Origin of the sequence: Natrarchaeobius oligotrophus (assembly GCF_003841465.1) — an archaeon.
Lineage (GTDB): Archaea > Halobacteriota > Halobacteria > Halobacteriales > Natrialbaceae > Natrarchaeobius > Natrarchaeobius oligotrophus.
Genome location: NZ_REFZ01000002.1, coordinates 288,045 through 486,423, shown reverse-complemented (window position 1 = coordinate 486,423; position 198,379 = coordinate 288,045). Strand labels below are relative to the sequence as shown.

At 63.0% G+C, this 198,379-nt stretch carries 171 protein-coding genes and 2 pseudogenes (1 of these 173 running past the window's edge); 92 read left to right on the top strand and 81 right to left on the bottom strand.

Annotated elements, in window-relative coordinates; genetic code table 11:
* Positions 1-353: 353 nt before the first annotated feature.
* Positions 354-1,205: a metallophosphoesterase family protein gene (locus tag EA472_RS04960; protein WP_124190400.1), complete on the bottom strand. Its 852-nt coding sequence runs from the start codon at positions 1,203-1,205 to the stop codon at positions 354-356.
* Between the two features lie 167 nt (positions 1,206-1,372).
* Between EA472_RS04960 and thsB the strand changes: the two genes are divergently transcribed.
* Positions 1,373-3,016, top strand: a complete 1,644-nt coding sequence (gene thsB / locus EA472_RS04955; RefSeq protein WP_124190416.1) for a thermosome subunit beta — start codon at positions 1,373-1,375, stop codon at positions 3,014-3,016.
* A 401-nt stretch (positions 3,017-3,417) separates the two neighbouring features.
* Here the strand turns inward: thsB and EA472_RS04950 are convergent, their stop codons facing one another.
* Positions 3,418-4,359, bottom strand: a complete 942-nt coding sequence (locus tag EA472_RS04950; protein ID WP_394341337.1) for a calcium/sodium antiporter — start codon at positions 4,357-4,359, stop codon at positions 3,418-3,420.
* Between the two features lie 222 nt (positions 4,360-4,581).
* Here EA472_RS04950 and EA472_RS04945 point away from each other — a divergent pair, with 222 nt between their 5' ends.
* The 3 genes from EA472_RS04945 to EA472_RS04935 all read left to right on the top strand — a co-directional run bounded on the left by EA472_RS04945 (position 4,582) and on the right by EA472_RS04935 (position 7,653).
* Entirely contained in the window at positions 4,582-5,100 is a 519-nt protein-coding gene (locus tag EA472_RS04945; RefSeq protein ID WP_124190398.1) for an S-layer protein, read from the top strand.
* Between the two features lie 169 nt (positions 5,101-5,269).
* Positions 5,270-7,207, top strand: coding sequence for an ABC transporter ATP-binding protein (locus EA472_RS04940; protein WP_124190397.1), 1,938 nt, complete (start codon positions 5,270-5,272; stop codon positions 7,205-7,207).
* A 68-nt stretch (positions 7,208-7,275) separates the two neighbouring features.
* Entirely contained in the window at positions 7,276-7,653 is a 378-nt protein-coding gene (locus tag EA472_RS04935; protein ID WP_124190396.1) for a hypothetical protein, read from the top strand.
* Between the two features lie 66 nt (positions 7,654-7,719).
* On the opposite strand, the gene EA472_RS04930 is transcribed toward EA472_RS04935, so the two are convergent.
* A complete protein-coding gene (locus EA472_RS04930; RefSeq protein WP_124190395.1) occupies positions 7,720-8,505 on the bottom strand; it encodes an IclR family transcriptional regulator in 786 nt (261 codons plus the stop codon).
* A gap of 155 nt (positions 8,506-8,660) precedes the next feature.
* Here EA472_RS04930 and EA472_RS04925 point away from each other — a divergent pair, with 155 nt between their 5' ends.
* From EA472_RS04925 to EA472_RS04915, 3 genes are all read left to right on the top strand, one after another.
* On the top strand, positions 8,661-8,924 hold the full coding sequence (locus EA472_RS04925; protein WP_124190394.1) for a HalOD1 output domain-containing protein: 264 nt from the start codon (positions 8,661-8,663) through the stop codon (positions 8,922-8,924).
* A 55-nt stretch (positions 8,925-8,979) separates the two neighbouring features.
* Positions 8,980-9,777, top strand: a complete 798-nt coding sequence (locus EA472_RS04920) for a PHP domain-containing protein (protein WP_124190393.1) — start codon at positions 8,980-8,982, stop codon at positions 9,775-9,777.
* A gap of 860 nt (positions 9,778-10,637) precedes the next feature.
* On the top strand, positions 10,638-12,131 hold the full coding sequence (locus EA472_RS04915; RefSeq protein ID WP_124190392.1) for a CoA-acylating methylmalonate-semialdehyde dehydrogenase: 1,494 nt from the start codon (positions 10,638-10,640) through the stop codon (positions 12,129-12,131).
* A gap of 187 nt (positions 12,132-12,318) precedes the next feature.
* Here the strand turns inward: EA472_RS04915 and EA472_RS04910 are convergent, their stop codons facing one another.
* Both EA472_RS04910 and EA472_RS04905 read right to left on the bottom strand, forming a co-directional pair.
* Positions 12,319-13,119, bottom strand: a complete 801-nt coding sequence (locus tag EA472_RS04910) for an HpcH/HpaI aldolase family protein (RefSeq protein ID WP_124190391.1) — start codon at positions 13,117-13,119, stop codon at positions 12,319-12,321.
* Between the two features lie 193 nt (positions 13,120-13,312).
* Entirely contained in the window at positions 13,313-14,077 is a 765-nt protein-coding gene (locus tag EA472_RS04905) for a 2-phosphosulfolactate phosphatase (RefSeq protein WP_124190390.1), read from the bottom strand.
* Positions 14,078-14,232: 155 nt separating this feature from the next.
* Between EA472_RS04905 and EA472_RS04900 the strand changes: the two genes are divergently transcribed.
* Both EA472_RS04900 and EA472_RS04895 read left to right on the top strand, forming a co-directional pair.
* A complete protein-coding gene (locus EA472_RS04900; protein WP_124190389.1) occupies positions 14,233-15,345 on the top strand; it encodes a Gfo/Idh/MocA family protein in 1,113 nt (370 codons plus the stop codon).
* Positions 15,346-15,347: 2 nt separating this feature from the next.
* On the top strand, positions 15,348-16,583 hold the full coding sequence (locus EA472_RS04895; RefSeq protein ID WP_124190388.1) for a mandelate racemase/muconate lactonizing enzyme family protein: 1,236 nt from the start codon (positions 15,348-15,350) through the stop codon (positions 16,581-16,583).
* A 95-nt stretch (positions 16,584-16,678) separates the two neighbouring features.
* Here the strand turns inward: EA472_RS04895 and EA472_RS04890 are convergent, their stop codons facing one another.
* Positions 16,679-17,704: an alcohol dehydrogenase catalytic domain-containing protein gene (locus tag EA472_RS04890; RefSeq protein ID WP_124190387.1), complete on the bottom strand. Its 1,026-nt coding sequence runs from the start codon at positions 17,702-17,704 to the stop codon at positions 16,679-16,681.
* A 263-nt stretch (positions 17,705-17,967) separates the two neighbouring features.
* On the opposite strand from EA472_RS04890, the gene EA472_RS04885 reads away from it, so the two are divergent.
* From EA472_RS04885 to EA472_RS04875, 3 genes are all read left to right on the top strand, one after another.
* Positions 17,968-19,233, top strand: coding sequence for an MgtC/SapB family protein (locus EA472_RS04885; protein ID WP_124190386.1), 1,266 nt, complete (start codon positions 17,968-17,970; stop codon positions 19,231-19,233).
* A 103-nt stretch (positions 19,234-19,336) separates the two neighbouring features.
* Positions 19,337-20,404: a 2,3-butanediol dehydrogenase gene (locus EA472_RS04880; protein WP_124190385.1), complete on the top strand. Its 1,068-nt coding sequence runs from the start codon at positions 19,337-19,339 to the stop codon at positions 20,402-20,404.
* A 37-nt stretch (positions 20,405-20,441) separates the two neighbouring features.
* Complete coding sequence (locus tag EA472_RS04875; RefSeq protein ID WP_124190384.1) at positions 20,442-21,542, top strand: Gfo/Idh/MocA family protein; 1,101 nt, start codon at positions 20,442-20,444, stop codon at positions 21,540-21,542.
* A 180-nt stretch (positions 21,543-21,722) separates the two neighbouring features.
* Here EA472_RS04875 and EA472_RS04870 read toward each other — a convergent pair whose 3' ends face one another.
* Positions 21,723-22,526, bottom strand: coding sequence for a sugar phosphate isomerase/epimerase family protein (locus tag EA472_RS04870; protein WP_124190383.1), 804 nt, complete (start codon positions 22,524-22,526; stop codon positions 21,723-21,725).
* 131 nt (positions 22,527-22,657) lie between these two features.
* Here EA472_RS04870 and EA472_RS04865 point away from each other — a divergent pair, with 131 nt between their 5' ends.
* Positions 22,658-23,668, top strand: a complete 1,011-nt coding sequence (locus tag EA472_RS04865) for a TIGR03557 family F420-dependent LLM class oxidoreductase (protein WP_124190382.1) — start codon at positions 22,658-22,660, stop codon at positions 23,666-23,668.
* Between the two features lie 62 nt (positions 23,669-23,730).
* Positions 23,731-25,467, top strand: a complete 1,737-nt coding sequence (locus EA472_RS04860) for a thiamine pyrophosphate-binding protein (protein ID WP_124190381.1) — start codon at positions 23,731-23,733, stop codon at positions 25,465-25,467.
* Positions 25,468-25,583: 116 nt separating this feature from the next.
* Here EA472_RS04860 and iolM read toward each other — a convergent pair whose 3' ends face one another.
* Entirely contained in the window at positions 25,584-26,738 is a 1,155-nt protein-coding gene (gene iolM, locus EA472_RS04855) for a scyllo-inosose 3-dehydrogenase (RefSeq protein ID WP_124190380.1), read from the bottom strand.
* A 235-nt stretch (positions 26,739-26,973) separates the two neighbouring features.
* Here iolM and EA472_RS04850 point away from each other — a divergent pair, with 235 nt between their 5' ends.
* From EA472_RS04850 to EA472_RS04835, 4 genes are all read left to right on the top strand, one after another.
* Complete coding sequence (locus EA472_RS04850) at positions 26,974-28,869, top strand: ABC transporter substrate-binding protein (RefSeq protein WP_124190379.1); 1,896 nt, start codon at positions 26,974-26,976, stop codon at positions 28,867-28,869.
* A 71-nt stretch (positions 28,870-28,940) separates the two neighbouring features.
* Entirely contained in the window at positions 28,941-29,933 is a 993-nt protein-coding gene (locus EA472_RS04845; RefSeq protein WP_124190378.1) for an ABC transporter permease, read from the top strand.
* A gap of 1 nt (position 29,934) precedes the next feature.
* The gene (locus tag EA472_RS04840; protein ID WP_124190377.1) at positions 29,935-31,026 is read left to right on the top strand and encodes an ABC transporter permease; all 1,092 of its coding nucleotides are present in this window, start codon (positions 29,935-29,937) and stop codon (positions 31,024-31,026) included.
* Between the two features lie 124 nt (positions 31,027-31,150).
* Positions 31,151-31,936: a sugar phosphate isomerase/epimerase family protein gene (locus EA472_RS04835; protein WP_124190376.1), complete on the top strand. Its 786-nt coding sequence runs from the start codon at positions 31,151-31,153 to the stop codon at positions 31,934-31,936.
* 198 nt (positions 31,937-32,134) lie between these two features.
* On the opposite strand, the gene EA472_RS04830 is transcribed toward EA472_RS04835, so the two are convergent.
* A complete protein-coding gene (locus EA472_RS04830; protein WP_124190375.1) occupies positions 32,135-32,344 on the bottom strand; it encodes a hypothetical protein in 210 nt (69 codons plus the stop codon).
* A gap of 201 nt (positions 32,345-32,545) precedes the next feature.
* Here EA472_RS04830 and EA472_RS04825 point away from each other — a divergent pair, with 201 nt between their 5' ends.
* Complete coding sequence (locus EA472_RS04825) at positions 32,546-33,580, top strand: hypothetical protein (protein ID WP_124190374.1); 1,035 nt, start codon at positions 32,546-32,548, stop codon at positions 33,578-33,580.
* A complete protein-coding gene (locus tag EA472_RS04820) occupies positions 33,577-34,551 on the top strand; it encodes a hypothetical protein (protein ID WP_124190373.1) in 975 nt (324 codons plus the stop codon). Before EA472_RS04825 ends, EA472_RS04820 begins: the two co-directional genes overlap by 4 nt.
* Before the next feature lie 308 nt (positions 34,552-34,859).
* Here EA472_RS04820 and EA472_RS04815 read toward each other — a convergent pair whose 3' ends face one another.
* Entirely contained in the window at positions 34,860-35,642 is a 783-nt protein-coding gene (locus EA472_RS04815; protein ID WP_124190372.1) for a histidinol-phosphatase HisJ family protein, read from the bottom strand.
* A gap of 257 nt (positions 35,643-35,899) precedes the next feature.
* Here EA472_RS04815 and EA472_RS04810 point away from each other — a divergent pair, with 257 nt between their 5' ends.
* The gene (locus EA472_RS04810; protein ID WP_124190371.1) at positions 35,900-38,065 is read left to right on the top strand and encodes an ABC transporter ATP-binding protein; all 2,166 of its coding nucleotides are present in this window, start codon (positions 35,900-35,902) and stop codon (positions 38,063-38,065) included.
* 239 nt (positions 38,066-38,304) lie between these two features.
* Here EA472_RS04810 and EA472_RS04805 read toward each other — a convergent pair whose 3' ends face one another.
* The 3 genes from EA472_RS04805 to EA472_RS04795 form a co-directional block, all read right to left on the bottom strand.
* The gene (locus EA472_RS04805) at positions 38,305-38,952 is read right to left on the bottom strand and encodes a metallophosphoesterase family protein (RefSeq protein ID WP_124190370.1); all 648 of its coding nucleotides are present in this window, start codon (positions 38,950-38,952) and stop codon (positions 38,305-38,307) included.
* Positions 38,953-39,110: 158 nt separating this feature from the next.
* Entirely contained in the window at positions 39,111-39,932 is an 822-nt protein-coding gene (locus EA472_RS04800) for an inositol monophosphatase family protein (protein ID WP_124190369.1), read from the bottom strand.
* A gap of 197 nt (positions 39,933-40,129) precedes the next feature.
* Positions 40,130-40,840 (bottom strand): hypothetical protein, encoded by a 711-nt coding sequence (locus EA472_RS04795; RefSeq protein ID WP_124190368.1) that lies wholly within the window; start codon positions 40,838-40,840, stop codon positions 40,130-40,132.
* Positions 40,841-41,007: 167 nt separating this feature from the next.
* Between EA472_RS04795 and EA472_RS04790 the strand changes: the two genes are divergently transcribed.
* Positions 41,008-41,652, top strand: coding sequence for a YIP1 family protein (locus EA472_RS04790; RefSeq protein WP_124190367.1), 645 nt, complete (start codon positions 41,008-41,010; stop codon positions 41,650-41,652).
* Between the two features lie 229 nt (positions 41,653-41,881).
* The gene (locus tag EA472_RS04785) at positions 41,882-42,064 is read left to right on the top strand and encodes a hypothetical protein (RefSeq protein WP_124190366.1); all 183 of its coding nucleotides are present in this window, start codon (positions 41,882-41,884) and stop codon (positions 42,062-42,064) included.
* A 273-nt stretch (positions 42,065-42,337) separates the two neighbouring features.
* On the opposite strand, the gene EA472_RS04780 is transcribed toward EA472_RS04785, so the two are convergent.
* Positions 42,338-43,408, bottom strand: a complete 1,071-nt coding sequence (locus tag EA472_RS04780; protein ID WP_124190365.1) for a hypothetical protein — start codon at positions 43,406-43,408, stop codon at positions 42,338-42,340.
* A 901-nt stretch (positions 43,409-44,309) separates the two neighbouring features.
* On the opposite strand from EA472_RS04780, the gene EA472_RS04775 reads away from it, so the two are divergent.
* Both EA472_RS04775 and EA472_RS04770 read left to right on the top strand, forming a co-directional pair.
* Positions 44,310-44,777: a universal stress protein gene (locus EA472_RS04775; RefSeq protein WP_124190364.1), complete on the top strand. Its 468-nt coding sequence runs from the start codon at positions 44,310-44,312 to the stop codon at positions 44,775-44,777.
* A gap of 88 nt (positions 44,778-44,865) precedes the next feature.
* Complete coding sequence (locus EA472_RS04770) at positions 44,866-45,060, top strand: hypothetical protein (RefSeq protein WP_124190363.1); 195 nt, start codon at positions 44,866-44,868, stop codon at positions 45,058-45,060.
* Positions 45,061-45,607: 547 nt separating this feature from the next.
* Here the strand turns inward: EA472_RS04770 and EA472_RS04765 are convergent.
* The 5 genes from EA472_RS04765 to EA472_RS04745 form a co-directional block, all read right to left on the bottom strand.
* Entirely contained in the window at positions 45,608-46,624 is a 1,017-nt protein-coding gene (locus EA472_RS04765) for an ABC transporter ATP-binding protein (RefSeq protein WP_124190362.1), read from the bottom strand.
* 106 nt (positions 46,625-46,730) lie between these two features.
* Entirely contained in the window at positions 46,731-47,774 is a 1,044-nt protein-coding gene (locus EA472_RS04760) for an ABC transporter ATP-binding protein (protein WP_124190361.1), read from the bottom strand.
* A gap of 103 nt (positions 47,775-47,877) precedes the next feature.
* On the bottom strand, positions 47,878-48,795 hold the full coding sequence (locus EA472_RS04755; RefSeq protein ID WP_124190360.1) for an ABC transporter permease: 918 nt from the start codon (positions 48,793-48,795) through the stop codon (positions 47,878-47,880).
* Positions 48,795-49,784, bottom strand: a complete 990-nt coding sequence (locus tag EA472_RS04750) for an ABC transporter permease (protein WP_124190359.1) — start codon at positions 49,782-49,784, stop codon at positions 48,795-48,797. Before EA472_RS04750 ends, EA472_RS04755 begins: the two co-directional genes overlap by 1 nt.
* Position 49,785: 1 nt before the next feature.
* Complete coding sequence (locus EA472_RS04745; protein ID WP_165874823.1) at positions 49,786-51,504, bottom strand: ABC transporter substrate-binding protein; 1,719 nt, start codon at positions 51,502-51,504, stop codon at positions 49,786-49,788.
* Positions 51,505-51,772: 268 nt separating this feature from the next.
* On the opposite strand from EA472_RS04745, the gene EA472_RS04740 reads away from it, so the two are divergent.
* A complete protein-coding gene (locus tag EA472_RS04740) occupies positions 51,773-52,927 on the top strand; it encodes a mandelate racemase/muconate lactonizing enzyme family protein (RefSeq protein WP_124190357.1) in 1,155 nt (384 codons plus the stop codon).
* A gap of 76 nt (positions 52,928-53,003) precedes the next feature.
* Complete coding sequence (locus tag EA472_RS04735) at positions 53,004-53,804, top strand: creatininase family protein (RefSeq protein ID WP_124190356.1); 801 nt, start codon at positions 53,004-53,006, stop codon at positions 53,802-53,804.
* 58 nt (positions 53,805-53,862) lie between these two features.
* Here EA472_RS04735 and EA472_RS04730 read toward each other — a convergent pair whose 3' ends face one another.
* Positions 53,863-54,738: an IclR family transcriptional regulator gene (locus EA472_RS04730; RefSeq protein WP_124190355.1), complete on the bottom strand. Its 876-nt coding sequence runs from the start codon at positions 54,736-54,738 to the stop codon at positions 53,863-53,865.
* Between the two features lie 602 nt (positions 54,739-55,340).
* On the opposite strand from EA472_RS04730, the gene EA472_RS04725 reads away from it, so the two are divergent.
* The gene (locus EA472_RS04725; protein ID WP_124190354.1) at positions 55,341-56,120 is read left to right on the top strand and encodes a 2-keto-4-pentenoate hydratase; all 780 of its coding nucleotides are present in this window, start codon (positions 55,341-55,343) and stop codon (positions 56,118-56,120) included.
* Positions 56,121-56,238: 118 nt separating this feature from the next.
* Positions 56,239-57,000 carry an IclR family transcriptional regulator gene (locus tag EA472_RS04720; RefSeq protein ID WP_124190353.1) on the top strand — a complete coding sequence of 254 codons (762 nt, stop codon included), beginning with the start codon at positions 56,239-56,241 and terminating at the stop codon, positions 56,998-57,000.
* Positions 57,001-57,285: 285 nt separating this feature from the next.
* Here the strand turns inward: EA472_RS04720 and EA472_RS04715 are convergent, their stop codons facing one another.
* The 4 genes from EA472_RS04715 to EA472_RS04700 all read right to left on the bottom strand — a co-directional run bounded on the left by EA472_RS04715 (position 57,286) and on the right by EA472_RS04700 (position 61,610).
* A complete protein-coding gene (locus EA472_RS04715) occupies positions 57,286-58,461 on the bottom strand; it encodes an ABC transporter ATP-binding protein (RefSeq protein ID WP_165874822.1) in 1,176 nt (391 codons plus the stop codon).
* A gap of 121 nt (positions 58,462-58,582) precedes the next feature.
* A complete protein-coding gene (locus EA472_RS04710; RefSeq protein ID WP_124190351.1) occupies positions 58,583-59,365 on the bottom strand; it encodes a 2-keto-4-pentenoate hydratase in 783 nt (260 codons plus the stop codon).
* Between the two features lie 151 nt (positions 59,366-59,516).
* Positions 59,517-60,479, bottom strand: coding sequence for a VOC family protein (locus EA472_RS04705; RefSeq protein ID WP_124190350.1), 963 nt, complete (start codon positions 60,477-60,479; stop codon positions 59,517-59,519).
* Between the two features lie 171 nt (positions 60,480-60,650).
* Positions 60,651-61,610 carry an amidohydrolase family protein gene (locus tag EA472_RS04700; RefSeq protein WP_124190349.1) on the bottom strand — a complete coding sequence of 320 codons (960 nt, stop codon included), beginning with the start codon at positions 61,608-61,610 and terminating at the stop codon, positions 60,651-60,653.
* Between the two features lie 145 nt (positions 61,611-61,755).
* Between EA472_RS04700 and EA472_RS04695 the strand changes: the two genes are divergently transcribed.
* Together EA472_RS04695 and EA472_RS04690 are read left to right on the top strand one after the other, a co-directional pair.
* Positions 61,756-62,184 carry a universal stress protein gene (locus EA472_RS04695; RefSeq protein ID WP_124190348.1) on the top strand — a complete coding sequence of 143 codons (429 nt, stop codon included), beginning with the start codon at positions 61,756-61,758 and terminating at the stop codon, positions 62,182-62,184.
* Between the two features lie 39 nt (positions 62,185-62,223).
* Entirely contained in the window at positions 62,224-62,598 is a 375-nt protein-coding gene (locus EA472_RS04690; RefSeq protein ID WP_124190347.1) for a VOC family protein, read from the top strand.
* Between the two features lie 264 nt (positions 62,599-62,862).
* On the opposite strand, the gene dmpG is transcribed toward EA472_RS04690, so the two are convergent.
* Together dmpG and EA472_RS04680 are read right to left on the bottom strand one after the other, a co-directional pair.
* On the bottom strand, positions 62,863-63,909 hold the full coding sequence (gene dmpG, locus EA472_RS04685; protein ID WP_124190346.1) for a 4-hydroxy-2-oxovalerate aldolase: 1,047 nt from the start codon (positions 63,907-63,909) through the stop codon (positions 62,863-62,865).
* Positions 63,902-64,843 (bottom strand): acetaldehyde dehydrogenase (acetylating), encoded by a 942-nt coding sequence (locus tag EA472_RS04680; protein ID WP_124190345.1) that lies wholly within the window; start codon positions 64,841-64,843, stop codon positions 63,902-63,904. Before EA472_RS04680 ends, dmpG begins: the two co-directional genes overlap by 8 nt.
* A gap of 154 nt (positions 64,844-64,997) precedes the next feature.
* Here EA472_RS04680 and EA472_RS22365 point away from each other — a divergent pair, with 154 nt between their 5' ends.
* Entirely contained in the window at positions 64,998-65,282 is a 285-nt protein-coding gene (locus EA472_RS22365) for a ubiquitin-like small modifier protein 1 (protein WP_165874821.1), read from the top strand.
* Between the two features lie 36 nt (positions 65,283-65,318).
* On the opposite strand, the gene EA472_RS04670 is transcribed toward EA472_RS22365, so the two are convergent.
* From EA472_RS04670 to EA472_RS04650, 5 genes are all read right to left on the bottom strand, one after another.
* Complete coding sequence (locus EA472_RS04670; RefSeq protein ID WP_124190343.1) at positions 65,319-66,989, bottom strand: aldehyde ferredoxin oxidoreductase C-terminal domain-containing protein; 1,671 nt, start codon at positions 66,987-66,989, stop codon at positions 65,319-65,321.
* Between the two features lie 113 nt (positions 66,990-67,102).
* On the bottom strand, positions 67,103-68,590 hold the full coding sequence (locus tag EA472_RS04665) for an aldehyde dehydrogenase family protein (RefSeq protein WP_124190342.1): 1,488 nt from the start codon (positions 68,588-68,590) through the stop codon (positions 67,103-67,105).
* A 117-nt stretch (positions 68,591-68,707) separates the two neighbouring features.
* Positions 68,708-70,171 (bottom strand): aldehyde dehydrogenase family protein, encoded by a 1,464-nt coding sequence (locus tag EA472_RS04660; RefSeq protein ID WP_124190341.1) that lies wholly within the window; start codon positions 70,169-70,171, stop codon positions 68,708-68,710.
* 102 nt (positions 70,172-70,273) lie between these two features.
* Positions 70,274-71,830 (bottom strand): amidase, encoded by a 1,557-nt coding sequence (locus EA472_RS04655; protein ID WP_124190340.1) that lies wholly within the window; start codon positions 71,828-71,830, stop codon positions 70,274-70,276.
* 87 nt (positions 71,831-71,917) lie between these two features.
* Positions 71,918-73,315, bottom strand: a complete 1,398-nt coding sequence (locus tag EA472_RS04650) for an SLC13 family permease (protein ID WP_124190339.1) — start codon at positions 73,313-73,315, stop codon at positions 71,918-71,920.
* 193 nt (positions 73,316-73,508) lie between these two features.
* Here EA472_RS04650 and EA472_RS04645 point away from each other — a divergent pair, with 193 nt between their 5' ends.
* From EA472_RS04645 to EA472_RS04610, 8 genes are all read left to right on the top strand, one after another.
* Positions 73,509-74,639 carry an extracellular solute-binding protein gene (locus tag EA472_RS04645; RefSeq protein ID WP_124190338.1) on the top strand — a complete coding sequence of 377 codons (1,131 nt, stop codon included), beginning with the start codon at positions 73,509-73,511 and terminating at the stop codon, positions 74,637-74,639.
* Positions 74,640-74,714: 75 nt separating this feature from the next.
* Positions 74,715-76,406: an ABC transporter permease gene (locus EA472_RS04640; RefSeq protein ID WP_124190337.1), complete on the top strand. Its 1,692-nt coding sequence runs from the start codon at positions 74,715-74,717 to the stop codon at positions 76,404-76,406.
* 263 nt (positions 76,407-76,669) lie between these two features.
* Positions 76,670-78,382 (top strand): thiamine pyrophosphate-requiring protein, encoded by a 1,713-nt coding sequence (locus tag EA472_RS04635; protein ID WP_124190336.1) that lies wholly within the window; start codon positions 76,670-76,672, stop codon positions 78,380-78,382.
* An 82-nt stretch (positions 78,383-78,464) separates the two neighbouring features.
* Positions 78,465-79,562: an ABC transporter substrate-binding protein gene (locus tag EA472_RS04630; protein ID WP_124190335.1), complete on the top strand. Its 1,098-nt coding sequence runs from the start codon at positions 78,465-78,467 to the stop codon at positions 79,560-79,562.
* A gap of 80 nt (positions 79,563-79,642) precedes the next feature.
* Complete coding sequence (locus tag EA472_RS04625) at positions 79,643-81,349, top strand: ABC transporter permease (protein ID WP_124190334.1); 1,707 nt, start codon at positions 79,643-79,645, stop codon at positions 81,347-81,349.
* 160 nt (positions 81,350-81,509) lie between these two features.
* Positions 81,510-82,610 (top strand): substrate-binding domain-containing protein, encoded by a 1,101-nt coding sequence (locus EA472_RS04620; RefSeq protein ID WP_124190333.1) that lies wholly within the window; start codon positions 81,510-81,512, stop codon positions 82,608-82,610.
* Positions 82,611-82,795: 185 nt separating this feature from the next.
* Positions 82,796-84,490: an ABC transporter permease gene (locus EA472_RS04615; protein WP_124190332.1), complete on the top strand. Its 1,695-nt coding sequence runs from the start codon at positions 82,796-82,798 to the stop codon at positions 84,488-84,490.
* Positions 84,491-84,593: 103 nt separating this feature from the next.
* Positions 84,594-85,835: an MFS transporter gene (locus EA472_RS04610; RefSeq protein WP_124190331.1), complete on the top strand. Its 1,242-nt coding sequence runs from the start codon at positions 84,594-84,596 to the stop codon at positions 85,833-85,835.
* On the opposite strand, the gene EA472_RS04605 is transcribed toward EA472_RS04610, so the two are convergent.
* From EA472_RS04605 to EA472_RS04590, 4 genes are all read right to left on the bottom strand, one after another.
* Positions 85,803-86,741: an acetamidase/formamidase family protein gene (locus EA472_RS04605; RefSeq protein ID WP_124190330.1), complete on the bottom strand. Its 939-nt coding sequence runs from the start codon at positions 86,739-86,741 to the stop codon at positions 85,803-85,805. The genes EA472_RS04610 and EA472_RS04605 overlap by 33 nt on opposite strands.
* Positions 86,742-86,811: 70 nt before the next feature.
* Positions 86,812-87,717 (bottom strand): ketopantoate reductase family protein, encoded by a 906-nt coding sequence (locus EA472_RS04600; RefSeq protein WP_124190329.1) that lies wholly within the window; start codon positions 87,715-87,717, stop codon positions 86,812-86,814.
* Between the two features lie 173 nt (positions 87,718-87,890).
* The gene (locus tag EA472_RS04595) at positions 87,891-89,363 is read right to left on the bottom strand and encodes an amidase (RefSeq protein WP_124190328.1); all 1,473 of its coding nucleotides are present in this window, start codon (positions 89,361-89,363) and stop codon (positions 87,891-87,893) included.
* Positions 89,364-89,471: 108 nt separating this feature from the next.
* The gene (locus tag EA472_RS04590; RefSeq protein ID WP_124190327.1) at positions 89,472-90,227 is read right to left on the bottom strand and encodes a VOC family protein; all 756 of its coding nucleotides are present in this window, start codon (positions 90,225-90,227) and stop codon (positions 89,472-89,474) included.
* 153 nt (positions 90,228-90,380) lie between these two features.
* Between EA472_RS04590 and EA472_RS04585 the strand changes: the two genes are divergently transcribed.
* Positions 90,381-92,456, top strand: a complete 2,076-nt coding sequence (locus tag EA472_RS04585) for a primary-amine oxidase (RefSeq protein WP_124190326.1) — start codon at positions 90,381-90,383, stop codon at positions 92,454-92,456.
* Positions 92,457-92,587: 131 nt separating this feature from the next.
* Here the strand turns inward: EA472_RS04585 and EA472_RS04580 are convergent, their stop codons facing one another.
* Complete coding sequence (locus tag EA472_RS04580) at positions 92,588-92,989, bottom strand: RidA family protein (RefSeq protein WP_124190325.1); 402 nt, start codon at positions 92,987-92,989, stop codon at positions 92,588-92,590.
* A gap of 81 nt (positions 92,990-93,070) precedes the next feature.
* The gene (locus EA472_RS04575; protein ID WP_124190324.1) at positions 93,071-94,441 is read right to left on the bottom strand and encodes a methyl-accepting chemotaxis protein; all 1,371 of its coding nucleotides are present in this window, start codon (positions 94,439-94,441) and stop codon (positions 93,071-93,073) included.
* A gap of 235 nt (positions 94,442-94,676) precedes the next feature.
* Between EA472_RS04575 and EA472_RS04570 the strand changes: the two genes are divergently transcribed.
* Positions 94,677-96,020 carry an MFS transporter gene (locus EA472_RS04570; protein ID WP_124190323.1) on the top strand — a complete coding sequence of 448 codons (1,344 nt, stop codon included), beginning with the start codon at positions 94,677-94,679 and terminating at the stop codon, positions 96,018-96,020.
* Between the two features lie 29 nt (positions 96,021-96,049).
* On the opposite strand, the gene EA472_RS04565 is transcribed toward EA472_RS04570, so the two are convergent.
* On the bottom strand, positions 96,050-97,108 hold the full coding sequence (locus EA472_RS04565) for a carbon-nitrogen hydrolase family protein (protein WP_124190322.1): 1,059 nt from the start codon (positions 97,106-97,108) through the stop codon (positions 96,050-96,052).
* Positions 97,109-97,335: 227 nt separating this feature from the next.
* Here EA472_RS04565 and EA472_RS04560 point away from each other — a divergent pair, with 227 nt between their 5' ends.
* The 6 genes from EA472_RS04560 to EA472_RS04535 all read left to right on the top strand — a co-directional run bounded on the left by EA472_RS04560 (position 97,336) and on the right by EA472_RS04535 (position 104,035).
* Complete coding sequence (locus EA472_RS04560) at positions 97,336-98,373, top strand: NAD(P)-dependent alcohol dehydrogenase (protein ID WP_124190321.1); 1,038 nt, start codon at positions 97,336-97,338, stop codon at positions 98,371-98,373.
* Between the two features lie 128 nt (positions 98,374-98,501).
* A complete protein-coding gene (locus tag EA472_RS04555; RefSeq protein ID WP_124190320.1) occupies positions 98,502-99,572 on the top strand; it encodes an amidohydrolase family protein in 1,071 nt (356 codons plus the stop codon).
* Entirely contained in the window at positions 99,569-100,300 is a 732-nt protein-coding gene (locus EA472_RS04550; RefSeq protein WP_124190319.1) for an iron-sulfur cluster assembly protein, read from the top strand. Before EA472_RS04555 ends, EA472_RS04550 begins: the two co-directional genes overlap by 4 nt.
* A 431-nt stretch (positions 100,301-100,731) precedes the next feature.
* Positions 100,732-101,703 carry a VOC family protein gene (locus EA472_RS04545; RefSeq protein WP_124190318.1) on the top strand — a complete coding sequence of 324 codons (972 nt, stop codon included), beginning with the start codon at positions 100,732-100,734 and terminating at the stop codon, positions 101,701-101,703.
* 590 nt (positions 101,704-102,293) lie between these two features.
* Entirely contained in the window at positions 102,294-103,085 is a 792-nt protein-coding gene (locus EA472_RS04540) for an electron transfer flavoprotein subunit beta/FixA family protein (RefSeq protein ID WP_124190317.1), read from the top strand.
* Positions 103,082-104,035: an electron transfer flavoprotein subunit alpha/FixB family protein gene (locus tag EA472_RS04535; RefSeq protein ID WP_124190316.1), complete on the top strand. Its 954-nt coding sequence runs from the start codon at positions 103,082-103,084 to the stop codon at positions 104,033-104,035. Before EA472_RS04540 ends, EA472_RS04535 begins: the two co-directional genes overlap by 4 nt.
* A gap of 257 nt (positions 104,036-104,292) precedes the next feature.
* Here the strand turns inward: EA472_RS04535 and EA472_RS04530 are convergent, their stop codons facing one another.
* Together EA472_RS04530 and EA472_RS04525 are read right to left on the bottom strand one after the other, a co-directional pair.
* Positions 104,293-105,096, bottom strand: coding sequence for an enoyl-CoA hydratase/isomerase family protein (locus tag EA472_RS04530; RefSeq protein WP_124190315.1), 804 nt, complete (start codon positions 105,094-105,096; stop codon positions 104,293-104,295).
* Positions 105,097-105,227: 131 nt separating this feature from the next.
* Positions 105,228-105,650, bottom strand: coding sequence for a universal stress protein (locus tag EA472_RS04525; RefSeq protein ID WP_124190314.1), 423 nt, complete (start codon positions 105,648-105,650; stop codon positions 105,228-105,230).
* A 168-nt stretch (positions 105,651-105,818) separates the two neighbouring features.
* On the opposite strand from EA472_RS04525, the gene EA472_RS04520 reads away from it, so the two are divergent.
* The 5 genes from EA472_RS04520 (at position 105,819) to EA472_RS04500 (ending at position 110,975) form a co-directional block, all read left to right on the top strand.
* Positions 105,819-106,997 carry a thiolase domain-containing protein gene (locus tag EA472_RS04520; protein ID WP_124190313.1) on the top strand — a complete coding sequence of 393 codons (1,179 nt, stop codon included), beginning with the start codon at positions 105,819-105,821 and terminating at the stop codon, positions 106,995-106,997.
* The gene (locus EA472_RS04515; protein WP_124190312.1) at positions 106,994-107,407 is read left to right on the top strand and encodes a Zn-ribbon domain-containing OB-fold protein; all 414 of its coding nucleotides are present in this window, start codon (positions 106,994-106,996) and stop codon (positions 107,405-107,407) included. Before EA472_RS04520 ends, EA472_RS04515 begins: the two co-directional genes overlap by 4 nt.
* A gap of 179 nt (positions 107,408-107,586) precedes the next feature.
* On the top strand, positions 107,587-108,438 hold the full coding sequence (locus EA472_RS04510; protein ID WP_124190311.1) for a flavin reductase family protein: 852 nt from the start codon (positions 107,587-107,589) through the stop codon (positions 108,436-108,438).
* 84 nt (positions 108,439-108,522) lie between these two features.
* Positions 108,523-108,810 carry a HalOD1 output domain-containing protein gene (locus tag EA472_RS04505; RefSeq protein WP_124190310.1) on the top strand — a complete coding sequence of 96 codons (288 nt, stop codon included), beginning with the start codon at positions 108,523-108,525 and terminating at the stop codon, positions 108,808-108,810.
* A 35-nt stretch (positions 108,811-108,845) separates the two neighbouring features.
* On the top strand, positions 108,846-110,975 hold the full coding sequence (locus tag EA472_RS04500) for an acetate--CoA ligase family protein (RefSeq protein WP_124190309.1): 2,130 nt from the start codon (positions 108,846-108,848) through the stop codon (positions 110,973-110,975).
* Positions 110,976-111,424: 449 nt separating this feature from the next.
* Here the strand turns inward: EA472_RS04500 and EA472_RS23325 are convergent, their stop codons facing one another.
* Genes EA472_RS23325 through EA472_RS04490 form a run of 3 tightly spaced genes read right to left on the bottom strand, consistent with a single transcriptional unit; the run spans position 111,425 to position 113,267 of the window.
* Entirely contained in the window at positions 111,425-111,853 is a 429-nt protein-coding gene (locus EA472_RS23325; protein ID WP_343205500.1) for a MaoC/PaaZ C-terminal domain-containing protein, read from the bottom strand.
* A 1-nt stretch (position 111,854) separates the two neighbouring features.
* Positions 111,855-112,361 carry an FAS1-like dehydratase domain-containing protein gene (locus EA472_RS23320; RefSeq protein ID WP_343205499.1) on the bottom strand — a complete coding sequence of 169 codons (507 nt, stop codon included), beginning with the start codon at positions 112,359-112,361 and terminating at the stop codon, positions 111,855-111,857.
* Positions 112,362-113,267, bottom strand: coding sequence for an SDR family oxidoreductase (locus EA472_RS04490; protein WP_124190308.1), 906 nt, complete (start codon positions 113,265-113,267; stop codon positions 112,362-112,364). It abuts the gene before it with no gap.
* 244 nt (positions 113,268-113,511) lie between these two features.
* On the opposite strand from EA472_RS04490, the gene EA472_RS04485 reads away from it, so the two are divergent.
* The 4 genes from EA472_RS04485 (at position 113,512) to EA472_RS04470 (ending at position 118,442) form a co-directional block, all read left to right on the top strand.
* Entirely contained in the window at positions 113,512-114,957 is a 1,446-nt protein-coding gene (locus tag EA472_RS04485; protein WP_124190307.1) for an aldehyde dehydrogenase family protein, read from the top strand.
* A 298-nt stretch (positions 114,958-115,255) separates the two neighbouring features.
* Positions 115,256-116,218, top strand: a complete 963-nt coding sequence (locus tag EA472_RS04480; protein ID WP_165874820.1) for a Bug family tripartite tricarboxylate transporter substrate binding protein — start codon at positions 115,256-115,258, stop codon at positions 116,216-116,218.
* A gap of 79 nt (positions 116,219-116,297) precedes the next feature.
* Positions 116,298-116,861, top strand: coding sequence for a hypothetical protein (locus EA472_RS04475; RefSeq protein WP_124190305.1), 564 nt, complete (start codon positions 116,298-116,300; stop codon positions 116,859-116,861).
* Positions 116,862-118,442, top strand: coding sequence for a tripartite tricarboxylate transporter permease (locus EA472_RS04470; protein ID WP_124190304.1), 1,581 nt, complete (start codon positions 116,862-116,864; stop codon positions 118,440-118,442).
* Positions 118,443-118,789: 347 nt separating this feature from the next.
* Here EA472_RS04470 and tcuA read toward each other — a convergent pair whose 3' ends face one another.
* A complete protein-coding gene (gene tcuA / locus EA472_RS04465) occupies positions 118,790-120,211 on the bottom strand; it encodes an FAD-dependent tricarballylate dehydrogenase TcuA (RefSeq protein ID WP_124190303.1) in 1,422 nt (473 codons plus the stop codon).
* A gap of 1,403 nt (positions 120,212-121,614) precedes the next feature.
* Positions 121,615-122,388, bottom strand: a complete 774-nt coding sequence (locus tag EA472_RS04460) for an IclR family transcriptional regulator (protein WP_124190302.1) — start codon at positions 122,386-122,388, stop codon at positions 121,615-121,617.
* 337 nt (positions 122,389-122,725) lie between these two features.
* Between EA472_RS04460 and EA472_RS04455 the strand changes: the two genes are divergently transcribed.
* Positions 122,726-123,316, top strand: coding sequence for an HD domain-containing protein (locus EA472_RS04455; protein WP_124190301.1), 591 nt, complete (start codon positions 122,726-122,728; stop codon positions 123,314-123,316).
* On the opposite strand, the pseudogene EA472_RS04450 reads toward EA472_RS04455, so the two are convergent.
* Positions 123,317-125,022 (bottom strand): annotated as a pseudogene (locus EA472_RS04450) (thiamine pyrophosphate-binding protein). It abuts the gene before it with no gap.
* 1,124 nt (positions 125,023-126,146) lie between these two features.
* On the opposite strand from EA472_RS04450, the gene EA472_RS04445 reads away from it, so the two are divergent.
* Positions 126,147-127,178 (top strand): lactonase family protein, encoded by a 1,032-nt coding sequence (locus EA472_RS04445; RefSeq protein WP_124190300.1) that lies wholly within the window; start codon positions 126,147-126,149, stop codon positions 127,176-127,178.
* A gap of 155 nt (positions 127,179-127,333) precedes the next feature.
* On the top strand, positions 127,334-127,987 hold the full coding sequence (locus tag EA472_RS04440) for a bifunctional 4-hydroxy-2-oxoglutarate aldolase/2-dehydro-3-deoxy-phosphogluconate aldolase (RefSeq protein ID WP_124190299.1): 654 nt from the start codon (positions 127,334-127,336) through the stop codon (positions 127,985-127,987).
* A 109-nt stretch (positions 127,988-128,096) separates the two neighbouring features.
* Here EA472_RS04440 and kdgK1 read toward each other — a convergent pair whose 3' ends face one another.
* The gene (gene kdgK1 / locus EA472_RS04435; protein WP_124190298.1) at positions 128,097-129,056 is read right to left on the bottom strand and encodes a bifunctional 2-dehydro-3-deoxygluconokinase/2-dehydro-3-deoxygalactonokinase; all 960 of its coding nucleotides are present in this window, start codon (positions 129,054-129,056) and stop codon (positions 128,097-128,099) included.
* Between the two features lie 191 nt (positions 129,057-129,247).
* On the opposite strand from kdgK1, the gene EA472_RS04430 reads away from it, so the two are divergent.
* Positions 129,248-129,631, top strand: coding sequence for a RidA family protein (locus EA472_RS04430; RefSeq protein WP_124190297.1), 384 nt, complete (start codon positions 129,248-129,250; stop codon positions 129,629-129,631).
* Positions 129,632-129,732: 101 nt separating this feature from the next.
* Here the strand turns inward: EA472_RS04430 and EA472_RS04425 are convergent, their stop codons facing one another.
* A complete protein-coding gene (locus EA472_RS04425; protein WP_124190296.1) occupies positions 129,733-130,563 on the bottom strand; it encodes an SDR family NAD(P)-dependent oxidoreductase in 831 nt (276 codons plus the stop codon).
* A gap of 138 nt (positions 130,564-130,701) precedes the next feature.
* Positions 130,702-131,499 (bottom strand): creatininase family protein, encoded by a 798-nt coding sequence (locus EA472_RS04420; protein WP_124190295.1) that lies wholly within the window; start codon positions 131,497-131,499, stop codon positions 130,702-130,704.
* Positions 131,500-131,669: 170 nt separating this feature from the next.
* Here EA472_RS04420 and EA472_RS04415 point away from each other — a divergent pair, with 170 nt between their 5' ends.
* Positions 131,670-132,836 (top strand): mandelate racemase/muconate lactonizing enzyme family protein, encoded by a 1,167-nt coding sequence (locus tag EA472_RS04415; RefSeq protein ID WP_124190294.1) that lies wholly within the window; start codon positions 131,670-131,672, stop codon positions 132,834-132,836.
* 444 nt (positions 132,837-133,280) lie between these two features.
* On the opposite strand, the gene EA472_RS04410 is transcribed toward EA472_RS04415, so the two are convergent.
* Both EA472_RS04410 and EA472_RS04405 read right to left on the bottom strand, forming a co-directional pair.
* Positions 133,281-134,075: an IclR family transcriptional regulator gene (locus EA472_RS04410; RefSeq protein WP_124190293.1), complete on the bottom strand. Its 795-nt coding sequence runs from the start codon at positions 134,073-134,075 to the stop codon at positions 133,281-133,283.
* 300 nt (positions 134,076-134,375) lie between these two features.
* Entirely contained in the window at positions 134,376-135,515 is a 1,140-nt protein-coding gene (locus tag EA472_RS04405; protein ID WP_124190292.1) for an ABC transporter ATP-binding protein, read from the bottom strand.
* Positions 135,516-135,738: 223 nt separating this feature from the next.
* Here EA472_RS04405 and EA472_RS04400 point away from each other — a divergent pair, with 223 nt between their 5' ends.
* The 6 genes from EA472_RS04400 to EA472_RS04375 all read left to right on the top strand — a co-directional run bounded on the left by EA472_RS04400 (position 135,739) and on the right by EA472_RS04375 (position 143,553).
* The gene (locus EA472_RS04400) at positions 135,739-137,073 is read left to right on the top strand and encodes an extracellular solute-binding protein (protein WP_124190291.1); all 1,335 of its coding nucleotides are present in this window, start codon (positions 135,739-135,741) and stop codon (positions 137,071-137,073) included.
* A gap of 119 nt (positions 137,074-137,192) precedes the next feature.
* Entirely contained in the window at positions 137,193-138,110 is a 918-nt protein-coding gene (locus EA472_RS04395) for a carbohydrate ABC transporter permease (protein WP_124190290.1), read from the top strand.
* Positions 138,107-139,003 carry a carbohydrate ABC transporter permease gene (locus tag EA472_RS04390; protein WP_124190289.1) on the top strand — a complete coding sequence of 299 codons (897 nt, stop codon included), beginning with the start codon at positions 138,107-138,109 and terminating at the stop codon, positions 139,001-139,003. The genes EA472_RS04395 and EA472_RS04390 overlap by 4 nt, the downstream gene beginning before the upstream one ends.
* Positions 139,004-139,009: 6 nt before the next feature.
* Complete coding sequence (locus tag EA472_RS04385; RefSeq protein ID WP_124190288.1) at positions 139,010-139,438, top strand: carboxypeptidase-like regulatory domain-containing protein; 429 nt, start codon at positions 139,010-139,012, stop codon at positions 139,436-139,438.
* Complete coding sequence (locus EA472_RS04380) at positions 139,431-140,831, top strand: sulfatase-like hydrolase/transferase (RefSeq protein ID WP_124190287.1); 1,401 nt, start codon at positions 139,431-139,433, stop codon at positions 140,829-140,831. The genes EA472_RS04385 and EA472_RS04380 overlap by 8 nt, the downstream gene beginning before the upstream one ends.
* Before the next feature lie 916 nt (positions 140,832-141,747).
* Positions 141,748-143,553 carry an aldehyde ferredoxin oxidoreductase family protein gene (locus EA472_RS04375; protein ID WP_207891121.1) on the top strand — a complete coding sequence of 602 codons (1,806 nt, stop codon included), beginning with the start codon at positions 141,748-141,750 and terminating at the stop codon, positions 143,551-143,553.
* Positions 143,554-143,595: 42 nt separating this feature from the next.
* Here the strand turns inward: EA472_RS04375 and EA472_RS04370 are convergent, their stop codons facing one another.
* Positions 143,596-143,868 carry a hypothetical protein gene (locus EA472_RS04370; RefSeq protein ID WP_124190286.1) on the bottom strand — a complete coding sequence of 91 codons (273 nt, stop codon included), beginning with the start codon at positions 143,866-143,868 and terminating at the stop codon, positions 143,596-143,598.
* Between the two features lie 281 nt (positions 143,869-144,149).
* Here EA472_RS04370 and EA472_RS04365 point away from each other — a divergent pair, with 281 nt between their 5' ends.
* Together EA472_RS04365 and fdhF are read left to right on the top strand one after the other, a co-directional pair.
* A complete protein-coding gene (locus EA472_RS04365) occupies positions 144,150-145,673 on the top strand; it encodes an NADH-ubiquinone oxidoreductase-F iron-sulfur binding region domain-containing protein (protein ID WP_124190285.1) in 1,524 nt (507 codons plus the stop codon).
* Positions 145,670-148,996 carry a formate dehydrogenase subunit alpha gene (fdhF, locus tag EA472_RS04360; RefSeq protein WP_124190284.1) on the top strand — a complete coding sequence of 1,109 codons (3,327 nt, stop codon included), beginning with the start codon at positions 145,670-145,672 and terminating at the stop codon, positions 148,994-148,996. Before EA472_RS04365 ends, fdhF begins: the two co-directional genes overlap by 4 nt.
* A 233-nt stretch (positions 148,997-149,229) precedes the next feature.
* Here the strand turns inward: fdhF and EA472_RS04355 are convergent, their stop codons facing one another.
* Positions 149,230-149,583, bottom strand: coding sequence for a nuclear transport factor 2 family protein (locus EA472_RS04355; RefSeq protein ID WP_165874819.1), 354 nt, complete (start codon positions 149,581-149,583; stop codon positions 149,230-149,232).
* A 126-nt stretch (positions 149,584-149,709) separates the two neighbouring features.
* Between EA472_RS04355 and EA472_RS04350 the strand changes: the two genes are divergently transcribed.
* Entirely contained in the window at positions 149,710-151,071 is a 1,362-nt protein-coding gene (locus EA472_RS04350) for an NAD-dependent succinate-semialdehyde dehydrogenase (protein WP_124190282.1), read from the top strand.
* Positions 151,072-151,241: 170 nt separating this feature from the next.
* On the opposite strand, the gene EA472_RS04345 is transcribed toward EA472_RS04350, so the two are convergent.
* The 3 genes from EA472_RS04345 to EA472_RS04335 form a co-directional block, all read right to left on the bottom strand.
* Positions 151,242-152,750: an aldehyde dehydrogenase gene (locus EA472_RS04345; RefSeq protein WP_124190281.1), complete on the bottom strand. Its 1,509-nt coding sequence runs from the start codon at positions 152,748-152,750 to the stop codon at positions 151,242-151,244.
* An 83-nt stretch (positions 152,751-152,833) separates the two neighbouring features.
* Entirely contained in the window at positions 152,834-153,970 is a 1,137-nt protein-coding gene (locus EA472_RS04340; protein WP_124190280.1) for a phosphotriesterase family protein, read from the bottom strand.
* Positions 153,971-154,269: 299 nt separating this feature from the next.
* Positions 154,270-155,154, bottom strand: a complete 885-nt coding sequence (locus tag EA472_RS04335) for a dihydrodipicolinate synthase family protein (RefSeq protein ID WP_124190279.1) — start codon at positions 155,152-155,154, stop codon at positions 154,270-154,272.
* Between the two features lie 454 nt (positions 155,155-155,608).
* On the opposite strand from EA472_RS04335, the gene EA472_RS04330 reads away from it, so the two are divergent.
* Complete coding sequence (locus EA472_RS04330) at positions 155,609-157,441, top strand: BCCT family transporter (RefSeq protein ID WP_124190278.1); 1,833 nt, start codon at positions 155,609-155,611, stop codon at positions 157,439-157,441.
* Positions 157,442-157,707: 266 nt separating this feature from the next.
* On the opposite strand, the gene EA472_RS04325 is transcribed toward EA472_RS04330, so the two are convergent.
* Positions 157,708-158,472 (bottom strand): IclR family transcriptional regulator, encoded by a 765-nt coding sequence (locus tag EA472_RS04325; RefSeq protein ID WP_124190277.1) that lies wholly within the window; start codon positions 158,470-158,472, stop codon positions 157,708-157,710.
* 803 nt (positions 158,473-159,275) lie between these two features.
* Between EA472_RS04325 and EA472_RS04320 the strand changes: the two genes are divergently transcribed.
* Complete coding sequence (locus EA472_RS04320) at positions 159,276-160,985, top strand: hypothetical protein (RefSeq protein WP_124190276.1); 1,710 nt, start codon at positions 159,276-159,278, stop codon at positions 160,983-160,985.
* Complete coding sequence (locus EA472_RS04315) at positions 160,982-161,932, top strand: hypothetical protein (protein WP_124190275.1); 951 nt, start codon at positions 160,982-160,984, stop codon at positions 161,930-161,932. The genes EA472_RS04320 and EA472_RS04315 overlap by 4 nt, the downstream gene beginning before the upstream one ends.
* Before the next feature lie 9 nt (positions 161,933-161,941).
* On the opposite strand, the gene EA472_RS22360 is transcribed toward EA472_RS04315, so the two are convergent.
* Positions 161,942-162,100: a hypothetical protein gene (locus EA472_RS22360; RefSeq protein WP_165874818.1), complete on the bottom strand. Its 159-nt coding sequence runs from the start codon at positions 162,098-162,100 to the stop codon at positions 161,942-161,944.
* Positions 162,101-162,191: 91 nt separating this feature from the next.
* Between EA472_RS22360 and EA472_RS04310 the strand changes: the two genes are divergently transcribed.
* From EA472_RS04310 to EA472_RS04300, 3 genes are all read left to right on the top strand, one after another.
* Positions 162,192-164,450, top strand: coding sequence for an AAA domain-containing protein (locus tag EA472_RS04310; RefSeq protein WP_124190274.1), 2,259 nt, complete (start codon positions 162,192-162,194; stop codon positions 164,448-164,450).
* Between the two features lie 159 nt (positions 164,451-164,609).
* A complete protein-coding gene (locus EA472_RS04305) occupies positions 164,610-165,164 on the top strand; it encodes a class I SAM-dependent methyltransferase (RefSeq protein ID WP_124190273.1) in 555 nt (184 codons plus the stop codon).
* 87 nt (positions 165,165-165,251) lie between these two features.
* Positions 165,252-165,653: a helix-turn-helix domain-containing protein gene (locus EA472_RS04300; RefSeq protein WP_124190272.1), complete on the top strand. Its 402-nt coding sequence runs from the start codon at positions 165,252-165,254 to the stop codon at positions 165,651-165,653.
* Between the two features lie 90 nt (positions 165,654-165,743).
* On the opposite strand, the gene EA472_RS04295 is transcribed toward EA472_RS04300, so the two are convergent.
* The 7 genes from EA472_RS04295 to EA472_RS04265 all read right to left on the bottom strand — a co-directional run bounded on the left by EA472_RS04295 (position 165,744) and on the right by EA472_RS04265 (position 171,406).
* Entirely contained in the window at positions 165,744-167,096 is a 1,353-nt protein-coding gene (locus EA472_RS04295) for an FAD-dependent oxidoreductase (protein ID WP_124190271.1), read from the bottom strand.
* 135 nt (positions 167,097-167,231) lie between these two features.
* The gene (locus tag EA472_RS04290) at positions 167,232-167,492 is read right to left on the bottom strand and encodes a HalOD1 output domain-containing protein (RefSeq protein ID WP_124190270.1); all 261 of its coding nucleotides are present in this window, start codon (positions 167,490-167,492) and stop codon (positions 167,232-167,234) included.
* Complete coding sequence (locus EA472_RS04285; protein WP_124190269.1) at positions 167,492-168,076, bottom strand: DsrE/DsrF/DrsH-like family protein; 585 nt, start codon at positions 168,074-168,076, stop codon at positions 167,492-167,494. Before EA472_RS04285 ends, EA472_RS04290 begins: the two co-directional genes overlap by 1 nt.
* A 1-nt stretch (position 168,077) precedes the next feature.
* Positions 168,078-168,323 carry a sulfurtransferase TusA family protein gene (locus EA472_RS04280; RefSeq protein ID WP_124190268.1) on the bottom strand — a complete coding sequence of 82 codons (246 nt, stop codon included), beginning with the start codon at positions 168,321-168,323 and terminating at the stop codon, positions 168,078-168,080.
* 572 nt (positions 168,324-168,895) lie between these two features.
* A complete protein-coding gene (locus EA472_RS04275) occupies positions 168,896-170,407 on the bottom strand; it encodes a phosphoenolpyruvate carboxykinase (ATP) (RefSeq protein ID WP_124190267.1) in 1,512 nt (503 codons plus the stop codon).
* A 264-nt stretch (positions 170,408-170,671) separates the two neighbouring features.
* A complete protein-coding gene (locus EA472_RS04270; RefSeq protein ID WP_124190266.1) occupies positions 170,672-170,953 on the bottom strand; it encodes a hypothetical protein in 282 nt (93 codons plus the stop codon).
* A gap of 12 nt (positions 170,954-170,965) precedes the next feature.
* A complete protein-coding gene (locus EA472_RS04265; RefSeq protein ID WP_124190265.1) occupies positions 170,966-171,406 on the bottom strand; it encodes a thioredoxin family protein in 441 nt (146 codons plus the stop codon).
* Between the two features lie 289 nt (positions 171,407-171,695).
* Here EA472_RS04265 and EA472_RS04260 point away from each other — a divergent pair, with 289 nt between their 5' ends.
* The gene (locus EA472_RS04260; RefSeq protein ID WP_165874817.1) at positions 171,696-172,286 is read left to right on the top strand and encodes a vitamin K epoxide reductase family protein; all 591 of its coding nucleotides are present in this window, start codon (positions 171,696-171,698) and stop codon (positions 172,284-172,286) included.
* Between the two features lie 51 nt (positions 172,287-172,337).
* Here EA472_RS04260 and EA472_RS04255 read toward each other — a convergent pair whose 3' ends face one another.
* Both EA472_RS04255 and EA472_RS04250 read right to left on the bottom strand, forming a co-directional pair.
* Complete coding sequence (locus EA472_RS04255) at positions 172,338-172,778, bottom strand: CBS domain-containing protein (protein WP_124190263.1); 441 nt, start codon at positions 172,776-172,778, stop codon at positions 172,338-172,340.
* Between the two features lie 42 nt (positions 172,779-172,820).
* Complete coding sequence (locus EA472_RS04250) at positions 172,821-173,264, bottom strand: pyridoxamine 5'-phosphate oxidase family protein (RefSeq protein ID WP_124190262.1); 444 nt, start codon at positions 173,262-173,264, stop codon at positions 172,821-172,823.
* A gap of 293 nt (positions 173,265-173,557) precedes the next feature.
* On the opposite strand from EA472_RS04250, the gene EA472_RS04245 reads away from it, so the two are divergent.
* Positions 173,558-174,007, top strand: coding sequence for a universal stress protein (locus EA472_RS04245; protein WP_124190261.1), 450 nt, complete (start codon positions 173,558-173,560; stop codon positions 174,005-174,007).
* A gap of 160 nt (positions 174,008-174,167) precedes the next feature.
* Positions 174,168-174,911, top strand: coding sequence for a sugar phosphate isomerase/epimerase family protein (locus EA472_RS04240; protein ID WP_124190260.1), 744 nt, complete (start codon positions 174,168-174,170; stop codon positions 174,909-174,911).
* 44 nt (positions 174,912-174,955) lie between these two features.
* On the opposite strand, the gene EA472_RS04235 is transcribed toward EA472_RS04240, so the two are convergent.
* Positions 174,956-176,308, bottom strand: coding sequence for a sulfatase family protein (locus EA472_RS04235; RefSeq protein ID WP_124190259.1), 1,353 nt, complete (start codon positions 176,306-176,308; stop codon positions 174,956-174,958).
* Positions 176,309-176,432: 124 nt separating this feature from the next.
* Here EA472_RS04235 and EA472_RS04230 point away from each other — a divergent pair, with 124 nt between their 5' ends.
* Entirely contained in the window at positions 176,433-176,894 is a 462-nt protein-coding gene (locus EA472_RS04230; protein WP_124190258.1) for a universal stress protein, read from the top strand.
* 19 nt (positions 176,895-176,913) lie between these two features.
* Here the strand turns inward: EA472_RS04230 and EA472_RS04225 are convergent, their stop codons facing one another.
* The 4 genes and pseudogenes from EA472_RS04225 to EA472_RS23315 all read right to left on the bottom strand — a co-directional run bounded on the left by EA472_RS04225 (position 176,914) and on the right by EA472_RS23315 (position 179,749).
* Positions 176,914-177,339, bottom strand: a complete 426-nt coding sequence (locus tag EA472_RS04225) for a universal stress protein (RefSeq protein ID WP_124190257.1) — start codon at positions 177,337-177,339, stop codon at positions 176,914-176,916.
* 148 nt (positions 177,340-177,487) lie between these two features.
* Complete coding sequence (locus tag EA472_RS04220) at positions 177,488-177,937, bottom strand: universal stress protein (protein ID WP_124190256.1); 450 nt, start codon at positions 177,935-177,937, stop codon at positions 177,488-177,490.
* A gap of 3 nt (positions 177,938-177,940) precedes the next feature.
* A complete protein-coding gene (locus tag EA472_RS04215) occupies positions 177,941-178,366 on the bottom strand; it encodes a universal stress protein (protein WP_124190255.1) in 426 nt (141 codons plus the stop codon).
* 265 nt (positions 178,367-178,631) lie between these two features.
* Positions 178,632-179,749, bottom strand: a pseudogene (locus tag EA472_RS23315) (class II histone deacetylase).
* 336 nt (positions 179,750-180,085) lie between these two features.
* Between EA472_RS23315 and EA472_RS04205 the strand changes: the two are divergent.
* The gene (locus EA472_RS04205; RefSeq protein WP_124190254.1) at positions 180,086-182,632 is read left to right on the top strand and encodes an efflux RND transporter permease subunit; all 2,547 of its coding nucleotides are present in this window, start codon (positions 180,086-180,088) and stop codon (positions 182,630-182,632) included.
* Positions 182,633-182,792: 160 nt separating this feature from the next.
* A complete protein-coding gene (locus tag EA472_RS04200) occupies positions 182,793-183,671 on the top strand; it encodes a universal stress protein (protein WP_124190253.1) in 879 nt (292 codons plus the stop codon).
* 17 nt (positions 183,672-183,688) lie between these two features.
* On the opposite strand, the gene EA472_RS04195 is transcribed toward EA472_RS04200, so the two are convergent.
* The 3 genes from EA472_RS04195 to EA472_RS04185 all read right to left on the bottom strand — a co-directional run bounded on the left by EA472_RS04195 (position 183,689) and on the right by EA472_RS04185 (position 185,252).
* Entirely contained in the window at positions 183,689-184,117 is a 429-nt protein-coding gene (locus EA472_RS04195; protein WP_207891120.1) for a hypothetical protein, read from the bottom strand.
* 140 nt (positions 184,118-184,257) lie between these two features.
* Positions 184,258-184,710, bottom strand: coding sequence for a universal stress protein (locus EA472_RS04190; RefSeq protein WP_124190252.1), 453 nt, complete (start codon positions 184,708-184,710; stop codon positions 184,258-184,260).
* Positions 184,711-184,805: 95 nt separating this feature from the next.
* Entirely contained in the window at positions 184,806-185,252 is a 447-nt protein-coding gene (locus EA472_RS04185; protein ID WP_124190251.1) for a universal stress protein, read from the bottom strand.
* 93 nt (positions 185,253-185,345) lie between these two features.
* Here EA472_RS04185 and EA472_RS04180 point away from each other — a divergent pair, with 93 nt between their 5' ends.
* The 3 genes from EA472_RS04180 to EA472_RS04170 are packed head-to-tail and all read left to right on the top strand — an operon-like array spanning position 185,346 to position 188,892.
* The gene (locus EA472_RS04180) at positions 185,346-187,283 is read left to right on the top strand and encodes a NosD domain-containing protein (RefSeq protein WP_124190250.1); all 1,938 of its coding nucleotides are present in this window, start codon (positions 185,346-185,348) and stop codon (positions 187,281-187,283) included.
* Positions 187,280-188,035, top strand: a complete 756-nt coding sequence (locus EA472_RS04175; protein ID WP_124190249.1) for an ABC transporter ATP-binding protein — start codon at positions 187,280-187,282, stop codon at positions 188,033-188,035. Before EA472_RS04180 ends, EA472_RS04175 begins: the two co-directional genes overlap by 4 nt.
* Complete coding sequence (locus tag EA472_RS04170; RefSeq protein ID WP_124190248.1) at positions 188,032-188,892, top strand: ABC transporter permease subunit; 861 nt, start codon at positions 188,032-188,034, stop codon at positions 188,890-188,892. Before EA472_RS04175 ends, EA472_RS04170 begins: the two co-directional genes overlap by 4 nt.
* A 208-nt stretch (positions 188,893-189,100) precedes the next feature.
* On the opposite strand, the gene EA472_RS04165 is transcribed toward EA472_RS04170, so the two are convergent.
* Positions 189,101-189,685 carry a nitrous oxide reductase accessory protein NosL gene (locus EA472_RS04165; protein ID WP_124190247.1) on the bottom strand — a complete coding sequence of 195 codons (585 nt, stop codon included), beginning with the start codon at positions 189,683-189,685 and terminating at the stop codon, positions 189,101-189,103.
* 147 nt (positions 189,686-189,832) lie between these two features.
* On the opposite strand from EA472_RS04165, the gene EA472_RS04160 reads away from it, so the two are divergent.
* From EA472_RS04160 to EA472_RS04150, 3 genes are all read left to right on the top strand, one after another.
* The gene (locus tag EA472_RS04160) at positions 189,833-190,501 is read left to right on the top strand and encodes an SCO family protein (protein WP_124190246.1); all 669 of its coding nucleotides are present in this window, start codon (positions 189,833-189,835) and stop codon (positions 190,499-190,501) included.
* A gap of 2 nt (positions 190,502-190,503) precedes the next feature.
* The gene (locus tag EA472_RS04155; protein ID WP_124190414.1) at positions 190,504-191,358 is read left to right on the top strand and encodes a sulfite exporter TauE/SafE family protein; all 855 of its coding nucleotides are present in this window, start codon (positions 190,504-190,506) and stop codon (positions 191,356-191,358) included.
* 156 nt (positions 191,359-191,514) lie between these two features.
* Entirely contained in the window at positions 191,515-191,865 is a 351-nt protein-coding gene (locus EA472_RS04150; RefSeq protein ID WP_124190245.1) for an ArsR family transcriptional regulator, read from the top strand.
* Between the two features lie 253 nt (positions 191,866-192,118).
* On the opposite strand, the gene EA472_RS04140 is transcribed toward EA472_RS04150, so the two are convergent.
* The 4 genes from EA472_RS04140 to EA472_RS04125 all read right to left on the bottom strand — a co-directional run bounded on the left by EA472_RS04140 (position 192,119) and on the right by EA472_RS04125 (position 194,681).
* A complete protein-coding gene (locus EA472_RS04140; RefSeq protein WP_124190243.1) occupies positions 192,119-192,538 on the bottom strand; it encodes a universal stress protein in 420 nt (139 codons plus the stop codon).
* 104 nt (positions 192,539-192,642) lie between these two features.
* The gene (locus EA472_RS04135; protein ID WP_124190242.1) at positions 192,643-193,053 is read right to left on the bottom strand and encodes a universal stress protein; all 411 of its coding nucleotides are present in this window, start codon (positions 193,051-193,053) and stop codon (positions 192,643-192,645) included.
* A 149-nt stretch (positions 193,054-193,202) separates the two neighbouring features.
* Positions 193,203-194,063, bottom strand: a complete 861-nt coding sequence (locus EA472_RS04130) for a universal stress protein (RefSeq protein WP_124190241.1) — start codon at positions 194,061-194,063, stop codon at positions 193,203-193,205.
* A 177-nt stretch (positions 194,064-194,240) separates the two neighbouring features.
* A complete protein-coding gene (locus EA472_RS04125) occupies positions 194,241-194,681 on the bottom strand; it encodes a universal stress protein (RefSeq protein ID WP_124190240.1) in 441 nt (146 codons plus the stop codon).
* A gap of 1,067 nt (positions 194,682-195,748) precedes the next feature.
* Here EA472_RS04125 and EA472_RS04120 point away from each other — a divergent pair.
* Both EA472_RS04120 and EA472_RS04115 read left to right on the top strand, forming a co-directional pair.
* Complete coding sequence (locus EA472_RS04120; RefSeq protein ID WP_124190239.1) at positions 195,749-196,138, top strand: DUF2267 domain-containing protein; 390 nt, start codon at positions 195,749-195,751, stop codon at positions 196,136-196,138.
* A 24-nt stretch (positions 196,139-196,162) separates the two neighbouring features.
* Positions 196,163-196,885, top strand: a complete 723-nt coding sequence (locus tag EA472_RS04115) for a class I SAM-dependent methyltransferase (protein WP_124190238.1) — start codon at positions 196,163-196,165, stop codon at positions 196,883-196,885.
* A gap of 95 nt (positions 196,886-196,980) precedes the next feature.
* On the opposite strand, the gene EA472_RS04110 is transcribed toward EA472_RS04115, so the two are convergent.
* A complete protein-coding gene (locus EA472_RS04110) occupies positions 196,981-197,856 on the bottom strand; it encodes a universal stress protein (RefSeq protein WP_124190237.1) in 876 nt (291 codons plus the stop codon).
* A gap of 151 nt (positions 197,857-198,007) precedes the next feature.
* Here EA472_RS04110 and EA472_RS04105 point away from each other — a divergent pair, with 151 nt between their 5' ends.
* Positions 198,008-198,379: the 5' portion of a hypothetical protein gene (locus EA472_RS04105; protein ID WP_124190236.1), read on the top strand. It continues 141 nt past the right edge of the window; only the first 372 of its 513 coding nucleotides appear in the window; it begins with the start codon at positions 198,008-198,010; the stop codon falls past the right edge of the window.

The following is a 198,379-nucleotide window of genomic DNA, read 5'->3' as shown; positions in this document are numbered from 1 at the left end:
GAGAAAAATCCCGACAGCGCGATCAGGACCACCACCGCGAGCGCGCCGAAGATCGTCACCGTCGACTCCTCGACCTGGAGGCCCACCACCGGAACCTCGTACGCGGCAATCACCACCTCGACGGGGAACAAAATAATCACTATGTTGAACTATCAGGCCCAATCGTCTAAACAGTTTCGATCGCTCAACCGGGTAAACGACCGTCCGAGTCGAACGAACGGCCATGTGTGCGCTAGAACGGCGTCTGTAAGGAGACAGAACGACGTCTGTACGTGACCGAAGGATGTTTGAAAGTGTCGGGTAATTCGACGGTTCGATCGACGACACTGCGGTATTGGACCGATACGGACCGATTATTCGACGTGCGTTTGCGCTGGCGCGCTCGAGATGTCGAACGAAACTTCGTGTTCGTCCTCGAATCGGTCTTCGTCGACGTTGTACGTTTCGACGGTAACCCGTCCGTCGGACCCGATCGTTGCGAGCCGAAACCGCGGCACGTGTTCGTCGCCCACCTTCGTCCGTTCGATTCCCGGAATGTGGACGTGATGGTTCCCCCAGTCGTCTCGCGCGTACGTCGTCGTCTCGTGAACGCTCATGTGTGAGTGACCAGAGAAGACGGCGCTGACGTTCGGAATCGACAGGATCCGGTCGAAGTTGTCGACCAACATGGTTCGTCCCTCCGGGAAGACGTTCTGAGGTGCCGCGTGAACGAAGAGAACTGCGGGCAGCTCCTCGTGGTTTTTTAGCTGCGTTTCGATCCACTCCAGTTCTTGCTCGTCGAAGTCCTTTCCGTTCTCCGTGGCCGTCGCGAAGACGAACAGAACGTCGTTTACCGTCTTGACGTAGCTGATATCCGGAATCGCAGACGGATCGTCGTTCCACGACTCGGCGTACTCGAAAAACCGATCGGTGCTCTCTTCGAGTTCTTCGTTCCCGAGGATCGGGTAAAACGGAGCCTCGAGTCCCTGAAGTATCTCCGTCGCCGCCTCGTACTGAACGCGCTTTCCCTCGTGCGCGACGTCGCCGATGCCGGCGACGAAATCGACCGGCCGGTCGCCGTCGATTCGATTGATCGCGTCGACGGCTTTCTCGAAGTTGTCGAAGACGGGATCGGGTTTCGGTTCGAGGTCTCCGACGATCGGTACTCGCGTTACGTCTCGTGACGGCGATTCGTCGTCTCGAGCGGTTGTGTCGTTGTCTGTCATGGTAGATGGTGCTTCCCGATAGCGAGTGATGGTTCCCGGAACGGATACAAAAACTTTCGGTTGCGGTTCCTCGATTTTCCGTTGGAATTCCCCGGTTTCACTGTTAGCGATGAACGAACTTATTTATAGACGCACAATCATAGAATCGTTCGACAATGAGTCGACGAATGCAACAGGGACGTCCGATGATCGTAATGAGCGAAGATTCGCAGCGGGTTTCGGACCGCGATGCTCAGGACTACAACATCCAGGCGGCTCGAGCGGTGTCGCAAGCCGTTCGTTCGACCCTCGGCCCCAAGGGAATGGACAAAATGCTCGTCGATTCGATGGGGTCGATCACGATCACCAACGACGGCGTCACGATCCTCGAAGAGATGGACATCGACAATCCGACGGCCGAGATGATCGTCGAGGTGGCCGAATCGCAGGAGGACGAGGCCGGCGACGGGACGACGACGGCAGTCTCGATCGCGGGCGAACTGCTGAAAAACGCCGGCGAGCTTCTCGAGGACGACGTTCACCCGACGCCGATCATGCAGGGCTTTCACCTCGCGGCCGAGCGGGCGCGAGCCGAGATCGACGACATCGCGGTCGCGATCGATCCGGATGACGAGTCGCGACTGCGGAAGTTAGCGGAGACGTCGATGACCGGAAAACGAAGCGAAGTCGACAAGGGAGTGCTCGCTCCGCTGGTCGTCGACGCCGTCTCGGCCGTAACGCGCACGTACGACGACGGGAAGCCGACTGTCGACCGATCGAGACTGTTCGTCGAAACCCAGACGGGTCGGCGTCCGGCCGATTCGGAGATCGTCGCGGGTGCGGTCGTCGACAAGGATCCTGTCCACGACGAGATGCCGCGTTCCGTCGAGGACGCGAACGTCCTGTTGCTCGACGCCCGGATCGAGGTCACGAGCGCGACCGCCGATCCCGAAATCGCCGTCGACAACCGGGAAGCGCTGCAGGAGTTCGTCGATCGGGACGAGCAAGAGCTCAAGGAGAAAGTCGAGAAGATCGCTGATCTCGGGGCCGACGTCGTCTTCTGCCAGCGCGGGATCGACAAACTGGCACAGCACTACCTGGCCCAGGAGGGCATCCTTGCCGTCCGCCGCGCGAAAAAGGCCGATCTCGAGTCGCTCAGCGACGTCGTCGACGCGACGATCGTCAACCACCTAGAGAGCGCGGAGGAGGCTGATCTCGGCCACGGCGACGTCGTCCGCGACGAGGACGACGAACTGTTCTACGTCGAGGGCGACGACGCTCCGGTCGCGACCGTCCTGCTTCGCGGCTCGACTGACCACGTCGTCGACGAACTCGAACGCGGCGTCGAAGACGCCCTCGACGTCGTCGCACGGACCGTCACCGACGGCCGCGTCCTCGCGGGAGGCGGCGGGGTCGAGATCGAGGTCGCCTCTCGACTGCGCGACTACGCCGACTCGGTCTCCGGTCGCGAACAGCTCGCCGTCGAAGCCTTCGCCGACTCGCTCGAACTCGTTCCGCGCGTGCTCGCGGAGAACGCCGGTCTCGACTCCATCGACACGCTCGTCGACCTTCGTGGGGCTCACGACGGCGGCGACGTCCGCGCCGGACTGAACGCGTGGACCGGCGACGTCGAAGACACGTTCGAAGCCGGCATCGTCGAGCCCGCACACGTCAAAGAACAGGCCGTCACCGCCGCCACGGAGGCCGCCAACCTGGTGCTCAAGATCGACGACATCGTCTCGGCGGGCGACCTCTCGACCGACAAAGGCGACGACGAGGAACCGATGGACGCCGGCGGCGGCATGGGCGGCGGTATGGGCGGCATGATGTGAGCCGATTTCACCGACTCCGAAATCCAGTCGAGATACGGACTGTCGGGAGCCGCGAACGCTGACGTCGGTTTCGAGTCCTCGGACGCCTCCCGGTCTCGTTCGGTCGACGTTCGATGGCTCCAATTTTCGTCCATCGGTTCCGGCTCCCGTTCGCGATCTCCTGTATTTTCCCGTCTCCGAGCCGCTTTCGCGTCGTCCCGACCGTCCCTTCGTTCGGCTCTTGGACCAGTCTCTGCGTCACTCACGGACGGTTCACTACGCGGAGTCGGCGGTCGTCGCCTCGTGGGTTCCGTCGCACGCGGGCGGGCTTGCGGCTCCCGATGCCGCCGACGAACGACGGTATCGCACGAGATCCGTCGATAACGACGGACGATACCACCGAGACACACCGAACGACGGTCTCAGGGAAACAGGAGGTAGATGAACGCCGTGTAGCCGGTGATCAAAACTACGCCGTCGACTCGAGAGAGTTTCCCGTTGCGAAGCATCATCCCGACGAGCACGAGGGTGAAGACGACGAGCGCGACCAGTTCGAATCGCAGGGTCTCTGGTGAGACGGAGATGGGAATAATGAGCGCGGTGATCCCGATCACGGCGAGGATGTTGTAGATGTTCGATCCGATCACGTTTCCGATCGAGAAGCCGGTCTCCCCGCGAATCGCACCGACGACGGAGGCGGCCAGTTCCGGCAGACACGTGCCGATGGCGATCACCGTAACTCCGATGAAGAGGTCCGAAAAGCCCATCGTCGAAAGGAGACCGCGACCGCCGTCGATGAGCCAGCGCGAACCGATGACGAGCGCGACCATGCCGGCGACGACGAGGCCGACGTTGCGAGCGGTGCTCCCCGTCCGGTTGATCGGGTTCTCAGAGAGCATCGGCGGATCCGTTCTGATGTAGTAGAGCAGGTAGACGGTGAACCCGGCCAGTACGACGAGAAAGACCACGCCCTCGAGTCGGTCGATTCGGCCGTCGAGGCTGAACAACAGGAGCAACACCGCTGCGAAGATCATGAACGGAACGTGCCGTCGGAGCACCGTCTCGCTGACCGACAGCGGCCGAATCACCGCGGTAAGCCCGAGGACGAGACCGATGTTGGCCACGTTCGAGCCGATGATCGTCCCCAGACCGATGTCGGTCGAGACGGTGAGCGCGCCCGCGGTAACCACGAACAGTTCGGGGGCCGTCGTCGCGAACGCGATGACGGTGACCCCGACGGTCGCGATCCGGAGCCCGAAGTTCAGCGCGAGCCTGCTCGCACCGGCGACGAGAAGCTCCGCTCCGGCGTACAGAAACAGCAATCCGAACAGCAACACTACGCCGTACCAGATGAGTCCGTTCATCACCGCGACGTAAGCTGCAATCTCATTAATACCTTCCCAATCGATCTGTCGCTCGATGCTGGACTGGCCCCCGTCCCCCACACGCGCTTGTGAACCGATTCGCTCGGCTCTCGAGGTGCATTTCGTTCTGTGCGAGCGATACGCTAATCTCGAGCTCGAGCTGGCGATTAGTAACGAATCAGATATACCAATACTTTTAAGAATGGCTGTGGGAGCGATCGTATGGTGCGACAGTCTGTCGACAGACGAACGTTTAGCATCGGAATCGCGACGCTGGCCGGCGTTTCGCTCGCTGGGTGTCTCGACGAGGGCGAATCCGATGCCGACCCGGCCGACGACGGCGGTGAACCCGCCGACGACCCGACGGACGATACCGACGACGCAGACGACGACTCGGCGGACGATCTCGAAGAACCCGAAGACGAACCCGAAGACGAACCCGAAGCGGAGACGAACCTCACCGCGTACCTCGAGAACGAGGACGGTGATCCCGTCTCGGACGGCGTGACCGTCGAGTTTCGGGGCGACGGCGTCACCTACATCGTTGAAGGGGATATCCAGGACGGCGTCGCTGAACCCGCGGAGGGGATCGAACCCGGCGAGTACGTCGTCGTCGCTGAGGGCGACGAGTTCGAGACGGTCGAGGAGGAGGCGTCCGTGGACGAAGGCGACCAAGAGGAGGTCACGCTCGTTCTCGAGGGCGCACCGGGCGACGAACCGGAGGAGGAAGACGACGAGTAGTCCACCCACTCCTGTAAGCGGTAGCGCATCGTAATCCCGCGTCGATTTCTGCATCGAACGACCGCGTCAACGGACCGAACAGACGATGGTCTCGCCGCATCCGGTATCCGTTCCGGATTACCACCGAGCCAACGATTAATTACCTGTAGCTCGAAGCCGCGAGCAGATCATGTCGCCGCGAGGGAAGCGTATCGCCGATACCGACGGCGCGTTTTCGGAAATTCGGGCGGAAGGCGAACGCGCGGTGCTCCGGATGTTCCGGGAGTTCGGCGGAAAGCGCAAGCTCCATTTCGCCCTCGGTGCGATCGCGACGATCTTCGCTCGAGCGATGGAGCTCGTGCCGGCGTACGTCCTCGCGGTCGCGATCGATTCGCTGTTTTTCGACGAACAGGCGTTCGCGATCGTCGGCGTTCCGACGGCGTGGTTGCCGACGGAGCCGGAACAACAGCTCCTCCTCGCGGCTGCGTTGCTGGCCGGCGCGCACGTCAGCGGGGCGCTGTTGAGCTGGGTGAACAGCTGGGCATGGAACCACTTCGCCCAGCACTTCCAGCACGAGGTCCGGGTCGAGACCTACGAGGCGATGCAACACCGACACATGGGCTTTTTCGACAACAAACAGACCGGTGAGATCATGTCTATTCTTAACAACGACGTCAACCAGCTCGAGCAGTTTCTCACGCACACGCTCAACCGGGCGATCCGAATCGTGGTTCGGACCGGCGGGATGGCGTCGGTGATGTTGATCGTCAACTGGCGGCTCGGAATCGTCCCGACGATCGTGATTCCGGCGATCGCGTACGCGAGCTACAAGTTCGTCGTCGTCATCCACCCGAAGTACCGCGCCGTCCGGGCCGCCGTGGGCGAACTCAACTCACGTCTCGAGAACAGCATCGGTGGCATTCAGGTGGTTAAATCGTTCACGAACGAACCGTTCGAAGCCGATCGCGTCGAGGGTTCGTCCGAAAACTACCTGCGAAAACAGTGGGAGGCTATCAGGATTCGAATCGTCTTCCGGCCGACGATCAAAGTCCTCACCGCGATCGGATACGTCGCGACGTTCGTGATCGGCGGCTGGTGGGTGATGTTCGGCTCGCCGCATCCGTTCTTCCAGGGGACGCTCACGGCGGGGACGCTCGTCATGTTCCTCAACTACTCCCGGCGGTTTATGAACCCGTTGCGGGATTTCGGCGAGGTCCTGAACGACTATCAGTACGCTGAGGCCGCGGGCGAGCGGATCGTCGGACTGCTGGATTCCGAGCCGGCGATCGCCGATCGCGCCGACGCTCGAGAACTCGAGGACGTCGAGGGGGGCGTCGAGTACCGTGACGTTTGGTTTGGATACGAGACGGCGGACGGCGAGGGCGAAACCGTCTTGCGGGACGTCTCGTTCACTGCCCGATCGGGCCAGATGATCGGTCTCGTCGGATCGACCGGTGCGGGCAAGTCGACGCTCGTGAAACTGCTCTTGCGGATGTACGACGTGGATTCGGGCTCGGTCACGATCGACGGACACGACGTGCGCGACGTCACGCTCGAGAGCCTGCGCGCGTCGATCGGTTACGTGAGTCAGGAGCCGTACCTCTTTCACGGAACCATCAGGGAGAACATCGCCTACGCGAGCCGCGCCCCGTCCGATCGGGACGTCGAACGGGCGGCCCGAACGGCCGGTGCCCACGAGTTCATCGAGACGTTTCCCGACGGGTACGAGACGGTCGTCGGCGAGCGCGGCGTGAAGCTGTCGGGGGGACAGCGCCAGCGCATCTCCATCGCTCGAGCGGTGCTCAAAGATCCGGACGTCATCGTCCTCGACGAGGCGACGAGCCACGTGGACAACGAGACGGAGGCGATTATTCAGGACAACCTCCAGGACCTGATCGAGGACCGCACGTCGTTCGTCATCGCACATCGGCTGTCGACCGTTCGGGACGCGGACACGATTCTCGTCCTGGACGAGGGTGAAGTGGTCGAACGGGGAACGCACGACGAACTGCTCGAGGAAAACGGGCTGTACGCGACGCTCTGGGAGGTACACGTGGGCGAACTCGAGGGGATCCCCGAGACGTTTGCGGAACGGTCGACCGGAACGCAGCCGACCGATCGCGAGTAGCCCGTCGGTCGACGAACCGCCGGAATGCGTGGGAAACTGATATGGTGGGGTGGCAGCAATACGCGAACGTGAAACGATACGAGACGAAGATCGACGGCGAAACGCTGTACGTGGAAGGGACCGACGACTGGCTCGAGGTCGGATCCCTGAACGACGTCTACGAGCTGGTCGGCGGCGAGACGTACACGATCGAGTACGATCAGGCCGGACAGCTGGCGAGCTGGGTCGAGACGGACGACGAGGGTGCGTTCACGTTCGACGTCCGGGAGACGCTGGCGGAGTTCACGTTCGAGGAGGAGTTTGTGACCAATCTGGCACGGGTGCCGGTCGACGACGAAGACGACGACGGCTACCCGCACAGAACGGCCTTTTTCGCGGACATGATGACGACGATCTGGGACGCGAAGGGGTCGCTCGAGACGGCGATCGACGACTCCGATCGGTAAATTTTCGCTTCGAGAGGCCGCTCGATTCGAGTCGAACTCCGGTCAGAAAACAGATCGTCGTAACACCTACGAGTACTGACTGTTGATCTCGATGACGTTCGCCGCTCGGACGACCATCGAGGGCAGTTCCTCGTCGAACCGCTCGCCGATCATCCGACTCGAGGGACCGGAGAGGCTCACCGCACCGAGGACGGTGCCGTCGTTATGGAGGACGGGCGCGGCCACGCATCGGAGGCCGTCGATCCGCTCCTCGTTGTCGATCGCGTACCCGCGCTCTCTGATCTCCGCGAGGTTTTCGAAGAGGTCGTCTCGCGACGTGACCGTCGTGTCGGTGAATCCCGGCAGTCCGTACTCGTCGATGATCTCGTCGACGTACGACTCCGAATAGTGTGCGAGCATCGCTTTGCCCAGCGAGATGCAGTGGAGGAACTCGCGTTTGCCCACGGAAGAGGCCGTTTCGACGGCTTTGTCGCCTTTCGCCTTGTAGATGTAGACGGCTCGTCCGTGCTCTTCGGTCGCGAACTGCGAGAGTTCGCCACTCTCGGCCGCGAGCTCGTCTACTTCTTCTCTGACGACGTCGTAGAAGCCGAGACGGTCCCTGACCGTCTCCGCGAGGTGGAGGTAGCGCAGGCTGAGGTTGTACTCGTCGCCGTTTTTGATCAGGTACTCGTTTTTGTAGAGGGTTGCGAGGTGGCTGTGAACGGTCCCCTTGGAGAGATCGAGTTCCTCGGAGAGTTCGGTTACGCCGGCACCGTCGCGCTGGTGAAGGAGGTCGATGATATCGAGCGTCGTTTGTACCGCACCGACGGTTCTCGGTTCGGCTTCCGACACTTGCTTGTGTTGTTCACCCATACGTGGGAATGTGAATCACACCCCTTTAATTGTTCGGTCTACCCAAACGACGTTTTCGACGACGGTCACACCAGTTCGTCACTCTCGGGACGATGGAATCGGGCTGGTAGCGTTGCTTGAAAACCTTTATCACTGGTAACGTCACTCGGTAGCACATGGTACGTAGTGCCGACGCTCTCTCGAGTAGCCCACCGAACACCGTGACCACGAGTGTCGTCGAACGGGTCGCGGCGGCTTCCGATCGGTCCGTGACGCAACTCCCGCCGCTGTACGATGTGATCGATCCCGACGCCCTCGAGGCGCTCGTCGAATCCACTCGCACTCACTCGACACGGCTGACCACCCTGTTTTCGTACGCCGGATTCCGCATAGCGGTCGACGAAACGGGTATCGTCGACTTCGAGTCCACCGGCGACTAGCCGACGGTGGCAACAATTATATCCGAGGCCACGAGACGTTGACCTACCACTCACCATGATTTCGCTGGATTTGCACGTTCACACGACGCACTCGGACGGATCGGACATTCGCGAGATGGTCGCGGCGGCCGACGAGGCGGGACTCGACGCCATCGGCCTCGCCGATCACTGCATCCTCCACGAGGACGACTTTCGTCGCTGCGACCGAACGAATTTCGACGAGACGTACCTCGAGCGCCGACGCGAAATCGACCGGCTGCAGTCGACGTTCGACGTCACGATACTGGACGGCGTCGAGATGAACTACGACCCCGACTATCACGACGAGATCCGATCGTTCCTCGAGCGCGCGGGATTCGACTACACGATCGGGAGCGTCCACTACGCCGACGAGTACCACATCGCCAAGACCGGCTGGTTCGCGAGCGTCGGCGAGGCGGACCGAGCCGCCGCCGTGGACCACTACGTCGACTGGCAGCTACAACTCATCGAGTCCGAACTGTTCGACATCGTGGGTCATCTGGACCTGTGCGAGCGTTCGAGCGAACTTCGGGGGCGAATCACGGACGACCAGTACGACGCGTTCGTCGAGGCGCTCGGCCGATCCCGGTCGGTCCCGGAGATCAACGCCGGTCGCGTCTTCGACGATTACGGTGCCGTCCACCCGAACCCGAAGGTGCTCGATCGGTTTCTCGACGCCGGAATCCGGTTCGTCCTCGGAACGGACGCACACACGCCCGCGGAGCTCCGCGACCGAGTCGAGTACCTGACCGGTTTCGAGGCGGATCAGGGACTCGACTCCCTCGCGTACGAGGACGGAATCGCCGTCACCGAGGCCCTCGAGGCCTACTGACGTCAGCAAGAGACGATTTAGCGCATCGGACCGTACCGTTGTCCTCTAGGTAGGCGTGCTTTCGTCGCCAGACCTCACCGGATTCCGTCGAGTCCCGAACACGAGACTACTCGACGCCGTCTCGAGGATCTGTTCCGCTCCGGGGCTCGTCGGACGGTTTCGAACCGTTTCGGTTCGTTCGCGTCGTCTCCCGTTCGTCCGTCGGGTGTCCCAGCCCCGCCCAGTCGACGTGCGTCGCCTGCGTTGGCCCTCCTCGACGGTCACACGAGACGGACGAGACACGACTCACGTAACTGATACCGAACGGCGAGACAGATCACAGTCGGGTTTCTCGGTTTCACGACGCATGACGGCGTGTGTATTCCGTTGGCGACGACCGCCGACCTTCGGGTTCGGCCGAAGGCCCTCGACGCACGGACGAGTTCCGTTCGCCCCTTCCGAACGCTGTTGTGAGAGAGCGGGTACGGGCGCAGTAGCGTGCCCGCCGGCCGACGTTTACGATCATACAACTGTAACGAATTCTGCATTACTCGAAACCACGTCTCGCAGTAGATTACAGTAGTACAGATGTAATGTGTCCCCGACTTCACGTTCGAGGTATGCCGTCAAGATAGCGAAGTGCGTTCGCGAGGACCGAACGGAGTTTCAGTCGCCGTGATACGTGATATCGCGACTCGGGGTGGCGTTCGACCGGTCCAGACGAACGGAGATCGCGATCGACCGAGTCACGCATCCGATTGGTGTGAGGTATCGACTGGCCGAGGGGGGTGGGCGTTCGTGACGGTCGAACTCGCGCCGGGATCGGAGCTCCATCGGCTGAACGCAACATCTTTGATGGTTCGGTTAGTTCGTCTACTCGTATGGCCAGCCAAGAGCAGGCACCACTGAGTGAGTCGATTCCCGATACTGCACGAAACTACGTCGGCGGCGACTGGACCGAACCGACGGGCGGTGAAGCACACCCGATCGAAAACCCGGCGACCGGAGAATCGTTCGCGACGATCCATTACTCGAGCGCGAGCGACGTCGGCGACGTCGTCGACACGGCTGCCGAGGCGTTCGACGAATGGCGGCGAACACCGCCCGTCGAGCGCATTCAGTACCTCTTCGACCTGAAACACGAACTCGAGGAGCGACAGGAGGACATCGCACAGGCGCTGACGCGCGAACACGGCAAGACGCTCGCGGAAGCTCGCGGCGAGATCCGCCGCGGCATCGAGAACGTCGAGGTCGCCGCCGGAATGCCGAACATGTTTCGGGAGGGAAGCGGGGTCGTCGAGGACGTCGCGAGCGACATCGACGAGCAGTCGATTCGCCAGCCGCTGGGCGTGTTTGCCGCGATCACGCCGTTCAACTTCCCGGCGATGATTCCCCTCTGGTTCCTCCCGTACGCGCTCGCGACGGGGAACACGTTCGTCCTCAAACCGAGCGAGCGAGTGCCGCTGAGCTCTCAGCTCATCTTCGAAGCCGTCGACGCGGTCGATTTCCCCGAGGGCGTCGTGAATCTCGTCAACGGCGACGCCGAGTCCGTCAATGCGCTCATCGAGCATCCGGAGGTGGTCGGCGTCTCGTTCGTCGGCTCGTCCCCGGTCGCGAGACACGTCTACGAGTCGGCCGCCCGGGAGGGAAAGCGCGTTCAGGCCCAGGGCGGCGCGAAGAACTACGCTGTCGTCACTGAGAGCGCGTCGCTCCCCGAGGTCGTCCCCAACGTCATCGGATCGGTGTACGGAAACGCGGGACAGCGCTGTCTCGCCAACGACGTCGTCGTCGGCGTCGGAGACGTCTACGGCGACCTCCGCGAGAAGCTGATCGAACAGGCGACGGAGCTGACGGTGGGCTCCGGCCTCGACGAAGGGACCGACGTCGGCCCGCTCATCACGGGCGACTCGCGAGAGCGAGTCCTCGACCTGATCGACGACGCCATCGACGAGGGGGCCGAACTCGTCCTCGACGGTCGCGACTTCGACCACCCCGATCTCGACGGACACTTCCTCGGTCCGACGCTCCTCGAGGGCGTCACGACCGACATGGAGATCACCCAGACCGAGATCTTCGGGCCAGTTCTCTGTCTCGCCGAAGCGGACGACCTCGACGAGGCGATCGAGATGGTGAACTCGACCCGGTACGGGAACGCGTCGTCGATCTACACCGAGCGCGGCGGCGAGGCCCGCAAGTATCGGTACGAGGTGGACGCGGGGAACGTCGGCGTCAACGTCGGCGTCTGCGCGCCGATGGGCTTTTTCCACTTCGGCGGCCGGAAGGAGTCGTTCTTCGGAGATCTCCACGCCCAGGGCGAGGACGCGGTGAACTTCTACACGGAGAAGACGATCTGCATCGAGCGTTGGCACCAGTAACGCGGTATCGTCGCGTTTTTCGTCGGGGGTGGCGACGTTGGATTACGGTGAATCGGCGACAGCCGTCGCGGCGCATCGTCGACGAACGATCACGCCGGAACGGTCCGTATTCGACGGTCGGCGCGTCCCGTCGCTCGTCGAACCCTGGCCGGGAATCCGCGAGGAGAAATCGAATCGCGTCCGCGGACTACTCGTTTTGCCGCGGTAGTTCGGTTCGGTCGGCGACGGCCTGTTCGTAACGCTCTTTCGCGTCCTTGCTCGAGGTCGAGAGGTGCGCGGCGTCTTTGCCGACGATCTGGAAGTCGAAGCCGCGTTCGACCCGATCCTCTATCCGATCCGGATCGACCGTCAGCGTCCCGATGGGTGTTTCCTGCGTTCGTCCGGCCTCCAGGACCTCGCCGATGGCGTCGTGGACTTCGGTCGCGTCGTACTCCGCGAGCATGTCGAGCGATCCCGTCAGGTCGGCGGGTCCGACGAACAGCGCGTCGATCCCGTCGACGGCCGCGATCTCTTCGACGTTCTCGAGGCCGGTCATCGTCTCGATCTGAGCGATCTTGAGAATCGATCCGTTCGCTGAGTTGATATACCCGGGAAAGTCGAGTCCGTACTTCGCTGCCCGTCCACCCGCGATCCCCCTGGTTCCGTCCGGCGGGTAGAGGGTCGCTTCGACGATCGATCTGGCTTCCTCCGCGGTTTCGACCATCGGAATCATGACGCCGTCGACGCCGATGTCGAGGACGCGTTTGATCCGAGTCGGATCGCTGTCCGGTACCCTGACGATTCCGCCGGTCCGTTCGTTTCTGGCCTCGACCGCCCGAACGAGATGTTCGACCGTCTCGAGGCTCATCGTCGTGTGTTCCGTGTCGATCAACACGAAGTCGAATCCGAGCATCGCGTTCACTTCGACGACGGTCGGATGACCAATCGAAACCCAGTTACCGACCGGGTACTCCCTCGCTTCGATCTTCTGTTTGATTAGGTTCGTCATGTATTCGTGTGGGGTGCGTTCTGCCCTCCATCCGAACCGAAACCGGAGTGAGGTGTCGACGAGACAGTAAGTGTATACCCACTCATAGTTCCCCTGGTGGTGCGTACTCTATCGGCAAGCGGTATAAAAATATTGGTAGCTATCACGCATGTGAGTGATACTCGACGTCGTCGAGAAAGCGCGGCGGACCGCGTCACGTTCCCGCCCCCTCCCCACGTTCTGCGGCCGATCCGGAGACGTCGACGAGGGCCCGATCGACGAGTTTCGGCACCGCCGATCTGACGTTCACCGCCGTACAGTACTCGAGCATGTCTCGGTGTTTGACCGCCGGCCGATCGACCCACGAGGGCGCTTTTCCGGATTCGACGACCGTCCGGTACGCCTCGAGCTCCGACTCGGACGGCGGATCGCCCGCGAGATACCGGTGAAGCAGGATCGCACCGACGTTGTCCTCGGGGGACGCGTTCCCGTTCGAGCCGGCGGCGACCGCGAACGTCGGCTCCTCCCGTTTCCGCAGGTGATCGGCGACGGCCTTCGCGTTCGTCGTGGAGGCGACGTACACGGTGACGTCGTCTCCCCCTCGCGTTCGGAGGTCGGTCACCGCCGCCCCGCCGTTCGTCGAGGTCATCGCAACCGGCTTCCCGTCGACGTCGACGGACTGGACGTAGCTCGGCGAGTTGAAGAAGTCGTATCCCTCGGTGGGTTCGTACTCGTCGGTCTTCCCGCCGCCGATTCTGGCGTCGGGATGGTCCTCCTGATACGCGAACTCGTCGCCGCGCTTGTCGGTGACGTGAATCCGCGTCGCACCGTTCGTCAACAGCTCTACGACCGTCGTCGAGAAACTCGCCACGTCGATCACGACGTAGTTTCCCGGCCGGGGATTCGAGGGAATCGCCGCCTGCGACGGAATCGTCGCCTCGGCTAGTGGGCCCGTTAGTTCGCCTGATGATTCGCTCATCGGAGCCGAATTGCGGACGACTCCTAATAATACTGCGTATTGGACGAGTCGTTCGCCGGAACCGTCTCGATCCCCCCGCTGCGACGAGCACGTTCCGTGATTCCCCATCCCCGTGACCGGAAACTATAACACTCGTCTGCACCATCGTTGTCGTGATGCGAATCGCGATTGTCGGTTGTGGGACCATCGCGCAGGTGATGCACATCCCGTACGCGGCCGAGCTCCCGGAACTCGAGGTTCACGCCCTCGTCGATCCGGCCGTCGACCGCGCACGGACGCTCGCTGCGCGCAACGGCGTTCCACACCACTTCGAATCAACGGACGAACTACTCACCGAGGTCGGAACCGAACTCGACGCGGCGATCGTGCTGACGCCGCCGCAGGCTCACGCGGACGCGGTGATTCCGCTTCTGGCCAACGACGTCGACGTACTCGTCGAGAAGCCGCTTGCAATCTCGCCGACCGACGCCGATCGGATGGTCGAAGCCGCCGCGGAGAGCGACGCGACCGCGATGGTGGCGTACATGAAGCGCTACGACCCCGCGTACGAACGCGCCCGCGAGGAGATCGACGCCATCGACGAGATCGATCTGATCACGGCCTACGACGTCGATCCGAACCACGGTCGAATCCTCGAGGAGGTCTACGACACCGTCGGCGGGGAAGTCCCCGACTCGTTCGTCGAGGCGAGCACGCGCAAACGTCGCCGGGACGCGCTCGAGGCGATCGGCGCGCCCGTCGACGAGGCCGACGGTGTCGACGACCTCGCGGCCGACTACGACTGGCATCTCGAGCACATCTGCCACGACGTGAACGCGCTACGCGGACTGTTCGGCGACGTCGAGCGAATCGACCACGTCGACGTCTTCGCGGACGGTCGGTACGCGACGGCACACCTGGTCTACGAGGGCGGTCACCGGTGCGTCCTCGACTCGGGGCTCTCGAATCGCAACTGGTTCGAGGAGTGGATCAGAGTGGACGCGCCCGACCGCGCCGTGACGGTCGAGTACTCGAATCCGTTCATCAAGAACAGCCCGACCGAAATAACCGTCAAGCAGGGTATCGAAACGCTCTCGGAGACGACGCACACGCCGTCCTACGACGAGAGCTTCAAGTGTGAAATTAGACACTTTACGCGCGCGGCCGCGGGAGAAGCGTCGGTCGAAACCACCTTCGCGGAGGCGCGCGACGACGTCTACCTGATCGCCGACCTGTTTCGCGTCTACGACGGCGTCGAACCGCTCCGCGAGTATCAATCCAGCCACTGACCATGTACGAAGACTTCGCATCCGATCTGGCCGTAACGATGTGGGCCGAGTTCGACGAGACGCCCGCACGAGACGAACCGACCCCCGAAATAACCGACCTGAACACCATCGTCATCGACGGTAACTTCCCGTGGACGATCGTCACGGTCGAAACCGACCAGGGCGTGACGGGCATCGGCGAAGCCTACCCGTCGCCGGGCGTCCACGAGGTCATCACCGACTACCTGCGACCCGTACTCGTCGGGGAGAATCCCCTCGACGTCGAGCGACTGTACTACCTGATGCGCGAGAGCCTCTCCGGTCGCGGCTCGCAGTGGGGGATCGGGACGATCGGAATCAGCGGCGTCGAGATCGCGCTGTGGGACGCCGCCGGGAAGATTCTCGACCAGCCGGTGTACCAGCTCCTGGGTGGCAAGTTGCGCGAGGAGGTCAAAGTCTACGCCGATTGTCACGCCGGCGAGGCGATGGTTTCCTCGGCACAGGAGGGCCAGGAGGAGGAGACGTACCAGCCCGAAGCCTACGCACAGGCCGCGCGAATGGCCGTCGACGACGGGTTCGACATGATCAAGTTCGATCTCGACGTGCCGTCCGGTCGTGACGTCGATACGCTTTCGCGACACTTCGATCCCGTCGAGATCGAACACAAACGATCGATCGTCGAGGCCGTCACCGACGAGATCGGATCCGACGCCGAGGTCGCCGTGGACTTACACTGGAACTTCAGCCCCGAGACCGCCGGACGGCTCTGTCGCGCGATCGAACCGTACGACCTCGCGTGGGTCGAGGACCCGCTCCCGCCGGAGAATACCGACGCCATGCGCGAGCTCAAACGCCGCGTCGACGTGACGCTGCTGACCGGCGAAAATCGCTACGGTCGGCACGGCTTTCGCGACCTGATCGAAACTCAGGCCGTCGACTTCCTCGCGCCCGACGTTCCAAAAGTCGGCGGAATCGCGGAGACGAAAAAGATCGCCGACGTAGCTGAAACGTACTACCAGGCGCTCGTCCCCCACAACATCGGCAGTCCGGTCGCGACGGTCGCGACCGCACACGTCGGGGCGACCGTCCCCAACTTCGTCGCCCTCGAGTACCACGCGCGCGAAGTTCCGTGGTGGGAGGACCTCGTGGCACGAGACGACCCGTTGATCCGAAACGGCCGGCTCGAGATTCCGGACGGACCGGGACTCGGAATCGAACTCGACTGGGACGTCGTCGCCGAACACCGAGTGGACGGATAACGCGCGCGCCGACCGCGCTCCTCTGCTATTCGATCGGCTCGATCTGCGCTCGATACCTGATACGAGACGCTGTTCAGCGCCCGATCCGATTCCCCTCACCGCTGCGGGTAGACCATCGCTTTCAGCCCGTCGCCGTCCGCCAGTCGATCGAACGCCCGGTCGAGTTCCTCGAGTCGATACTCGTCGGTGACGAGTCGATCGACGTCGATGCGGTGGTGACACAGGAGCGCCACTGCACGCGAGAACGACTCGGGCGTCAGCGAGTAGGTTCCCTCGAGTCGCCGCTCGTCGTAAAAGAGGTCGAACGGCGAGAGTTCGATCGTCGCGTCGTGCGGGGGGACGCCGAAGACGAGCGTCGTTCCACCCCGGCACGTCAGCTCGTGAGCCTGTTGAATCGTTCGACGGCGACCGACGGCTTCGATGGCGGCGTTGACGCGTCCGACTGACTCCGCGATCGCCGCGGAGGGCTCGTCGCGCGTGGGATCGATCGCGACGTCGGCTCCGAGATCGAGCGCGAGTTCCCGGCGGTCGTCGACCGGCTCGGAGACGACGATCGGGCCGACGCCGTGGACGCGTAGCGTCTGAACGAGCAACAATCCGATCGGTCCCGCGCCGATCACCGCGACGGCGTCGCCGGCGGCCACGCCGAGTCGATCGACGGCGTGTACGCAGCAGCCGAGCGGCTCGGCGAACGCGGCGACCGTCGCCGGGAGGTCGTCGATCGGTTCGACGTTCGTCGACGGAGCGGCGACGTACTCCGCGAACGCGCCGTCGACGGTGGTCGGTGCGGCTCCGCCGATCGACGTCAGATCGGGACAGAGGTTTTCCCGGCCATGCCTACACCGCCGACACTCGTAACACGGGACCGACGGATTGATCGCGACGCGGTCCCCGTTCTCGAGACGATCCACCTCGGCGCCGATCGCAACGATCTCACCCGCGCTCTCGTGTCCCAGCACGCGCGGGTGCTCGACGTCTAACGCGCCGCGGTACGCGTGGAGGTCCGTCGTACAGACTCCGCAGGCGTCGACCCGGACGAGGACCTCAGACGGTCCGGGCTCGGGTCGATCCCGCTCTCGTATCTCGACGGTTTCGGTGGCGGCTAGTTCTGCTACTCTCATGGCCCTTCTCGAACAATTGATGCTCGACGACCTAAAGGTAGGTGTCGCCGCGGGTCTTCGAGCGCACGACGGTCGGAGCGGAATGTGAACCTAATTCGCCGGCCGATTACTGTGCCAAACGTTGACGCACATACCGAACGTACGTCAGCTTCCCTCAGAACCAACTCTCGAGCGTTCATGTGTCATATATAGTCATACATACTACTATCAAAACGCCTAAGTGCGCGGCCGTTCTCTAGCACGACAGAACGAGGACTCACGTAATGATTGAAGACGTAATCGCGGTATTCGAGGTGCCCGAACTGTTGCAGCAGGTCGTGATCGCGATCGCGATCGGCGGTCTGATCGGGATCGAGCGGGAGAAAGAGCCGTCGGACAAGTTCGCGGGGCTACGTACGCTGGCACTTCTGTGCGGCGCTGGACCGGTGATGGTGTACTACGCGAACATTTCCGGGTACGACGGCGCGGTGTTACTCTATCTGATTCTCGCCGCGGTTCTTGCGTTTACGATCGCGTACATCCGATTTACGCTGTCGGGTGGCGAAATCGGATTCACCACGTCCGTCACGGTGTTTTTCGTCGCGCTGCTCGGCGTGATCGTCGGATACGGCCGGTACGTCGAGGCGGCGGCGATCACGATCATCGTCGCGTTCTTGCTGGCCGAGAAAGAGCAGATGGTCAGCTTCGTCGACAGCCTCACGTACGACGAACTCTCCGATGCGATGAAAGTCGGCGCGCTCGTCTTCATCCTGTATCCGATCCTCCCTGCCGAACCCGTCGACCCCTACGGCGTCGTCAACCTCCGCGAGGTGCTCGTCTTCGCGATATTCGTGTTGATGATCGAGTTCTCCGCGTACGTCTCGATGCGCGTCTTCGGCGGCTCGAAGGGGCTGCAGGTGACCGGTCTCCTCGCCGGGATGGCGAACTCCTTCGCGACGGCGGCCGTTATGGCGCGGATGGCGAACAAGTCCCGCGAGGCGCTCGAGGCCGCGTCGTCCGGAATCATGCTCTCGGTGATCTCGATGATCGTCCGCAACGTCGGTCTCGCCTCGATCATCGCGTTTGCGATCTTCTGGGCGATCTGGATCCCTGCGGTCGCGATGATCGCGATCACCGTCGCGATCGCGTACTACCTGCTCAAGACCAGCGACGATCACGACGATATCGACGTCGACATCGACTCGCCGTTCTCGTTCAAGTCGGCCGCGAAGTTCTCGGCGATCTACGTCGCGATCACGATCGTCGCCGTCGTCTCCCAGGAGATGCTCGGCGATGTGGGTCTGCTCGCAACCGCGTACACCGGCGGCCTCATCTCGTCGGCCGCGGTCGCGGTGTCGGCGGCCACCGTCTACAACTCCGGTGCGGCGAGCGTCGAGGCGGCCGGCGGCATGGTGATGCTGGGGATCATGGCCAGCCTCTCCTCGAAGATCGTGCTGGTCGAGATCATCAACGGCCAGATGCGATTGAAGGCCATGCTCCCGATGGCCGTCGTCGGGATCGTCGGCCTCGCCGTCTACTTCGTCGTGTAGGCTCCGTCGGCTCGTCGCCGATCGACGGCATTCGGACGGTTTTTCGTCGCGCTAAACCTGGTTCTCGCATAGTTTTTTGTACGTGCGCTACCGTCTCCCACGCGTGAAAAGCGCACGGTATTACGGACCCCAGGACGTCCGTATCGAAGAGGTAGAGACGCCACCGGTCGGTCCGCTCGAGGTCCGCGTCGACGTCGACTCGTGTGGCATCTGCGGGACCGATCTGCACGAGTACCGCGACGGTCCGATTTTCACGCCGGACGACGCGCATCCGATCACCGGCGTGCGCGTTCCCGTACTCGGCCACGAGTTCTCCGGGATCGTCTCCGAGACCGGTCGGGACGTTTCGCGACTCGAGTCGGGCGACCGAGTCGTGGTCCACCCGAACGTTCCGTGTCACGACTGCACGTACTGCGAGGCGGGTTCCTATCGGCGGTGTCCGAACGCGGTCGCGATCGGCCTACAGACGGCGACCGGCGGATTCGGCGAGCACGCCGTCGTTCCCGAACAGCAGGTCCACCGTCTCCCGGACGACGTTTCGCTCTCGAGCGCGGCGCTGGTCGAACCGCTCGCCGTCGGTCTTCACGCGGTCAGGCGCTCGCCGCTCCAAACTGGCGACACCGTCGCGGTCTTCGGCGCGGGACCGATCGGCCTGTCGGTCGCGTGGGCCGCCGACCGGGCCGGTGCGACGTCGCTGCTCGTCTCCGAGCCGTCCCGACACCGCCGGAGCGCAGCCATCGCCGTCGGCGCCGACGACGCGATCGATCCGTTCGAGACGGACCCCGTCGAGGACGTCCGCACCAGGACGGTCGACGGAGTGGACGTCGCGTTCGAGTTCGCCGGGATACCCGAGACGGTCGACGCCGCGATTCGCTCGACGAGACGCGGCGGAACGGTCGTCGTCGGCAGCGTCTGGAACCGGCCGACTCGCGTCGATCTGAACGACGTCGTCGGGGCCGAACGCGAAATCCGCGGAACGAACTGTTACGGGTTCCCGCCGCGGTCCTTTCGGACCGAGTTCGACGCGGCGATCCGTTCGCTGGCTGATGGCGACGTCGACCCCGACGCGTTCGTCACCGGGACGATTTCTCTCGAGAACCTCGTCGAGGACGGCTTCGAACGCCTCCTCGAGGACGGAACCGATCACGTAAAAATCCTCGTCGAACCGTGAGGCGAACGATGATTCCCGCTACGACTCGATCCACCGCATGACTCTCAGAATCGGTTTTCTCGGCTACGGCATGATGGCACGGGCGCACGCACACGCGTTGAACCGACTTCCGCTGTTCTTTCCGGAGACTCCGGAGACCGAACGGACGATCGTCGCCGGCCGCGATCCGGACGGCGTCGCCGACGCGGCCGAACGGCTCGGCTTCCGGCGGTGGACGACCCACTGGCGGGACGTCGTCCAGGCGGTCGACGTCCTCTACGTCCTCACGCCGCCGACCGCCCACCGCGAACCGACCGTCGCTGCACTCGAGTCGGGGGTTCACGTACTCTGTGAGAAACCGCTCGCAGTCTCCGTTCGCGACGCAGATCGGATGGCCGAGGCGGCCGCCGATTCGGACGCCGTCGCTGGCTGTGGGTTCAACTACAGATTTCTCCCGGCGGTTCAGCTGCTCGAGCGCCTGGTTCAGGAGGGCGAGCTCGGCACGATCCGTCACGTTCGCGGGCAGTTCCTGCAGAACTGGCAGGCCGAGCCGAGCGATCCGTGGACGTGGCGAAACGACGCCGACGTCGCCGGCGCTGGACGGGTCGCCGACGCCGGTTCGCACTCGATCGACCTCGCCCGGTGGCTCGCCGGACCGATCGAGTCGGTGAGCGGCCAGCTCACGACGACCGTCGACGAGCGTCCGGTAGCCGGGACCGACGAGCGCCGCACGGTCACGACCGACGACGCCTATAGCGCACTCGTCCGTTTCTCGTCCGGTGCTCGCGGCGTCTTCGACGGTTCGCGCGTCGCGACCGGCCACACGAACACGAATACGATCGAGGTCGTCGGCTCGAAAGGAACGGCTCGATTTCACTGCGAGCGACTCAACGAACTCGAGGTGATGCGCGAGGGCGACCGCGGCTTCCAGTCGATCAGCGTCACGGATCCCGACGATCCCTACGTCGACCGCTGGTGGCCGCCGGGTCACGGCCTCGGCTGGGAGCACTCGGTCGTCCACGAGAACTACGAGTTCCTCGGTTCGATTCGGGACGACGAACCGTTCGATCCCGGGTTCGAGACGGGCCTCGCTGTCGCCCGCGTCGTCGACGCGATCCGCCGGAGCGACGAGACGGGACGCCGGATCTCGATCCGCTAGTCCAGTTCCACGCGTCGACTGCTGAGCCAAATCATTCGGTGTGGTTCGATTTCGCTCAGCAGTTCAGGCTTGGGACGCCACTAGTGTCACCGGCGAGGGTCGATCGACTCGCAGACGACGTCGACTTCGCTCTCGAGATCGCTGCAATCGTCACCCGGCTAGAAAAGCGTCCGAGGCCGGTTACTGCGCGGCGAGGCTCTCGCGCCACCGATCGACGTTCAGTTTCGCGTGGACGAGCGGACGCTCCGTCTCGTTTTCGATCTCGATCGTGACGTGACCGTCGTAGCCGACGTCCTCGAGCGTTCGAGCGACCGCGTCGAAGTCGATCTCGCCCTCGCCCAGGTCGGTGAACGTCCGGAAGTAGTTGATCACGTTGTCGAGGTGGAACTCACCGGACGTCAGCGCGGCCGTGTGCTCGGCGAAGTCAGCCCCGGGGTCGACGTCTTTCAGGTGAACGTACGCGATGTCGTCCGCGAACCGTTCGATCCCCTCGAGTTCGTCGCCGTAGGGGTAGTAGTGGGCCGTGTCGTACAGCAACTCGAGGGAGTCGGGTCCCTCGTCCAGCCACCGGCGAATCTCGTCGGGCTGTTCGACGTGGGTCGCGCCGTGGTGGTGCATGACGGGGACGAGTCCCGCGTCGGTCGCCGCCGAACAGAACGTCTCGAGCCACGCGGCGAACGTCTCGTCGTCGGTTCCGCCGCGCTGGGGCGGAAGCAGGCCGTAGTACTGCGCCCCCAGCTCGGCGACCGTCTCCGCGTCGTCCGCGAACCCTTCGACGTCCTCGTCGGACTCGAACCAGCCGCTCATCACGCAGTACAGCTCGAGGTCGTGCGTCTCGAACCACGCGCTGACGTTCTCCGGACCCGCCGCTCGAATCTTTTCGAGGCCGATCTCGACGCCGTCGTAGCGACACGCGCCGATATCCGCGATACCTTCCTCGAGTGACGCCTCGTCGTAGAGGATCGTAGTGTATCCGATACCCATGCCAACTCGTACCGAGTACGGTCTCATATAGATTGGGGAGTTCGGCGGAGTGCGTCCGGCTTGTTCGACCCGACCACCGACGCGAGAGAGGATAACGATTTTAACGAGGTAGAGATAATGACGCCCATAGCATGGTTAGCATAGACTACATGGCTCACCAGGAGCAGTACGATCCGAACGAGCTCCTCGAGTACTCATCGCTCGCCGCGCAGGCGGGGTACGAGTTCGTCTGGACGTCCGATCACTTCCACCCGTGGTTCCACACGGACGCCGAGGCCGGCTTCGCCTGGTCCTGGCTCGGCGCGGCCTGCGAGCGCCTCGACGTGCCGATCGGAACCTGCGTCACGCCGGCGACCGGCCACTACCACCCGGGGGTCATCGCTCAGTCGTTCGCGACCCTGCAGGCGATGCACGACGAACGCGTCGTCCTCGGCCTGAGCACCGGCGAGGCGATGAACGAGACGCCGCTGGGTTTCGACTGGCCGGAGTACCCCGAGCGGCGCGACCGGCTCGAGGAATCGCTCCGGATCGTCCGCGCGCTGTGGGGTGACGAAGGGTGGGTCGACGGCGACCTGATCGACGACGACGGCTTCGTCAGCTACGACGGCGACCGGTTCGAACTGGACGAGGCGAAACTGTACACGCTCCCCGAGCGATCGCCGGAGATCCACATCGCGGCGAACGGTCCGAGCACTGCCCGACTGGCCGCCCGCTACGCCGACGGCTTCATCACGGTCAAGAAAGGCGAGGAGTACACCGACAGGCTCTACCCTGCGATCCGACGCTACGCCGAGGAGGAGGGCAACGATCCGGACGCCATCGAGACGACGCTGCTCGTCATCGCTTCGTACGATCCGGACTACGAGAAGGCCGTCGAGTCCACCCGCCCCTGGTGGGCGACCACCCAAAACGTCTTCGACCGGGCGATGGCGAACCCGATGCGGATCGAGCGGGAGGGCGAGAAGGCGACGCGCGAGCAGGTCGAGGACAAGTTCCTCATCGCCGACGAGCCGGAGACGATCGCAGCCCAGCTCGAGGAGTACGCCGAGATGGGCTTCGACAGGATCGCGATCGGAAACACGAGCCCGGAGCCCGAGGCGCTGTTCGAGGTGATGGGCGACGAGGTCATCCCCTCGCTGTAGCTTCGCCGGTCGCCGTTCGACCGAATCTTTATGAGAAACCACGCGAATTCGGAAGACGAGACATGGCTCAACTGACTGGTGGCGAGATCATCGCCAAGTACCTCGAAAAGGAGGGCGTAGAGTACCTCGTCGGAATTCCGGGACACGGAAGCACGAATCTGCTCGACGCGTTCAACGACTCGTCCGTCGACGTTATTCAGCCCCGCCACGAGCAGGGCGCGACGCACCTGGCCGACGGCTACGCCCGCGCGAGCGGAAAGCCACTTGCCGTCTTCACGTCGATCGGACCCGGCGCGACGAACACGGTCACCGGCGCGGCGACGGCGTACGTCGACTCGATCCCGATGGTCATCTTCACGGGCGCACCCCAGACCCACGAGTACGGCCAGGGGATTCTCCAGGAGCTCGATCGACAGAAACAGGGCGACTTCCCGAGCGTGATGGAGCCGGTGACCAAGCGGAGCTTCGTCGTTCGCGACGTCGAACGCCTGCCCCGAATCCTGCGACGGGCGTTCCAGATCGCCGTCACGGGACGGCCGGGTCCCGTCCACGTCGACGTCCCCATGGACGTACAGGGTGCGTCCGCCGACGTCGAGATCCCCGAGCCCGCCGAAACGCGCGCACACAGCCGGCCCGGCGGCGATCCGGACTCGATCGCGGAGGCCGCCGACCTGCTGGCCGACGCCGACCGCCCGGTGATCGTTCCCGGCGGCGGCTGCATGCTGGGCGAGGCCTGGGACGAAATCCAGGAACTGGCGGAACACCTGAAAGCCCCGGTCATCCCGACGTTCCAGGCCAAGGGGATCATCCCCGAAGATCACGATCTGTTCGTCGGCTACGCGGGATGGATCGGCTCGACCGCGGGCAACGAACTCGCGACCAGCGCGGACGTCGTGCTGGCGGTCGGCTGTCGGTTCTCCGATCTCCACACCTCGTCGTTCGAACCCGGCGTGAGCTTTGACATCCCGCCGAGCAAGCTCATCCACGTCGACATCGACAACACCGAGGTCGGCAAGAACTACCCCGTCGAAGTCGGCATCCTCGGAGACGCCAAGGTCGTCACGCAGCAACTACACGACGCCGTCTCCGACCACGTGGACGAAGTGAGCACCGAGGACAACGACTACTACGACGAGATCCAGCGCCTCTGGGCGGAGTGGGAGGAACTCGTCGAGGAGCGTCACACCGACGACGTTCCGATGAGCATCTCGCGGGCGCTCGCGAGTCTTCGCGAGGCCCTCCCCCGGGACGGCCTCGTCGTGACGAGCGCGGGCCAGCCCCAGGAGACGACTAATCCTGAGTTCCCGGTGTACGAGCCGCGAACGAACATCTCCTGTGGCGGCTTCTCGACGATGGGCTTTGGCGTCTCTGCTGCGATCGGTGCGAAGCTCGCCCGTCCCGACAGCCCGGTGGTCGACGTCGAGGGCGACGGCAGCTTCCTCATGTGCAACCAGGAGATCGCGTGTGCGGTCGAACACGACGTCGACGTCACCTGGCTCGTCCTCAACAACCACGGCTGGAAGTCGATCAGAAATCTCCAGGTGAACAAGTACGGCTGGGACCGCGTGCTCAACACCCCGTTCGACGAGGAGACCGACGTCGACTACGTCAAGATGGCCGAGGCGTTCAACGTCGGGTTCGTCGAGCGCGTCGTCAAACCGGAGAACGTCACCGAGACCGTAGAGCGGGCGATCGAGTACGACGGCCCCGCGTTCGTCGAGGTCATCGTCGAACCCGACAATCCCGAGTCGGGCGCGATCATCACGGGCGAGTGGGACCTCGCGGACCTCGAGAAGTAATCGCTCGTCGATCGGAACTCGATTTTCGTCGCGTCTTCAGACGGACCGTCGTCGGCCGGTTCCGACGTAACCGCGACTGCCCTGCGTTGTACGGTATCTCGTTGCGACGAACCGTCTCACATCTCGAGCAGCACTTTTCCGTCGACCCGTTCGGCCGCCCTCTCGAAGGCGTCGTCGGCGTCGGAAAGTGCCATCGTCGTCGTGACGATGGGGCTGTTGTCGACGCGTCCGGCGGCCATCATGCGAATCACTCGCGGGTAGATGCGCTGGCCGGTGTGGCCCTCCGCGCCGTAGATCTGGGCCGTCGATCCCTGGTACTTTCTGAGCGCGATCGCCGGATCGGAGCCGGCGTTGCTGATGTGGACCACGTTCGCACCTTCCGCGAGGCTGTCCTCGATGACCGGATAGGTCTGGGAGACCGCGCCGGACGTTTCGACGTGGACGTCGGCTCCTTCCCCGTTGGTCACCTCGTCGATCACGTCGACGGGATCTCGCTCGAGCGGATCGTACACGTGTTCAAATCCGATCTCCCGGGCGATTGCTCGCCGTTCGTCGGACGGCTCGAAGGCGATTACCGCGCCCGCCCCCGCGCCCCGCGAGACGTTCATTCCGGTGAGCCCGATCGGTCCTGCCCCGTGATAGACGTGATAGTCTCCGGGGAGGATTCCCTCCGCCCGCGCGAAGAGACCGTGGTAAGTGATCGTCGCCGGTTCGATCGTCGCCGCGGCTTTCAACAGTGCGTCCTCGTCGTCGTACGCGTTCCGAAGCGGCGAGACGTTCCAGCACAGCTTCTCCGGAACGGCGACGAACTCCGCGAACGCTCCGGATATCGTGAACCCCAGTTGTTCGAAGCGGTTGCAGTGACCCGGGCTCCCCTGTCGACAGGCGTTACACCGGCCGCAGTAGTCGGTCACCTCCGACGTGACCAGATCCCCCTCCTCGAAGAGCCGGACGTCGGCCCCGGTTTCGACGATCTCGCCTGCGAACTCGTGGCCGATCACGTTCGGAAACGTCGCGTACGCGGAGTAGTGGACGTAGCCATCTTCGTCGGTCGCGAGCATCGACAGGTCGCTGCCGCAGATCCCGGCGTACCGGACCCGGACGAGCACCTCGTCGGAACCGGGCGTCGGACGCTCGCGGGTCTCCACCTCGAGCGTCGAGTTCTTCCAGACGCCGGAGGCGTCCATCGCCCGTCGAGTGCGGTGTTCCCGCTCGGAGACGTCGTACTCTGGTTTCGGTTCCCAGTCGGCGTCGATTACAACGGTGCGCATCGTGTTTTACTCACGGCACGATCGTTTCAATGTTTCCGTCGCTCGAGCGGTCGCTCCCGTCGCTGCCCGGTACCGTCGGTCAGTTTCACCGATAACTCCGTGCGATGGACGCGTCTTTCGGAGAGAAACTGACGGATTTTGAAACGAAATGTGCGAATCTCGAGTATGATTTGGATTCCCGTGAGTGTGAACGACTACCACAAACTTTATACTGATCGGCAGTAGAACTACTTCCATGTCTGAGAGGACAGACCAGAGTGGTAATACACGGCGAGGGGTACTGAAAAAGACCGGTGCCGCTGCATTGACGGTCCCGTTTTTGGCCGGCTGTGCGGAAGACGGCACCGGCGAGACCGGCAATGGCAACGGCAACGGTGGCGGCGGGTTCGAACAGCCGGACAGCGACGAGATCATCGACGCGACGTGGACGCGGGGAATGGACGAGACGGTCGACGACATGAGCTGGAACCCACGCAGCATCACGCTCAGTCCGATCACGCAATACGACGTGTACGCGGGCCTGTGGATCTGGGACTACCTCGAGGGTGAACTCAGCGGCGAGCTGGCGAGCAGCTGGGACATCGACGGGGACGAGGCGTGGGTCGAGTTCTACGACTCGTACTGGCACAACGGGGACAAGTTCACGACGGAGGACGTGGCGATGTCCTTCGACATCATGTTCTGGCAGCAGGAGAACGCGGGAGATCGGGAGGAGCACCCGATCGAAGAGTTCCACATCGAGGACGAGACGTCCGCTCGGATCGTCTTCAGCGGCGACCATCCGCCGTCCTGGGAACACTGGGTCGACATGCCCTGGCGCGGGTACGGTATCCTGTACGACAACCGAAACGTCTCGGCCGAGTGGTACGACAGACTCGACGCCGAAGATCCGGAATCCGACGCCTTCGCCGAGGTGTTCGACGACTTCACGAACACGGAGGACATATACTCCCCCGAGGAGGGCGACTACCCCGTCGGCAACGGGCCGTTCCAGTACAAAGAACACACGGACACGTCCGTCACGTTCGAGCGCTTCGAGGACTACGCGCACGCGGACACGATCAACTTCGCGGAGTCTCGATGGGAGTTCCACGACGATCGCGCGATGGCGTTCTTCGAAGGTGAGATCGACGAATCACGTCACGGCGTACCGCCAGCGCCCGAGGACATGCACCTGATGCCCGACGAGTATCAGCTCTATCGCGAGGGGAACCAGCGAGAGACCGACATCACGTTCAACATCGGGGACGGCGTCCCCGGGGAGGACAGACCGGTCTACGACCGAGCGATTCGAGAGTCGATCAATTACCTCGTCGACAGGGAGGAGTGGTCCGCGATCTTCGGCGAGGAGTGGGAGGTTCTCGAAGAGCCCGAACACCCGATTCCGGAAGGAACGCTGCGGGAACAGCCCCAGGAGTTCCAGGACATGATCCGCGATCTCGACCTCGTCAACCGCGAACACGACATCGAGACGGCGATCGAGCGGGTCAACGCATCCGAGAACTACTACTACGACGAGGACGAGGAGATCGTCGTCTGCGAGAACGGCGACTACCACGTCGACGCCGGCGAACAGGCCCACGTCGAGATCCTTTCGCGCCAGGACATTCGCGCCGACATCTCCCAGCTGCTCAGTCAGTGGATGGACGACTTCGGCTGGTCCGTCGACCGGTTCCCGGTCGACTCCGCGACCGAGTCCGAGCGACGAGAGAACGGAACGTTCGACATCAAGATCAACACGAGTTCCTGTGAAACGGTCGGCGATCACGCCGCCGGTCCCGAAATCGAGACGTACGAGAACCGTATCCACTGGTCCAACCCGCTGCCGGTTCCGGAAGTCAACGACTGGGACGGCGAAATCGTCGGCTGGGACTACATGGAGGCGTGGGAGGAACACGCAGCCTTGCCCGCCGATGCGCCGATGGAAGAGTGGGGACAGTACTACGTCGAGGCGTCGTGGGCGTGGAACTGGCTGTGTGCACGATTCTTCAGCCTCGGCCGCACCGAACCGGGCGCGATCAGGAACGATCAGTTCGCTATCGACGGCGACAGCACGCTCAACCACATCGCGTGGGCCCCCAGCCACGGAATCCGGTCGCCGGAGACGACGATCTGGGCGCGAGAAGAGTAGCCGCGGGCCACGCTGTCCCGTACCACAACGTATAAGTATTGGACCATCCGATTTATCATGACTAAAGGCATATGAACTGGTACTTGCAACGAACGTTACAGATGTTGTTGACCGTGTATGTCGTGATCACGCTCACGTTCGTTCTGACGCGAATGTTACCCGGGAGTGCGATCGGCGTACTGCGTTCGCGACTGGAGGAGGAGACGGACATGAGCCCGGCGGAAGTGGAAGCGGCCATCCAGCAATTCATTAACATTCACCCAGACGATCCGATTCACATCGCGTACCGCGATTACATGCTCGCCACCTTGCAGGGCGATCTCGGCCAGTCGATCTGGTACGGGAGAAGCGTCAACGAGATCGTCGCCGAGGCGATTCCCTGGACGCTATTTATCGTCAGCTGGTCGCTGTTCATCGGCTTTTTCGTCGGCATCATCCTCGGCTCGCTCATGGCGTACTACGAGGGCGGAAAGATCGACGTCGGACTCACGACGTACGGCATGGTCGCTGGATCCATTCCGTACTACATCTTCGCCGTGTTCTTGCTCATCTTCCTGTCCTATCGGACGGGTATCTTCCCGACGTCCGGCCGGGTCGGCAACGTCGAACATGGATTCAACCTCGAGTTCATGGGAAGCGTCATCTACCACGCGGCGCTGCCGACGATCTCGATGATTCTCGCCGGCTCGATCGCGTCGCTTTCGATGCGTGGCAACAGTATCCGCGTTCTCGGTTCCGATTACCTTCGCGTTGCACGCCTCCGCGGCCTCTCGAACAACACGATCATCAGCCAGTACGTCCTTCGCAACGCCGTTCTCCCGATGTACACCAGTTTCATGATCAAGATCGGACAGATGTTCGGCGGCGTCATTATTCTCGAGATGATCTTCGGCTACCACGGGATGGGATGGTTCATGGTCGAATCCGTCGACACCCGCGATTATCCGCTCATGATGGGGTGTTTCATGGTGATCACGATCGCGGTGGTGATCGCCCTGTTCATTGCGGACCTCACCTACCCCAAGATCGATCCACGAGTGACCACCGAAAACGAGGAGCTCTAACATGACGTCTAGAGACAGTCACGAGACAAACGGCGAACCGTCGACCGACCGACCGACCGTTGCCGACGGTTCGGGTGCGCCGGCGAACCCGCTCGACGTCCTGGAGTCCGAGGGCGACGTCGACACCAGCCTCGGAACGTCCGACAAAATCAAGAAGTACCTCCGGATCTATATCTACGAGCCCTGGCTGGTCATGCGACGCGACTGGCGCGCGCTCGTCGGGCTGACGATCATCTCGTCGTACATCATCGTCGGCATCCTCGGCTGGTTGTTCCTCGAACCGACCAGGATGGGCCACGGGCCGAACCAGCTCCCCTGGTTCCGCTCGCTGGCACATCCGCTCGGAACGAACCTGTACGGCGTCGATCTGATGCGTGAGACGATCCACGCGATTCCCATGATTCTGAAAATGATGTTCGCCGGTGGGATGTTTACCATCGTCATGGGAACGGTCGTCGGAACGGTCGCCGGCTACAAGGGCGGTACGGTCGACAAGGTACTGAGCACCATTACCGACGTGTTTATCAACCTTCCCGGACTGCCGCTGGTGATCGTTCTCGCCGTCGTCTTCACGCCCGAAAGCGCCTACGCGCTCGGTATCCTGCTTACAATCGAGTACTGGGCGGGGCTCGCTCGAGCGATCCGATCGCAGGTGCTCCAGATTCGGTACGACGAGTACACCGAAGCCTCGAGAACGATCGGGCTTCCGACGGGAACCATCCTGCTCAAGGACGTTCTCCCGCACCTGGCGCCGTACATTACGATCCGATTCGTCTCGGCGATGCGGACCGTCCTCTTCTCGGCGGTCGGTCTGTACTTCATCGGCGTCCTCCCGGAGGGCGACACCAACTGGGGAATCATGCTGAGCAACGCCTACAACAACGGCGCGATGTACCGGCCACAGCTGCTCCACTGGATACTGATCCCTTCGATCGCGATCGTCGTCCTCTCGATCGGAATGATCTTGCTCTCGCAGTCGCTCGACCGCGTCTTCAACCCACGCGTTCGAGAGAAACACAAAAGCGACGGCGAGGAATCCCTCGAAGAGGAAGATGAGGTCGGTGGCAAAGGGAAGGGCATGACCCTGGGCTAACGATCGACCGTCCGGCTCGATTTTTTCGTTCCCGCGTCGGTAATTCGTCGGTGGCCACTCGTCGATCGGGTGACCCGCTTGCGGGACCGACACGTCTTTGGTGATTCGACGAGACACCGCTTGTATGCCTTCAGTTCGCACGGGATTCAAGGCGCTTCCAGTCGCCGATCTCCGAACGTCGTTCGAACGGGCAGATGAGTACGGCTTCGACTTCCTCGAAGTGCCGTTGCATCCGCTCGAGGAGTGTCGAGAGATCCGACGTCAGTCGGACGACGTCGTCGCGGCGGCCGAGGAAACGAACGTCGACGTCGTCGCTCACCTCCCGCACAAGCCCCGCGACGAGGTGTGTGTCGGATCAGCGGACGATCGCCGTCGAAAGCGAGCGCTCGAGGAGGTGCGAGGTGCCGTCGAGACGGCAAGCGATCTCGGCGCGTCCACGGCCGTCCTCCACGTCGAGGCACCCGAAACCCATCTCGCGGACGCGGACGAGGCGCTCCTGTTCGACGTGCTCGAGTCGCTCAGCGAGTTCGCCCGATCGAACGACGTCGAACTGTGTTACGAGAACCTCTCGAGACGGTATCCCACGCTCGACGACTTCCCGCGGCTGCTCGAGTGCACCACCGTCTCTCTCACCGTCGACACCGGTCACGCCCGGGTAAACGGCTACACCTCGGCTGAAATCGCGGCGTTCGCCGCCGACCACGCGGACAGGATCTCCCACGTCCACCTGAACGACACCCGCGGACCGGAAGACGAACACCTCCCGTTCGGTGCCGGAACGATCGACTTCGATCTACTCTTGGGCTCGCTCCGGGACGCCGGTTGGAGCGGAACGCTGACGACCGAGGTCAAGACCCACGACTTCGATTACATCCGCCTCGGAAAGGAGAAACTGGACGAGTTGATCTAGCGGGGTCGTCGAAACGCGTTACTCACCGCACCTGCTCGAGCTGCCGGCGTCTGCCGCGCCGGCGGCCGATTCGCGAGTGAAAGTGCAGTGGCGTCCGTCGACCGCTATTTGCGCCACCGCGAACGAACGCGCTTCGATCGCCGTCGTTCGAGTGCTGGTGATTCGGCGGATCGTTTCGACGTCGCGGCCAGGCTCGTGTTAGTCTTCGTCCTCGTCGTTCGAGGCGGGCGCGACCTTGTCGATCATACTGAACTGGAAGTAGACCGTCCAGAAGACGGCGAAGACGAACCCCAGCACGAGTATCGTCATCCGATCGTCGATTCCGTACGCCATGGTGATGTACGCCGCGCTCAACACGACGCCGTAATTGTACAGGAGGACGGCCACGTTTGCCGACGTGATTTGCATACAGGCCGTTGTCACCCCCCTGTCCTAAAGGTTGCCGTCCGGCGTACCCGATCGCGGTTCCCCTGCGGACAGTCGTCTCGAGGCGACGGACGTCTCGCGCGTCGTCGCCGGACCGAAAACGCTTTGGCGATACCGTTAGCACTGAGTTGATGACGACGGTTCGTCACCCGACTCCGAGAGGAAACGGCGACAATCATACGAATGACCACAGTTAGACACTTCCCGTACGAGGACGCACCGACGAGCCAGTACACCGCACAGTTTCACACCCATCCCAACGAGCCGCCGAGAAACGGGTACCGGTACGCGGCTCACGAACTGGCGGACATCTACGACGAGAACCGATGCGACGTCCTGGCCATCTCGAACAAGAAAAACGGCGGCGAGATGCCGTGGCCGTGGACGGAGTGGTCCGACTTTCCCTACGACTGGGAGGACCGCTACCCGATCCAAAATCACGGCGAGGGTCCGGCCGATCAGGAACTCGATCTCCTCGCGATTCGCGGCAACTACGACAAAGTCGACAACGTGTTCAACACGATCGAGTCGGAGTTCGTCAACGAGGACCTCGTCGGCGGCATGGATCGAGTCGAGGCGGCCGTCGAGCAGAACGCGCTCTGCTGGTGGCCCCACCCCGGCCGCTACTGGAACGTCGAGGATACCCACGAGTACGACCTCGAGGACTTGATCGGCGTCTTCGAGGAGTACCCGAGCGACGAACTCCTCGGCATCGAGGTCTGGAACCAGGGCTACCGGTACCGCGACCTCTATCTGTACGACTACCTTCTGACGGAGTTCTACCGGCGAGCGGACGGGTTTCGTCCCATCTACTCGCTCGCCGTCGACGACATGTCGGGATCGGGTTCGAAACGCGACGACTTCGACCTGAACTCCGGCTACTGTGAGGTGTTCATGGAGGAACTCACCGTGTCGGCGTTTCGAGAGGCGATGGAGAACGGCCACTGGTATCCGACGGTCTCGCGTCCGATCGGCGAGTTGCCCCCGGTCATCGAATCCGTCGACCACGACGAATCGGCGGGGACGCTCACGGTGGAGGCGTCGAACTACGATTACGCCGTCTGGATTTCGGAGGGCGAGGTGATCGAAACCGGCGCCGAACTGAACTACGAGGAGAACGACGACGTTCGATCGTACGCGCGAGCGCACCTTTCGCGCGACGGACGAGCGGGAGAAGCGACGACGCAGCCGATCGCCTTCGAGGTGACCGACCGATGACGAACTGGAACCCGACAGTCGAACTTGCGGAGTGGTGTCGACTCTCGATGCCGTTCGAGGCGGCTTCGATTTCCCCCGACGGTCGCTGGGGTGCCGTCTCGATGAGCGAGTCCTGTGGCATCGTCGATCTCAGGCCGGAAACGGGGATGTACGAACTCGCCCGTCTCGGCTGGGAGGATTACGATAAAGACGACGGAACGACGTACCACGCGCTCGGAACCGCCTTCGGGGCCGATTCCGAGTTCGTCGCGTTCACTCGAGAGAACGAAGTGCTCGCCTACGCGACGCCCGAATACACCGGCGAAGCGAACGCCGTCGGATGGGATCGCACCTGGTCGGATCGACTGGACGGAACCGTCACCGACGTTTCCGTCGGCGCGGCCGGGGAGCTCCTCGGATGCGTGACGGCGGCCGGGGAACTGTCGCTCTACGGAAATTTCCCCGACTTCCCCGACAGGGAGACCGTCGATAACGCGAGTCCGGCCGCGCTCGCTTTCGTCGCCGTCCATCCCGAGCGGGAACTCGTCCTCTCGGGCGGCGACGCTCGATCCGCGTCGGTTCGCGGAGTCGGCGAGGGAGAGCTCGCTTCGATCGAGTCGGACGCGCCGATCTCGGACGGGTACTGGCTCTCGGACGACGAGTTCGTGCTCTGTGACCGCGGCGACACCGTCTACTGGTGTTCGTACGACCACGACTCGAGGACCATCGCGGTCGAGGCGACCGTTTCGGCTGGCGTCGACGCGGCGCGGGCGGTTCGAATCACGGACGACGGATCCCGGTTGCTCGTCGGCGGCGACGGCGGCCTCGCCGTCTTCGACGTCGAAAACTGGGATCGCCACGGACGGCCGCCCCTCGAGCGCACGCTCGGGTTCGGCGTCTGTCGGACGCTCGCGGTCGGCCGCTCGGTGCTGGTCGGCGGCGGGGACGAAGACGAGAGCTTCCTGAAGCTGTTCGAGCAGCCCGACGCCTGAGTCGGTCGTTCACCGTCGTCTTCGGCACGACCGCGACTCGTCCTCCATCGTCTTCGGCACGACCGCGACCCGTCCGCGACCGTCTCGATCTTTCGTACAGCATTCTGTCTGAAACCGTCACGATCTCGAGTCGTCCGGCCAGTGGCCGGTGAGCCGTCCTATTACTATCGGATGGGTAGATCGCTCACACTCGGGATACCCGGTGATCTCCACCCGTCACCGCGATGTTCACACTCGTAGTCTAACGGGTTTCCGGACGTAGCGATCGTGCGTCCGCCCCAACGTAACGCCGACTCGCCGCCCGAACCCTACTCTCGAGTCAGCACGGTCTCGATCCCATCAAATTGTAGACCCGTCTCTTCGGCGAAGGAGGACAGCAGCCGATTCCGATTTTGCACCTGATCCGGTGCGTGAGCGTCGGTTCCTGCCACGAGCGAAATATCGCCGTCCCGGAAAACGGACAGAAAGTCCGGATGCGGATGCACGGTCGCGTAGGATCGATCGAGCCGACCTGCGTTGATCTCGAGCGCGGTGTCCGAACCGGCGAGCGCCTCGGCGATGCGTCGATACTGCCCTTCGTTCATCGCTCCACGGATCGACGGACGACGCTGAGTGACGTCGACGTGGCCGATGACGTCGAACAGGCCCGACTCGATCAGTCGAACCTGCCAGTCGACGTACGTTTCGATTGCGGTCCGTTTGACGCTTTCGGACCGATCGACGAAGCTCTCGTTTTCCATCACGTAATACTCGTCCGCGTAGTGAACGCTCCCGATGGCGTAATCGAACCCGGCTTCGTCCAGAAACGTACGGATTTCGGATTCGTGATTCGGATCGTAGTTCAACTCCACGGCATCGTAAATATCGACGTCCGTCGAGGCACGAACCTCGTCGATATCGCGCCGTCTTCGGACGTAGGTTTCCTCGAGGTCGTATTCCGTCCGGCGACCGAACGGGTCCTCGTACGGAAGACAGTGGTCGGTGAAACCGATCCCTGCGAGGCCGGCCCGTTCCGCCGCCTCGGCCATTTCGCGCATGTCGTACCCGTCGGAATAGGTCGTGTGCGTGTGCAGATCGAAATCGATCGTCATGACTCCGTTCTCGAGGAAGTACCGTAATCAAGACTCCCGTGTCGGCAGCATCTTCCCCTGAATGCCGTTCGATCCACGATTGGATCGCTCGCGGAACGTCGCCACAAGCGAGTCGGACCCGATCGGGAGTCAGTGTGCTCCCCTCTAACACCGGTACTACTACCGATTCGAAACCCCCTAGAGCGGTTCGCATTCGCACCCGGTCGGGTGGATGGAACGTTAAGAATATAATGGTCGAGAGCAGATAGCTTGTTAGGATGTCACAGTCTACGTTAGATCGCACCGAGCAACCCCTCGACGACGACGTCATCATGCGAGTGCGTGATGCGACCGTCAGTTTCGATATGAACCGTGGCGAATCACGCGTTCTCGACAACGTCAGCATGGATCTCAGACGGAACGAGATTCTCGGCGTCGTCGGCGAGAGCGGCTCCGGGAAATCGATGTTCGCGTCGGCGCTGCTCGATGCGGTCGTCGAACCGGGAGAGCTCCGTGGAGAGGTCATCTACAACCCGGAACGCGGGGAGCCGTTCGACGTCACCGATCTCAGCGACGAGGAACTCAGGGAGTTCCGCTGGGAGTACGTGTCCATGGTCTTCCAGGGCGCGATGACGTCGTTCAACCCCGTTCGAACGATCAAGACGCACTTCGTGGAGACGCTCGTGGCCCACGACGCACCGATCGACGAAGGACTCGAGCGCGCCCGAGACCTGCTCGTCGACCTTCACCTCGACCCCGATCGGATTCTCGAGTCGTACCCCCACGAACTCAGCGGCGGCATGTCTCAGCGCGCGCTGATCGCCCTCAGCCTCGTGCTCGAGCCCGAAGTGCTGGTGATGGACGAGCCGACCGCCGCGCTGGATCTGCTGATGCAGCAGTCGATCATCTCCCTGCTCAAAGACATTCAGGAGAAGTACGATCTCACGATCGTATTCATCACCCACGACCTGCCGCTGATCGCCGGACTGACGGATCGCCTTGCGGTGCTGTACGCCTTCGAGTTCATCGAAGTCGGTCCGTCGATGGACATCCTCACCGGATCAGTTCACCCGTACACGCGCGCGCTATTAAAGTCAGCGCCCAACCTGAAGATGCCCCTCGACGAGATGCAACCGATCGAGGGGAACGCACCGGATCCGGTGAACGTTCCCGCGGGTTGTTCGTACCATCCGCGCTGTCCGCTCGCAACTGACCTCTGTGAAGCCGACGACCCCGACTTCTACGAGGTGAGCGACGAACAGGAGGTCTCCTGTCACCACTGGGAGGACGCGACCGACGCCATTCCGCTCGATCTCTCGAAGGCGAGTGAGGCCAGCACGGACTTCGCGGAGGGCAACCAGTCCGGCGAGACGATCCTCTCGATGGACGACGTCGAGGTTCACTTCGAAGACGGTGGAAGCGGGCTGCTTGGTAGATTCTTCGACGACCCCCAGACCGTCCGCGCGGTCGACGGCATCTCGATCGACATCTCGGACAACGACGTCTTCGTCCTCATCGGCGAGAGCGGCTGTGGAAAATCGACGCTCGGGAAGACGTCGGTCGGGATTCAGGAGCCGACCGGCGGGACGGTCGAGTTCAAGGGACAGGACATCTGGCGAGCGCGGAAACGACTCGGCGACATCGACATCCCCTGGGGCGAGATCCGCCGCTCGCTCCAGATCATCCACCAGGATCCGGCGAGTTCGCTCAACCCGAACCGGCGCGTCGAATCGCTGCTCGCGGATCCGTTCAAGCGCTGGCACCGGGACAAGTCCGACGAGGATCGGCGAAAGATCATCCTCACGCTGCTCGAGCAGGTAGGGATGTCACCACCGGAGGACTACATCGATCGCTACCCCCACCAGCTCAGCGGCGGCGAAAAACAGCGCGTCGCGCTCATCCGCGCGTTCACGATGAATCCCGAGTTGATCTTCGCCGACGAGCCGGTGAGCGCACTCGACGTCTCGCTTCGGGTCGAGATGATGAACCTGATGATCTCGCTGCAGGACATGTTCGACACGTCGTTTCTGTTCGTCTCTCACAGCCTCGCGAACGCTCGATACATCACCGGCCGCACCGGCGGCCGCATCGGCGTCATGTACCTCGGGGAACTCGTCGAGGTCGGTCCGCCCGAGAAGGTTATTCACGATCCACAGCACCCGTACACGCGGGCGCTTCGTTGGGCGACCCCCGAACTGACGATGCAACTCGACGACGACGACGCACCCATGCGAACCATCGACGTTCCGGACGCGACTAACCCGCCGTCCGGCTGTCGGTATCACACCCGCTGTCAGTACGCTCGCGACATTTGCACGTCGGAGAAGCCGTCGATGATGAGCGACGACGAAACCGGCAACAGAAACGCGGCGTGTTTCCGCGTCGACGACGATCACGAGTACTGGGACAGCGCACCTCTCGAGGGGACGGAGAAAGCGGAGTAATCCACGTCGCGTTCGACATCCTGTTTCCCGTTTTGGCTCTCGAGCCGTTGCCGTGGTTTTCATCGGCCAGTTTCCGGACGGAGAGAGCCGACGACGGACCGACCCGACAGTTCGATCGAATCGTCGGTTCCACGTCCACGCCGTAGTTCGCGATCGTTGGCCGAGTCTTCGAACGGTTCGACGGAGACCTCAATTCCGCTGCGGTCCGTCACGAGACGTCCGCCGGCGACTCGAGCGCGCTAATACCGCCAGTCGTAGACTTCGGCGGGATCCACGTCGACGCTCGTCGTCCGATCGTTCCGCCAGTCGTAGGCCGTCAGCGATCCGCCGTAAACGCACCCGGTATCGATGCCGACCAGTCGCTCTCTGTGCAGTGGCTCCTCGAGCGGCTCGTGTCCGAAGACGATTCGATGGTCGCCGTCGTACCTCTCCCACCAATCGCCGTCCGCGTTCAGCACGTCGATATCCAGCAGATCCGCTACCGATTGATCCGACAACCGTTTGCGCGGATCGACCCCGGCGTGGACGACAAGCGTTTCGTCCCACGAAATGACTACGGGTAGCGACCGGATCCAGTCGACGTCTTCGACCGTCAGATTACCGGGATCGCGTCTGGCCTCGATAATCTTCGCTTCGTTGTTGCCTCGAACCGAGTACATATTCGGTGCGTCGCGAACGATTTCGACGACGCCGTGATTGTCCGGTCCTCGGCGGACGAGGTCTCCGACGAACACGACGAGATCGTCTTCGCTGATCTCGAGGGTCGCAAGCAATCGCTCGAGCGTCGACCGACAGCCGTGTACGTCGCCGATCACGAACGTTCGCTCCCAGTTCGTCGGATCGAGCGTCAGTCGCTGTGCCTCTATCGCCGGATGAAATCGTCTCATCGCGACCGTTCCTCCCGTCGACGGACGGTGCGGTCACACGTCCCCACCGTAACCGTCGTGGTCGTCTCGAGAACCGCTGGCCGAATCGATGCGAAACGACATCCGGACGATGCGGTCGTTCGGGTCGCCGGTGGTCGTGGCGTACGAACCGGCACCGTTCACTCCGGGTTCGCGGCCACTGCGCTGGACGCGGTTGCACACTCTTCGAGAAGCGCGTCGTGAATCGATCCGTTCGTCGCAACGATGTTGAGTTCGCGTTCGTCCGCGCCGAGATCGATCGGCTCGTTTTCCAGGTTCGTCACCGTACCGCCCGCTTCCTCCACCAGCAACGCCCCGGCGGCGACGTCCCACGATGAGGTGTACTTGTCGAAAAATCCGCTAAACGTTCCCTGGGCGACCAGCGAGAGGTCGAACGCACCGGAGCCCAGTCGTCGCACACCCTCCGTTCGAATCGGATTGCCGATCAACCGTCTGAACCACTCGAGATACGCGTCGTCGGTCGTCGACGGCGGTGAGATTCCCATACCCAGAAAGCTCTCCTCCAGAGTGGCGTCGTCGGACACCGAGATCGGGTTACCGTTTCGGTACGCACCCTCTCCGCGAACGGCCGTGTACACGTCGCCCGTTCCGGGACAGTTGACCACGCCCGCGTGGATCGCGTCGTCGATCTCGAGTGCGATCGACACGCAGTAGTGAGAAAAGCCGTTCACGTAGTTGTGCGTCCCGTCGAGCGGATCGACGATCCACCGATACGTGGCGCTTCCGTCCGTGCCGGACTCCTCGGTGAAGAACGCGTGGTCGGGATATCGATCTCCAATGTGGTCTTTGATTACTCGGTCACACTCGATGTCTATCTCCGACACCATGTCCGTCGGCGACTTGTGCTCGACTTCGAAGTCGGCGTCGAAGTTCTCCTCGAGGATCGCAGCGCTCTTTTCTCCGGCTTCGACCGCGGTTTGCAGATACTCGTCGTCGATCATAACTCACGTCTCCGCTCGAGAGGTCACAACGAACCAGTGTAAGTGTTTCCCTGTGTCTGTCGACTCGACTCACGGCGAACTGGGGTGTCTCCGCCGAAAGAGTGAGTCGCCGCGACACCCGTCGACGTTCCGACCGCATTCACCCGACCTCTCGTCCGATTCGTCTCCCTTCGAGGGAGGTGTTGTCGGTTGTCGGCTCAGTCCAGCCCCATCCTCGCTTTGAGTCGTTGCTGGTCTGCCTTCTTCTTCGAGCGATTGTTGAGGAAGTATCCGGTGAGCGTGACCAGAAACGCGATCACCGTGAACGTGAACAGGATGCTCCCGAGCGCGAGCATGTGGTCGATTCGAATTCCCGCGGCCTGGGCGCTCTGTGGGATCGCGCCGAAGTGGAAAACAAACGGCGTCAGAAATACGGTCAGCCCGAGCACGTACATGCCGTGCCCCAGAGTCTCGAGTCCAGTCGACCGAGTGTAGAGGTACGCGACTGCGACGACGAACGCGACCGGCGCCGCCACGAGTTCCAGGCTGAGCGCGCTCGTCACGTATCCGGCGTAGACGGCCGTGAGCGCCGGTAAGACGACCAGCCCACTGGCTCTGGCCAGATCGACTCTCCCGAGTACCGACGCCGACTCCTCTTCTTGCGGACGGCTCGGTTTGAGATACCAGATTCCGAAGGCGTACCAGCATCCGCCGAACACGAGCATCGAGATACCCCAGACGCCGATGATTCCAGCCCAGACCCCGTCTTGGACGACGAACGCGATCGCCGTCATCACCGCCCCCCAGAACGTGACCGTCAGCGCCGCCGAATTACGAATGGTATCGAGAAGTCGATAGACCGCGTTCTTTCGAACGGTTGCCATGATTCCCGAGTCGGCCGTCTGGTTTTGTGCTAGTAGCGGACTCATTGATACGTACGTCGTACACGATCGTTATGAAATTTTTGGTGGCTCCTCGGACACGATCGGTTCGACTCGAGACGGGGGACGGAGGAGCGATCGTAACCGACCGATCCGTCGCGGCCGATCCGGTCACAGACAAACGATTTAAATAATATGAGCGTACAGTATACGCCATGGCAACAGGCTTCATAGCGGACCCAGAGAGGTTTTTGCAGAAAAAAGCTGCAACAGGTCGATTGTGGATCCCGTCGTTGTTCGCGATGCTGGTCGGGCTATCGCTGCTCTCACAGACGTGGCTCATCCGCGTACAGCTGGGCGGAGAGTTTCTCCGCGTCATCGACGCGCTCATTATCTGGGGCATGTACCGCGTCATCGAGGGATTCGTCATCTGGATCTACTTCATCGTGGCCTTCTGGCTAATGGGGATCGCGCTGGGTGGCAAGCCCCTTCTCGGTCACGTCATTCGAGTCGCCGGCTGGGGGCTTCCGCCGTTCATCGTCGCCGGTCTGATCTGGGGCGTCGGATACTACTACGCGCTTCGCGATGCGACGCTGCTGGAGTACGATCTGCTGGGAATCGAGGCCGAGTGGAATCTGCTCGCCGATTACAAGGCTCAGGCCGTCGGTGACCCGTATCTCGTTGGTGCGACCGCCCTCGGCAGTCTCGTTCTCGTGATCAGCGGATACATCTGGGTCAACGGGGTGACGACTGCGTGCGACCTCGACAGGCGCAAGGCGACGATCGCGGTCGCCGTCCCGCTGCTCCTGTACGTCCTCTATCGATTCCTCGCGATCATGGGTGTCCTGCCGGGCCCGTAACCACGTCGTTGCCGTCCGCCGCGTGGCAATTGTGCCTTCCCCTCGGAAGTCATCGAAGCGGAACGGACGTGGTCGAACCGAACCTCGCTACGGGGCGGGGACGGTTCCTCGTACCCGTGTGACGCCTCGACCCTCGAGTCGTTCAGATAGCACGTTTCAAAAGAGCTATTTGGGTCGAGTCGTCAGAGGGAGGTACTGGTGATCACACGTGTGGGTAATAACGCGATCGATGCTCCGGCCGATCTTTGCGATCTGTATCGTGATACTGTTGCTGCTCGGGTTTTCGTTTCCGTTTCTCGAGCCGGGAAGCGAGTCGTACGTCGTCGCGGTGCTGACCGTTATTCCCGTGGGTCTGGTGCTGATCGCGACGGTCGTCCTGCTGGCTCTCAACTGGGAATCTCACTGGGAGTAACGTCTGCACCTGTTATTTAGCGGCACCTCGCGGACCGAACCCGATTTCTCAGACTGCGCACCCTCCACCGTTCTCGCGACTCGCCGCGGAGTTCGAATCCCGGCGGTTTACCGCCTGTCGTTCGGTCGAATTCGCGACGGTCGATCTGAGAGCCGACGCGGGATCTGTGAGTTCGCCTACGGCGGCCGATCGTTCGACCGGTATCGACCCCTTCGTACCCCGTCGCACGTATCGGAGTACTCACGTCGATCGTCCGCGTTTCCCGACCGATCCTCACTCGAGGTAGAACGGATTCGTCGCGGTGATCGATCCGCCGCGCCCGCCGAGTTCGGCGCGGACGTAGGCGGGATCGTCGAGCGCGTCGCTCACCACCGTCTCGCCGGTCGCGACCTCCTCGCCCTCTGCGATCCAGGTGATCTCATTTGCGTCGGGTGCCGAGATCGTAACGGAGTTCGAACTCGACTCGATCGACTCGATAAACGGCGCCTGGGCGTCACCGTTGTACTGTACGTAGCTCCGTCCGTTTCGAAGCGCTTCGGTGACGTTCCGTTTCGACAGTTCGGAGACGAGCACGACCGTCCGTGACCTGTTGAATCGCTTGTCGTAGCGCTCTCGAGCCCGGGCGTGGTAATCGTCACCACCGGACGCCCAGAGCGGACGCTCCTTCCCGAAGTGGGTGAGGAGTCTGTCCCAGAGCTCTCGAGAGGGCGCGCGATCGTCGCCGTTGAAGATTTCGAGACCGAGCAGTGCGTCGCACGACTCGAGTACCGGACAGTAGATCTCCCAGTTTTCGGTGTCGGTGTACTTGCTCGGATGGGCGAGGTACATGATCCCGCCGCGCTCCTCGACGTCAGCGACGACCTCTTCGATCGGTCGATCTCGCCCGTGACCGAGATCGTTGTCGAGACTGACGATGTCGTGCAGATTGTCGACGCCGTGGACGTCGCCGCGGATCTCCGCTCCCTGGAGGGCGACCATCTCCAGCTTGTCGGCGTCCACGCCCCACTTGGACCACGGCCAGCTCATCTTGTCCAGATCGGCGTCGCACTCGTCGTACGGCACGTGTTTGTACTTGTTTCCGTCGACCTGGTACTCGTGTTCCGTCAACGAGAACACTGTGTACCCGGCGTTTCGATACTTCTGGATCAGTACGCCGGGACTCGAAGCCTCCGAGAGGTTGTTCTTTCCGATGTGATCGATCGGAACGCCCTCTGCAGCGACGTCGGGTTCGTGTCTTGCAGTGTCCGCGCTGAGCTTGTTCCGTGGCTCGTGTACGTGAAATTGAGCCAGATGGTGCTCAACTTTAGACCAGTCTACTTCTTCGTATGGATGTGTGAAATCCATGTTCGGTGGTTGCTCCTTATCCGATATATTTCTTCCGGTTGTTGCTATTTCGGGCGGGAGGTCACGACCGGCGACAATTCACGTGTCCGTTCGCTATTCTTCGCGCATCGCTCTTCGATACGGACGACGCGGTGATCGAATCGGTCGTGCTGGTCCGCACCACTCTCGTTCGTAAGAGACGAACGAATATCGTCGGACCACAGTCAACCCGTCCGCGGTTACCACCGAATCGGTCGGGAATCAGTCGGTCGCGACCGACCGATGCGGAACGCTGTGGGACCGTTTGGTGGGTGAGACACCGACGAGGGGCCGATCTGTCCCCCTCGATCCGCGTCATTGCGATTTCCTCTCGAGTGAGGTCGCTGAGTAACTCGTTTTGTCGATTACTCCCTCCCTTCGTTCACGGGTGCGCGAGTAACTGAAGTCGGCTCGGCGTTCGGCACCAACGAACGGGCGAATTCCATCCCGTGCTCGGCCCGCTCGAGAACAGTCGCCTGAGCGGAGTCCGCCGAACGCCGTTCCGGTCGGCGTCGACGTCGTGTTCCGTGCTCACAAATTGTATTACAACCGTATGGCTGTATAAAATCCGCCGCCGTTGCCGAGCGGGCGTTCGCCCGCCGCGTGCCCCCGTTCGGCTGTCGCGAATATCGCCGCCCCCTTCCACCGTCCTCCGCGGTCGTCACTGGATCTGATCGACACGATATCACCACCTTTCGATCGCATCGACCGTCTCGGGCGCGTTCACACTCACCGAATCGAGTCGCTCGGCCGATACGCGTCGGTCACCGGAAATTCCGTCGACCGACACTCGACTGGCGTTACGGCCCGTTCACTTTCGCGTTCGGTCTCGACCGCACCGAACAGTAGCAGGTTTTATATGTGCTCGGTTTGATTCAACGATATGAACCGAGGATTAGTCGTCCTGGACGACACCGAAACGCACCGCGCGTTGCTCGAAGAGGCTGGTGCGTTCGCCAGCAGTTCCGATTCCGAGCTCGTGGTTCTCTCGTATCTGACCTCCGAGGAAGTCGAATCGAATCTCGACACGATCGAAACGATCAGCGAACAGGAGGGAACGTCGTACGATTCGACCGTCGCCCTCCAGCCGGCCGAACAGTTCGCGTCATCGATGGCGGCGGAGACGATCGCGGATCTCGATCTCAGTTACGAGATCGAGACGCGCGTCATCGACGAGGACGACCTCGGGGATGCGATCCTGGAGACCGCATACGATACCGATTGTGATCACGTCTTTCTCGTCGGACGGAAGCGATCGCCGACCGGAAAAGCGATCTTCGGTGACGTCGTTCAACAGGTTATCCTGAACTTCGAGGGGCGCGTTACCGTGGACGTCGTCGATTCGGCGTAACCGTGCCGTCGACGCGCGTGCGGTCGTCGGATTCGCCACCTCGACGTCTACCGACACGGTTTAGGTGTCGTCCCGTATAGCCGACGATATGACACAGTCAGACGACGAACGGCTCTACTCGAGTATCGATCTACGGACGATGTTGTTCTGGGCGATCGGAATTCTCCTCGGCGTGAGCGCAGCCCAGGTCGTCTTCGGCGGTTCACCGACGCGAACGATCTTCGCGGCCGTGAGCGCCATCGTCATCCTGTTCGGGTACTCGCTGGTCAAAGAACTGCGGTGATCCTGTGGTTGTACTCGTGGCGGGTCCCGTTTCGTTTTCACTCGTTCTGCGGGAGCGACGACAGCTTCGTTTGCAGCCCCATAGCCGACTATAGCGAAGGCCCTCGTCACCCCCATCGAACCAAATACGAATAATATATTTCACACATAAAACCTTTAATTGTGAATGTAATAGCAATCGAAGTGCCGGAACTATTATTAGCTAAAGTACAATAATTGCGACTTTAATTGGAAGAATTAGGGGCAAACATCTAAATTTTAGGATAAATACCTGTATCTTGTGGATGTAGTGGAGGTCAGTTTGGTAGTTTGCTATTTCTATTCATCCCGGTTTAGTCGGATATTGGTAAAATTCCTCAACAGCTATCTATACAGATCGTGTTCTATCGATCATCGTTTCTGACTGAACTATGTACGTCTTGATCACACTGAAGTTGATCGTCGTGTCCTGTCAACCACTCCGTTCCGATTACACAAAATCACTGAAACACTACGATTTTGTCGTGACTATCGACTTCGCGTCGATCGTGATGGATTCGCCTGTCGAGTTACGAGTCAAGGGGATAGTGACAGGCGACCTGATCGCTCGCGGTTTCTCCGTCGTTACGTCTCCGAAGTTGCGGTGCGTCCCGCTCACACTGCTCGTCGGCGTGCGAACACCAGGAGGCGTACCGACATCCCGCCGGAAGGTCGATGGGATCGGGGACCTCACCCTGTGCGTTGTTGTCCGATTCGCCAGTCTCGATCTCGGTGTCGGGGACGGATCGGAGCAGCGCTTCAGTGTATGGGTGTGACGGATAGTGAATCACGTTCCGCGTCGGTCCCGTTTCGACGATTTTCCCGAGGTACATGATCATTGTTCGATCGCAGAGATAGTTGATCGTCGAGAGGTCGTGAGAAACGTACAGAATGCTCATTCCCATCTCGTCTCTGAACTTCTCGAATAGTTTCAGTATTCCCGTTCGAACGCTTACGTCGAGCATAGAAACGGGTTCGTCGGCGACGAGGAAATCGGGCTCGAGGACGATCGCTCTGGCGATGTTGACCCGCTGGCGTTCCCCGCCGGAGAGTTCGCCCGGGAATGAACCAAGGTACTTCTCCGCCGGTTTGAGTCCCGCGTCGTTGAGTGCCTGAATCGTCCGCTCCGTCCGTTCTTCCCGATCACCGATCGAGTGGATCTTCAGCGGTTCGGAAACGATCCTCGAAACAGTGAACCGAGGATTAATCGCTTCGTACGGATCTTGAAAGATTACTTGACACTTTCGTCGAAAGTCCTTCAACTGTCCGGAACTGTACTCGGTAACGTCGTCGCCGCTGACCATAATCTCTCCCGAGGTCGGGGCCTGGAGGTGGACGAGAAGTTCACCGAGCGTCGATTTCCCACACCCGCTTTGACCGGCGAGACCGACGATTTCCCCCTGTTCGATTCCGAATGATACGTCGTCAACGGCCCGGAGATATTCTTTGTTATCGAGTATCGTTCCGAGGATGGACCGATTGGTATCGTACAGCTTCGTCAGATTGTTGACTTCGATCAATCGGCGTGCGTTCTGTTCCGATTTCATGGTTGACGCTACGCTCATTGGCACAACAGATACGGTTTGATGACGGTCGTAAATTTCTTTCGATGGGGTGCGAGCATCGGCGAGCTGGATTGTGGTTTCATCGTCATTACGGTGCGTATACGGTACTTGATTGCGATTCCGGTACCCACGTTCGTGGATCACTTCCGTTCGTTCTGAACTCCTCGCGCTGGTCGGGATACAGGCACTCGATTCGCCGACCGTCGTCCAGTTCGACCGGTTCCGGATCCGTACTTCGACACTCGTCCGTCGCGAACGGACAGCGGTCCGCGAACCGACATCCCGACGGCGGTTCCACGAGGTTGGGCGGCGAACCCGGAATTTCGATCAGCGTTGAGTCTGACGGATACTCTTCCATTCTCGGAAACGCATTCTGCAGGCCGATCGTGTACGGATGCGCGCTTCGTTCGAATACGTCTTCGATCCGACCGATTTCTGCGATCCTGCCGGCGTACATTACCGCCACTCGATCCGAAATGTTCGAGACGACTCCCATGTCGTGGGTTACGAACACGATCGCACAACCGATGTCCTCCTGAATCTCCTCGAGGAGGTCACAGATCTGATCCTGAACGATCACGTCCAGGCCCGTCGTTGGCTCGTCCGCAACGATCACCGACGGGGACAGCGCCAGCGAAAGGGCGATCGTCACGCGCTGGCGCTGCCCGCCCGAGAGTTCGTGGGGATAATCGTCCATCCTGTTCGGATCGAGATCGACCCGTTTGAACAGCTCTGCACACCGTTCTCTCGCCTCTGCGGTGGATTTGTCGGTGTGGAGCTTAATCACCTGTACGACCTGTGATCCGACGGTGTACACCGGATCGAGTGCGGCCATCGCGTTCTGAGGAATGTAGGAAATCTCCTTCCAGCGAATCTTCTCGCGTAGCGTCGACTCGGACGCCGCCGCGAGGTCGATTCCCTCGTACGTGATCGATCCTTCGCTGATCTCCCCGTTCGAATCGAGCAGCCGGAGAAACGCTTTCGTTAGCGTGGTTTTCCCACAACCGCTTTCGCCAACGATTCCGAGCGTTTCACCCTCCTCAATTCGAAACGAGACGTCGTCGATGGCCCGGACGGGGCCGTCGTCGGTCGCGTACTCAACCGACACCCCATCTATGTCAACTACGCCCATAGAATCATTGACACACTTGTCGGTAATAGGTGTTTTGGTATCTCCTACCACGAAAGTCCGGGCTGTTCGAGGTGTTCATCCTGAAGCAGAACCGAAGGGGAAATCACCGGTGCTGTAGTTCGGGATTGGTGATCTCTTCGATTCCGCGCGACATGTAGAAGAACGCGACGACGAGCGCGGTAATGCTGAGTCCCGGCGGAAGTACCCACCACCACGCGTGCGTAATCGCACCGCTCGTGTAGGTCAACTGCAACATCACTCCCCAGCTAATCATTTCGGTCGTTCCGAGCCCCAGGAACGAGATTCCCGCCTCGAGTAGGATCGCCGACCCCATCACGAAGACGCCCTCGATGAGGATGATGGGAAGCAGGTTCGGTGCGATGTGGACGTACATGATTCTGAGATCGCTGGCACCGGAGGCCTTCGCGGCTTTCACGAACGGCCGTTCCGAGAGAGACAGCGTCTGTGAGCGAACGACGCGAGCCATCGTTCGCCACAGAATCAATACCATAGCGATAATCACGTTCCAGACGGAGCTACCGAATAGAAGCGAGACAACCAGTAACAACGGGATCGCCGGGATTGCGTACAGGACGTCGACGACGCGCATCAGCACGAGGTCGACCGTTCCCTTGTAGTATCCAGAAACGAGCCCGACGGTCGTTCCGATCAGCATCACCGCGAGCCCCGAGAGAAACGCGACGAGGAGCGAGACTCTGCTACCGTAAATCCACTGACTCAGGATGTCCTGCGAGTGGTGGTTCGTTCCCATCAGATGATCGGAGCTCGGGGGCTCGAGAATCGAGTACTGGCCCTGGTCGCTGACGACGTTGGCTTCCGGTTCGTAAGGTGCCAGAAACGGTGCGAAAATCGCCATAAAGAGCGTGCCCAGCACGATGACGAGAGCGATCGCCGCCATCCGATTGGACAGGAATCGCCGGCCGGCCCATTGCGCCCGTTCTTTGTACGTCTCGAGGACGATCCGCTGGTTCTTTGTGAGACGCTCCTCGAGGAGATTCATCACTCGACCACCCCCTCGTCTTTCACCCGCGGATCTAACCACGACGAGACGATGTCCGCGATGAAATTAAAGAGAATTACCATGAACGACATCAGGAAGAACGCCCCCTGTACGACGGGATAATCGTGTGCTTGAACGGCGTCCCACATCGTTCGACCGAGACCAGGCCACGAGAACACCGTTTCCAGAATGACGGAGCCGCCGAAGGCGTACCCGATCGCCAGCGCGCCGTAGTGAACGACCGGCAACAGGGAGTTTCGCATCGCGTGGCGATATCGAATCGTCGATTCCGGCGTTCCTTCCGCTTTTTTCAACTGAATGAAGTCGTCGCCCAGAACGTCGATCATCGTGTTCCTCGTGATCAGAATCGGTCTGCTGATGCGCCAGAGCGCGAAGATGACGATCGGAAGGATCGCGTGCTGCCAGGTTACGAGCGAGAATACACGATCGACCGCCGTCCCGGGAACGTCTCCGGCGGGACGCATTCCGCCGGAGGGCAAGATGTTGAGCGTAAACGAAAAGATCATCAGCGCGATCATTCCGGTCCAGAAGATCGGTGCGGCGTACGTGGTCAGCGCGATTGCCGTCCCGTAGTTGTCGAGGCGGCCGTTTCTGTGCCAGGCGAACAGCGCACCGATGAACGGCCCGAGGATGAACGCGATCAAGATCGCCGGTACCGTCAATATGAGCGTGTTGATCGTCCGATCCAGGATGAACGGCAACACCGGCTCGCCGTGCTGGAACGACTGACCGAGGTCACCGACCGCAAAGTTTCGCATGTAGAGGATGTACTGCGTGTGCAGCGGTTCGTCGAGTCCGTACTGAGCCATCAACTGCTCCTGTTGTTCCGCGGAAAATCGCGGTGAGACGACCCGACTCGTTGGGTCTCCGGGTAGTATTCTGAAGAGAAAGAACAGTATCGTAATGACGGCGTACAGGCTAACCACCATCAGCCCCAATCGCTTTCCGAGATAGCTCAGGCTGACCATTCTACTCCAGAGGGATGTATTCGACCTCGGGCTCCCAGTCGATCGGCATCAGTAATTCGCCGCTTTCGTTCCATCGGAAACCGGCGTCCTCTAACAGTTCGACGGCTCGGTCGAGGTCGAGCGGGTACTCCTGAACGTCGTCGTTGTGGTACCGGACGTTAGCCGGTGCGATCGGATGCAGTGCTTCGTCTCCGCTCCCTTGCAGGAGAATATCTATCATCTCCTGCTGGTTGACCGCGTGTGCGAGCGCCTTTCTGAACCGGACGTCACGGAACGGTCCTTCGTTGTTCGGAATCCAGATCCCGTGTGCGTCGAGACCGGGGTTAGAGACCGCTCGAACGCCGTCCGTCTCGTTCGCCTGATTCCAGTGCTCGGCACCCATGTACTGCGTGAACGTCACGTCTCCGCTCTCGAGGTCGCCGATGATCGCCGACTGCGACCCGTAAATTCTGTACACGAACTCCTCGAAATCGAGGTCGTCCGCCAGGTAATGGTCTTGATTCTTCTCGAAGACGATTTGGGTTCCTGGCTCGTAGTCGATGAACTCGAACGGGCCGCTCCCAGTCATGTCGGGATCGCTCCACTCGGACGGGTGGTCGTACTCGTCAATTGCGTCGCTCCAGATGTGTTCCGGAACGATGGGAATTCGGTAGAGACTGATCTGGACGAAGCCGGAGAATGGGTTGTCGAGGCTGAACCGAACCGTCCGATCGTCGAGGATCTCGGAGCTTCCGTACGGGTCGATGTCGCTTCCCAGGTACGGAATTCCCTGTTCCTGTATCGCGTCGAACGTGAACTGCACGTCTTCGGCGGTCACCGGTTCCCCGTCGTGGAACGTCATGTCCGCCCGGAGCGTGACGTCGAGCGTGGTCTCGTCGACCCACTCCCAGTCCTCAGCTGCGGCCGGTGTAGGGCCTCCTTCGAGGTTCAGCCGAACGAGCGGATCGTACGTGAAGGCGTGCAGCCGAAGTGCATCCGGCCCGGTAACGTTGAAGAAGTTCGGATACGTTTCGAGCGCCTCGGTCGTCCCGAACACGACCTGGTCTTCGCCGTCGACGCTTTCGATTTCCGTAAGCGACGGAATATTGTTGTATGCGTACAGCCCGACCATCTCCTGCCAGTTCGTGAATTGGTCGGTGTTCGCGGCGACCAACGCGTCGGGGTGGACGGTGAAGATGATGGGGACGTTCTCCGCCAGAATTTCTTGACAGTTCTGGGCGTACTCGATACGTCGTTGTTCGTTCGGCTCGTCCCGGAAGTTCTCGACCATCTCGTCGTACTCGTCGCTTTCGAACATCGTGTAGTTGCCGCCCTGAAGGTTGGCGAACTGTGAGTGAAAGCTGTAAAATAGGTTGTAGTACGGGAACAGCCGTTCCGTTCCGCCGGTCCAGGCGGCGATCATGAAATCGAACTCCCTGTCGTTCAGTTTGTCCGAATACGTCCCGACGTCGACGACTTCACGATTCGTTCGGATTCCGAGCGCCTCTATCTGGCGTTGAGCCAGATTCCCGACCTCGTATCGAAGGGCGTCCTCGTCCTGTGCCACTGACGCGAACTCCATCTCCGGAAGCGGTTCGTACTCGTCTTCGTCGTCGGCGATGGTTCCGGGAGCTTCTCCGTTTCCTCCACCAGTACAGCCTGCAAGCCCTACAACCGCACCCGACGCGGCCGTCCCGACGATAAATTCGCGTCTGTTCACACCATTGTAATTGCTTGACATTGCATCCCATAGGTTAAAATCAGGGGTATATATAACTATCGGTATCGGAACACGCTGGCTCGCGTGGGACTGGAAGCGACCGTCCGACGTCGGTTCGTCGGATAGAGACAATTGTCGATGCGGTCCATCACTCGCCCGAAGCGAATGCAGTCGAACCATTCGGCCACCGACTGGTACGCTCTTTCCAGTTTCGTATCGGACGATTTCGAACCTGTTTCGTATTTCTGGTACCAGTATCTTTATTACTATACTCTTGCGAGGGGGTTGCATGGAAATCACTGGTGTAGAAGCGTATGCGGTTAACGTCAACGTCATCGACATCGAGGACGGCGGCATCTCGCCGTACGTAACCAACCACGGTGCCGTCGAGGACATGGATCGAATTCTCGTGCGGGTCGATACCGACGAGGGGATTTCGGGCTGGGGAGAGATGCGCGTCTTTCTCTCTCCAGAAACGACCATTGCTATCCTCGAGGACGGCATCGCTCCGATCGTCGAAGGTCACTCACCGTTCGAAGTCGAGAGTCTCCGCAGATTACTGTTTATCGAGTATACGAACGTCGATATGTTCTTTTCCGCCGTAGAGATCGCCTGCTGGGATATCGTCGGCAAAGCGCTCGGAAAACCGATATACGAACTGCTTGGCGGATGGACTGCGCCGGGAGTCACGACGCGACAGATCGAACAGGATTACGAGTACGACCGGGCTGTCGACGTCGCGTACTGCGTGGGTATCCTTTCACCCGAGGAATCGAGGGTTCACGCCCGGCGCGCCCTGGAACGAGGCCACGACGTGTTGAAGACGAAAGCCGGCCGCGACTGGCGCGAGGACGTCGATCGAATTCTCGCGATGCACGACGAGGTCGACGGACGGCTCGACTTCCGACTGGATCCGAATCAGGGATGGCGTCTCGACGAGGCGGTGCGCGTTGGAGCGGCGCTTTCCGACGCCGGCGTCTACCTTCAGTATCTCGAGCAACCGATTCGCGTCGACTCTCACGGATCACTCGCCCGGCTGCGCGAACGGACGTGCCAGCCGATCGGGCCGAACGAGGATACCTACATCGCTCACAACCTCCAGTCGCTCATCGAGAACGCTGCGCTCGACGTCGCCGTCCTGGATATGACCCCCGCTGGCGGTATCTCCGGCGTTCGGCAACTTGCTGCGATCGCAGAGGACGCCGGCGTTCCCGTTGCCCACCACTGCGCGTTCGACCTCGGTGTCCGCACCGCGGCGATTATGCACACCGTCCTCGGCGTTCCCGGATTTTCGCTACCGCCCGACTCGGTCTACTACGCGTGGGAAGACGACGTGATCGAGGAACCGCTCGAGGTCGTCGACGGTTCGATTCCAGTGCCGGATGCACCCGGACTCGGCGTTACCGTCGACGAAGCGAAGCTTGCGGAGTACCGAATCCGTTGAACGTCTCGCCGTTCCGAAGTGCGTGTTCGCTCGAGGCTAGAAACACTTTTGAGGATACCACTCTTCGGATGGTTGTATGTTCGACGCGAAAGCAGATGACAGAGCCATGTGGGCGACGCGTACGTCCGGTGAAATCGTTTCGACCGCCCGGGAAGACGGATCCGTTCTCGTGCTTCCCGTCGGGAGCATCGAACAGCACGGTAACCACCTCCCGGTTGCCACCGATACGATCCTCGCTCACGAGATCTCGGCGCTCGGCGTAGAGCGAGTAGTCGACGAAATTCCGGTACTTCTGTTACCTCCTCTCTGGAGCGGATACTCTCCGCACCACCTGACGTTTGGCGGCACTGTCTCTCTCGAGTTCGATCACCTGCTTGCGGTTCTCGAGGACGTCGTCGCAACCGCACTCGAGAACGGATTCGACGCGGTGGTTCTGGTAAACGGCCACGGAGGAAACCAGTCGGCGATCGACGGTGCGGTCAGCACCATCGGAACCGACCACGACGACGTCGAAGTTCTCGGCGTCACGTACTTCCAGCTTGCCCGCTCGTTCATCGACGACGTCCGGGACAGCGAACTCGGCGGAATGGGTCACGGTGGGGAGTTCGAAACTTCACTCATGCTCTATCTTTACGAACAGCTCGTTCGGCGTGACGAACTCAACGGAACGTACCTCGATGAGCCCTACGATCTCGGAGACGAGGACCTCCTCGTGGGCGGACCGCTCGCGGTCTATCGCGATTTCGACGAGTACTCCGAGACCGGGGCGATCGGCGATCCCGGATTGGCCACCGCCGAGAAAGGAGAGCAAATTTACGAATTGCTCGGAGACGAACTCGAACGATTCCTTCGATCCGTCCACCGACGGAACGCATAACACGGAGTCCGCGATTCGAACGAATCTCTGTTCGACTCGAGTACGAACACCATGCTTGCTACTGATACGCGTATTTTATCGAAATTACGTTGGCCTTCTCTTCGAGCTGGTGAATGTACTTGCTACACGTCGACGACGTCATTTTGTTTTTCGGGGCTGTAATTCCGAGAGCCGCCACCGTCTCGTTGTTCGAGTCCGTAATCGGAACGGAAATACTTCGAATTCCAACTTTCCGCTCCTCGTCCTCGAGCGTATATCCCCGTCGTCGGATCGCTTCGACTTCGGCGAACAACTCTTCTGCGTTCGTGATCGTGTTCTCGGTTGCCTTCGGAAGACCGTGACGTTCGACGATCGCTTGGATGCGGTCGTCGTCCTGACTCGCCAGTAACGTCTTTCCGAGTGAGGTCCAGTGCAAGTGCGTATACTCCCCGATATTGATGTTGTCGTTGATCGCATTTTTCCCTTCGATTTGCCACAGTTGAACCCGTTTTTCTGACTCGAGTACGCCGAGACCGACAGTTTCACCGGTGTTGTGACAGATATCGATCATCTCCTGGCGCGCAGCTGAGAACACCTTCTGTTGTTCGCGAACGCTGCTCCCGATCTCGAGAAATCGCAAACTGAGTCGATACGTACCGTCCTCGGCGATTACGTATCCTAGCGCTTTCAGCGTTTGTAGATACACGTGGACCGTACTCGTGGGCATATCCAGTGCCGTCGCCAGTTCCGATACGCCTGCACTTTCGTGTTCTTTCAGAGCCTCGATTATCGTCAGTCCTTTCTCGAGGGCCTGAACCCGTCGACCGTCCGCATCATCCGTTTGTGTGTGCATACCATACTCACTTTCACCTATTGTGAAAAGGATATCGGTTTTCGGGGGGAGCTTTCCACTTCCATTGGATACACGCTGCGATCGTGATTGTTTCGAGATCACAGCAATTGATATTACGATAAGTGACCAATACGTCCACAAATAGTGGATTGATGCCGTGAGCTGAACTTAGGCTGGAACCGAATCGTCGCGTCTGCCGACCACGGGGTCGTTCGCCGGCTACTGGCGCCAGTTGCTGATCCTACCCCTGCATTTTGTACGTTCCGTTACCTCACCGCCGTGACCTCGCGGGCGTTCGAGATTCGATCTTGAGTAGTATTCCGCCGCCCGAGCTGCTCGTCGCTCGGTGTTTCGCTGCGGTGTTCCATCGGACTTCTGTTATTCTTCCGGATCTGCCCGCTCCGCCCTCGCATTTACACTGGTGCATTTGTAACCCTTTGAGTGCGGTCGACTGTTCACTCGACGTTTACAACCGTACTCTCGTCATTCTCCGGGTCCAGTCGACTGTTCACTCGACGTTTACAGCCGTACCTTCGTAATTTTGTTCGGGAACGATCTTTCTCGTGTGTTCTGTCGCGTTTGATTCGGTCCGATCGTTTTGCCATTGAAAACCGAATGTTCGTTTTCACATAGAAAACACGTATTACTGATTTCCGTCCACTCTATTCCAAACTTATTTGTCGGTCCGACCGGTCCCCGTACGTATGTCAGTGGATGACGAGACGCGCGATCGACTCGCCGCGTCGCTGTACGACGCGTTGCAGACGGGCAATCCCATCGCCCGCCCGACCGAAACGCACGATCTCACGATCGAGGACGCCTACGCGATCCAGTCGTCGTTTATCGACCGACGGCTCGAGGACGGCGCCACCGTCGTCGGACACAAGATCGGACTCACTAGCGAGGGTATTCAGGACCAACTCGGTGTGTCGGAGCCCGACTTCGGCAGGTTACTCGACACCATGTTCGTCGACGGACGCACGATCCCGAGCGAGGACCTCATCGCCCCCCGGATCGAGCCGGAAGTCGGATTTTTCATCGGTAACGACCTCGAGCCGCCGGTGTCGTACCTCGACGTGCTGGCGGCGACCGAGTTCGTCGTTCCGGTTCTCGAGGTCATCGACAGCCGCGTTCGTGACTGGGACATTCGCATTCAGGATACGATCGCGGACAACGCCTCCTCCGCGTTGTATCTCACGGGCGAGACGAGACGCGACGTCGACGACGTCGATCTCTCGCTCGAAGGTGTCAAACTCTACCGAAACGGGACGCTCGAGGCGTCGGGAGTCGGTGCTGCGGTGCTCGAACATCCCGCACGGTCCGTTGCGTGGCTCGCCAACACGCTCGCGGATCTCGACGAAACGCTCGAGGCGGGACAATTCATCCTCAGCGGATCGCTCACGCCGGCCGTCGACGTCGACTCCGGTGACGTCCTTACGGTTGAGTTCGCCTCGATCGGAACGCTGACGACTCGGGTCGAATAGTCGGCGTTCAGCGTTTGTAAACGAACGTGCTCGTTGTACCCTCCTCACACGGTACGAACTCTCATTCTACGTTTTCGAATTGAAAACTGTTATGTGCCTGGATACCATGGGGTTGTGTATGACGACGGAAGCAAATCACCCGGTGCGGACGACGGAGAAATCGTTGCATCTGATCGAGAAACTTCGGGAACTGGACGGCGCACGTATTCACGAACTCGAGGACGAACTCGAGATGACGAAGGGAGCGATTCACAATCACCTGAGCACGCTCCGAACGCACGGATACGTGGTGAAAGAGGACAACGAGTACCGGTTGAGCCTGAAGGTGTTGACCCTCGGTGGCTACGTTCGAAGCAACTACTCGATCTACCAGTTCGGTCGTCCGAAAGCGAACAAGCTCGCCTCGGACACCGGGATGCTGGTCAACCTCGCAACCGAAGAAAACGGCCAGAGCGTCTATCTCTATCAGGCTCGCGGCGAGTACGCCGTCAATCTCGATACGCAGGTTGGACATCGCCTCAGACTCCACAACATCGCGATCGGCAAGGCCATCCTCGCGTATCTGCCGGCCGAGCGGGTCGAGGCGATCGTCGACCAGTGGGGGCTCCCGAAGGAGACGGAGAACACGATCACCGACCGGGAGACGCTGTTCGAGGAACTGGAGTCCGTCCGCGAGCAGGAGTTTGCAACCGACCTGGAAGAACGGACGGAAGGGCTTTGCTGTATCGCCGCACCGATTCGACCCGACAACGAGATTCTGGGTGCGATCAGCATCTCTGCACCGACCAGTAGGCTCGGCAATCAGGGTTTCGACGACGAGCTCGTCGGCCAGGTCAAGAGTACGGCGAACGAGATCGCACTGGATATCAAGTACGTGTAGGCGGCGCCGTTTAGCCCGTCGACTCCTGTCACCTCTATCTCGGTTTTCTATAGCTAAACAATAATCCGCAGATCACCCGTGAACTAGCGACGATAGCTCCCCGTACCGCCCCGTTGTGTTTTCAGGATGAAAACGAGTGGGTCGTACACAGATTCGATCACCGCGTTGGATCGGTCGAGTTCGTCTATCGGACGGTGAACGCGAGTACCCGGAACGTCGACTGATCGCGTGGCGTATCGGAAAAGCTGAGTACCGGTCTCGTTCGGCCGCCGAAGCCGACGACGATTACGCGACGGAGTCGGAAACGTCGGCCGTCTCGGCTTCTTCCGCTATCCCTTCCGTTCGGGCGACCTGGTCGCCCCGCTCGTCGTAGACTCTGACGCGGCTCTTGTCGACGGTTGCGACGACCTCGTCACCGACGTCGGCGAGAACGCCGTGAACGGCCGTGTCGATCGACCGGGAGAGAACGTCGAACTCGCCGCAGTCGATGTTGTACTCGATGTAGTCCCGCGTGAGCGATTCGGAGCTGATCGTTCCGCGGAAGACGAGTTCGTCGTCTCCGATGTTCTCCGGCGAGGCGGCGACCTGACAGTGTTTGGGTCGGAAACAGACCGTGAGGTCGTCGCCCGTCTCCACTTTTCCGTTCAGATCGCCAAACGCGTACTCTCTGGCACCGACGTCGATCGTCGTCGACCCGCCGGCGTTTGTTACCCGACCGTGAATGCTGTTCGAGAATCCCATGAAATCCATCGTAAAGTGCTTTTTCGGGTTGTTGTAGATGTTGAGGGGATCGTTCTCTTCGACGATCTCGCCCTGGTTCATGATCGCGATCTCGTCGGAGAGGTACATCGCTTCGTCCTGTGCGTGGGTCACGTACAGCATCGTGATGTCGAACTCCTCGCAGATATTCTTGATCTCCGCGCGCATCGTTCGCCGAAGTTTAGCGTCGAGATTCGAGAGCGGCTCGTCGAAGAGGATGATCTCCGGTTCAAGGATCATCGCGCGCGCGACGGCGACGCGCTGTTGTTGGCCGCCACTCAGGTTCGACGCCAGGTGATTCGTGTGATCGCCCATTCCGATCGACTCGAGCAGTTTGTGGGTCCGCTCGCGACGTTCCTCTTTAGTTCCGATCTTCTGGACGTTGAGCGGGTACATGACGTTCTCCTCGACGGTCATGTGCGGCCAGACGGCGTAGGACTGAAACACCATCCCGATGCCGCGGTTCTCGGGCGCGACGTTCACCTCATCGGAAAACACCAGCTCGCCATCGATGTAGATCTCACCGCTGTCCGGCGTCTCGAGCCCGGCGACGCTGCGAAGCGTCGTCGACTTTCCACAGCCCGAGGGACCTAGCAACGTTTTGATCTTGCCGGCTTCCACCGAGAGGGAGAGATCATCGACAGCAACTGTCTCACCGTACGTCTTTCGTATATTCTTTAATCGGAGTTTCGTGTCCGCCATACGCACGAAACGGATGTGGAGTAATATAAATGTTCCCACAGCCATTGGTACCGATGGACGAGAACAAACCCGACTCTCCAGTAGATCGTTCGAAAATCGCATACCGTCCGCGAAAACGGAGCTATTCGGCCCGAAGCTCGATGTCTCCGATGGTCGCGAACTGGACGTTGTAGACGTCGCCGGGCTCGATGTCGATCGCGGCGTTGATACCACCGGTCAGGATCAACTCGCCCGCCTCGAGTCCGTCGTCGACGTCCGGGAGACGATTCGCGAGCCACGAGACGGCTCGGGCGGGGTGGCCCATGATGTCGGCACCGACGCCGGTGGCTTCGACCTCGCCGTTGACCGAGATGACGACGCTCTCCATCGCCAGATCGACGTCGGTGACGTCACGGAGACGCTCGCCGACGAAGATGCGACCGGCCGACGTGTTGTCAGCGATCACGTCCTGTGCGGAGGGAATAGACCAGCCCTGGAACCTGCTCTCGAGAATTTCGACGACCGGCACGACGGCTTCCGTCGCCGAAAGGACGTCCGTCGCGGTGGCCGGTGCGGGAACGTCCTCGCCGAGGACGAGACCGATCTCCGCTTCCAGCCGCGGCGAGATCATCGACTCGCTCGGGATCGTCGGTCCCTCGAGGACGGTATCGTCCGTAACGTAGCCGAAGATCGGCTCCTGAATGCCGAGTTGTTCCTGTTTCGCCTCGCTGACGAGACCGAGTTTGTGCCCGACGATCCCGCCGTCGTCACCGCGGAGGCGGTCGACGACGCGGGATTGAATCTCGTAGGACTCGGCGACGGAGAACTCCTCGTCGTCGGTCAGCGGCGGGATCGGCGATCCGCTCTCCTGTGCGTCGTACAGCGATTCTGCGAATTCGTCCAGTTTGTCCTCACTGAGGCTCATCTGTGTCTCGATATTAGCGACGGTTTATTTAATGGTACCGCCTTTCCGGCACCGGATGAATTCCGCTGACCGCCGTGACGCCATGGTCGGAGCTCTGGAAAAAGTTTCGCGATCAGTCGTCGTCCCGTTCGACGATCCAGTCGAACGCCGGTTACGCGTCGGGGTAGCTCGTCCCTTCCCAGGACGGACCTTCCCCGACCCACTGGTGGTTGTTTTCGCCGCCGATGTCCGATTCGGTCCACTCGATCGGCTCCCAGTCTGGTTCGAAGTTGAGATAGCCCGGTCCAGCGAACAGTTCGATGCGGAACCCGCTGGCCGGATCGGAGACGTACAGAAAGTCCGCTCGAGTGATCGCGTGGCGGCCGGGACCGCCGTCGGGTTCGATACCGACTTCGCTCAGGATGTCGGCGGCGTTCCAGAGGTCGTCGAAGCTGTCGAGGTGGTACGAGAGGTGGTGGAACCCGGGCGACGAGTCGGCGGGTTCGCGGTGGATCGCGAGGTCGTGTGGGAGCGCGGTCACGGCGAACCACCAGCCCCAGAGTTCGTCGTCGGTTCCACGGTAACACTCGTTCAGCTGGAAACCGAGTGCCTCCTGGAGCCAGGCGGCGTGTTCTTTCGCAGTACCGCCGGGATCCTGGACGTGGACGTGATCGATTCGCCGCGGTGCGATCCGGTTTGCGACCGCCTCGCTGTAGACGCGGTTTTTGAGTCCCGATCGTTGTCCCTCGGGTGCGTCCGGCTTATCGACGTCGTAGTAGAACTCGTACGGATGACCGAACTTCTCGACGCGGATCGCTTCACCCTGCCCTGGTTCCTCGCCGGCGTCGACGTAGGTGACGTCCGTCCCTTCGGATTCGAACCGCTCGGCGAGGTGGTCGAGCGCCTCCGAGCTCGTCGTTCGCAACGCGATGTGGTCGACGCCTTTCTTTCCGGACTCGGTGACGCTCAGCGTGTGATGCTCCCAGTCGCGCTGTCCGCGTAGATACGCGGTGTCGTCGTCTCGCTCGACGACGTGAAGTCCGAGTACTTCGTCGAAGAACCAGAGTGATTCGTCGAGATCGGGCGTATGAATCGCAACGTGACCGAGTTTGGCGATCGGTTGGTTCGTGTTCATGGTAGAGTCGATGGCAGCCGCATACTTGATTTCTCCGGGTACAGACCCTCGATAGCGGCTTGACGGAGCTATTTGTAGGTATGTTATTTAGTTGTTTTCCTGGCCGATTCGCGACGACGTCTCGCCGAACCGACGGTGGACCGTCGTGGACGGCTCGGTTCGACGAACCGGTCAGTCGATCAACTCGAGGAGGTTGTCCGCGTAAATTCCCTCGCGATCCGCGTCGTCGACGTCCATCGCTTCGACGGCGGCGATCCCGTTTTCGATTCCGGCCCGTCCTCGGCCCGGTCCGAACGGATAGTCGGTGCCGTAGACGAGCGTGTCGCCGAAGAAGTCGTACGCACACTCGTGAGCGGCGACGCTGCTGCCGAGACAGGCGTCGGTGTAGAACTCCGCGAAGTGGTCGCTGACGGGCTGTTCGAGGTCGGGGAGATCGGTGTCGGCGTAGTTGTCGGGGTACTGCTGGCGAGTCTCGTAAAAACCGTCGATCCGGCCGCTGAAGTACGGGATCATACCGGCACCGTGGTGTGCGACGACGTCGAAGTCGTGTTTCTGGGTGACGCCGCCGAAGACGAGCCGAGACAGCGCGAGCGTCGTGTCGAACGGCCAGCCGAACAGTCGGTGATCCATGTACTCGCTCGCCCACTCGTACCACTCGTGGAGTTGCGGGTGCAGCCACAGCGGCGCGTCTTCGGCGTCGGCTTTCGCGAACAGCGGATCGAACTGCGGTCTGTCGAGCGGCTCGCCGTCGATGTTCGAGAAAATCTGGATCCCCACCATGTCGAGGTCGTTCACACACCGGTCGAACTCGTCGATGAACTCGTCGTTGACCTTGGGAATCGTTCCGACGGGGACGAACCGTTCCGGGTGTTCGTCGGTGATGCGTCGGATCTCGTCGTTCGCGAGTTTCGTCAGTTCCAGCGCCGTCTCGTCGTCCATACCCTGCCAGATCGGCGGCAGTGCGATCGTGAGCACCTGCTTGTCGATGCCGAACTCGTCCATGTCTTCGAGTCGCCGGTCGAGGTCCCAGAGAAACGACGGTGAGCCGCTGAGCCCCTGGAAGCCGTGTTCGTCGAGCAACGTTTCGTAGAACCGCTCCGTCAGTACGTGCGTGAATGCGTCGATTTTCATCGGTCGACCATCCACAGCAACGGACAGCCATCACATAAAGCTCACGTCCTCGACGCTCGACCGATCCACCGACGCGGCCGTGAACCCGTAGCGTCGAGAACGGGTTCGGCGGTTGTTTTATTATGGCCGCCCGAGACGTCATCGTATGGGAATACTTGCAGCGGTAGACGGCAGCGAAGACTCCCGACGCGTGGTCGAAGTCGGCTACGACTTGGCCCAGGCGTACGAAACGGAGCTGGCCGTCCTCTACGTCGTAACCGAAGACAGGGCGCGCGAGTTGATGGACGAACAGGACGATTACTATCTCGACGACGCCGTCTCGGGTGCAGAACGGATCGCCTCCCGCGTCGCGAACGACGTCGTAGAGGATCGCTTTTCGATCGAGCCGATCGGAACGGTCGGAAACCCCGCGGAGGTCATCGTCGAGCAAGTCGAGAAACTCGAGGCGGACTACCTCGTCATCGGCGGCCGAAAACGGACTCCGGTCGGCAAGGCGCTGTTCGGAAGCGTGACTCAGTCCGTGTTGCTTTCGGCCGACTGTCCCGTCGTGACGACGATGATCGACGACGAGTAGATCCGGTTATTTTATTGCGTTGTGCCGGAATCGGAGCGTATGGACGTCATCCACAGTGCGATTTGGGTATCGGACATCGAGGAAACGCTCTCGTTCTACGTCGACGATCTCGGTCTCGAGAAGACGCGAGAGTTCGTCAGCGGGGAGGGTGCCCGCAACGTGTACGTCGCGGGCGACAACGGCGTCGAACTGCAACTGAAGCACGATCCGGAACGGGGGGTGCCGGAGCCGACCGGCATCGACCACATCGCCATCGCGGTCGACGACACCGACGCCGAAGTCGAACGGCTCGTCGCGGAAACCGATTGCACCCTCGAGCGCGGTCCGCTGGACTCCGACGGGGCGAACGCCCGGGTCGCGTTCCTCGAGGGTCCCGACGGCTACGGGATCGAACTGGTCCAGGAGTTCGAGTGACGCGGACTGCTGTCCGTCGGTTTCGGTAGATCCGCCGGACGGGGCGTCGCGGTTGCACCCGTTCGACGTTACAACAGATCGTACGACGGGACCCTACGTCGCTTCCACGCGGATATTTTGGCACCTTCGAGATCGAACGACGGGCCACACGACGGGAGACGCATCGTCGTCTCCAGTCACTTCGGGTGGCACCTCTAGCGCCGTCGCTGTCCGGTCGGTGGAAATCGAGAAAACGAGTACCGTCCGGCGACGATGGAAACCGGGTCAGTCGTCCGATTCGGATTCGGCGGCCGTCGGTTCGTCGTCGTCGGCCATCCGTGCGGCGACGTCAGTGATCATGTCCTCCTGGCCGCCGACGACGCCGATGTCGCCAAGCTCGACGAGGATCTCTCGAGGGTCGAGGTCGAAGCGCTCGCCGACGCGGCGGGTGTGACGAAGGAACGACGAGTAGACGCCCGCGTAGCCGAGCACCAGCGAGTCGTTGTCGAGTTCGGGCATCGTGTCCTCGGTGAGCATCGGAACGAGCACGTCCTCCGCGGCGTCCATGACGCCGAAGAAGTCCGGATTGACGTCGTAGCCCGCCTTCTTCAGGACGCCAACGAGCACTTCCATCTGCGCGTTGCCCGAGCCTGCGCCGAGCCCGCGGAGACAGCCGTCGACCGTGGTCGCGCCGGCTTCGATACCGGCGAGCGTGTTACCGATGCCGAGCCCGAGGTTGTTGTGTGCGTGAAAGCCGACCTCGATCGACAGTTCGTCGGCGAGCAGACCGACGCGTTCGCGGACGTCGTCGGGTAACATCGCGCCCGCGGAGTCCATCACGTAGACGGCATCGGCGCCGTACTCCTCCATGAGCTGTGCCTGCTCGAGGACGGTCTCGGGCGAAGCCATGTGCGAGAGCATCAGCAATCCGTTCGCCTCGAGTCCGCGGTCGGTGACGAACTCGAAGTGCTCGGCCGAAACGTCGGCCTCCGTGACGTGGGTCGCGATCCGACACATGTCGGCGCCGCGATCGACCGCGAGGTCGAGTTCCTCGACGGTTCCGATGCCGGGCAACAGCAGGACCGATAGCTTCGTGTTCGTGAGTTCGGGGACGACCGCGTCGAGGTACTCGCCGGTGTCTGCGGCCGCGAATCCGTAGTTGATCGACGAGCCGCCCATGCCATCGCCGTGGGACATCTCGACGACGTCCATCTCGGCGTCGTCGAGCGCGCTCGCGATTTCGGCCATCTCCTCGGGCGTGAACTGGTGGTCGACGGCGTGCATTCCGTCCCGAAGCGTCATGTCGACCAGGCGAACGTCGGCGTCAGTCATCGATACCACCCCCGATCGGGTTCGCTTCGGCCGGTTGCGTTGCGATGCGTTCGGCGGCGCCGAGGGCTGCGCTGGTCATGATGTCCAGATTTCCGGCGTACGACGGCAGGTACTGCCCCTCTCCTTCGACTTCGAGCATCGTCGTGACGACGATCGAGTCTCCCAGGTCGAAGCCGACGTCGTCCTGGTCCTTGACGACCGGGTCGAGTGTCACTTCGTATCCGGGGACGTACGACTGGATCTCCGCTTCCATGTCGTCGACCGAGTCGCGTACGTCCTCGATGTCCGTCGTGTCGGGAACTTTCGTGTAGACCGTGTTGCGCATCATGATCGGTGGTTCAGCGGGATTGAGAACGATAATCGCCTTCCCTTCGTCGGCGCCGCCGACGTCCTCGAGGCCGGCGGCGGTGGTCTGGGTGAACTCGTCGATGTTCTTGCGGGTCCCCGGTCCGGCGCTTTTCGAGGCGATCGTCGAGATCATCTCGGCGTACTCGACGTCCGCGACGCGGTCGACCGCGTGGACGAGCGGAATCGTCGCCTGTCCGCCGCAGGTGACCATATTGATGTTGTCCTCGGTGTCGATCACGTCGTCCAGGTTGACGGCCGGGACGGTGTACGGTCCAACCGCCGCGGGCGTGAGGTCGATCGCGAACAGTCCGAGTTCCTGGTACACCGGCGCTTGCTGTTCGTGGACTTTCGCGCTCGTCGCCTCGAAGACCACGTCGAACTCGTCTGCGTACTCTCGAACGCTGTCGATCCCGTCCGTTCCGACGTCGATACCCTCGTCGACGGCCGCCTGGAGTCCCTCCGACTCCTCGACCGGAAAGATACCGATCATCCGCTGGAGATTAATCGAGTCACTTCTATCGAGTATCTTATACATTAAGTCGGTCCCGATATTGCCAGGACCCACTATTGCTGCATCAACCGGCATGTGGGTATTAATCGGAGTAACAGTATTTAATACTATTGAAGACACGCAAGCCGTTCCGGTTCCCTCACCGCCGGTTTCACCAGTTCGACTGGGTGGTGCTGCAGTTGCTCGAGTGGACGAACAGTATAAGACTGTGGGACGGCAACCACCGATCATGGCTATCACGTGCGATTTTTACGGACCGCTTCGCGAGGCGGTCGGTCGAAAGACGATCACCCACGACGTCTCGACGGACGCTACCGTCGGCGACGTCCTCGAGTCGATCGCGGTGGATCATCCCGAGTTGGGCGAACTGTTGTTTTCGGACGGCGACCTTCGTGAGACGATGAACGTCTCGGTGAATTCGAGACACGTCAGGCTCCAGGACGGACTCGAGACCCCGGTCGAAGACGGCGATACGGTCCGCGCGTACCCGCCCGCGGAAGGCGGGAGCACCTGAAAAGAGCGTCTGGTCGAGCGAACCGCTCGACGGAACTCAGTCCGATCCCGCGATGGCGTCGACGCGGTCGGCCGGCACGGTTCCGTCGTCGTTCCACCCCCGTTCGTCGTAGTACTCCTGCAGCGACGATTCGAGGTCGGGGAGGTCGTAGGGAACCCAGTCGTCTTCCCCGTCGAAGCCGCGCTGATTGTTGAAGTGACGCTCGAGTTCGACCACCCGCGAGCCGACCGAAAGGAGGTCCTGGAAGTCGGCGTCGAACAGCCGTTCGAACCGATCGTCCTCCACCGCACGGCCGACGCCGAACTGACAGATGATCCCGCTGTCGCGCAACGCGTTCAGATTCTCGTTTCGGATCACGTGCTCGGCCTTGCCGGCGGTCCCCTCGGGATCTATCTTTCCGTGGTACTCGGGGATCATCGTCGTCGAGTACATGTGGTCGCCGCCGCGATTCGCCACGGCGTAGGACAGCCCCTGTCCCTGCACGACGCGGCCGTCGTGGGCGGCGTGCTCGAGCCCTTTGATCGCCCAGTTTTCGACCCCGAGCTCGTCGTGGATGCGGGCGACGCCCTCGGCGAGCAGGTCGCCGTCACCCTCGCGGAAGGCGATCTGCTCGACCAGATCGTGGACGAGCTCGGCGTTGCCGAACTCGTCGTTGGCCGCGAGATAGGCGGCGACGGTGACGCCACACGAGATCGTGTCCATCCCGTACCGGTCACACAGTTCGTTGGACTTCATCACGTCGACGACGTCGTCGACGCCGCAGTTCGAACCGAACGAGAACACCGTCTCGAATTCCGGGCCTTCGGTTTCGAGGCCCGTCTCTTCGTCCCGAGTCGGCAGCTTACACGCGAATGCACAGACCGAACACGCTGCTTTCTCGTATTTTTTCTCCTCGACGGCGTTGCCGCCGATGTCGGCAGCGCCCTCGAACTCGAGTTCCGAGTAGTACCGCGTCGGCAGGGAGAACTCGTCGTTCAGAAACTCGGTCAGGTTCGTCGTCCCCTGGCGACGCATGATGTCGTCGCTGGTCGCCGCCTCGCGGTGGACCTCCATGTGGAGGTCCTCGTTGGGCAACTCGAGGGCGGGCGCGGAGTCGCCGTCGAAGGAGATGCACTTGACGCTTTTCGCTCCCATCACGGCGCCGAGTCCGCCGCGGCCGAACGCGCGTTCGTCGTAGGTCATCACCGACGCGAACCGCACCACGCGTTCGCCGGCGGGTCCGATCGTCACGAGGTGCTCGCTCTCGAGACCGTGGCGGTCGTTCATCGCGTCGGTGACGGCAGGCACACCCGCGTCCTCGAGTTCGGGAACGGGTTCGAACTCGACGCCCTCGTCGGTCACGTGGATCGCGAGCAGCTCGTCGCTCTCGCCGACGATCTCGACGACGCTGTGACCGGTCGCGACGAAGTTCCGCGAGAGGTAGCCGCCGGCGTTCGACGACAGTAGTCCGTCGGTCAGCGGCGAAAGGCCCGTGAGGCTCATTCGGCCGGTAAAACTCATGTTGGACTGTTGAAGCGGCCCCGAAGCGAAATAGAGCCGGTTGTCCGCGCCGAGCGGATCGGCGTCGAACGGAATGCGGTCGTGTGCCAGCTTGGTCGCGACGCCCCGTCCGCCGATGAACGCGGCGAGTTCGTCGTCGATGTCGGTCGTCGTGACGGATCGGTCGCCGACGTCGATCGTCAACAGTGATCCGGTTGCGTGTAACATCACGCCGTAGCTACGAAGAGATCCCTCAAAGTCTCACCGGATACTGTCAAACTCCGTATCGAACGCGGTGGCAGCCGGTCGCGCTCGAAAAGGCGAGACGCGGGTCGAGCCGATCAGAAGAGGTAGTCGCGCGATTCCCGCTGGATCGACGTCCACTTCACTTCCGTGAACTCGTCGATGATCCAGTCGCCGTTGTAGCGGCCGACGCCGGAGGCTTTCTTCCCGCCGAAGGGCACGTGCGGTTCGGCGTTGACCGGCTGATCGTTGACGTGCATCATTCCCACGTCGATCCGATCGGCGACGTCGCGGGCGCGACCGCGGTCGGCCGAGTGAACCGAGCCGGCCAGTCCGTACTCGGTGTCGTTCGCGAGTTCGATCGCTTCCTCGTCGGAACTGAACGGGATGATGGGTGCGACGGGTCCGAAGTGTTCGTTGCACGCCGCCGCCATGTCGTTGGTGACGCCCGTGAGCACCGTTGGCTCGACGAACAGGTCGTCGTAGTCGCCGCCGGTTTCGAGCGTCGCCCCTTCCTCGACCGTCCGATCGATGTAGTCGACGATTTCGTCGCGCTGGGACTCGTTGATGATCGGACCGATCACCGTCTCCTCGTCGCGCGGATCGCCAATCGGTAGTTCGGCCGCGCGCTCGGTCAGCCGTTTTGCGTACTCGTCGTAGACCGACTCGTGGACGAGGTGGCGGTTGATCGAGATGCAGACCTGCCCCTGGTGCCAGAACGAACCGAACGTTCCGGCGGCGACGGCGTCGTCGAGGTCGGCGTCATCGAGAACGACGTGTGCGTTGTTGCCGCCGAGTTCCAGCGCAGGAAGCGCGAAGTGGTTGATCGCGTTCTCTCCGACGTGTCGTCCCGCGCCGGTCGAACCCGTAAAGGCGATCACGTCGCTGTCGGGGTGGGATGCGACCCGATCGCCGGTCGTCGAACCGTGGCCGGTGACGACGTTGAGGACGCCGTCGGGGAGGCCGGCCATCTCGAACAGGCGTGCAATCACGAGCCCGCCCGAGATCGGCGTCTCGGTCGGCGGCTTGAGAACGACGCTGTTCCCGAGGGCGATCGCGGGCGCGACGGCCCGGATCGCGAGCTTCAGCGGCACGTTCCACGGGCTGATGACGCCGACGACGCCCGCGGGATCGCGCTGGACGATGTTCTCTTTGCCAGGGATCTTCGACTGGTTGTGTCGCCCCGACATCCGGAACGGGAACGAGGCCGTGTCGTGGACGAACGTCACGGCGCCGCCGTGTTCGATGTCGAGTTTCGGCGGTGCACTACCCGCTTCGACCGCGAGAATTTCGCGAACTTCCGCTTCGTACTCGTCAAGCAGTTCCGCAACTCGTCTGACGACCTTCGCTCGCTCGGCCGGCGACGTCCGTGCCCACTCCGTTTGGGCGTCGACGGCCGCTTCGTAGGCGTCGTCGACGTCTTCGCTCGACCCGTTCGGAATCTGCGTGATCGCCTCCCTCGTCGCGGGGTTTTCGACGTCGATCCGGTCGCGATCCGGAACCGTTCGCCACTCGCCGTCGACGAAAATCGCGTCCCAGTCGCCGTCGATCGATACAGCTCTCTCTTTCGACACTTGCTCGCTCATCGACAGTGTATCGTCCGCCCTCCGGCTTTACTGTTATGGATACCGGCTGGCTCGTCGGCTCGGGCGATCGCATTCGGTTCGCGAAAAAAGACGTCTGAGCGGAATCCAGCGGGCCGATTACAGCGGATACTCGCGTTCGTCGTGCTGGACGGAGATCCACTTCTGTTTCGTAAACTCGCGGATGATCTCCTCGCCGTTGTACCGACCGATGCCGGAGGCCTTGTCGCCGCCGAACGGGACGTGCGGTTCGTCGTTGATCGGTTGGTCGTTGACGTGGATCATTCCCGTTTCGATCCGCTCGGCGACCGACCGAGCGTGCTCGAGTTCGCCGTGGACCGATCCCGACAGCCCCATCTCGGTGTCGTTCGCGAGTTCGATCGCCTCCTCGGTGCTCTCGAAGGGGATCACGGGGACGATCGGTCCGAAGTGTTCGTTGCAGGCGGCGGGCATCTCGTTCGAGACGCCCGACAGCACCGTCGGCTCGACGAACAGTCCGTCGGCGGTTCCGCCAATCTCGACCGTCGCTCCGCTGTTGGCGCTCTCGCGGACGAACTCGAGCATCTTGTCGCGCTGTTCTTCTTTGATCACCGGCCCGATGTCGACCTCCGGATCGACGGGGTTGCCGACCTCCAGGGCGGCCGCGCGCTCGACCATCCGCTCGACGTACTCGTCGTACAGCGACTCGTGGACGAGGTGACGGTTGATCGAGATGCAGATCTGTCCCTGGTGCATGAACGAGCCGAAGACGCCCGCGTCGACGGCCCGGTCGAGGTCCGCGTCCTCGAGGACGACGTGTGCGTTGTTGCCGCCGAGTTCCAGCGCCGGCAGCGCGAGGTTGTCGACGGCGTTTTTCGCGACCTCTCTGCCGACGGCCGTCGAGCCGGTGAACGAAACTACGTCGACGTCGGGGTGGGACGCGAGCGCGTCGCCCGCCTCGTGACCCCACCCGGGGACGACGTTCAGAAGACCCTCCGGCAGCCCGGCGGCTTCGAACAGCTCCGCGATCGCCAGCCCGCCGCTGATCGACGTCTCCTCGGCCGGCTTCAGTACGACCGCGTTTCCGAGCGCGATCGCGGGTGCGACCGCGCGCATCGAGAGGTGAAACGGCACGTTCCAGGGCGAGATGATGCCGACGACGCCGGCCGGCTCGCGCCGAACTTCGTTTTCTTTGCCCGGGATGACGGACTCCGGTTTCGTCCCCTGAGAGCGGGTCGGGAAGCTCGCGGTTTCGGCCAGCATTCCCGACGCGAGGACCTCGAGTTCGACGTGGGCTTTCAGCTGCGTGCTACCTGCTTCCCTGACGAGCAGCTCGGCGAACTCGTCTTCGCACTCGTGGAGTTCGTGCAGCACGGACTGAATGACTTCCGCGCGCTCCTGGGGCGGACGGTTCCGCCACTCTCGCTGGGCCTCGACCGCCGCGGCGAACGCGTCGTCGACGTCGCCAGCAGTTCCGGCCGGCACCTCCGCGATCACCTCTCGGGTCGCCGGATTTTCGACTTCGATCGTCTCGCGGTCGGGCGTTCGCCGCTCCCCGTCGATGTACAGGTGGTTCCAATCCTTTTCGATGTCAACTGATACCATGCCTACGTAAGACGTCTCCCTATGATTATAATAAATCTTTGTTTCGGACCCCGTCACGGCGGTGGAGACGCGTCGATCGTCACCCGATGGACGGCGCGTCGGCTACCTGTCTTCCCAGGTCGTTTCCCGCTCGAATGCGGCCGCCAGCGAGAGCAGGGTCGATTCCTCGAACTGGGATCCGACGAGCATCGCACCGACCGGCAGTCCGTCGGGCTTCGCACACGGGACCGACAGAGCCGGATGGCCGGTCACGTTGAACGGGCACGTGTTGTGGATCGTCGTGACTTCTCGGGTGAGCGCTTCGACCAGGTCGAACGTTTCCGTGCGTTCGAACGCGCGCGTGATCGTCGTCGGGAGGAGCAACGCGTCGTACTCGCGGAGAACCTCGTCGTACGCCCGCCGGAGCGCCAGCCCGACGTTTCGCCCCATCGCGTACGGTTCCGCTCCGTACGCCTCCTCGAGGAACGCGGCGACGATCCGGGTCCGTTTCATCGCCGGGGGAAGCTCGTCCGTTCGCGACTCGAGGACGGATTGCAGCCGTCGAGCGAGGCGGGTCCAGGCCCAGCCGGTGTGGTTCGTTCCGACACCTCCGTCGTCCAGCAGCCGGCTCATCCCCTGCGTCGCGATCGCCGCCCACGCGCTCACGCCGTCGCGGTGCAGCGGGACGGAGACCGATTCACAGTCGACGCCGAACTCCTCGAACGTCGCCGCCGCGTCGCGAACCGCGTCGTCGACCGCTGGTTCGGAGCTCTCCCAGCCGAACCCCTCCTCGAGGACGGCGATCGACAGCCCGTCGACGTCGGATCCGATCGCGTCGACGTACGAGTCGGCCCCGATCGACGGCGACTGTCGCTGATCGAGCGGGATGCCGTCGACGGCGTCGAGGCCGGCGATCGACTCGAGGAGTCGGGCGACGCGTTCCACGGACGGTGCCATCGGACCGACGTGGTCGAGGCTCAGTTCCAACGGGAGGACGCCGGTCGCGGGGACGAGACCGTACGTCGGCTTCAGCCCGACGATTCCGCACCACGAACTCGGAATTCTGACCGAGCCCGCCTGATCGGTGCCGAGCGCCGCGTCGCAGTCGCCGTTGGCGGGTGCCGCACCCGACCCGCTCGAGGATCCTCCCGGAAGCCGATCGTGGTCGTGCGGGTTCGCGACCGCGCCGAAATCCGAGAGGTCGCCGCGGCCGGAGCAGGCGAAACTCTCCATGTTGAGCTTGCCCGCGATCGTCGCACCGTCGTCGAGAAGCCGCGAGACGACGGTCGCGTCGATCTTCGGGACGAAGCCCTCGAGCACCCGCGAGCCGGCGGTCATCTCGTAGCCGGCGACGGCGATCGAGTCCTTGACGCCGACGGTGACGCCAGCGAGCGGTCCGCTCTTTGCACCCTCGACGCGACACCTCGTGATCCACGCGTTTAGCGGGTCGTCGTTCCTCGGTCGATAGCCGCGTTCACGACCGTCGAGTCGGTCGGGCTCGAGACCGGGATCGAACGACGGGGTCCGCGCGACCGGCTCGAGACCCTCGATCGCTCCGACCGCGAGTTCCCGATAGGCCGCCCGTTCGTCCGCCGAAAGCGCGAACCCGAGGTCGTCAGCGATCGACTCGACGTGGTCGAGTGTCGGCCGTCCGAAACGGTGATTGCTACTCGTTCGCATCGGTGAGTACGATCGATCGGCTTCGGATATAGTTGTCGGTGGCTGACGGCGTTACAGCCACGCGCGAAGCAAGTCGGAGCCGATCGATCAGAAAATCCAGCCGAAGATCGCGAGCTGTATCGGAACGAGGAGGAGGACGATTGCGAGCGTGCAGGCGGCCGCCATTCGGATAAGCTCTCTCGGCTCGGCGATGCTGTAGGCGAGCATGACGACGAGGACGGCCGACTGGTAGGGAAACACGTGCAATCCGAACGCCATCGCCTCCGTCAGCACGATCGGCGTCACCGGAATCCCCGCATCCGTGGCGAACGAGACGAAAATCGGCGTAACGACGCTGGCGGCGGCGAGTTCTTCCACGACGAACATGAGCCCGATCATGATCAGCAGGACGATTCCGAGGACGACGACGAGGGGCGCGTTTTCGGGAACGATCGTCAACAGCCCCTCGGCCAGCCGGTCCGCGACGCCGGTCCTGGCGAGTCCGTCGCCGATCGCGAAGACGGCGGCGATGAAAAAGAGGATCGAGAAGTCCACGTCCTCGAGGGTCCCTTCGAACTCGACGACCCCGATTCCGGGCAGAAACGAGAGCACGACCACGAAAAGCGCACCGTATACCGGGTGAAGTCCGTGGAGGAAGTCGCTCGCCCACACGGCCACGCCGGCGAGCAAGAACACGAGCATCCGTCGTTCGGTTCCGGTCATCGCGCGCACCTCGTTTTCGACGTTTGAGATTTGGAGGTCGGGCTCCGGCCGATACAGGAGAGACGCGACGGCGACGATCACGAGGAGCCGTCCGACTCCCATCACCGGGAACATCAACGCGAACCACTCCGTCCAGGTGATCGTCACCCCGGTGATCGACTCGAGGATGCCGACGACGACGATGTTGGGCGATCCGCCCGTGAGGACTGCGGCGGTTCCGTAGTGGGTCACGAACAGCGGCCCCAGAAAGAGCCCGAGTCCGGCTCGCTTCGAGTCGAACCGCTCTCCCGCTTCGAGCAGGATGGGCGCGAGGACGAGCACCCGAACGATCGCGACGGGAACGATCAGCGTGAGGAGAAATGCGCCGATCGACAGGCCGACGAGGAGGCGACGATACGTCTGATGTGGGTTGGCCGCCGGTGAAACCGGCATACACCGGTCGACGATCCACTGGTTCGTCCACTCGGCGAGTCCGCTTCGTCGGGTCGCTTCGCCCATCACAAGCCCGAACGCGATGAGCCACGTGGCGGGTGACTGAAACCCCACGAGCGCGAGATCCATCGAGAACGCGATCCCGACGATTCCGAGACAGAGTATTCCCGTGTACGCGGGCGGAACCAGGTTCCCGATCCAGAGGACGATACAGAAGGCGGTGATGGCGAGCATCGTCGCGCCGGCGGGCTCGAGCGGCGCGCCGAATCGAATCGCTAGACCGCCGATCACCGCGAGCGGAACCGACAGTACCGGCAGACTTGGGAGCTGTCTGCCTATTGTGACTGACACGCGTTTGTACGACCTCGCGTTGAGTCACTTCGCTCCGTACGTTTACGCGTACTGGTTGCTCGGTCGCTCTCTGAACTCTCGTCTTCCCCGCCATACTGTGGGGAACGGTATCATCTTCATCGGTCATCTGTCGCATATTAACCATTATATTTATGTGAGTGTCCTTTCTCTGTGAGAGGTAGAGCGCTATACCATGAAGCGCAGACAGTACCTTCGAAACAGTGGCATTGTTGGTGGAGCACTCCTGTCGACCGGCCTCGCCGGTTGTACGGGAGACGGGAACGGGAACGGGAACGGAAACGGGAACGGGAACGGGAACGGAAACGGGAACGGTGGGACGACCGGATCCGCGGGTGACGAACTCGCCGACGAACTCACCGTGTACACGAACATTCCGTTCGATTCGGTCCAGGAAGCCTACGAGTCGTCCTCCGGCGTCGACCTGAACGTCGTGACGCTCGGCGGTCCGCAGCCGAACCTCCAGTACGTCTCCGAGTGGGAACAGGAGCAGTACGACGTCGACGTCATCGCCTCCTTGGACACCTCGACCTGGGTGCTCCACGAGCGCGACATTCCCGCAGAAGTCGAACTCGACCAGGAGGACATCGACGAGCTGTGGCATCACGACGGGATGGCCGAGGCGTGGGAAGACGCGATCGGTCACGACATTAGGGAGGTGTCGGTTCCCCACATCAACCAGATCGGATCGTTCATCTACAACACGAACGCCGTTTCGGAGACGCCGACGACGTGGGACGACATTACCGGTTCCGACTGGGAGAGTCGCATCTGCACCCAGCCGTTTACGATGGACTACGTCCTGCGGCTGATGGAAGCGCACTTCGACACCGTGGAGGAGGCCGAACAGTGGATTGTCGACTTCGACGATAACAGTCCGCAGTACCTCTCCGGCGGCGGAACGATGGTCGACTCCGTCCTTTCCGGCGAGAACGACCTCTCGGCGTACATCTGGGGCATGTACGCCTCCGGTCCGATCGACGAGGGTGCGCCCCTCGACCTCCACTTCCCGGAACCGACCGGAATGCACTCCCAGGTTATCAACGTCCCGCAGGAGGCACCGAACCTCGAGACGGCGAAGCACTTCGCCCGGTGGGTCGGGAGCGCGGAGGGTCAGGAGGCCAGCCAGGCGATCAACGGCGGTGCGCTCCCCGCACGCGAAGGATTCGGATACGGTCACGATCACGTCCAGCAGCGCTGGGACGAATCCGATCAGACGCCGATCACCATCACGATCGGACGCGAGGACGCGGACGAGTACAACGAGCGGGTCGAGGATCTGATCGGTCTGGACCTCACCTCGTAATCGACTCGGTTCGCTTCTATCCCGTAAAATAGATATACGAACTCCTCACTGTCTACGAACAGAGCCCTAGTCCAAATGAGTGTAAATACTTCGATAAAAGACCAGTTCAGATCGAACCGATCGAAAATTTACGGGGGGCTGATACTGTTCGTCCTTTCGTTTTTCACGATTCTTCCGATACTCGTGACGATCGGTATCAGCTTCTTCGCCGACGGAATCGATCTCGTCTCCGAGTTCACGCTCAACAACTGGCTCGAGGCCGGCGCCAGTTCGGAGATCATCTTCAACACCGTCGTTTTCGCGATCGGTTCTGCGACGCTCACGACCGTGATCGCCGTCTTCATCGCGTGGGCGATCGCCCGGACGAACATTCCGTTCGGTCGCGTCTACTACTATTCGATCTTCAGTATGATCTTCTTGCCGCCGATCGTCTGGGAGAGCGTCTGGATCCGTCTCCTCGGCCGGAACGGGTTGTACACGGCACTCCTTCCGTTTAACTTCGACGTCTACAGCCTCCCCGGAATGATGGTCGTCCAGGGTGTGTTTCTCGTGCCGCTCTGTCTTATCATTCTGATGCCGATGTTCGCGAACGTGGACAACTCGCTCGAGGAGGCGAGTCGCGTCAGTGGCGGTAAAATCCTCTACACGACGCGAAAGATCACGCTGCCGTTGCTCAAGCCGGGTATCCTGGCGGCGTACCTGTTGACGCTCGTCATCACCCTCGGCAGTCTGCGCGTGCCGCTGATGATCGGCCAGCCCGAGGGAATCTCCGTGCTGGCACTGCAGATCTACAACGGCGTCAACGAGTTCCCGATCGAGTACGGCGCAGCGTTCGTCGACGGAACGATTCTCATTCTCGTCGCGCTCCCCGTCTTCTATCTCTACAAGCGCGAACTGGGGAAAACCGGCAAGTTCGAAACCGTGAGCGGAAGCGCGTTCAAGCAAGCGCCGATCGAACTCAGCCGCGGGCCGCGATACGCCCTCTCCGGGTTCATCGCGTTTTTGCTCACGATCATGGCCATTATCCCGGTCGTAACGATGTTCTACGGCTCGATCTCTCCGTACCCGATCACGATCCCCGCGCTGTTCAACGGCGAACACCCGGGATTCACCGCTCAGCCGTACCTCGACGTTCTCTACAATAGGTCCACGTGGTCGGCGGCCTGGAACAGCCTTCTCGCCGCCGGCATCGCGTCGGTCGTCGTCGTCGCAGCCGCCGTGGGTATCAGCTGGATCGTGAACAAGTCCGACCTCGCGTACAAGCGCACCATCGACTACCTCTCGTTCCTGCCGCTTGCGATGACGTCCGTCTCGCTCGCGCTCGGATTCATCGTTCTGTTCCTCGTCATCTTCCCGATCGGCATCTACGGCACGATCGCGATCGTCATCCTCGCGTACATTACCCGGTTCCTCCCCGCAACGATCCGCGTCGTCGCCCCCTCGGTCCAGCAGATTCAGAACGAACTGCTCGAGGCGGCGACCATCTCGGGGGCCGGCCGCGTCCGTCGCGTTCGAACGATCCTGATGCCGTTGATCATCGCGACCATCCACGCCATCGCGACCTACCGATTCGCGTTCCTGTTCAAGGAACTCCCCATCTCGCTGTTGCTCCAGTCGGCGAACGTGCCGCTACTGGCTCCCTTCCTCTTCGAACTCGGCGTGCAGGGTAACTACCCGCAGCTGTCGGCGATGGGAATCCTGATCGCTGGCTTCCTGCTCGTGGTCACGATCGCGATCCACCAGATCGGTTCGTCGAACCTGAGTTAGTCTGATCGCATTCCTCGTTCGACCGCCCTCTCGTTTCGTCCTCCAAAATTGATCGTCTTGCTTCGACCTCCAGTTTCGTTCCTCCACGTTTTCGCCGGCCGATCGTCGAGTACCTGGTTTCGATCGAATCGTCTCGTAAAATCGAACGAATTCGCCCGCTCGAGCTATCAGAACTCCGCTCTCGATTTCGACGACCGAAATGGTTATGTGGGCACGAACTCACCTCTGAGATAGTTCACGCGAGAACGACGTTACCGTCAATCATGCATCCACCGAGTGACTCTTCCGACCCAGCGGATCGCACCGTAGCCGAGTCGATGCTTCGATCGCTCGCCGAGTACGACGTCGATTACGTCTTCTCCAACTTCGGCACAGATCACACCCCCATCATCGAAGCCGCGGCGCAGTTGCGCGAGGCGGGGGAGGCGGACGCCTTCCCGGAACTCGTTCCCTGTCCCCACGAGTTCGTCGCCCTCTCGGCCGCTCACGGCTACGCACAGGCGTCGGGCGATCCACAGGCCGTGCTCGTCCACGTCGACGTCGGGACGCAAAACCTCGGCGCGGCGATGCACAACGCACACCGTGCTAACGCACCGGTGTTGATTATGGCTGGACTCGCCCCGGTATCCGACGAGGGATACCTGGGTTCGCGGGACAATCCGATCCACTACTACCAGGACGTCTTCGACCAGACCGGCATCGTCGAGGAGTACTGCCGATGGACGAACGAGTATCGGACGCCGGCCGACCCGACCGAAGCGATCCGACGCGGACTCGAGCGAACGAGCGCGACGCCACCGGGACCGACCTACCTCTCGTTTTCGCGGGAAGCCCTCGAGGCGCCGACGCCAGCCTCGCCGGGTGAGCTCGGATCGATCAGGCGAACGCGACCGGCCGGCGCTGACGACGAGTCGGTCGCGGCGGTCGTCGACCGCCTGGAGGCCGCGGAGAACCCGCTCGTCATCACGAGTTCGGCACCCGGCCCCCTCGGTGACTGGCAGGTCGACGCGCTGGTTTCGTTCGCGGAAGCCGCCGGGGCCGGCGTCGTCGAACACTATCCCACGGAACTCTGTTTCCCTCGCGACCACGAACTACACGTCGGCTTCGATCCGGGCGAACCGCTTTCGGAGACCGATCTGCTCGTTCTCCTCGAGACGGACGTGCCGTGGGTTCCGTCCAAGACGGACGTTCCGGACGATCTCACCACGATCCAGATCGACACCAACCCCACGAAACCGGAGTTTCGAAGCTGGCCGTTCGACGCCGACGTGACCGTGATGGCAGATCCGGCGTCGACGCTTCGAACGATCACGGCCCAACTCGAGTCGGGCGGCGACGGCTCGGTGTGGCGCGAAATGCACCGCGACAGTGCCGAAGCGGCACAACGGCGGGCGGCCGACCACCGTGCGAACGAGCGACTGACCGCGACCGTCCTCTCCGACGAGATCAGCAACCACGTCGACGAAGAGACGGTCGTTCTCCAGGGTGCGCTGACGAACCGTCCGGCGGCGCTCGATCAGATTACGCTCAGCGAACCCGGCTCCTACTACTGGCGCGGCGGCGCTGGACTCGGTTGGGGCGTTCCCGCGGGCATCGGCGTGAAACTCGCCTCGCCCGAGAGCCGCGTCATCTCGCTCATCGGCGACGGCGGCTATCTGTTCTCGAATCCGGCCGCGAGCGCACTCGCTGCCGAGAACGCCGGAACCGCGACGCTCACCGTCGTCTACAACAACGAGAGCTGGGAATCCGTCAGAGCTGCGACCCGCAGTCAGCACGGCTCCGGAACTGCGGTCGCCCAGGGCGTTCCCGAGGGGAGATACGGCGACGCCGCCGACCTCTCGTGTATCTCCGAGGTCACCGACACGTTCAGCCGAAGGATCGAGGCGTTCGACTCGCTCGAGGAAACGGTGGCCGAAGCCATCGACGCCGTCGACAACGGCACGAACGCCGTCCTCGACGTTCGAGTCGAAAACTGACGCCGTTTTAGGTCCGTTCCGCGCCAGTCTGGGCCGTGAGAACAATAATTTTAAGGGGATACAAATATCCTACACAAATGGTATGACGGACGACCGTACGCGAGGGTGTAGCTATCGGTGTGGGGAAACGACTCGTCGATCGGTTCTCGGAGCCACCGGCGGGCTCTCGGCGGCCGCGCTCACCGGGTTGGCCGGCTGTCTCGGGAACGGCGAAGAGGAATCCGAGGAGCTGACCGTGTATACGAACATTCCGTTCGAGGAGATCGCCGACGGCTACGAAGAGGAAACCGGCGTCGGCGTCAACTACGTCACGCTGCAGGGCCAGGAACCGATTACTCGATACGTGGCCGAAGCCGACCAGGAGCAGTACGACGTCGACGCCATCTGTTGTAACTCGACGGGGATGTGGCAGCTGTTCGAAGACGACATTCCGGCGACGCTCGATCTCTCCGACGAGCAGATCGATCGCCAGTTCAGCCTCTCGGGCATGGCCGAGACCTATCAGGACCGACTCGGCGACGACGTGCTACAGCGTGCGCCGCCGATCTTGCTGCAGATCGGCGCGTTCCACTACCACACGGAGTCGGTCTCGGATCCGCCGACGAGCTACCTGGACCTCCTCGACGATCGGTGGGAGGGTGAGACCTGCACGCAGCCGTTTACGATGATGTACGTGCTCCAGGCTCTCGAGGAACACCTCGGTACGGAGGAAGCCGAGGAGTACATCCTCGACTACCACGATCTCGATCCGCAGTACATCGGCGGCGGCGGCAGCAACGTTCAGTCGGTTCTTGGCGGCGACAACGATCTGGCGAAGTACATCTGGGGATTCTACTCGTCTCAGGAGATCTCCGACGGTGCTCCGATCGATCTGACGTTCGTCGACGAACTCTCGTTCTCGACGCAGGTCATGATCCGGCCCGAAAATGCGCCGAACCCGGAGGCCGCAGAGGAGTTCATCGAGTGGACGATCAGCGAGTCCGGCCAGGAGATCGTTCAGTCGCTCGCCGGCGGATCGATCCCGGCTCGAGAGGGAATGGAGTACGGTCACGATCACGTCCAGCAGCGCTGGGAGGAGTGGCAGGATGCCCATCCCGACACCGATCCGTTCCCGACCGTCCAGAGCCCCGAGAGCGCCCAGGAGTACGCCGATCGCATCGACGAACTCATCGGGCTATAACACGACGCCATCGTTGATACCCTACTCATGAATTCGAACGGACGACGATCAACGACTGTGACGGGGACCTGGCCGAACGTATGACGGCGGATGGATACTACCGTTCCCAGCTGAAGGGGATGATGAGCGCTCGCCGTCCACAGATCTACGGCGGACTGATCGTCCTCGGGCTGGCGCTCATAACGATCCTCCCGCTCGTCACGACGTTCGTCATCAGCTTCTACGCCGACGGCGCATCGCTTCTCGACGAGTTCTCGACTGCGAACTGGATCGACGCGATATTCGGCTATCCGGACGTCATTTTGAACACGCTCGTCTTCGCGTTCGGATCGGCGCTGTTGACTACCGCGTTGAGCGTCTTCATCAGCTGGTCGATCGCTCGGACGAACGTGCCGTTCGGTCGGATCTGGTACTACCTTCTGTTCGGGATGATCTTCATTCCGCCGATCGTCTGGGAGGCGGTCTGGATCCGATTGCTCGGCCCAAATGGCTTCTACAACGCGCTACTCCCGTTCCACTTGGACGTCTTCAGCTTGTACGGAATGATTCTCGTTCAGGGAATCTTCATGCTGCCGCTCAGTCTCATCGTTCTCATCCCGGTGTTCGCGAACGTGGACAATTCGCTCGAGGAGGCGAGCCGGATGAGCGGCGGCGGCGTCTTGCGAACGATCCGATCGGTCACGTTACCGCTCGTGATGCCTGGAATCCTGGCGTCGTTCCTGCTCGTCCTCGTGATCAGCCTCGGCAACCTGCGCGTCCCGTTGATGATCGGACTTCCCGCGGACATCTACGTGTTACCGAGCAAGATATACGAGGATGCCGTTCAGGCGCCGACGCAGTACGGGGCGGCGTTCGTCGACGGGACGCTGTTGATACTCTTCGCGCTTCCGATCTTCTACTTCTACCGGAAAGCACTGGGTGACACCGGCCGGTACGAGACGATCGGCGGCGAGGCGTTTTCGCAAGCGCCGGTCGAACTCTCGCGCCGGGGTCGATATCTTCTCTCGTCGGTCATCGGGCTTCTGCTGGTGGTCGTGACGGTCGTGCCGGTACTCGTCATGATCCACGGTTCGTTTTCCCCCTACATCGTTCCGTTCCAGGACCTGTTTACGGGATCGCACCCGTCGTTCACGCTCCAGCCGTACACGGTGTTGCTTGACGACCTCACCGCACAGCGCGCCGTTCGGAACAGTTTCATCGCGGCGACGATCGCGACGCTGTTGACGATTTTCGGCTCGGTCTTTCTGTCGTGGGTCGTCTACAAGTCCGACATCGCCTACCGGAAGGTCATCGACTACATGTCGTTTCTTCCGATCGCGCTCACGTCCGTTTCGCTCGCGCTCGGGTTCATCGTCATCTTCCTTCGTATCTTCCCAATCGGCATCTACGGGACGATCTGGATCATCGTCCTCGCGTACGTCACGCGGTCGCTTGCGACGACGATCCGGGTCGTGACGCCGTCGGTTCAGCAGATCCAGGACGTTCTTCTCGAAGCCGGTGTGATGTCCGGTGCCAACAAGGTAACTCGCATTCGGACGATCGTGTTCCCGTTGATCCTCTCGACGGTTCACGCGGTCGGTGCGCTCCGGTTCGCGATCCTCTTTCACGAACTGCCGGTCTCGCTGCTGTTGCAGCCAGCGAACCTTCCGCTGCTGGCTCCGTACCTGTACGAGCTCAGCGTCCAGGGTAACTATCCGCGCCTCGCGGCGATCGGCGTCTGCGTGACCGCGTTCCTCGTCGTTGCGACGGTCGTGATCCACCGCCTCGGCTCGTCCGACGACACCTGATCGGGTCCACTCTCCTCGGTCTCGATCGAAATTCTGTCGGTGTCGTTCGAGTCACTTTCCCGCGTACACCATCAAAGATAATTAACAACATTTATATGGGCTCCTTGGGAATATGACACCTGCTCACATGAGGAGTGACAGCAACTCACGGAAAACGGTAGTGAATCGACGGTCTTTCCTTACAGCTGCGGGCGTCGCCGGAGCGACCGGCCTCGCAGGATGTGTCGGGGGGGATGGGAACGGAAACGGTAACGGAAACGGTAACGGTGGGACGACCGGTGGAAACGGTGACGACGACGAGATTACCGTCTACACGAACATCCCGTTCGAAGACATTGCAAACGCCTACGAAGAGGCGGCAGGCGTTTCGGTGAATTACAACATCCTCGGCGGACCACAGCCCGTCACGCGATACGTGGCTGAAGCCGACCAGGAGCAGTACGGCGTCGACGTCATCTGTAACAACTCCGGCGTGACGTGGCAGTTACACGACAACGACATTCCGGGCGAACTCAACGTCGACGAGGACACCATCGAATCGGTGTTCAGCCTCGAGGGGATGCGAGACGCCTGGGAGGATGCACTCGGTGACGACGTCGGTCGACGAACGCCGCCGGCACAGTTGCTCATCAACGGAACACACTACAACACCGATTTGGTGTCCGATCCGCCGGTCGAGTACACGGACTTCCTGAACGAGCAGTTCGAGAACAACATCACCACGCAGCCGTACATTCAGGACGTCGTGTTGCAGGCGATGGAGCACTACCACGGCACCGAAACGGCCGAACAGTGGCTGATCGACTACGACGCACAGGGGATCGACTATCTCGCCGGCGGGGGAACGCTCATCGAGTCGTTGCTCGGCGAGGAGAACATGCTCGCTCCCTACACTAACGGATTCTACGCGTCGGAACCGATCAACAACGGGGCGCCGATCGACGTGGTCTTCCCGCGTGAAACGTACTACGCGACCCAGACGCTGACCAAACCGGTAAACGCTCCGAATCCCGAAGGTGCGGACGACTTTATCGAGTGGCTACTGAGCAGAGAGGGCCAGGAAGTTATCCAGACGTTGAACGGCGGATCGCTTCCCGCTCACGAGGACCTCGACTACGGAAACGATCAGGTCCAGCAGCGACTCGACGAGCGAATGGAGGCCTACCCAGATACGCCGCTCTACCCGAGCATTCAGGACCCGGACGAGTTCTGGGAGTACGCAAATCGAACCGAAGAACTGATCGACGTCGAAATCCTCTGAACGATCGATACGTGACGATGCCGAACTCGCACACTACCGTGGTTCCGTTCGCTGGACTCGGTTCCGGACCTCGTCACCGAAGCGGCTCGTCCGAGGTCGGCACGTCAACGCGCTCGTTCGATTCGTGCATTCCACCTGCAACGTTCGATCACAGCAATACGATCTGCCGATAATCAATCCACTACATGTCAGTTAAGACGAAAACATTTGAGGCTGCAAACTCGTATCGACCGCAGATACTGGGTGGGCTGGTGATACTCTGTCTCTCGATCGTCACCATCTTCCCCCTGCTAGCGACGTTCGCGCTCAGCGTGTACGCAGACGGCACGTCGCTGATCTCCGGATTCTCACTCGCCAACTGGGAGCAGGTCCTGGCCGAGAACCGAGCGGTACTCGGCACTACCGTCGTCTACGCGTTCGGCGCAGCCACGTTGACGACGACGCTCGGCGTGTTCCTCGCCTGGGCCATCGCCAGAACGAACATCCCGCTGCGACGAACGTACTACTACGTCGTCTTCGGAATGCTCTTTTTGCCGCCGGTCGTCTGGGAGGCGGTCTGGATCCGTCTCCTGAGCACGAACGGATTCTACCAGATCCTCCTCCCGTTCGATTTCCACATCTACAGCCTCCCGGGGATGATCCTCGTCCAGGGTATCTTCATGCTTCCGCTGACGCTGATCGTCCTCATGCCGATGTATAAAAACATCGACAACTCGCTCGAGGAGGCGAGTCGGATCAACGGCGGCGGCGTCTTGCAGACCACGTGGTCCGTGACGCTACCGCTGATGAAACCCGGCATTCTGGCTGCATTCCTGCTCGTGTTGGTACTGAGTCTCGGCAGTCTTCGGGTTCCGCTGTTGATCGGCCAGCCCGGGAACATCTACGTCCTGCCGACGGTCATCTACCAGGACGCGATCAATGCCCCGATCCAGTTCGGTTCGGCGTTCGTCAACGCGACGCTGTTGATCCTGTTTGCGTTCCCGGTGTTCTACCTCTACAAGCGAGTGCTGGGTCAGACGTCGCGGTACGAAACCGTCGGCGGCGAGGCGTTCAAACAGACGCCGATCGAACTCGAGCGCCGCTACCGGTACGGACTCTCGGGCGTGATCGGTTTCACGCTGCTCGCGATCGTCATCACGCCGGTCCTCGTGATGGTTCACGGCTCGCTCTCGCCGTATCTGATCCCGTTCCACCGCGTATTCACGCTCGAAGCGCCGCTCGCGCTCGATCAGTACCGCGCACTGGTCACCGATAGCAGTCTCCACGAGGCTGCGCTCAACAGTCTCATCGCGGCCGGATCAGCGACGATCCTCACCGTCGGCGGGGCGATCACGATCTCGTGGATCATCTACAAGTCCGACCTCGCGTTCCGGGAAGCGATCGACTACATCTCGTTCCTGCCGATCGCGCTGACGGCGGTCTCGCTGTCGCTCGGATTCATCGCGATCTTCCTCGGTATCTTCCCGATCGGCATCTACGGCACGCTGTGGATCATCATCCTCGCGTACCTGACCAGGTCGCTGCCGACGACGATCCGTGTCGTCGCACCGTCCGTCCAGCAGCTCCAGAACGAACTGTTCGAAGCGGGCGTCATCTCCGGAGCATCGAAACTCACGCGACTCCGGACGATCCTGGTTCCGCTGATCATCACGACGATCCACGCGATCGGCGCCTGGCGGTTCGCGATCCTCTACAAGGAGTTCCCGATCTCGATCCTGCTCGAACCGTCCGACTTCCCGCTGCTCGCGCCGTACATCTTCGAACTCGGCGTGCAGGCGAACTTCCCGCGCATCTCCGCGATCGGCGTGGCGATCACGGTCTTCCTCGCGATCGTCACGGTCCTGATTCACCGCATTCCCGCATCCGGCGGGAAGCTGTAATCGGGGCCATCCCGTCGATTTCGAACGGACTCGAGTTCCCACTAGCGATTTACAGTGATCCCAACCGAACTAACCGGCGGACTACCGCGACCGACTCGAGCCGATGAGTGAAACGCAGACGCCGACGAAGGCGACGCTCTGGGTCATCGTCGCGTCGGCGACATTGACGATCATGGCCGGCGCGATACTGGGCCCGGTCGTCCCGCAGATACAGTCCGGCCTCGGCGTTTCGGAGTCGCTTGCAGGGCTCATCATCACGACACACGCGGCGTTTATCGTCCTCACGAGTCCGATCGCGGGCGCGCTCGTCGATCGGTTCGGCCCGCGCCGGCCGTACGTATTCGGCCTGTTTCTGTACGCCGTCGGCGGGAGTGCGGGGTTGTTCATCGATGCGTTCGTCCCCCTGTTGCTCTCCCGGGCGGTTCTCGGCGTCGGCGTCGCCTTCGTTTACACGGGAATCACGGTGCTCATCTTCGATCTCTACGAGGGCCAGCGCATGGATCGAGCGCTCGGGCTCCGAAGCGGCGCAAACAGCTTCGGCGGCGCCACCTGGCCGGTCGTCGGCGGCCTGCTGGGAACGATCTCCTGGCAGTTACCGTTCGGCGTCTATCTCGTCGCGATACCGCTTGCACTCCTCGCGATCGCGACGGTGCCGCCGACCGGGCGCGGATCGGCCGCACACGGCCGCTCAGCCGGCGAAGCGAAACGGACGGACTCGGCTCGCTCGCTCGACGGGTCCGCCAGCGTCGTCTCGATCGTTCGACGCCGACCGGCGCTACCGTTCGTCTACCTGTTGTACTTCGGCGCCAATGCGCTGCTGTTCGCCATCGTCGTGTTCTACCCGCAGCTGCTCGCGACGATCGGCGTCACCTCCTCGTCGTACATCGGCCTGTACCTCGCGGCGAACGGAATCGCCGGCGGCGTCTCGGGAGTGTTGTACGACCGGCTCAACCGACGATTCGGAAGGCACCTGCTCGTTCTCGTCGCGTTCGCGTTCTGGACGGCGGCGTTCGCTCTCGCGACGCGTGCCGGATCGCCGCTCTCTGCGTTGCCGCCGGTCGTCCTGTTCGGTCTGGGTCTCGGACTCGTCTTCCCGTCGTCGTTCGCCTGGATCGAGTCGCTCGCACCGACGAGCCGACAGGGACAGTTCGGGTCGTACCTCGCGACGTTCGGCTACGTCGGGCAGTTCCTCTCGCCGATCGTTTTCGGGCCGATCGTCACCGCGTTCGGCGTCCGGGGCGTCTTCGGTGCTGCAACGCTCGCTGCGGCCCTGGGCGTCGGCGCGATCACGCTCGCGCTCGCTCGCAGAAACTCAGTCGAATATCGACTTCGGAAGGTGCGCTGACACCGTCCAGTTCGGCGCGTTGACGAGCTGGTTGATCTTCAGATCCGCCGCGACCGAACAGAGGATGTAGGCCGACGACCACGAGAGCCCCCGCTCGGTGGTCAGTCGGTCGATCAACTCGAGGATCGCCCGCTCGCTCGCCGCCTCGAGGTCGTCCCCCACGCCGGTCGCCGCGAGAACCTCTCCTCCGATTTCTCGAACGCTCGAGTCGTATCTCGGCTGGTCGATCTCCAGGTCGGATCGAACGGTAAACCGGGCGGTGACGGAGATCGGCGCTTCGATCCCCGTGAGACACACCTCGCCGTCGCCCTGGGCTGCGTGTCCGTCGCCCACGCTGAACAGCGCGTCGTCGACCGCCACGGGCAACTGCAGCGTCGCTCCCTCGGTCAGGTACTTGACGTCGAGGTTGCCGCCGACCGCTCGAGGCGGAATCGTCGAGTGCGATCCGACCGCGGCGGGTGCCACGCCGATCGTCCCCGGGAACGGCTCGAGCGGAACCTCGATTCCGTCCACGAACGGAGCGCTGTCGTCGCCCAGGTCCCAGACGTGCAGTCCGTGGTCGTTTGCGTGATCGGCGAGCAGTCCCTTGTCGGGCCAGTAGGCGGTCCACCCCCACTCGCCGTGGTCGACCTCGAGGAGTTCGACTTCGAGAACGTCGCCGGGCGATGCGTCCTCGATCGCAACCGGACCGACGAGCGCGTGGCCGGGACCGAGGCCGAGGTTCGGTATCTCCGCGACCGTCGTCTCCGGCGTGACGTTACCGTAGCTGGCCTCGGGACACTCGAAGCGAACCACGTCGCCGGACCGGATCGGCAGTACGGGCTCGAGTTCTCGATTCCACTCGCGGTGGACGTGTTCCTCGTGTGCTCCAAGCCGGTGATCTGCTCGGCTCTCGCGTCGGGTCATACTCGCTACAGATCCGCCGAAGTATATAATCGTTCGGCCGAGGACCGGTAATTCGAGACGGCGGTCCGTTTCACTCGCGAAGGGAGACGAGCGTCGATATCGTTCGCTGGTGTGGTACCGCGATCCCCTCGTCGCGAGCGTACTCCACGAGCGCGCCACTGAGGTGGTCGATCTCCGTCGGGTTGCCGGCCTCGACGTCGTGTCGCATCGACGTCTTGTGTTCGGGGTTTCGCTTCGCGACGGTCACGACGTACTCGACGGGATCGTCGCGGAAGGTCACTCCGCGCGCCCGCCCGACCCGGACCGTCTCCTCGACGAGCGCCTCGATGAGTTCCCGGCTCTCGGGATCCGTCACGGCTTCGCCGACGCGCATTCCGGTGAGCGCGGTGATCGGATTCAGCGTGAGGTTGATCAACAGCTTCTCCCAGACGTCGTCGCGGATCGACGCCGAGACGCTCACGTCGAAGCCCGCTCGCTCGAGCAGCGCCGAGACGTCCTCGACGAACGCGTCGTTTTCGTCGAAGTACCTGCCGATGGTCACGACGTCGGGATCGGTGTTCGCGAGCGTTCCCGGCCCGACCAGTTCCGCCGACGCCGTCGTCGTCCCGACGATGACGTTCGACTCCGGGACGTACTCCGCGATCACGTGTGGATTCCTGAACCCGTTCTGTAGCGTGAGAACGTCGGTCTCTTCGGTGAGAAATGCGGTCGCCGACTCGAGTGCGTCGACCGTGTGGATGCTCTTGACGAACAGGATCACCAGATCCGCGGAGTCGATCGTTGTCGGATCCGTCGTCGCCGTCACCGGCACGCGTTCGTCCGGTCCGCCGTTCGACTCGATGACGAGCCCATCCCGGTTCATGGCGTCGACGTGGTCCTGATCGACGTCGTAGCAGACGACCTCCGCGTCCGTCCGCGAGAGGTGCGCACCGAACAGCGATCCCATCGACCCGCTGCCGACGACGACGATTCTCACGCTATCACCTCCCGTTTTCGCGTTCCGCTGGTTCGTTTCGACGCTTCCGGATGCGATACCGGCGTTCGCGTTTCGTCCGTCGCTGTACTCCGCCCGCCGTCGGGTTTCGTCGATAGATCGGTCATTGTCGCCTGTCGTCGTATCCGCTGGTTTGCATTTCGGCGTTCATCGGTTCAGTTGGGCAGAATTTCTTCGTAGTGGTGGTCCCAGGGTCTGACCCGTTCGACGGCCCCGCTGGCGGCCAGAATCGACGCCTCGTCGAATCGGCTCCCGATGAGTTGCATGCCGATCGGGAGTCCATCGTCCGTGACGCCGGCCGGGACCGACGCCGCCGGATGGCCGGTGAAGTTCAACGGGTGGGTGAGACAGAACCCGATCGTCCGCTCTACGGCCTCACCGTCGATTTCGGACGGTCCGAGCGTCTGGCCGTTCGCGGCGTTTTCGACCGGTGGAACGGCAACCGTCGGCGTGACCAGGAGGTCGTACTCCGTGAGCACTTCCTGTATCGCATCGAAGATACCGGTCCGGACGACGTCGTTTCGCTTGTAGTCGACGGCGTCGACGCCCCGGCCTCGCTCGAGTTTCGCCGCGAACTGCGGGCACAGTTCGTTCGTTCGCTCGAGCAGATTCGGGAGCCCCTCCTCGCCGAGGTGGTGTGCAAGCTCCCGGTAGAAGACGGCGAACGAATCGACCCACAGTTCGGTGATCGTCTCGTGGGAGTAGGGAAACTCGAAGTCGAGTCGATCGACGGTCGCCCCCGCCGTCTCGAACGCCCGAACCGCGTTCCCAACGACGTCCAGCACTCGCTGATCGACGGGAAAGTCGCCGAAGTGGGGGCTGTACGCCACGTCGAAGTCCGCGATCGATCGTCGCATCGCCGCGAGATAGCTGTCGTCGGCTTCCGCCGGCAGACTGAACGGATCGTCCGGATGAGGGCCGGCGACCACGTCGAGCATGAGCGCCGCGTCTTCGACCGTTCTGGTCTGCGGTCCGTGGTGGACGAACGGCGTGTGCAGCTGGAAGCCGTTCGGTCGCGCCCGGATGGGCACGCGTCCGAACGTCGGCTTGAGCCCGTAGACGCCGGACCAGGCGGCCGGGATCCGGATCGAACCACCCCCGTCTTCGCCGACGGCCAGCGGAACGAGCCCTGCGCCGACCGCAGCGGTCGACCCGCCCGTCGATCCGCCCGCGTTCCGATCGAGGTCGAACGGCGTGCTCGTTGGGCCGAACACGCGGTTGTCGGTGAGTCCCTTGTGGCCGAACTCGCAGGTGTTCGTCGTCCCGATTACGATCGCACCGGCTCGCTCGAGACGCTCGGTGACGATCGCCGACTCGTCGGGGACGAAATCGGTGAACGGCGTCGAGCCGAACGTGTTTCCGAGTCCGTCCTTCCAGACGAACAGGTCCTTCAGCGCCACCGGAACGCCGTGAAGCGGCCCGAGGTTCTCACCGGCTTCGACCGCTTTCTCCGCCCGTCGCGCCTCCGCCCGCGCCTCGTTCGCCCGCGTCGCCGTGAACGCGTTCACGTCGTCGTGGCGTTCGATTCGCTCGAGGAAGTAGTCGACGACGTCGACCGGAGATCGCTCGCCGGCGCGTATCTCCCGGGCAAGCGCGGCTGCTGAGGTTAGTGCTAACTCATCTCCCATGGCGGTAGATACCTGTGCGGTAACCATCAAATACTTTTGCAATGCTCGGACTCGCTCGGTGTCGATGGGACGTCGCGTCTCCTCGCCGGCGCGAAAAATTGGGTATCCTCAGTTCGGGATGATCTCGATTTCGTGTCCGTCGGCGTCTTTGGTGAACGCGTACCTGTCGCCGCAGGACTCCGGATCGCGGTAGTCTTCCGCGTCGCGCTCGGTCAACCGGTCCCACGTCTCGTGGAGGTCGTCCGTCCTGATCGCGAGGTGTCCCCACGCGTCGCCCATCTCGTAGGTGCTCCCGTCGTAGTTGTACGTCAACTCGACGGACATCGCCTCGGGCGGGGCGTCCCGCGGCGCCATGAAGTACAGCGCGAACGTGTCCATCTCCTTGCGGTGGTGGAGTTCGTAATCCAGCTTCCGAGCGTACCAGCCGATGGCGCCGTCGATGTCCTCCACGCGGACCATCGTGTGATCGAGACTCCAGCGGGGCCCGTGGTCGCGCTCGAGCAGTTCGATCTCGTGGCCATCCGGATCTTTGACGAAGGCGTAGTTTCCGCCACAGGAGTCGGGATCGCGATAGTCTTCGACGCCGGACTCCATCAGCTCCTCGTAGGCGGCGTGTGCGTCCCGAACGCGCATCGCGACGTGTCCCCACGAGTCGCCCAACTCGTAGGATCGGCCGTCGTGGTTGTACGTCAACTCGAGCATCGCGCCGGCCTCGTGGGCGTCTTCGGGACCGAGGTAGACGTTGGTGAACGTCTCGGCTTCCCAGCGCCCCTTCTCCTCGTAGCCGAAGTGGTTCGTGTAGAACTCGAGCGATTCGTCCAGGTCCTCGACGCGCATCATAGTATGATCTATCGGCAGATGCATGTCCGAGTGATACGTCAGACCGTCAAAAAAAGCTACCGCTCCGATCGGACGTCCTACCCGGTTCGCAGTCGGAGGCGTCCCTACCGGAACCGTCGCCGCACAGGGTCTAATACAAATATTTATGAACAACGATGCCAGTGGATACCAGTGGGAATGGCATCAACCACGTATCCCGTCGATCACCCGCTGGACCCGCTCGCACCGTCGGAGATCGAGGCGGTTCGGGAGATCCTCGAGGGACGCACCGAGTTCTCCGAGCGCACCCGGTACGTCGAGATCGCACTCGACGAGCCGCCGAAAGCAGAACTCCGTCGATACGAGACCGACGGCGACGATCCCGACCGTCGTGCGCGCGTCGTCGTCCGCGACAAGGAAAACCGCGCGACGTACGAGGGCATCGTTTCGTTGACCGACGACGCCGTCGTCTCCTGGCAGTATCTGCCGGACGCACAGCCGCGGATGATCGGCGAGGAGTTCGATCAGGTCGAGGCGGTCGTCAAGAACCACGACGAGTTCCGCGCGGCCGTCGAGAAACGCGGCGCGGATCCCGATCTCACCATCGTCTCCGGCTGGTCCGCGGGCGCGGATTTCGTGCCGGATGGAATCGATTCGAGTCGACGGCTCGTCCACGGAATCGCCTGGGCGAAAGCGGACGAGAGCGAACGCGGGGCAAACGGCTACAACAGGCCGCTTTCCGGCATCCACGTCTGGGTCGATATGGACGACATGGTCGTCCTCGAGGTCGTCGACACGGGCGTGACGAATCCGAACGTGGTCGACAACATGGACACCTACCACTATCGGGCCGAAAACAGGGAGCTTCGCGACGACCTCAAGCCGTACAACGTCGTCCAGCCCGAGGGTCCGAGCTGGGAGGTCGACGGGCGGGAGATTCGATGGCAGAAGTGGCGGATGCGCGTCGGATTCAACCACCGCGAGGGACTGGTGTTACACGACATCGGCTACGAGGACGAAGACGGAACGATCCGAAGCATCATCGACCGCGCGTCGTTCCCGGAGGTCGCCACGCCGTACACGGATCCCGACCCGGACCACTACTGGCGGATGCCGTTCGACGTCGGCGAGTTCGGGCTCGGACGGCTCGCGAACTCGCTGACCGAGGGCTGTGACTGTCTCGGGTACATGCACTACTTCGACGGCATCGTCAACGACCCCGACGGCGAACCCGCGGTCATCGAGAACGCGATCTGTCTCCACGAGGAGGACCACGGACTGCTCTGGAAGCACCACGACTGGCGGGAGGGCGACGACGAGGTGCGACGGAACCGCCGGCTCGTCGTCTCGTTCATCCCGACGATCGGCAACTACGACTTCGGCTTCTACTGGTATTTCTACCAGGACGGCAGCGTCGAGGCGGAGGTTCGGCTGACCGGCTGTAACGCGACCGGTGTCATGCCGCCGGGCGAGACCGAAAGCGGCTTCGCCGAGATGATCGGCCCGGATCACAAGTCGATGCTCCACCAGCACGTCTTCACGTGCCGACTCGACTTCGCCGTCGACGGGAACGAGAACTCGGTCCGACAGGTCGACCTCGAGACGGTGCCGTACGGTCCCGAAGGGTACGACGCCGACCCCCATCAGGAGCCGGACCGCCAGCGACCGAATCGGTACGGCAACGCCGCGTACGCGAATCGGCAGACGTACGAGACCGAATCGGCGGCCGGGGCGAACACCAACTCCCAGACGGGCCGCTACTGGGAAATCGTCAACGAGAACGTCCGAAACGCAAAGACCGATCAACCCGTCGGCTACCGGCTTCGCCAGAAGTCCGGGGACAACACCGTCTTCGCTCCCCAGCCCGGGTCGTCCGCCGCGAAACGGCTCGGATTGGCGGAGAAACACCTGTGGGTGACACAGCACGACGACGACGAAATTCTTCCCGCGGGCGACTATCCCAACCAGAACCCCGGCGGCGAGGGACTTCCCGCGTGGGTCGAACAGGATCGCGACGTCAGAAACGAGGACGTCGTCGTCTGGTACAACATGATCGGGACCCACGTCTGTGCTCCGGAAGACTGGCCGATCCTCCCGGCGAAGATGCTGTCGTTCAAACTCGAGCCCGTCCACTTCTTCGAAGAGAATCCGGCGATAGACGTTCCGCCAGAGCACGCGATCAAGGACGTCGAGAAGTGGAAGACGGAGAACCAGCGATCGATGCTTCACGAGGACGATTGCTCGTCCCACGACGACGATTGTTCCTCACACTGAGATCGAGACGGGTCTCCTCCCGACGGCCGCTCGAAAAAACGGATAGTGGTCCGCCGTTGTCGTCGGTTCGTACGCCCCTGTTGGCTGTTCGTCTCTCTCGACGACCACCGTCGAACGCACGTCCGCGAGCGTTATTCGTCGACGACCGCGGTAACTTCCAGTTCGACCAGAAACTCCGGCCTCGCGAGGTGATCGACGCCGATGAGCGTCGCCGCCGGCAGCGTCTCCTCGCCGAAAAACGACCGCAGGTGCGGATCGCCGTCCGCGACGAAGGTCTCCGCGTCCACGGTGTAGATCGTCAGTCTGACCACGTCTTCCGGGGTGGCCCCCGCCGCCTCGAGCGACGTTTCGACGTTCTCGAGGGTCTTGCGCGTCTGTTCTTCGATCGTCTCCCCGACGATCTCGCCGTCTTCGTCCTCCGAGATCGTTCCGGCGACGTGGATCTGGCGATCACCGGTCGCCGTCACGACCTGTGACAACACGTCGTTCGGCGGATCGTACATTCCGTCGGGGTTGATGCGCTCTATCGGCATGCAGCGTATCCATTCAACTCGGATGTCATAATAGTATGGTCACACGTTCGTCGTCCCACGTTCGGTCGTCCACCGACGGCGCTACTGCCGGCTCGAGCGGCCCGGCTTCGCGTCCAGTTCCGATTCGACCGCGCGAACTCGTCGCTGGACGGTTCGAACTTCCTCGGTGACGGTTTCGTTCGCCGCCGCGAGCTCGCCGATCTCGCCGGCGACGCCCTCGAGTTCGTCGACGGCGGTTTCGACCATCGAGGAGACCTCCGCCGCGGACGCCGCCTGTTCGTCGGTCGCCGTCGCGATCTCTCCGATCCCCTGCCTCGAGTTCTCGATGGCCGCCCGAATCGTGTCCTGTTTCTCGTCGACGGCCCGGATCGCCGCCATCGCGTCGTCGATCTGAGCGGTCGTCTCGCGGACGCTCTCGGTCGTCGCGTCGGCTACCGTCGCCATCTCGTCGATCACGTCCTCGATCGTTTCGACCTCGTCGCTCGTCTGCTCGGCGAGCGATTTGATCTCGTCGGCGACGACCGCGAACCCGGAGCCGGCTTCGCCGCTTCGGGCCGCCTCGATGCTCGCGTTCAGCGCGAGGAGGTTGATCTGGCCCGCGATGTCGTTGATGACTTCGATCACGTTCTCGATGTCCGAAAACTGCGACTCGAGCGCGGTCGCGTTCTCGGTCAACTCGTTCGCGGCGCTCGAGACGTCCTCCATTCGCTCGAGGCTCTTCGCGACGTCCCCTTTGGATTCGACCGCCAGTTTTTCCATCCGCTCGCTGTCCCCGTCGGCCTGTTCCGCACTCGCCGCGACCTGTTCGATCGTCGCGCTCAACTTGGTTACCTCGTCGCTGACCTCGGACAGCCGCGCGACCTGATCGTCGGTCGTCTCCCCGATCAGTTGGCTACTCCGGGCGACGCGTTCGGACGTCTCGAGCAACTCGCTGACGCTCGTTTCTACCTCGTCGCTGATCCGCGACTGGACGCGTTCGACCTGCTGTTGTTTTTCGACCAGGTCCGTTACGCGGGTGACGTACTCGAACGCGCCGACGACGGTTCCGTCGGGCGCGCGAAGCGGCTGTCCGGCGGCGCGGACGTGCCAGCGTTCCCCGTCGGCGGTGACCGTCGAACGAACCTCGTCTTCCCGAATCGTTCGATCCGTTCGGACGATCTCGTCGGCCAGAATCTCGTCGACGTTTTCGGTTCCGATGACGTCGCTCGCCCGGCGACCGACGACCTCCGTGCGGTCGAGTCCGATGTGTTCTTCGTGGGCTTCGTTCCAGTGGACGATCCGACCCTCGTCGTCGATCGTCACCACCGGTTCGGGAAACGACTCGACCAGATCTTCGAACAGGTGCTTCCAGAAGTCCCGTTCGTCGCGGAGGCGGTCGACCTCGTCTGCGTCCGCCGGTGGCTCGTACAGTACGGGTGCGCTCGCTCGAGTCGAATCGGTCGGTTCGGTCATCTAACTACTCCGTGTTATTCGGTACCGAATATTATCGTTGTGGCCGCGCCCACGCTCGACCGGCTCGATCGACGGTCGATCACCACTCAGCTCGCGCTCGGGCCGGACGCTCGCGTTCGTAGACGTCGTCCCGGACGTCCTGGAACGTGTCGATCAACTCGGCGACCGCGTGCGTGACTCCGCGAGCACACGTAGAAGCTATTAACACCACCGACACCGAATCGCCCCCAAACACATGTTCGGCCTCTCGACGCGCGAAGTTCGGTTCGCCCTCGTGATCAGCGGGGCACACCTCAGCCAGCACTTTCTGATGCGGCTCATTCCGCCGCTGATTCCCGTGCTGGCGGTCGCTCTCGAGTATCCGCTCTGGCAGCTCGGACTGCTCGTGAGCCTCTTTTCGTTCGGATCGGGCCTCGCACAGGCTCCGCTCGGCGTCGTCTCGGATCGGTACGATCGACTGTACGTCCTGCCGACCGGGATCGCACTCGCCGGCGCGGGGTACGTGCTGTTCGCCGCCGCGTCGTCCGTCGGCGCGGTCGTTCCCGCGCTCACGGTGGCCGGGTACACCTTCGAGGGCGGATTCCTCGTGATGGGACTGGCGATGCTGATCTCCGGTATCGGTGCCGCCGTCGTCCACCCGGCCGGCTATCCGATGATCACCGACAACGTCGATCCGGACAACAAGGGGAAAGTTCTGGGCGCGTTCGGCAGTTCGGCGAAGTTCGGCGACGCCGCCGCACCGGCGATCGTCGGCGTCATGATCCTCGTGCTCGTCTGGAACCAGGTCCTGTTGATACTGGGCGTCGTCGGCGTCGTCCTCGGAATCCTGCTGTTTCTGATCCTGCGCGGCGACGAGTTCGACACCGTTCCCGCGGCCCAGCGAGTCGACGACGGAGATGGCGACGACGAATCCCCCTCGGAGACGATCTGGCAGGCCGACCGGCGGACGTACATGTACCCGCTGGCGATCGTCTACCTGTTTTTCGTCTCCAAGATGTTCTCCGGCGAGGGGATCAAGACGTTCCTGCCGGCGTTCATCGTCGCGGTCTACGCCTATTCGTTCGAACTGATGGACGTTTATCTCGCACCCGAGTCCGTCGCGAACTTCTACTTCGCGGCGTTGCTCGTCTTCTCCGGCGTCCTCCAGCTCGGCGTCGGCGGCGTGATCGATCGCGTCGACACGCGAGTCGTGTTGCTTGGCGGAATCTCGCTCGCCACCGTCGGCTTTCTCTCCCTCGCGTTGCTCGAGCTGGGCCCGATCACCCTCATGCTCGCGCTCTGTCTCGCCGGCGTGGGTATCTACGGGCTGGCCCCCGCCCGGGACGCGCTGATCAGCGACATCTCGCCGCCCGAACTCGAGGGACGCACGTTCGGCTACATCTGGACGGCGATCATGCTCAGCGGCGCCGCGATGCCGCCGCTCGTGGGCTACGTCATGGAAACGATGGGAATGCGCGAGGGATTCCTCGTGTTGACCGCCGGCACCGTCGTCGCGGCGGGTTTCGCCTCACTGCTGTTCTTCGAGCGGTTCTACGTTACCGACGCACAGCCGGCGACCGACCCGACGCCGTCGGACTGACGTCCTCTCGATTCGCGCTCGTTCGCCGTTTAGGGGCTCTCACTCGTCCGGTATCGGTTGGCAGCCGGTTCTTCGACCGAGTCCGACGTCTCGGATTCACCCGGCGGAGTCGCCCTGGCCTGACCGACGAACGAGTCGAACTCCTCGACGATCGGCTGGGGTGACCGATCCATCAGCAGTCGGACGACGTCCGGTCGGGCGTAGTGACCGACGGAGTCGCAGGCCTGATTTGCCATTCGGATGTCCTCGAGATCGATGTCCGCGTAGAGTATCGTCTCGTCGTCCGTGTTCGGACCTGCGAGGATCCGTCCCTCGGGATCGATAATCGCCGACCACCCGCCGCCCTCCCGGAACATCTCCGGCTGGTCTTCGAATCCGAGCGTTTCGACGGCGGTTTCGTCGACGCAGGCCTGCACGTTGACGACGAACGTCTGGCCCGCAAGCGCGTGGTGGCGGGCCGCGGCCTCCGTGACGTCGTCGAATATCTCCGAGTGCGGATTGTGCGTGATCGCGGAGACGGCGGGCCAGGCGGCGACGTGGATCTGTTCGCCCAGGCTGGTCATCGCGTACCTGACCAGATCCATCGTGTGCTCCCAGCAGATGAGCCCGCCGATCGTTCCGATGGCCGTCTCGAACGTCTGCAGGTCGCTGCCGTCACCCTGCCCCCAGACCGTTCGCTCTGCGTGGGTCGGCTGGAGTTTCCGGTGTGTCCCGAGCAGGTCGCCTTCATCGTCGATGTAGACCAGGGTGTTGTACAGCGTCCCTCCGTCGCGTTCGGTGACGCCACAGACGACGTGGGTACCGGCGTTCGCTGCGGCCGCTCCGAGTTCGTCGATCGTAGGTCCCGGTATCTCGACGGCGTTCGCCGAAAACTCCCGGAACAGTGGCGCACCCTCGGTCGGCGTGTGCGTCCAGATCCAATGTGGATACCCCGGAACGTACGATTCCGGAAATACGACGAGATCCGCGCCGTTTTCTCCCGCCTCAGCGATCGTCTTGCGTGCTTTTTCCGTCGTTCCGTCGCGATCGAGGTAGTCCGACGCGACGTGCGCTGCTGCGACCGTTACCGGCTGACGTGTGTCACTCATGGTAGCCGTTCAGCGATACCGTGTTGTGTGGTATCGCACATATATGTTCGTCCGTACCGTCGAGTTTGGACGGTTCGGGGACGCAATCCGGTGTCGAGGCCGCCGCACTTCGGATTCAGTCGAGGTTGTCCACTCTACAGTATGCCACAGGGTAGCACCGCGAACGCTCGCTTTCCGGTGGATGGCAACTGTTAACTTTGCTGGTTCGAATTCTGCTACCGTAGCCTATGAGAGCCGCGCGATTACATGAGTATACGTCCGACCTCGAGTCCGCCTTTACGATCGAGGAGATCGATTCGCCGGAAATCACCGCCCCGGACGACGTCGTCGTCGACGTCGAAGCGGCCGGCTGGTGTCACACCGACAACCACATCGTCGAGGGAGAGATGGCCGACGTCACGTCCGTTTCGCTTCCGTACACGCCGGGTCACGAAAACGCCGGCGTCGTCGCGGCGACCGGAAGCGAGGTCACCGAGGTCGTGCCCGGTGACGCGGTCATCGTCCATCCGCCGATCTCCTGTGGAACCTGTCGGGCGTGTCGCCTGGGCGAGGACATGCACTGTCCCGACCACCAGTTCGTCGGCCTCGACAGGGACGGTGGGTTCGCCGAGGAACTGAAGACCAAGGAACGGTCGGTCATCAAACTCGAGTCGCTCGACCCCGTACAGGCCGCGCCCCACGCGGACGCGGGCCTGACCGCCTACCGAGCGATCAAGAACGCGGCGGGCGATCTGGTCGCCGGCGACTACGCCGTCCTGGTCGGGATCGGCGGGCTGGGCCATATCGGGCTGCAGGCGCTTCACGCGATCAGTCCGGCGAAGACGATCGCCGTCGACGTCAAAGACGAGGCGTTGTCGCTCGCGGAGTCGGTCGGCGCGACTCACACGGTAAACGCCGCCGACGAGGACGCCGTCGCCGTGGTCGACGATCTCACGGACGGCGTCGGCGCGCGGAAGGTCGTCGACTTCGTCGGCTCCGACGAGACGCTGCAGTACGCTCCCGCGATGCTTCGAACCGGCGGCGATCACCACGTCGTCGGCTACGCCGGCGAACTCACCGTGCCGGCGCAAGCGCTGGTGGGCATGGAGATCGACTTCCGTGGGACGCTCGTGGGAAGCTACACCGAACTGCAGGAGCTGATCACGCTCGCCGAGGAGGGACTGATCACGGTCGAGACCTCGACGCACGACCTCGAGGAGATTAACGGAATCGCGCGACGACTGCACGATGGCGAGATCGAGGGCCGGGCGATCTTCACTCCATAGCGCTCGCCCGGTTCTGGCTGTCAACCGAATCTCGAAACAGCCCACGGCCGTTAGCGGCGCCTGTGGCGGCTGAAAGTGGGAATATACAAAACCTTTATTGAGGATACTCCCCATCGTCTCGTTGGAATATGTACACCCACGACGGAGAGGATATTTTCGTCCTCGACGGGCACGTTCACTTCTGGAACGCCCGCGAGGAGAACGTCATCCACCGCGGCGGCGACCAGTTCATCGAGGAGTTCTTCAACGGTCACGAGATGTTCACGCCGGAGGAGTTGCGAATGGACGAACGGACGTTCCGCCGGTACACGAAAGAGCGGTTCGTTCAGGACGTGTTCGTCGACGGCTACGTCGACGTGGGAATGTTTCAGCCGACGTACCTGAAGGCGTTCTACGAGAACGGCTTCAACACGGTCGAGCGCTGTTCCGAACTCGCCGAAACCTACCCCGAGCGGTTCGTCCTCAACGGCTGGATGGACCCGCGAGACGGCGAGGAGGGACTCGAGTACCTCGAGTGGCAAAAAGAGACGTTCGACATCCAGGGCGTCAAGCTCTACACCGCGGCGTGGAACGGCGACTCGAAGGGCTACCGCCTCGATTCGGAGATGTCTTATCGGTTCCTCGATAAGTGCGAGGAACTCGGCATCAAGAACATCCACCCGCACAAGGGGCCGACGATCAAACCGCTGAACCTGGACGCCTTCGACGTCACCGACGTCGACGAGGCGGCGACGCTGTACCCCGACCTCAACTTCATCGTCGAACACAGCGGCGTTCCCCGCCTCGACGACTTCGTCTGGTTCGCCTCGCAAGAGGAAAACGTCTACGCGAACGTCGCGCTCATCGCCGGCTTCGCCTACAAGCGGCCGAAGAAGTGGAAGGAAATCTTCGGCGAACTGCTGTTCTGGCTGGGCGAGGATCGGATCATCTACGGCTCCGATTACGCCATCTGTCACCCGAAGAACATCATCGAAACCACCCTCGATACCGAGTTTACCGAAGAGGAGATCGCGGAGTACGACGCGCAGTTCGATCTCGAGGCGAAAAAGAAGTTCCTCGGCGAAAACCTCGCGGAGCTGTACGACATCGACCTCGAGAAGCGGGCGAAGGCGGTCCAGAACGACGAGGTGAGTCGAACCCACGGCCTGGAACAGACGTACGAAGACGCGGAGTTCGACTGGGTCAAAGCGGGATCATGAGCGCCGAAACGCGCACGAGCCCGGACGAGGTGCGGACGGCCCTAGACGACGTGTACGATCCCGAACTCGATCGCTCGGTGACCGAACTCGAGTTCGTCGACGACATCGAGATCACCGGACGGTCGGTGTCCGTCTCGCTTCGGCTGCCAACCGGCCTCTGTTCGCCGTCGTTCGCCTGGATGATGGCGGCCGACGTCAGGGACGCGGTCTTGGACCTTCCGGATGTCGACGACGTGACGGTTTCGTTGCGCGATCACGTTCACGACGAGGAGATCACCCGCGGCGTCAACGACGGTGCGTCGTTCCAGGACGTCTTCGAGGACGCGGAGGCCGATCTCGAGGAACTCCGCTGGACGTTCGACCACAAGGCGCGGCTTGGACGCCAGCACGACGCGATGACCGTCCTGCTCGAGGAGGGGGTCGATCCGCACGAACTCGTCGCGATCACGCACGGTGACGTTCGGCTGAACGACGGGGTGGCGACGGTTTCGGTCGACGATCGCTCGGTTTCCGTCCCGGCGGAACCGATCGACTCCTATCTCGAGAAAGTCGACGTCCTGGGCATCGATGCGTCGCCGGACGCTCCGTTTTTCGTCACGCCGGAGGAAGAAGCCATCCCGCCGACCGAGTTCGAATCCGTCCGCCGGCTCACGCGACTCTCGAGCGTCAACATGGACGGGCAAGCCCACGAGTGTAGTTTGCTGCTCGAGGCCCGGTACGGAGACTGAGAGAATTTTACCTGACATTTCACGTACCACGCCCCGGTAGCGCGCACGATCGGTGAGTTGACTCGAAGCCGGTGTGTAATACCGGCAGCCGAATCGTCACCGGTTTCACCGCTGTCGATGATCTATCCGTCGTTTCGTGCTTCTGGGGCGAGGCGGTTGCTACGGCTCGAATTCGAAATCCCGCGTGTGGTGTGTGATATGGATTGGCGTGACGATGTAGAGGTAAGGTCACAGACGTCTCGCGATTCCACCTGTACTGACGTACCACAGACCGTACGAGACCCGCCGACGGTCGCAATCTCGCTAGTATAAAAGCACCCTCGAAGAATGGGGTGTTCGTATATGCGGTTTTCTTCCGAACCGATTACCCGGTGGCAGCGAACCACGACTGGTCGGCCCCGCACGGGGAGATCGACCACGATTCACAAGCTATGACACGACGACGCACACCGATAGCGAAGCTCGGACACGTTGCAGTACAGACCCCCGATCTGGACGAGTCGCTGTGGTTTTTCAGCGACGTGATGGGGTTGCAGGTTACCGAACGAGACGGCCACGTCGCTTACCTTCGCGGAATGCGCGACTGGGAACACCACTCGCTGATCCTCATCGAGAGCGGCGAGCGGGGGGTAGATCACATGGCGTTCCGGACGACGAGTGCGCAGGCGCTCGCCGACCTCGAGGAAACCCTCGTGGAGGAGGAAGGCGAATCGGTCTCCCGCGTCGATGCGGGCGAGGAGACGGGACTTGGAGAGGCCATTCGGGTCGAGAAGTTCGGCCACAGCTACGAGTTCTACTGGGACGTCGAGAAACCCGACGCGCCCGAGGGACAGCGATCGGGGCTCAAAAACCGCGTCTACAGCGAGTCGATCGCCAACCGCATCGCACCGCGGCGGATCGATCACGTCCACGTCAACGATCCCGGCGACAACGCTGACGCTCACGACGAGTGGCTGCGCGAGACGCTCGGCTTCCAGTTGAACGAACGCTACCGTACCGAGGAGGGCGAGTACTGGGGCTGGTGGTACGCGGTCACTGCGCTCCCCCACGACATCGCGATCCACCGCGAGCCGGCCGACGCGCCGACGCAGTTCCACCACGTCGCGTTCCACCTCGATAGCCTCCAGGACCTCTGGACGGCCGGCGACATCTGCAGCGAACACGGCCTCGAGATCAACAATCGAAGCGACGGACCGGCGATGCACGCCATCACGCGTGCGGACTGCATGTACGTCAAAGATCCGGCGAGCGGCGTTCGTCTCGAGCTGTTCGCCGGACCGGGTTACCTGAACTTCGAACCCGACTGGGAGCCGATCGAGTGGACCGAAGGCGAGATCGGCGGCGCGACGAGCCACCAGTGGCACGGCGGCGGGCCCACCTGGGACGGTATCGACTACGTCTAACGCTTTTCACTCGCAGCGGTCGAACGCGTGGTTCGATCGCTTCCCGTTTCGACGCTGTCGTCGATCACGCATCGTTCGATCCCTCCGTAGGTATCGATACGATTCGGCGGCTCAAAAGACAGAATAGTTATAATAGATCAGTAGTATATATTCTCCTACTTGTATAGTGTATTATCAAATTATCACTCCGGATATCGGGATGTATTTCATTTTTCGTCTATCGAAGTGTTTCTCTGCTCGACGTTTGTACTGCATATACCCGAATATCATAGTCTATATGGCCATATCTGCCCTAATAATTGTGATAAACTCTCGCGGGGCCGGGTCGATGTCTATGGCCTGGATCTGCTCAGACGTCTATATCCGCCGATGCTGTCCGTTCACTCGATTTTAGATGAGAACCGACGAATTTCCGACCCACTCCAGGATATAACACCGAGACAATAAATATAGTAACTCTCGAAATAACATGTATGACAGTATTCATACTTATTATCGGACGGCCGGACGTCCCAGCGTCCCGCGACCGTCGATGACAATGTTGCCGTGTTGTACAACCCTATATTCGACGCGTCGGTACAGGGGACACGATGAAGCTACTCGTAGCGGTCAAAGAAGTGGCTACTGTCGAAGATTCCTTCGAGGTAGACGGAACCGAAATCGACGATCGGTATCTCGGCGCACGCCTCAACGAGTGGGACGAGTACGCCCTCGAGGAAGCCGTCCAGCTCCGCGAGGCAGGCGTTGCCGACGAGGTCGTCACCGTGACCGTCGGTCCCGAAGAACACGAACAGTCGATTCGCAAAGCGCTCGCGAAGGGTGCAGACCGGGCCGTCCGCGTCTGGGACGATGCGCTCGCGGACGCGGACCTCCTCGACGTTCGAGCCAAAACCGACGTTCTGCGGGCCGTCGTCGAGGAAGAAGAGCCTGACCTGGTCCTGACGGGCGTCCAGTCCGGCGACGACAGCTGGGGAGCGACCGGCGTAGCGCTGGCCGACGAGGTCGGATATCAGTGGGCCGCGGTCGTCAACGACCTCGAGCACGATCTCGCGGACGGGACGGCGTCCGTTCGCCGAGAACTCGAGGGCGGCGTCGAGGAACTCACCGACGTGGAGCTCCCTGCCGTACTCACCGTCCAGACCGGGATCAATCAACCGCGGTACGCGAGCATGCGTGGAATTCGCCAGGCCCAGCGAAAGGAACTGGCGGTGAAAGACTTCTCCGCGCTCGGACTCGATCCGTCCGCCGTCGAGGGCTCGCTCGAACGAACGGCCATGTACGAACCCGAGAGCGAAAGCGACGTCGCCGTCTGGGAGGGAAGTTCCGACGAGACCGCAGGTGCGCTCGCGGATCTGCTCCGCGAGAAGGGGGTGGCCCCATGAGCGCCGTCCTCGTCGTCGCGGACCACCGTCAGGGCGAGCTCCGCGACGTGAGTTACGAACTCGTTTCGGCCGGCGATGGGCTCGCCGAACAGAGCGGTGGCGACCTGCACCTGGCAGTCGTCGGCGGCGACGTCGACCGATTCGCCGACGAACTCGATCTCGCCGGCGTCGACGCGATTCACACGATCGCCCGCGGCGAGGAGTTCAACCACGACGTGTACGTCGAATCGACCGAGCAACTCGTCGAGTCGATCGAGCCGACCTACGTCCTCGGCCCGAACAGCGTCAACGGACTCGACTACCTGCCCGCGGTCGCGAACCGCCTCGGTCGCCCGCTGGTCACCGACGCGATCGACCTCGAGACGGACGGCGACCGCCTGGAACTCACCCGGGAGTGTTACGGCGGCAAAGTCGAGACGACGATCGAACTCGAGGGCGAAGCGGTCGTGAGCGTTCGCGAGGGCGAGTGGCCGGCCGCGACCGAACCCGGCGACGCGTCGATCGAGCCGTTCGACGTCACCATCGACGAAGACGCCGTGGGATCGACGGTCACCGGGTTCGAGGAGGTGACGGGCGGCGACGTCGACATCACCGAGGCCGACGTCCTCGTCTCGATCGGTCGCGGAATCGAGGACGAGGAGAACCTGGATCTCGTCCGCGACCTCGCCGACGCGCTCGAGGCCACGCTGTCGTCGTCGCGTCCGATCGTCGACAACGGCTGGCTGCCGCCGAACCGCCAGGTCGGCCAGTCCGGCAAGGTCGTGACGCCCGACGTCTACGTCGCGATCGGTATCTCCGGTGCGGTTCAACACGTTGCCGGTATGAAGGGATCGGACACGATCGTCGCGATCAACACCGATCCCGACGCGCCGATCATGGACATCGCGGACTACGCGATTCACGACGACCTCTTCGACGTGGTGCCGGCGCTCATCGAGCAGTTCGAGTGAACGCGGCGTCTTCTCGAGTTTTTGCTACGAGTAACCGGGACGGAATCGAACAGTTTCCGATCGGATCGATCGGTTCGTGCGTGTTCGGGGACGGATTACCGCTCTCGTCAGTCGATCACTTCACCGGCGGAGCGTCTCCGTCGTTTCCGGCGCGATCGATTCGTCCGTAGCCCGGCCGAGCGTCCGTATTCACGGCGGTCGACGATCCGGATCGATCGCGACGACCGGTGTCTCCGTCGCTCCCTCGAAACGGGCCGTCACTGGCCGGTGAACTCGGGCGATCGCTTCTCGAGGAACGCGTCGACGCCTTCGACGTGGTCGTCGGTGTGTGCGACGACCTCCTGGGCGGCTTTCTCGCGCTCGAGTGCGGACTGGAGATCGGTGTCGAACGATCCGTTCATCAGGAGCTTGATGTGCTCCAGGGCGACGCTGGGTCCCGTCGCGAGCGTCTCGACGTACTCCGATGCTTCCGTCTCGAACTCGTCGTCGTCGTACAGTCGGTCGACGAGTCCGAGTTCGCGGGCCGTTTCTGCGTCGACGATCTCGCCGGTGAGCGCGAGATCTTTCGCCTTCGAGAGCCCGACGAGTCGCGGAAGGAGATACGAGACGCCCGAATCCACGCTCAAGCCGACGTGTCTGAATCCGAAGCCGATACGGCCGCTCTCGCTGGCGAGTCTGACGTCGCAGGCGAGCGCGAGCGCCGCGCCGCTTCCGACGGCGGGTCCGTCGAGCTTTGCGATCGTCGGGATCGGAAGCGTGTGGACGGTTCGAACCATACGATTCGCAAGCCGAAGCTCCTCCCGGAGAACCTCCTCGAAGCCGCCTTCGTCCTGGAGCCGTCGTCGCTCTTTCATCGCGTCGATGTCGCCGCCCGAGGAAAACGCCGAGCCGGCGCCCTGAAAGACGACGCACCGGACGTCCTCGTCGTCGGGGAGCGTCGGCAGCACCGATAGCAGCTCCGTTTTCACGTCGTGTGACAGCGGATTGCGGCGGTCGGGATCGTCGAACGTAATCGTCGTGACACCGTCGTCTGTTTCGAACGAAACGCAGTCGTCGGACATGTCGAATCACCCTGCAATCGGTCGCACCGCGATATATATCATGTGGTACGAGACGCACCGGAGGCGACGTCTGCTACTCGGCTGGTCCGACGACGTACACCGTTCGACCGGCAGCGGACGAAAGACGTCCGCTACTCGATGGAGCTAACGACGGGGCAGTCGGCGGTCAGGAGAACCGTCTGTGCGACGCTTCCGAAGATCATCTTCCCCGCGGGAGATCGTTTTCGACCCGCGACGACGACGTATCTCGCGTCGTGCTCGTCGGCGTAATCGACGACCCGATCAGCCGGATCGCCGACGAGCCCGACGGCCTCCCACTCGACGTCGACGTTCGCGGCAGCTTCCGCCGCGACGTCCGCCGCGACGCCGCGAACGTCGTCCATGCTGATCGACTCCTCCGCCTCCGCCGACGTTCGCCCCAGATCGAAAAAATCAGACCGCGTCAACACGTGAACGACGTGGACTCGATCGTCGAACGCCTGCGCCAGTATTTCGGCCTGCTCGCAGACGTCCGTCGCTCGATCCGATCGGTCTACCGCTGCGACGATTACCATAGTCAACAGTTGTCACGTCCGCTCTTAACCTTTTTCCACGGAGCGGTGGCAGACGACGAAACGGCCCGTCTCGAGTCTCCGTCGACCTCGAGTCGCGAATGCAGAGAGTGCGACGATGTATCGGCCGTTGTCGCCACTGTTATGTTGATCGACTGCAGCTATCGACGTATGGCACGCACCGAGCCAGTGTACGTTGCTGGCGCGTACGAACATCCGACGCGGGAGGCACCGGATACGTCGACCATGCAGCTCCACGCGGAGGTGGCGGCCGGCGCGCTGCGAGACGCCGGCCTCCCGAAGGACGCCGTGGACGGTTACTGTACGGCCGGCGTCCCCGAGTACAGCTACGCGAAGACGCCCCTCGTCATGGCGGATTACCTGGGTCTCGACGTCGCGTTCGCCGATTCGACCGAGTTCGGCGGCTCGTCGTATCTGGCACACGTCGGCCACGCGGCGAACGCGATCCGAAACGGCGTCTGCGACGTCGTTCTGGTGACGCTTGCTGGCCGACCCCGGTCGCGAAGTCAGGACACCGGAACCGGCGTGCGCGAGATGATCACCGTCCAGGACAGTTTCGAGCGCATCTACGGGGAGATGGGCGTCACGAACTACGCCATGGCGGCTCGTCGGCACATGCACGAGTACGGAACGACGAGCGAACAGCTGGCCGCGATTCGTGAGGCCGCCTCCTACCACGCCCAGTACAACGAACACGCCCTGTACCGGGACCCGGTGACCGTCGAGGACGTCCTCGAGTCTCGTCCCATCGCCGATCCGCTCCACCTCCTCGACTGCTGTGTCATCTCCGACGGCGGCGGCGCAGTCGTCGTCGTCTCCGAGGACGTTCGAGAGGAGCTAGACCGCGAGTGCGTCTCCGTGCTCGGATACGGGGAGGCGATCGGCGGCACGCGCGCCGGCCGGGTCGACGTGACGGAATCGGCGGCACGCCTGTCGGGCGAGCGGGCGTTCGCCGACGCCGGCGTCTCTCGCGACGAGATCGACTACGTCTCGCTCTACGACTCGTTTACCATAACCGTGCTCATGGCCCTCGAGGACCTCGGCTTCTGCGAGAAGGGCGAGGGCGGATCGTTCGTCGAGGGCGACACGCTCAAAGCTCCCGACGGGGAGTTGCCGTTCAACACCGACGGCGGCGGGCTCTCGTCGAACCATCCCGGAAATCGCGGCGGGATGACGAAGATCATCGAGGCGGTTCGACAGCTTCGCGGCGAGGCGAACGACGAGGTGCAAGTCGAGGACGCGACGTTGGCGCTCGCACACGGCACCGGCGGACGAATTTCGACGCGCCACGGCTGTGGAACGCTCATCCTGGGGAGGGAAGACCGATGACGTGGGAGCCGAGACCGGTTCCGGACGTCACGCCCGAAACCCGACGGTTCTGGCGTGCGGCGGCGGAGGGCCGATTGCTGCTGAACGACTGTCCCGATTGCGGACTGACCTACTTCCATCCGCGCGCGCTGTGTCCCGACTGCTTTGCGGAGGCGGAGTGGATCGAAAGCGACGGTACCGGAGAGATATACACCTACTCCGTCGTCCACCAGATCTCGGGGTGGCCCGAGGAACACGTGCCCGTGATCGTCGCCTACGTCGAACTCGACGAGGGACCCCGCCTGCTCACCAACGTCGTCGGCGCGGAGCCGGCCGACGTCGGAATCGGCGACCGCGTCCGGGTAACGTTCGTCGAAACCGAGAATCCCGACGTCGCCGTTCCGGTGTTCGAACCCGTCTCGTCGGCGTAGTCCGCGCCGACTCGAGCCCTCGAGTTCCGTCCCTCGCTCGTTTTCACTCCGACTGCACCGGTCGGCCGTGCTCTGACTGTGCGACCTGGATCCACACCGGTCAGCGTCCCTGCCCGGCGAACCTCCGCCGTCCTCGGTGAGACAGTCAGCCTTATGTATCGGTCCATCTATCCATGAGTATGGCGCTTGAGCTCGACCCCGAGGAGTACAAAGACTCGATGAGCCGCATCCTGATGAGCATCGTTACCCCTCGCCCCATCGGATGGATTAGCACCGAGTGGAACGGACGCGACAACCTCGCGCCGTTTAGCTACTTCAACGCGGTGTCGTCGTACCCGCCGGTGGTGATGTTCTCCGGCCGTCGTCGAAACGGCCGCCGCAAGGATTCGGTTCGGTTCGCCATGGAGTCCGGCGAGTTCGTCGCGAACCTCGTTACCGAGGACCTCGTCGAAGAGATGGACGCCACGAGCGCGCCGCTGGACGGCGTCAGCGAGTTCGACGTCGTCGGACTCGACCGTGAGCCGAGCGAGACCGTCACTCCTCCGCGCGTCGCCGACGCCGCCGCGAAACTCGAGTGTACGGTCATCGACACGCTCGAGGTGTACGATAACGTGCTCGTCTTCGGCGAAGTCCAGCACATCTCCGCGGACGAACGGCTGACGACGGACGGCAAGGTCGATATGAATCGGGTCGACTCCGTCGGACGCCTCGGCGGTCCTCACTACACCGGATTGCGCTTTCTCGACGTCGAACAGTCGAAGTTCGGCCCCTGGAAGGAGTCCGCCCCGACCGGCTTTCGCGTCGACGAGACGTCGTTGACGTTGAAAGTCGACGACGACGAGTTCGAGGCGGTCCAGAACGCGCTCTCTCGGATCGACGACGGCGAATCGATCACGTCCGTGGCCGCCGACACGCAGTTTAGCGAGTCGGAACTGGCCGAGTGTACCGACCGTCGACCGATCTACTTGGATCTCGAGGCGGACGACATGCGGATCGAAGCGGCGCTCGCAGAGGCGGGGTATCTCTACTGACCGCCACGAGCCGACTCGTTATCTTCCGACGTTCCGTCGAATTCGACCGAACGTTTAATACCGATACTACGCAACCCAACGTCTATGAGTGACAGTAGCACGGGCGCCGTCGTATACGAATCCCGATACGACTGGTCTCGAACGACGCCGAGTTTCGCAGTCGTCGATACGATCGCCGGACTCGAGGGCGTCGATCCGGTCGACCTCTCGACGGCGTTCGGAACGACGCTGTTCGACCACGTCGACCCCGAATCCCTCGACACGCTCGTTACCGCCGATGGGAACGTTTCGATCGCGTTTCCGATCGACGACTACTTCGTTCGGATCGACGGCTCCGTCCTGTGCATCTCTACCGGGCGAAACCAAAGCTAAAAGTGTGTGTAACGCCCACTCCAAGCCGATACCGAATGACGAACGAGACAACCGAACCGGCTTCCAGCGACGGCCGTCGATCCTTCCACGACCTCTTCGACGCGGAGTCCGTCGCGCTCATCGGTGCGTCGACCGATCCCGAAACGATCACCGGCCGTCCGCAGTACTTTCTCGAGAAACACGGATACGAGGGCGACGTGTATCCGATCAACCCGAAGTACGACAGCATTCGCGGTCTCACGTGCTACGACTCGGTGCTCGACGTTCCGGACGACGTCGACGTCGCGTTGATCCTGCTTTCTGCCCCCCACGTTCCCGACGTTCTCCGGGAGTGCGGTGAAAAAGGCATTCAGTACAACCTCGTCATCGGCTCCGGGTTCGGCGAGACCGGCGAAGCGGGCGAAGCGCTCGAGGACGAACTGATCGAGGTCGCCGCCGAGTACGACGTCCGGGTCGTCGGGCCGAACACGCTCGGCGTCCTCGGATCCGATCGAAACCTCGCGCTCTCGTTCTCGTCGATGCTCGACGAGCAGGACGAACTGGTGCCCGGCGGAGAGGTCGGCTTCGTCTCCCAGAGCGGATCGTTCGCCGGCATGCTCTTTCAGATCACCCAGCGAGCGGGAATCGGCACCCGATACTGGGCCACGACGGGGAACGAGATCGACGTCGACGCGCTCGAGTTGATGTCGTTCATGCTCGAGGATCCGTCGGTCTCGATGATCGTCGGTTACATCGAGTCGCTGGCAGACGGCGAGCGGTTGGCCGACGTGGCCGCGACCGCTCGCGAGCGCGAGGTGCCGCTGTTGTTGATGAAAGTCGGCCAGTCCGATCGCGGCCAGGAAGCGGTTTCCTCGCACACCGGCAAGATGGCCGGCGACTACGCCGTCTACGAATCCGTCTTCGAGGAGTACGGTATCGTGGAGATCGACGACGTCACGTCTCTCACGGACGTGATGGCCACCGTTTCGACGCTCGATACCGTTCCCCGGCGTGACGATCGGTGGGCGGTGTTGACTCCCTCCGGCGGCGCGGGGGCGCTCATCGCCGACGCGATCGACCGCGAGGGGATGGAACTCGCGACGTTCGAAGACGAGACGACGGACGTGCTCTCGGAGATCGTCCCCGAGTACGGGTCGGTGATGAACCCCGTCGACACGACCGCGAACGTCATCAGCGAGTACGCCCTCTACGAGGACGCGTTCACGACCCTCCTCGAGGACGAGAACGTGGACGTCTTGCTCCTCCAGTTCGCAAACACCGGCCCGAAACAGGCGAAAGCCTACGAGGACCTGATCAAACGAGAGGCCGAGGCGACCGACAAGATCGTCATCGCCGTGTTCACGGGCGGGAAACCGAGCGACGAGATCGTCGAGAGCTACCGATCGTCGGGCATTCCGACGTTCACCGATCCGGTTCGCGCCGTGCGGACGATCCGGCTGCTCGGCCGGTTCGGCAGCGCCATCGACTCCGACTCCGCCTCCACGCCTGCGCTCGAGGAGGCTTCCGGTTCGGTCGACGTGCCCGCCGATCCGGGGCGGTGGAACTGGGAACACGCCGCGTCGCTGCTCGATGCGTACGGCATCTCGCACGCGGACGGTCGGATCGTGGATTCGACGGAAGACGCGGTCTCGGTCGCCGACGAGGTCGGGTATCCCGTCGTCATGAAGGCCTCGGCTCCCGACCTCGAGCACAAGACCGAAGCGGGCGGAATCCACCTCGGGGTTTCGTCCGTCGAGGAGGTCACCGAAACGGTGGGCGAACTCCGCGACTCCGTTCGCGCGTACGATCCGTCGATCGACCTGGACGGCGTCCTCGTCCAGGAGACAGTCGACGACGGCCACGAGGTGATCATCGGCATCACGCGAACGGATCTCGGGCCGGTCATGATGTTCGGCACGGGCGGAACGCTCGTCGAGGTGCTCGACGACGTCGCCTACCGCACGCTTCCGATCACGCCAGAGAAAGCCGAGGCGTTGCTCGAGGAGACTGCGGCCGGGGACATCCTTGCGGGCCACCGCGGCCAGGAGTACGCCACGGACGCACTGATCGATCTCATGGTGAACGCAAGCCGGCTCTACGAGGACTACGATCTCGACGAACTCGACCTCAATCCCGTCAAGGTGCGCGCGGACGACGCCGTCGTCGTCGACTTCCTCGCGAAGTAGTCGTCGTCGACTGCGCCGGCGAACGACACCCACTCCGCACCTCTCCTCTCCGCACCTCTCCTCTCCGCACCTCTCCTCTCCGCACCTCTCCTCTCCGCACCTCTCCTCTCCGCATCGCTCCGAACCGGTTCGATCCGTCCAACTGATCCCACGCTCGAGCCGACGGCCACCGGCCGTCCGGCCGTGATCCCCCGTTACGAAGCGTACTCACGATCGCCGACGGGCGACCGTTCGTCGAGCACTCGCCTCGGACGGACTGTTGTACCGAGACACCGGCAAATCGCGGACGTCTCGCGGTTGCGTCGATACCGACCGACAGCAGGCGGTCTCAGTCATCGGTCGTGGACGGCGTTTGCTTCAAAATAGATGTCCGTTCGGATGCCTTCGGCCGCGAGCCGCCCGTCAGAGACCGCTGGTCGGCGGAACGTTCTCTCGACCGCGGAACGCGTTCAGGGCCGATCGTCGATTTCGATCGTCGCGTCGCCGGAGATCAACACGTCGCCGTCCCCGTTTTCCGCGACGAGGTCGACCTCGTAGGACGTACGGTCGTCTTCGACCGACCGCTCGACGATCTCGCCGGACACCCGTACGGTGTCGCCCGGCCACAACAGGGCCTCGAATCGCGTCCGCAGCCGCGCGACGTTCTCGAGTCCGAACCAGTCGGCGACGTACGAGGAGACGAACGCCGCGGTGAGCATTCCGGGTCCGAACACGCTCTCGCGTCCGGCGTCGATCGCGGCTGGTTCGACCACGTGCATCGGGTTGAAGTCACCGCTGGCTCCCGCGTACTTGACGAAGTCGATCCGGTCGACGTCCGAGACGACAAGCGGCGGCGCGGAGTCGCCGACGGACAGCGACTCGAGGTGTTCGCTCGTCATCTCAGTCGTCCTCCTCCGATTCGGCGGTTTCGATGCGGGTCCGTCGTTCGGTCAGGACCAGCTCGTCGTCCTGGTTTCGGTACTCGATCTCGAGTTCGGCGAACGTCATCTGCCCGCCGCGGCCGCCTTCTTTCTGGTAGACGTCGACGAGGGTCTGGGTGCCGGTCAGCGTATCCCCGACGGTTACCGGCCGTTCGTACTCGTACTCCTGCTCGCCGTGGACGGTTCGGCCCCGGTCGAAGCCGAGGTCGAACCCACGGCGCTTCTCGTCGCGGCGTTCGGGCGGACAGTACCGGGGGAACATGTGAACCCGCGTGAACGTGAGGGGTGCAGGAATACCGTCGAATCCGCGTTCGGCCGCCGCCTCCTCGGACCGGTAGAGTTCCGAGTCGTCCCGGATGGAGCGGGCGAACTCCTCGACTTTTCCCGCCTCGACGTGCAAGTCCTCGACCGTCACCTTCGACGTTCCGACCATCTCGCGGAGTTCTTCGAGGGACTTTTCGGGCATCTACAGCGAGCCTCCCGCCCGTTCGAGGTTCTTCTTGTCGACGTCCTCACCGACGGAGTCCCAGAACCGCTCGGCGATGTCCTCCGCCGTCCAGCCACCTTCGTTGAATCCGAGGCGGTGGATCTCCGGATCTTTGATGATGCCGACGCCGTCACCGCCAGCCCGGAACGTCTGGCCCGTGATGCCTTCTGCCTCGTCGCTCATGAGGTAGGTGACGATCGCTCCGATCCGCTCCGGTGGCATGTCCTCGCGCGTGTACGAGCGTTTCTCCTCCGGAACCGTCTCGAGCATTCTCGTGTACGCGGACGGAACGATCGCGTTGACGCGAACGTTGTACCGATCCAGCTCCCTGGCACCGGTACGGGTCATACCGAGGATGCCGGCCTTGGCGGAGGAGTAGTTGATCTGTCCGATCTTTCCGAGTGCCGACCGACTGCTCACGCTGACGAACGACCGCGATTGGTCGAGGTAATCGTCCTCCTCTCGAGCCACTTCTCGCCAGTGTGCGGCGACGTTCCGGAACAGGGCGAAGTGGCCACGCAGGTGAACTCGAACGACGTCGTCCCACATCTCCGGCGTCATCTTGTAGGAAATGGAGTCGCGGAGAATCCCCGCGAAGTTCACCGCGCCGTCGATCCGCCCGAACTCCTCGAGCGTGTCGTCGACCAGTCGTTCCGTGTAGTCGAACGAGCTGATGTCACCGAAGTGGGCGAGCGCGGTTCCGCCGTTTTCCTCGATCGTTTCGACGGTCTCCTCGAGGGGCTCGTCCGTTTCCCCTTCGCCGTCGAGCGACGTCCCGAGGTCGTTCACGACGACGTTCGCGCCGGCGGACGCCAGCTCGACTGCAACCGCTCGACCGATACCAGTTCCCGCTCCTGCGACGATACACGTTTTGTTGGACAGCATTCTGAATGATCTTCAGAGCACGCCCGCATAAACATTTGGAACTCGAGGGAGGTCGTTATGCGTGACTCGCCGCGTTCGACGCTCGTCGGGTTTCCACGGGGGCCGACTGATGCAGGATAGTCACCGCTACGTCGGCGGAGTAATCGCCCCTGTCGAAGCCCTTATCCCGACCGCTTTCGAAATCGTACCCAGCGTTCGGCCGTCCGAGCCGAGCGTAGTCAACGAACGCCGACAACTGATCACCATGAATCCACAGCAACGAGACCGGTTTCACCTCTTTATCGGGGGCGAGAGTCAGCCCGCATCGACCGACGAGTGGTTCGAAAGCACCGATCCGGCGACTGGGGAAACGATCGCGGAAGTCGCGCGGGCAACGCCGTCGGACGTCGACCGCGCCGTCCGAACTGCCGCCGATGCGTTCGAAACGTGGCGCGACCTGCCGGGCGTCGAACGAGGTCGAATTCTCAGCGACGTCGCGACCGCCGTGAAAGATCGTGCGGATCAACTCGCCGAACTCGAGAGTCTTGATCAGGGGAAGCCGCTGTCGCAGGCGAAAAGCGACGTCGAAACGACGGCGCGGTACTTCGAGTACTACGCCGGCATCGCGGACAAACTCGAGGGAAAGAGCGTTCCGCTCTCCGGATCGAACGTCGACTTCACCGAACGAGTTCCCTACGGCGTCAGCGCACAGATCGCTCCCTGGAACGTTCCCGTCAGCCTGGCGGCTCGCGGATCCGCGCCGGCGCTGGCGGCTGGCAACACGGTGGTCGTCAAACCGGCGTCGCCGACGCCGCTCGCCACGGCGTTCTTCGCTGAAATCTGTTACGAGGCCGGCGTTCCGGACGGCGTCTTCAACGTGGTAACCGGCAGAAGCGACTCCGGGGCCGCCCTCTCGTCGCACGCAGCCGTCGACGTCATCACGTTCACCGGCAGCGTTCCGACGGGACAGACGGTCATGGAGGCCGCCGCGGAGACGGTCACACCCGTCACGCTCGAGCTGGGAGGAAAGAACTCCGCGATCGTCATGGCGGACGCCGATCTCGATCGCGCGATCTCTGAGATCGACGTCGGCATCTTCTGGAACGCCGGACAGATCTGTGCGGCCGCCGATCGCGCGCTCGTTCACGAGTCGCTGTACGAGGAGTTCGTCGACGGAATCGTCGACGCGGCCGAGTCCTACGAACTCGGGCACGGGCTCGAGGATCCCGACATGGGTCCGCTCAACAACGAGGACCACTACGACGAGGTTCTCAGGTACCTGGATCTCGGCGTCGAAGAGGGTGCGACGCTCGAAACGGGCGGTCGACCCCTGGAACGGGACGGGTACTTCGTCGAACCGACCGTCTTCTCCGACGTCGACCCCGACATGCGGATCGCACAGGAGGAGATCTTCGGTCCGGTGCTCACCGTCATCCCGTTCTCGGACGCCGACGAGGCGATCGAGATGGCCAACGACGTGGAGTTCGGGCTCACCGGCGGCATCTTCTCCCAGAACGTCGATCGGGCGCTGACCGCCGCTCGAGGGCTCGACGTCGGTTCCGTCTACGTCAACGAGTGGTACGGCGGTGGCGTCGAAGCTCCCTTTGGCGGCACCAAACTGAGCGGAATCGGCCGCGAAAAGGGTCTCGAGGCGCTGGATTCGTACCTGCAAACGAAGAACATCTCGATAAATCTCGACCGCGGTATCTGAGGCCGTCCTCGAAGCGGCTGTGTGTCAGACCCTCGATTCTCGTCGCCGAAGTTGCTCGGGAACCGATCGTCGTTCGTCCGTTCGTGACCGGTTTACTTCGGTTTCGCCCGTGCGTTACGCGCCGTCGTTGCGGCTCGGTTGACCGTCACGGACGGACGTCCGACCCGCTAATCCCGGGCGCGGCGACCACCCGAACGAACGATTATCATAAACCTTATACTGTTTCCCACACAGAACCAGTATGGGGCTAGCCATGCCAAAGATTAGCAGGAGAAAAACGATTCAGTACGGCGGAATAGTGTCGACAGCAGCTCTCACCGGCGTTGCGGGGTGCCTCGGAGACGATGAGAACGGAGAGTTCCCGGATCAGCGAATAAACCTCATTTCGACGTATCCGGAGGGTTCGGGGACGACCGCGATCGCCCACCGGCTGGGGACGGAGATTACCGAACAGTCGGGTGCTGACGTCGAAGTCGAACCGATCGGCGGTGCAGCCGGTCTCAGGGGAACAGGTGAACTGTTCGGCAGGGAAGCTGACGGCTACACGTTCGCACTGTTGTGGTCTCCGAGCCAACCGCTCGCGACCGCGACTAACCCCCCGGACTGGGACATCCTCGACCTCTCTGGCGTTGCCGAGATCGGCGCGTACACCCTCTCTCTCGTTGCGAACCCCGATTACGAGTTCGAGGACTTCCACGACCTCGTCGATCGGTACAACGACGGCGAGTTCGATACGGTCGGCGGACTGGCAGTCGGTCACGCCTGGCACATCACGCTGGCGATCGCGCGACAGGAAGCTGACTGGAACTGGTCCAACTTCGTCACCTTCGACGGAACCAACGACGCGATTCGCGGCGTCGCCGCCGGCGAGGTTCCCGCGGCAATCACGACGACGGACGTGGCGATCACCGCCGACCAGGAAGGCGAGATCGATCTGATCAATAACTTCGTCTCCGATGGCGATCCGAACGCACCGGACGTTCCCGCGTGGGTCGACGATCTGGGAATGCCCAACATCGACTTCATCTCCCGATACAATCTCCTCGCGGTGGCACCGCCGGATCTCGATGCCGATCGTCGGGATGAGCTTGTCGACGTTCTCTCGGATTGCGTCGAGTCCGAGGAGTACCAGGAGTGGGCTGACGAGACCAATCGAATCGCCGGGATGGGTGCGACCGGTGACGACGTCAACGACATGATGGGGACGGTCATCGAGGAGATTCCCGAACGGCTCGACCTCGACGAACTCCTCGAAGAATAGGTCAGCTCACCAATCACGGAGCAGTTGAATCGAATACGAATACGAAATATTGACGTCACGATGCGTGTCACCAGTTAGTATGTCCAACGAAGTCCCACTCCTCGAACTCGAACCCGGCGAGGTCGGTCTCTTGCTCGTCATGTGGATCACATCCGGATACATGTTTATCGAGTCCTACTCGTTCACGGGACTGGATGGGCTGTATCCGCGAATCTTCTCGATCGCCGTCTTCGTGCTGGTCAGCATGCTCCTCTTTCGGAATCTACTTCCGGAACCGCTCTCTCAACTCGTTGAGGGCGGGGGTTCGCTCGGCGTCGGCGGTGCGACCGCCGATTCCGACGCCGACGATCCCGACGAACAGCAAGCGGACGACGAATCTCGTGGAATGACTCGTAAAACTGCGGGCGTCACGACGCTGACCGGCGGATACATGCTGTTTGGCTATCTCGTCGGTCTCATGTGGGTCACGCCGATTTACGTGTTCGCGTACCTCCGCTGGGCGGAGTACTCGTGGACGTTCTCCGGCGGACTCGCGTTGGTCATGTTCGGCGTCGCATACGGGATGCGAGCCCTGTTTTACTTCCCGATCGAACAGGGCTACCTCCACGATCTCCTACTGATCGTCGTTCCGGTGGTGATCTAGATGTTCGAAGATCCGACTCTCCTCGCGTCGATCGTTCTACAGAACGGGGACGGTCCGAGCCAGGTCGACCAGTGGGGTACTTTCCTCGAGGCGGTACGACGGACGCTCGAGCCGACGCTGCTTGCGATCATCGTCGTCGGCATCGTGCTGGGGCTGATTCTCGGTGCAATTCCCGGTCTCGGTGCGGTGCTCGGCATGACGATCGTCCTGCCGCTAACGATCGTCGTCGATAGTGACATCGCGTTGGTGTTGCTCGTCAGTATCTACAGTGGCGCGCTGTACGGAGCCAGCATCTCGGCTATTCTCGTCAACGTGCCGGGAACCGTCGCCGCTGCAGCGACGACGTTCGACGGCTACACCATGACCCAGGCGGGACAGAGTCGGGAGGCCCTCGAGACGTCGGCGGCGGCGTCGGCCCTCGGCGGAAGTCTGACGATGCTTTTGTTGTTCGTCGCCGTTCCGTATCTCATTCCCATCGTGTTGGCGTTCGGCGCACCGCAGGTGTTCCTGCTTGCACTGTTCGGTATCGTGATGATCGGGGTCATCGCGTCACAGGACTCGACGTTCAAAGGCATCACCGTCGGTCTATTCGGCGTTCTGGTGATGACGATCGGCGTGAGTCACATTACGCCACAGGTTCGGTACACGTTCGGTGTCATGGGGCTGTACAACGGTCTCAGCATCGTCGCGATTCTGATCGGTATGTTCGCGCTCGGCGAGATGCTCCGAATTGCGGACACGCCAGCGAGTCTCGTCAAGGAAGGTGCGTCGATCACCGGCAAACAGTTCGACGGCGTCCGGAACGTCCTCTCGAACAAGTTCTTGACGATCAAATCGGCGTTGATCGGGATGGTCATCGGGGCGATTCCCGGAGCCGGTGCCGGTGCCGCGAACTTCTTCTCGTACACGGAAGCTGTCCGAAGCTCGAGCAATCCGGACGAGTTCGGTAACGCGAACCCCCTCGGCGTGATCGCGGCCGAGTCGTCGAACAACTCGAGCGTCGCCGGATCGCTGATTCCAGTGCTCTCGTTCGGTATCCCGGGCAGTGCGTCGACCGCCGTCTTGCTCGGCGGATTCATCGTCCACGGGATCAACCCCGGCGTCGAGATGTTCACGACTAATCTACACATCACCTACACGATGATCCTGGCATTGCTGCTCGGCAACGTGTTGATTCTGGGAGCCGGCCTCTTCGTCATCACCCGTATCGGCTCGATCATCACCGACATCGACACCGACATTCTGATTCCCATCATCCTCGTGTTCGCGATCATCGGGGCGATCGGCATCCGATCCAACTGGTGGGACCTCGTTACTGTTTTCGTCTTCGGTATCATCGCGTTCTACATGAAGCTGTACAACTACTCGGTGATCGCTCTGGTTCTCGGCGCAGTGCTGTCTCCGATCATCGAGTCGAACCTGCTCCGGTCGCTGCAGCTGTCTCAGGGGTCGCCGGTCATCTTCGTGAACGATCCCCTCTCGCTGTTGCTCGTGCTGTTGATCGTCGCCTTCCTCGTCTCCTCGTTCGTCTGGCCGCAGCTTAAAGACGACAATCCGTTCACGTCTCGATCGGATCGCTAACGGGTCCCGCCTCTCTTTCTCCGTTCTCGTTGTCCATCCATCGCTCCGGCGATAAGCCGAACCGTTTCTCGAGAAGACGAACCGTCCTCGTCCGGCCGGAGTTCACGGCGCGCCGGTGACCGCTCGTGACCGTGGTTGCGGTCGATTTCGGCCGGTGGACCCGTCGTCGCCGCCGATCCAACTCGAACCGTTCTCCGTCGGCTGTCCGACCGTGCACGTCGTTCGAGAATCAATGTCATCGGCTGCGTCTGTCCCCTCCCGTCGTTCGCCGCGGTCCGACGGCCGTCGTCCGCGAACGCAGTCGGTCGAAAAAAGTGAAAAGAGAACTCACCGCGAGGGCCGCCGGCCTACGCCTGTCGTTGCTCGGCCCGCCGGCTCGATTCGATGTACTCGTCGGCTGTTTCGGCCGCGATCCGGCCGTACACGGCCGCGTTCGTCAACCCAGTTCCGCCCGGATAGTTGTTGTAGAAGAGACCGCCGGTCGAGTTACCGGCGGCGAAAAGGCCGGGAATCGGATCGTCACGCGTATCCAGTACCTCCGCGTCCGGCGTGATCGCGACGCCGCCGAACGCGAACGTCATTCCGCCGGTTACGGGGTAGCCGGTGTACGGCGGTTCGTCGATGGTCAGCGCCCAGTTGGATTTCTCCGGCTCGATCCCGGTCGCAGTGTTGCCGTCGAGTACTTCCGGATCGAACTCGTCGGGATCACAGGCGGCGTTGAACTCCTCGATCGTCTCGACCGCCGTTTCGGTGTCCTCGATGTCGAGACGCTTGACGAGCGATTCGAGCGAGTCCGCAGAGATGGGCTGACCCGGGCCCATGTGCGCGACGTCGTCGACCGTCTTCGAGTCGACGATGATGAACGCCTCGTGATACGGCTGTTCGAAGATGCGCCGTCCGAACTTCGCGTACGTGTGCGCTCGAGCGTCTTCGCCCTCGTCGACGAAGCGCTCGCCGTCGTGGTTTACGATCACGCCGTACTGATAGCCGTCGATCCGCGTGATGCCTCCTTCGACGTCCGGCGATTCCGCGTCGATGATGGCCATGTGCGCGTCGCCCCACTCGCCGTCGGATTTGGCGCCGACGTCGAGCGCCGCTTCGACCGCTTCGCCCGTGTTGTACCGGCTCCCGCGAACTTTCATGTTTCCGTAGCCGGGACCGTAGTACCGCGTACGCTGTTCTTTGCTCGAGCCGTAATCGCCGGCCGCGAGAATCACCGTTTCGCCGTGGAAGCGGGTCTTCGTTCCTTCCACTCGAGCTTCGACGCCGGTGGTGCGTCCGTCGTCGTCGCGGATCAGTCCGCGTGCCTCGGCTTCGTAGAAGAAGTCGACGCCGTGCTCTTCGAGAATTTCGACCAGGTCGTCGACCATATCTTCGCCGTGGAGCCAGACTCGACCGGCCGTGTATCCGGTGTGGGGTGCCTGATACTCCCACTCGAGTCCCTGCTCGGTCAACCACTCGAACGTCTCGACCGAACCTTCCGCGACCCGTTTCGCGAGTTCGGTGTCCGCTCGGAAGTTCGTCAACTGCATGATGTCCGAGTAGAAGTCCGACGTGGTGTAATCCTCGACGTCGAACTCGGCGTCGATGTCGATGTTCGCGGTCGGAATCCGAAACGATTCGGTAAACCGCGTGTGACCGCCCCGATGTTCTTTCGGACTCTTTTCCAGTACGCAGACCGAGTGTCCGAGTTGGGCTCCCCGCAAACCGGCCGAGAGCCCGGCGATTCCACAACCGATGACGACGATGTCGTACTCGTTTTGACTCATGCGAATCGTTGGTCGGTTACCCGACTATCGAGGATGGACGGCTCCATCCGATTGATGCTCCTGAATGTGAGCCCGGAATTCATTTATATCTATCGATCAGCCCGACGCATCGCCGAGTCGCCCGCTCCGGGCCGTTCCGACCCCATTCCGCACAACGAAATGGCTCGGCGATTGTCGCCTGGCTGCACTGCTCCTCGGGCGCGACGAGCGGTGCTTCCGACCTCGCTTTTCTCCATCGGCCGTCGATCCGGCCGGCGGGCGCAGCAGCCACGGTGAACGAGACGATGATTCGCCGTTTCACGCTCTCGTTCGATCGTCATTCCGATGTGCGAAATCGACTCCGAAGCGTGTACACAATTCACACGTCGCTGGGGACCTCGTCCCTTTCTTCTCACGTCGACGCTATCCGGTGATTCTTCCGGTCCTTCGCTGCTCGGTTTCGTCTCGCTCTCACTCGCGACAAGAACAACATTATTAATAATATTAGTTTTGGCCAGACGGATTTCGCACAGTGAAATGCGATTGTCGATGCCCGATATCGATGGCTATGGCCTCTACATCTTCGGTATCGGTGTTCGGTCGAGTTCGTTCGCGTGAGTGTAGTGGTGAAACCTACTCGTTGAGTCGGCGTACGTGGGTTCCCCATCGGTGACCGTTTCACGGCCATTTTGCTGTGGGGAATACACGACCGGTCGTCGGTCGCCGTACCCGATGCAGTCTGGGTGGGATCGGATATACACCTGTACCTGTGTAAATTTCTGCGGACGGACTCACCATCCGGACCGGCCCCTCCGTCGTTGCACGGCTCGGGCCGACCGACGCGACGGTCGTCGGCGACTCGTTCGATCGAACGCGTCTCGGGGAAGCGCCCGGCGTTCTGGCCTCGAGGATCAACGAGTCCTGCGATGCGTCGAGAACCCCGATCGGCCGCAGTCGGTTCGTCCCCCTCGAGCTGGCCCCAAGACGGGGCCGTCCAACCCGACGTCCGATACACTCCGCACCCGATAGCTCCCCGAACGTACCACGTATCTGTCGTGCTCGTCGAATCGGCGTTCATCGTTCCGTTATTTCCTGTCCGTGTGAACGCCGGTCCGAGTCAGCGTTCGTCCTCGGAGTGTAGCAGTCCAGCGGAGGCGAAACGCCAGACTATCGAATACCGTGTCGTCAGGTGGCCAATGAAGCTCGGAACACGTCTGCTCGCGCCGGTTCGTCTTCTCCGGTGCCGTCGGTACCCGGTATCGTTCGTCCGCTCGAGGTACGATGACGCCGGTGAGACCTCGTTCGAGATTCATCGTCGAGCGTTCCGGCTCTCACGACACATACGCCGTTCGATTAGTAGTTGGTCGTGACAATTCGTTGGATCTCGACGTGACCGACGGCGGTTGTCGAACGCGACGACCCGGTTATCGCAGTTCGTATTCGATTTTGAGCTCGAGCTCGTTCGCGACGCCGAGCAACAGATCCGGAACGTCGGACTGCAGACGGTCGCCCGTGAGTCGGTGTGCGGGTCCCGAAACGCTCAGTCCGCCGATCACCTCGCCGTCGGGTCCGACTACGCCTGTCCCGACGGCGTTGAGCCCCTCGGTCGACTCCTCCCGATTGAACGCGACCCCGGTCTCGCGGATTTCCTCGAGTTCGGCCATCAGTTCGTCGTGGTCGATGACCGTATTCGGGGTGACCGGCTCCAGGCCGGCGTCCGTGAGAACGTCGGCGAGGTATTCCTCGGGGAGCTCGGCGAGGATCGCCTTTCCAGCGGCGCTGCAGTGTAGCGGACCACGCTTTCCCAGCTGGCTGTCGGTTCGGACGGCCTGCTCTCCGGTCGCGGTGTGCAGGTAAATTCGGCGGCCGTGTTCTTCGATGATGAACTGTGCGCGCTCGCCGGTCCGGTCCGCGAGTTCTTCGACTTTCGTTTTCGCCATCTCGTAGGCCGGATCCGATCCCTGCACGAATCCACCCAGCGTCAGAAACTGCATTCCGAGCTGGTACTGATCTCCGCGTTTCGTCACGTATTCGATGCTCGAGAGCGTGTTGAGGTGCCGGTAGACGGTACTCGGATGTCTGTCCAGGTACTCCGCGACCTCGTTGACCCTTCCCCCGTCCAGCTGTTTGAGAGCTTCGATCACCTCGAACGTGGTGATGCTCGCCTCGACGATCGAATCGGATCGTTGCTCGCTCATAGCGGCCGCTTGTTCCCACCGGTATATATAGTTTTGTCTGTCGAAACACGTCGTCACGTCACCGATCGATCGACGATCCCCGCCGGCAAACTGCGTTCTCCGGTCGAACCGCCCGCAGCTACCGTTGCGATCCGTACCCGCTCCGTACCCGCTCGAGTCGACGTTCGATGCGTTCGGTCGGTCCGCTTACCTGTATGGTGCGCCTACCGGGACTCGAGCCACCCCGAACCGAACGCGACGGACCGACCTCGAGATGCGTACGTATTTGGTCGTCGTCGTCGTTTGGTGTGGTATCCCCGACGACCGCACCGGGCGGTTCGACGGAGCTGATCTCACGATGACCGACACCGACCACGCCACGCAGATACGAGACGCGTTTCCCGAACTGGACCGCCTGTCGGACGAGCGACTGCGCGAGTCGGTGATCGACGCCTGGTCGCTCGGCCTCGAACGCGGGGGCTGGCGCGACGTGATGGACGTCCCCTACGCGTGGAACGTCCACGAGGTTTCGAACGTCGAACACGTCCGCGGGGTGGCGAAGATCGCGCTCGAGGCCGCGGACGTCCAGCGGGAGTTTCACGGCGCGTCGCCGGACTGCGACGTGATCGTCGCCGCGGCCTTGCTCCACGACGTGGGGAAGTGTTACGAGTATCCGACGTACGTCGACGAACTCGTCGACGAGCCCGATCCGACGTACGTCTCCCCGGACGTTCCTCACTCGATAAGCGGCTACGCGCTCGCACACGAGGTCGGCTGCCCGCTCGCCGTCCAGCGGGCGATTCCACACTACCACGGCGAGGTCCCGGCCCGGACGCTCGAGGCCGAGTTGGTCAAGAGCGCCAACAGCGCGAGCTCCAATGCGATCACCGAGGCGACGATGGGGATTACGCTCCAGGAGTGGATCGACGAGTACTCGCAGCTCTCGTAGTCACTCGTGGAGGCCGCCGACGTCGGCGTAGAACGACGACTGGAGGGTCGCTTCCATCTCCTCGTCGCGGTCGATGCGCGCGTCGATCACGGTGGGCGAAGCCGCCTCGAGCGCGTCGCCGATCGCCTCGTGGAGGGCACGTTCCGTCTCGACGCGGGTCGCGTTCGCACCGAGCCCTTCGACGACCGTTACGAAGTCCGTATCCCGGAACTCGACGCCCTCGATGCGCGAGTCGGCCGACTGCATCTGCCGGACCATGCCGAGGCTCCGATCGTTGAGAACGACGATCACCGGACTGGTGCGGTGCTCGACGGCCGTCTCGAGGCTCGTCATCGTCATGGCGAAGCCGCCGTCGCCGGTGACGCCGACGACGGGCCGGTCCGTGAGGAGCGACGCGCAGACGGCGGCCGGAACCGACCACCCCATCGCGCCGACGCCGCCGCTTCCGAAGTACGTTCCTGTATCCGGCGTCTGCAGGAAGTTCAGCAGCCAGAAGCGATTGTTTCCGGAGTCGGCGGTCACGATCGTCTCCTCGTCGACGTGAGCCTCGATCGCGTTTACCGCTCGCTGTGGCGGAATGGGGCTATCCGCCTTCGATCCGGTCGGGTCCGATAGCACTCGCGCGCCGCCGCCGCTCGACGGCGGCTCCACTCGTGAGACGCTCTCGCTTCCGTCGGAGCGCGACGACACAGGACGGTAAGCGTCTCGGCGGCGTCGCCGATCAGTCCGACGTCCGCCGGGTAGACCCAGCCGGCATTTTCGGTCGTGACGTCGGCGTGAACGATCGTCTGGTCGTCGGGTCGGATGAACGACGTCGCTCCCCAGTTGGTGTCCATCGGATTGAGCCGACAGCCGACCACCAGCAGCACGTCGGCCTCGGAAACGGCCCGATTCGCTCCCTCGTGGCCGAACGAGCCGATCACGCCGGCCGCCAGATCGTGCGTTTCCGGAATCGTCGACTTCCCCAGGTACGACGTGGTGACGACGCAGCCGTACCGCTCCGCGACCGCCGCCAGTTCGTCGTACGCCTGCGCGCTGTGGACGCCGTTTCCGGCGACGACGACGGGTCGATCGGCACCGGTGAGCGCCGCGACGGCCCGGTCCACGTTGTCGTCGGTCGGCCGGGCGTTCCAGTTTCGGACCTGCCGTTTTGCGTCCCAGAGTGGCGGTGGTCCCTCCGGCGCGAACTCGTCGCCGATCGCGTTCCCGTCGAGGATCACGGCAGTCGGCCCGGCTCTGCCGGCCGTCGCGTGTTTGAACGCGAGTTGCAGACTCCGCACCGTTTCTTTCGGCGTCCGAGGGAACCAGTGTTCTTTCGTGATCGCGTCGAGGATCTTCGGCAGGGCGATTCCGCCGTAGTCGCCGCGCGCCTGCTGGTACGGTGCCAGCGTCGAGTACTCCCCGCGTTCGCTCGCTTCGGTGAGCACGACCATCGGTGACGACCCCAGCCGGGCCTCCATCTGCCCGATCGCACCCAGGCTCCCGATCCACGGCCCCTGACCGATCAGGACGCCCGGCTCCCGGCGCAGTCGGCCGTACAGCTCCGCCATCACGCTGGCTTCACGCTCGTCTCTGGGCCGCACGACGGTTATCTCGCTGTCTGCCAGGTGGGAAAACAGTTCGATCGTTCGGCCGCCCGGATAGCCGAAGACGTGCGAGACGTTCAGACGCTCGAGTTCGGTGACGAGTTTCTCGGCGGTGTTCATGGCGGTCACTGCCTGTCGTGGCCGGCAGGCGACTCGATCTATCACCGCCGATCCTCATCGTTCTACCGCTCCGAGCACGTCATCGACGCACGGCTCCGCCCGCCAAGTACGCGGTCCACCGATGCGGATCGTTTGATCTGCTCAACGGAATTTCCGGCTCCCCGGAGCGAAACGACCCGGTGGACGCTGCTCACTTCTCGTTTCCGTTCGAATCTGCCGATAAATTCGACGTGACCGAACCGATTGAACGGCGATTTTCCAGGCCACCGGGCCGGTTTTCCGATGGGAACGGATCGGTTCGAACTTCCGTTTCGCGCGATCGTCCGACCGTCTCTCGGTCGATCACGGGAGCGGTTCTCGACGCGCGTCGTCGGATTCTTCGAGCGCGGGTGCTCGCTCGCTCCGATACTATTTCGGCCGGTACCGGCTCTTTGATCCCTCTCGGCCGTCGAACTCGACGGCCGTCTCGACCGGAGTTGATACTGTCGAACCGCGCTCCCGTCGGGAGGTGGCTTCACCCATTTCCGTCGAGGCGGTTTTCCTCGTCTCGTTGTACGGGAGCGAACGATTGCTCGTTCGAATTGATCGGCGACGCGTCGTTCGGTACCATCGCCGAACGCATCGATGAGCGACGAAACCGCGTCTCGTGTCGATTTGATCCACTCAACTCTCGTCCGATCGATCGACGGATCGTCCGGTTCGCGCTTCCCGGGCCGATGCCGATGGACCGAGGTCTCGGGCCTCCGGCCGTCGCGTGCGACCGGAGCCACCTTCGAGTCGTACTACGGCGAAGAGCTGACGGGCTACTCGTGAGTGGACGCTCGAGGACGGCGGCGTCCCGGGTGCGCACTCCGGCGTTGGACACGCCGAAAATATTTGAATGTCGAATTGTCTGTGAACGTATCACTGTCCCATACTACCTTCGGTGTCTCCCGTCGTCGTCCCTCCCGGCTCGCGTTTCGCTCATCGTCGCCGAGGCGATTACGTACGCCGATCCGCTCGGACTCGCTCGTGTTTCCTTTACGTCGAATCCGGTCGATTATTGCCCGCCGAATTTCCGTTCGAAGTACGCTTCCAAACGAAAAGAAAGGATTATAACGGTGTGGCTCAACTGATCACTCATAATGGTCAATTATCAGACGTACGTCGGAACGTACACCGACGATACCGGTGACGGAATCTATCACTGTAAACTCATAGATGGTGAGATGATAGATAGTCGACTGGCGGCGACGGTCGAGAATCCGTCGTTCGTCGCCGCACATCCCCACCTCGACGTGTTGTACGCGGTGAATGAGGTGGACGACGGCTCCGTCACCGCGTTCGAAATCCGCGACGACGGCGAACTCGACCGTCTGGACGAGCTGACGATCGGACCGGCGGATCCCTGCTACTGTAGCGTCGATTCGACGGGGTCAGCGCTTCTGGTGGCTCACTACAGCGGCGGAGCCGTGTCGGTCCTTTCGCTCACCGACGACGGCCGTCTCGACGAACCGACCGTCGTCGAACACGAGGGTTCGAGCGTCCATCCGGAGCGCCAGACCGAACCGCATCCACACGCTATCGTTCCCGGTCCGAACGACGAGTACGCGTACGTCCCCGACCTCGGAACGGACGAGGTGCTCGTCTACTCGCTCGATCCCGACGCCGGAACGCTCGAGCGATACGACGTCGTTTCCGTCCACGACGGCGCTGGGCCCCGTCACCTCGAGTTTGACCGCGGTCGCGGTCGGGCCTACCTCGTCAACGAACTGGATTCGACGATGTCCGTCTTCGACTGGTCTCCAGACGCCGGCGAACTGGAAATCGTCCAAACGATCGAAACGCGTGAGGGCGGCGAAGGCGAGAACTTTCCCGCCGACGTCCACGTCCACCCGTCCGGCGAGCACGTGTACGCATCGAACCGAGGTCACGACAGTATCGCCGTCCTCGAGTGCTCGGATGAGGAGCTCACGCTCCTCGAGACCGTCTCGACGGCGGGTGAGTGGCCGCGGAACTTCGCGCTCTCACCGACGGGCGACCACCTGTTCGTGGCGAACGAACACTCCGATACGATCGTCTTTTTCGCCGTCGACGACGACGGTAGGCTCGCGCCGACGGGTGGCCGACTCTCGGTTCCGCAGCCGGTTTGTATCGAAATCGTCGCCCGGTCGTAACGGTGGGTCCGTCCACCGCCCGATCACGCCTCGCCGCTCTCTCTGGTTGACTCTCGGCTCTCGGACCGGTCGCTACCCAGTTCCCGATCGAATGCGGCGGACGCCGTCCGCGTCGAACCCTTCACGTTTAAGGTGCTGATTTGCCAACCGAGCGTATGGTCGAGTCGAACCAGGTGAGAGAGCGGATCGTCGACAGCGGCGTCATCGCGATTCTACGCGGTATCGACGAGGATCGAATCGGATCCGTCGCCCGTGCCATCCACGAGGCGGGCGTCGGTGCGATCGAAGTGACGGCCGACGGAACCCGGGTTCGGGAAAAGATCGCGGCAGTCGATCGCGAACTGGCCGACACCGATGTGGTCGTCGGTGCAGGGACGGTTCTCGATCCGTCCTCGGCGCGGACGGTCATCGACGCGGGAGCGACGTTCGTTCTGGCACCCGACTGCAATCCGGACGTGATCCGAACCTGCAACCGACACGGCGTCGTCTCGATTCCCGGCGTTCTTTCGCCGACCGACGCCGTCACCGCGCTCGAAGCGGGTGCTGACATGCTGAAACTGTTTCCGGCGACGACGGTCGGTCCGGACCACGTCGGCGCGATACGGGGGCCGCTTGGCGACGTCGACGTCGTTCCGACCGGAGGCATCTCGACCGAAAACGTCGGTGCGTTCTTCGACGCCGGCGCCGTCGCGGTGGGCGTGGGGAGTTCGATCGTGGATTACGACGCCGTCGATCGCGACGATCCGGATCGGATACGCGAGACTGCCGCCGAGTTCGTCGACGCTGTCAGCTCCGTTCGGTCGGACTGATCCGGTCTGTCGTACTCGCGTTCGGTGTGACGAAGGCCGTCGAGGATGCATCGTCACGTCGATACAGCTGACCGGTTGGTGCGTCGAGTAGTTCGATTCCGCCTCTCCGTCACCGCGTGATCCCGCCGCCGTCGTTCTCGAGGACGGCCCGGACCTCCTCGGGGGTGACGATCGCGAGGTCCCCGTCGATGGTGCGTTTCAGCGCCGCGGTCGCCGAACCGTACGCGAGCGCGCTCGCGACGTCCCGGTCGTCGAGGTAGCTCGCCAGAAACCCGCCGACGAACGCGTCGCCCGTGCCGATCGGATCCGTCGTTTCGGCTGCCACCGCCGGCTGGTCGTGGAGTCGTCCGTCCCGATCGACCGCCATCGCCCCGTCCGCGCCGCGAGTGAGGACGACGACGGCCGGATCGCCGGTCGACGCGAGTTCGCGGACGATCTCCTCGTCGCTTCCGGTTCGATCGAGGACGGTCCGTGCGTCACGCGCTGCGATCACGGCGACGTCGACGGACTCGAGAAGGGAGGTACAACACGACCGGGCTTCGGACGGCGACCACAGCTTCGACCGATAGTTGAGATCGAAGACCGTCGTCGCGCCGGCTCGTCCGGCCTGCTCGAGGAACGAGGCGGTGGTCTCTCGCAATCTCGAGGAGAGCGCGGGGGTGATTCCGCTCGTGTAGACGGCGTCCGTCGTTTCGAGGTCGACTGCCCCGGTCACTTCCTCCGTCGTCGTCGTTCTGATCGCGGCGTCCGTCCGGTCGTAGATGACGTTCGTTCCCCGTGGATCGCCCCCGCGTTCGATGTAGTAGGCACCCTGTCGTCCGTCCTCGGTCCAGGTGACGGCCGGTTCGACGCCGTGGCTTCGGAGTTCTCGCGTTACTCGCCTCCCGAGCGGCGAATCCGGCAGTTTCGAGATCCACGTCGAATCGACGCCGAGATTCGATGCCGCGATGGCGACGTTGCTTTCGGCACCCGCCGTTTTGAAGTCCAACTGGGTCGCCGTCTCGATTCGCTCGCCGGTCGGCGGGGCGAGGCGAAGCATCGTTTCGCCGAACGTGACTAGGGTCGGCATACGGTCGTCTGTTTCGAACTCGCCCATATAATTCTTCGCTCTCCCCGTCCCGAGTGCCGTCAGTGAGAGCGATCGTCACAGTCGGACCGGCCGTTCACCGCCCGCTCGTCGTCGAATTCCGGAACGGTCGGTCTCGGACGATCTATCGAAAAACGGTACAGTTTTGTCGGCCCGACACCCACCAACGGTGTATGCGGGAACTACTGACAGACGACGCACCAGAACCGATCGGACCGTACTCGCAAGCGACCATCTCCGGCGATCGAATGTACGTCTCCGGCCAGGGGCCGGTCGATCCCGACAGCGGCGACGTACTCGGCTCCGACGCCGGCGCTCAGACCCACGCGACGCTCGAGAACGTCGAGCGAATTCTTTCCGAAGCCGGCGTCGGACTCGACGACGTCGTCAAGACGACCGTCTACCTCACCGATATGAACGACTACGAGGCGGTCAACGAGGCCTACGCGGAGCACTTCACGTCGCCGTACCCGGCTCGGACGGCCGTCGAGGTGTCGAAACTCCCGATCGAGATCGCCGTCGAGATTGACGTCGTAGCCGAGTACGACGACGACTGAACGCGGGAGTCGCCGGTCGTCGCCGTCTCATCGTCGGTCCGGACGAGACTCCGGCCGATCACCACCGTCCACGGCTCGCGGTGACCTGACACCGTTCGGGGTTACTCGCCGCCGCGATTTTTGAGGTCGTCGATCCCGTAGATCGAGCGCTGGACCCGCAGGTCGACGCCAGCGAGCAACCCGCCGTCGACGACGATTTCGGTTCCGGTCACGAACGAAGAGCGATCCGAGGCGAGGAAGACGGCGGCGTCGGCCACGTCGTCAGGCTCGCCCAGCCGCTCGAGAGCGTACTGGTCGAGCCAGACCTCTCTTGCCGTTTCGCCGCCGTGTTCTTCCATCTCGGCTTTCCGCTGTTCCGTGACGATCGTTCCCGGACAGATCGCGTTCGAGCGAATCCCGTGAACTCCGTACTGTGTGGCGACTAACCGAGAAAATCCGAGTATCCCGCTTTTCGCGGCCGTGTAGGCAGGCAGCCCGATTCCGGTTAGCCCGTTGATCGACGACATGTGGACGATGCTGCCCGACCGACGGTCGACCATCCCCGATAACACGGCGCGCGTACACAGGAACGTGCCCGTGAGATTCCGCTCGAGATCGAGTCGCCACGTTTCCGGATCGATCTCGTCGATCCGATCGTACGTGGTCGCACCGCCGGCGTTGTTCACGAGGACGTCGGCGCCCCCGTACCGCGTCTCGACGGTTTCGACGAGCGACGAGACGTGCGACTCGTCGGTCACGTCCGTCGGGACGAACGTCGCGTCGTTCCCCGACTCCTCGATCAGCTCGACCGTCTTTTCTCCACCATCCTGGTCGACGTCGGCGATCACGACGGTTGCCCCTTCGTCCGCGAACCGGGTCGCGATCGATCGGCCGATTCCGGAGCTTCCGCCGGTTACGATCGCCGTGTCTCCGTGTAAAGCGTTCACGTCCATGCTACGAGCAAGAACGGAGAGGTTGGGTAAATACGTTTACATCGATCGACGCAGTCGGCTCGCCGTGGCTCGCGCGCCGTTTCGGTCGGCACGAAGCGATGGCGATATCCACGTCCGACTGTCGAGCGTTTTTCGGAATCACGACTGCGTTTGACGTGCGATCGTAACCAGTTCGTCGCACAGATTCTCGAACAACTGCTCGCCTTTGGCCGCCGTTGCGAGCTCCGGCTCGCCGATCGCTCCCGTTTCGGAGTACTCGTCGAACTCGCGGTAGACGGTCAACGGTCCCCCGTCGAACATGTCCTTCAATCCGTGGTCGTACGGCTCGACGAGGGGCTCGGCCTCGAGACGTTCTTGGTCGACCAGTTCGGGATACAGATGCAACATCAGCGAGGTTTCGAACTCGCCTCCGTGGACCATGCCCCCGCGTTCGCTCTCGCGTACGTCGTCGACGAACGGGGCAGCGAGATCGAAGTAGGTCGTTCCGATGACCTCGACGTCGGGGTGGTCGTCTCCGATGGTGCTGACGGCACAGCTGACGAGTGCAGCGTTGCCGCCGTGACCGTTGACGAGACAGAGCGTATCGAATCCGACTTCGAGCGCCGAGTCCGCGACGTCTTCGATCGTATCGAGCAAATCGTCGTGGCTCAACGTGATCGTTCCTCCGAACGGCATGTGGTGGGGCGAGAAGCCGGACCAGAGCGTCGGCGTTACGAGCGCGGGAATCCCCTCCGCGTCCGCCTGCTCTGCGGCCGCACTCGTCACCGCATCGACCAGGAGCGTGTCGGTCGAAACCGGAAGGTGGTGACCGTGCTGTTCGATGCTTCCGATCGGAACGAACAGCACCGACCCGCTCCGTTCGCCGATCGAGTTGATCTCCGCGTACGGCTTCGTCGCCCACGAGACCGTCGACCCGTGCACTGCTTCGTAATACATAGCGATCTTCACACCGACCAAGACAGTATACGGACTTTAACGTTACTGTTGGCGTATACCAGACTGATCGCCGTCGCTGGCGAGGATCTCCACCCGCGCACGCGCCGATCGACCTTCGAGCCGTTCCCGATGCAGTTAAGTATAAAAACTCGATGTTCATACAGTACGGTATGCGGATCACAGCAATCGAAGCGATACCGGTTACTATCCCGCTCAAACCGCTCGAGGACGATGGAATCGCGCCGTACGTGACGAACCACAATTCGCTCGACGACATGGATCGGGTGCTCGTTCGCGTCGACACCGACGAAGGCATCTCCGGCTGGGGCGAAGTCCGGGTGTTTCTCTCTCCCGAGGCGACGGTGTCAGTGATCGAGGACGGCATCGCCCCCATGGTCGTCGGCCAATCCCCGTTCGAGATCGAGCGCCTCAGGCGGCAGTTGTTCATCGAATACGCCAATCCGGACATGTTTTTCGCGCCGATCGAACTAGCCTGTTGGGACATCGTCGGGAAGGCTACCGGGAAGCCGATATACGAACTCCTCGGTGGCTGGACCGCCCCCCATCAGACGACTCGCCGCCACCGAAATCACCAGGACGAACGCCGAGACGGTCGGTCCGTCGAGTTCGCCTACTGCCTCGGGATTCTCTCGCCCGAGGAGTCCGCCGACCGTGCAAAAGCGGTCGCGGACCGCGGCTACACCGTCTTGAAAACCAAAGCCGGTCGGAACTGGCGACGCGATGTCGAGCGAATCGTGGCGATGCACGACGCGGTCGACGGCTCGCTCGAGTTCCGCCTCGATCCGAATCAGGGTTGGACGCTCGATCAGGCCACCCGCGTCGCCGCGATGCTCGACGATGCGGGAATTTACCTGCAGTATCTCGAACAGCCGATTCGAGTCAACGCACACGGCTCGCTCGCCGCGCTGCGCGCTCGCACCTCCCAGCCGATCGGGCCGAACGAGGATACCTACATCGCCCACAACCTCCTCCGATTGATCCAGGCGGATGCCCTCGACGTCGCGATTCTCGATCTCACCCCGGCGGGAGGTATCGCCGGCTTACGCCATCAGGCGGCGATCGCCGAAGAAGCCGGCGTTCCGGTGACCCACCACTGCGCGTTCGATCTCGGCGTTCGAACGGCGGCTATCGTCCACGCGGTCGCCGGAATCCCGGGATTCGTTCTCCCGCCTGATACCGTCTACTACAGTTGGGAAGACGACGTGCTCGCGGAGCCACTCGAGCTTTCGAACGGCCGGATTCGCGTGCCAACGGACCCGGGACTGGGAATCACCGTCGATCACTCGACGGTCGACAGGTATCGAATCGACGAGTAACGCCGTCGACCCGATCGTAATTTTGACCGACGTCCGCCGTAGTGATCCACTATTCCGTCGAGAGACAACTCAGGTAGGTAATACAAACGCCGTCGTCAAATTTGGTATAGGCTAACCCGATCCCGTCCGATTTGAGGTGGTCAAAAATACTGGCGTGGTATCAGACCTGATAGGTATTATCCGGCTCAATCGAGAGTGAAACAGGTGGTTTCGACCGTGGCGATCCTCTCCGATCGAGAATATTACGCTCGTACTGGTGTAATAGATTTCCGCACCGCGTTCGAGTGCGAGGAGGTGCCGAATCCGGTTCACGACAATCTTTGACCCTTTCAAATTACTTCCTTGCATATTCGGACATTCTTCTCTGAATTATGACTATTGGGTTCGTCAGGGCCACCAGACCGAGACACTTCGGTCCGACGAGTACTCGGGCCGACCGAGGACTTACTCGATGAGCACTCCCTGCAGGTTGACTTCGATGAGATTCGCCGACTGAATAATGATATCCGGGACCGTCTCTCGAAAGAGATCGTCCGACATCTTTGCCGCCGGTGCCGACAGGCTGATCGCGCCGATGACGTCGCCGTTCGGATCGAAAATCGGCGCTCCCACGGCCCTGATTCCCGACACGCCCTCCTCGTCGTTCAGGGCGAATCCGCGGTCGCGAATCGTCTGCAGCTGTCGGTCGAGCTCTTGGCGGTCCGTAATCGTCTGGGGCGTCTGTCGGATCAATCCCTGCTCGTCGACAATTTCGTCGACGCGATTCGGATCCAGGTACGCGAGCATCGCTTTGCCCGACGCCGAGTAGTGGAGGTGTCGGTTTGGTCGCTCCCGGTTGTAGATGTAGAACTCCGTTCCCACGGCGTTCTGACCGAACGCTTCCCACAGGATCACTTCCGCACCGTTGTTCTCGGTGATCAGGTGGACCGTCTCGCCGCTCATCATCGACAGTTTGTCGACGATCTCGCGACCCGCTTTGAACAGCGCGGAGCCGTTTCGGACGTGCTCTCCCATCGTGATGAACTCCAGGCTCAGGCTGTACTGCCCCTTCGGTTCCCTGACGACGAGCCCACACTCTCTGAGCGTCGATAGATGCGTGTGGACGGTTCCCGGCGTCAGATCGACTTCGCTCGCCAGATCCGTGATCGTCGCACCGTCGTGTTTTCGCAGGAGCAACAGTATCTCTATCGACCGGGCGACGGACTGAATCTGCCGTCCAGCGTCACTGGCGTTCTCCATAGCCGACGTACTCGGCACGACACCTACATATATTTTCCGATATTTTGACCCTCTCAAACCGAACGTCTGGTTCTGACCGACGACTCCGTGCGCATCGCCGAGCGCTCGCCGTTCGCTCGAGAACGCGGGAATCGGCCGTCGGGGTTCGACCGTGTTCGCCGCCCTGGCAGCCAACGAATCGGCGTTTTTCGCGTCCGGTATCGCAGGCTATGGCCGCTCGAATGTGAGCTACCGAACATCCGGGACGGTGGTCAGCTTCGAAGCGTCAGGAAATAGAAACGGATCGATGCGGGTTCGGCGTTATTCGCCGTGGGGCGTGACCGCCGGCTCTTCCTCGGGAATCGATTCGCGCTGTTTCATCACGGTCCCCGTCTCGGCGTCGAACAGGTGGACGTCCTCCGGATCGAAGCCGATTCGGATCTCGTCGCCTTCGGACACCAGTACGTGTTCGGTGATGCTCGCGATGTGCATCTCGTTTCCGAGCGAAAAGTGGAGCAACTGCTCCTTTCCGAGGGGTTCGACGACGTCGACGGTGACGGGGATCTGTGGATCGTCGCCGTCGTTGACGGTCAGATCCTCGGGACGGACGCCGAGCGTCGCGTTCGTCTCGTCGGACGGAATCGAATCGGCGATGTGATCTGGCACCTCCCACTCGAACTTCTGATGGGAGATGCTAGTCCCGTCGCCGGAGTGATCGACGGAGACGTCGATGAAGTTCATCGACGGACTCCCGATGAATCCGGCGACGAACACGTTGTTCGGTCGATAGTACGCTTCGATCGGCGTTCCGAACTGCTGCAGCTCGCCGTGGTTCAAAATCGCGATTCGATCCCCCATCGTCATCGCCTCGGTCTGGTCGTGAGTGACGTAAATCGTCGTCATGTCGAGACGCTGCTGGAGTTGCTGGATCTCCGTGCGCATCTGCGTCCGGAGTTTCGCGTCGAGGTTCGAAAGCGGCTCGTCCATGAGAAACGCCTTCGAATCGCGAACGAGCGCCCGCCCCAGCGCCACGCGCTGTTTCTGTCCCCCCGACAGTTCGTTCGGTCGGTGATCCAGGTAGTCGGTCATGCTCATCATCTCCGCGGCCTCGGTGACGCGTTCGTCGATCTCTTCGTCGCTGTATCCGCCGCGCATCCGCAACCCGAACGAGATGTTTTCGCGAGCGCTGAGGTGGGGATACAGCGCGTAGTTCTGGAACACCATTCCGAGATCTCGTTCCTTCGGTTTGGCAGTGGTGATGTCTTCGTCGTCGAGTTTGATCGTTCCGTCCGTCGGGACTTCGAGCCCGGAGATCATCCGAAGGATCGTCGACTTTCCGCTCCCGGACGGTCCGACCAGAACGACGAACTCGCCGTCGGATATCTCGAGACTGACGTCGTCGACCGCGACGACGTCGCCCGAAAATATTTTCGTGACGTTTTCCAAGCTAATCGAGGCCATACGAGACGCATTGTACGACTCCTATTTGGATGTTTCGACCCCGTTCGTTTCCGATTACCACCTTTTCGTTCGCGCGATTGCTCGATCGGACTGTCGGCTCTCGATCGTTCCCGTTCGTCCCGTTTCGTCGGCGACTAGCCGGAACATTTATTATATTTGCTTCACGTTGTGATGACGTGGCACAGGGGAAGTTGTGAAGACAGCGGCCCGACACACTCCAACAATGACAGAAGACTCACCAACGAATCTGACGCGGAGACAGTACGCCAAACTGAGTGCAGCCCTGACCGCCGGTGCGGTCGGCACCGCCGGGTGTCTCGGCGACGACGACGATGGCTCGGGCGGCGAAGGTGGTGCGGAATCGATTTCGCTCCTGACGTGGAACCTCGAGTTCCTCGAGGACTCCATCGAGGGCTGGATCGACGACTTCCAGAACACCGAGCCGCCCGTCGAAGCGGACTACTCCGACACCGACGTCGAGTGGGTCGATCGGATGGACGACCAGATCTTGTCGTACTACCAGTCACAGCTCCAGACGGACGACCCGGTCACCGTCTTCGACACGCTCGGAATGTCGTTCACCAGGTTCGCCGAGGAGGGAATCTTCGTCGACCTCGAGGAGTACGCGTCGTCCGACTTCATGAGTAAGTTCGGAGACGAGTCACTCGAATACGCGACGTTCGACGGCGACCTCGTCCGGATGCCGTTCTACCAGAACGCGGGTGCGACGTACATCAACACGGAACTGTTCGAGGAGGCGGGAATCGACGAGTACCCGTACTCGGTCGACGAGTTCTTCGACACCGCCGAGCGCATCGTCGACGAGTCCGATGCCGACTACGGGCTGACGACGCTGACGTTCGACTACCGAATCTGGCCGTTCTTCTGGGCGGAGGGCATCGACGTCCTGAACGAATCCGACGACGCCGCAGCCTTCAACACGAGCCGGGCTGCCGAGATTCTCGAACGCTTCCACGAACTGACCGAAGACGGCGTCATTCCCGAGGTCACGTGGACCGGCTTCGTCGAAGAACAGGCACAGCAGTTCGGTGCCGGCGATACGGGGATGTTCATCGCACCGCTTTCCAACGTTCGACGGGTCCAGGGGTACGGCGACTGGATCGACGAGGAAACGCTGGAACTCACCCTCCCGCCCGGAAACCGCGGCAATTACGAGGCGAACGGACTCTGTATCACGGAACCGAACACGTCGGAAGCAGAGCGAGAGGCCGCGTGGGATCTCATCCGTTCGATTCTCAGTGACAAGTGGCAGGAGGACTTCCTCCGCAACACGACCGTAATGGCAGGAAACCTCGACGTCCAGGAAGAGCTTTCGAACGACGAGGAGTTCAGAGAGAACAATCCGCTGCTCGCGATGGCCTACGACCTCTGGCCGGAACTCGAGGAGGGTTACGTCATGGCACCGTCCGTTCCCGAAGCGAGCGAAATCGCCGACATTCTCGACAGCGAAGTCTCGAACGCCGCACTCGGCGAGAAAGAGCCAGAAGACGCTCTCGACGACGCGGAAGACCGGGTGAACGATGCACTCTCTGGCTAACGCGTAAACGCACACCGCGCGCTCGGACGTACGCGAACGTCCGGTAACGCGACGGGATCGGTCCGATCGAATTCGAATAGCAAAACAATTAAGAAGGTCGATAGCAGTCCTCATGATATATGAATATCACAGAGTCGTTTAAGCACCGAGAGTGGCCCGATTTATCGAGAAAGGGTCGGGTCACGATACTCGCCTGGATCGCAGCGCTTCCGGCACTTACAGTGATCGTCCTCTACCGAATTATCCCGATCCTGTACAACTTCTATCTGTCGTTCAACGAGATGAGTTACACCGGCGAACTCACGTTCGTTGGACTCTCGAACTATCGAAATTTGCTTCACGACCCGGTGTTTCTGCGGAGTCTGGCGAACACGTTCGCGCTGATGGCGACGATTCCGGTGGGAATCGCCGTTGCGCTCGGACTCGCTATTCTCCTGAACCAGAAATTCCCCGGGCGAAACGTGTTTCGGTCCGCGATATTTCTCCCGTACATCATCATGATGGTCGGAATCGGCGTTATCTGGCAGTACATGTTCCAAACGGATGCCGGGGTGATCAACTACCTGTTGTTGCAAACCGGACTGGTTTCCGATCCGATCCGCTGGCTGTCCAGTTCCCGATGGGCGCTCATCTCCGTGTTGATCGTCCAGGTCTGGAAGACGGTCGGATTTTACATGATCATCCTCCTCGCGGGGATTCAGATGATTCCGACGCAGGTCTACGAGGTCGCTCGCATCGACGGTGCGAGCCGCTGGCAGCGCTTTCGGCACATCACGCTCCCGCTGCTTCGTCCGACCATCGGCGTGTGCTTTCTCGTCGGGATCGTCACTACGTATCGCGCGTTCGATCTGATCATGGTGATGATGCCACAGGGCGGACCGAACCACAGTGCTGAAATCCTCCTGACGTGGATGTACAAGCAGGCGTTCTCCTACGGAGAGTTCGGATACGGGGCCGTCTTGACGATGGTCATGTACGTCGTCGTGCTCCTGATGGTGTTCGCTGGCTGGAAACTGCAACGGAGGTCGTTCGAATGAGCAGAATCAACGAAATCGTTTCGACTGCGGACGCACGCAGAATCTACGATTCGCTTCAGCCCCGACAGGACAGCGGGTGGAACTACCGACTGCGCAAGTTCGGAATGTTCCTTCTGGGTCTGCTCGCAGCGATCGCGTTTTTCTTCCCGCTGTACTGGCTGATCATGATCGCGCTCACCTCCCAGGCGCTGATCGGCAGGGAGCCGTCGATCCTGATCACGGATCCGTCCATCTTCAACTTCGTTACGGTCTGGTACCAGAGCGATATTCTGGTGTTGTTCGCGAACAGTCTGATAATCACGATCATCGCGGTCGTCGGAAACCTCGTGTTGTGTTCGTTCATCGCGTACTCGCTCACGCGGGATTTCCACGGCAAGCGCGGGCTCGAGATCCTTCTGGTCGCGGCGATGCTCGTCCCCTTCCAGACGTCGATCATCCCGGCGTTTCTCGTCACGAGAGAACTCGGACTGTTGAACAGTCGACTTGGAGTCGCACTCCCGTTTACGGTCTCGGTGATCATCATCCTGATCCTGGCGAGCGCTTTCAGATCGGTTCCGCAGTCGCTCGTCGACTCGGCCAGGATGGACGGTGCATCCGAGCTGTACATCATCTTCGGGGTCTTCTGGCCGCTGTCGCGGCCCGCACTCGCGACGACGGCGATCCTCTCGTTCGTCTGGATGTGGAACGAGTACATGTGGCCGCTCGTCGTCATCAGTTCACCGTCGAACCGCCCGCTACCGCTCGGGCTGGCTGAGTTCCAGAGCACGCTGGCCGGAGAGTTCGCGCTCCAGTACGCGTACGTGATCCTCATCACGCTCCCCGTCATCGTCATGTTCCTGCTGTTGCAACGCCAGTTTATCCGAAGCATCGCCCAAAGCGCACTCAAGGAGTGATCACTCATGAAACGCATAACCGAACCCATCAGGCAGATCGGATTGCTCGTCGGCGGGACGCTGACGCTGCGGCGTCTCCTGTTGCACCGCGTCACGATCCTGCTCGTCGTCACACTCGTGCTCGCTGGTGGCACGATGATCTACGTGAATGCTAACAACGACGGAACCATTTCCGGTCAGGTCGTCGGTCCGGACGGCGAACCGGTCGAGGATGCGACGGTTCACATCTGGCCGATCCACTTACAGAGCGTCCAGCAGGAACGAACGACCACGACGGATGCAAACGGTGAGTTCGAGTTCACCGATCAGACGGACCTCCTCGAATTCCGAATTCAGGCGTCCCACGACGATCTCGGCACGAGCGAGGAGCGACACGAACACCTCTACTTCGAGGGACAGAACGTGGAAATAGAGCTCGAAATCACGGATGACTGACCGACCGAACATCCTGGTGTTCAACCCCGATCAGCAGCGCCCGGACGGGTTGGGCTGTTACGGTGGCGCTCCCGCCACGCCAACCATCGACGAACTCGCGTCGAACGGACGACGGTTCACGTCGGCTTTCGCGACCAGCCCGCTGTGTTCGCCGAGTCGCGCGAGTATGTTTACCGGCTTGTATCCCCACGAACACGGCGTCTACGGAAACGACGTTCCGCTCCCCGAGAACAACACCACGTTCGTGGAACTGCTCGCCGACGTCGGGTATCGAACCGAACTGATCGGGAAGTGGCACCTCGGCGTTCCGGTCGACCGCCACACCGGCACGCTCTGGCGGGACGCGCCGCCCGGCTTCGATTCGATGGCAACGGCGCTCGAACACGACGTACCGCCGGGTGAAGAGCCCGATTACCTCCGCTACCTGAAGCGAGAAGGCGTCGTCGACACCGACGCGGACGAAACCGCGTGGCGGGACGTACCCGATAGTTCGGTGCCCGTCGGCCGATCGGCGATTCCGGCGGAACATCACTTCACGACGTGGCTCGTCGATCGCGCGATCGAATTTCTCGACTCGCACGACGACGAGTCGCCGTTTTATCTGCAACTGTCGGGATTTTACCCTCACTTTCCGATCGCACCGCCGGCGCCGTACGACCGGATGTACGACCCCGATGCCATCGAGCTTCCGGAGAGCCGCACGCTCGAGTCGTTCGAGGACAAGCCTTCCCTCGAGACGGCGACCGTCGCCAGATCGGATTACGAGGAGTTTTCCGAGGACGATCTCCGCGCGGCGTGGGCGCTGACCTACGGCCTCTGTACCCACATCGACACCCAGCTCGGTCGCCTACTCGAGGCGCTTTGCGATCGGAATCTGTTCGAAGATACCGTCGTCGTCTACGTCTCCGATCACGGCGAGATGCTCGGCAACCACGGACTCCTCTGGAAGGGGCCGTTCATGTACGACGACGTGCTCCGGGTGCCGTTGCTCGTCTCGCATCCGTCGATCGAATCCGGCGAGACCGATAGCCTCGTTTCGCTCGCGGATCTTCCGCCGACGCTGGCCGAACTGGCTGGCTGTTCGTTCCCGGCCGAGACTCCCGGCCAGTCGTTCGCGCCGATTCTCTTCGGCGAACGGTCGGACCACCGTTCGACGGTGTACGCGGAGTATCTGACGGATGAGAGCACTTTCGGGGCCAATCCGGATCACCCGATATTCATGGTTCGAGGAAAGCGCTACAAGTACGCGGTTACCGACGGACAGGGTGAGGTGCTGTACGACCTCGACGACCGACCCGCCGAGATACACAACCGCGCAACCGATCCCGACTATCGGGCCGTCAAGCGGTCGGTTCGAACCCGCCTGGACCGAATCCGACCGTCCGCCGTGTGACGACCGAAACCGAGGCCGGTCACGGTTTTCTCGCCCGCAGATGTTCCGCTCCGAGCACGACGCGGTCGTCGATCTCGGAGCCGCCGGATCGACGCATCGTTCGAGAACAGACCGATGGGTTTGGAATCGGTGCCGACGCGTGGTGAACGTAGCGCCCTGTCTCTCCTCCGCGTGAAGGCTGCGATCGGCCGAGTCCGACCTCTGACCGTCTCGAAGGACGAGTTCTCGTTAGATTTTGCCGGACGACCGTCGACCGCTATTCGCGCTTGCGAGCCGTCGATTCCTTTTCGACCCGATCGATCGGCGCTTGCTACCATCCTTCTAAAATATATTGAAGCTGAGTAGATCACGGACATCAAAACCGTTCTACCTTTCTGTTTCGAGAGGGTGATTCGCGCGTTTCACACGCCCACCGAAACCGAACCCGAGAAACGAATCGCGAGTTACGACGTGAACCGACGAGCATCGGCCAGCTCGACGTCGGATTCTGGCACAGAATCGACCGCCGCTACCCCGAGACGTACCGAGCGCCGGGGGAGAAGCGGGCCGATCAGGGCGACGACGCGAGAGCCGTCGATCCGGTCCCTGCAATCGCTCGTCGCGGTCGATCGCGAAGTTCTCGTTCGCGTTGAGATCGCGCTTTCTCCGTCCGCTTGCCGATCCGTCGATGCGTCTCTCACCCCGCTGCGAACCCGTGTCACCGATACGCTGCGACGCCTGGGCCGACAACGTTCGATTCGGGTGGTGGATGCGACCACGCGGACTCGTCGACCCGGGCGACCTATCCTCTATAACTATCTAACAAGCTATATACTTTTCAACCTGATAGCTACCGAATCACATTGCGTTTCTCCGGCTGCCGAGCGACCCTCCTCGAGCCGGAAGGTGTTTATCGGCCGTCCGCCAATTCCAAACTGTGACACGGACGCGCGATCACGTCCTCCGGATCGACCTCTCGACGCGGTCCGTTCGTCGCGACCGCGTTCCGGAGCGGTGGCGTCGCCTGTTCCTCGGGGGGAAGGGACTCGGCGCCCGTTACCTGTACGAGGAACTCGAGGCCGAGACGAATCCGCTCGGTCCCGACAACCTCCTCGGTCTCATGCTCGGGCCGCTCTCGGGCTGTCTCCCCGGTGAAACCCGATACGCGGCGGTGACGAAGTCACCGCTCACCGGCGGATTTCTCGATTCCTACGCCGGTGGCCGGTTTCCCGCGCGCCTCGCGGGTACCCTCCCGGACTGTCTCGGCGTTCTCGTGACGGGACGCGCCGACTCGCCGGTCGCGGTTCGAATCGACGAGGGAAGCGTCGAAATAACCGCGGCCGACGGCCTCGCCGGTGCCGATACCGAAACGGTCGCCGAGTCGTGTCCCGACGCTGCGACGGCGTGTATCGGCCCGGCGGGCGAAGCGATGGTCCGGTACGCGTCGATCGCGTCCGACGGCGGCGACCACCACGCCGGTCGCGGGGGCGCGGGCGCAGTCATGGGAGCGAAGAACCTGAAAGCCGTCGTCGTCCGCGGCGATCCGGTCCGTCCGACCGGCGAGCTCGCGGAGCTCCGTCGGGAGTACGCCGAAGCGTACCGAAACCACGACACCGGCCGCTGGTTGCGCTCGGGAGCGACGATAGAGAGTCTCGACTTCGCCGACGAGACCGGACTGCTCGCGACTCGAGGGTGGCAGGAGACGGCGTTCGACGGGAGCGACGCGATCGGGGTCGAAGCCGCGAAAGCGGCCGCCGTCGAGCGCGAGTATTCCGACGACGACCACCCCGGCGGCTTTCGCGTCGAAACCGACGACGGCGACACCGTCCCCCGCGGCGCGACCGCGATGACGCTGGGTGCCGGCCTCGGTATCGACGACTTCGACGACGTCGCGACGTTGGGGGCCGTCTGCGATCGACTCGGGATGGACGTCATCGGCGCCGGGAACGCCGTCGCGTGGGCGATTCGCGCCGCCGACGCGGGATGCGTCGATCTCGACGTCTCGTTCGGCGACGCCGACGCGGCCGTCGGGCTCCTCGAGCGGATCGCGACGCGCGACGGCCCGATCGCCGACGCGCTGGCCGACGGCGTCTCCGTCGCCGCCGACCGGTACGGCGGCGAGGCGTTCGTCCCGACCGTCAAATCGATGGCCGTCCCGTCGTACGATCCGCGACGGGCCGGAAGCATGGCGCTGGCGTACGCGACGAGCGACCGCGGGGGCTGTCACCGCCGAGCCCGTCCCTTCGAGCGAGAGGTGTTCGAGGGGGAGTGGACGCTCGAAACGCAGGTGCGAGCCGTCGTCGCCGCTCAGGACGTTCGATCGGCGCTGTGGTGCCTGCCCACGGACGACTTCGTGGGGGACGTTCTCGACGATCTGGGTGCCGAGTGGCTCGCCGCGCTCGAACGGGAGTACGACTCGAGCGATCTCTCCCGGCTCGGCAGGCGGGTCTGGACGCTCGTTCGACTGTTCAACGTCCGGGAGGGATTCGACAGGAGCGACGACAGCCTCCCGCCGGTCTTTCGCGACCCCCCTTCGGCGGGCGGACCGTCGATCGACCCCGACGATTTCGAGCGAGCGCTCGACCGGTACTACGCGAGCAGGGGCTGGGGGCCGAACGGCCGACCGCTCCCCGAGACGCTCGCCCGACTCGAACTCGACGACGTCGCCGACGACCGGACGCCGCTTGGCTCCCCCGGGACCGATCCGAACTCGACGTCCGCGGCCGGCGATCGCTCCGAGTGAGCGCGTCCGGCCTGCTACGAAAATGTGAGCTCGTTCGACCGCTCACCGGAGCTCCAGCCCCTCGGCGCGTTCGACCGCGAGGTCGGCGATTTCCTCGACGGTCCTGTCGGATCGATCGGCGAGCACTCGCAGCAGCATTCCGAGTTGAATCGCCGCCGTCTCTCTGAGCTCCGTCGCTTCCTCGGTGTCGTTCCCGAAGTAGTACTCGTGGTGACCGTCCTCTCGGACGAGCCCGGCGTACACCGACGCGAGGTCGTCGTCGGTGATCGCGTCGGCGGCTCGTGCCCGAAGTTCATCGAATTGCTGGTTCGACATCGTTTCGTGCGAGCGCTCGAGCCCTCCTCAACGCTTCGATACCGATCGTCTCGAGACCAGCGCGCTCGAGTCTTCGCCCCACCCTCGACGTCAACGCGCGCGTCGCCGCGATCGTCTCGAGATCGCTTCGCTCGGATCTCCGCCACCCGAATCGACGGGACAGACCCCGAACGAGCGCGTCGGACGTGCGAACGGCTGCCAGCCGACCGGCCCCTACGGTCTCGCGGTTCGGAGTGACTTTCGGGTAGTTTTTTGTATCGTTCCTCGAATGATTGCCATCGATGACGGATGAACCAGGAGCCGTTCGCCGTTCGCCGGTCGTCCGCGTCGCGGCGGACGTCTCGTCACAGCGGGCCGACCGCGTCTGCGCCGCCGCCCGCGACGCCGCGACTTCCGTTCCGGTCGTCCGCACGGGACCGACCGGCGTCGACGACCTCGAGCCGCTGCTTCTGGCGACCGACGGCGGACGGACCGCCCTCTTTTCGGATCCGTCCCCGTCCGCGGTCTCCGACCTCGTGATCGAGTTCGAGTCGGACGGCGTTCCGGTCGCGGCCGCCGACGCGACGGTCGACCACGATCCGGACGCGTCGGCGCTTGCGACCCCCGAAACGGGCGCGCTGTCGGTGGGCTGTCGACGCGTTCTCGAGCCCTGTGGCTGGGTCGATCCGCTCGAACCGACCGACTACGCGCTTCGCTCCGATGAGCGACACGCTGGCGCGGTGGCGAACGTGGGGATTCGCGGCCGCGGAAGGGGCGACGCCCGCGAGGACGAGCCGGCCGCCGAGGCGTGGGAGCTGGTCCGCGAAACGGACGGCGAGCCGGTCGTCGTCGTCAACGCGAACGAACCCGACGACCGACACCGCGCGGATCGAACGCTGCTCGCGGGGGCCCCGATTGCGGTCCTCGACGGCGTCGCGGCCGTCGCGGCGTACGTCGGGGCCGAGGACGCGGTGATCTACCTGAACGAAGGCGACGAGGGCCTCGAGCGCCACCTTCGACGGGCCGTGGACGCGGCCGCAGACGCGCTCTCGATCGCTCCCGAGGTCGTCGTCGGCCCCGACGAGTACCGCGCCGGCGCGCCGACGGCCGCGCTCGAGGCGATGGAGGGTGCGGACAGGATCGAACCGCGCCGACAGCCGCCGACGCCCGCGGAGTACGGCCTCTACGGCCGCCCGACGATCGTCCACACGCCGCGGACCTTCGCGCAGGTCCAGCGAGCGCTCCGTGACCCGGACTCGTTCGACGCCGACGCGCCCGATCCGGGAACGCGGCTCGTGACCGTCACCGGCGACGTCGACGCGCCGACGACCGTCGAACTCGAGACGACGACGGAACTCGCGGCCGTTCGGGACGCCGTCTCGATGACCGGCGCGTTCAAGATGGCCTGCGTCGGCGGCGTCTTCGGCGGGATAACCGCTGATCTGGACGTCGTCGCCTCCGAGCCGGCGCTCGCGGCGGCCGGCCTGGGGACCGACGGCGTCGTCGAACTGCTGAACGACGGCCGCTGTCCGGTCGCGACCGCCGGCGAGCGGGCGCGATTCGCCTCGCTCGAGAACAGCGGTCGGTGCGTTCCGGGGCGCGAAGGGACGAAACAGCTTACCGAACTGCTCCGCGAGACGTACCGGGGCTCGTTCCGGAGCGACGAGATCCGCGAACTGGGCCGGGTCATGTCACGCTCGAGCAACTGTCGGATCGGTGCCTGCGCGCCGCGGCCCGTGCTATCGGCGATGAACGAGTTCGAACCCGAGTTCCGAGTTCACGCGGACGGACGCTGTCCGAGCGGAACCTGTTCCGAGAACCTATGAGTACGGACGATCCACTTCCGAGAGTACCGGCGATCGACGATCCGAGCGAACGGACGCCGGTGACGGCGACGTTCGAGACCGGAACGGCGAACGACCCGCCCGCCGGCACCACCGGCGACCGTCCCACGACGCTCTCGATCGACGGAGCGTCGGTGACCGTCCCGCCAGGATCGACGATCATCGACGCGATGCAGGCGATCGACGACGAAATCGTGGCCGTCGGCCCGGGTGCGGACGCCCTCGAGAACGCAGCCGACGTTCCGGCGCTGTGTTACTACGACCGGGACGGCGACGCGAGCGACGAGATCGGGCCGAGAAGCGAGTGTCGGACCTGCATGGTCGAGACTGACGAACACGGCCTCGTTCCCGCCTGTTCGTACCCGGCCGAGGATGGGCTGACGGTTCGGACCGACACCCCTGACGCCGAGGAGAGCCGGAGCGTCAACCTCGACCTCGTCCTCTCGAACCACAACCTCCGCTGTACGACCTGTAACGGAAACGGCCGGTGTGAACTGCAGGACGCCGCGATCGGCGAGGGCGTCGACCACCCGCGCTACGGCGTGTTCGCGGATCGAGACGAGTACGAGCCGCTCGACGACACCTCCTCGTTCATCCAGATCGACCGCAACAAGTGCATCCTCTGTAACCGATGCGTCGAGGGCTGCAACGACGTGCAGGTGGAGGGCGTGCTCCGGATCGAGGGCCACGGCGAGGACACCCGGATCGGGTTTCAGTCGGACGCGGAGACGATGGCCGAATCGGAGTGCGTCTCCTGTGGACACTGCGCGACGGTCTGTCCGACCGGCGCGCTCACCGAGAAGGGGATCGGCGGGCCCGGAACGCTGCCGCTTCCCGGCTTCACGCAGCGCAACTCCATCGGGACCGTCGTCGAAGCCGACGCCGTCGAGACGCTGGACGAGACGAGCGCGCCCAACCGATCCCCCGCTCCCGGCGGAACTGACGCCCCCGAATCCGCGGGCCGACGGGACGGGGACGAACCGACGGGGATCGCTCGCTACGCGCGGATCGCCAGGGAACGGGCGACCAATCTGGCCGCCGAGTACGGCCACAGGGCGATGCTGGCCGGCGAACACACCGCCGAGCGCGTCGCGATGACGACGCTGTCGGAAGGCCGACTCTTCGACGTCGCGGACCTCGTCGGCGACGTCCGCCTCGATCGGATCGACGTCGAGGAGACGACGTGTGGCTTCTGTGCGGTCGGCTGTCGGTTCGAGATATGGGGGAAAGACGGCGAGACGCTCGGCGTCGAACCGGTCGATGAACCGTCCGCGGCACCCGCGAACGACTTTTCGACCTGCGTGAAAGGGAAGTTCGGTCACGAGTTCGCCAACAGCGAACGACGGCTGACGGAGCCGCTGGTGCGAACCGACTCGGGCGAGTTCACGGCCGTCTCGTGGGACGAGGCGCTCGAGCACGTCGCCGAGAACCTCCGCCGGATTCAACGCGAGCACGGCGTCGACGCCGTCGGCTGTCTCGCGTCGTCGAAGGGGACGAACGAGGAGGCCTACCTCGTACAGAAGTTCGCCCGACAGGTGCTGGGAACGAAAAACGTCGACAACTGCGCCCGCCTCTGTCACTCCTCGACGGTCGCCGCGCTTCAGCAGACGGTGGGCTACGGCGCGATGACCAACCGCATCAACGAGGACGTCGGCGAAGCGGACGCCTACCTCATCACCGGCTCGAACACGACCGAATCCCACCCGGTTCTGGCGACGCGGATCAAGCGGAACGTCCGCGACGGCGCCGACCTGATCGTATTCGATCCGCGAAAGGTCGGAATCGCCGAACACGCGGACCAGTACACCCGGACCAGACCCGGCTACGACGTGGCCTGGATCAACGGGCTGATTCGGTACGTCGTCGAACACGACCTCCACGACGAGGCGTTCGTCGAGCGCAACACCACCGGCTTCGCGGACCTCCGCGAGAAGGTCGAACCGTACACGCCCGAGCGAGTCGAGGAACTGACCGGCGTTCCGGCGACCGAACTCGAGTCGGCCGCCGAGACGCTCGCCGCGGCCGACACCGTCGTCTTCGGGTGGGCGATGGGAATGACCCAGTCCAGCCACGGCACGCAGAACGTCCTCGCACTCGCGAACCTCGCGCTCGCGCTGGGTCAGCTCGGCAAGCCGGGCGCCGGCCTCTCCCCGTTTCGCGGCCAGAACAACGTCCAGGGCGGCGGCGGTGACATGGGGACGCTCCCCGGGAGCCTCCCCGGCTACCAGGATCCGGCCGACGACGACGTGGGGGCGACGTTCGCGGAGGCCTGGGGCGAGCGCCCGCCGGCCGAACCGGGACTCACGGTGCCGGAGATGTTCGACGAGGCCCACGCCGGCAATCTGCGGGGAATGTACGTCGTCGGCGAAAACCCGGCACTCTCCGAACCGGACGTCGACCACGCCGGGGAGGCCCTCGAGGCGCTCGAGTTCCTCGTCGTCCAGGACATTTTCATGACCGAGACGGCCGAACACGCCGACGTGGTGCTCCCGGCGGCGACGTCGCCGGAGAAACACGGGACGTTCACGAACACGGAACGGCGAATCCAGCGCGTCCGGCCGACGGCCGCCCCTCCGGGCTCTGCCCGCCAGGACTGGGAGATCACGCAGGCCCTCGCGAACCGGCTCGGGTACGACTGGTCGTACGATCACCCCCGCGAGATCATGGACGAGATCAGCGACCTCGTGCCGATCTACGGCGGCGTGAGCTACGAGCGGCTCGAGGAGGGTCCCCAGCACGGCCTCCAGTGGCCCTGTCCAACCGAAGACCACCCGGGAACCCCGTACCTCTACGATTACGAGGACGGAAACTTCAACTTCGACGACGGGCTCGCGCGGTTCGTTCCGGCGGACAGCGGCCACCCCGGCGAGATTCCCGACGAGGAGTACCCGCTCACGCTCACGTCCGGTCGCGTCCTCTATCACTGGCACACGGGCCAGCTCACCCGCCGCGTCGAGGGGCTCATGAGCCACGTCGGCGAGAGCTTCGTCGAGATCCATCCGGAGCTAGCCGCGGACCTCGACGTCGCCGACGAGGAGTACGTCCGCGTCGAGTCCCGACGGGGCGAGATCGTCGTCAAGGCGCGAGTGTCGGATCGCGTCGACGCGGGCACGCTGTTCATCCCGATGCACTTCGCCGCCGGCGCGGTCAACAAACTCACCCAGAAGACGTTCGATCCCCAGTCCGGCATCCCCGAGTACAAGGTCTCGAGCGTCCGCGTCGAACCGCTCGGTCCGGAGACCGACGCGGACGTGCTTCGGACGCCCGACGTCGGTACGGGCGACGGAACGGCCGTCGACGACTGACGCCGATCGCGATCCCCGCGGCGGCGTGAGCGACACGGCGGTTCGTCGGGGCGCTCGAGACGTCGGTGGATTATCGTTCGCACACGGGGCGCGGACGCCGACGAGACTGGTCCTCCCGGCCGTCGCGTACTCGTCAGTGGCTCTGTCGCTTCCCGTTTCGCGGTCGACGCGGGCGGTCGCGACGACCGAATCGCGGCGACTGACGTACCAGGCTGTGTCGTCGGTTCGAACGGTTACTCGTCTCTCGCGTAGACGCTGATTCGAGTGATCTCCTCGTCCGCGGCGTCGAACTCGAAGACGGCACAGAAGTCGACCGTCACGGAATCGCCGCCGCCGTCGCCCGTTACGGTGCCCTCGACGACGGAAGCCGCCTCGCCGTGGACGACGCCGCTTACCTCGTGGTCCGTGTTCGAGATTCCGCGCAGCTCCCGCATGTACGTCACCAGCCCGTCGAATCCCCGCAGATCGTCCGCGATCGATTCGTAGACGAACCCGTCGGCGAGCGCGGGTTCCACCAGCTCGGGATGTGCCGCGTCCATCGCGTCGAAATACGCCTCGATACGCGAGATCCGTTTCTCTTCGGACATACCGTCTACACTCTCGGTTCGGCACATGAACGTTTTGGAAGCGCCGCTGGACCGTCCTGGCATCCTGCTCGCAATATCGTCAGTTAACAGAACGCCTAAGAGACTTCGTCCGAAGATAGGACTGCGATGGAAGCCGTAAATCCGGCGACAGAGGAGCGTATCGCTTCGTACGAGGAACACGACGCCGACGACGTCGAGGCGGCCCTCGAGGCGGCGCACCGATCCTTCGAGGAGTGGCGGGAGTATCCGCTGCGGGAACGAGAACGGTTGCTCGAGAACGTCGCGGCCGTCCTCAGGGAGGACCAGCGACGGTACGCCGAACTGATGACCGCGGAGATGGGGAAACCACTCTCGCAGGCCACAGCCGAGATCGAGAAGTGCGCCTGGGCGTGCGAACACTACGCGGAGCACGCCCACTCGTACCTGTCGGACGAACACCATCCGAGTCCACCGGGTACGGAGGCCAGGACCGTCTACGAACCGCTCGGACCCGTACTGGCGGTGATGCCCTGGAACTACCCGTTCTGGCAGGTGATCCGCTTTGCCGCTCCGTATCTCACCGCGGGCAACGTCGGGCTCTTGAAACACGCGTCGAACGTTCCCGGCTGTGCGCTCGCGCTCGAGGAACTGTTCGAGCGGGCCGGCTATCCCGACGGCGTCTTTCGAACGCTGCTGATCGGCTCGAACAGGGTCGACGACGTGCTCTCGGACGACCGCGTCCGAGCGGCGACGCTGACCGGGAGCGGCCCGGCCGGTCGAGCCGTCGCCGAGACGGCCGGCAGGCAGCTCAAAAAGACGGTTCTCGAACTCGGCGGCTCGGACCCCTTCGTCGTCCTCGACGACGCCGACCTCGAGGCGGCTGTCGAAACCGGCGTGCGAGCGCGCACGCAAAACGGCGGGCAATCCTGCATCGCCGCGAAGCGATTTCTCGTTCACGAGGCGGTGTACGACGAGTACGTCGACCGCCTCGTCGACGCGTTCGAGGGGCTGACCGTGGGCGACCCGATGGACGAGACGACCGACGTTGGGCCCCAAGCCGACGCGAAGCTGATGACGGAGCTTCACGAGCAGGTCCGACGAAGCGTCGACGCGGGTGCGACCGTGTTGACGGGCGGCGAACCGCTCGACGGGACGGGTGCGTACTACCCGCCGACCGTTCTGGCGAACGTTCCGAACGGGTGTCCCGTCGACGTCGAAGAAACGTTCGGCCCGGTCGCGACCGTCTACGAGGTCGAAGACGAACGGGACGCGATCGAGACGGCGAACGACACCCGGTTCGGACTGGGCGCGAGCATCTGGACCGAGGACCGCGAGCGGGGCCGGCGCGTGGCCGGGGAACTCGACGCCGGCTGCGTCTACGTGAACGAACTCGTGAAATCCGATCCGCGCGTCCCCTTCGGCGGGATCACCGACTCCGGCTACGGGCGCGAACTCTCGCGAGCGGGGATGCTGGAGTTCGTCAACAGAAAGACGGTGTGGGTGGAGTAGACGACGGACTCGAGACAGTGTGCGGATCGCCGCGTCGGGACGTGCCGCCCACCTCCGGCGGGTTTCCGTGGTGAAATATCGTTCTCGCGTCCGCGGATCCTCGATCGATCGACGTCCGAACCGCGAGTTCGCTTCGCTGACCGTTCGTCCGCGATTTCACCCGTTTTCGGTCAGGTATCCATGTTGAACGGATCGGACACCTCGCCCTCGAGATCCATCCACACGCTCTTGGTCTGTAGATACTCCTCCAGGCCCGCTTTTCCCTGCTCTCGACCGAGCCCGCTGTCCTTGTAGCCGCCGATCGGCGAGCGATACGACATGAGCCGGTACTCGTTCACGCAGACGGTGCCGGCTTCGATCCGATCGGCGACCCGGTGTGCGCGCCGCATGTCCTCCGTCCAGACCCCCGCGGCGAGCCCGTACTCGGTATCGTTCGCCAGCCGGATCGCCTCGTCCTCGTCGGCGAACGCGATCACGGACGCCACCGGCCCGAATATCTCCTCCTGGGCGACGCGCATGTCGTTTTCCACGTCGGTGAGGATGGTCGGCTGGACGAACAGGTCGCCGGCGGTATCGCCCGGTTCCTCGCCGCCGTACGCGAGCGTCGCCCCTTCCGAGGTCCCGATATCGACGTACTCGTTGACCTTCTCCCACTGGTCGGGGAAGGCGATGGGCCCCATCTCGGTTTCGGGGTCGAGCGGATCGCCGAGTTCGATGTCGGCCGCCCTCGAGACGAATCTGTCGACGAACTCGTCGTAGATCTCCTCGGCGACGAGAACGCGGGAGCCGGCGACGCACGTCTGGCCGGTGGCGGCGAAGATCCCCTTGATCGCCCCCGTAACCGCGTTCTCCAGGTTCGCGTCCGGGAACACGACGTTCGGGCTCTTTCCGCCGAGTTCGAGCGAGGCGGGAATCAGCCGTTCGCCGGCTTTCTTGCCGATCTGGCGGCCGACGGCCGTACTTCCCGTGAACGTGAGCTTGTCGACGCCGTCGTGGTCCGTCACCGCCTTCCCCGCCTCTCCGTCGCCGGTGACGACGTTGTAGACGCCCTCCGGGAGGTCCGTCTCCTCGTAAACGAGTTCCCCGAACCGGAGCGCGCTGACCGGCGTGTGTTCGCTCGGTTTGTGAACGAACGCGTTTCCCGCGGCCAGCGCGGGTGCCAGTTTGAGCGACAGGAGCAACAGCGGCGAGTTCCACGGCGTGATGGCCCCGACGACGCCGTAGGGTTCTCGCTGCGTGTAGTTGAACATCCCACCGTCTTTGTTTTCGACCGGGATGACGGCTCCCTCGAGCGTGTCGCACAGGCTCGCGTTGTACCGATACCACTCGCCGAGGCTCTCCAGTTGCCCCTCCATCTCGCGGAGTAGCTTGCCGTTTTGCAGGGTTTCCAGCCGACCGAGCTCCTCGTAGTGTTCGTCGAGCACGTCGGCGATCCCGGTGAGAATATCGCGTCGCGTACTCGGGAGCGTCTCCTTCCATCCGTTCTCGTACGCCCGTCGCGCCGCCTCGACGGCCCGGTCGACGTCCCGGTGGTCCCCTCGAGGGACGGTGGCCCACTCCTCGCCGGTGTAGGGGAAGCTCACCGCGATGCGCTCGTCGGTAGCTGACGCTTGGTGGTCGCCATCGATCAGCAAGTCGTAGTCCGTTACGGTCTCCAGGCTCGGCTGATTCTCGGACATAGTACCGTCCTTCGCCAGTTCGCGTTCGACGGTTTTAATGCTACCGTTCGTCGTGGTCGTCCGGCACGGTGGACGCGTCGTCCTCACACCTCCGGCTCGGCGAAGGTGAGCATCCGCTTCGGATTTTCGATCAGTATCCGCTCGACGTCGTCGTCCGTGATCCCGAACTCGCGGCCGGGTTCGTCGATCAGTAAGAGCGGAACCACGTCGTTGAGCACGTGGAAATACCCCCTTCCGCCGTATTTCGCCAGCTGCGATTTTCTGTGTCTGTCGTGGGAAAACAGGATGTTCGACGCGTATCCGTCCTCGACCAGTTCCGTGATCCACTCGGCCCGGTGTAAGTTCGACGGTCGCGCGTACCCCCGGTCGATCCAGTCGACGACGAAGTGCGACTCCATTCCCCACTCGTCGTACTCGATGAACGCGCCGCGGTCGGCGAGTTCCTTCTGATACTCGAGGCCGGTCCCCTCGAAAAAGGCTCGGTCCATGTGATCGATCACGACCCGTTCGGCCGGTAACCCTTCCTCCTCAAGGATGTCCAGAATCTCGAGGCCCCATCGCGAGGACGGATACGTCCCGTCGCGCCGGTGGGACTTTCCGTTGGGGTGGACGGTCACCGGTGCCCCGGTGTCGAGCGCCGCCCGCGCCCCGGCGCGGAGCACTTTTTCTTCGTTTTCGTGGATCGCTCCCGACACGCCGAGCTCTCCGATGATACCCGCCCGCACGTTCGACGACCCGATCCCGTTTTCGACGTCGTCGACGAACTCGCTTCGGATCTCGTCGACGCTCATCTCGTCGACCCCCTCGGGGTGGCTCGCCTGCGTGTAGTAGGCCGTCCCGTGGACGACGTTGACGCCCGTCTCCCGCATGACGGCGCGCACCGCCTCCGGATCGCGTCCGAAGTTTTTCGGCGTGACGTCGACGATGCTGTCCCCTCCCATCCGATAGTACTTGCCCACCTCTTCGATCGCGTCGTCCAGGGAATCGAGGAAGAGTTGATCGTCGGCCATGTGAAAGCCGCCCCCTCGTCGAGCGAACCACCGGTTCTCGAGCGAGAGGGGTTCCCTGGACCGTCGCTCGTTCACCGGCGACTCGAACTCGATCGCGCGCTTTGTCACCGACAGGTCGGTAAAGAGGTGTTCGTGGGTCATCGTCACGCCGAGCTCGTCGGGGTCGATCCGACCGTCTACCGAGATAACGCCTCCTGCATCCGACTCCATGCTCCGGTAATACGGCACGCTTCACATTAACCTACTGGTCCGGAGGCTCGGATACTGCAGCGCTGTGTCGTCGCTGCTGTGCCAACAGGTGCGTTCGAAGACGCGACGGTCGATCGGTCCGTCGAGAAGCGCCGCCGCCTTGGCAGTTCCGGGTACGGCGACTCCTTGGGTCCCCTTCGCTCGAGCACCGATGGCGGGTCGGCGTCGGTCGCTGTCGGCGGAACCGCTCACCAACCGTCGGCCCTGGACTGCCGTGCCAGCGGCGGTGAATTCGGACGATACTCGACCGAACGAGGGGATCACTCGACTGTCGGAACGTCTTCGCGGGCGAGCCACTCCGATATCGCGTCTTTCCCTTCCTCCGACACCGGTTGGTAGGGTGGCCGGGGCGGTCCGACCGGCACGCCCGACAGTTCCGACGCGGCCTTGACCGCGGGCATCAATCCGGTCGACACCTCGTCCGGCGGGAAGTCCACGAACGTCCGCTGTGCCTCCAGAGCGGCCCCGGAGTCGCTCTCGTTGAACGCGTCGTAGACCCGCATCGCTGGAGCGTTCGCGGGAGCGGGGATGACGGCTCCCCGTCCTCCCGCCTCCAGTACGGGCAACAGAACGTCCATCGTGCCGAAGACCGACGCCAGTCCGGCGTCGTCGACGTTTTCGATCAACCACGCGAGCTTCTTCCAGTTTCTGGACGTCTCCTTTACGTATTTCACGCCGTCCAACCGGGCGATTCGTCGCATCGTCTCGGGTGCGAGGTCGACGGTGACCGTCGGATTGTTGTACAGTAAAATCGGAAGCTCCGTCGACGCGTCGATCGAGCGGTAGTACGACATCACGACATCGTCGTCCGGTGCGAACCCCCAGGGGGGCATCGCCAACACGCCGTCGGCGCCTTCCTCCGCAGCGTGGGTTGCGAGTTCGGTGGCGATCTGTAACGAGGGATGCGAGATGCCGGCCAATACCGGTCTCTCGTCCGTCGCGTCGATCGTCTTCGAGATGACTTTCTTCCGTTCCGCAACCGTGAGCGACACCGTTTCCTGTACGCCGGTTCCCGCGGCGATAATCCCGTGACAGCCACACCGTTGAGCGAACTTCACGGAGTCGGCTATCCGTTCGATCGCGACGGCGCCGTCTTCGATGGGAGTCAGTACTGGCGTGAGAATCCCTCTCAGTTCCGATTGCATACCGTGTTCCGGTTGCGTGTATGAGCACAAAATACTATCGGTAGACGTTTTAACGAACTGATTCCTTCGACGGAACGCGCGTTGCACGATCGGCTCCTCGAGTGGTTTGGGCCTTCGGCCGAGCGACGTCCCGACTCGTCTCGGCGGTGAACGAGATATCCACAGCGTCGTATCCGAGCTCCTCGCGCACGTAACACCAAATCGGACGGATCGGTCGTAACTGTAGCCGAGCTAATGCATGATGATCAATATGGGGAAATTTTTATACGTGGTGCATAGTATAGTGGCACACGCTAGATGACCTATAACACAGTCAATAGCGCACCGAACGTGGTGTGTGGGACCGGTACCGATGCATCGTCACGGAGGCTGAACGGCGGGCGACCGTATCGCCCACGTGAAATACCCTCCGTATCGAACGAACGCTCGACCGCTCGAAACGGGGGTGACCGCCGTGACTGAGATCGAAGACGAGGACGCGGCGGGCGAGGAGCCGGGATCGCTTCAGAAGGAACTGTTTTTCCCCGATACCGACCGCGAAGCCGGGGACACGAACCTCGAACTGCTAGGTGGGTACCTGGACATTCATCCGGTGGTGTTTCCAGTTTCGATCGCCGTCATCGGTCTGTTCATCGCAGTGACGCTGCTGTTTCAGCCGCTCGCTTCACTGCTCGGACTGCGGACGGACGGCGGCGAGTTGATGACGGCCGTCGAAGCGTTCGGTGCGGTCCAGGCGTTCGGAACGGCCACGTTCGACTGGCTGCTCATTCTGGCCATGAAAGGCGCTATTCTCGCCGTGATCTACTTCGCGCTCAGCAAGTACGGCAGAATACGTATCGGCGGCGTCGAGGCCGAAAAGGAGTTCAGCGATTTCGCGTGGCTGGCGATGCTCTTCAGTGCGGGGATGGGGATCGGACTCATCGTCTTCAGCGTCTCCGAAACGCTGTGGGGTCTCCAGACCGTCCCGCCGTTCTTCGCCGGCACCGAGGCCGGAACGCCCGAAGCGGGACAGGCCGCGCTCGTCCAGACCTTCTTCCACTGGGGACTCGCTCCGTGGGGAATTTACGCCCTCGTCGGCCTCGGACTCGCGTTTTTCTCCTACAACCGCGGTCTCCCGCTCACGTTTCGCTCGATCTTCTGGCCGGTGCTGGGCGAGCGCATTTACGGCTGGCCCGGCCACGTGATCGACATCCTCGCGGTGTTCGCGACGCTGTTCGGCCTGGCGACGTCGCTCGGGCTCGGCGCTCAGCAGGCGACCACGGGCGTCGCACACGTTACCAGTGAGGTGATAGGGATCACGGTTCCGGAGACGACGATGGCACACGTGGTCCTGATTGCGGTCATCACCCTCGTCGCGACCGCGTCAGTCGCGGCGGGACTGGAACGAGGGGTGAAACGACTGAGCAACCTCAACGCCTACCTGATGGTCGCGATGCTCGCCTTCCTGCTCGTTGCGGGGCCGACGCTCTATTTGCTGAGCGGATTCAGTTCGGCCCTCGGCACGTACCTCTCCTCGCTGGTGGAGTTGAGCCTGTACACCGGAACGTTCGCGGGGGAAGACGCTTCCACGTGGCTCGGCAACTGGACGTTCTTCTACTGGGCGTGGTGGATCGCCTGGTCCCCGTTCGTCGGCATGTTCATCGCGCGAATTTCGAAGGGACGAACCATCCGCGAGTTCGTCGCCGGAGTGCTGGTCGTCCCGACGCTCTTTGGCGTCCTGTGGTTTTCGACGCTCGGCGGATCGGCCCTGTTCGCCCAGTTCGACACCGGCGGGCTTCTCACCGTGCTCAACGAACAGGGTCAGGAGGCCGTGATGTACGCGATGCTCTCGGAGTACCCGCTGGGACTCCTCACGTCGGTTCTCGTGACGGTGTTGGTCATGACCATCTTCGTCTGCTCGTCGGACTCGGGTTCGCTCGTCCTCGAGAATCTCTCGTCGGGCGGAAAACGGGACGTTCCGAAAGCCCAACGAATCTTCTGGGCGATCGTCGAGGGTGCGATCGCAGCGGTGCTGTTGATCGGTGGCGGCCTCACGGCAATGCAGGCTGCCTCGGTCGCGACGGGAGTCCCGTTCGCCGTCGTCCTCATATTCATGTGTTACGCAATCTATCGCGGACTCGACCGCGAACACGAGATCTTGACGTCCAACGAATTTCAGCGACGGCGGGAGGAGCTGATCGATCGGGGCGAAATCGAGATCGATCCCGCTGGTGAGGGTGGCGTGACTTCCAGCGGTGGTCTCGTCGGCGACATCACGGACGACGACTCCGCGGTGAGCGACGATTGACGAAACCGATCGGACCGGGCCGTTCCGGTCGACATTGCCCGAGTTCGTGAACTAATTCGACGGTAGTTTCCGACGACGGACGATTCGCCGACCGCGAAACGACTTCTTCCAGGAACGCAGCGTGTGAGAGCACCGTTTTCCCTCGCGGGTAACGAGTTCCTCGGTGGCCGACGTGGTGTCCCGGTGGCGATCCCACCACTCACGGGAACGAACGAGATATCGTATCCGTTCGAATCGCCGAGACGCCCCTTCCATGCCCGCGAATACTAGTACGCGAGGCTCAGTCCGATATCGTCCGCAGCGGCCCGGAGCCGATCGAGTAGTTCCCCTTCGCACCGTTCTCGTTTCACCCGATACGTCGGTCCCGCAACCGAGAGCGCCCCTTCGACCGACTCCTGTGAGATGAGCGGAACCGCCACTGCGTTCATCTCGCGAAGACCTTCGCCGAGGTTCAGCGCGTATCCGCGCTCGCGAACTCGTTCGAGTTCCTCCTCGAGGGTCGCTCTGTCGGTGATCGTCTCGTCGGTTTTCGCCGAGAGACCGTGGCGTTCGACGATCTCGTTCACTTCACTCTCCCGAAGATGAGCGAGGATCACCTTCCCGCCCGAGTTGGCGTGCATCTCTTCCCACGAACCGACGAGCGCGTTGACGTTGATCTCGTCGTTCGGATCCCTCCCGTCCAGGTACATCACCTGCCCGTTTTCGTGCGTCATCAGCCACGTCGATTCCCCGGTCTCCGAAGCGATCTCCTCGAGCGCGGGTAAGGCGGCCGAGTACACGTCTTGGGTCGTCCGCGTGTACTGGCCGTAACTGAAGAATTCCAGTCCGAGGTGGTACTCTCCGTTTCGCTTTACGACGAACCCGTGATCTCTCATCGTCGAAAGGTGTTTGTGAACCGAACTCTTCGCCAGGTTCACGTTGGCCGCCAGTTCGGTCACTCCGATCCCGTCCGCCTCCCGAACTGCTTCGATGATAGCGAACAGCGTTTCGTCCGATTTAACCCCGCGTCCTCCCGCCGAGTTCCCAGCCATACCCCATCAAATACGGCGGGAAGTACTAATAATTGCGGGCGCGAACCCGAACGCCGCCTTCCACCTCCGTCCTCGAGGGACACCACGACCTGTGTACGGCGGCCCGAGGCTTTCGTTTCGCTCGCTATCCAATACCGGATCGCCGATTGCTGTTCTCTGATGGAGAACGAACGGTGTTCGTCGAACGAGCCGGGCCGGCCTGGAATTACAGACATACGACCGTAATAAATTCGCCAGAACCGAAGAGGAAAGTTACGATAGTACATGTGTAAAGCGATTCGCCCGTAGTGGGTCCGAGCGAGAGGATTTGCGCACACGCCGGTCGTGGAACGTACCCGTTATTGAACCGAACGTTCGTCTTCCGCTAGCTGTCCACACGATGATCGATCGCTGGCGTTTCCCGGGAATTCCAACCCGATAGCGGCTCCCCAGCTGAATTCGCTCACAGCGAACGACCACATCCGTTTCGATTGTCAACGGTCGCTGAGCGAATCCGAACGACGGGACGAGGTAGCGTCGTGTTCGGCGGATTCGATCGGATCCTCCAGGACGTCCGGCGTCGATGATCGCCCGAAGGCCGTTCGCCACCGGTGCGTTCTCGAGGACCCGTCGCTCGAATGCGGCCGCGTTGCGTTCCGGACGGGTGCGACCGAGCGTCCCGATTTCCTCCGACGTTGACCGATCCGTCCGACGCGATTCAGTATCCCGCTACGAGCGTCGCTCGCGCGCATTGAACGCGTTCGGCGCTCGAACGGGGGGTTGAAGCAGAAGATATTAGTCCCTGGATTGTGCATCATCTTTTGATGGCACAAGAGAGCGTACCACGCCGATTAGGCTCACTGCGCGATCCGTCGGAACTGATGCAGCCCGAGCGTCTCGGAGCATTGAAGCACACGCGCCTGAGCTTCGCCCGGCTACTGATGCGGCGAATGGTGGACGAGCAGTGGGAGATCGATCTCCGGGAGGTAACCCTCGACGAAGAGGGTAACGGTCGAGCTCGGTACAGCATCTCCACGCCGTCCCACGAATTTTCGTTTCCGATCTTCTCACAGAAGATAAGCGAAGCCGAAAAGACGGATCGAATTACCGCCGACACGTGGGATATGTGGGGATTTCTCTGCGAGGGAAACCCGAGCGACGAGTTCGTCGACTGGCAGTTCGAAGAGCTGCCGAACGTGAGAACGGGGCGTGCCACTCCGGACGTGCTGATCTGGACCAGGGGAAACCGGAGCTCGCGTTTCTTCGATCACATCGTCGACTCGCTGACGGCGGGCCATCAACCCGACGTCGACTTTCTGGCGAAAGGAGGGTATCTGATACGATCTTCGGGCTACTACGGAAACGGGTTGAACGGCACCAAGGTGTTCAGATCGTTCGAGAGCGACCATCCGCTGGGAGAGCCCTACCTGGCGCAGATGTTTTCCGCGTACATGTGGCGAATTTTCGGATACGACCTGGCTGACACCATCGCTGCGGAACGCAACTCCGACGCGGCCACCCTGGATCCTGCTATCAAGCGATACCTCGGAACGGGAAACTCGTCGGGAATGGGCGTCGCGCTGTTCGCGATGAATCATCCGAAGCTCGTTCACACCTGGCTTCGAGCCAGAGAGATCGCCCTCGCTCGAGCCAAAGCCATCGAACCGTCGCGCGAGGACGTCGTGACGCTACAAAATTTCCTGGCGAAAGCGGAAGTGTGGTTCGAAGAAGACGACAGCGACTCCAAGGAGTTTTTCCTTTCCAAATCCGAAATCGCGAGCGGGCTCCGCGACGTCCGAAACCGTCTCGACGACGTTGGCTCGAGCGACGTCTCGTCGTGGGCGCAGCTGTGTGATTGGTCGGAGCGAAATTTGAAACCGGAAGCTCGAGAGGTACTTCACTCGTTACTGATCGACGTTCACCCGTCCGTCTGCGAGGGGTTAGCGGAGACCCTGACCACCTCCGAGAAGACCGATATCGTCCCGGAAATGTCGACCGCCACCCTGCGATCGATACTCGATTCCAACTACCGGTGGGCGCTGAATATCGACATGAGTCGGCCGGAGGCCACCCACCACTTCTGGTACCGATCCGAAAACGGCGAAGAACCGCGTCTGGGGATAACGGGGGAGAACGACGCTGAAGAATACTCCCGCCCGATCGATATCGCGCTTCGGGTACAGCGACTCGAGGACGATCTTCGGGCGTCCGCCCCGTCGACGACCGTCGGGGAGTTCCTCTTCGATCACCCCGAGCACCGGTACGTCGTCGAGCGGGTTCAAACCGTCCACGACCTCCCGTACGCCGAAATTCGAGGGAATCCCCTCGATGCCGATTTCATCCCCCTCCACCTCGTCTCGCTCATCAAATCGTTCTGGGGGATACAGAAAGCCCACCCGGCGAACAAGGGCTGGGTGAAGGGAACGTTCTTCCAGGGTGCGCCGCTGCCCGAAGATGTCAGAGACGGCGATCGATCGTACTGGATGTATCCGTCGAGACCGGAACGAGCGAACGAATGGAGGGACCACCGATGAAAATCAGCACCCGCGAGGTGTTCCAGCTAGCCGAACGCTGTCTCGCCGGCGCAGGCCTCCCCCCCGGTACTGCACGAGCAACCGCTCGAGCGATCTGGTGGACGGAGGTGTACAAGGGTTCCGGATGCACGACGCTGCGCGCGCTCCTGGAGGAGTATCCGGAGTTGGACCGGACGAAGCTGAAACGCGACGATCGAACGTCGCCGTTTACGGTCGTCGTCGGCGACGACCAGCCGAGTCTCCTCTCGAGCACCGCTGCGCTGGATCTCGGCTGTTCGGAGGCCAAACGGGACGGGATCGGAATCGTTCACGCGACGATTCCGGAATCGGACGGCACCTCGTCGGTCGTCGGCCACGCGGCCTACCACGCCGCGAGACGCGGACTGGTCTCGATCGTAACGTACTACGGCGGAACTGGCGAGTCGTTCACTGTCGTCGGAACGCCCGGCCAATCGCGTCCGTTACTCGCGGAGGCGAACGTCGATCGTCCATCGACGAGCTACAGACAAATAACGGACGTAATACATTCTAGATCATATAACCGAAAGCGCACGTCTCTGTATCGAAAATTCTTCGATCGAGACCGTTCGGGCGATCACTCGTCCGCGGAAACGTGCCTGATCGATCGATTGCTGAGCGAATCCGTTCGACCCGATCGGGAGACGTCGGAAGACGTCGAACCGGGATTCGTTACGATCTGCGTGGATCCGTTCCACCCCCGCTTCTCCGGCGGCATCCAACAACTCGCAGAGCGCTTCGTCACCGACCAGGAGGCGGATTTTGCGACCGTGTATCGCCCGGAACGGGTTCGAAAACGCGTCCAGCAGCTATCCGATCGCGGCGTCGACGTGGAACGCGACGTCTGGGAGGAGCTGTTCGAGCGTAGCAACGGCATTTTCGCACCGGATTCCGAAGGTGCACAACGAGCCGGTCCCGGTCTGGACTGACGCGGAACGTCACTCGCCCCGTTCTCGTCTCGCCACGCGATCACACCCCGTGTTTCGTCGCGTTTCGTACGAGGCGGTTCTCGAGGTCGACCGTCGATCGACCACGTCGTCCGAGGCGGTCACCGTCTCCGTTTCACGGCGATCGAACGCCGCCGTTTGACGTGTCATAGAACGACGTTGTCGCCATAATAATCAAATATATGTCTTTACTGGGGGACTGATGAGAAGATTAAGGAGCCAGTAATTCGTCGTCGTCGACATGTCCCTCCTCTTCGAGAGCGCGATCGGTGACTTCGATTTCTCGGCCGCTACGCTCTATTCGCACTCCTCGACTGACGACGACCTCGAGCCCGCGCGAGCGAATCCCATTCCGATCGACGGTATCGTCGAGTACGCGAGCTACCACGACCGGCTCGCCCACCCCGAGAAGGACGACTGGATCGCGATTCCGCTTCACGAGCCCGACGGCGCGGCGCTGTCCGGTGAGTACGTCGCGTTCACGGACCACGCGCTCCACGGTGAAGTGTTCGTCTACGACGACGACGGCGAGTACGATTCGATCGACCGGGACGCGTTCGCCGAGTCGACGCTCGCCGGACGGGTTCGCTTCTGGCACTCCGACTACGCGCCCGAGGAGCCGCCGTCGTACTTCGACTCGCCGATCGACGAACGCGAACCCCCTCGAAATCCCCTCTCGAGCGACGACGTGGACTCCTTTTTCGACGAACTCGAATCGTTCGTCCGGTCGGAGATGGACGCTCAGCGCGACGCGAAACGGGAGATCGCAGCGAACTCGACCCCCGAATCGCTTCACGCGGAAGGGTTCGGTGCCATTCCGTCGCTCGCGTCGCTCGGGCGTCCGGAAGACGGCGTCTACCGTTTTCGGATCGACGACGGAGACGACGACCAGCGGGTTCGGTACGGATACGTTCGAAACGAGTTCGGGATCTTCGAGGGAAACGAGGTGCTGGTCCACCCGCCGAGCGATCACAACTCGCCGGAGGCGTTTCCCATCCCGGCGACGGTCGACTCGGTCGAGGGGCGGATCGTGGCACTGACCATCGACTGGAGCGCGATCGAAGAACGAACGGCCGTCGGCGGATTTCTTCGGAAGAAGCGGCGCGGATTCGCGCTGACGGCGTTGCTGAACCCGGTTCCGTACGATCGGGAGTTGAACGCGATCGATCGAGTTCGCGACCGTGACGAGCATCGATCGTTCCTGACCGGCGCGACCGCGGTCACTTTCGGCGACACCGCCGGCGTCAAGAGCAGCCAACGCGACGCCGAACTGAATCAGGAACAGGAGCTAGCGGTCTCCTGTGCGCTGCTGGCCGATCACCTGTTCTGTATCCACGGACCGCCGGGAACCGGGAAAACGCGAACCCTCGTCGAAGTCGTCAGGCGCTCCGTCCAGGCCGGCGACGCCGTCCTCGTCTGTGCCGACTCGAATCAGGCCGTCGACAACCTCGTCGTCGGCTCGAGTACGCCCGAAACGGCCGACGATCGATCGCTCCACGCGTACGCACAGCACGGCTCCGGGGAGTTCGTGCTCCGACGGGTGAACGCCGCAAACTCCGCGAACGCGGTGGTCAACGAGAAATACCGAACCGCTGATGGCCGCGCCGACGTCGTCGCGGCGACGAACAGCAGCGCGGCCACCCTCGAACGGGAGTTCGACGTCCTCGTCCTCGACGAGGCGACCCAGGCCACGTGTACCGCCTCTTGCATACCGCTCTCGAGAGCGGACAAGCTCGTCCTCGCCGGCGATCACAAGCAACTTCCGCCGTTCAGCGCGACCGAGGAGCCGCCGGAGTCGGCCGCCGGTCTCTCGCTGTTCGAGCACCTCTACGCCGACGGCGGCGTCTACGAGGGTGTCGGCGTGCAACTGCGGACGCAGTACCGGATGCACCGCGACGTCGCCTGGTTTCCGAATCGCCGGTTCTACGGTCGCGCGCTCCGGCAGGGCCGCGACGTTCGGTCCTTCGACGGTCGGCCGGCGCTGGTCGGCTACGACGTCGGCGGGAGCGAGGAGACGATCGACCACTCGACGCGAAACGCGGCGGAAGTTCGACTCGTCGCTCACGTCGTCACAGAGCTTCGTCGCGAGGAGGGACTGGAGGCGTCCGACATCGGCGTCATCACGCCGTATACTGCACAGGCGGCCGCGATCCGCTCGAAACTACGGGCTCACCTCGAGGACGGCGACGCGGTGGCGGTGGACACGATCGATTCGTTCCAGGGAAGCGAGAAGGTCGCGATCGTGATCTCGCTCGTCCGCAGCAACGCGGCCGGTGAGATCGGGTTTCTCGGCCGCCCGCTGGACGGACCTCGACGGTTGAACGTGGCGATGACTCGCGCCGAGCGCTTCTGTGCGATCGTCGGCGACTGGTACACGTTGTGCGGATCGGACGACCGCGACGCCGGTGACTTCGATCTCTACGACGATCTGTACTCGTTTCTCGAGAGTACCGGTCGGCTGCGTCAGGTCGAACCGGAGTTCATCCCGGTACCCGAGTGACTCGAGGACGGACGCGTCCGACCTCGCGACCGTTCCAGCGCTCCGGTTCGTCGTGCGAAGCCAGTTCACAGCGGTAACAGCGCGGAAGCCCATCGACTTTAATCGTGGGTAGCTGACCGGAACGGATAGCTTCTTGCGATCCGCGATCCACCTACCGGTATGGGCTTTCACACGTTTCCCGTCGAACGTGCCGATTCCCTCGAGGATCCCGCTCGCTACCGGTTCTGTTCGCGCGAGGAACTGCTCGAGATGCTCGCAGTCGACGGCGACGACGTCGTCGCCGACCTGGGCTCGGGCACCGGGTTCTACTCGCGAGACGTCGCGCCGGTCGTCGACACCCTGTACGCCGTCGACATCCAGGAAGAGATGCACGACCGTCACCGCGAGGTGGGCGTTCCCGACAACGTCGAACTGATCGCGGCCGACGTCTCGTCGCTGCCGTTCGACGACGGCGAACTGGACGGCGCGTTCTCGACGATGACCCACCACGAGTACGTCGACGACGAGGCGATGGTCGAACTCGCCCGCGTGATTCGCCCCGGCGGCCGGCTCGTCACGGTCGACTGGTCGGCGGACGGTGCCGGTGACGACGGGCCGTCGATGGACGAGCGGTTCAGTTCCGCGGACGTGACGGCTCACCTCGAACGCGCCGATTTCGCCGTCGATCGCGTTCACGATCGACCGGAGACGCTCGCGGTCGTCGCTCGCCGGTAGTCCGACCCCGCCGACATCCGGCTCAGCGGCCTTGTACAATACTCACACAATCCTTATACGGCTTCGATTCGTACCGGATGTAAGAAGATGGCTAACTCGATGGTGGAACAACTGCAACAGGACATGCAGTGCGAAGGACTACTGGAATGCATCCACGGCCTCAAACAGCTCGACAAGGAGTGCTTTCGGGCGATGGTCGAGAGCGACGAGCCGCTGACGATCGACGAGGTCGCCGAGCGAGTCGACCGCGAACGCTCGACCGCCTACCGATCGATCCAGCGGCTGCTCCAGAGCGGTTTCATCCAGAAAGAACAGATCAACTACGATCAGGGTGGCTACTACCACGTCTACTATCCCACCGACCCGTCTCAGATCGCAAACGACATGCAGCGCATGCTGAACGACTGGTACGCGAAGATGGGCCAGCTCATCCAGGAGTTCGAGGACAAGTACGACTCCACGGCCGAGACGGCTCCCGTCGAGAGCTGAGCGTCCGCCGTCCGTCGTCGCTCGAGTCCCGATCGAACGTCGAACCGGACCGTCGGTTGTCGAGTCACGGCCGTTTACGTCGGCTCCGTTTCATTCGTCGAGTTTCCCGCTCAGTACTTTCGCCGCGGTGAGGATCGGGTCCCAGACCGGACTGAACGGCGGCGCGTACGCCAGGTCGAGCTTCTCTAGTTCCGAGACGGTGAGCTCCGCGTCCACCGCGGTCGCCACGGTGTCGATTCGCTTTGCCCCGTCGCGTCCGACGACGCTCGCTCCGAGCACGCGTTCGCTCTTTCGGTCCGCGACGAGCGTCACCGTGAGCTCGGTCGCTCCGGGATAGTAGTGCGGTCGGGTAGGTGCGTCGATCGTTACCGAGACGGGATCGAATCCGGCGTTCCGAGCCCGTTCCTCGTCGACGACGCCCGTTCGAGCCGCGCCGAGGTCGAACGCCTTGACGATCGCCGTTCCGGCCGTTCCGCCGGTCGGCGTCGCCTCGCCGGCGACCGTCGTTCCGACTGCCCGACCCGCACGGTTGGCCGTCAACGCCAGCGGAACGTGATCGGGTTCGCCGGTGACGACGTTCGTCACCTCGGCGCAGTCGCCGGCCGCGTAGACGTCTTCGAGGTTCGTCCGACCGTACTCGTCGGTGGCGATCGCTCCCGTGGGTCCGAGTTCGACGCCTGCCGCCTCGGCGAGTTCGACGTTCGGAGCGACGCCGACGCCGACGATCGCGAGATCCGCCGACACCGCGTCGTCCTCGAGTTCGACCGCCTCGACGCGGCCGTTTGCGCCCGAAAACCCACGAACTGCCGTCTCGAGGTGAAGCTCGACGCCCTTCTCCCGGAGGTGGTCTTCGACGACGCGGGCGGCCCCTTCGCCGAACGGCTGGAGCGTCCGCGGGAGCATCTCGAAGATCGAGACGTCGAGCCCGCGTTCGACGAGCGCCTCCGCCATCTCGACGCCGACGTAGCCGCCGCCGACGATCGCCGCGCTCGAGGGATCGGCGGTCGCGACGTCGTCTTCGATCGCGTCGGCCTCGTCCATGCTCCGGAGCGTGAACACGCCGTCGAGATCCAGTCCGTCGAACGGCGGCTCGATCGCTCGAGCGCCGGTTCCGATCAGCAGACTGCCGTAGGCCTGATCGAATCGCTCGCCGTCGGCTTCGACCGTCACGGTCCGTCCGTTCGGATCGATCTCTACGACCTCGTGGTTCGTCCGGAGGTCGACGTTCCGTTGTTCGCGAAACTCCTCGGGCGTGACGGCGACGAGGTCCTCGAGACGGTCGACGTCGCCTTTGACGTAGTAGGGCATCCCGCACGCGGCGTAGGAGACCCACTCTCCCTTCTCGAAGACCCTCACGTCCAGCTCCGGATTCTCGCGCTTTGCTTTACTGGCTGCGCTCATCCCGGCGGCGTCGCCACCGATGATTACGAAGGGTCCGCTCATACTCGGGGTACTCCCTCCAGCACGTAAAGTATTTCTCAAAGTTCCCAATATAGTAGGATACTCTGTCGTCGCGATCGGTCCCTCGGTTCGTCGGGACGAATCGGTCGTCGCGTCGGCTCTTTCCGGGAACGTTCGCTACCCGAGTTCGACGTGACCGCTCGAGTCGACCGTAACGCGATAGCCGCGGTACCTGAAGGTAACGCGGCCTCGCCGACTCGAGTCGATTTTCGTCGTCGGTTCGAACAACGCATCCAGCGCGGTCGGGTCGACGACGTCGGTGAGCGGCGGCTCGAGATCGACCGGATCGACGCCGTCGGCGCTCGCGACCGTTTCGATAACACGCAGACTGGGTTTCTCGAACGTCTCGTCGGAGCCGGGTTCGCTCGTCTCGGTCATCACACCAGCAACTGGACGTCCGACTCGGCCATGTGCTGGAGCGCCGTCGCCGCGCCGACCCCCGTCGTGACGCCGTCGTAAAAGTCGTCTTCGTCGTAGCCCATCAGGTCGATCGTCATCTGACACGCCTGCAGATCGACCCCCTGTTCGAGCGAGAGGTCGATCAGTTCCTCGATCGTGGCGGTCCCGTTCTCGTCGATCTTCTTTCGCATCATGCGCGTGGCCATCGCGTCCATGCCCGGCAACGCGGCGAGGGCGTTCGGCATCGGCATGTTCGGGTTGCCGACGGCGCTCAGTTTGAGATCTTTCGAGTTGTCCTCGTGGAGGATGTCGAGTCCCCAGAACGTGTGGAAGACGACGACCTCCCAGTCGAACGCCGCCGCCGTGCTCGCGAGGATCAGCGGCGGATACGCCATGTCGAAACTCCCCTGCGTGGCGACGATCGTCATCTTCTTTCCGTCGTCGCCGTCGTCGGTCTCGAGCGTCGCGACTTTCTCTTCTAGCTTTTCGACTCGTGCGACCAGATCCGCTTCGGTCGTCGGTTCGTCGTTCGCGTCGGCTCCGGAGGGCGTGTCCGTGCTCATTTTAGTCCGTTTTCTTCACGTAGTGAGTGTATTGATCGTCGCCTTCGACCTGCTCGAGGAGTTCGACCCCGTCGGTGCCGTCGGCCCACCCGCGAATGTCGCTTATGCTGCCCGAGTCGGTCGCGACCACCTCGAGTACGTCGCCGGCCTCGAGATCGTCGATGGCCTGTTTGGTCTTGACGATGGGCATCGGGCAGGACTGTCCTTTCACGTCGAGCATCTCCGCGATATCGTATTCGGAACTCATGATCGGTATCGGTGCTCTGTATTGGAGCTACTACACAATATAGTCTTCGACCATAAAAGCGTACCGATTATTGTGCGGTATTCCACTATCCAAGCAACAAACGAGATCGAATCCCGTTTGTAGACGGGCTCGAACGAACTCTCAGAGTTTTCTTCCGTTCGAATCCGGTTGCAGTATTGCTATTAACTTGCAATATATGCTCCGCGATCACGACACCGCCACGAGCAACACGTTCGCGGTGGCGCAAACGGCGACGACCTCGGCAGGATCGCCCCGGACGCCGACCGTTCGCGGCTCGATTCCCCTGCCCTCGAGCGTCCCTGCCAGTTCGTCCAGCCGACGCTCGGCCTCGTCTTCCTTCGGAAGTCCTAACGTCGCTGTGCGTTCTCGGAGAAGTCCGTCTCGTACAGCATCCGCTCGAACGGCCGGTTCCTGACCCCGTCGGGGGTCGGCGGTCCGCGCTGTCGATCCTCGGCTCTCCCGTGCGGGTGGCGATCGGTAGTTCGATAGCGATACGAGACCGCCGCCACCGAATCGCTATCGGACCCGACTCGAGAATCCGCACTCGCCGGTCAGTACGCGGCGTCGACGATCTCCGACTCGAGCTCGTCGAAGCGCTCGAGGTAGGCTCGACGTTCGTCGCGGAGGTCGGCGGCCTTCTCGGCGTACTCGTCGACGTGATCGGGAACGTAGTACTCGTCGACGTCGAGCCCTGGAACGGCGCTCGGAATCGTCAGGCCCGTGCGCTCGTCGTCCGTCCACTCGACGGTGTCGCGAGCGAGTTCGGTGAGGATCGTGACCGACTCGGTTACGCCGACGTCGGTGGATTCGTTCCCGACGTATCCGGTATTGATAACGTAGCAGTCGACTCCGAGCGCTTCGATGAGTTCGCGGAATCGGTTCCCCTCGCGCCCCTCGGAGCCGACGATGAACGGGTTGGTGCCGACGACCCGGATCGACTCGCCGGCCCGCTCGGGGTCACCAGCGCTCGTTTCGATCGACTCGCCGAGCATGAACGCGGCGGCGGCTTCCTTCTCGTCGAGTTTCGCAACGGGCGGCATCAGCGGATTTCGAGTGATGAAGTACACCTGATCGACGCGATCGAGGTCGATCTCGTCGTCGGCGCTCGGAACTTCCGACCGTTGAACGACGGCGCGAGCGTTCGTTCCGTACCTCGGATCGTCGAAATTCACCGTTCCGTCGTCGTCGACGGCCACGTTTTCGAGAACGGCGGACTCGTGGGTCGCGGCCCGATAGAGGCCCGGCTGTTCGTCCTCCTCGAGGCCGATCGTTTTGATGTACAGTCCCGCTCCTTCGCTTCCCGCGACCGATCCGTCCGGCAACAGCGCACAGACGTCGTCCTGGAGCATGACCGTCCGTTCGGGTTCCTCGAGCCAGAGTCCGTGGGAGGTGAGCGTCGATTTGCCGGTCGCCGAGAGCCCGAGAAACAGCTGTCCGACCTCGCGTAGGTCGCCGTCGCCGTCGCGCACGCGGACGCGCTTGCTGCCCGCGTGGAGTCCGAGTCCACCCCGTTTTTTCACGAGATACATGAACAGCCTGAGTACCGACTTCTTCGCCTCGCCGGTGTAGTCGCTGCCGAGCACCGCGGTGAACCCCTCCTCGGGGCTGACCCGGATCGCCAGTTCGTCGTAGTCCGGAAGCTGAACCGTGTACAGATCCGGCTCCCCACCGTCGCTCGGCTCGAACAGGTTCGCCCACGCGAGCGCGATCCGTGCGTACTCGGTCGGAACGTAGAGCCGACAGCGAAACGACGCCCCGTGTCGTCGTCCCACGATTCGATCCACGCAGATCGTCCGTCTCTCGGAGACGACCTCGACCGCGTCCTCGAGCAACTCCTCGTCGGCGGCGGTGAACTCGTCGTCGACGTCGTTTTTCGTCCGCTCGACGCTCCGGGATCGGAACTCGCTGACGTACGACGGCGACCCGTACTCTGTCGTCGTCTCGTCGGCCGCCGCCAGCTCTCGCAGTTCCTCGGGCGTCGGCTCGTAGACGACGTTTTCCGCTCGCCGCGGGTCGGGAAGTCGCGTCGTGATCGGACGGGACTTCGTTCTCCGTTCGGACATATACCCGACCCACCACGACCGAGATGTAAAGTGTATGGTTATATTTGTATCACTATGGTGAGAACAATTTAACCGATTACGGTAGCCACCCAGTAATTCATACATAACCAATCTCACACTAGAATTCACTCTTCGAGTAAGAAATATCTCGCGAGTCGCGAACGGGGACAGCTGGCGTGGACATCGCGACCGAGAACGGAACGGCCGACTAGCTCGAGGGACTCCAGCCCCGCCGGCCTCTGACGACGGACGACCGAGACGCGTTCAGACGTCGTCGTCCGGATCGTGCTCGTCGGCCATCCGGCTCGCTTCGGTCGCGTACTGCGTTCGTAGCGCGGGATCGTCGACGGAGCCGAGATTCGTCGGCTCGACCGTCACCGCCGCCGTCGTCGGTCGCTCGTCGGTCGCACTCGTGAGCGCCCGCTCCTTTCGGTAGTACCGCGTTCCGTCGAGCGTCGCGTAGACGAGGATGATCAGGTTCTGTTCGTCGTCGGAGTACGTCCGTTCGACCAGCCAGACGCGGACGCCGTCACGATCGTCGGTCACCGGGGCGACACCTCAGGTGTGGCGCTCGACGAGCGCCTCGAGGCTCGCCCGATCCTGTGCGCCGACCCGCCTGTCGACGGGTTCGCCGTCGGCGTAGAGGACGAGCGTCGGTACGCCGCGTGCGCCCAGGCGCTGGGCGAGTCGCTGGTGGCGGTCCACGTCGACTTTCGCCACGGCGGCGTCCGTTTCGGCCGCGATTGCGTCGATCGTCGGCTCGAGCATCTGACAGGGACCGCACCAGTCGGCGTAGCAGTCGACCAGAACGACGTCGTGGGAGTCGATCACGGACTCGAGGTGGTCACCACCGTCGATCTCGATCGGCTCGTCCGGCGGTGTTTCGGTGGAGTCGTCGCCGGGATCGCTTGCCCCGCCGCCGTTCTCGAGTTGCTCCATCAGTTCGCGTTTCTTCTGCTCGCGGATTCGCTCGCGTTCGTCGTCCATCGCGTCGCTCATGGGAGAGAATAGGAGCTCGAACACTATAATACCTTTGTGTGTTTCGCACAATACCTTTCCCCAAACCCGTCGAACAGCCCGGGGTAACGGCGGTCGGCCGGCGTCGGAACTACTACCGATACGGATCGTCAGGATCGTTCACAGTGGTGATTCCACCTCACCGCCGGTGGTGTCGTTCGATCCGCGAGAAGCTCGCCCGGCGCTCGACGCGCTGTCGCCATTCATCTTGTCCAATATTGTGGCAACTATACAAACAACTAAGTGCCCCTGGTGCATACGCCAGCATACGATGACGGAACTCGCATCGAAAATCGAGACGTCGACCTCGTACGACCTCCGACGGCACGTGAACGCGCTGTTAGGTGCCTTCCTCGCCGTCGCGGTGATCGGCTGGGGGGCGAGCGCCTTCCTCACGGCGGTGCACTTCTGGGCGCTGCCGCTGCCATCCGGCGTCGAGCCCGAGGGAAGCCTGGCGGTCATCACGAGCGGGTGGGCGTACGTCGGGCCGATCCCGCTCGCGCTGATCGGCGCTGGATACTACGTGACGATGATCGTCCTGGGTGGTCTCTGGCTCGAGACTAAACACGAACTCCTCGAGCGCGCCATCTTCGCGATCACGCTCTCCGGACTCGGTGCGTCGGCGTACTTCGTCTACCTGCAACTCGGCGTGATCGGCGCGATCTGTCCGTTCTGTATGATCTCGGCAGCCGCGACGACGAGCCTGTTCGCGATCGAGGTGATCGTGAAGTTCCTCGGTGGCGGACGCGTCGCACCGACGATCTCGAGTACCCGCGTCTGGCCGCCGTTGATCGTTTCGACCGTCGGGATCACGGTCGCGGCCATGTACGGTATCACGCTCGCGCCGATTCCGGGTGCGTAACCGACGCCGTCTCGTCCGGACCCGATTGCCCGGTTCGAGTGGCGCGAGGATTCACTTTGAGACCGATCCCGTCCGGCGCTCCCGGTTTTCTCGGATCTCCCTGACGTCTCGGGTCAACTCCCCGTAGTGGTCGACGAGGTCGTGAGTCGTCACGATCCCTCTCACCTCGAGTCCCGCTACGACGACGAGTTTCTTGACCCGTTCGTCCCGCATCCGTTCGACGACCAGCCGAACCGGTTGTTCGGGCTCGACGGTTACGAGCGGGTGACTCGCCGCCGATTTCGTGGCGATCTCCGAAAGCGGCTTCCCGGTGCGGTAGCTGGCGTGGATGACGTCCGTCTCCGTGACGATCCCGTAAGGGACGTCGTCGTTCGTGATCACGACGCTGCCGATCTCGTGACGGAGCATCCGTTCTGCCACCGTCTCGAGCGACGTGGTGTTCTCGGCGGAGACGACGTCTTCGGTCATGACGTCCGCGATGCGAGCGCACATAGTACCTGGTTCTCATCCCGCCGGATTACGCTTTTCGGGCCACTAGTCGGAGACGCTCTTTCGTCCCGAGAGCATCTCCGGAACGAGCCGGAAGTCGTGAAACTCGATCTCGTCACGCGGTCGCTCGAAGACGTCGACCGTCGGAATGTCGATCGCCCACATTCCCTGTACCGCCGTCGAGTCGTACGGCAGGTCGTCCAGTTCCTCGAGGACGCCGCTTGCGACGACGCTCTTCCATCCGCCGTCGTCTTCGCCGTAGGTCACGAACGTAACCGGGTTGTCGACGACCTCGTCTTTCGAGCTTCCAGGGGGAAACGAGAGCCGAAAGTAGAAGCTCTCGTCGGCGTCGAAGTAGCCGTACGACACCGGAAGCGATGCGGGCGGCTCACCCGCGTCGGTGGAAAACGAGATGACGCCGGTACCGCCGTCTCCCAGGAACTCGGTTCGCTCGTCCTCGCTCAGGCTGATCCAGCGAAGTCCCTCCATCTCCCGTCCCTACCACGGCCACGACATAAAACTTCGAGTGCAAGCCGTCGCAGACGGCTCGTCGCGTTATCGTCGCCACTGAAAGCCGGTACGCACTCGATCGCACGACAGCGATGGGATCGATGTACGGACAGTTTCGGTGGGATCGTCGTCGGAATCCATAGATCTCCCGCGACGAACCTCGACTGGCGCGATCGACGGGCGTTCGCGAGACATCTTAAATCACCGTCACGAGCATCCGTTTTTGGGAATCGTTCCATCGTTCGTTATCGCCCTGACCACGACTATCGTCAATGCATCGGATACTAGCGCCCGTCGATCTAGACGAAAAACGCGCGCTAAGCCAGGTTCGGTGGATCGCATCGCTTCCGGACGCGGAACGCTCGGTACGGGTGATCCTCGTGTTCGTGTTCGAACGGGACGAACTCGACGATCTACCCGCCGCCGTCAAATCCGGCGGCTCGTCGAGGGACGTCGTCACCTCGGTCGCCGTTGCCTATCAGTACCTCGAGGAGAGAGACGTCGACGTCACCCTCGTCGATCGACGGTTCAACCCCGTCGAAAAAATCCGCCAGGAAGTTTTGAAACGCGACGTTCAGACTATCGTCCTCGGCGGGCGAAAAAACCCACCGGTTGGTCGACACAGCTACGGAAGCGTCGCTCAGAGCCTTCTTCTCCTGACCGACGTGCCGATCGTGATCACGGGACGAAACGTCCCACCTGTCGACGACTCGGAATCGTGATCCCCGTCGGCCCGGTTCCGGTCGCTCGACGAAACCGACAGTCTCGTGCGATCGACACGATCGGAGCTGGTCCGTCCGGTCGGGTACGATTTCGAGCCCCCGGCCCCCGCCGACCGGGAGACACCGTCGCGGTTATGGGGGTCGCGAGCCGTGATTCGGTATGAACGTTGGCCTCACCGTCGGCGATTCGCTCGAGCGAACGCGGCGGACGATCGACGGCTTCGACTTCGCCGAACTCTCCCTGGGGGAGGGACGCGACCCGAGCGAAATCGACGCCGAGCGTCTCGAGTCGATCCTCGCCGGCGCGGACGCCGACCTCTGCGTTCACCTGCCGTTCAAACAGGAGGTCGTGACGCCCGTCGCCGAGATCAACGACGCGATCGTTTCCTACCTGCGGCGGCTGCTCGAGTGGGCCGGTGCTGCCGGCGCACGGAAGGCCGTCCTCCACGGAACCGCCAGGAACCCGCACGATACGGACCTTCGACCGTTGTTTGCGGACCAGCTCTCGGCGATCGGCGACGCCGCCGCTGAGGCCGGCGTCGAACTGGTCGTCGAGAACGTCGGCCACCAGAAACGCGGACTCCCGCTGTCGGTTCTGGGAGACCTCGCCCGCGAGACCGACACCGCCGTCTGTTTCGACGTCGGACACGCGTACATGGAAGACGGCGACGACGGCGTCGATCGGTTCCTCTCCGGGTACGGCGACCTCGTCTCGCACCTGCACGTCCACGACGCCCGGAGCCGAGGGGACACCCACCTCCCGATCGGTGCCGGCGAAATCGACTACGGCGTCGTGGCCGACCACCTCGCGGGCTTCGACGGCACCGTCGCCGTCGAGGTGTTTACCGACGATCGCGAGCTGCTGGCCGACACCGCACGACGGACGCGGGAGACCCTCGAGTGATCTTCGATCGCGGCGTCTCCATCGTCTCCCCGACTACGAGCGGATCAATTTTCCTCGTGGGCCCAGGACGTGATCGTCCCGTAATCGCCGGGAGGAACCGGCCCGTCGAGTAACGGATCGTCGGTCTCGACCATCCACTCGTGGAGCTGGCGAGAAAGGTCGCGCCTGACGTCCTGGTACGTCGGCTCGAAGACGACGTTTTCGTCCTCCTGGGGACTTTCCTGGAGGTCGTACAGCTCCTCGTACGGTCGGGGCGGGACGCCGTCGGTCTCGCGGACCATCCGGCCCGCCTCGCTCGCGAAGATGTCCTTGGTGAGGTACACCTTCGGCAGGTGCCAGAAGTTTCGAACGTACTTGTAGCGCTCCGTCCGTATCGCCCGCACCGGGTTGTACATGTCGTGCCAGGTCATCTCCGCGAACACACGCTCGCGCTCGTCGTACTCGCCGTCTTCCGCCAGAAGCGACAGGAAGCTCCGTCCCCCGATGCTCGAGGGGACGTCCTCGCCGATCAACTCGAGCAGCGTCGGCAGGACGTCGACGTTGCTGATCAGCTCGTCGTACCGGCTCCCGTCGGCCGCGAGTTCCGGACAGCGAAGCAACAACGCGGCTTCGATGCCGGCGTCGTAGCAGCTTCCCTTGGCCCGGGGGAACGCGATCCCGTGTTCGGTCGTGAACAGGACGAGCGTCTCCTCCTCGAGACCGGTCCGCTCGAGCGTATCGAGGATCGTTCCCATCGCCTCGTCGACGGCGTACACCATGCCTCGCATCTCCGCGAGGTCGTGGCGGATGCCGCGTCGGTCCGGGAGGTACGACAGCGGCCGGATTTCGTCGGGGTCGTCGGTTTCGTAGTGGTCGCTGTCGAAGCCGAAGCGACCGTTCTCCTCTTCGACCCGGTGCAGTTCGAAGAACCCGACAGCGGCGAAAAACGGCGATTCGAACGCATCGCGCTCGAGAAACCCGGAGACCACGTCGGCCACGTTTCGCGCCCGATTGGCCTGGTGGACCGCCGGCGAGACGCCGGGGTAGAGATTGCCCTCGGAGTGGACGTACTCGTACTGGAGTCGGTCGGTGTCCTGGGTGATGTGCTGGAGCCCGAACAGGTGGGTTTCGTAGCCGGCGTCGTCCAGGTAGTGGGGAAGGATGCGTTCGCCGTCGTCGAGCTCCCAGTCGCCGTGTGCGAGCCCCATCAATCCGTTGACGTGCGGGAATCGGCCGGTCATGAGGCTCCCGCGACTGGGGGAACACTGCGGTGCCGTCACGAAGTGATTGTCGAATGCGACGCCCGTCTCCGCCAGCTCGTCGATCCGCGGCGTCTCGACGTCGACACCGTAGCAACCGAGGTATCGGCCGAGATCGTGACACGTGACCAGTACGACGTTCGGGCGCGAGGTGACCATAGACGGCCACCTACGGCGACGGCGTGAATAATTATGGGGGGCTTGACACGCCTCGAGGCGATCCGGCGGCTGCGATCGTATCCGTCGGATAGTATTTAGGCGCTCCTCGAGGTACGCTCGTCCGATGACCAAGCGAATACTCGTTCCGATCGACGGCTCGCCGCTGTCACTGCGCGCCCTCGAGTTCGTCCTCGAGGAGTACGACGACGTCACGATCGTCGCCCTCCACGTCCTCGATCCGACGGATCCGGGGTACAGCTCGGCGACCTCGGTCGACGTCCGTACCGAACCTCCTCGCGGCTCGGAGGAGTGGTACGAGCGCGCCGACGCCGAGGAGGACCGACTCTTCGAGAAAGCGCGCGAGCGGACGGACGAGTACGACGCGGAGCTGATCACCGATCACTCGACGGGCGATCCGGCTCGCGAAATCGTCGCCGCCGCCGAGGAACACAACGTCGATCGGATCGTCATGGGCAGCCACGGTCGGACGGGCCCGACCCGAATCCTCCTGGGAAGCGTCGCCGAGACCGTCGTGCGGCGCTCTCCCGTAAGCGTAACCGTCGTTCGCGACGAATCCGTTCACTGATCGCACGTTCGCTCGGACCTCAGCGGACGACGGTCACGGGGACGCTGGCGCGTTTGACGACGAGTTCGGCCGTACTTCCGACGTGCGACTCGCCGACGCCCCCGCGCCCGCGGCTGCCGACGACGATCTGGTCCGCGTCCGTTCGTTCGACGGCGGCGACGATCGTCTGGGCCGGCGACCCGACGGCGGTGTCGGTATCGACCGTATCCGGTTCGACGTCGAGTTCCGCGAGCGCCCCCTCGAACAGCTCCTCGGCCGCTTCGCGCTCTCGCTGGAGCCACTCCTCGGTCAGCGACGACAGCCGGTCCTCTCCCGGGGACGTTTCGAACGGATCGATCGCGTGAAAGAGCACGATTCGCGCGTCCGGAAACGTCTCGAGGGCGTATTTCAGGGCCGACTGTGCGTGGGACGAGCCGTCGTGGGCGACCAGGATCGAACTGGGCATTCGACCGTCCATTCGTGACGAGGGATACTGACTTTGTCCCCGCTCGCGGACGCGATCGCCGTCGCCGCTCCCCGGCCACCGTCACCCCGCCGACGTCCGCCGAGTTCGGCGCGCGCGGTTCGAGGCCGGTCGGAGCGTGCGCGTTCTCTCACGAACCGCCGTCTTCCGGTGCGTCGGGAACGACCAGCACGGGGATCCCCGTCCGTCGGAGGACGCGATCCGCCGTGCTTCCGAGCATCGCGCCAGCCGCGCCCGCGCGTCCGGTTCGTCCGAGGACGATCGCGTCGACGTCGGTTTCGTCGGCGTACCGAACGATCTCGCGCGCCGGAGCGCCTCGTCGTACGACACCGCTGACGTCGACGTCTCGATCGTCGATCGTCTCGACGACGCCGTCGACGAGACGCCGTTTCGCCAGTTCGAGCTCCTCGACGTCGTCGACGCCGAACGTCATCGGCGAGCCGGCGGTGTCCGCGACGGCGAGGAGGTGGACGACCGCGCCGGTGCGCTCCGCCACGGCGAGCGCTCGCTCGAGCGCCGCGGTCGACGCGTCGCTGCCGTCGGTCGCCACCAGGATCGCGTCTGCGTGGTCGGTCGGCACCGTTCACCTGACCACGAAGACGGGGATCGGCGAGCGGCGGACGACCGACTCCGCGACGCTGCCCAGCAGCACCCGCGAGACCCCTTCCCGGCCGTGGCTGCCGATGACGATCGTCTCGAACGCCTCTTCTTCCGCCAGTTCGACGATCGCCCGCTCCGGTTTGCCGGTGACGATCTCCGTCTCGAGCGCGCGTCCGCGCTCGGTCGCGATCGATCCCGCCTCGTCGAGGATCGTCCGTCCCTGGTCGTGGGCCTCGTCGGCGGCCGGAATCCTGTCTTCTGCGTCCTCGAAGACCGCTCGGTAGCCTTCGGGGGCCGGAATCACGTACAGCGCCGTCACGTCCCCCTCCGGAAACGTGTCGAAGGCGTACTCGAGGGCCTTCTCCGACGGCGCCGATCCGTCGTACGGAACGAGAATTCGTTCGCTCATAGCCGAACCTACGCGCTCGGGTGACATAATACTCCTTCCTGTTTTCGTCGTCTCGTCTCCGTCTCGGCTCGAATTTCCGCCAGCCGGACCGACGCGGCGATGCACCCGCCTCTCCTCGCTCTGACCGACTCGGATCGGGACGTCCCCTTCGAAGCTGAGAGGGCCCAACGCGTGGGGGTGCTTTTTCGCGAGCAAATCTGTCCACTCCCTATTGCGGACGCTCCGATCCGTAACTGCCGGGAACCGATCCGATGGGCCCCCCTGATCACTCGAGTGCCGGCCAGTACTCGGAGTAGAAGTCCGCGGTTTCATCGACCGAGCGCCTCGCGGATGCGTAATCTTCGTTCATCCACGCCATCGGATCGTCGATTCCCGTTTCGACGTCGAGGACCCCTTCCAGCACGCCGAGCGTCGCGTACCCGAGGTGACTCAGCTGGTATCCTCTCTCCTGGATGAGAGCGAGGTTCCCGTCTGCACATGCTTCGGCCAGTTCTCGTGCCCACCTGCCGAGGTCTTCGAACCCGTCTTTCGTTACGACGTTGCGTCCGAGCGGATCGACGGTTCCCGGATCCTGACCGGCGCTGATCAACAAGATATCAGGATCGTAGTCAGCCAGTACGGGTTCGACGATGCTCTCGAAAACGTACTCGTATACGCGATCACCCGTCCCCGCCGGAAGGGGGACGTTCAAATTGTACCCTTCGCCATCACCAACGCCGAGTTCGTCGCGGTTTCCCGTCTACGGATGTGCGTCCGCATCCCACGACCAGTGGTCGTTGTGGATGCCGATAACGAGCACGTCGTCGCGGTCGTAAAAGCACTCTTGCGTTCCGTTCCCGTGATGGACGTCCCAGTCGACGACTGCTACTCGGGACGCGCGGGTCGTTTCGAGGACGTGTTCGGCGGCGACTGCGACGTTGTTGAAGTAGCAAAAGCCGTCCACCTGCTCCGGCTGAGCGTGATAGCCACTCGGCCTCACCATCGCGTACGGGACGTCGGAGGGCGGCGTCTCGAGCGCCCGATCCGCAGCTAGACAGCTGCACCGGCTGCGTGACGGGCGGCGCTGTACGTGTGTTCGTTCGCGCCCGTTTCAGCCGTGAGCCGACCGCCACCGTCGGCGCAGAACTCCCGCAGGTCGTCGACGTGATCGCTCGTGTGAACCCGTTCTAGTTGTTCGCGGCTAGCCGGTTCGACGGGAGCCCACTCGACGTACTCCGAGAGCTCTTCCTGGAGGATGCGATAGATGTTTTTGATCCGTTCGGGCCGGTCGGGATGGGGTTCTCGATAGGCGATTCGACCCGTCCACTCGGATTCGAACTCGCCGGCCGGTTGTTCGTGAGCGATGAAACTCTCGTCCCAGACGGCGGTTATCGTTCGATCCATGGACGTTGTCCCGGACGGGTTCGCATAGTACCTTGCGAACTGGTAATTCGAGATGGGCGGGTACCGTATCGACACGCTCCCGAAACAGGCACCGCCGTACTGCGTGTTCGGCGGTGCAGTTCGACGACACCACCGCGGGACGACTCTCCAAACGCGGTGATACGGCCTCCTCTCCGTTCGGGCGTCGATACTCGCGGGATTTCATCACCGTGCGAAACTCGGCGAAACCGTCTTTCGTCTCGGTCCCGCGAGTGAGCCCATGGACGTGTGGCGTCGTCTCTCGCTCGCGAACGTTTCGCTCGAGTCGATTCCGGTGCCGCCGTGCGAGGGCGTTCGATGACCGGCGTCGATCGGTACGTCTCGTTCGTCCGTCGGCGCAGTCGTCTCGTCATCGTGCTGGTTCTCCTCTCGAGTGCGTTCGTCGGCTACGGCGCGACGATGGCCGACGACGGGTTCGTCATCGCGGAGTTCGAGACGGACTCGCCCGAGGCGGACGCCGACGAGTACGTCGAGGAGAACTTCGACACCGGCCAGGAGACGGTGACGACGCTGGTCGTGATGCGCGACCCCGGTGGCGGGGACGCCCTCTCTCGGGACGCGATGCTCGAGTCGCTCTCGCTGCAGGAGGCGATCGCCGAAAACGAGACCGTCGAACCGACGCTCCGGGACGAGGAATCGACGATCGCGCTGGCGAACGTCGTCGCCGACGTGGCACTCGCCGAGGACGCGGCCGGTCCGCCCCCGTCCGATCCGTCGTTCGAAGACCGCCGCGACGCGATCGAGACCCGTTCCGACGACGAGATCGACGACCTGGTCGCCGAGGTCCTCGAGGAGGGCGAAACGGATCTCCTGGCGTTCGTTCCCGCGGACTACGAACCCGGCGATGGGACCGCCGAAGCGCAACTGCTCGTCGTGACCCACGACCGCGGCGATCCAGACGCCGAGGAACTCCCGCCGGAACTGGTCGACGCCCAGCTCGCGATCGACGAGATCGCGACGGAGCGAACCGCGGACGCCGCCGGTGGCGACCGACTCGAGTCGTTCGCGTTCGGACCGGGAATCGTCGACGAACGCTCCGGTCAGGCGACCGGCGAGAGCTTCGCGCTCGTCGGGCCGATCGCGCTCGTGCTCGTCGTCTCCCTGCTCGCGGTCGCCTACCGCGACGTACTGGACGTGACGCTCGGACTGGCCGGGATCGCGCTCGTGCTGGTCTGGATGGGCGGCTTCGTGGGCTGGCTCGGCATCGAGTTCACCCAGATTCTCGTCGCGGTTCCGTTCCTGTTGATCGGGTTGAGCATCGACTACGCCTTGCACGTCGTCATGCGCTACCGGGAGGAGCGAGCGGAACCCGGTGCGACGGTCGATACGGCGATGGTGGCCGGGCTCGCCGGCGTCGTCGTCGCGATCGGCGCGACCACCGTGACCACGAGCATCGGCTTTTTCTCCAATCTCTCGAGCGATCTCGCGTCGATCCGCGACTTCGGCCTGCTCAGCGGGCTGGGGATCCTCGCGGCGTTCGTCGTCTTCGGCGCGCTGTTGCCGGCCGTCAAGTACGAACTCGAGTCGGCGCTCGAGGCCCACGGAATCGACCGCGACAGGCGCGCGTTCGGCACGGGCGGACTCTCCTCGCGGATACTGGGGGTCGGCGCCGCGGGCGCGAGACGAGCGCCGCTCGCCATCGTCGCGATCGTCCTCGTCGTGAGTCTCGTCGCCGCCGGCGGGGCGGCCAACGTCGAGACGAGCATCGACGAGAACGACTTCCTCCCGGAGGAGCGCCCGACGTGGATGGAGTCGGTACCCGAACCGGTACAGCCGAGTGACTACCAGCTTCAGGAACGGGCCCGGTACCTCGACGCCACGTTCGGCGGACCCGGCGCGGGCACGAGCGCCGGCGTTCTGATAACCGGGAACGTGACCGATCCGGCGGCGCTCGAGGCGATCGACGACGCGGCGGCCGCGGCGAACGACTCGGAGACGACGTTCAGGTACGCGACCGGCGAAGCGGCCGTCGAGACGCCGATCTCCGTCGTCGAGTCCGTCGCGGCCGAAAACGAAACCGTCGCCGCACAGCTCGAGCGTTCGGACGAATCCGGGGACGGCGTCCCCGACCGCGAGATCGAGGCGCTGTTCGACGCGGCGTTCGCGGCCGACGAGGAGGCGATGGCCGCGGTCGTCGCGACCGACGGCGACGGCGGCTACGAGGCCGCTCGCATCGAGATCGGCGTTCGCGGCGACGCCGACGGCGAGGCGCTGCTCACGGAGGTTCGGGAGGCCGCGGCGATCGCGGACGAACCCGACGGCGTCGACGCCGTCGCGACCGGCCAGCCGATCGTCCTCGAGGTCGTCCAGGACGCCGTCCTCGAGACGCTGGTGACGACGTTCACGATCACGCTCGTCCTGGTCGGGACGTTCCTGTCGATGCTGTTCGGCCGACGACACGGGCGGTACTCCCTCGGCGTCGTGACGATGCTCCCGGTGCTGTTCGCGCTCAGTTGGATCCTGGGGGCGATGTACCTGCTCGAGATCCCGTACAACAGCGAGACGGCGATCATCACCGGGATCGCGATCGGTATCGGCGTCGACTTCGCGATCCACATCACGGAGCGGTACGTCCAGGAGCGAGACGACGCCGACGAACCGATCGGGGCGCTCTCGGCGACCGTCAGGGGAACCGGCGGCGCGTTGCTGGCGAGCGCTCTCACGACGGTCGCGGGCTTTGGAATTCTCACGCTCACGCTGGTCCCGTCGCTGCAACGCTTCGGTGCCGTCACCGCCCTGACGATCGCGTTCGCCTGGGTGGCGAGCGTACTCGTCCTTCCGAGTCTGCTCGTCCTCTGGGATCGCCGGATCGGGATCGGCGCTGACCGTTCGACTCACGAGTGATGCGTCCGGTTCTGGTTGACAGTCGCTCGTTACCACCTCGAGGAACGTCTTCCTCCGTTACTTCGGTTTTCGAAGTAATGGGATTCACTGTCTCGGATTTCGTCGAATCCGCGATCCGATCGGGGGTGCGTTTGATGTGTTCCACCGTGGTACGGGACGTATGTTCCACGACGTACTCGTTCCGACCGACGGGAGCGCCGGTTCCGAGGCGGTACTCGCTCACGCGACGGAGATAGCCCGAACGTACGGGGCCGACGTGCACGCCCTTTTCGTCGTCGACTCGGGATCGATTCCCGGCGGGCTGGATCCGGATCAGCGCGACGCGCTCTCGGCCCCCTCGGAACGACGCGGGCGGGAGGCGACGATCCGGATCGCGAACCGGCTCGAGGAGGAGGAGCTGGGCGCAGCCCGCGAAGTCCGCGACGGCGTTCCGTACCGGGAGATCCTCGACTACGCGGACGAGCAGGGCGTCGACCTGATTCTCATGGGAACCCACGGCCGAACCGGCGTCGATCGCGCCCGCCTCGGCAGCACGACCGAACGGGTCCTCGGCCGGGCGGACGTCCCCGTTCTCTCGATTCGACTGGCGGACGACGGCGCGGAACCGTCGCCGCCATCGGACGGGTACGACACCGTCGTCGTCCCGACCGACGGGAGCGACGTCGCCGAACGCGCCGCCGAAACCGCTCTCGAGCTCGCGGAAACGTACGGATCGGACGTTCACGTCGTCTACGTTGTGGACGCCACGGTCTACGATCTCGAGGACGCACCGCGTAGCGTCATCGGGCTGCTCCGGGAGGGCGGGCAAAAGGCCACCGAGGAGGTCGCCGCGACGGCTCGAGAGCGCGACCTCTCGGCGACGACCGAACTCCGCCGCGGCGCGCCGGCGGCGGAGGTTCTCGCCGCCACGTCGGCCGCGGACGCGGACCTCGTCGCGATGGGTACGCGAGGACGAACGCTCGACTCGAGTCGCCTGCTCGGCAGCACGACGGCGCAGGTCGTCCGCCGCTCTCCGGTTCCCGTCCTCACCGTCAGGTGAGGCTCGGACGCCGACGCTCACTCGCTCTCGTCGATCTCGACCTCGGTCGCGGATTCGCCGTCGCGGCGTCCGGCGGCCGCCCGAACCGCGAGCACGACGAACGCCGCGCCGAGTACGCGCACGGCCGTGGTAACACCGTCCTTCCAGACGACCTCGTCCCCGTTCTCGTAGGCGACGGCCGCGCCGAACTCGAGGTACCGTTTCGGCGCGAGCGCTGCGACGAGGCCGGCGACGCCGGCGACGTTCATTACCCACGCGTACGACCGTCCGCCGGCGAGGCCGGCCAGTGCGTAGACGACGCCTTCCGCTCGTACCGCCGGCTCGAGCCACGGTTTGGCCGTACAGTCGTGCGGGTTCTCGAGGGCGACCGCCTCGTAGGCGTCGATTACCGCGTTCGGTGCCAGTGCGACGAGGACGCCGACCGCGCCAAACAGGAGTCGGGACATACTCCGATTTTAGAACGAGCGAACTATAATCGTACCGACCGGTCTTCGGATCGACTCGAGGGAACGGCCGCACGGCTTCCCGGCGGAGTCGCGAACGGTGCGGGCTGCGGTCGTCGCAAACGGACGGACGCCAGCCCGCCTCACTCCCCGTCGATCGGAGTTTTCACGATCGTCACCGGTCGCTCGGCCATGTTCGCGACGCGCTCGGCCACGCTCCCGAGCAGGCGGCGGTACTCGCCCGATCGGTTTTTCGAGCCGACGACCGTCAGGTCGACGCCGGCTTCGTCCATGTAGACGAGGATCTCCTCGTGTGGCACGCCGTGTCTGACGACCGTCTCCGTCTCGACGCCCGCCTCGTCGGCCCGCCGTGCGATCTCGTCGACGGCGTCGCGACCCGCCTGCTCGAGCGCGTTCTCTAACCCCTCGAACTCGTGGACGTACTCGTCGCCGGGGTAGGAGCTGTAGGCTTCCGCGTCGACGACGTACAGAACGTGTAGCGTCGCGTCGTACCGCCGTGCGGCGTCGACCGCGTGATCGATGGCGTCGTCGACGCCGGGGCTCATGTCGGTCGGCAAGAGGATCCGTTCGTACATTCCGTTTCCGTCTACTCGGTCGACCCTGATAGTAGTGGAGGTCGCTCCCGCCGAACCGGAACGTGAGACGGGTTTTCGGACGGCGGATAGCGCGTCTACTCGCCGTCCGCGTTCACGGTGAGAACCGGGACCGGCGACGATCGGACGACCCGCTCCGCGACGCTGCCTATCAGTTCGCGGGACGCTCCCGTTCTGCCGGCGGTTGCCATCACGACGAGATCGACGTCGGCGTCGTCGACGTGCGCGAGGATCTCCTCGTGGGGCCGGCCACGTTCGACGGCGGTTTCGACGTCCGTCACGCCGTCGTCGTCGTCGGCGCGAGCGGCGACGTCTTCGACCGCCCGGCGGCCGGCCTCGAACAGCGAGCCGTAGATCTCGTCTTCGGTTTCCGGGTCCAGCTCGGCCGAGAACGCGGGCGAGGACTCGACGACGTACTGGGCGTGCAACGTCGCGTCGTAGGTCGACGCCAGGTCGATCGCGTGCTCGAGCGCGCCGTTCGACTTCTCTGAGCCGTCCGTCGGCACGAGGATGGTGTCGTACATACTCGACGATCGGAGGGGACGGACCAAGTCCTAACGGCCGACTTTCGAGCGTCGGACCAGACGGTATAGATAGCTCCCGTCCCAAAATCGACCGTGATCGAGCGCCAGCGAATCCGTCTGCTCGTCGTCGCGATACTCGTCGCGATCGCCGTCGTCGCCGTCGGCGTCTTCGTCGTCGACGGCGGGACGGCAGATCCCGATCCGGTGCTTTTCGACGACACCGTGTCGATGGGGCTCGCGCTCGAAGACGAGTACGGACTCGAGGACGACGTTCGGCTCCCGAGAGCGCAGGTGTTTTACTCACAGTACGAGTACGTCGTCGGCTACTACGGCGTCGAGATGTTCGTCGCCTCGTTTCGGGAGGCCGGCCACACGGACCGGTTCGGCCACCCGCGAACCGTCTACGTGAGCGATTACTCGAGCGTCGACGTCGAACTGTCGGCCGACGGTCACCCGACGGCCGATCGGGAGCCGGCGTGGACCGACGCAGAATCCGCGTGGTTCGCGGTCGGGAGCGAGGCGACGACGCCGAGCGGGCAGACGATCGTCCCCTTTGCGGACCGCGACGACGCGACGGCGTTCGTCGACTCCCACGGCGGGTCGGTCGTCGCGTGGGAGCAACTCCTGGATCGGGACGTCGAGATGGACGATGCGACCGTCGTTCGCGATCGCGTCGATCAGCAGCATCAGAACGCCGACGAACGGATCGAGGCCGTCTCCGCGCTGGCCGATCGGCCGGTCTCGACGGTCGTCGGCGAAGACGCCGCCACGGTACAGGAGGCGATCGACAGCGCACCCGAGAACACGACCGTGCTCGTTCCCGAGGGAACGTACAACGAGACGCTCGAGGTCGACCGGTCGATCACGCTACGCGGCGAGGACGACGCCACGATTCGGGGCGACGGGAACGGGACGGTGATCACCGCGACGGCGAATCGAACCGCCGCCGTCGGCCTCGCCGTCGCCGGTTCGGGGTCGCAGCGACAGGGCGATGGCGAACTTCCCGGCGACGAACACGACGGCGAGTGGGACGACACCTTCGAGCGGAACTACGCCGGCAGCGACGCCGCGATCGGCCTGCACACGGCGAACGAATCGCTGATCGAGGACGTCTCGGTCGACTCGGAGGTCACCGGTGTCGTCCTCCGTCGAAGCGAGAACTCCGTCGTCCGCGACGTTACCGTCGACAGCCCCGAGCGCTGGGAGGACGGACACGCCGGCGTTCTCGCGTTTCACTCGCCGACCGTCGTCGAAAACGCGACGATCTCCGACGGCAGAGACGGGGTCTACTCCCACCGTTCGACGGGGCTTGTCGTCCGCAACTCGACGCTCGAGGGGAACCGACTCGGCGTCCACCTGATGCACACGTCCGACGCGTTGCTCGCGAGCAACCGCCTCGAGAATCAGTCGAGCACGGGGATTTACGTCATGACCGGTCCCGAGCGCAACGCGATCGTGGACAACGAGATCCGCGGGGCGGAGTACGGGCTCTTTCCCGACGGCAGCGACTCGTACGTCGCGGACAATCTCCTCGTCGACAACCGGGTCGGCCTCCGGATCGACGCGACGGGATCGCGTTACGAAGGCAACGTCGTCGCCGGCAACGAGATCGGTGCCCAGGTTCGCGCGATGTTGCCGACGAACCAGGTTCTCGAGAACGACTTCGTCGAGAACGACGTTCACGCCGACGCTGGGACCGGACCGCTTCGCGTCTGGACCCACGACGGCACGGGTAACTACTGGCAGGGGGCGAGCAGCATCACCGGCGACCGGACTGTCGACGGTCCGTACTCGCCGACGGCACCGGTCGACCGGCAGCTCCACCGAACCGACGGTGCGGAGACGCTGGCCCGTTCGCCGGCGCTGGATGCGATCTCCGGACTCCAGGGCACCGTTCCGGGGATGCGGACCGGCAGCGTCGTCGACCTCGCGCCGACGTGCGAGCCGAACGAACCGGACCTGCTCGCGGAGACGCCGTGGGCCGATCGGGCCTGGTCGTGCGAACGGATCGAGCGGGGACCATCACCATGAGCGAACGTCAGACACCACCGGCGACCGAACCGATACTGCACGCACAGAACGTCGACCGCGAGTACGGATCGATCTCCGTTCTCGAGGGAGTCACGCTCCCGATCCGCGCCGACGCGGTGACCGCGCTGATCGGCCCGAACGGCTCGGGAAAGACGACGCTGCTGCGGGTGCTGGCTGGCCTCCTCGAGCCGACCGGCGGCTCCGTCACCTACCGAGGGCCCGACGCGACGCGACGGATCGGCTACCTTCCCCAGCAGCCGGCGTTTCGTCCCGGATTTACCGTCCGCGAGACGCTCCGGTTCTACGGGTCGCTCGTCGGTGACGACGACGAGGCCCCGATCGAGCACCTCGAGCGCGTCGGTCTCGCTGACGCCGCCGATCGGCCGGTGGACGCTCTCTCCGGAGGGATGACGCGCCTGGTCGGTATCGCTCAGGCGACCATCGGCGATCCGCCCGTCGTCGTCCTCGACGAGCCTGCGAGCGGACTCGATCCCGGAATGAGCACGCACGTGTTCGAGATCGCGACGGAGCTGGCCGGGACGGGGACCGCGGTCGTCCTCAGCTCGCACGACCTGGAACTCCTCGAGCGTCACGCCCACGAGGTCGCGATACTCGACGACGGTGCGATCGTCGATCGGGGCGATCCCGTTGACGTCCGCAACCGCCTCGAACTGGACTCGCTTCGAGCGGTATACGAGGAGGCCATCAGCGGCGACACTCGAACCGTTCGCGTCCAGGGGGTGACGACGTGAGCGACTCGAGTCCGTCGACCGGGAGCGGCCGCAGCCGAGCCCCCCCGACGCGCCGTCGACTGTTCGAGGCGGTCGTCGTCCGCGAGGTCCGGACGGTGGTCCGCGCCCGCTCGCTTCTCCTGCTCGCCGCGACGTTGACCGCGGTCGTCGTCGGCATCACCTGGATCGGCGACGGGTTCACCGCGGGATATCTCCCCTCGATCGTCGACCTCCTGACGCCGCTCGAGTTGCTCGTCCCGATCGTCGCGATCGCGTTCGGCTACCGAGCGATCCTCGGCGACCAACAACGGGGCGAACTCGACGTTCTCGAGACGTACCCCGTCTCGGCGCGAGAACTGGTGCTCGGCGTGTACGCGGGGCGGGCGATCGGTCTCGCCGTGACGATCGCGGTCGCGCTCGCGATCGCCGCCATCGCGATCGCCGTCGGCGGCGACGACCCGGTCCGCGTCTACGCCAGTCACTCGGGGGCGGACTCGCCGATCCTGTTCGCACGGTTTCTCGTGTTGACCGTCCTCTTCGGGCTCGCCGTGCTCGCGGTCGCCGTCGCGATCTCGGCGGTCGTCAGCGTGACCAGGAGTGCACTGGGGCTCTCCGTCGTCGCGCTCGTCGCGTTGCTCGTCGGCTTCGACCTCGCGATCGTCTACGGGCTGGCCGAGGGAATCGTCGGCGACGCGGACCTGCTTTACACGCTGGCGGCGAGTCCCCTCAGCGCCTACCGCGGACTCGTCCTCGAGACGACGGTGATCGTGGCGTCGGGAACCGGCCCCCGCGTCGCCTCGCCGGTAGCGAGCCTAGTTGGCCTGGTGATCTGGACCGTCGCCTCGCTCGCGGTCGCCGTCTGGGCCGTCGGCCGATAAGGTCTGGACTGTCGAGCGGTGACTCGTACGGTCCGAGGGCCGTCGGTACCGGCACGACCGCGATCCGCCTGCGGTCTCACTGGTGTATCGTACTACCTGACCGTCTCGGGTGATCGATCGTACGCTCTCGCATCCGTCGGCACAAATCGAAGCGACCCCCGCCCGAAAGGCCCGAGACGCGCATTCGCCGAGGGGAAGGAGGGGGAGTTTACGACATCAACGACATCACGAGTTCCATCGTCACGTCCTCGTGTGCGTACTCCTCACCGCCGTACTCCGCGCGGAAATCGTCGGCATCGTCTCCGTCGGAGAACCCGACCATCGACCGTCCCATCGCACCCAGCACCTCGCTGTCGGCGATCAGCGTGAGGTCGGACGGTGGCGCGAACGTCTCCCCGTCCAGGTGGTTGCTGATCTCGAATTCCCCGTCGTCGGTCGTAATCTCGAAGTCCACGCTCGAGTAGTCCGTGATGTACGTGACCTGTGGGTCGGTTCCCTCGTTTGCCCGCTCGAATGTGAACGCGTACGTACACAGCGAGCTACAGAACTGCGCCGGTCGATCTTCGCCGACGACCTCGTCGGCGTCCTCGTAGTGGGCCTGTCCGACTGGACCCGGATGCTGACCGATTCCCATCGTGCAGTTGTCACAGGCCTGGTCGTCCGCGATGGTGATCGGGTCGGGGGCGTCGTCGTCGCCCAGACAGCCCGCAATCGCTCCGATCCCGACGGCCGCCGCGCCAACGAGCAGCGACCGTCGCGTGCGTTCGTTCCCACCACGTGGATTCGGGTCCATACCGAGTAATCGGTACCGCACTAGTAAGTCTCGTCTGGTACGATCGCCGAATCGTTTCGGCCCGATATTCGTTTTGACCGCGTCTACGTCTCGATTTCGACGTTTTAACCAGATGCTACTTGGCCGTTGCGTTCCAACCGCCTCACGATGAACCGACGCCGCATTCTCGGCGCTGGAGCAACGGCCGGACTCACGACGATCGCCGGCTGTCTAACCGGATTGATCGCGGACGATTCCCCCGATCACGTCGTACTCGAGCCGCCGGCTGACGAGGCGCAGGGAGATCCCTCCTACCCGACGTACGCCGATCAGTTCCCGGCGTTCGAACTGTCAGACTCGCTCGCCGAGACGACCGTTGCCGTCGACGAACTCGACGATTGCCACCTCTCGACGGCGTTTTTCGCGAGCTGCCCTACCGAGTGTATTCCGCTGATGAACGCACTGTCGACGGTCCAGGCGAACAGCCTCGAGATGGGTATCGACGACGTTCGCTTTCTGGCGATCACGTTCGACCCGGAACGGGACACTGCCGAGGCGCTACGGGAGCACGCGGAGATGATGAACGTCGACCTCGAGGCGACGAACTGGCACTATCTCCGACCGGCGAACGCCGACGAAGCCGTCGAGATCGTCGACGAACGCCTCGGCGTCCCGTTCGAACGCGAGGACCTCGGCGGTGGCGACTACGACTTCCATCACGTCACCGTCACGTTCCTGGTCAATCCGGACGGCTACGTCGAACGGAGCTATCGCGGCGAAGACCCGGAGACGGACCGTCTCACAGCCGACCTCGAAACCGTGGACGATCTCTGGTGACGATGGGCGTATACGTCGGTGTGGCTCGCCGTCCGTCTGTCGTCCTCCAACAGCAGTGCTACGATCTGACGCTCGATCCGACGGCCGTCGAACCGGTGAGTCTCGTCGTGTTCGGACTGATCGGAGTACTCGGCGGTGCGCACTGCCTGGGAATGTGTGGACCGCTCGTGACGACGTACTCGGATCGACTCCGGGCCCGACGCGCCGGGCCGTCCGAGCGGGCGGAGGTGACCGTCGGTATGGTTCGCCAGCACGCGCTGTTCAACCTCGGGCGGACAGTCAGTTACGCGATTCTCGGCGGTCTGTTCGGACTCGCGGGGACGCTCGTGTTCGTCACTCCCCGGGCGGTTTCGGCGGTCGTGACCGACGTCCACGCGATTTCCGGCGTCCTGGTAGGATCGCTCATCGTCGCGATGGGTGTGCGCTATCTCGTCGGGCACCGAGGCGTGGGCACCGCCGTTCGCGTCCCGCTCGTCGGCGCACTCGTCGGTCGCCTCCAGCGGTGGCTGCTCGACAACGTCGACGACTGGGTCGGCGATTACCGTATCGTGGGGCTGGGCGGCGCACACGGGCTGCTTCCCTGTTCGATTTTGTACCCTGCGTTTCTGTACGCCTTCGTCCGTGGTTCGCCGCTCGAGGGATTCGTCGCGCTCGCCGTCCTCGGTGCTGGAACGATCCCGTCGCTGTTTCTGTACGGGACGCTCGTTCAGTCGCTGGGACCCGAGACCAGGGCCGGTCTTCACCGCGTCCTCGGGCTCGCGTTCGTGGTTCTCGGGTACGTTCCGATCCAGCACGGACTCGCGATGCTCGGCGTTCCCCTGCCGCCGATTCCCATCCCTCACTTCCAGCCGCTGTAGCCGTTTCGTTCGACGATACTGCATCCCCAGCCCCGGTCTCGATCTTTCCCGATCGGTTCGTTTCGCAGACGTACTGCAAATCCAAAATATGTCGGGCCGTGGGAATACGGGGTCGATACTTTACGGTGGACCGCCAGGCTGGAACTGCATCCATCCATGACCGAGTGCTCGATCGTGGACGACGACGGACTCTCCCGGGCGACCTGCGAGGTGGACGAGCTGCTTCGCGCCCTGGCCGACGGCCGCAGGCGGCTGCTCGTTTCGGTCCTCGAGGCGCGCGATCACGGCTGGATCCGTCGCGAGCGGCTGGTCGCGATTCTCGCCGGACGTGACGACCGACTCACCGCAGCGGACTGGCGACGCGAGTTCGTTCACGTCCACTGTCCGGTGCTGGCCGACCTGGGCCTCCTCGAGCACGACGAACAGAGCGACGCGGTCCGCTACTACCGGTGCGATCTGGTGTCGGAGTTGCTGGCGCTCGTCGAGGCACGCGCGGATCGAACCTGACCGCGGTGTGAGCATCACGTCAGGTGCGATCCGTCCACGCGACGACAGAGACGACGTTCGTCACCCTGACCCCGGAGACGCTGTCGCCGTTCACCGACCTGTACGAACTCCCGATACCACAGGCGTCTCACCCGACGCGGATCAGCTCATCTCGACCGACGTCGTCGAGCGCCGCTTGCGCGAGCGTCGAACCGCCGACCGGGACGGGGAACGTCGTGGCCTCGGCGTGTGGTCGTCATCGCCTCGAGTCCGGTCAGGCCGTCAACACCGGTCGATCGGCCGATCGGACGACCCGTTCCGCGACGCTTCCGATCTTCCCCGGTCGTCGGTGACTCTGGCCCTGGAACCCGATGACGATCAGGTCGGCGTCGAGGTCGTCCGCCTTCTCGAGGAGCTCCTCCCACGGCCGCCCGTGACAGACGTTCCAGGTGCACTCGATTCCCTGGGTGTCCGCCCGCTCGCCGAGCTCCTCGAGCATCGCCGCCCCCTGCTCTTCGAGTCTCGTGAGGACGATCTCCGCGCTGCTCAGCGCCGGCTCGCCGTACCGGTGGGTCTCGACGCAGTACATCGCGTGGACGTCGGCGTCGTACCGATCCGCGAGCTCGAGTGCGTGTTCGACCGCCCGGTTCGCCGGATCGCTTCCGTCGGTCGGAACGAGAATCGTGTCGTACATCGGTCGGAGGGACGTATCACGCGGGACCGTTAATAGCTCACACCACGACCGTTGATACGTTCGCCTTCGTCTCCGGGTACCGGTCTCGAGGTGATCGGCGCGCTTCAGGCCGTGATCACCGGTCGATCGAGGTAGCGCACGACGCGCTCGGCTGTGCTTCCGACCTCGCTTCCCGGCCCCCCGCCGAGACCGCGGTTCCCGAGGACGACCAGGTCGGCGTCGACCTCGTCGGCACACTCGCTGATCTCGTCGTGGGGGCGACCGCGGCGAATCTCGCTCGTCGCCTCGACGGACGCCCGCCCGACGAGGTCGTCGAGGACGTCGTGGCCGCGTTCTTCGAGTTCCTCGACGGCGTCGATCTCGTCGGTGAGTACCGTCTCTCCGTACCGGCGCGTGTCGACGACGTAGATCGCGTACAGCTCGGCGTCGAACGTCGACGCGAGATCGAGTGCGTGCTCCGTGGCTCGGTTTGCGGCCGCACTGCCGTCGGTCGCGACGAGAATCGTGTCGTACATCGGTCGACCGCACGTATCACGAACGGCCGCTAATAGCTTACACCGCGATCGCTGATACGTTCGACCCCGTCTCGAGTCGACCCTGGATGCGGGACACGGCCGGAAGCATCCGATCGAGGACCGTACCCGACGCTCCGCCGGTGTGCTCGTTATGCCCGTCCCCGAACCAGCGTCACCGAACGTGTCGTCCGTCGCGCCACCCGTTCCGCCTCGGTTCCCGTCACCATCCGCGCGGCGAGCGAGCGCCCGTGGCTCCCCATGACGATCTGGTCGAACCCGTTCGTCTCGGCGTACTCGACGATTTCGGCCGCCGGCGATCCGTACGCCCTCTCCGTCTCGAGGTCGATTCCCCGGCCGTCGGCCATCTCCCTCGCCGACTCGAGGACGACGTCGGCGCTCGCTTCGTGCGCCGTGAGGATCTTGTCGAGGTACGTTCCCGAAACGTCCACGTGGGACCGGTCGAACGGAAGCGAGATCACGTGCAACGCGGTGTGCGTTCCCCCGCCGAGCGTCTCGAGGGCGTACTCGAGGGCGGCGTCGGACTGCTCGGAGCCGTCGACGGCGATCAACACGCGTCCGGGTAACTCGCGGTCGCGAACGGCGGACGCGGGTTCGGGAACGATCGTCGTCGAGACGGCCGACCGGCGGAGCACCGCCTCGCTGACCCGACCGAGAAACGGCCGCGAAACCGGCGACTGGCCGTGACTGCCCAACACGAGGTGGTCGACGTCCAGTCCGACCGCAGCCGAAAGAATCTCGCCGCGTGGCGTTCCGGTCCGACGTTCCGTCCGGAGGTCGAGGCCGTGGTCTTCGGCTCGTTCGACCGCTCGGTCGAGAACGTCCGTCTCCGTCGGCCCTTCGCGTTCGTCAGGCGAACTGGCTCGGTCGGCGCGCGGATCGACCACGGTGAGCGCGGTCAGCGACGCGTTCGGAAACGAGGCGAGCGCGTACTCGAGGGCGGCGAACGACCGTTCGGAGTCGTCGATCGAAACGAGAACGTGGCGTGGCATTGTTCGATTCCGGCGTTCGCGAACGTCGGTCGCGACACCACGTTCCCCTTCGACGACCCGACGCATAACTGGTGGGTTCGATCGACGGGACGATCGTTCCGACGAACGGCTCGATTCCCGGACGCCGTCGACGAACGTCTTCCGGCCCGACCGACGGTCGCGCTCGCGCTCCCGCTCTCACCGAACGATCGTGACCGGCACCGCGGCTCGTCTGGTGACCGTTTCGGCGACGCTTCCGAGCAGGATCCGCGAGACGCCTTCCCGTCCGTGACTGCCAATGACGACGTGATCGATGTCGTGTTCGTCCGCGTAGTTGACGATCGTGCGTGCCGGCTCACCCGTCAACACCGCCGTTTCGACGGCCGTAGAGGACGGTAGCGCCTCCTCCAGGTCGTCGCGCGCGCTCGAGCAGAGGTCTTCGCCCCGCTCGACGGCGCGGTCGTAGGCCGCCCGATCGTAGTACCCCTCGTGTGCACCCGAGTAGACGCCTTCGGCGGGGTCGACGACGTGGATGACGGTAACCCGCTCGACGCTATCCGCCGTGGTCGTTCGGACGTGGTCGATCGCCTTCTCGGCCGGCTCCGATCCGTCTACCGGAACGAGTACGTGTTTTACCATATCACGTGATTGGAACACCGGATAAAATACGTTTCGCTGATTGTCGGGCTCGACCGGGGTGGATCGCCGGTCCGATGGTCGTCCGTTCGATTCGTCGAGGTACGACGGGGCCGTTCCTCGAGGGCGAGTCGCCGATCTCGCTGCCCTCGACGAATTCGGCTATCGGTCCCGCTCGATCGCCCGCTTTGCCCGTTCTGAACTACATCAAAAAACTTATACTACGGTGACGATTGGGGAGCCACGATCGCCCGCAGTCGATCGTTTCACCCTCCTTCGGTGAAGCTCGACGAAAAACATACGGACTCTGCCAGGTAATGGATAACTTCTCGATCCGGTCTCAGGCCGTACAGACGCCTCCGACCCGAACCCCTCATATGACGGAAAAACTCGGGAAAATTTACAGGTGTACCATCGTAACTGTTTCTTTCGGCCGAACCTCGAGTCCTCGCGAGAAATATGGCTCAAAACTGATAGTAAGGCAAACAGAATCGCTCGGAACGGCGACGATTGTACGAGGCTTCCACCGCGATTCATCGTCAGCGTCGGTTCGATCTACTGTATCAGACCGCCAACATTCTTGTCGGATGGCTCGTCCGTCAGCCCGACTCTCCGCTTCGACGTGACCCCGTCGACCGCGTCCTCGAGTGGTCTCTCGACCCCGGTCGTCGAGGACCGCGCAGGCGGCTATCGGTTCCCCGTCCGCCGAAGGTCGGGATCGAACGCGGTTCGGGTTTCGTCCGCGGTTGGTCGCTCGTCACCGCGACGTTCACTCCGTCGCCGTCGAACCGGAGCGCGTCCGCGAGCGCGGTGACCGACGTGAAGCGGACCGAACGTTCCGGCGACGACGACGCGCACACCCCCCGTACCGCCGCGGCGGAAAAAGACGTGTCCTAGCGTTTGCAACCTCCCATCACCATTTATCTGTGGGGGCGGTGTACGACGTCCGTCCCGATTCCGATCGGACTGGGGGCGCCCGCTCGTCTCGAGGATTCGCGGTTTCCTCGATCCGTCCCCTCGTGACCCCACATCGCACGACGAGCGAACTGACGCGCCACGAAACACGCACCATGAACTACAAAGAATTCGTCGGACAGGTTCAGCACAGACTCGAGTACGCACAGCTCGGCCCCGCCGTGCGAGCGACCCGCGCCGTCCTGATGACGCTCGGCGAACGCTTACAGGAGGGGGAAGCGACCGACCTGGCGAGTCCGCTCCCCATGGAGATCGACCGCTACCTGACGGAGGCGGATCACGGACAGCGCTTCGACTACTCGGAGTTCCTCGACAGGGTGGCGAGACGCGAGGGCGTCGACCGCTCGGACGCCAACTACCACGCCCAGCAACTGCTCGCCGTCGTCGGAGACGTCGTTCCGCCGGGCAACCTCGCGAAGGTCGCCAACCAGCTCCCGGAGGACTACGATCCGCTCTTCGAACTGGTCGACGGTTCGGAGGAGTGATCGACTGGAACGAGACGGTCGTCGATGACCGACCCGTCCGATCTATCGGCAGAAACGCCGTCCGACCGACCGCCCGGACCGATCAGCCGCGTTCGTCGGCCGAAGTCAGCCGCACGCGATCGGTACGACGCTCTCAGCACGTGGTACGACGTTCTGGCGGAGCCGTTCGAAGCTCCGGCGCGGTCGGCGGGACTCGCGATGCTCGGCGTCCGTCCGGGCGAGAGGGTGCTGGACGTCGGCTGCGGAACCGGGTCCGCCCTGGTCGATCTCGCCCGTTCGGTGGCGCCGGACGGAACTGCCGTGGGCATCGACGTCGCGGATGGAATGTGTCGGTCCTCGGAGGCGGCCCTCGCTGTCGACTCCCTCGGTCGCGGTGCGGTCGTTCGAGCCGACGCCGCGGCCACGCCGTTTCCCGACGACTCCTTCGACGCGCTGTTCGCGAGCTTCGTCCTCGAACTCTTCGACACGCCCGAGATTCCGGCCGTACTCGAGGAGTGGCGACGCGTGCTCGAACCGGACGGTCGCTGCTGTGTCGTCTCGCTTTCCCGCCGCGACGTCGGAGTTTCTACCCGCCTCTACGAACTCGTCCACCGCGTCGTTCCCGAACTCGTCGACTGTCGCCCCATCTACCTCCGCGACACCGTACTCGAGTGTGGGTTTCGGATCGTCGCCCACCGGACGAGCACGGTCTGGCGGTTGCCGGTCGAAATCGTCGTCTGCGAGCCGGACGGATCGCTCGACGGCTGATGGGGTCTATTCCACCGAGTTACCGGCGAAACCGCGACCGCCCTGCGGGCCCACCGGAACTGACTTTCACCTGTCGGTACGAATCGATGGCTGGATCAGTTCGCGCCTCGGACGAGCGTGACCGCTCGCGGCGACCGCCGCGCGACCCGCTCCGCGACCGTTCCCGTGATCAGTCGGGCGGCGAGCGATCGACCGTGACTCCCCATCACGATCTGGTCGTAGTCGTCGGTTTCGACGCGTTCGACGATCGCCGTCGCCGGATCGGCGTCGTCGGTGTCCGTTCGAACGTCGGCTCCGTGGTCGTCCGCGATCTCCCTCGCGTCCTCGAAAACTGCGTCGGCGCGGTCGTTGCGAACGCGTACGATCTCCTCGAGGTACGTTCCGCGGACGCCCGTGCGGTCGCGGTCGAACGGGAGCGACAGCGCGTGAAACGCAGTGACGTCCCCATCGGGAAACGTTTCGAGGGCGAACTCGAGGGCGGCTTCGGCCTGTTCCGAACCGTCGAGTGGGACGAGGACGGACCCCGGTAACTCGCGCTCGCGAATCGCCTCTACCGGCTCCGGCACGACCGTCGTGGTGACCGGCGCTCGGCGGACGACGGCTTCGCTCACGTGACCGAGAAACGGACGCCTGAGCGGTGATTCGCCGTGGCTTCCGATCACGACGTGATCGACGTCGGTACTGGTTGACTCGAGGATCTCCGTGTGCGGCGCTCCTTCCCGGAGGAAGCTTCCGATCTGTCGATCGCGCTCTTCGGCGTACTCGACGGCGCGATCGAGAACGCGCTCACCGCGTTGTTCCGCCCGCGCTTCGACAGACTCGCGGGAACCGACGGATGCGACGTGATCGTGGCTCGGATCGACCACGTAGAGGACGTCGATCGTCGCGTCGGGAAACGACCCAAGGCTGTACTCCAGACCCGCGAATGCGTGATCCGATCCGTCGATCGGAACGAGGACGTGTTCTGGCATCTGTTTCTGTGGCGAGCGTCGACCCGCCCCGGTCGACTTCCACGTCGACGACGATAAACCCCGACCAGCCGCGGGGAGACGCCTGACCCTGCGAATCGTCCACGCAGGTGTCGGCCGCAGACGTATCCGAGCTACCGTGCAAGCGAACGTGATGAGTCACTCACCACGTCTATCGCGGCGGGCGGCGCTTCGTATCGGTGCCTGCATCGCGAGCGGGACCATCGTCGCGGGTTGTACCGAGGACGCGGCGAACGATCCGGACGACATGGAGACCGACGAACCGATCGACGAAATTGCAGACGACGCCGAACCAGCCGACGCAGGCTGGGAAGATGGGTGGGAGGACGTCGACGCGATCGAACTCGAGGCAGCCGACGGTGGCGACTGGGTCGGCCGTCGACCGGCGGCGATCGACGGTGTGGAGAATCCCGACCTAGAACTGTACGAGGGTCGCGAGTACGAATTCGCCTGGGTCAACCGCGACGGCGATGTGCACAACCTCGCGATCTGGGACGAGTCCGAC

Coding starts and splice junctions, on each gene's coding strand:
- EA472_RS04125 (WP_124190240.1), bottom strand. CDS start 194,681: ATGGTAAAACACGTACTCGTTCCGGTAGACGGATCGGAGCCGGCCGAG.
- EA472_RS04290 (WP_124190270.1), bottom strand. CDS start 167,492: ATGACCGAGACGAGCGAACCCGGCTCCGACGAGACGTTCGAGAAACCC.
- EA472_RS04790 (WP_124190367.1), top strand. CDS start 41,008: ATGGCAACAGGCTTCATAGCGGACCCAGAGAGGTTTTTGCAGAAAAAA.
- EA472_RS04460 (WP_124190302.1), bottom strand. CDS start 122,388: ATGAGCGAGCAACGATCCGATTCGATCGTCGAGGCGAGCATCACCACG.
- EA472_RS04725 (WP_124190354.1), top strand. CDS start 55,341: ATGTCAGTGGATGACGAGACGCGCGATCGACTCGCCGCGTCGCTGTAC.
- kdgK1 (WP_124190298.1), bottom strand. CDS start 129,056: ATGCCGACCCTAGTCACGTTCGGCGAAACGATGCTTCGCCTCGCCCCG.
- EA472_RS04415 (WP_124190294.1), top strand. CDS start 131,670: ATGCGGATCACAGCAATCGAAGCGATACCGGTTACTATCCCGCTCAAA.
- EA472_RS04695 (WP_124190348.1), top strand. CDS start 61,756: ATGGGAATACTTGCAGCGGTAGACGGCAGCGAAGACTCCCGACGCGTG.
- EA472_RS04295 (WP_124190271.1), bottom strand. CDS start 167,096: ATGAGCGGACCCTTCGTAATCATCGGTGGCGACGCCGCCGGGATGAGC.
- EA472_RS04380 (WP_124190287.1), top strand. CDS start 139,431: ATGACTGACCGACCGAACATCCTGGTGTTCAACCCCGATCAGCAGCGC.
- EA472_RS04545 (WP_124190318.1), top strand. CDS start 100,732: ATGACACGACGACGCACACCGATAGCGAAGCTCGGACACGTTGCAGTA.
- EA472_RS04325 (WP_124190277.1), bottom strand. CDS start 158,472: ATGGCTGGGAACTCGGCGGGAGGACGCGGGGTTAAATCGGACGAAACG.
- EA472_RS04850 (WP_124190379.1), top strand. CDS start 26,974: ATGTCTGAGAGGACAGACCAGAGTGGTAATACACGGCGAGGGGTACTG.
- EA472_RS04275 (WP_124190267.1), bottom strand. CDS start 170,407: ATGTCCGAACGGAGAACGAAGTCCCGTCCGATCACGACGCGACTTCCC.
- EA472_RS04280 (WP_124190268.1), bottom strand. CDS start 168,323: ATGAGTTCCGAATACGATATCGCGGAGATGCTCGACGTGAAAGGACAG.
- EA472_RS04705 (WP_124190350.1), bottom strand. CDS start 60,479: ATGAACACGAACCAACCGATCGCCAAACTCGGTCACGTTGCGATTCAT.
- EA472_RS04920 (WP_124190393.1), top strand. CDS start 8,980: ATGATTTCGCTGGATTTGCACGTTCACACGACGCACTCGGACGGATCG.
- EA472_RS04845 (WP_124190378.1), top strand. CDS start 28,941: ATGAACTGGTACTTGCAACGAACGTTACAGATGTTGTTGACCGTGTAT.
- EA472_RS04505 (WP_124190310.1), top strand. CDS start 108,523: ATGAGTGACAGTAGCACGGGCGCCGTCGTATACGAATCCCGATACGAC.
- EA472_RS04930 (WP_124190395.1), bottom strand. CDS start 8,505: ATGGGTGAACAACACAAGCAAGTGTCGGAAGCCGAACCGAGAACCGTC.
- EA472_RS04805 (WP_124190370.1), bottom strand. CDS start 38,952: ATGAGACGATTTCATCCGGCGATAGAGGCACAGCGACTGACGCTCGAT.
- EA472_RS04300 (WP_124190272.1), top strand. CDS start 165,252: ATGGCTAACTCGATGGTGGAACAACTGCAACAGGACATGCAGTGCGAA.
- EA472_RS04535 (WP_124190316.1), top strand. CDS start 103,082: ATGAGCGCCGTCCTCGTCGTCGCGGACCACCGTCAGGGCGAGCTCCGC.
- EA472_RS04540 (WP_124190317.1), top strand. CDS start 102,294: ATGAAGCTACTCGTAGCGGTCAAAGAAGTGGCTACTGTCGAAGATTCC.
- EA472_RS04365 (WP_124190285.1), top strand. CDS start 144,150: ATGACGGATGAACCAGGAGCCGTTCGCCGTTCGCCGGTCGTCCGCGTC.
- EA472_RS04185 (WP_124190251.1), bottom strand. CDS start 185,252: ATGTACGACACCATCCTCGTGCCGACGGACGGCTCAGAGAAGTCGAAC.
- EA472_RS04755 (WP_124190360.1), bottom strand. CDS start 48,795: ATGAATCTCCTCGAGGAGCGTCTCACAAAGAACCAGCGGATCGTCCTC.
- EA472_RS04625 (WP_124190334.1), top strand. CDS start 79,643: ATGACGGCGGATGGATACTACCGTTCCCAGCTGAAGGGGATGATGAGC.
- tcuA (WP_124190303.1), bottom strand. CDS start 120,211: ATGAGTCAAAACGAGTACGACATCGTCGTCATCGGTTGTGGAATCGCC.
- EA472_RS04525 (WP_124190314.1), bottom strand. CDS start 105,650: ATGGTAATCGTCGCAGCGGTAGACCGATCGGATCGAGCGACGGACGTC.
- EA472_RS04405 (WP_124190292.1), bottom strand. CDS start 135,515: ATGGCCTCGATTAGCTTGGAAAACGTCACGAAAATATTTTCGGGCGAC.
- EA472_RS04205 (WP_124190254.1), top strand. CDS start 180,086: ATGACCGGCGTCGATCGGTACGTCTCGTTCGTCCGTCGGCGCAGTCGT.
- EA472_RS04345 (WP_124190281.1), bottom strand. CDS start 152,750: ATGTCCGAGAATCAGCCGAGCCTGGAGACCGTAACGGACTACGACTTG.
- EA472_RS04795 (WP_124190368.1), bottom strand. CDS start 40,840: ATGAGTCCGCTACTAGCACAAAACCAGACGGCCGACTCGGGAATCATG.
- EA472_RS04215 (WP_124190255.1), bottom strand. CDS start 178,366: ATGAGCGAACGAATTCTCGTTCCGTACGACGGATCGGCGCCGTCGGAG.
- EA472_RS04905 (WP_124190390.1), bottom strand. CDS start 14,077: ATGAGCGAATCATCAGGCGAACTAACGGGCCCACTAGCCGAGGCGACG.
- EA472_RS04155 (WP_124190414.1), top strand. CDS start 190,504: ATGGGCGTATACGTCGGTGTGGCTCGCCGTCCGTCTGTCGTCCTCCAA.
- EA472_RS04150 (WP_124190245.1), top strand. CDS start 191,515: ATGACCGAGTGCTCGATCGTGGACGACGACGGACTCTCCCGGGCGACC.
- EA472_RS04520 (WP_124190313.1), top strand. CDS start 105,819: ATGGCACGCACCGAGCCAGTGTACGTTGCTGGCGCGTACGAACATCCG.
- EA472_RS04245 (WP_124190261.1), top strand. CDS start 173,558: ATGCATCGGATACTAGCGCCCGTCGATCTAGACGAAAAACGCGCGCTA.
- EA472_RS04645 (WP_124190338.1), top strand. CDS start 73,509: ATGAAGCGCAGACAGTACCTTCGAAACAGTGGCATTGTTGGTGGAGCA.
- EA472_RS04120 (WP_124190239.1), top strand. CDS start 195,749: ATGAACTACAAAGAATTCGTCGGACAGGTTCAGCACAGACTCGAGTAC.
- EA472_RS04110 (WP_124190237.1), bottom strand. CDS start 197,856: ATGCCAGAACACGTCCTCGTTCCGATCGACGGATCGGATCACGCATTC.
- EA472_RS04440 (WP_124190299.1), top strand. CDS start 127,334: ATGGTCGAGTCGAACCAGGTGAGAGAGCGGATCGTCGACAGCGGCGTC.
- EA472_RS04945 (WP_124190398.1), top strand. CDS start 4,582: ATGGTGCGACAGTCTGTCGACAGACGAACGTTTAGCATCGGAATCGCG.
- EA472_RS04305 (WP_124190273.1), top strand. CDS start 164,610: ATGGGCTTTCACACGTTTCCCGTCGAACGTGCCGATTCCCTCGAGGAT.
- EA472_RS04585 (WP_124190326.1), top strand. CDS start 90,381: ATGGCATCAACCACGTATCCCGTCGATCACCCGCTGGACCCGCTCGCA.
- EA472_RS04875 (WP_124190384.1), top strand. CDS start 20,442: ATGACTCTCAGAATCGGTTTTCTCGGCTACGGCATGATGGCACGGGCG.
- EA472_RS04670 (WP_124190343.1), bottom strand. CDS start 66,989: ATGTTACACGCAACCGGATCACTGTTGACGATCGACGTCGGCGACCGA.
- EA472_RS04885 (WP_124190386.1), top strand. CDS start 17,968: ATGATTGAAGACGTAATCGCGGTATTCGAGGTGCCCGAACTGTTGCAG.
- EA472_RS04135 (WP_124190242.1), bottom strand. CDS start 193,053: ATGTACGACACGATTCTCGTCGCGACCGACGGCAGTGCGGCCGCAAAC.
- EA472_RS04635 (WP_124190336.1), top strand. CDS start 76,670: ATGCATCCACCGAGTGACTCTTCCGACCCAGCGGATCGCACCGTAGCC.
- EA472_RS04860 (WP_124190381.1), top strand. CDS start 23,731: ATGGCTCAACTGACTGGTGGCGAGATCATCGCCAAGTACCTCGAAAAG.
- EA472_RS04665 (WP_124190342.1), bottom strand. CDS start 68,590: ATGAGCGAGCAAGTGTCGAAAGAGAGAGCTGTATCGATCGACGGCGAC.
- EA472_RS04660 (WP_124190341.1), bottom strand. CDS start 70,171: ATGGTATCAGTTGACATCGAAAAGGATTGGAACCACCTGTACATCGAC.
- EA472_RS04230 (WP_124190258.1), top strand. CDS start 176,433: ATGACCAAGCGAATACTCGTTCCGATCGACGGCTCGCCGCTGTCACTG.
- EA472_RS04175 (WP_124190249.1), top strand. CDS start 187,280: ATGAGCGAACGTCAGACACCACCGGCGACCGAACCGATACTGCACGCA.
- EA472_RS04960 (WP_124190400.1), bottom strand. CDS start 1,205: ATGACAGACAACGACACAACCGCTCGAGACGACGAATCGCCGTCACGA.
- EA472_RS23320 (WP_343205499.1), bottom strand. CDS start 112,361: ATGCCCGAAAAGTCCCTCGAAGAACTCCGCGAGATGGTCGGAACGTCG.
- EA472_RS04420 (WP_124190295.1), bottom strand. CDS start 131,499: ATGTATTACGAAGCAGTGCACGGGTCGACGGTCTCGTGGGCGACGAAG.
- EA472_RS04350 (WP_124190282.1), top strand. CDS start 149,710: ATGGAAGCCGTAAATCCGGCGACAGAGGAGCGTATCGCTTCGTACGAG.
- EA472_RS04640 (WP_124190337.1), top strand. CDS start 74,715: ATGAGTGTAAATACTTCGATAAAAGACCAGTTCAGATCGAACCGATCG.
- EA472_RS04370 (WP_124190286.1), bottom strand. CDS start 143,868: ATGTCGAACCAGCAATTCGATGAACTTCGGGCACGAGCCGCCGACGCG.
- EA472_RS04530 (WP_124190315.1), bottom strand. CDS start 105,096: ATGTCCGACGACTGCGTTTCGTTCGAAACAGACGACGGTGTCACGACG.
- EA472_RS04720 (WP_124190353.1), top strand. CDS start 56,239: ATGACGACGGAAGCAAATCACCCGGTGCGGACGACGGAGAAATCGTTG.
- EA472_RS04810 (WP_124190371.1), top strand. CDS start 35,900: ATGTCACAGTCTACGTTAGATCGCACCGAGCAACCCCTCGACGACGAC.
- EA472_RS04615 (WP_124190332.1), top strand. CDS start 82,796: ATGTCAGTTAAGACGAAAACATTTGAGGCTGCAAACTCGTATCGACCG.
- EA472_RS04195 (WP_207891120.1), bottom strand. CDS start 184,117: ATGTCCCGACTCCTGTTTGGCGCGGTCGGCGTCCTCGTCGCACTGGCA.
- EA472_RS04475 (WP_124190305.1), top strand. CDS start 116,298: ATGTCCAACGAAGTCCCACTCCTCGAACTCGAACCCGGCGAGGTCGGT.
- EA472_RS04760 (WP_124190361.1), bottom strand. CDS start 47,774: ATGGGCGTAGTTGACATAGATGGGGTGTCGGTTGAGTACGCGACCGAC.
- EA472_RS04395 (WP_124190290.1), top strand. CDS start 137,193: ATGAATATCACAGAGTCGTTTAAGCACCGAGAGTGGCCCGATTTATCG.
- EA472_RS04715 (WP_165874822.1), bottom strand. CDS start 58,461: ATGGCGGACACGAAACTCCGATTAAAGAATATACGAAAGACGTACGGT.
- EA472_RS04310 (WP_124190274.1), top strand. CDS start 162,192: ATGTCCCTCCTCTTCGAGAGCGCGATCGGTGACTTCGATTTCTCGGCC.
- EA472_RS04700 (WP_124190349.1), bottom strand. CDS start 61,610: ATGAAAATCGACGCATTCACGCACGTACTGACGGAGCGGTTCTACGAA.
- EA472_RS04500 (WP_124190309.1), top strand. CDS start 108,846: ATGACGAACGAGACAACCGAACCGGCTTCCAGCGACGGCCGTCGATCC.
- EA472_RS04115 (WP_124190238.1), top strand. CDS start 196,163: ATGACCGACCCGTCCGATCTATCGGCAGAAACGCCGTCCGACCGACCG.
- EA472_RS04430 (WP_124190297.1), top strand. CDS start 129,248: ATGCGGGAACTACTGACAGACGACGCACCAGAACCGATCGGACCGTAC.
- EA472_RS04680 (WP_124190345.1), bottom strand. CDS start 64,843: ATGCCGGTTGATGCAGCAATAGTGGGTCCTGGCAATATCGGGACCGAC.
- EA472_RS04425 (WP_124190296.1), bottom strand. CDS start 130,563: ATGGACGTGAACGCTTTACACGGAGACACGGCGATCGTAACCGGCGGA.
- EA472_RS04890 (WP_124190387.1), bottom strand. CDS start 17,704: ATGAGAGTAGCAGAACTAGCCGCCACCGAAACCGTCGAGATACGAGAG.
- EA472_RS04870 (WP_124190383.1), bottom strand. CDS start 22,526: ATGGGTATCGGATACACTACGATCCTCTACGACGAGGCGTCACTCGAG.
- EA472_RS04130 (WP_124190241.1), bottom strand. CDS start 194,063: ATGCCACGCCACGTTCTCGTTTCGATCGACGACTCCGAACGGTCGTTC.
- EA472_RS04285 (WP_124190269.1), bottom strand. CDS start 168,076: ATGAGCACGGACACGCCCTCCGGAGCCGACGCGAACGACGAACCGACG.
- EA472_RS04900 (WP_124190389.1), top strand. CDS start 14,233: ATGCGAATCGCGATTGTCGGTTGTGGGACCATCGCGCAGGTGATGCAC.
- EA472_RS04575 (WP_124190324.1), bottom strand. CDS start 94,441: ATGACCGAACCGACCGATTCGACTCGAGCGAGCGCACCCGTACTGTAC.
- EA472_RS04200 (WP_124190253.1), top strand. CDS start 182,793: ATGTTCCACGACGTACTCGTTCCGACCGACGGGAGCGCCGGTTCCGAG.
- EA472_RS04895 (WP_124190388.1), top strand. CDS start 15,348: ATGTACGAAGACTTCGCATCCGATCTGGCCGTAACGATGTGGGCCGAG.
- EA472_RS04745 (WP_165874823.1), bottom strand. CDS start 51,504: ATGTCAAGCAATTACAATGGTGTGAACAGACGCGAATTTATCGTCGGG.
- EA472_RS04750 (WP_124190359.1), bottom strand. CDS start 49,784: ATGGTCAGCCTGAGCTATCTCGGAAAGCGATTGGGGCTGATGGTGGTT.
- EA472_RS04555 (WP_124190320.1), top strand. CDS start 98,502: ATGTACACCCACGACGGAGAGGATATTTTCGTCCTCGACGGGCACGTT.
- EA472_RS04385 (WP_124190288.1), top strand. CDS start 139,010: ATGAAACGCATAACCGAACCCATCAGGCAGATCGGATTGCTCGTCGGC.
- EA472_RS04315 (WP_124190275.1), top strand. CDS start 160,982: ATGAAAATCAGCACCCGCGAGGTGTTCCAGCTAGCCGAACGCTGTCTC.
- dmpG (WP_124190346.1), bottom strand. CDS start 63,909: ATGACTGACGCCGACGTTCGCCTGGTCGACATGACGCTTCGGGACGGA.
- EA472_RS04485 (WP_124190307.1), top strand. CDS start 113,512: ATGAATCCACAGCAACGAGACCGGTTTCACCTCTTTATCGGGGGCGAG.
- EA472_RS04735 (WP_124190356.1), top strand. CDS start 53,004: ATGTTCGACGCGAAAGCAGATGACAGAGCCATGTGGGCGACGCGTACG.
- EA472_RS04490 (WP_124190308.1), bottom strand. CDS start 113,267: ATGCTGTCCAACAAAACGTGTATCGTCGCAGGAGCGGGAACTGGTATC.
- EA472_RS04630 (WP_124190335.1), top strand. CDS start 78,465: ATGACGGACGACCGTACGCGAGGGTGTAGCTATCGGTGTGGGGAAACG.
- EA472_RS04655 (WP_124190340.1), bottom strand. CDS start 71,830: ATGCGAACGAGTAGCAATCACCGTTTCGGACGGCCGACACTCGACCAC.
- EA472_RS04510 (WP_124190311.1), top strand. CDS start 107,587: ATGGCGCTTGAGCTCGACCCCGAGGAGTACAAAGACTCGATGAGCCGC.
- EA472_RS04240 (WP_124190260.1), top strand. CDS start 174,168: ATGAACGTTGGCCTCACCGTCGGCGATTCGCTCGAGCGAACGCGGCGG.
- EA472_RS04190 (WP_124190252.1), bottom strand. CDS start 184,710: ATGTACGAACGGATCCTCTTGCCGACCGACATGAGCCCCGGCGTCGAC.
- EA472_RS04340 (WP_124190280.1), bottom strand. CDS start 153,970: ATGGAGTCGGATGCAGGAGGCGTTATCTCGGTAGACGGTCGGATCGAC.
- EA472_RS04160 (WP_124190246.1), top strand. CDS start 189,833: ATGAACCGACGCCGCATTCTCGGCGCTGGAGCAACGGCCGGACTCACG.
- EA472_RS22365 (WP_165874821.1), top strand. CDS start 64,998: ATGGCTATCACGTGCGATTTTTACGGACCGCTTCGCGAGGCGGTCGGT.
- EA472_RS23325 (WP_343205500.1), bottom strand. CDS start 111,853: ATGACGAGCGAACACCTCGAGTCGCTGTCCGTCGGCGACTCCGCGCCG.
- EA472_RS04260 (WP_165874817.1), top strand. CDS start 171,696: ATGACGGAACTCGCATCGAAAATCGAGACGTCGACCTCGTACGACCTC.
- EA472_RS04165 (WP_124190247.1), bottom strand. CDS start 189,685: ATGGACCCGAATCCACGTGGTGGGAACGAACGCACGCGACGGTCGCTG.
- EA472_RS04785 (WP_124190366.1), top strand. CDS start 41,882: ATGCTCCGGCCGATCTTTGCGATCTGTATCGTGATACTGTTGCTGCTC.
- EA472_RS04770 (WP_124190363.1), top strand. CDS start 44,866: ATGACACAGTCAGACGACGAACGGCTCTACTCGAGTATCGATCTACGG.
- EA472_RS04565 (WP_124190322.1), bottom strand. CDS start 97,108: ATGAGTGACACACGTCAGCCGGTAACGGTCGCAGCAGCGCACGTCGCG.
- EA472_RS04335 (WP_124190279.1), bottom strand. CDS start 155,154: ATGCAATCGGAACTGAGAGGGATTCTCACGCCAGTACTGACTCCCATC.
- fdhF (WP_124190284.1), top strand. CDS start 145,670: ATGAGTACGGACGATCCACTTCCGAGAGTACCGGCGATCGACGATCCG.
- EA472_RS04580 (WP_124190325.1), bottom strand. CDS start 92,989: ATGCCGATAGAGCGCATCAACCCCGACGGAATGTACGATCCGCCGAAC.
- EA472_RS04815 (WP_124190372.1), bottom strand. CDS start 35,642: ATGACGATCGATTTCGATCTGCACACGCACACGACCTATTCCGACGGG.
- EA472_RS04840 (WP_124190377.1), top strand. CDS start 29,935: ATGACGTCTAGAGACAGTCACGAGACAAACGGCGAACCGTCGACCGAC.
- thsB (WP_124190416.1), top strand. CDS start 1,373: ATGCAACAGGGACGTCCGATGATCGTAATGAGCGAAGATTCGCAGCGG.
- EA472_RS04740 (WP_124190357.1), top strand. CDS start 51,773: ATGGAAATCACTGGTGTAGAAGCGTATGCGGTTAACGTCAACGTCATC.
- EA472_RS04775 (WP_124190364.1), top strand. CDS start 44,310: ATGAACCGAGGATTAGTCGTCCTGGACGACACCGAAACGCACCGCGCG.
- EA472_RS04595 (WP_124190328.1), bottom strand. CDS start 89,363: ATGGGAGATGAGTTAGCACTAACCTCAGCAGCCGCGCTTGCCCGGGAG.
- EA472_RS04320 (WP_124190276.1), top strand. CDS start 159,276: ATGGCACAAGAGAGCGTACCACGCCGATTAGGCTCACTGCGCGATCCG.
- EA472_RS04610 (WP_124190331.1), top strand. CDS start 84,594: ATGAGTGAAACGCAGACGCCGACGAAGGCGACGCTCTGGGTCATCGTC.
- EA472_RS04140 (WP_124190243.1), bottom strand. CDS start 192,538: ATGTACGACACGATTCTCGTTCCGACCGACGGAAGCGATCCGGCGAAC.
- EA472_RS04570 (WP_124190323.1), top strand. CDS start 94,677: ATGTTCGGCCTCTCGACGCGCGAAGTTCGGTTCGCCCTCGTGATCAGC.
- EA472_RS04820 (WP_124190373.1), top strand. CDS start 33,577: ATGACGAACTGGAACCCGACAGTCGAACTTGCGGAGTGGTGTCGACTC.
- EA472_RS04455 (WP_124190301.1), top strand. CDS start 122,726: ATGACCGACACCGACCACGCCACGCAGATACGAGACGCGTTTCCCGAA.
- EA472_RS04355 (WP_165874819.1), bottom strand. CDS start 149,583: ATGTCCGAAGAGAAACGGATCTCGCGTATCGAGGCGTATTTCGACGCG.
- EA472_RS04390 (WP_124190289.1), top strand. CDS start 138,107: ATGAGCAGAATCAACGAAATCGTTTCGACTGCGGACGCACGCAGAATC.
- EA472_RS04235 (WP_124190259.1), bottom strand. CDS start 176,308: ATGGTCACCTCGCGCCCGAACGTCGTACTGGTCACGTGTCACGATCTC.
- EA472_RS04470 (WP_124190304.1), top strand. CDS start 116,862: ATGTTCGAAGATCCGACTCTCCTCGCGTCGATCGTTCTACAGAACGGG.
- EA472_RS04410 (WP_124190293.1), bottom strand. CDS start 134,075: ATGGAGAACGCCAGTGACGCTGGACGGCAGATTCAGTCCGTCGCCCGG.
- EA472_RS04225 (WP_124190257.1), bottom strand. CDS start 177,339: ATGCCCAGTTCGATCCTGGTCGCCCACGACGGCTCGTCCCACGCACAG.
- EA472_RS04940 (WP_124190397.1), top strand. CDS start 5,270: ATGTCGCCGCGAGGGAAGCGTATCGCCGATACCGACGGCGCGTTTTCG.
- EA472_RS22360 (WP_165874818.1), bottom strand. CDS start 162,100: ATGACACGTCAAACGGCGGCGTTCGATCGCCGTGAAACGGAGACGGTG.
- EA472_RS04830 (WP_124190375.1), bottom strand. CDS start 32,344: ATGCAAATCACGTCGGCAAACGTGGCCGTCCTCCTGTACAATTACGGC.
- EA472_RS04800 (WP_124190369.1), bottom strand. CDS start 39,932: ATGATCGACGACGAGTATCTGCAAACCGCGGTCGAAGCCGGAGAAAAG.
- EA472_RS04560 (WP_124190321.1), top strand. CDS start 97,336: ATGAGAGCCGCGCGATTACATGAGTATACGTCCGACCTCGAGTCCGCC.
- EA472_RS04515 (WP_124190312.1), top strand. CDS start 106,994: ATGACGTGGGAGCCGAGACCGGTTCCGGACGTCACGCCCGAAACCCGA.
- EA472_RS04710 (WP_124190351.1), bottom strand. CDS start 59,365: ATGAGCCTCAGTGAGGACAAACTGGACGAATTCGCAGAATCGCTGTAC.
- EA472_RS04825 (WP_124190374.1), top strand. CDS start 32,546: ATGACCACAGTTAGACACTTCCCGTACGAGGACGCACCGACGAGCCAG.
- EA472_RS04690 (WP_124190347.1), top strand. CDS start 62,224: ATGGACGTCATCCACAGTGCGATTTGGGTATCGGACATCGAGGAAACG.
- EA472_RS04250 (WP_124190262.1), bottom strand. CDS start 173,264: ATGGAGGGACTTCGCTGGATCAGCCTGAGCGAGGACGAGCGAACCGAG.
- EA472_RS04255 (WP_124190263.1), bottom strand. CDS start 172,778: ATGTGCGCTCGCATCGCGGACGTCATGACCGAAGACGTCGTCTCCGCC.
- EA472_RS04605 (WP_124190330.1), bottom strand. CDS start 86,741: ATGACCCGACGCGAGAGCCGAGCAGATCACCGGCTTGGAGCACACGAG.
- EA472_RS04265 (WP_124190265.1), bottom strand. CDS start 171,406: ATGAGCGACGCGATGGACGACGAACGCGAGCGAATCCGCGAGCAGAAG.
- EA472_RS04915 (WP_124190392.1), top strand. CDS start 10,638: ATGGCCAGCCAAGAGCAGGCACCACTGAGTGAGTCGATTCCCGATACT.
- iolM (WP_124190380.1), bottom strand. CDS start 26,738: ATGCGCACCGTTGTAATCGACGCCGACTGGGAACCGAAACCAGAGTAC.
- EA472_RS04445 (WP_124190300.1), top strand. CDS start 126,147: ATGGTCAATTATCAGACGTACGTCGGAACGTACACCGACGATACCGGT.
- EA472_RS04765 (WP_124190362.1), bottom strand. CDS start 46,624: ATGAAATCGGAACAGAACGCACGCCGATTGATCGAAGTCAACAATCTG.
- EA472_RS04950 (WP_394341337.1), bottom strand. CDS start 4,359: ATGAACGGACTCATCTGGTACGGCGTAGTGTTGCTGTTCGGATTGCTG.
- EA472_RS04550 (WP_124190319.1), top strand. CDS start 99,569: ATGAGCGCCGAAACGCGCACGAGCCCGGACGAGGTGCGGACGGCCCTA.
- EA472_RS04835 (WP_124190376.1), top strand. CDS start 31,151: ATGCCTTCAGTTCGCACGGGATTCAAGGCGCTTCCAGTCGCCGATCTC.
- EA472_RS04400 (WP_124190291.1), top strand. CDS start 135,739: ATGACAGAAGACTCACCAACGAATCTGACGCGGAGACAGTACGCCAAA.
- EA472_RS04780 (WP_124190365.1), bottom strand. CDS start 43,408: ATGGATTTCACACATCCATACGAAGAAGTAGACTGGTCTAAAGTTGAG.
- EA472_RS04925 (WP_124190394.1), top strand. CDS start 8,661: ATGGTACGTAGTGCCGACGCTCTCTCGAGTAGCCCACCGAACACCGTG.
- EA472_RS04865 (WP_124190382.1), top strand. CDS start 22,658: ATGGTTAGCATAGACTACATGGCTCACCAGGAGCAGTACGATCCGAAC.
- EA472_RS04910 (WP_124190391.1), bottom strand. CDS start 13,119: ATGACGAACCTAATCAAACAGAAGATCGAAGCGAGGGAGTACCCGGTC.
- EA472_RS04590 (WP_124190327.1), bottom strand. CDS start 90,227: ATGCATCTGCCGATAGATCATACTATGATGCGCGTCGAGGACCTGGAC.